This window comes from Streptomyces sp. KL116D, from assembly GCF_030766975.1.
Taxonomy (GTDB): domain Bacteria; phylum Actinomycetota; class Actinomycetes; order Streptomycetales; family Streptomycetaceae; genus Streptomyces; species Streptomyces longispororuber_A.
Map to the genome: position 1 here is coordinate 1 of NZ_JASERH010000040.1, position 171843 is coordinate 171843.

The 171843-nt window shown below is 72.9% G+C and carries 158 protein-coding genes, 13 pseudogenes and 1 riboswitch; of the genes and pseudogenes, 64 read left to right on the forward strand and 107 right to left on the reverse strand.

What is annotated here, in order from left to right:
* A partial coding sequence (locus RBJ77_RS15880; protein ID WP_372345617.1) for a VWA domain-containing protein occupies positions 1-992 on the forward strand: 992 nt, incomplete at its 5' end.
* 27 nt (positions 993-1019) lie between these two features.
* On the opposite strand, the gene RBJ77_RS15885 is transcribed toward RBJ77_RS15880, so the two are convergent.
* Positions 1020-1586 carry a TetR/AcrR family transcriptional regulator gene (locus RBJ77_RS15885; RefSeq protein WP_372345618.1) on the reverse strand — a complete coding sequence of 189 codons (567 nt, stop codon included), beginning with the start codon at positions 1584-1586 and terminating at the stop codon, positions 1020-1022.
* A gap of 169 nt (positions 1587-1755) precedes the next feature.
* On the opposite strand from RBJ77_RS15885, the gene RBJ77_RS15890 reads away from it, so the two are divergent.
* From RBJ77_RS15890 to RBJ77_RS15900, 3 genes are all read left to right on the forward strand, one after another.
* Positions 1756-3069 carry an MFS transporter gene (locus RBJ77_RS15890; RefSeq protein WP_372345619.1) on the forward strand — a complete coding sequence of 438 codons (1314 nt, stop codon included), beginning with the start codon at positions 1756-1758 and terminating at the stop codon, positions 3067-3069.
* Positions 3066-4028: an LLM class flavin-dependent oxidoreductase gene (locus tag RBJ77_RS15895; protein ID WP_372345620.1), complete on the forward strand. Its 963-nt coding sequence runs from the start codon at positions 3066-3068 to the stop codon at positions 4026-4028. The genes RBJ77_RS15890 and RBJ77_RS15895 overlap by 4 nt, the downstream gene beginning before the upstream one ends.
* Before the next feature lie 96 nt (positions 4029-4124).
* Positions 4125-4901 (forward strand): SDR family NAD(P)-dependent oxidoreductase, encoded by a 777-nt coding sequence (locus RBJ77_RS15900; RefSeq protein WP_372345621.1) that lies wholly within the window; start codon positions 4125-4127, stop codon positions 4899-4901.
* A gap of 155 nt (positions 4902-5056) precedes the next feature.
* On the opposite strand, the gene RBJ77_RS15905 is transcribed toward RBJ77_RS15900, so the two are convergent.
* Positions 5057-6511 (reverse strand): MFS transporter, encoded by a 1455-nt coding sequence (locus RBJ77_RS15905; protein ID WP_372345622.1) that lies wholly within the window; start codon positions 6509-6511, stop codon positions 5057-5059.
* A gap of 180 nt (positions 6512-6691) precedes the next feature.
* Here RBJ77_RS15905 and RBJ77_RS15910 point away from each other — a divergent pair, with 180 nt between their 5' ends.
* On the forward strand, positions 6692-7126 hold the full coding sequence (locus RBJ77_RS15910; RefSeq protein ID WP_372345763.1) for a MarR family winged helix-turn-helix transcriptional regulator: 435 nt from the start codon (positions 6692-6694) through the stop codon (positions 7124-7126).
* 35 nt (positions 7127-7161) lie between these two features.
* On the opposite strand, the gene RBJ77_RS15915 is transcribed toward RBJ77_RS15910, so the two are convergent.
* Together RBJ77_RS15915 and RBJ77_RS15920 are read right to left on the reverse strand one after the other, a co-directional pair.
* Entirely contained in the window at positions 7162-7785 is a 624-nt protein-coding gene (locus tag RBJ77_RS15915; protein WP_372345623.1) for a hypothetical protein, read from the reverse strand.
* A 36-nt stretch (positions 7786-7821) separates the two neighbouring features.
* Positions 7822-8916, reverse strand: coding sequence for a chemotaxis protein (locus RBJ77_RS15920; RefSeq protein ID WP_372345624.1), 1095 nt, complete (start codon positions 8914-8916; stop codon positions 7822-7824).
* A gap of 213 nt (positions 8917-9129) precedes the next feature.
* Here RBJ77_RS15920 and RBJ77_RS15925 point away from each other — a divergent pair, with 213 nt between their 5' ends.
* The 6 genes from RBJ77_RS15925 to RBJ77_RS15950 all read left to right on the forward strand — a co-directional run bounded on the left by RBJ77_RS15925 (position 9130) and on the right by RBJ77_RS15950 (position 17225).
* Entirely contained in the window at positions 9130-10587 is a 1458-nt protein-coding gene (locus tag RBJ77_RS15925) for a basic amino acid/polyamine antiporter (protein WP_372345625.1), read from the forward strand.
* Positions 10588-10630: 43 nt separating this feature from the next.
* Positions 10631-11893: an arginine deiminase gene (locus tag RBJ77_RS15930; RefSeq protein WP_372345626.1), complete on the forward strand. Its 1263-nt coding sequence runs from the start codon at positions 10631-10633 to the stop codon at positions 11891-11893.
* A 20-nt stretch (positions 11894-11913) separates the two neighbouring features.
* Positions 11914-14058, forward strand: a complete 2145-nt coding sequence (locus RBJ77_RS15935) for a hypothetical protein (RefSeq protein ID WP_372345627.1) — start codon at positions 11914-11916, stop codon at positions 14056-14058.
* A gap of 47 nt (positions 14059-14105) precedes the next feature.
* Positions 14106-14307, forward strand: a riboswitch (cobalamin riboswitch).
* Positions 14308-14344: 37 nt separating this feature from the next.
* Entirely contained in the window at positions 14345-15418 is a 1074-nt protein-coding gene (locus tag RBJ77_RS15940; RefSeq protein ID WP_372345628.1) for an ABC transporter substrate-binding protein, read from the forward strand.
* Complete coding sequence (locus RBJ77_RS15945) at positions 15415-16431, forward strand: FecCD family ABC transporter permease (RefSeq protein ID WP_372345629.1); 1017 nt, start codon at positions 15415-15417, stop codon at positions 16429-16431. The genes RBJ77_RS15940 and RBJ77_RS15945 overlap by 4 nt, the downstream gene beginning before the upstream one ends.
* Entirely contained in the window at positions 16428-17225 is a 798-nt protein-coding gene (locus RBJ77_RS15950; RefSeq protein WP_372345630.1) for an ABC transporter ATP-binding protein, read from the forward strand. Before RBJ77_RS15945 ends, RBJ77_RS15950 begins: the two co-directional genes overlap by 4 nt.
* Here RBJ77_RS15950 and RBJ77_RS15955 read toward each other — a convergent pair.
* Positions 17222-17809, reverse strand: coding sequence for a hypothetical protein (locus RBJ77_RS15955; RefSeq protein WP_372345631.1), 588 nt, complete (start codon positions 17807-17809; stop codon positions 17222-17224). The two genes, RBJ77_RS15950 and RBJ77_RS15955, sit on opposite strands and share 4 nt — an antisense overlap.
* Positions 17810-17862: 53 nt before the next feature.
* Positions 17863-18483 (reverse strand): L-threonylcarbamoyladenylate synthase, encoded by a 621-nt coding sequence (locus tag RBJ77_RS15960; RefSeq protein WP_372345632.1) that lies wholly within the window; start codon positions 18481-18483, stop codon positions 17863-17865.
* A gap of 196 nt (positions 18484-18679) precedes the next feature.
* Here RBJ77_RS15960 and RBJ77_RS15965 point away from each other — a divergent pair, with 196 nt between their 5' ends.
* On the forward strand, positions 18680-19828 hold the full coding sequence (locus tag RBJ77_RS15965) for a hypothetical protein (protein ID WP_372345633.1): 1149 nt from the start codon (positions 18680-18682) through the stop codon (positions 19826-19828).
* Positions 19829-19851: 23 nt separating this feature from the next.
* Here RBJ77_RS15965 and RBJ77_RS15970 read toward each other — a convergent pair whose 3' ends face one another.
* Positions 19852-20208 carry a hypothetical protein gene (locus RBJ77_RS15970; RefSeq protein ID WP_255972382.1) on the reverse strand — a complete coding sequence of 119 codons (357 nt, stop codon included), beginning with the start codon at positions 20206-20208 and terminating at the stop codon, positions 19852-19854.
* 75 nt (positions 20209-20283) lie between these two features.
* Between RBJ77_RS15970 and RBJ77_RS15975 the strand changes: the two genes are divergently transcribed.
* The 3 genes from RBJ77_RS15975 to RBJ77_RS15985 all read left to right on the forward strand — a co-directional run bounded on the left by RBJ77_RS15975 (position 20284) and on the right by RBJ77_RS15985 (position 22616).
* The gene (locus RBJ77_RS15975; RefSeq protein ID WP_372345634.1) at positions 20284-20640 is read left to right on the forward strand and encodes a DUF779 domain-containing protein; all 357 of its coding nucleotides are present in this window, start codon (positions 20284-20286) and stop codon (positions 20638-20640) included.
* Between the two features lie 98 nt (positions 20641-20738).
* Positions 20739-21902: a phosphodiester glycosidase family protein gene (locus RBJ77_RS15980; RefSeq protein WP_372345764.1), complete on the forward strand. Its 1164-nt coding sequence runs from the start codon at positions 20739-20741 to the stop codon at positions 21900-21902.
* Positions 21903-22031: 129 nt separating this feature from the next.
* Entirely contained in the window at positions 22032-22616 is a 585-nt protein-coding gene (locus RBJ77_RS15985) for a TetR/AcrR family transcriptional regulator (RefSeq protein ID WP_372345635.1), read from the forward strand.
* 19 nt (positions 22617-22635) lie between these two features.
* Here RBJ77_RS15985 and RBJ77_RS15990 read toward each other — a convergent pair whose 3' ends face one another.
* The 5 genes from RBJ77_RS15990 to RBJ77_RS16010 form a co-directional block, all read right to left on the reverse strand.
* Positions 22636-23028: a VOC family protein gene (locus RBJ77_RS15990; protein ID WP_372345636.1), complete on the reverse strand. Its 393-nt coding sequence runs from the start codon at positions 23026-23028 to the stop codon at positions 22636-22638.
* Positions 23025-23327: an ArsR/SmtB family transcription factor gene (locus tag RBJ77_RS15995; protein ID WP_372345637.1), complete on the reverse strand. Its 303-nt coding sequence runs from the start codon at positions 23325-23327 to the stop codon at positions 23025-23027. The genes RBJ77_RS15990 and RBJ77_RS15995 overlap by 4 nt, the downstream gene beginning before the upstream one ends.
* A gap of 52 nt (positions 23328-23379) precedes the next feature.
* Complete coding sequence (locus tag RBJ77_RS16000) at positions 23380-24951, reverse strand: hypothetical protein (RefSeq protein ID WP_372345638.1); 1572 nt, start codon at positions 24949-24951, stop codon at positions 23380-23382.
* Between the two features lie 85 nt (positions 24952-25036).
* Positions 25037-25231: a hypothetical protein gene (locus tag RBJ77_RS16005; protein WP_255972394.1), complete on the reverse strand. Its 195-nt coding sequence runs from the start codon at positions 25229-25231 to the stop codon at positions 25037-25039.
* A 104-nt stretch (positions 25232-25335) separates the two neighbouring features.
* Entirely contained in the window at positions 25336-26196 is an 861-nt protein-coding gene (locus RBJ77_RS16010) for a phosphatidylinositol-specific phospholipase C/glycerophosphodiester phosphodiesterase family protein (RefSeq protein WP_372345639.1), read from the reverse strand.
* Between the two features lie 176 nt (positions 26197-26372).
* Between RBJ77_RS16010 and RBJ77_RS16015 the strand changes: the two genes are divergently transcribed.
* Positions 26373-27131, forward strand: a complete 759-nt coding sequence (locus RBJ77_RS16015) for an aminoglycoside adenylyltransferase family protein (RefSeq protein WP_372345640.1) — start codon at positions 26373-26375, stop codon at positions 27129-27131.
* Between the two features lie 11 nt (positions 27132-27142).
* Here the strand turns inward: RBJ77_RS16015 and RBJ77_RS16020 are convergent, their stop codons facing one another.
* Positions 27143-27520, reverse strand: coding sequence for a VOC family protein (locus RBJ77_RS16020; protein ID WP_372345641.1), 378 nt, complete (start codon positions 27518-27520; stop codon positions 27143-27145).
* Between the two features lie 89 nt (positions 27521-27609).
* Positions 27610-27987: a winged helix-turn-helix transcriptional regulator gene (locus RBJ77_RS16025; RefSeq protein WP_372345642.1), complete on the reverse strand. Its 378-nt coding sequence runs from the start codon at positions 27985-27987 to the stop codon at positions 27610-27612.
* Between the two features lie 118 nt (positions 27988-28105).
* Between RBJ77_RS16025 and RBJ77_RS16030 the strand changes: the two genes are divergently transcribed.
* On the forward strand, positions 28106-28471 hold the full coding sequence (locus RBJ77_RS16030) for a DoxX family protein (RefSeq protein WP_372345643.1): 366 nt from the start codon (positions 28106-28108) through the stop codon (positions 28469-28471).
* A 10-nt stretch (positions 28472-28481) separates the two neighbouring features.
* Here the strand turns inward: RBJ77_RS16030 and RBJ77_RS16035 are convergent, their stop codons facing one another.
* The 9 genes from RBJ77_RS16035 to RBJ77_RS16075 form a co-directional block, all read right to left on the reverse strand.
* Entirely contained in the window at positions 28482-29135 is a 654-nt protein-coding gene (locus RBJ77_RS16035) for an ABC transporter ATP-binding protein (protein WP_372345644.1), read from the reverse strand.
* The gene (locus RBJ77_RS16040) at positions 29128-30045 is read right to left on the reverse strand and encodes an ABC transporter ATP-binding protein (protein WP_372345765.1); all 918 of its coding nucleotides are present in this window, start codon (positions 30043-30045) and stop codon (positions 29128-29130) included. Before RBJ77_RS16040 ends, RBJ77_RS16035 begins: the two co-directional genes overlap by 8 nt.
* 41 nt (positions 30046-30086) lie before the next feature.
* Positions 30087-30959, reverse strand: coding sequence for an ABC transporter permease (locus RBJ77_RS16045; RefSeq protein WP_372345645.1), 873 nt, complete (start codon positions 30957-30959; stop codon positions 30087-30089).
* Positions 30952-31944: an ABC transporter permease gene (locus RBJ77_RS16050; RefSeq protein WP_372345646.1), complete on the reverse strand. Its 993-nt coding sequence runs from the start codon at positions 31942-31944 to the stop codon at positions 30952-30954. Before RBJ77_RS16050 ends, RBJ77_RS16045 begins: the two co-directional genes overlap by 8 nt.
* A complete protein-coding gene (locus RBJ77_RS16055; RefSeq protein ID WP_372345647.1) occupies positions 31941-33527 on the reverse strand; it encodes an ABC transporter substrate-binding protein in 1587 nt (528 codons plus the stop codon). Before RBJ77_RS16055 ends, RBJ77_RS16050 begins: the two co-directional genes overlap by 4 nt.
* A gap of 96 nt (positions 33528-33623) precedes the next feature.
* Positions 33624-34739 carry an acyl-CoA dehydrogenase family protein gene (locus RBJ77_RS16060; protein ID WP_372345648.1) on the reverse strand — a complete coding sequence of 372 codons (1116 nt, stop codon included), beginning with the start codon at positions 34737-34739 and terminating at the stop codon, positions 33624-33626.
* Positions 34736-35920, reverse strand: a complete 1185-nt coding sequence (locus RBJ77_RS16065; protein WP_372345649.1) for an acyl-CoA dehydrogenase family protein — start codon at positions 35918-35920, stop codon at positions 34736-34738. Before RBJ77_RS16065 ends, RBJ77_RS16060 begins: the two co-directional genes overlap by 4 nt.
* Positions 35917-36903 (reverse strand): NADPH:quinone oxidoreductase family protein, encoded by a 987-nt coding sequence (locus RBJ77_RS16070; protein ID WP_372345650.1) that lies wholly within the window; start codon positions 36901-36903, stop codon positions 35917-35919. The genes RBJ77_RS16065 and RBJ77_RS16070 overlap by 4 nt, the downstream gene beginning before the upstream one ends.
* 112 nt (positions 36904-37015) lie before the next feature.
* Positions 37016-37591: a helix-turn-helix domain-containing protein gene (locus tag RBJ77_RS16075; RefSeq protein ID WP_255972420.1), complete on the reverse strand. Its 576-nt coding sequence runs from the start codon at positions 37589-37591 to the stop codon at positions 37016-37018.
* Between the two features lie 131 nt (positions 37592-37722).
* Between RBJ77_RS16075 and RBJ77_RS16080 the strand changes: the two genes are divergently transcribed.
* The 3 genes from RBJ77_RS16080 (at position 37723) to RBJ77_RS16090 (ending at position 40027) form a co-directional block, all read left to right on the forward strand.
* Positions 37723-38745 carry an NAD(P)/FAD-dependent oxidoreductase gene (locus RBJ77_RS16080; RefSeq protein ID WP_372345651.1) on the forward strand — a complete coding sequence of 341 codons (1023 nt, stop codon included), beginning with the start codon at positions 37723-37725 and terminating at the stop codon, positions 38743-38745.
* Positions 38746-38904: 159 nt separating this feature from the next.
* Positions 38905-39051, forward strand: coding sequence for a hypothetical protein (locus RBJ77_RS16085; protein WP_372345652.1), 147 nt, complete (start codon positions 38905-38907; stop codon positions 39049-39051).
* A 70-nt stretch (positions 39052-39121) separates the two neighbouring features.
* Entirely contained in the window at positions 39122-40027 is a 906-nt protein-coding gene (locus RBJ77_RS16090) for an SDR family oxidoreductase (RefSeq protein ID WP_372345653.1), read from the forward strand.
* A gap of 6 nt (positions 40028-40033) precedes the next feature.
* Here the strand turns inward: RBJ77_RS16090 and RBJ77_RS16095 are convergent, their stop codons facing one another.
* Both RBJ77_RS16095 and RBJ77_RS16100 read right to left on the reverse strand, forming a co-directional pair.
* Positions 40034-40465 carry a PPOX class F420-dependent oxidoreductase gene (locus tag RBJ77_RS16095; RefSeq protein ID WP_372345654.1) on the reverse strand — a complete coding sequence of 144 codons (432 nt, stop codon included), beginning with the start codon at positions 40463-40465 and terminating at the stop codon, positions 40034-40036.
* 78 nt (positions 40466-40543) lie between these two features.
* The gene (locus tag RBJ77_RS16100; protein ID WP_372345655.1) at positions 40544-41383 is read right to left on the reverse strand and encodes an enoyl-CoA hydratase/isomerase family protein; all 840 of its coding nucleotides are present in this window, start codon (positions 41381-41383) and stop codon (positions 40544-40546) included.
* 129 nt (positions 41384-41512) lie between these two features.
* Here RBJ77_RS16100 and RBJ77_RS16105 point away from each other — a divergent pair, with 129 nt between their 5' ends.
* The gene (locus RBJ77_RS16105) at positions 41513-42094 is read left to right on the forward strand and encodes a TetR/AcrR family transcriptional regulator (RefSeq protein ID WP_372345656.1); all 582 of its coding nucleotides are present in this window, start codon (positions 41513-41515) and stop codon (positions 42092-42094) included.
* Positions 42091-43476, forward strand: coding sequence for an MFS transporter (locus RBJ77_RS16110; protein ID WP_372345657.1), 1386 nt, complete (start codon positions 42091-42093; stop codon positions 43474-43476). Before RBJ77_RS16105 ends, RBJ77_RS16110 begins: the two co-directional genes overlap by 4 nt.
* A gap of 40 nt (positions 43477-43516) precedes the next feature.
* On the opposite strand, the gene hemC is transcribed toward RBJ77_RS16110, so the two are convergent.
* The 15 genes and pseudogenes from hemC to RBJ77_RS16185 all read right to left on the reverse strand — a co-directional run bounded on the left by hemC (position 43517) and on the right by RBJ77_RS16185 (position 54614).
* On the reverse strand, positions 43517-44449 hold the full coding sequence (gene hemC / locus RBJ77_RS16115; protein WP_372345658.1) for a hydroxymethylbilane synthase: 933 nt from the start codon (positions 44447-44449) through the stop codon (positions 43517-43519).
* Positions 44450-44474: 25 nt separating this feature from the next.
* Complete coding sequence (locus tag RBJ77_RS16120; protein ID WP_372345659.1) at positions 44475-45233, reverse strand: PIG-L deacetylase family protein; 759 nt, start codon at positions 45231-45233, stop codon at positions 44475-44477.
* 37 nt (positions 45234-45270) lie between these two features.
* Positions 45271-45720 carry a hypothetical protein gene (locus RBJ77_RS16125; protein ID WP_372345660.1) on the reverse strand — a complete coding sequence of 150 codons (450 nt, stop codon included), beginning with the start codon at positions 45718-45720 and terminating at the stop codon, positions 45271-45273.
* Positions 45721-46295: 575 nt separating this feature from the next.
* A pseudogene (locus RBJ77_RS16130) lies at positions 46296-47566 on the reverse strand (alpha/beta fold hydrolase); the annotation flags it as partial.
* Positions 47567-47684: 118 nt separating this feature from the next.
* On the reverse strand, positions 47685-48050 hold the full coding sequence (locus tag RBJ77_RS16135) for a hypothetical protein (protein ID WP_372345769.1): 366 nt from the start codon (positions 48048-48050) through the stop codon (positions 47685-47687).
* 157 nt (positions 48051-48207) lie between these two features.
* Positions 48208-48492, reverse strand: a pseudogene (locus tag RBJ77_RS16140) (hypothetical protein); the annotation flags it as partial.
* Positions 48438-48725: a LacI family DNA-binding transcriptional regulator gene (locus RBJ77_RS16145; RefSeq protein ID WP_372345661.1), complete on the reverse strand. Its 288-nt coding sequence runs from the start codon at positions 48723-48725 to the stop codon at positions 48438-48440. The gene RBJ77_RS16145 and the pseudogene RBJ77_RS16140, both read right to left, overlap by 55 nt.
* Positions 48726-48844: 119 nt before the next feature.
* Complete coding sequence (locus RBJ77_RS16150; protein WP_372345662.1) at positions 48845-48979, reverse strand: hypothetical protein; 135 nt, start codon at positions 48977-48979, stop codon at positions 48845-48847.
* A 1799-nt stretch (positions 48980-50778) separates the two neighbouring features.
* A complete protein-coding gene (locus tag RBJ77_RS16155; RefSeq protein WP_372345663.1) occupies positions 50779-50907 on the reverse strand; it encodes a hypothetical protein in 129 nt (42 codons plus the stop codon).
* A gap of 79 nt (positions 50908-50986) precedes the next feature.
* Positions 50987-51385: pseudogene (locus tag RBJ77_RS16160) on the reverse strand (hypothetical protein); the annotation flags it as partial.
* 151 nt (positions 51386-51536) lie between these two features.
* Entirely contained in the window at positions 51537-51746 is a 210-nt protein-coding gene (locus RBJ77_RS16165) for a hypothetical protein (protein WP_372345664.1), read from the reverse strand.
* 328 nt (positions 51747-52074) lie between these two features.
* Positions 52075-52647 carry a hypothetical protein gene (locus RBJ77_RS16170; RefSeq protein ID WP_372345665.1) on the reverse strand — a complete coding sequence of 191 codons (573 nt, stop codon included), beginning with the start codon at positions 52645-52647 and terminating at the stop codon, positions 52075-52077.
* Positions 52644-52973, reverse strand: coding sequence for a hypothetical protein (locus RBJ77_RS16175; protein ID WP_372345666.1), 330 nt, complete (start codon positions 52971-52973; stop codon positions 52644-52646). Before RBJ77_RS16175 ends, RBJ77_RS16170 begins: the two co-directional genes overlap by 4 nt.
* 754 nt (positions 52974-53727) lie before the next feature.
* Positions 53728-53949: a hypothetical protein gene (locus tag RBJ77_RS16180; protein WP_372345667.1), complete on the reverse strand. Its 222-nt coding sequence runs from the start codon at positions 53947-53949 to the stop codon at positions 53728-53730.
* 491 nt (positions 53950-54440) lie between these two features.
* Complete coding sequence (locus tag RBJ77_RS16185; RefSeq protein ID WP_372345668.1) at positions 54441-54614, reverse strand: hypothetical protein; 174 nt, start codon at positions 54612-54614, stop codon at positions 54441-54443.
* Positions 54615-54706: 92 nt separating this feature from the next.
* Here RBJ77_RS16185 and RBJ77_RS16190 point away from each other — a divergent pair, with 92 nt between their 5' ends.
* On the forward strand, positions 54707-54985 hold the full coding sequence (locus RBJ77_RS16190) for a hypothetical protein (RefSeq protein WP_372345669.1): 279 nt from the start codon (positions 54707-54709) through the stop codon (positions 54983-54985).
* A 111-nt stretch (positions 54986-55096) separates the two neighbouring features.
* Here RBJ77_RS16190 and RBJ77_RS16195 read toward each other — a convergent pair whose 3' ends face one another.
* The 6 genes from RBJ77_RS16195 to RBJ77_RS16220 form a co-directional block, all read right to left on the reverse strand.
* The gene (locus RBJ77_RS16195; RefSeq protein WP_372345670.1) at positions 55097-55285 is read right to left on the reverse strand and encodes a hypothetical protein; all 189 of its coding nucleotides are present in this window, start codon (positions 55283-55285) and stop codon (positions 55097-55099) included.
* 197 nt (positions 55286-55482) lie between these two features.
* Positions 55483-55725, reverse strand: a complete 243-nt coding sequence (locus RBJ77_RS16200) for a LamG-like jellyroll fold domain-containing protein (RefSeq protein ID WP_372345671.1) — start codon at positions 55723-55725, stop codon at positions 55483-55485.
* Positions 55726-55935: 210 nt separating this feature from the next.
* Entirely contained in the window at positions 55936-56658 is a 723-nt protein-coding gene (locus RBJ77_RS16205) for a hypothetical protein (protein ID WP_372345672.1), read from the reverse strand.
* On the reverse strand, positions 56634-56855 hold the full coding sequence (locus tag RBJ77_RS16210; protein ID WP_372345673.1) for a hypothetical protein: 222 nt from the start codon (positions 56853-56855) through the stop codon (positions 56634-56636). Before RBJ77_RS16210 ends, RBJ77_RS16205 begins: the two co-directional genes overlap by 25 nt.
* Positions 56856-56903: 48 nt before the next feature.
* Complete coding sequence (locus RBJ77_RS16215; protein WP_372345674.1) at positions 56904-57497, reverse strand: beta-L-arabinofuranosidase domain-containing protein; 594 nt, start codon at positions 57495-57497, stop codon at positions 56904-56906.
* Positions 57498-57525: 28 nt separating this feature from the next.
* Positions 57526-57852, reverse strand: coding sequence for a beta-L-arabinofuranosidase domain-containing protein (locus tag RBJ77_RS16220; protein ID WP_372345675.1), 327 nt, complete (start codon positions 57850-57852; stop codon positions 57526-57528).
* A 530-nt stretch (positions 57853-58382) separates the two neighbouring features.
* Here RBJ77_RS16220 and RBJ77_RS16225 point away from each other — a divergent pair.
* The 10 genes and pseudogenes from RBJ77_RS16225 to RBJ77_RS16270 all read left to right on the forward strand — a co-directional run bounded on the left by RBJ77_RS16225 (position 58383) and on the right by RBJ77_RS16270 (position 64505).
* Complete coding sequence (locus tag RBJ77_RS16225) at positions 58383-58505, forward strand: hypothetical protein (protein ID WP_372345676.1); 123 nt, start codon at positions 58383-58385, stop codon at positions 58503-58505.
* A gap of 115 nt (positions 58506-58620) precedes the next feature.
* On the forward strand, positions 58621-58866 hold the full coding sequence (locus tag RBJ77_RS16230; protein ID WP_372345677.1) for a hypothetical protein: 246 nt from the start codon (positions 58621-58623) through the stop codon (positions 58864-58866).
* A gap of 411 nt (positions 58867-59277) precedes the next feature.
* Positions 59278-59592: a hypothetical protein gene (locus RBJ77_RS16235; protein ID WP_372345678.1), complete on the forward strand. Its 315-nt coding sequence runs from the start codon at positions 59278-59280 to the stop codon at positions 59590-59592.
* A 333-nt stretch (positions 59593-59925) separates the two neighbouring features.
* Positions 59926-60114, forward strand: a complete 189-nt coding sequence (locus RBJ77_RS16240) for a hypothetical protein (RefSeq protein WP_372345679.1) — start codon at positions 59926-59928, stop codon at positions 60112-60114.
* Positions 60115-60851: 737 nt separating this feature from the next.
* Positions 60852-61310, forward strand: coding sequence for a hypothetical protein (locus tag RBJ77_RS16245; protein ID WP_372345680.1), 459 nt, complete (start codon positions 60852-60854; stop codon positions 61308-61310).
* 583 nt (positions 61311-61893) lie between these two features.
* Positions 61894-62199 carry an alpha-L-rhamnosidase N-terminal domain-containing protein gene (locus RBJ77_RS16250; RefSeq protein ID WP_372345681.1) on the forward strand — a complete coding sequence of 102 codons (306 nt, stop codon included), beginning with the start codon at positions 61894-61896 and terminating at the stop codon, positions 62197-62199.
* 109 nt (positions 62200-62308) lie between these two features.
* A pseudogene (locus tag RBJ77_RS16255) lies at positions 62309-62926 on the forward strand (alpha-L-rhamnosidase N-terminal domain-containing protein); the annotation flags it as partial.
* A 169-nt stretch (positions 62927-63095) separates the two neighbouring features.
* A complete protein-coding gene (locus RBJ77_RS16260) occupies positions 63096-63746 on the forward strand; it encodes a hypothetical protein (protein WP_372345766.1) in 651 nt (216 codons plus the stop codon).
* Positions 63736-64371 (forward strand): alpha-L-rhamnosidase C-terminal domain-containing protein, encoded by a 636-nt coding sequence (locus tag RBJ77_RS16265; RefSeq protein WP_372345682.1) that lies wholly within the window; start codon positions 63736-63738, stop codon positions 64369-64371. Before RBJ77_RS16260 ends, RBJ77_RS16265 begins: the two co-directional genes overlap by 11 nt.
* Positions 64344-64505, forward strand: a complete 162-nt coding sequence (locus RBJ77_RS16270; protein WP_372345683.1) for a hypothetical protein — start codon at positions 64344-64346, stop codon at positions 64503-64505. Before RBJ77_RS16265 ends, RBJ77_RS16270 begins: the two co-directional genes overlap by 28 nt.
* A gap of 358 nt (positions 64506-64863) precedes the next feature.
* Here the strand turns inward: RBJ77_RS16270 and RBJ77_RS16275 are convergent.
* From RBJ77_RS16275 to RBJ77_RS16300, 6 pseudogenes are all read right to left on the reverse strand, one after another.
* Positions 64864-65915, reverse strand: a pseudogene (locus tag RBJ77_RS16275) (LacI family DNA-binding transcriptional regulator).
* Positions 65908-66228 (reverse strand): annotated as a pseudogene (locus RBJ77_RS16280) (L-rhamnose mutarotase). The pseudogenes RBJ77_RS16275 and RBJ77_RS16280 overlap by 8 nt, the downstream one beginning before the upstream one ends.
* Positions 66229-66244: 16 nt before the next feature.
* Positions 66245-67327 (reverse strand): annotated as a pseudogene (gene rhaS, locus RBJ77_RS16285) (rhamnose ABC transporter substrate-binding protein).
* A 48-nt stretch (positions 67328-67375) separates the two neighbouring features.
* Positions 67376-68370, reverse strand: a pseudogene (locus RBJ77_RS16290) (ABC transporter permease).
* A gap of 50 nt (positions 68371-68420) precedes the next feature.
* A pseudogene (locus RBJ77_RS16295) lies at positions 68421-69446 on the reverse strand (ABC transporter permease).
* Between the two features lie 86 nt (positions 69447-69532).
* Positions 69533-71046, reverse strand: a pseudogene (locus RBJ77_RS16300) (sugar ABC transporter ATP-binding protein).
* A 383-nt stretch (positions 71047-71429) separates the two neighbouring features.
* Here RBJ77_RS16300 and rhaI point away from each other — a divergent pair.
* The 7 genes and pseudogenes from rhaI to RBJ77_RS16335 all read left to right on the forward strand — a co-directional run bounded on the left by rhaI (position 71430) and on the right by RBJ77_RS16335 (position 80453).
* Positions 71430-72603 (forward strand): annotated as a pseudogene (gene rhaI, locus RBJ77_RS16305) (L-rhamnose isomerase).
* A 52-nt stretch (positions 72604-72655) separates the two neighbouring features.
* A pseudogene (locus RBJ77_RS16310) lies at positions 72656-74710 on the forward strand (bifunctional aldolase/short-chain dehydrogenase).
* A 135-nt stretch (positions 74711-74845) separates the two neighbouring features.
* Positions 74846-76285, forward strand: a pseudogene (locus tag RBJ77_RS16315) (rhamnulokinase family protein).
* Between the two features lie 71 nt (positions 76286-76356).
* Complete coding sequence (locus RBJ77_RS16320) at positions 76357-77130, forward strand: (Fe-S)-binding protein (RefSeq protein ID WP_372345684.1); 774 nt, start codon at positions 76357-76359, stop codon at positions 77128-77130.
* Positions 77127-78623, forward strand: a complete 1497-nt coding sequence (locus RBJ77_RS16325) for a lactate utilization protein B (protein ID WP_372345685.1) — start codon at positions 77127-77129, stop codon at positions 78621-78623. Before RBJ77_RS16320 ends, RBJ77_RS16325 begins: the two co-directional genes overlap by 4 nt.
* Complete coding sequence (locus RBJ77_RS16330) at positions 78620-79267, forward strand: lactate utilization protein C (protein WP_372345686.1); 648 nt, start codon at positions 78620-78622, stop codon at positions 79265-79267. Before RBJ77_RS16325 ends, RBJ77_RS16330 begins: the two co-directional genes overlap by 4 nt.
* Before the next feature lie 22 nt (positions 79268-79289).
* Complete coding sequence (locus RBJ77_RS16335; RefSeq protein WP_372345687.1) at positions 79290-80453, forward strand: betaine/proline/choline family ABC transporter ATP-binding protein; 1164 nt, start codon at positions 79290-79292, stop codon at positions 80451-80453.
* 31 nt (positions 80454-80484) lie between these two features.
* Here RBJ77_RS16335 and RBJ77_RS16340 read toward each other — a convergent pair whose 3' ends face one another.
* From RBJ77_RS16340 to RBJ77_RS16355, 4 genes are all read right to left on the reverse strand, one after another.
* The gene (locus tag RBJ77_RS16340) at positions 80485-81666 is read right to left on the reverse strand and encodes an NAD(P)/FAD-dependent oxidoreductase (protein ID WP_372345688.1); all 1182 of its coding nucleotides are present in this window, start codon (positions 81664-81666) and stop codon (positions 80485-80487) included.
* A gap of 83 nt (positions 81667-81749) precedes the next feature.
* Complete coding sequence (locus RBJ77_RS16345; RefSeq protein WP_372345689.1) at positions 81750-82700, reverse strand: ABC transporter substrate-binding protein; 951 nt, start codon at positions 82698-82700, stop codon at positions 81750-81752.
* Positions 82697-83374, reverse strand: coding sequence for an ABC transporter permease (locus RBJ77_RS16350; RefSeq protein WP_372345690.1), 678 nt, complete (start codon positions 83372-83374; stop codon positions 82697-82699). The genes RBJ77_RS16345 and RBJ77_RS16350 overlap by 4 nt, the downstream gene beginning before the upstream one ends.
* Positions 83371-84066 carry an ABC transporter permease gene (locus RBJ77_RS16355; RefSeq protein ID WP_372345767.1) on the reverse strand — a complete coding sequence of 232 codons (696 nt, stop codon included), beginning with the start codon at positions 84064-84066 and terminating at the stop codon, positions 83371-83373. Before RBJ77_RS16355 ends, RBJ77_RS16350 begins: the two co-directional genes overlap by 4 nt.
* A 154-nt stretch (positions 84067-84220) precedes the next feature.
* Here RBJ77_RS16355 and RBJ77_RS16360 point away from each other — a divergent pair, with 154 nt between their 5' ends.
* A complete protein-coding gene (locus RBJ77_RS16360) occupies positions 84221-85186 on the forward strand; it encodes a pirin family protein (RefSeq protein WP_372345691.1) in 966 nt (321 codons plus the stop codon).
* Between the two features lie 5 nt (positions 85187-85191).
* On the opposite strand, the gene RBJ77_RS16365 is transcribed toward RBJ77_RS16360, so the two are convergent.
* The 6 genes from RBJ77_RS16365 to RBJ77_RS16390 all read right to left on the reverse strand — a co-directional run bounded on the left by RBJ77_RS16365 (position 85192) and on the right by RBJ77_RS16390 (position 90838).
* The gene (locus tag RBJ77_RS16365; protein WP_372345692.1) at positions 85192-85953 is read right to left on the reverse strand and encodes an ABC transporter ATP-binding protein; all 762 of its coding nucleotides are present in this window, start codon (positions 85951-85953) and stop codon (positions 85192-85194) included.
* Positions 85934-86848: an ATP-binding cassette domain-containing protein gene (locus RBJ77_RS16370; RefSeq protein ID WP_372345693.1), complete on the reverse strand. Its 915-nt coding sequence runs from the start codon at positions 86846-86848 to the stop codon at positions 85934-85936. The genes RBJ77_RS16365 and RBJ77_RS16370 overlap by 20 nt, the downstream gene beginning before the upstream one ends.
* A 3-nt stretch (positions 86849-86851) precedes the next feature.
* Positions 86852-87706: an ABC transporter permease gene (locus tag RBJ77_RS16375; protein ID WP_372345694.1), complete on the reverse strand. Its 855-nt coding sequence runs from the start codon at positions 87704-87706 to the stop codon at positions 86852-86854.
* A 7-nt stretch (positions 87707-87713) separates the two neighbouring features.
* The gene (locus tag RBJ77_RS16380) at positions 87714-88763 is read right to left on the reverse strand and encodes an ABC transporter permease (RefSeq protein ID WP_372345695.1); all 1050 of its coding nucleotides are present in this window, start codon (positions 88761-88763) and stop codon (positions 87714-87716) included.
* A gap of 12 nt (positions 88764-88775) precedes the next feature.
* Positions 88776-90380: an ABC transporter substrate-binding protein gene (locus RBJ77_RS16385; protein ID WP_372345696.1), complete on the reverse strand. Its 1605-nt coding sequence runs from the start codon at positions 90378-90380 to the stop codon at positions 88776-88778.
* Between the two features lie 176 nt (positions 90381-90556).
* Complete coding sequence (locus tag RBJ77_RS16390; protein ID WP_372345697.1) at positions 90557-90838, reverse strand: hypothetical protein; 282 nt, start codon at positions 90836-90838, stop codon at positions 90557-90559.
* 446 nt (positions 90839-91284) lie between these two features.
* Between RBJ77_RS16390 and RBJ77_RS16395 the strand changes: the two genes are divergently transcribed.
* Positions 91285-93834, forward strand: coding sequence for a discoidin domain-containing protein (locus tag RBJ77_RS16395; RefSeq protein ID WP_372345698.1), 2550 nt, complete (start codon positions 91285-91287; stop codon positions 93832-93834).
* 81 nt (positions 93835-93915) lie between these two features.
* Here RBJ77_RS16395 and RBJ77_RS16400 read toward each other — a convergent pair whose 3' ends face one another.
* From RBJ77_RS16400 to manD, 3 genes are all read right to left on the reverse strand, one after another.
* Positions 93916-95241, reverse strand: coding sequence for a glycoside hydrolase family 18 protein (locus RBJ77_RS16400; RefSeq protein WP_372345699.1), 1326 nt, complete (start codon positions 95239-95241; stop codon positions 93916-93918).
* Positions 95242-95359: 118 nt separating this feature from the next.
* Positions 95360-95578, reverse strand: a complete 219-nt coding sequence (locus RBJ77_RS16405) for a hypothetical protein (protein ID WP_372345700.1) — start codon at positions 95576-95578, stop codon at positions 95360-95362.
* Between the two features lie 36 nt (positions 95579-95614).
* Positions 95615-96877, reverse strand: a complete 1263-nt coding sequence (gene manD, locus RBJ77_RS16410) for a D-mannonate dehydratase ManD (RefSeq protein WP_372345768.1) — start codon at positions 96875-96877, stop codon at positions 95615-95617.
* A 339-nt stretch (positions 96878-97216) separates the two neighbouring features.
* Here manD and RBJ77_RS16415 point away from each other — a divergent pair, with 339 nt between their 5' ends.
* Together RBJ77_RS16415 and RBJ77_RS16420 are read left to right on the forward strand one after the other, a co-directional pair.
* Complete coding sequence (locus tag RBJ77_RS16415; protein WP_372345701.1) at positions 97217-99133, forward strand: alkyl/aryl-sulfatase; 1917 nt, start codon at positions 97217-97219, stop codon at positions 99131-99133.
* Positions 99134-99311: 178 nt separating this feature from the next.
* The gene (locus tag RBJ77_RS16420; RefSeq protein ID WP_372345702.1) at positions 99312-101540 is read left to right on the forward strand and encodes a SpoIIE family protein phosphatase; all 2229 of its coding nucleotides are present in this window, start codon (positions 99312-99314) and stop codon (positions 101538-101540) included.
* A 63-nt stretch (positions 101541-101603) separates the two neighbouring features.
* Here the strand turns inward: RBJ77_RS16420 and RBJ77_RS16425 are convergent, their stop codons facing one another.
* The 5 genes from RBJ77_RS16425 to RBJ77_RS16445 form a co-directional block, all read right to left on the reverse strand.
* Positions 101604-103328 (reverse strand): SulP family inorganic anion transporter, encoded by a 1725-nt coding sequence (locus tag RBJ77_RS16425; protein ID WP_372345703.1) that lies wholly within the window; start codon positions 103326-103328, stop codon positions 101604-101606.
* 271 nt (positions 103329-103599) lie between these two features.
* Positions 103600-104238, reverse strand: coding sequence for a TetR/AcrR family transcriptional regulator (locus RBJ77_RS16430; RefSeq protein ID WP_372345704.1), 639 nt, complete (start codon positions 104236-104238; stop codon positions 103600-103602).
* Between the two features lie 52 nt (positions 104239-104290).
* Positions 104291-105370 (reverse strand): Zn-dependent alcohol dehydrogenase, encoded by a 1080-nt coding sequence (locus RBJ77_RS16435; RefSeq protein WP_372345705.1) that lies wholly within the window; start codon positions 105368-105370, stop codon positions 104291-104293.
* Between the two features lie 209 nt (positions 105371-105579).
* Complete coding sequence (locus RBJ77_RS16440) at positions 105580-107058, reverse strand: aldehyde dehydrogenase (RefSeq protein WP_372345706.1); 1479 nt, start codon at positions 107056-107058, stop codon at positions 105580-105582.
* A 164-nt stretch (positions 107059-107222) separates the two neighbouring features.
* Positions 107223-107834: a TetR/AcrR family transcriptional regulator gene (locus RBJ77_RS16445; RefSeq protein WP_372345707.1), complete on the reverse strand. Its 612-nt coding sequence runs from the start codon at positions 107832-107834 to the stop codon at positions 107223-107225.
* Positions 107835-108162: 328 nt separating this feature from the next.
* On the opposite strand from RBJ77_RS16445, the gene RBJ77_RS16450 reads away from it, so the two are divergent.
* The gene (locus RBJ77_RS16450; RefSeq protein WP_372345708.1) at positions 108163-109479 is read left to right on the forward strand and encodes an MFS transporter; all 1317 of its coding nucleotides are present in this window, start codon (positions 108163-108165) and stop codon (positions 109477-109479) included.
* Positions 109480-109548: 69 nt separating this feature from the next.
* Here the strand turns inward: RBJ77_RS16450 and RBJ77_RS16455 are convergent, their stop codons facing one another.
* A complete protein-coding gene (locus RBJ77_RS16455; protein WP_372345709.1) occupies positions 109549-111456 on the reverse strand; it encodes an alkyl/aryl-sulfatase in 1908 nt (635 codons plus the stop codon).
* Positions 111457-111728: 272 nt separating this feature from the next.
* Here RBJ77_RS16455 and RBJ77_RS16460 point away from each other — a divergent pair, with 272 nt between their 5' ends.
* From RBJ77_RS16460 to RBJ77_RS16470, 3 genes are read left to right on the forward strand one after another with little or no spacing between them, the layout of a single operon-like run.
* The gene (locus tag RBJ77_RS16460; RefSeq protein ID WP_372345710.1) at positions 111729-113027 is read left to right on the forward strand and encodes an MmgE/PrpD family protein; all 1299 of its coding nucleotides are present in this window, start codon (positions 111729-111731) and stop codon (positions 113025-113027) included.
* On the forward strand, positions 113024-114208 hold the full coding sequence (locus RBJ77_RS16465) for a CaiB/BaiF CoA transferase family protein (RefSeq protein WP_372345711.1): 1185 nt from the start codon (positions 113024-113026) through the stop codon (positions 114206-114208). The genes RBJ77_RS16460 and RBJ77_RS16465 overlap by 4 nt, the downstream gene beginning before the upstream one ends.
* A gap of 26 nt (positions 114209-114234) precedes the next feature.
* Positions 114235-115215, forward strand: coding sequence for an enoyl-CoA hydratase-related protein (locus RBJ77_RS16470; protein WP_372345712.1), 981 nt, complete (start codon positions 114235-114237; stop codon positions 115213-115215).
* A 19-nt stretch (positions 115216-115234) separates the two neighbouring features.
* Here the strand turns inward: RBJ77_RS16470 and RBJ77_RS16475 are convergent, their stop codons facing one another.
* The 12 genes from RBJ77_RS16475 to RBJ77_RS16530 form a co-directional block, all read right to left on the reverse strand.
* Positions 115235-115885 carry a TetR/AcrR family transcriptional regulator gene (locus tag RBJ77_RS16475; RefSeq protein ID WP_372345713.1) on the reverse strand — a complete coding sequence of 217 codons (651 nt, stop codon included), beginning with the start codon at positions 115883-115885 and terminating at the stop codon, positions 115235-115237.
* 70 nt (positions 115886-115955) lie between these two features.
* On the reverse strand, positions 115956-117521 hold the full coding sequence (locus tag RBJ77_RS16480) for a long-chain-fatty-acid--CoA ligase (protein ID WP_372345714.1): 1566 nt from the start codon (positions 117519-117521) through the stop codon (positions 115956-115958).
* 261 nt (positions 117522-117782) lie between these two features.
* A complete protein-coding gene (fabG, locus tag RBJ77_RS16485; protein WP_372345715.1) occupies positions 117783-118571 on the reverse strand; it encodes a 3-oxoacyl-ACP reductase FabG in 789 nt (262 codons plus the stop codon).
* A 38-nt stretch (positions 118572-118609) separates the two neighbouring features.
* Positions 118610-119065 (reverse strand): MaoC family dehydratase, encoded by a 456-nt coding sequence (locus RBJ77_RS16490; RefSeq protein WP_372345716.1) that lies wholly within the window; start codon positions 119063-119065, stop codon positions 118610-118612.
* Between the two features lie 39 nt (positions 119066-119104).
* Complete coding sequence (locus RBJ77_RS16495; RefSeq protein WP_372345717.1) at positions 119105-120004, reverse strand: MaoC family dehydratase N-terminal domain-containing protein; 900 nt, start codon at positions 120002-120004, stop codon at positions 119105-119107.
* Positions 120001-121167 carry a thiolase gene (locus RBJ77_RS16500; protein WP_372345718.1) on the reverse strand — a complete coding sequence of 389 codons (1167 nt, stop codon included), beginning with the start codon at positions 121165-121167 and terminating at the stop codon, positions 120001-120003. Before RBJ77_RS16500 ends, RBJ77_RS16495 begins: the two co-directional genes overlap by 4 nt.
* Positions 121164-121532, reverse strand: a complete 369-nt coding sequence (locus tag RBJ77_RS16505) for a Zn-ribbon domain-containing OB-fold protein (RefSeq protein ID WP_372345719.1) — start codon at positions 121530-121532, stop codon at positions 121164-121166. Before RBJ77_RS16505 ends, RBJ77_RS16500 begins: the two co-directional genes overlap by 4 nt.
* The gene (locus tag RBJ77_RS16510) at positions 121529-122707 is read right to left on the reverse strand and encodes an acyl-CoA dehydrogenase family protein (protein WP_372345720.1); all 1179 of its coding nucleotides are present in this window, start codon (positions 122705-122707) and stop codon (positions 121529-121531) included. Before RBJ77_RS16510 ends, RBJ77_RS16505 begins: the two co-directional genes overlap by 4 nt.
* Positions 122708-122716: 9 nt before the next feature.
* Positions 122717-123859, reverse strand: coding sequence for an acyl-CoA dehydrogenase family protein (locus RBJ77_RS16515; RefSeq protein WP_372345721.1), 1143 nt, complete (start codon positions 123857-123859; stop codon positions 122717-122719).
* 47 nt (positions 123860-123906) lie between these two features.
* Entirely contained in the window at positions 123907-125067 is a 1161-nt protein-coding gene (locus tag RBJ77_RS16520) for an acetyl-CoA C-acyltransferase (RefSeq protein ID WP_372345722.1), read from the reverse strand.
* A gap of 34 nt (positions 125068-125101) precedes the next feature.
* The gene (locus tag RBJ77_RS16525) at positions 125102-125860 is read right to left on the reverse strand and encodes a 3-hydroxyacyl-CoA dehydrogenase (protein WP_372345723.1); all 759 of its coding nucleotides are present in this window, start codon (positions 125858-125860) and stop codon (positions 125102-125104) included.
* A gap of 100 nt (positions 125861-125960) precedes the next feature.
* Positions 125961-127118: an acyl-CoA dehydrogenase family protein gene (locus tag RBJ77_RS16530; protein WP_372345724.1), complete on the reverse strand. Its 1158-nt coding sequence runs from the start codon at positions 127116-127118 to the stop codon at positions 125961-125963.
* A gap of 203 nt (positions 127119-127321) precedes the next feature.
* Here RBJ77_RS16530 and RBJ77_RS16535 point away from each other — a divergent pair, with 203 nt between their 5' ends.
* Entirely contained in the window at positions 127322-128194 is an 873-nt protein-coding gene (locus RBJ77_RS16535; protein ID WP_372345725.1) for an SDR family oxidoreductase, read from the forward strand.
* Between the two features lie 194 nt (positions 128195-128388).
* Here RBJ77_RS16535 and RBJ77_RS16540 read toward each other — a convergent pair whose 3' ends face one another.
* From RBJ77_RS16540 to RBJ77_RS16570, 7 genes are all read right to left on the reverse strand, one after another.
* Positions 128389-129279 (reverse strand): acyl-CoA thioesterase, encoded by an 891-nt coding sequence (locus tag RBJ77_RS16540; protein WP_372345726.1) that lies wholly within the window; start codon positions 129277-129279, stop codon positions 128389-128391.
* Positions 129276-130142 (reverse strand): CoA ester lyase, encoded by an 867-nt coding sequence (locus RBJ77_RS16545; RefSeq protein ID WP_372345727.1) that lies wholly within the window; start codon positions 130140-130142, stop codon positions 129276-129278. Before RBJ77_RS16545 ends, RBJ77_RS16540 begins: the two co-directional genes overlap by 4 nt.
* On the reverse strand, positions 130139-130519 hold the full coding sequence (locus tag RBJ77_RS16550) for a Zn-ribbon domain-containing OB-fold protein (protein ID WP_372345728.1): 381 nt from the start codon (positions 130517-130519) through the stop codon (positions 130139-130141). Before RBJ77_RS16550 ends, RBJ77_RS16545 begins: the two co-directional genes overlap by 4 nt.
* 35 nt (positions 130520-130554) lie before the next feature.
* Positions 130555-132237, reverse strand: a complete 1683-nt coding sequence (locus tag RBJ77_RS16555; RefSeq protein WP_372345729.1) for a class I adenylate-forming enzyme family protein — start codon at positions 132235-132237, stop codon at positions 130555-130557.
* 8 nt (positions 132238-132245) lie between these two features.
* The gene (locus tag RBJ77_RS16560) at positions 132246-133391 is read right to left on the reverse strand and encodes a CaiB/BaiF CoA transferase family protein (RefSeq protein ID WP_372345730.1); all 1146 of its coding nucleotides are present in this window, start codon (positions 133389-133391) and stop codon (positions 132246-132248) included.
* Positions 133388-134155: a crotonase/enoyl-CoA hydratase family protein gene (locus tag RBJ77_RS16565; protein WP_372345731.1), complete on the reverse strand. Its 768-nt coding sequence runs from the start codon at positions 134153-134155 to the stop codon at positions 133388-133390. Before RBJ77_RS16565 ends, RBJ77_RS16560 begins: the two co-directional genes overlap by 4 nt.
* Before the next feature lie 198 nt (positions 134156-134353).
* On the reverse strand, positions 134354-135271 hold the full coding sequence (locus RBJ77_RS16570; protein WP_372345732.1) for a universal stress protein: 918 nt from the start codon (positions 135269-135271) through the stop codon (positions 134354-134356).
* A gap of 179 nt (positions 135272-135450) precedes the next feature.
* On the opposite strand from RBJ77_RS16570, the gene RBJ77_RS16575 reads away from it, so the two are divergent.
* Positions 135451-135846, forward strand: a complete 396-nt coding sequence (locus tag RBJ77_RS16575; RefSeq protein WP_255971339.1) for a molybdopterin-binding protein — start codon at positions 135451-135453, stop codon at positions 135844-135846.
* A gap of 54 nt (positions 135847-135900) precedes the next feature.
* On the opposite strand, the gene RBJ77_RS16580 is transcribed toward RBJ77_RS16575, so the two are convergent.
* The gene (locus RBJ77_RS16580) at positions 135901-136383 is read right to left on the reverse strand and encodes a molybdopterin-dependent oxidoreductase (RefSeq protein ID WP_372345733.1); all 483 of its coding nucleotides are present in this window, start codon (positions 136381-136383) and stop codon (positions 135901-135903) included.
* A gap of 168 nt (positions 136384-136551) precedes the next feature.
* Between RBJ77_RS16580 and modA the strand changes: the two genes are divergently transcribed.
* From modA to gdhA, 5 genes are all read left to right on the forward strand, one after another.
* A complete protein-coding gene (gene modA, locus RBJ77_RS16585) occupies positions 136552-137373 on the forward strand; it encodes a molybdate ABC transporter substrate-binding protein (protein WP_372345734.1) in 822 nt (273 codons plus the stop codon).
* Positions 137370-138248: an ABC transporter permease gene (locus tag RBJ77_RS16590; protein WP_372345735.1), complete on the forward strand. Its 879-nt coding sequence runs from the start codon at positions 137370-137372 to the stop codon at positions 138246-138248. The genes modA and RBJ77_RS16590 overlap by 4 nt, the downstream gene beginning before the upstream one ends.
* Positions 138245-139363 (forward strand): ABC transporter ATP-binding protein, encoded by a 1119-nt coding sequence (locus RBJ77_RS16595; RefSeq protein ID WP_372345736.1) that lies wholly within the window; start codon positions 138245-138247, stop codon positions 139361-139363. Before RBJ77_RS16590 ends, RBJ77_RS16595 begins: the two co-directional genes overlap by 4 nt.
* Before the next feature lie 163 nt (positions 139364-139526).
* A complete protein-coding gene (locus tag RBJ77_RS16600; protein WP_372345737.1) occupies positions 139527-139946 on the forward strand; it encodes a molybdopterin-binding protein in 420 nt (139 codons plus the stop codon).
* A gap of 241 nt (positions 139947-140187) precedes the next feature.
* Positions 140188-141528: an NADP-specific glutamate dehydrogenase gene (gdhA, locus tag RBJ77_RS16605; RefSeq protein WP_372345738.1), complete on the forward strand. Its 1341-nt coding sequence runs from the start codon at positions 140188-140190 to the stop codon at positions 141526-141528.
* Positions 141529-141701: 173 nt separating this feature from the next.
* On the opposite strand, the gene RBJ77_RS16610 is transcribed toward gdhA, so the two are convergent.
* Positions 141702-146093, reverse strand: coding sequence for an HAD-IC family P-type ATPase (locus RBJ77_RS16610; protein ID WP_372345739.1), 4392 nt, complete (start codon positions 146091-146093; stop codon positions 141702-141704).
* Between the two features lie 183 nt (positions 146094-146276).
* Here RBJ77_RS16610 and RBJ77_RS16615 point away from each other — a divergent pair, with 183 nt between their 5' ends.
* Positions 146277-146678 carry a hypothetical protein gene (locus tag RBJ77_RS16615; RefSeq protein ID WP_372345740.1) on the forward strand — a complete coding sequence of 134 codons (402 nt, stop codon included), beginning with the start codon at positions 146277-146279 and terminating at the stop codon, positions 146676-146678.
* 54 nt (positions 146679-146732) lie between these two features.
* On the opposite strand, the gene RBJ77_RS16620 is transcribed toward RBJ77_RS16615, so the two are convergent.
* Both RBJ77_RS16620 and RBJ77_RS16625 read right to left on the reverse strand, forming a co-directional pair.
* A complete protein-coding gene (locus RBJ77_RS16620; RefSeq protein ID WP_255971321.1) occupies positions 146733-146864 on the reverse strand; it encodes a hypothetical protein in 132 nt (43 codons plus the stop codon).
* 143 nt (positions 146865-147007) lie between these two features.
* The gene (locus RBJ77_RS16625; RefSeq protein ID WP_372345741.1) at positions 147008-147688 is read right to left on the reverse strand and encodes a GntR family transcriptional regulator; all 681 of its coding nucleotides are present in this window, start codon (positions 147686-147688) and stop codon (positions 147008-147010) included.
* 188 nt (positions 147689-147876) lie between these two features.
* Between RBJ77_RS16625 and RBJ77_RS16630 the strand changes: the two genes are divergently transcribed.
* Genes RBJ77_RS16630 through RBJ77_RS16645 form a run of 4 tightly spaced genes read left to right on the forward strand, consistent with a single transcriptional unit; the run spans position 147877 to position 152865 of the window.
* A complete protein-coding gene (locus tag RBJ77_RS16630; RefSeq protein ID WP_372345742.1) occupies positions 147877-149103 on the forward strand; it encodes a sarcosine oxidase subunit beta family protein in 1227 nt (408 codons plus the stop codon).
* A 21-nt stretch (positions 149104-149124) separates the two neighbouring features.
* On the forward strand, positions 149125-149433 hold the full coding sequence (locus RBJ77_RS16635) for a sarcosine oxidase subunit delta (RefSeq protein ID WP_372345743.1): 309 nt from the start codon (positions 149125-149127) through the stop codon (positions 149431-149433).
* On the forward strand, positions 149430-152288 hold the full coding sequence (locus RBJ77_RS16640; protein WP_372345744.1) for a 2Fe-2S iron-sulfur cluster-binding protein: 2859 nt from the start codon (positions 149430-149432) through the stop codon (positions 152286-152288). Before RBJ77_RS16635 ends, RBJ77_RS16640 begins: the two co-directional genes overlap by 4 nt.
* Positions 152278-152865 carry a sarcosine oxidase subunit gamma gene (locus tag RBJ77_RS16645; RefSeq protein ID WP_372345745.1) on the forward strand — a complete coding sequence of 196 codons (588 nt, stop codon included), beginning with the start codon at positions 152278-152280 and terminating at the stop codon, positions 152863-152865. Before RBJ77_RS16640 ends, RBJ77_RS16645 begins: the two co-directional genes overlap by 11 nt.
* Before the next feature lie 18 nt (positions 152866-152883).
* Here the strand turns inward: RBJ77_RS16645 and RBJ77_RS16650 are convergent, their stop codons facing one another.
* From RBJ77_RS16650 to RBJ77_RS16665, 4 genes are all read right to left on the reverse strand, one after another.
* Positions 152884-153282 (reverse strand): SHOCT domain-containing protein, encoded by a 399-nt coding sequence (locus tag RBJ77_RS16650; RefSeq protein ID WP_372345746.1) that lies wholly within the window; start codon positions 153280-153282, stop codon positions 152884-152886.
* A gap of 40 nt (positions 153283-153322) precedes the next feature.
* Positions 153323-155620, reverse strand: coding sequence for an MFS transporter (locus tag RBJ77_RS16655; protein ID WP_372345747.1), 2298 nt, complete (start codon positions 155618-155620; stop codon positions 153323-153325).
* A gap of 100 nt (positions 155621-155720) precedes the next feature.
* Entirely contained in the window at positions 155721-156833 is a 1113-nt protein-coding gene (locus RBJ77_RS16660) for a sensor histidine kinase (protein WP_372345748.1), read from the reverse strand.
* A 3-nt stretch (positions 156834-156836) separates the two neighbouring features.
* On the reverse strand, positions 156837-157505 hold the full coding sequence (locus tag RBJ77_RS16665; RefSeq protein WP_372345749.1) for a response regulator: 669 nt from the start codon (positions 157503-157505) through the stop codon (positions 156837-156839).
* A 154-nt stretch (positions 157506-157659) separates the two neighbouring features.
* Here RBJ77_RS16665 and RBJ77_RS16670 point away from each other — a divergent pair, with 154 nt between their 5' ends.
* Entirely contained in the window at positions 157660-158895 is a 1236-nt protein-coding gene (locus RBJ77_RS16670) for a heparan-alpha-glucosaminide N-acetyltransferase domain-containing protein (RefSeq protein ID WP_372345750.1), read from the forward strand.
* Positions 158896-158912: 17 nt separating this feature from the next.
* On the opposite strand, the gene RBJ77_RS16675 is transcribed toward RBJ77_RS16670, so the two are convergent.
* From RBJ77_RS16675 to RBJ77_RS16705, 7 genes are all read right to left on the reverse strand, one after another.
* Positions 158913-159176, reverse strand: coding sequence for a GlsB/YeaQ/YmgE family stress response membrane protein (locus RBJ77_RS16675; RefSeq protein WP_372345751.1), 264 nt, complete (start codon positions 159174-159176; stop codon positions 158913-158915).
* A gap of 123 nt (positions 159177-159299) precedes the next feature.
* Positions 159300-159968, reverse strand: a complete 669-nt coding sequence (locus tag RBJ77_RS16680) for a class I SAM-dependent methyltransferase (protein ID WP_372345752.1) — start codon at positions 159966-159968, stop codon at positions 159300-159302.
* Positions 159969-160130: 162 nt separating this feature from the next.
* Positions 160131-161846, reverse strand: coding sequence for an aldehyde dehydrogenase family protein (locus RBJ77_RS16685; protein WP_372345753.1), 1716 nt, complete (start codon positions 161844-161846; stop codon positions 160131-160133).
* Positions 161847-161884: 38 nt separating this feature from the next.
* Positions 161885-163192 (reverse strand): MFS transporter, encoded by a 1308-nt coding sequence (locus RBJ77_RS16690; protein WP_372345754.1) that lies wholly within the window; start codon positions 163190-163192, stop codon positions 161885-161887.
* Between the two features lie 141 nt (positions 163193-163333).
* A complete protein-coding gene (locus RBJ77_RS16695; RefSeq protein WP_372345755.1) occupies positions 163334-164266 on the reverse strand; it encodes a TauD/TfdA dioxygenase family protein in 933 nt (310 codons plus the stop codon).
* Between the two features lie 188 nt (positions 164267-164454).
* Positions 164455-165057 carry a TetR/AcrR family transcriptional regulator gene (locus RBJ77_RS16700; RefSeq protein ID WP_372345756.1) on the reverse strand — a complete coding sequence of 201 codons (603 nt, stop codon included), beginning with the start codon at positions 165055-165057 and terminating at the stop codon, positions 164455-164457.
* 46 nt (positions 165058-165103) lie between these two features.
* Positions 165104-166621, reverse strand: a complete 1518-nt coding sequence (locus RBJ77_RS16705; protein ID WP_372345757.1) for a class I adenylate-forming enzyme family protein — start codon at positions 166619-166621, stop codon at positions 165104-165106.
* A gap of 75 nt (positions 166622-166696) precedes the next feature.
* On the opposite strand from RBJ77_RS16705, the gene RBJ77_RS16710 reads away from it, so the two are divergent.
* Positions 166697-167305, forward strand: a complete 609-nt coding sequence (locus tag RBJ77_RS16710) for a TetR/AcrR family transcriptional regulator (protein WP_372345758.1) — start codon at positions 166697-166699, stop codon at positions 167303-167305.
* Between the two features lie 28 nt (positions 167306-167333).
* Complete coding sequence (locus RBJ77_RS16715; RefSeq protein ID WP_372345759.1) at positions 167334-168974, forward strand: acyl-CoA dehydrogenase family protein; 1641 nt, start codon at positions 167334-167336, stop codon at positions 168972-168974.
* Between the two features lie 51 nt (positions 168975-169025).
* Here the strand turns inward: RBJ77_RS16715 and RBJ77_RS16720 are convergent, their stop codons facing one another.
* Positions 169026-170051, reverse strand: a complete 1026-nt coding sequence (locus RBJ77_RS16720) for a DUF389 domain-containing protein (protein WP_372345760.1) — start codon at positions 170049-170051, stop codon at positions 169026-169028.
* A gap of 213 nt (positions 170052-170264) precedes the next feature.
* Between RBJ77_RS16720 and RBJ77_RS16725 the strand changes: the two genes are divergently transcribed.
* Positions 170265-171140, forward strand: a complete 876-nt coding sequence (locus RBJ77_RS16725; RefSeq protein WP_372345761.1) for a YhjD/YihY/BrkB family envelope integrity protein — start codon at positions 170265-170267, stop codon at positions 171138-171140.
* Here RBJ77_RS16725 and RBJ77_RS16730 read toward each other — a convergent pair.
* On the reverse strand, positions 171131-171843 hold a 713-nt coding region (locus RBJ77_RS16730; protein WP_372345762.1), incomplete at its 5' end, for a M23 family metallopeptidase. The genes RBJ77_RS16725 and RBJ77_RS16730 overlap by 10 nt on opposite strands.

Below are 171843 nucleotides of genomic sequence, written 5' to 3' on the forward strand. Positions count from 1 at the left end.
CCGAGGATGCCGCCCAGTCCCTCTCGGCGGCAGTGCCCGGGATCCGGGCGGCCGCGCGCAGCGGCGTGGCGAAGGCCGCCGGGGCCGTGCGCGAGGAGGCCGACCTGATGCGGGCCTGGGGTGTCGGGGGCGGCGAGCTGGAGCGGATGCCGTTCGACCGGCGCGCCCGGCTCGCCGAGCGGCTGCGCACCGGCCGCCTCGCCGAGTGGGCCCGGCTCATCGGCCGCTTCCGGCGGATGGCCGCGGGCGAACGCGCCCGCAGGACGGAGAGCGAGGCCGGGGAACTGGTCGGTGTCACGCTCGGCGACGACCTCTCCCGCGTCGTCCCCGCCGAACTGGCCCACCTCGGACTGCCCGCGCTGCGTGCGGTGTTCGCCGCGCGCTACGCCGCCGGGGAACTGATGCTGTACGACACGCGGGGCGAGCGGCCGGCCGGCCGCGGCGCCGTCATCGCGTGCGTCGACACCTCGCACTCGATGTACGCGCAGGGGCCGGGCGGTGTCACCCGGGAGGCGTGGTCCAAGGCGTGTGCGCTGGCCCTGCTCGACCAGGCCCGTGAGGCGGGGCGTGACTTCGTCGGCATCCTGTTCTCCGCCACGGACCGGCTCCGGGTGTTCCGCTTCCCGGCCGGCGAGTCCGCGGACATCGATCGGGTCGTCGACTTCGCGGAGACCTTCCTCGGCGGCGGTACCAGCTACCAGCGGCCGCTGACCGAGGCGCGTGCGCTGCTGGAGGCGGAGTTCGACGACGAAGCCCGTGCCCGCGGCGACATCGTGATGCTCACCGACGACGAGTGCGAGGTCACCGAGGAGTGGATGCGCGCCTGGCAGCAGGCCCGGCAGCGGCTGGGTTTCCGGGTCTTCGGCGTGGCCGTCGGCGCCGCGCCGGCCGCCGCGCGGGGCTCGGTCCTCGACGCGCTGTGCGACAACCTCCGCTGCGTGGAGGACTTCACCGACGTGCACGCGGCCGCCGACCTCTTCCGCGTGATCTGACCGCCCGCATCCGCGCGATCCGACCGCTCAGCCGCGCCGGGCCGAACCGTCCGCCACCGCCTTGACGATGGCTGCCACGCCCGCGCGGTCCGTGGGCTGGGGATCGACGGAGTTGTGGATGGAGAAGCCCTCGACCAGCGCGTCGAGCGCCCGTGCCGTCAGCGGGTCGAAGTGCGCGGACAGCGACTCGCGGCTGGCCTGCATCCAGGAGCGCATGACCGTGCGGAGTTCGGGGTGACGGGTGGCGAAGGCGTACAGCTCGTAGCTGAGCAGCAGGTTGCGGTCGGTGCCCCAGACCTTGCCGCAGATGATCTCGACGACGGCGTCCTGCGCCTCCTCGGGCGTACGGGCCGCCGCCAGCAGGGCACCGTAGCGGGTGGACACGGACTCGGCGAGGCGGGTGAACGCCTCGGTGAGCAGGTGCTGCATGTCGTCGAAGTAGTAGGTGAGCGAGCCGAGCGGCACCCCGGCGGCAGCGGCGATCTTGCGGAAGGTCACCTTGATGGCGCCGTGTTCGGCGATGACGTCGAGGGCCGCGTCGAGGATGCGTTCGCGCCGCCGGGGGTCGTTGGGGCCGCGGGTGCTGCCGGTCATCGCCGTTGTCCGCTCTCTCTGCTCGGCACCGGAAGGGGCGGGCGAACCGGTTTCGGTGGTCCTTCCGATCTTCTCCGGCACCCGGTCGGGTGTGTACATTTGTGCATACTCGGTGGGCGCCGGGACCTCCCGCCACCGGACCATTCTTCCGGACCCAGCGGAGCCCCCTGTGACAGACCGCGCCGTGCGCCGCCGCCGTCAGGCCCTGTACCTGTTCTTCTTCCTGCCCGGCATCGCCATGTCCTCCTGGGTCACCCGGACCCCGGACATCCGCGATCAACTGGGCGTGTCCACCGGACAGATGGGGCTGATCCTGTTCGGCCTGTCCGTCGGCTCGATGAGCGGCATCCTCTGCTCGGGACGGCTGGTGTCGAGGTTCGGCACCCGGCCCGTGATCGCGCTCGGCACCACGCTGATCGTCGCGAGCATGGTCGTCATCGGGACCGGCACCGCCATCCCGTCCGCCCCGCTGGTCACCGCGGGCCTGTGGGTGTTCGGCGCGGGCATGGGCGCGGGCGAGGTGGCGGTGAACGTGGACGGGGCGGACGTCGAGCGCCTCACCGGCGCCGCTGTGCTCCCCACGCTGCACGGGTGCTTCAGCCTCGGCACGGTCGTCGGCGGCGCGGTCGGGATGGCGGCGACCGCGGCCGCGTTCCCGGCGCACTGGCATCTGATCGCGGTCGCGGTGATCGCCGTCGCCCTGCTCGTGCACGGGCTGCGGTCGGTGCCGGCGGGCACCGGGCTGAGCGCCGCGGCCGGGGAGCCGGGCGCGGCACGCCGGTCGGGCCCGCCGGTGTGGAAGGACGGCAAGCTCCTGCTGATCGGCGCCATCGTGCTGGCCATGGCGCTGGCCGAGGGCGCCGCCAACGACTGGCTGCCGCTGCTCATGGTCGACGGTCACGGCCTGGACGCCGCGCTCGGCTCGCTCGTCTTCGTGGGCTTCGCCGCCGCGATGACGGTGGGGCGGTTCTGCGGCACGTTCTTCCTCAACCGGTTCGGCCGGGCCGCCGTCGTGCGTGCCAGCGCGGTCTCCGGTGCGGTCGGGCTGATCCTGGTGATCTTCTCGGACAGCGCCGTGGTCGCCGCGGTCGCCGTGCTGTTCTGGGGACTCGGCGCCTCCCTGGGCTTCCCGGTCGCCCTCTCGGCGGCGGGCGACTCGGGGCCCGACCAGACGGCCCGGGTCAGCCTGGTGGCCACGATCGGCTACGTCGCCTTCCTGGTGGGTCCCCCGGCGCTCGGGTTCCTCGGCGATCACTACGGGCTGCGCTCGGCCATGGTCGTCGTCCTCGTCTTCGTCGCCTCGGCCGTCCTGCTCGCCCCGGCCGCCGACACCCGCTCCCGCAGCACCGCGGCCGGTCACGGCGGACCGGCCCCCGACGACCCGCCGGGAACCCACCACTCCGGCGGCGACGACAGTACGGGCACGACGGACGACACGGGCCGTGCCGACCGACGACCGACCACGAGCGGAGACCTGACATGACCCGACCGGACGGCACCATCGGTGTCCTCCTCCCCCGCGACATCCCCCTGAACGACCTCGTCGACTACGCGCGCGACGCCGACGCCTACGGGTTCGGGGAGCTGTGGGTCGTCGAGGACCTCGGTTACCGCGGCGGGCTCGCCCAGGCCGCCACCGTGCTCGCCCACACCCGCCGGATCAGGGTCGGCGTCGGCCTGCTGCCCGCCGGGGCCAGGAACGTCGCCTTCGCCGCCATGGAGGCGGCGACGCTGGCCCAGCTGCACCCCGGCCGCGTCGACCTCGCCGTCGGCCACGGCATGCCCGACTGGATGCGCGGCGTCGGCGCCTGGCCCGCCAGCCCGCTGACGCTGCTGCGCGAGTACGTCGAGGCGCTCAGGGCGCTGCTCGCGGGCGGGTCCGTCACCACGGACGGCCGGTACGTCCGGCTCGACGGGGTCCGCCTCGACGCGTCGGCCCTGCCCGAGCAGGTCCCCGACGTCCTGGCCGGGGTGCGCGGCCCCAAGTCGCTCGCCGTGTCCGGGCAGGTCGCCGACGGCACGCTGCTCGCCGAACCGGTCACCCCCGAGTACGTGTGCGCGGCCCTCGGCAGCATCGCCGCCCACCGGCCCCACCGGCTCGCCGCCTACAACGTCGCCGTCGTCGACGACGACCCGCGCGCCGCCCTCGCCGCCGCCCGCCCGGCCCTCGAACCGCTCGGCGACCCCGACTGGCGTCCGCACATCGCGCCGCTCGACTTCCACGCCGAGCTCGCCGAACTGCGCCGCACCAGCGCCGACGCACGGGAGTTCGCGCGGGCGATCCCGGACGAGTGGGCGGCGCGGCTGGCGCTGACGGGCACGGCGGAGCAGGTCCGCGCGCGGATCGAGGCCCTCTTCGACGCGGGCGTCACGAGCGCCGTCCTCGCCCCGGCCGGCCCCGACCCCCGGGCCGCGCTGAGGGCGCTGGCCGAGGTCCTGTGACGGACCGCGGTATGTAGCCGCACGGCCCTTCACCTCTTCGGCGGTTGCGGCTACACACGGGGGTCCGTGAGTCGCCGCATCCGTGAGGGAGTTGCCGTGTCCGAGCAGGACTTCGCCGACCGCAAGGGCGCCGCGCTGGTCGCGGGCGGAACCGGGGCCATCGGAGCGGCGATCGTCCGCACCCTGGCCCGGCGCGGCTCGGCGGTGACCTTCACGTACCGCTCCAACGAGGGTGCCGCGCGGGCCCTCACCGACGAGTGGGCGGCACCGGGGGCGCACGTCCGGGCCCTGCGGGCCGACCTCACGGTCGAGGAGGACGGTGCGGCGGCCGTGCGGGAGACCCTGGACGCGTTCGGCGGCGTGCACACGCTGGTCTACGCGGCCGGTCCGCACGTGCCCATGACGCATCTCAGCCAGGTCCCCCCGTCCCGGTACCGGGAGCAGTTGCAGGCCGACGCGCTGGCCTTCTACCAGCTCGTCCATCCCGCGCTCGGCGCACTGCGCGAGCACGGCGGCAACGCGGTCGCGGTGACCACGGCCGCCACCCGCCGCTATCCGGTGCGCGACGGTCTGTCGACGGGTACGAAGGGCGCGATCGAGGCGGTCGTCCGGGCGCTGGCCGCCGAGGAGGGGCGCTACGGGGTGCGGTTCAACTGCGTGGGCCCCGGCATGCTCACCGACGGGAACGCGGCCCGCCTGATCGAGAGCGGGGAACTGGACGACGCCGCGCTCGCGGTCACCCGCCGCAACATCCCCCTGCGCCGCTTCGGCTCGGCCCAGGACATCGCCGAGGCCGTCGCGTTCCTGGCGTCCGACCGGGCCGGGTTCATCACCGGGCAGCATCTCGCGGTCGACGGGGGCTACAGCGTCTGACGGCCCGTGCGCGGTCCGGGAAGGGACCGCGCACGGGCCGTCGTACGGCGTCGGGACGCAGGACTCAGGACTCAGGACTCAGGAGCCCGGAGTCCGGAGTCCGGAGTCCGGAGTCAGGAGTCAGGAGTCCGGAGTCCGGAGTCAGGACGCAGGACTCAGGCGCGGGCCGGGGCTTGGTCGCTCGTGGCCGGCTGCTCGCCGGCCGCCGCGCCCTCGCCGTCGCGCAGCGCGGGGATGAGCGCCGCGACGGCGGCGGAGACCAGGGCGACCGCGGAGCCGATCACCAGGCCCGTGCGGAAGCCGCCCTCGGACGCGATGGTGTAGCCGCCCAGGTTCACGGTCATCTGGGCCAGGACGACACCGATCACGGCGGCGCCGATCGTGGTGCCGAGGGAGCGCATCAGGGCGTTGAAGCCGTTGGCGGCCGCCGTCTCGGAGAGCGGGACCGCGCTCATGATCAGGGCGGGCATCGCCCCGTAGGCGAGCGCCACACCGCTGTTGATGACGATGCCGACGATCATCAGGCCCCAGGCCGAGCCCATCAGGAACAGCGCGAGACCGTATCCGGCGGAGATCACCAGCGCGCCGCAGACCAGGGCGACCTTGGGGCCGCGGGCGTTGATCAGCTTTCCGCCGAGCGGGGAGACGATCATCATCATGACGCCGCCGGGCGCCAGGTACAGACCGGCGGCGAGCATCGACTGGCCGAGGCCGTAGCCGGTCGCCTCGGGGAACTGCAGCAGCTGCGGCGCGATCAGCATGAAGGAGTACATGCCGACGCCGATGAGGATCGAGGAGGCGTTGGTCAGCAGGACGCGCGGGCGGGCCGTGGTGCGCAGGTCGATGAGCGGGTCGCGGGTGCGCAGCTCCCACCAGCCCCACACCAGCAGCGCCACGACGGCGACGGTGAACAGGCCGAGCGTGGTGCCCGAACCCCAGCCCCAGTCGGCTCCCTTGGAGATCGCCAGGAGCAGGGAGACCAGACCGATGGCGAGACCGATCGCACCGAGTCCGTCGAACCGCTGGCCCTTGGCACCGGCCGGGACGTCCGGCACGACGAAGTAGATCAGCGCGCCGATCACCAGGGCGAGGCCGGCCGAACCCCAGAACAGGACGCGCCAGTTGGCGTACTGGGCGACGGCGGCGGACAGCGGCAGGCCGATGGCGCCGCCGATGCCCATGGAGGCGCTCACCAGGGCGATGGAACCGCTGAGCTTCTCCGCCGGGACGACGTCCCGCAGCAGCGCGATGCCGAGCGGCACCATGCCCATGCCCATGCCCTGCAGACCGCGCCCGACGATCATCGGCACGACGGACGACGACAGGGCGCACACGACCGATCCGACGATCAGCGGCACGGCGCAGACGAGCAGCATCCGCCGCTTGCCGATGAGGTCGCCGAGGCGTCCGGACACCGGCACGCAGACACCCGCGACGAGCAGGGTGACCGTGACGACCCAGGCGGCGTTCGACGACGAGGTGTGCAGCAGCTGCGGCATCTCCGCGATCAGCGGGGTCACCAGGGTCTGCATGATCGCCGCGACCGTGCCGGCCAGGGCCAGGGTGGCGACGACCGCGCTCGAGTGGGAGGTCGGCTGAGGGCCGTCCATGGTGGAGCTCCTCTACGAAACAGAGAAAGGAAAAAAGGCACACCTGTCCGGGAGCACCTTTGTGCATCGTACATGTCGTGTGTATGGACCACATTACGTGTCTGATACATATGGTGGGGCGGAGGAACCGGAGGAAGGGACCACGTGGACAAGCCCACGCATCGGGTGGAGTTCGAGCAGATGCTGCTCAGCCGCTATCTGCACCTGCACAAGAGCAAGGGGCGCCGCGCGGACAGCGTCCTCGACCGCAGCGCCTACATCCTGCTCAGCCGGATCCGCGTGGAGGGCCCGATGTCCATCGGGCAGCTCTGCGACGCGTTCGGCCTCGACACCTCGACGCTCAACCGGCAGACCGCGGCCGCCATGCGCGCCGGTCTCGTCGAGCGCATCCCCGATCCGGACGGCGGCCTGGCCCGCAAGTTCCGCATCACCGACGAGGGCACCAGACGCCTCGACCAGGAGCGGTCCGGCACGGTGGCGAGTCTCGACCGCATCATGGCCGACTGGTCCGACGAGGACATCGCGGCGTTCGCCGGCCACCTCCGGCGCTTCAACTCGGACATCGAGCGGCTGCACGGCATGCCGTGGCCCCGGCCCCGGGCGGCGCGTCACTGACCGCGGGCCGCCCGGGCGTCCGCCTCAGTACCGCCTCAGTACCGCTGCGCCTTCGCGATCTTCGCGGTGAGGTGCGGCTCCGGAGGCTTGCTGCTGACGGCCAGCGGCTGGGCCTTCTCGCCCGGCTCCAGCTCCCGCGCGCCGACGACCTTCGACTCGACGACCTTGCCGTCGGAGTCGCTGAAGTCGACCTGGACCGCGTACGAGGCCTTCTTGTCGGTCTTGTTGGTGATGTTGACGACGAGGGCGCGCACCCCGTTCGTCTGCGCGAGGGGCTTGCCCGTCAGGGAGACGTCGCTCATCGCGTTGCCCTGGCCGTCGACGTCCTTGAGCGCGTTGGTGAACTCCTGGCGGTTGCGCTCCACGTCGGCGGCGACCGACGCCTCGAAGTCGTGGGCCCGTTCGGACGCCGACTCGGCCGCGGCCGACGCCGACTTCTTGACCTCGGCCTTCTTCGACGCGGCGCTCGACGCCAGCGCGGACGGCGGTTCGCCGGAGAAGTCCGACGTGTTCGGGGCCGTCGGACGCGGCGTGACGGTCGCCCCCGAGTCGCTGCCGTCGTCGGTGCTGCACGCGGCGAGCGCCAGCACGCCCACGGCCGCGCACACCCCCAGGGCGATCCGGCCGCCGGGCCTCCCCGGCGTCTTGCCTGCGCTCATCGATCGGTTCCTCTCTGACGTGGTGGGGGGCGAGGGTCAGAAGCGCAGCACGGCGGCCACGTGTCCGGCGTCCGCCAGTTGGCCGTTGGGGACGAAGACGACCTCCGCGCCGGTCTCCAGCGCGGACTCGACGATCTCGTCGACGATGTCGTGGACGGCGTCCAGGTCGTCGTCGGCCGCCGGTTCGAGGTGGCCCTCGCCGGCCCGGACGGTGACGCGGTAGTCCTCCTCCACGACGAGCCGGTGGATCCGCCCGTCCGACGCCTTCTGCCAGACCTCGTCCACGCCGGCGGCGTACGTGTTGCTGCCGCGGGCCCGGTCGAGTGCGGCGAGCGCCTCGGTGACCACGCGTTCGCCGTCCGCGGCCCGGGCCGGGGCCACCGCCTTGGCCACCGCGTCCCCGCTGCCGTGCGCCAGTCCGCCGAAGGGCACGTGGACCGCTCCCTGCGCGGCCGAGCCGCTCTCGGTGAGCAGGGTCAGGGCGGCCGGTTCACCGGTGACGTAGAGCCGTCGGGGTTCGGCGGCGAGGACGGCGGCCAGCGCGGCGTCCGCCTCCCGGAAGAACTGGCGGGCCTGTTCGTCGCGGAAGGTGCTCGGCACGTCGCCGATCTGTTCCTTGCGCTCGACGTCCGGGTCCTCCAGGCTGCGGGTCAGCGGGAATCCGCGGCCCTCCTCCTCGACGACGCGGTCACCGCGCCCGCTCCACAGCGCGATCCGGTCGGCGGCGACGGCCAGCACCCAGTAGGGCTTCTGCGCCGCGTCACCCGCGACGAGGTTGCGGGTGAGGAAGGTGTCCGCGACCACGACCCGTTCGGGCACCGCCCGGTCCACGGCCCACACCTGGTGCTCGCCCGGCGCCGCGAAGACGACGAGGCCGTCCCTCGCGTGCGCGAGGTCCGTCTCGGCCACCGCCTCGTTCAACTGGGCGACCACGTCGTCGCGGCGTTCCTTGGTGACACCGGGGTCCGCGTCCAGTTGGCGTACGGCCTCGCGGACGAGGTTGTCGAGCCGGACCGGGTCCTGCGCGTTCTCCGGTCGCGTGCGGTGGGTGGGCATCGCCAGGGACACCGCCGGATAGGGCCGCTGGGTCCGGAGTTCCTTGAGAATGGCCGGGGTCAACGAGGAGTGCATGCCTGCAGGTCCCTTCCCTGTTCCTGGGCGCTTCTGGCCAGCTTCCTCCATGCTGCGCACAATTCTCCTTTCCCGGCCATCCGAGACGTATACGGGCGTACGCCTCTCGATGCACCTAAAAGGTGCAGTACTTAACAAGTTGGTAGAAGACTGTTGCCGGAGCGTCCCCGTGGACCCACAGCGTCCACAGTGAGCCGGAGGAAGAGGGACGACATGGAGCAGGCCACCGCCCCCGACGCCACGCCGCCCTCGCCGCCCGCGGCGAAACTGCCGCTGTTCACGCTCACCACGATGGTGGTGGGCTCGATGGTGGGCGCGGGCGTCTTCTCGCTGCCGCGGCGCTTCGCCGACGAGACCGGTGTCGCCGGAGCGCTCATCGCCTGGCTGGTCGCCGGTACCGGCATGCTCATGCTGGCGTTCGTCTTCCAGCGCCTCGCCCTGCGCAGACCCGACCTCGACGCGGGTGTCTACGCATACGCCAAGGCCGGGTTCGGCGAGTACCTGGGGTTCTTCTCCGCGTTCGGCTACTGGGCCAGCGCCTGCGTCGGCAACGTGACGTACTGGGTGCTGATCATGTCCACCGTGGGCGCGATCGCCCCGGCGCTCGGCGACGGCGACACCCTGCTGGCGGTCGCACTGTCCTCGGTCGGTCTGTGGGCGTTCTACCTGCTCATCCGGCGCGGGGTGAAGGAGGCCGCGACGATCAACCGGATCGTCACCGTCGCCAAGGTCGTCCCCATTCTGGTCTTCGTCCTGCTGGCCCTGTTCTGCCTCAAGCCCCACGTGTTCGCCGAGAACTGGGGCGGCGCCGACTACGCGGGCTCCCTCTTCGACCAGGTCCGCGGCACGATGCTGGCCACCGTCTTCGTCTTCCTCGGTGTCGAGGGCGCCAGCGTCTACTCGCGGCACGCCAAGCGCCGCGAGGACGTCGGGCGCGCGACGATCCTCGGTTTCCTCAGCGTCTTCGCGGTCTTCGCCTCGGTGACGATCGTGTCGTACGGGATCCTGCCGATGAGCGAGATCGCCGAGCTGCGCCAGCCGTCCATGGCCGGGGTCCTGGAGGAGGCGGTGGGGACCTGGGGCAAGGTCTTCGTCAGTGTCGGGCTCATCGTGTCGGTGCTCGGCGCCTATCTGGCCTGGACGCTGATGGCCGCCGAGGTGCTGTTCGTCGCCGCCAAGGACGATGACATGCCCCGCTTCCTGGCCCGCTCGACGGCCGAGGACGTGCCGGTGCCCGCGCTGTTGATGTCGACGGCCCTCTCCCAGGTAGTCCTGGTCATCACGATGTTCTCGGACGACGCGTTCAACTTCGCGCTGGATCTGACGAGCGCGCTCACCCTGATCCCGTTCCTGCTGGCCGCGGCCTTCGCCGTGAAGATCGCGATCCGGCCGGACGAGCGCACCGTCGGCGGCGGCAGCGGGCTGTCGGGCGACTTCGTGTTCGCCGCGCTCGCCACGGTGTACACGGCGTTCCTGCTGTACGCGGCCGGGCTGAAGTTCGTGCTCGTCTCGTTCATCTTCTACGCCCCGGCCACCGTGCTCTTCGTGATGGCCCGCCGCGAGCAGGGCAGACGCGTCTTCTCCCCGCGCGAACTCGTCATCCTGGCCGTCTCCGTCATCGGCGCCGTGCTCGGCGTGGTGGCCCTGGCCGCCGGCTGGATCAGTCTCTGACCCGCCCCACACCTCGTCCCGCTCATCCCCGGAAGGCACCCCCGTGACTGACCAAGACACCTCCGCTTCCGCCACGTACGGCGTCCACTCCGAGGTGGGCCGGCTGCGCAAGGTCCTCGTCTGCGCGCCGGGGCTCGCGCACCGCAGGCTCACCCCGACCAACGCGGACGATCTGCTCTTCGACGACGTGATGTGGGTGGAGAACGCCCAGCGCGACCACGCCGACTTCGTCAACAAGCTGCGCGGGCGCGGCGTCGACGTGGTCGAGCTGCACGACCTGCTCGCCCAGACCATGGCGATCCCCGAGGCGAAGACCTGGCTGCTCGACCGGAAGATCGTCGCCAACCAGGTCGGCGTCGGCCTCATCGACGACACCCGCGCGTTCCTGGAGGCGCTGGAGCCGCGGCAGCTCGCCGAGTACCTGATCGGCGGCCTGGCCACCACCGACCTGCCCGACGACCATCGCTCCCCGTACGTGTCGCTCGCGCGTGAATCAACAGGCGTACGCGAGTACTTGATGCCCCCGCTCCCGAACACCCTCTACACACGGGACACCACCTGCTGGCTGTACGGGGGGCTCACCCTCAATCCGCTGTACTGGCCCGCGCGCCACGACGAGACGCTGCTGATGAAAGCGGTCTACCGGTTCCACCCGGACTTCGTCGGGTCGACCGTGTGGTGGGGCGATCCCGAACGCGACTGGGGTCAGGCCACGTTCGAGGGCGGCGACATCATGCCCGTCGGGAACGGTGTCGTCCTCATGGGTATGAGCGAGCGGACCTCGCGGCAGGCCGTCACACAGGTCGCGGCCGCCCTGTTCGAGAAGGGCGCGGCCGAGCACGTCATCGTCGCCGGGATGCCCAAGCTGCGCTCCGCGATGCACCTCGACACGGTGTTCACCTTCGCCGACCGGGACATCGTCACGCTCTACCCGAGGATCATGGATTCGGTGCACACGTTCTCGCTGCGCCCCAGCGACAGGGCACCCGGCCTGGACATCGTCGACGAGGGCTCGGCGGCGTTCGTCGACGTGGTGGCCAAGTCCCTCGGGCTGCCGCGGTTGCAGGTCATCGAGACCGGCGGTGACGTCTACGCGTCCGAGCGCCAGCAGTGGGACAGCGGCAACAACGCCGTGGCCCTGGAGCCGGGCGTCGTCTTCACCTACGACCGCAACACCCAGACCAACACGCTGCTGCGCAAGGCCGGGGTCGAGGTCATCACCATCGTCGGCGCCGAGCTGGGCCGCGGGCGCGGCGGCGGTCACTGCATGACCTGCCCCATCGTCCGCGACCCGGTCGACTTCTGACCGGCGCCGGGCGGTGCGGGGTGCGCCGGCTGTGGTGGGTGGTGGCCTTCGTGGTGGCCGCGCTCTCGACGCTGACCGTCGTCACGACGGCCACGGTCCGCGCCACCGTGCTCTCCCCCGCCTTCCACGAGTCGGTCCTCGACGAGCAGGACGCGTACGACCGGCTCTACAACGAGGTCCTGGTCGACCCCGAGGCCGCCCCGGTCACCCGTGACCTCCTCGCCCGACTGTCCGTGCCCGAGGCCAAGGTCACCTCGAACATCAAGCTGGTGCTGCCGCCGGACACCGTCCGCGCGCTCACCCGGCAGCAGATCCAGGCGGTCGTCGGCTACCTCAACGGCGACCGCGCCTCGCTCGTCCTGGCCGTCGACGTACGCCCGGTCCTCGCCAACCTCAACGACCTGGCCCACACCTACTTCGGTGATCTCGTGGCCGGGCTCCAGGACCGCGCCGAGCCCGACTTCGACCGGTTCACCGCCGATCTGTCGACGGCGCTGCAAGAGGTGTCAAAGGGGCGGGTCCCGGACGGTCTGCCGTCGCTGCCGCTGACCCCGGAGCAGGCCGAGTGGGCTGCCGACGCGGTGCTGCGCGTCCTGCCCGCCGAGGAGCGTGCGGCGCTGCGGCCCGAGATCGAGACGGCGCTGGCCGACGGGGACATCGCCACGGTGCTCGCGGCCGTGGCACCCGCCGTCGTCTCGGACCGCACCCGGGACGCGGCGCGGCAGCTCCAGGACGTCGTGGGCGGCGGCACCTGGGATCTCACCGAGACCCTGGCGGCGTCCGGCAACGAGCTCGCCGCGCTGCACCGCCTGCGGCCCTACACGGCCGTCGGGGTCGGCCTGGTGGAGTCGCTGGCGGCCGTCCTGCTCCTGGTCTCGCTCACGGCCCTGTGGTTCCTCGGCCCCTCGCGGCCCGACCGGCGGCTGACGCGGCTGGGACAGCCGCTCCTCGTGGGCGGGGTGCTCGCCGCCGTCGCCGTGGCCGTGATCCGGGTCGTCACCGGCGGGCGCGTCGTCGACCCGCCCGCCCAGTGGCCGACGAGCCTGGCCCGGCTCGTCGACGACGTGCAGCACGGCGCCGTCGGCCACATCACCGGCACCGCGCTGCTCGCGGCGGCCGTCCCGGTGGTCGCGGGAGTCGTGCTGACCGGGGTCGGCCGGTATCTGTGGGTACGGCGGCCGCGGGCCCTGCCTTCGCGGCGGATCGTCGGGGTCGGCGCGGGGGCCGCCGCCGTCGCCGTGGCGGGCATGGTCGCCGTGCCGCTCGTGACCAGCCCCGCGGCGCCACGCGTGTGCCAGGGCAGCGCGGCGCTCTGCGACCGCCCGTACGACGAGGTGGCGTACCTGACGTCGCACAACGCGATGTCGACGACGGTCGACCGGTTCATCGGGCCGCTCCAGGACCCCGGGATCACCGCGCAGCTGGACGACGGGGTGCGGGCCCTGCAGATCGACACCTACCGGTGGGAGCGGCCCGACGAGATCACCGCGCGGCTCGCCGACTCCGACTTCACGTCCGCGCAGCGGGAGTTCATCGCCGACGCGGTCAACCGGTTCAATCCGCCGCGCGACGGGCTGTGGCTGTGCCACTCGGTGTGCAGGGCAGGGGCGATCGCGCTGGTGCCGACGCTGCGGGAGATCGGCGACTGGATGCGGGAGCATCCGACGGAGGTCGTCACGCTGATCATCCAGGACGCGATCAGCGGACAGGACACGGAACAGGCCTTCACCGAGGCCGGGTTGACCGATCTGATCCACACGCCCGACCCGGACCCCGCGAAGCCGTGGCCGACGCTCGGCGAGATGACGGACAGCGGCCGGCGCCTCGTCGTCTTCGCCGAACAGGCCGACGGGCCCGCGGACTGGTACCGCAACTTCTACCGCTACGGCATGGAGACCCCGTTCGCCTTCCGCTCCCCCGACGCGATGACCTGCGCCCCGTACCGCGGCGGCGACGACCGCCGGCTCTTCCTGCTCAACCACTTCATCACCATCGACGGCGGCAGCCGCCTCGACGCGGGCACGGTCAACGCGCGCCGCTTCCTGCTCGACCGGGCGCACCGCTGCGAGCGGGAACGCGGCCGCCCGGTCACCTTCGTCGCCGTCGACTACACCACGATCGGCGACGCGCAGGGCGCCGTGGCGGCGCTCAACGCGGAACGCTGACGCCGGCCGCCCCGTTCGCCCCGGCCGGCCGGGCCGTGCACCTCCTGTGATAGCTTCCGAACGCCAGTCGTACCTTTGTGCGTACTTGTACGTACACGGGTCAGGGAATCCGGTGGAAGTCCGGAACTGACGCGCAGCGGTGAGGGTGACGGGCGGGGCAACTGCCACTGGGCCGGGAGACCGGCCTGGGAAGGCGCTCCGTCCGGACGATCCCGAGTCCGAAGACCTGCTGGCGGCCTCCGGAACCGATCAGCGGCCGGGGGCGGACCGTAGGCCGGCTCCGCGTATGAGCCCTGGACGCAGAGGAACTCCCGTGCCGTTCGCACGTCAAGTCCGCCGTGCCGCACCGCTGTTGGCGGGTGCGCTGCTGCTCACCGGATGCGGCGGCTCCACAACCGCCACCACCGACGACGGAGCGCGGGCGGCCGTCACCCTGGACAACTGCGGCACGAAGGTCCGGGTCGAGCGCACCCCGCGCCGCGCCGTCGCCCTCGACCAGGGCTCCGCCGAGATCATGCTCTCGCTCGGTCTCGCCGACCGGATGGTGGGCACCGCGACCTGGACCGATCCGGTCCTGAAGAACCTGGCGAAGGCGAACGCGAAGGTGCCCCGGCTGGCCGACCGCTATCCGTCCTTCGAGAAGGTCCTGGACACCGAACCGGACTTCGCCGCCGCCTCGTTCACGTACACGCTCGGCAAGGGCGGGGTGGCGCCCCGGGAGGAGTTCGAGAAGCTCGGCGTCCCCACCTACCTCTCCCCCACCGACTGCGTGGGCAAGGACAACAGCGGCGACGGCGACGGGAAGCGCACGACCGCGCTCAGCCTCGACACGGTCTACGGCGAGATCCGCGACCTGGCGCGCGTCTTCGACGTCGAGGAGCGCGGCGAGAAGCTCATCGGCCGGCTCAAGGCCCGGGTCAGCGAGGCGACGTCGGGCATCGACGCCGAGGACGTGACCCTGCTGCACTGGTTCGCGAACTCCGACTCGCCCTACATGGCGGGCTGTTGCGGCGCGCCGGGCATCGTCACGAAGGAGCTCGGCGCGCGGAACGTCTTCGACGACACGCGCGAGGAGTGGCCGCAGGTCAACTGGGAGACCGTCGCGGACCGCGACCCGGACGTGCTCGTCATCGGCGATCTGACGCGCCGCTCGCAGTCGGCGGAGTCCGCCGCGCAGAAGATCGAGTTCCTGGAGTCCGACCCGGTCACCAAGAACATGACGGCCGTCCGCAAGAAGCGGTACGTGCTGCTCAGCGGGCAGGCGATGAACCCGACCATCCGTACCGTCGACGGCATCGAGCAAGTGGCCGCCGCCCTGCGCGAGTTCGGCCTCGTCGGCGCCGGGAAGCAGGCCGGGTGACCGCGCTGCGCCCCGGCCTCTCCTGGGCGGCCGGCCTGCTCGCGCTGTGCGCGTCGGTCGCCGTCGCGATCACCGTGGGCCCGGCGCAGATCCGGGTCGGTGACGTCTGGTCGACGGTGGCCGCCCACGCCGGCTGGGGCGTCTCGGACCTGTCGCCGATCCGGGACGGCATCGTCTGGAACCTGCGGCTGCCGCGCACGCTGCTGGCCGCGGTGTGCGGGGCGGGCCTCGCGGTGTGCGGCACGGTGCTCCAGGCGCTGCTGCGCAATCCGCTCGCGGACCCGTTCGTGCTGGGCGTGTCGTCGGGGGCGTCGACCGGGGCCGTGCTCGTCGTGGTGCTGGGGCTCGGCGGCGGGGCGCTCTCGGTGTCCGGCGGCGCGTTCCTCGGCGCGCTCGTCTCGTTCGCGATGGTGCTGCTGCTCAGCCACACGCTGGGCGGCACCACGGACCGGGTGGTGCTCTGCGGGGTCGCCGCGATGCAGCTGTTCTCCTCGCTGACCTCGTTCGTCGTGCTGACCGCGGCGGATGCGGAGACCACGCGCGGCGTGCTGTTCTGGCTGCTCGGCTCGCTCGGCGGGGTCGGCTGGACCGAGGTGTGGCTGTGCCTGTCCGTGCTGGTCGTCGCGCTCGCCGTGTGCCTCGGGTACGGCAGGACCCTGGACGCGTTCGCGTTCGGTCCCGAGGCGGCGGCCGCGCTCGGCGTGCACGTCGCCAGGACCCGGCTCGTCCTGCTGTGCGTGACCGCGCTGCTGACCGCGGCGCTGGTCAGCGCGGCGGGCGCGATCGGCTTCGTGGGCCTGGTCCTGCCGCACGCGGCGCGCGCCCTCGTCGGCCCCGGACACACCCGGCTGCTGCCGGTCACCGCGGTGGCCGGGGCGGTGTTCCTGGTGTGGGTGGACACGTTGGCGCGTACGGTCCTCGAACCGCAGGAGGTGCCGGTGGGAGTGGTGACGTCACTGATCGGGGTGCCCGCGTTCGTGCTGGTCCTCTACCGCGGCAGGAGCGTCCGATGAGCCTGGAGGGCAAGGCGCTGTCCTGGACGCCGGGCGGTCCGCTCGTCCTGGACGGCGTGGACCTCACCCCGCGGCCCGGCTCCGTGACGGGGCTGCTCGGCCCGAACGGCTCGGGCAAGTCCACCCTGCTGCGGCTCCTCGCCGGGGTGCTCGCGCCGTCGAGCGGTGTGGTCACCCTGGACGGCGACCCGCTGTCGTCGGTGCCGCGCAGGACGGCGGCCCGGCGGATCGCCATGGTGCAGCAACAGGCGGATACCCAGGTCGAGTTGACCGTCGCCGACGTCGTGCGCCTGGGACGCGTACCGCACCGTCGCGCGTGGGCGCCCGCGTCGGCGGCCGACGAGGCAGCGGTCCGCGCCGCCCTGGACCGCAGCGGCCTGGCCGACCGGGGCCACCGGCTGTGGCACACCCTGTCGGGCGGGGAGCGCCAGCGCGTGCAGATCGCCCGCGCCCTGGCGCAGGAGCCGCGCGAGCTGCTGCTCGACGAGCCGACGAACCACCTGGACATCCAGCACCAGCTGGAGCTCCTCGACCTGATCCGCGGCCTCGACCTCACCAGCGTCGTGGCCCTGCACGACCTGAACCTGGCCGCCGCCTACTGCGACGGCGTCGTCGTCCTCGACGGCGGCCGGGTCGTCGCCGCGGGCGAACCGGCCGACGTCCTCACGGAGGGCCTCATCGCGCAGGTGTACGGGGTACGGGCCCGGGTCGTCCGTCCGGGCCCCGGCGAGCCCCCGCACATCCGCTTCCTCGGCGTCGTCGCCGGCCCCGGGGACCCCGCGGCCGGCTCCTAGACGGGGCAGGGCCGGTACTCCAGGCCCAGTTCGTGGTCGACGGCGGCGCTGGTGCGGGTCGACGCGTCGATGACCTGCTGCCACGATCCGTACTTGGCGTACAGCTGGTCGGCGGTCGGGCCGAGCGGGTTGCCGTACTTGGCGGTGTTGCGGGCCTCCAGGACGGCGACCTCCTCCGGGCTCATCCCGGCGCGGGTGATCTCCTTGGCGTCGTTGCGCATGTCGACCATGCGGCGGGCGACGTCCTCGTCGGAGGCGCCGGCGTCCCGCATCTCGGCCTGCGTGCGCCGCATGTCCTCCAGGAGCCCGTGGTAGTCCTGCCGGATGTCCCGGGCGACGACCTTCTCGGGCCAGTTCATCTCGCGGATCCGGCAGACCACGGCGTCCTTGCTCGTGCAGGGCTCGGCGGTGGGGCCGGTCGACTCGAGCGGCGCGACGACGACGGAGCCGCACGGCTCGTCCGCGAGCGCCGGGGCGGCCGCCCCGGCGAGCAGGCCTGCGGCCGCGACCAGCGGAAGGAGAACGCGGCGCGACAGCCGCCGGGGCAGGGGAAGCGGAATGGAGCGGGAGGGGAGGGAGTGCATGGGCGCATCCTGGGGGCGCCGGCCGCGCCGCCCGGGGAGGCGCGGCGCTCATGTCACTCGAACCGGTCGGGGTCCCCCGCGCCGCGCCGTACGATCTCGGCCTCTCCGCCGGAGAAGTCGACGACGGTGGTGGGCACGGTGCCGCAGTCCCCGGAGTCGAGGACGGCGTCGACGGCGTGGTCGAGGCGCTCCTTGATCTCCCAGCCCTGGGTGAGCGGTTCGTCCTCGCCGGGCAGCAGCAGGGTGCTGGACAGCAGCGGCTCGCCGAGTTCGGCGAGGAGCGCCTGGGTGACGACGTGGTCCGGGATGCGCACGCCGACGGTCTTCTTCTTCGGGTGCTGGAGCTGCCGCGGCACCTCCCGGGTCGCGGGCAGGATGAACGTGTAGCTGCCGGGCGTGGCCGCCTTGATGGCGCGGAACACGTCGTTGTCGATGTGCACGAACTTGCCGAGCTGCGCGAAGTCCTGGCACACCAGCGTGAAGTGGTGCCGGTCGTCGAGGTGCCGGATCGCGCGGATCCGGTCGACGCCGTCGCGGTTGCCGAGCCGGCAGCCCAGCGCGTAGCACGAGTCGGTGGGATAGGCGACGAGCGCGCTGTCGCGGATGCCGTCGGCGACCGCGGTGATGATGCGCTGCTGCGGGTTCGCGGGGTGTACGTCGAAGTACCTGGCCATTGGGCGAGCGTACGGGATCACGGCCGCGGGGCCCTGTCGCGCGGTCCCGGAAAACGCGGCGTATGCGTGCGACGCTCGCGAGCGGGCAGAGGCTTGTACACGCGCGACAATCCCGACACCGGCCCACCCTGCTCACGCGCGAAGCCGGGTTCACGGCCCATACTGGAGCGGCATCGCTCCCTCACAGAACGACTCCATGGCCAAGAAGAACACCTCATCGCCCACCGTCCCCGACACCGTCTGGCTGGCCCGCGGCCGCCACCTCGGGTCCGAGCCCGAGCAGGACGTCCGGCGCAACCTGATCGCTCTCAAGGCGGCGGGCGTGCTGGACGACTTCGGCGATCTCGATCCCGTGGAGGCGGCCCGCTCGACCGTGCTGCACCCGCGCGACGAGGACGCCGACCCCGGCCCCGGCGCCCGCCGGGTCTTCGAGGCCCGGTGGCGGGTCGCCGACGACGTGACCGTGCGCGCGCAGCTGACGATGTACGAGCCCGAGGGGCGGCGCAGGGACGGCGAGGGCACCGGCTGGGTGCTGGCCGCCGAGGCCGAGCGGTCCTGGGACCTGAGGTGGCCGTCGCCCGCGACGATGTTCTGGCCGGACAGCGACCGGGTGGCCTGGGACCACGACACGGTGCCGGGGCCGCGGCTGCGCGCGTCGAACCACCTGCCCAAGGACGCAGACGAGCTGCGCCATCTCGTCAGGGAGTGCTCCCGGCAGAGCTGGTTCGTGCACGTGGTCGTGCACGAGGCGATGACGCCCGACGCGCGCGGCCAGCGGCCGGTCACCGGGTTCCTGCCGCCGAGCCTGCGCCACCAGGTGATCGAGCACCGGGCCACACCGGACCAGTCGCAGATCGCCGACGTCGCGCTGCAGCGCGAGCTGAAGGTGCGGATGCCGCGCGGCGGCGCCGTCGTGCTGCCCACGACACCGCCGCTGGAGGGGTACGACGCGGACCGCTTCACGGTGCGCAGCGTGTTCCTCGACGGCTCGGACCCGGCCGAACTGACGGCCAGGATCATCGAGTTCGCCGCTCTGCCCCGGCCGCTGACGCCCGAGGCGGAGCAAGCGCTGACGCGGCTGCGCAAGGGCTGGCACCTGCTCACCCCGGAGGAGGAACTGGCGCACGCGCAGCACATGGTCGGCCGGTACGCGGAGGCGCTGGACGCCATGACCACGTCCCGTGACCTGTACCGGGAGGCGGCCGAGGCGGCGCAGTCCGCGCTGGCCGAGGCGACGGGCGGCGACGGTGTGCCGCGCCCGCCGTCGGCGCCCGCGAAGGCGGACGGGTCACCGCTGAGCGCCTTCACGAAGGCGTTCGGCAGGTTCCGCGACCCGTCCAAGTAGCGCGCGGCGAGGAGCGCGGACGCTCAGTCCACTTCCTCGTCGCCCGCGTCCGACATGCGCAGCGCGATCTCCTGCAGCAGTTCGGTGGAGTTGACGTCGACACGCCCTTCGTCGTGCACCTTGGCGAGCTGTGTGAAGAGAAAGGCGAAGGCCTCGACGAGCGACACGCTGGCCGGCATGAGTGCGGCGATGGTCAGCTCCGCGGCCTGCTCGGGCGTGGCGCCCGCCGGGATCTCGACCGTCGGGAACACCTCCGACACCAGACGCCCCAGCTGGGTGAGGTCCGTGTCGAGCGCCTCGCCGTCACTGATCCTGCGCACCATCTCCCCGGTCTCGGTCAGCACGCCGATCGCCCGCAGAATGATCTCCCTCTGTTCCATGGGGCGAGCCTATGCGTGCGACGCTCCCCCGCGTGCAACGTGGTCGCAACCTCCGCCCCCGTTGACTGGTCCGCCATGACCGACGTACCCCGCGTGGAGCTGACGCCCGCGGCCGCCGAGCTGGTGCGGCGACTGCGCGATGCCCATGGTCCGTTGATGTTCCACCAGTCCGGCGGCTGCTGCGACGGCAGCGCCCCGATGTGTTATCCGGCGGGCGAGTTCCGCACCGGCGGCTCGGACGTGCTGCTCGCCGAGCTGGCCGTGGCAGGGGTGGCCGAGCCGGTGTCGTTCTGGATGTCGAAGAGCCAGTACGAGGTGTGGAGCCACACCCGGCTCATCGTCGACGTCGTCGAGGGGCGCGGCAGCGGCTTCTCGCTGGAGGCGCCGGAGGGCGTACGTTTCCTGATCCGTTCCCGGCTGGTCGGCACCTAGCCATCGACGGGGGCCCTGTCGTCTGCTGAACTCCCCTGATGCAGACGAGAGTTGGCAAGAGACGCAACCGAGTCCTGGCGACCCTGGCGGTCGCGACCATGCTGGCCGGCGCGGCCCTGACGGGGGCCACGCCGGCCGGCGCCGCTTCCGGCCCCGCGCCGGGCGTCACGTACAGCGAGTTCGACATACCCGCGGCCAAGGGCACCACGCACGCGCACGTCCTCACCGTCGATCTGCGCGACCCGCACGTCCGGGTCGATCTGCTGCACCCGGAGGCGGTCGGGGCCCGCGCCACCGTCTCCGCGATGGCCGACGCGAGCGGCGCCGTGGGCGGGGTCAACGGGGACTTCTTCAACATCACGGAGACCCAGCACCCGGGGGTCGAGGCGACCGGCGCCGCGGTGGGTCCGGCGATCGCGGACGGGCGGACCCTGAAGGCGTCGGTGCCGGACGGGCAGCGGTTCGGTCCTGCTCTGCCGCCGGGCACGTCGACGCGGGACGTGCTGGGTGTCGGGGTGGACCGGCGGGCCCGGCTCGACAGCCTGGCGCTCGACGGGTCGGTGCGCACCAGGGACGACCGGGTCGCGCTCGGCGGGCTCAACCAGTACGCGCTGCCGGTCGGTTCGGTGGGGGCGTTCACCGCGCAGTGGGGCGGGGTGTCCCGGGTGCGCGCCACCTGCGGCACGGACACCCAGCGCGCCGCGCCGTGCAGCACGGACACCTATGAGGTGACGGTGCGGCACGGGCGGGTGGTGTCGGCCGCCGACGTGCCGGGCAGTGGCCCGATAGCGGACGGCACGACGGTGCTCGTGGGCCGGGAGGCGGGGGCGCAGTGGCTGCGGAAGCTGTCGGCGGGTGACCCGGTGTCGGTGCACCACCGGCTGGTCGCGGAGCGGTCACGGGTGCCGTTCCGGTTCGCGGTCGGCGGCTATCCCGTGCTGCGTGACGGCGCGCCGCTGCCCGGTCTGGACGCGAAGACGTCCGCGGTACGGACGGCCGCGGGCATCGCGAACGACGGACGCACGCTGATCCTGCTCGCCCTGGACGGCGCGCCGGCCTACCGTACGGGCCTGTCGATCGCGGAAGTGGCCGACACCATGCGGGAGTTGGGCTCGACCGACGCGTTCAGTCTGGACGGCGGCGGCTCGTCGACGCTGGTCGCGCGGGAGCCGGGGGCGGCGGCGGTCTCGGTCCGCAACCACCCCAGCGATCCGCCGGAGCGCGCCGTCGCGAACGGCATCGGGGTGTACGCCCGCTCCTGACGGGCGTGCGGACCCGGCGCGGCCGGACGGGATGCCGCTTCGGCTAGACTGAAGCGGAACATTGCTCCATTTAGCGTGCGGAGCACCGTCCGCGCCCGCCGGGCAGGCGGTCGCAGGGAGGAGAGCGCGGTGCCCACTGCGGGGCAGAGCAAGCGGGCCGACGTGGTGCGCAACCAGCAGAAGCTGCTGGCCGCGGCCGCCGAGGTGTTCGTCACGTCCGGCGTCGACGCGCCGATCCGGGAGATCGCGGCCGCGGCGGGCGTCGGCATGGGCACGATCTACCGCCACTTCCCGACGCGGGCGGACCTCGTCGTCGCCGTCTTCCGGCACCAGGTGGAGTCGTGCGCCGAGGCGGGTCCCGCGCTGCTCGCCGAGGCTGCCTCCCCCTTCGTGGCGCTGCGCCGGTGGATCGACCTGTTCGTCGACTTCCTGGTCACCAAGCACGGGCTCGCCGACACCCTGCGGCCGGACGGCAGCGGCTTCGCGGCGCTCCACACATACTTCGTGGACCGGCTGGTGCCGGTCGCCGCGGAGCTGCTCGACGCGGCGGCCGGGGCGGGCGAGATCCGGCCCGGGACCGAGCCGTACGAGCTGCTGCGCGGCATCGGCAACCTCTGCATCGGCCCGGGCGACGATCCGCGCTACGACCCGCGGCGGCTGATCGACCTGCTGCTGCGCGGCATGCGGGAGCAGGCCGGTCCGCCGGAGGCGTGACGGGGCGCGGCGGCCGGGGCTACTTCGGCTCCGTCGCGATCTGGATCAGGTTGCCGCAGGTGTCGTCGAAGACGGCGGTGGTGACGGGCCCCATGTCCAGGGGGTCCTGTGTGAAGACCACTCCGAGGCCGGTCAGCCGTTCGTGTTCGGCGCGCACGTCGTCGACGGCGAACTGGGCGAGCGGGATGCCGTCCTGGACGAGCGCGTCGCGGTAGGTCCTGGCGGCCGGGTGCCCGGCGGGCTCCAGCAGGAGCTCGGTGCCGCCGGGCTCGTCGGGCGAGACGACGGTCAGCCAGCGGGCCTCGCCGCCCACCGGCACGTCGTGCTTCTTCACGAAGCCGAGGACCTCGGTGTAGAAGTGCTCGGCCTTGGCCTGGTCGTCGACGAAGACGCTGGTCAGGTGGATCTTCATGGGGTGCTCTCCTCCGGTCCCTGCGCGTCGGCCCCGAGCCATCGCTCGGCGATCCGCCGCAGGGGAGCCGTATTCAGGTCGTGGAACTTGTAGCGGCCCTCCCGCCGGGTCTCGACGAGCCCGGCGGCCTCCAGCACCGCGAGGTGCTGGGAGATCCCCTGGCGTGAGATGCCGAGCTGGTGCTTCATGCTCAGCCGCGAGCAGATCTCGAACAGTGTCTGCCCGGACTTCTCCGTGAGCTCGTCGAGGATGATGCGGCGGGTGGGGTCGGCCAAGGCTTTGAACAGGTCATCGGCCACAACCCCACCATAGGCAACTGTCCACTTGCCTATCAAGTCGGGGAGAGCGGGTTCAGCTGTCCCGTACGGCCGTCAGACCGTTGAAGACACCGACGTACGCGGTGCCGTCCGGCCCGATGGTGACCGGCGCCCAGTTGTTGTCGTAGGCGAGGCCGGTGCCGACCAGGCGCTTCCAGCGGGTCGCGCCGCTGCGGAAGTCGACGGCCGTCAGGTACCAGGCGTCGATGCCCAGCGCGTTCGGCTCCTTCGTGTAGAAGTACAGCAGCCCGTTCGCGGTGGAGAGCTTCGGCACGGTGGACGGCGAGCGCACGTCGCTCTCCCACACCGTGTCGCACCCGCTGCCGTCGTCGCGCACGTCGATCCGCGTGACCCCGCCGACGACGCTGCGGCCGAAGGTCAGCGAGGACACGTTCTCGTAGCCGTAGTTGTTCTCCACGACGAGGCTGTCGCCGTACGAGATCAGGGAGTTGTCGGTGGTCGAGGCACCGGAGCCGAAGACGGGGACCTTGCAGACGAGCCGCCGGTCGGCGGGCACGGCGGCGTCCCGCCGGTAGACGAGGACGTTCATGCGGTCGTCGGCGTTGTCGGTGATGGCCACGTAGTTCTCGTGCTCGCCGAAGAGGTCGGGGGTCGTCCCGCTGCCCTGGTTGACCGAGCCCGGCTTGGTGCCCGTGCCCCGGTCGTAGGTCTGCCGCCACACGGCCTTCGGGGAGCCGTCGGCCGTCGCGCCGAAGCCGTACAGCGCGTGGTCGGTGACGATCGAGACGCCGTCCTCGGCGACGGAGAACGAGTTCTGGATCTCCTCCCCGTCCAGCCTGATCGACCGGACGGCCCCGCTGCCGGGGTCGACCGTGCCGACGCGGCCCTGCCGGGTCACCCACCACACGCGCCCGTCCCAGTCCGGCATCACGGAGGTGACGGGGTCGCACTCGCCGCTCGGGTAGAGGTTGGTCCAGCTGACGCAGTCGTGCGGGACGGTTCCGGTCAGGTCCCAGTCGTCGGTGACGACGAACCGCCAGCTGCCGTCCGCGGCCTGCTCGTGCGCGAGCCGCACGATGTGCTGGCGGGAGTCGGCGAGGACGAGCCGGTCCTGGTCGTCGAGGTAGGAGTAGGCGCCGCCCGAGGTGTCCTTGAAGATCCGGGAGAAGTCGAGCCGGGTGATGGCCTCGACGGTGGAGGGGCGCTGCGGGAGCTCGTACTCGGCGAGCGTCGCGAGGCTCGTCGGGTCCAGGAGCTTGACCAGGAAGCCGCTGAACGTGCCGCAGACGGTGACGATCCGGCCGGCCCGGTCGAAGGTGACGGTGGCGCACTCGCCGCCGAGCGCGGCCATCTGCTCGCTGCGGACGGTGGGCCGCGTGCCGTTCGGTCCGCTCCAGGGGTACGTGCCGCTGCCCCAGGCGTCCGCGTGCATCCCGCTCCTGCCGTTCGCGGCGAGGTACGGGTGCTGGGCCGGGGCCTTGCCCGGCACCGGGAGCGGCTGGGCCGGGGCGCCCTCGTACTGCTCGACGAGGCGGTGCCCCGGAGCCTTGGGGATCTCGTCGGCCCGGGCGGCGGGCGGGCACACGACGCCGAGGGCCAGGACGACCGGGACGAGGGCACGGACGAGGAGTCTGCGAGACGGCATCCCGTGAAGCTAGGCGCCACCCCTTGAAGTGTCCATGCACATACGGGAGTTGTTCACGAACCCGAAACGATCACCGGGGTGCGGCTCACGGATTGAGGCTGCTGACCAGGCCCGCGGTGGCGTTGACACCGTCGTGGATGGTCGGCGCGGCGCTGGTGCCGGCGAGCAGGAAGCCCAGCAGCACACAGACGAGCGCGTGGGAGAACTTCATGGCGCCGTTGCGCAGGAAGATCACCGCCACGACCAGGAGCAGCAGCACGACAGAAATGGACAGTGACATCGCCGAACCTCCTCCGCCACGTCAACACCGTGGCTTTCGGCCGCAAGTGTGACGCAGCGGAGGGCGTCCGCCGGGGCACGACCTGTCCCCCGAACGGGTGTTGCTCAGGATCGGTCGTGCGCCACGAGGAACGCCTCGAGTCCGGCGAGGTCGTCGGTGTTGAGGTGATCGACGTCCGCCGCGATCAACTCGGCCCACACCGCGTCCCGTTCCGGACCGGCCAGGTCCGGGGTCGCCCAGAACCGCACCCGCTGCCCGCGGGCGTGCGCCGCGCCCACGATGCCGCGCAGCTTCTCGCGCTCGGCCGCGGGGATCGGCCCGGCGCCCTGCCAGGTGAAGTTGTTGGCCCAGTTGTCGCTGATGAGCGGGACGAACGAGGCGGGCGCCGCGGTGCCGAGATCGGTGAGACGGCCGTCGTAGAAGGCGCTGCGGGTGCGCTGCGCCTCCATCGGGACGCGCGCCGCGCGGTCCCCGGAGACGACGGCGGTGACGGGCCGCTCGTGCACCCGCCCGTGGGCGTACGTGGTGAACAGGCCGTGGTACCTGCGCAGTTGGCGGTCGAGTTCGACGTACGTCGCCGCACCCTCGGTCTTGATGTCGATGAGCAGTTGCAGCGGGGTGCGCCAGCCCCGGTACACGGATCCGTGCTGGGCCTTCACCCGGGCGGCGAGCGGGGCGAGGTAGAGGGATTCCAGGGTGCGGGCGGGGTCGAGGTCGACGGGGTCGTGGGCGACGAGGAGGTCGCCGTTCACGAGGTAGATGTCGGCCTCGACGCTGTTGAACCGGTGGTCGAGGGCGTCGAGGAGGGGCCGCGGATGGTCGTAGTCGTTGTGCGCGTGGGCGCGCGCCAGCGGACGGGGACCGCGCCCGCGCCCGGCGGCCTGGGCGAGCTGGGGCGCGGCGACACCGGTCGCCAGTGCTGCGGCGAGGGTGCCGAGGGCTCTGCGGCGGGTGGTCAGGGCCATGTGTGCCTCCCGTGGTGGGCCGGTGGGACACGGGTGAGTATGCGGGGAGCAGCGCGTCGAACGGCAGTGCTGTGAAGGGAGTTGGCCGGACTGCCGCCCCCGGTTCACCGCCGGGTCATCGCCCGCCGCCGACCCCGGCACGGGCATGATGGGTGGGGCGGGCGAGAGGAGTGACGGTGGAACAGGCCGGGACGGTGGTGGACGTCGTACGTGAGGTGCTCGGGCCCGGTCTCGTCTCCGCCCACCTGTACGGTTCGGCGGTGTCCGGCGGGCTGCGGCCGCACAGCGATGTCGATGTGTTCGCGGTGACGCGGCGCGGCACCACGCGGGCGCAGCGCGAGCGGATCGTGGCCGGATTGCTCCAGGTCTCCGGAGAACGGGCTCCCCGAGGCCCCTTCCGCCCGGTCGAGTTGACGATCGTCGCGCAGGACGAGGTGCGGCCGTGGCGCTGGCCGCCGCGGCGCGAGTTCCAGTACGGGGAGTGGCTGCGGGACGCCTACGAGCGGGGCGCGACGCCGGAGCCCGGGCCCGACCCCGATCTCGCGCTCCTGGTCACGATGGTGCTGCGGGACGGCGTGTCGCTGTACGGGCCGCCCGCCGGTGAGGTCCTCGCGCCGGTACCGGCCGGGGACGTCCGCCGGGCGGCCGTCGCCGGACTTCCGGCCCTGCGCGCCGACCTGGCGACGGACACCCGCAACGTGCTGCTGACCCTGGCCCGCATCTGGGCGACGCTCGCGACGGGCGACATCCTCTCCAAGGACGCGGCAGCGGACTGGGCGCTGCCCCGCCTGCCGACGGACGGGCGTGCGGCGCTGGCCCGTGCGCGCGCCGTCCACCTCGGTGAACTCCCGGAGGACTGGTCCGACTTGGCGTCGCTCGTGCCCGACCACGCGGAGCTGCTGCTGGCCGGGATCGGGCGGCTGGCGGACGGCTGAGGCCCGGCCGGTCAGCTCGCGGCGCGCTCCGCCGCGCTGCGCTCGACACAGAACTCGTTGCCCTCGGGGTCGCGCATCGTCACCCAGCCGAGGCCGCCGGGCTTGCGGTGGTCGCCCTGGACGGTGGCCCCGAGCGCGAGCAGCCGGCCGACCTCCTCGTCGCGGGTGCGGTCCTGGGGCTGGAGGTCGAGGTGGATGCGGTTCTTGACCGCCTTGCCCTCGTCGACCCGGATGAAGAGCAGCGCGGCGTGCGCGCTCTCCACCAGCACCTCCGGGTCGCCGGGGCTGTCCTCGTCGGTGATGGCGCCGTCGAGGACCTGGGCCCAGAAGCCCGCGAGGGTGTACGGGTCGGCGCAGTCGAGGGTGATGTGCCTGATCAAGGACGTCATGCGCCCAAGGGATCACGAAGCCCGCCCGCCTGTCCAGGAGTTCACGATGCTCACGCGGGGCGCGTCGGCCTCGCCGTACCGCTCGCGCGTCAGTCCGCCGGGGCGTCGTACACCGCCCTGCTCTCCTGGATCTGGGCGAGGTGCTCGATGGCCCAGCCCGCGAGGGCCAGGGCGGGTGGGATCAGGCTCTTGCCGAGTGGGGTCAGTTCGTACTCGACGCGTGGTGGCACCTCGGCGTAAGCGGTGCGGGAGACGAGGCCGTCGCGTGCGAGGTTGCGCAGGGTCAGGGTCAGCATGCGCTGCGAGATGCCGGGGATGTGCCGGTGGAGTTCGCCGAAGCGCATCCGGCCGGCGTCGAGGGTGGCGACGATCAGCATCATCCACTTGTCGCAGATCCGGTCCAGGACGGCCCGGACCGCCTGACCGCCGTCGCCTCGGATCATGCAGGTGTGCTCGTACTGCTCCATGCCGGCTCCTGGTGCCTCAGGCACACGCATGTGCCTTTTGTAGACGTCTCGACGGTGACTCATGATGAGGCTACTTACGGTTCGTAACCCATCCCGTCACCTTTCCCTGGGGGCCTCCATGCATGTCGCGTACTGGGTCGTCGCCATACTTCTCGCACTGTTCTACGGCTACGCCGGGGGCAAGAAGCTGCTCCAGGACAAGGAGACGCTGCGGCCGATGATGGGCTGGGTCGACACGGTGCCGATGCCCGCCGTCCGGACCATCGGCGCACTGGAGGTGCTCGGCGCGCTGGGTCTGGTGCTGCCGCCGTTGACGGACGTCGCGGTCGGGCTGGCCGTCGCGGCGGCGGTGGGCCTGGGGCTCGTGCAGGTCGGCGGCACGGCGCTGCACCTGTCCCGGGGCGAGGCGCGCGTGATCGGGCTCAACGTCGTGCTGCTGGCCCTGGCCGGCGTGGCGGCGTGGCTGGCGACGAGTCTGGTCTGACGACCCCACCTCAGGCCTCGTCGCGCCCACCCAGCTCCACCATCCGCCCGCACCACCGTTCGAGCAGCACCCGGTCGTGACCGACGGCGAGGAGTCCGGCGCCCGTCTCCCGGCGGTACTCCTCGACCACGCCGACCAGTGCCGCGGTCGTGGACGCGTCCAGCATGGCGGTCATCTCGTCGCAGATCAGCCAGCGCGGGCGCAGGGTCAACGCGCGCGCCAGGCAGGCGCGTTGCAGCTGGCCGTCACTGACCTCGTGGGGGCGGCGGCCCAGCAGGTCGCCGCCGAGTCCGACGGCGTCCGCCAACTCCCTTACGCGCGCGGCATGTTCGAGGCGTCCGGCGCGCAGCGGTTCGGCGATGAGGTCGGCGAGGCTCAGCCGCGGGTCGGCCGAGAGGCGGGGCTGCTGGAAGACGACGCCGAACGCGGTGCGCTGGGCGCGTGGGGCCCGGTGACGCCAGCCGCGGGCCGGTTCGCCGTCGATGACGACGCGGCCCGCGTACGGTTCGTGCAGCAGGGCGGCGACCCGGGCGAGCGTCGACTTGCCGCAGCCGCTCGGCCCCAGCAGGCCCACGGCGGCACCCGGTTCGACGGTGAGCGTGACGTCCCGCAGGACGGGTGCCCGGCGGTCGTAGCCCGCCGTGACGGAGAGCAGTTCAAGCACGGGTGACCTCCGCGTCGGCCGTCTCGGGATGGTGGCAGGCGACGCCGTCCAGCAGCCCCGGCGCCCAGGCGCAGGTGTCGTCGGCGCGGGCGCAGCGCGCGGCGAAGGCGCATCCGTCGGGCAGGGCGGTCAGCTCCGGCGGCATGCCGGGGATCGGGGCGAACTCCCGGTCGGGCAGGGCGTTCAGGAGGCCGCGGGCGTACGGGTGCCGGGGGCCGGGCGAGCCGAAGAAGGCGTCCGCGTCGGCGAGTTCGACGATCCGGCTCGCGTACATGACGGCGACCCGGTCCGCGATCCGCTCGGCCGCCGCCAGGTCGTGCGTGATGAGCAGCAGGGCCCGGTCGTCGCCGATGTGGCGGCGCAGTTCGTCGACGGTGCGCTCCACGAGGTCGCGGTCGAGGCCGGTGGTGGGTTCGTCGGCGAGGAGCAGCGGGGCGTCGCCGACGAGGGCGAGCGCGGTAGCGGCGCGCTGGGCGAGGCCGCCGGAAAGTTCGTGCGGGTACCGGTCGAGGTGGTCGAGGGGGAACGCGGCCCGGTCGGCGGCCGCCGCGACGGCCGCGGCGAGCCGCGGGCCGCGCCGCCCGGCTCCTGTCAACTGCCGGATGGTCTCGGCCAGTTGGGAGCGCACCGTGCGGACCGGGGTCAGGTGTGCTGCGGGACTCTGCGGGACGAGGCCCACCCGGCGCCCGCGGATGCGGCGCGCCAGGGTCCGTTCGTCGGCGGCGAGCAGGTCGGTGTCGCCGAGGTGCGCGGAGCCGGCCGTCTCGGCGTTCTCCGGCAGCAGGCCGAGCAGGGCGGAGGCGAGCACCGACTTGCCGCAGCCGCTCTCGCCGACGAGGGCGAGGCACTCCCCCGCCGCGAGGTCGAAGGAGGCGTCGGACACGGCCCGTACGGACACGCCGTCGCGCATCCGGAACCGTACGGACAGCCGTTCCACGGAGAGCACGGGGGTCACAGGGTCAGCTCCGATCGGCGGCGCGGGTCGAGCCGTTCGCGCCAGGCGCCGCCGAGTCCGGCGACGGCGAGGGTCGGCACGATGATGAACAGGCCGGGGAAGAGCGTCGGCCACCAGTCGCCGGCGAGCAGCGAGCCGCGCGCGCTCTGCACGAGGGTGCCGAGGCTGGCCTGGTGGGCGGGGAGCCCGAGCCCCAGGAAGGACAGGGCGGATTCGTGCCAGATGGCGTGCGGGACCATGAGGACGGCGGCGAGCGCGGCCTGCGGCAGGACGCCCGGAAGCAGGTGCCGCACGGTCACCCGCCGGCGTGAGGCGCCGCCGGAGATCGCCGCGTCGACGTAGGGCCGCGACCGCAGCGAGAGCACCTCGGCACGCACGATGCGGGCCGTGGACAGCCAGTGCGTGAGGCCGACGGAGACGACGACCGGCCACACGCCCGGCCGGAACATCGCCACGATGAAGATGCCGAGGAGCAGGTGCGGGACGGACGAGAAGGTGTCGACGACCCGCATCACGGCCCGGTCGACCCAGCCGCCGAGCGCACCGGACAGCGCGCCGACGGCGGTGCCGATGACGGTGGCGACGACGGCCGCCACGACGCCGACGAGCAGCGAGACGCGCAGCCCGTACACGCAGCGCAGCAGCAGGTCGCGGCCGACGTCGTCGGTGCCGAACGGGTGCGCCCAGGACGGGGGCTGGAGCTTGGCGGTCAGGTCGACGGCCTGCTGGTCCAGGTGCGTGAGCGGCGGCACGAGCAGCACGGCGAGGACGACGAGGGCCACGATCGCGGCCGACGAGCGCACCCGCCAGGTGCGGGTGGAGCGGCGCCGGGCGCCGCGGGTGCGCCAGGCGAGGGTCTGGTCAGCCATCGAAGCCCACCCTCGGATCGGCGACCCCGTAGAGCAGGTCGGCGGCCCAGTTCCCGGCGAGGACGGCGAGCGTCGCGAGGACCGTGAGGGCGGCGAGCAGCGGGAAGTCGACGGAGGTGGCGGCCTGGACGGTGGCGGCGGCGATGCCGGGCCAGCTGAAGACGGTCTCCACGAGGAGGGCTCCGGTGATGAGTTCGGGCACGCGCGAGCCGATCAGGGTGAGCACGGGCAGGGTGCCGGAGCGCAGGGCGTGGCCGAACAGGACGGTGCGCGGGGCGAGGCCGCGGGCCCGGGCGCCGCGCACGGGGTCCTCGTCGAGTGCGTCGCCGACGCCCTGGCGCACGTACAGGACGAACCAGGGGAGCTGCGAGACGGCGAGCACGCTCGCGGGCAGGACGAGGTGGGAGGCGACCTGACCGGCGGTGACGGTCGTGGTGCCGGTGTCGGTGAGTCCGCCCGCGGGCAGCACGCCGAGTTCGAGGGAGAACAGCCAGACGGCGAGCAGGCCGAGCCAGAAGGGCGGCGCGGCCTCCAGGGTGTAGGCGAGGGAGGTCACGGCGCGGTCGAGCCAGCCGCCCTGGCGGCGGGCGGCGAGGACGCCGAGGAGGGTGCCGAGCACGATGGCGATCAGGAACGCGGTCGTGGCCAGCAGGACGGACCAGCCCAGGCGTTCGCCGATGACCTCGGCGACCGGCTGGCGCATGACGGCCGAGTCGCCGAGGTCGCCGGTGAGGGCGGCGGTCAGCCAGTCCCACCAGCGGGCGGGCAGGGCCTGGTCGACGCCCAGGTTGGCGCGGAGCTGGTCGAGGTTGTGCTGCGACGCGGTGAGGCCGGCCGTGCCCGCGTACGCCTTGACGGGGTCGAACGGGGACGCGGCGGCGATCGCGAAGACGCCGAAGGTGACGGCGGCGAGGACGGGCACGGCGAACAGGATCCGCCGGCCCGTCAGGCGCGCCATCGGCCCCCAGGGGAGCCGCTTGCTCATGCGCGCCAGTCCTCCACGTTCCACCAGGGTCCCGAGGCCAGGCCGTGGTCGTGCGGTTCGGTCTGGGTGGTGAGGGCGCCGAACCGCTCGTCGACGACGTAGAGGTGGTCGATGTGGGTGAGGAACGTGTAGCCGGGGTCCTTCACGAGTTCGCGCTGGATCGTGTCGTACGCGGTCTGCCGCTCGGCGCGGTCGCCGCTGCGGCGGGCGTCCTCCAGCGCGGCGTCGACCTTCGCGTTGTCGTACCAGGCCATGTTGTTGAAGCCGTCGCCGGCGAGCGCGGACTTGAGCAGCGTGTACTGGTCGAAGTCGGGGTCGGCGGGGGCGCCGCCGCCCGCGAGGACCGCGTCCTTCGGCATGCGCGGCTCGATGACCTCCCAGGTGCCGGACTCGACCTTGATGTCGATGCCGAGCTTCTTGGCGTCGGAGGCGTAGGCGAGGGCGTGGTCCTGGCGGAGCTTGTCGCCGGTGAGGTACCAGAGCGGGAACGCGGCGCGCACCCCGTCCTTCGCGCGGACGCCGCCGTCGCCGGTCTTCCAGCCGGCCCGGTCCAGCAGCTTCTTGGCCTTCTCGACGTCGTAGGTGCGCTCGGTGCCCTTGGTGAACCACGGGCTGTCGGTGGGCACGGGGCCGTAGGCGGCCTTGCCCGCGCCCTCCAGGATCCGGTCGACCATGGTCCCGCGGTCGACGCCGATGTCGAGGGCGCGGCGGATCGCGGTGTCGCCCGCCACCTCGTTGCCGGTGGGCAGGGTGACGACGCGGTAGTCGAAGGTCTTCGCCGTGTACGTCTTCTTCGCGGCGTCGCCCTTGAAGGTCTTGGCGAGGTTCGGCGGCAGGATGGCGCCGTCGAGGTCGCCGGAGCGCAGCCGGGTGGCGCGCACGTCGTCGTCCTTGATGATGGCCATGGTGAAGTTCTTGATCTTCGGCGCGCCGCCCCAGTAGCCGGGGTTGGCCTTGAAGACGAGTTGCTCGCCCTTGGACCACTTCACCAGTCGGTACGGCCCGGTGCCGATCGGCTTCGTGGTGAACGTGCCGTTGTTGACGTCCTGCCGCCCGGCGACGTGCTCGGGCGCGATGGGCAGGACCGTGCGCTCGGCGAACGGCGCGTAGGGGTACTTGAGGTGGAAGACGACGGTGTCGTCGCCCTTCGCCTCGACGTCCCGCACGGCGTCCAGTTCGGTCCGGGACGCGTTGTTGGTCTTCTCGTCGAGGATCGTCTCGTAGGTGAAGACGACGTCCTTCGACGTGAACGGCTTGCCGTCGCTGAACTTCACGCCGTCCCGCAGCCGGTACGTGTACGTGCGTCCGCCGTCGGTGACCTTCGGCAGGGCGGCGGCGAGGGCGGGCTGCAGCTTCATGTCGGCGTCGTGCGTGAGCAGTCCGTCGAAGATCTTGGAGTTGCCGTCCTTGCCGTAGCCGAGGAGCGGGCTGAGGCTGTCGGGTTCGTAGGCGATGCCGACGACGGCGCTGCTGTCCGCGTCGCCGCCCTGCGCGCCGTCGTCCGGCGCCGCGCACGCGGCAGCGGTCACCGCCAGTGCGGTGACCGCTGCCCCTGCTATGGCGCTCCGTGCCGGCCTTGCCACGCCGTCCACCCCTATTCAAGATCAGCTGTTGTTGCGAACGAGTCGCAATAATGCCATCTCGTCAAGAGGAGGTAAAACCCGGTGGCCGGGGGTGGGTCACGGTGCCCGGAGATCGACCAGTTCGGCCAGTTCCTCCCGGTGCCGGCCCGCCGTGCCGAGCGCGATCGAGTCGGCCTTGGCGCGCTTGAGGTAGAGGTGGATCGGGTGCTCCCACGTCATGCCGATGCCGCCGTGCAGCTGGAGCGCCTCCTCGGCGGCGCGCACCGCGACGGGCGCCGCGTACGCCTGGGCGACGGCCACCGCGATGTCCGTCTCCTCACCTCCGGCGGACTCGCCGCCGGTGGCGAGCGCGTCCGCCGCGTTCCTGGCGGCCGCCCGGGTGTTGACGACCTCCAGCCACAGCTGGGCGAGCCGGTGCTTGAGCGCCTGGAAGGAGCCGACGGGCCGGTTGAACTGGGTGCGCTCGCGCGTGTAGCGGACCGTCTCCGTCAACAGCCAGTCGGCGAGGCCCAGTTGCTCGGAGGCCAGGAGTCCGGCGCCGGCCCGCAGGGCGCGGCGCACGGCCGGCGCGGCGGTGCCGGCGAGCAGACGCCCGGCGGCCCCGGCGAACGTCACGGCCGCCAGCGGCCGCGTCCGGTCGAAGGAGGTCTGCGGCTCGACGGCGACGCCGTCGGCCGAGGCGTCGACGGCGAACAGGCCGTCGGCGGTGGGCACCAGGAACACGTCGGCGGCGGCCGCGTCGGCGACCCCGGTGACACGGCCGGTCAGCGCGCCGTCCGCGGCCCGTACGTCCCTGAAGTCCTGCCCCGCCGTCGCCGACAGGGGCACGGCGAGCGCCCCGACGGTGCGCCCGGAGGCCAGCGCCGCCAGCAGTGCCCCGGCCTCGGCACCCTCGCACGCGAGCAGCGCCTCCGTCGCGATGACGGCGCTCGTCAGATACGGGACGGGGGCGACGGCGCGGCCCAACTCCTCCAGGACGACGGCGGCTTCGCGGTGCGAGGCGCCCTGTCCGCCGCGCTCCTCCGGGACCAGCAGACCGGCCAGGCCCATGTTCTCGGCGAGGTTCTTCCACAGGGCGCGGTCGTGCGGCTCGTCCGTCTCGACGCGGGCGAGCACGGCCGTCGCGTCGCAGTGGTCGGCGAGCAGGTCACGGACCGCCGAGCGGAGCGCTTCCTCCTCCTCGGAGTACAGGAGGTCGGGCTGAGTGCTCATCGGGAGAGGTCCTTCCAGGCGACGTCCTTGTCGGTGCGCGGCTCGGACGGCAGTCCCAGGACGCGCTCGGCGACGATGTTCAGCAGGATCTCGCTGGTCCCGCCCTCGATGCTGTTGCCCTTGGCGCGCAGATAGCGGTAGCCCGCCTCGCGGCCCGCGAAGTCGACGAGCTCGGGGCGGCGCAGCGTCCAGTCGTCGTACAACAGGCCTTCCTCGCCGAGGAGTTCGACCTCCAGGCCGCTGATCTCCTGGTTGAGCCGGGCGAAGCCGAGCTTCATGCCCGCGCCCTCCGGGCCGGGGTGGCCGGCGACGAGCTGCTGGCGCAGCCGCTCCCCGGTGAGGCGTGCGACCTCGGCGTCCACCCACAGCTTCACGAGCCGCTGGTGCAGGTCGTGGGTGCGCAGTTCGGGGCGCTCGCGCCAGGTCTTCGCGACGATGCCGACGAGGCCGCCCTCGCGCGGGATGCGCATGCCGCCGATGGCGACCCGCTCGTTGTTCAGGGTGGTCTGGGCGACCTTCCAGCCGTCGCCGACCTCGCCGAGCCGGTGGGCGTCGGGGATCCGGACGTCGGTGAGGAACACCTCGTTGAACTCGGCCTCGCCGGTGATCTGGCGCAGCGGGCGCACGTCGACGCCCGGGTCGGTCATGTCGCAGACGAAGTACGTGATGCCCTTGTGCTTGGGCACGTCCGGGTCGGTGCGGGCGATGAGGATGGCGAACCGGGCGTTGTGCGCGCCGGACGTCCACACCTTCTGCCCGTTGACCGTCCAGGTGTCGTCCTCGCGGACGGCGCGGGTGCCGAGCGCGGCGAGGTCGGATCCGGCGCCGGGCTCGCTGAACAGCTGGCACCACACCTCCGCGCCGGTCCACAGCGGCTTGAGGAACCGCTGCTTCTGCTCGTCGGTGCCGTAGCGCAGGATGGTGGGGGCGGCCATGCCGAGCCCGATCCCGTTGCGCCTCGGGTCGTTGTCGGGGGCGCCCGCCGCCTCCAGCTCGGCGTCCACGACGGCCTGGAGGGAGCGCGGCACGCCGAGGCCGCCGAGGCCCTCGGGGTAGTGCACCCAGGCGAGCCCGGCGTCGAAGCGGGCGTCGAGGAAGTCCGCGCGGGGCGTGGTCGCGGGCGGGTGCGCCGCGAGGAACTCCTGGGTCAGCGTGCGCAGGCGCGCGGCGTCGACGCTCATGCGGCGGCTCCTTCCGTACGGGCCTTCAGACCCGGCACGACGACGACCCGGCCCGTCGTCACTCCGTCGGCGACGCGCTGCACGGCGGCCGGGGCGTCGGCGAGGTCGACGCGCTCGCTGACCAGCGGCTTGATGGCACCGCGCGCGGCGAGCTCGGTGAGCTTCTCGTGGCAGTGCGGGATCAGCTCCGGGTTCTTGGCGGCGTACAGGCCCCAGTGCAGCCCGAGGATGCTGTAGTTCTTCACGAGGGCGTGGTTCAGGGCGGGGCTCGGGATGGTACCGGACGCGAAGCCGACGACGACGATCCGGCCCTCGAAGGCGACGGTCTTCGCGGACTGCGTGTACGCCTCGCCGCCCACCGGGTCGTAGACGACGTCGGCGCCGCGGCCGCCGGTGGCCTCCTTCACGGCCCCGATCACGTTCTCCGAGCGGCGGTCGATGACGACGTCGCAGCCGAGCTCGGCCGCGACCTTCGCCTTCTCGGGGCCGCCGACGACGCCGATGACGCGGGCGCCCGCGGCCTTGCCGAGCTGGACGGCGGCGCTGCCGACGCCACCCGCGGCGGCGTGCACGAGCAGCGTCTCCCCCTCCTGGAGGTGCGCGCGGCGGTGCAGACCGAACCAGCCCGTCTGGTAGCCGATGTGCAGGGCGGCCGTCTCGGCGTCGTCCAGCGAGTCGGGCGCGGGCAGCAGGGCACGGGCGTCGGCGACGGCGTACTCGGCGAAACCGCCGTACGGCAGCGCGGGGTTGGCGATGACCCGGCGCCCGTCCTCCGTCTCGCCGCAGATCTCGACACCGGGCGTGAACGGCAGCGGCGGCGTGACCTGGTACTCCCCCTTGCACAGCAGCGCGTCCGGGAAGTTGATGTTGGCGGCGCGCACCTTGAGCAGGACCTGCCCCTCGCCGGGCACCGGGCGGTCCACCTCTTCGAGGCGCATCACCTCGCTCGGCTCGCCGTTCTCGTGCACTTGCCATGCCTGCATGCGGGGCCTCCACAGGACTGCTTCGTCACACCGGATTCCACATCCGGTCCGCTACCGGGTTCAGCCGCATACTAAGCGGTCGCTTGCCCTCCTGGGAATGCCCCCGCCGCGCTCACTCCTCCTTGTCCCGGGTGGGCCGCGCCCGGACGTGCATCCGCTCGCCCTGCGGCCCGAACAGGCTCAGGAACTCGGCGGGCCCCTCCCCCGTCGACCCGAACCAGTGCGGCACCCGCGTGTCGAACTCGGCCGCCTCGCCGGGTCCGAGGACCACGTCGTGGTCGCCGAGCACCAGCCGGAGCTTTCCCGAGAGCATGTACAGCCACTCGTAGCCCTCGTGCGTGCGCGGGTCCGGCTCCAGCCGGCGCTGCGGCTCGATCACCTTGTACGCCTGGAGACCGCCGGGCTGCCGCGTCAGCGGAATCATCGTCCGGCCGAAGTGCACGATCGGCTTCATCCGCACCCGTGGATCACCGACCGGCGGCGCGCCGACCAGCTCGTCCAGCGGCACCTGGTGGGCGCGGGCGATCGGCAGCAGCAGCTCCAGGCTGGGCTTGCGCAGCCCCGACTCCAGCCGGGAGAGCGTGCTGACGGAGATGCCGGTGGACTCCGAGAGCCCGGCCAGCGTGGCGCCCCGCTCCTTGCGCAGCGCCCGCAGTCTCGGCCCGACACCGGAGAGCACGGAATCCATGCCTTCGTTTGCCCCAGGATCATGTGACGTCATGAATCCATTGCAGTTTCGGCAAAGGTGTTTGTCAATACCGGAGCTTCAGGTCCACCGTCATGAGGGACGGCATCCAGCGTTCTCACGAGGTGGTCAGCATGAGCAGCACGAAGAAGGACACGTACGAGGTCGTGGTCGTCGGCGGCGGGGCGGCGGGCCTGTCGGCCGCGCTGATCCTGGGCCGCTCGCGCCGCTCGGTCCTCGTGGTCGACGCGGGCGAGCCGCGCAACGCGCCCTCCGGGCACATGCAGGGGTACCCGTCCCGGGACGGGATGCCGCCCGGCGAGTTCCTGGCCGTGGTGCGCGAGGAGGTCGCCGGCTACGGCGTCGAGCTGGTCCGGGACCGGGTGACGGCGGCCGATCCCGACGGCTCCGGCGAGTTCGAGGTGACGCTCGCGGACGGCGGCCGGGTGCACGCCCGCCGCCTGGTGATCGCCACCGGACTGGTCGACGAGCTGCCGGACGTCCCCGGTGTCGCCGAGCGCTGGGGCAAGGACGTGCTCCACTGCCCCTACTGCCACGGCTACGAGGTGCGGGACCAGCCGATCGGCGTCCTCTACCGCAAGGCGACCGGCACCCACCAGGCGCTCCTGTTCAGCCAGTTGTCGGACGACGTCACGCTGTTCCTGGACGACGCCGGGGAGGACGACCTCCCGGACTCCGACTGGCAACTGCTGGCCGCGGTCGGCGTGAGCGTGGTCCGCGGCGAGGTCGGCGGGCTCGTGGTGACGGACGACCGGCTGACCGGGGTCCGGCTGGCGGACGGGCGGGTGGTCGACCGGTCGGTGTTCGTGGTGCCGACCCGGATGGTGCCGCGCGACACGCTGCTGTCCGCGCTCGGCGCCCGGACCCAGGAGACCCCGGCGGGGCCGTTCGTCGAGGTGGACCCGACGGGTCTGACCAGCGTGCCGGGCGTGTGGGCCGTGGGGAACGCGACGGGTCCGGCCGAGCAGGTGATCAACGCGGCGAGCGGCGGGTACCGGGCCGGCGCCTTCATCAACGCGCAGCTGGTCCTCTCCGACGCCCAGCGGGCTGCCGAGCGGCGCCGGGCCGGGGTGTTCTCGGCGGAGGGCGAGGAGGCGGTGGCGCGGGCCCGGCGCGTGGCGGGAGTCGGGGCCTGACGGAGGCCGGCGCGTGACGCGGGTCGGGGCGTGACGGAGGCCGGCGTGTGACGCGGGTCGGGGTATGACAGAGGCCGACGTGTGACGCGGGTCGGGGCCTGGCGGAGGCCGGCGTGTGAGACCCGGCCATGTTCCACCGGCCGGCTCCCCTGGCGGCTGATGGCGTTCCTCGCGGACGCGCACGAGCGGGGTGTGCTGCGCCAGGCGGGCGCCGTCCACCAGTTCCGGCACGCCCGCCTCCAGGGACGGCCGGCCGCCGCGCCGCCGGACCGGGAGAGCGGGCCCCGCTCCGACCGGACGCGGTGAAGCGCCGCGGCCGAAAGCGATACGCGCCCGGGGATGGAGGGTTGGGCGGTCAAGCGGTATCCATGCCCCCATGACGTCCTCCTCCCCGCACCCGCCCGGACTGCCCGCCCCTCCCCCGCCCGGTTCCTCGGCGCTGCCCCCGGGCACGTACGACGGCCGGCTCGTCCTGGTGACCGGGGGCGGCACCGGGCTCGGCCGGGCGGTGGCGGCGGAGTTCGCGCGGCTCGGCGCGGCCGTCATGATCGTGAGCCGCAAGGCGGAGCATCTGGCGCCCGCCCGCGAGGAGTTGGCGGCGATCGAGGGTGCGGGGCTGGTCACGGCGGCGACCTGCGACATCCGTGACGCGAGCCGGATCGCCGAGGTCTTCGACGCGGCGGTGGCGGCGCACGGGCAGCTCCCGGACGTCCTGGTGAACAACGCGGCCGCCAACTTCCCGGTGCCCGCGGAGGAGTTGACGCCGAACGGCTGGCGCTCGGTCGTCGACATCACCCTCAACGGGACGTTCTTCATGACCCGCGAGTTCGCCCGCCGCCACCTCGCCGCTGGGACGCCCGGTTCGGTGATCGCGGTCGGCGCGTCGTACGCGTGGACGGGCGGTCCGGGGTTCGCGCACAGCGCGGCGGCGAAGGCGGGTGTGAAGAACCTGGTGGAGACGCTGGCCGTGGAGTGGGGCCCGTACGGCATCCAGGTCAACGGTCTGGTGCCGGGCCTCATGCCGCACGAGGACATGACGCCCGACATCCGCGGCAACCTGGACCGGGCCGCGGACCCGGCGTCCAGGCAGCCGGCTCTCCGGGTGGGCGCACCACGGGAGTTGGGCTGGGCGGCGACCTTCCTGGCGTCCCCCTACGCCCGGTTCGTCAGCGGTCACACCCTTGTGGTGGACGGGGCGAACTGGCAGCGGCGCGGCCCGGTCAACGCTCCCGTCGTGCCGGTGCGCGAGCAGTTGGGGCGGGGGCCGTTCGCGGCCGACTGAAGCGGCTCAGCCGATCCGCCGGCCGTAGACGTGGTCGACGGTCATCGTCATGAGCACGCGGCGGTCGGACACCATGACCGACCGGTACTCGTCCCAGTCGGGGTGCTCGCCCGCGGCCTCGCGGTAGTAGGCGACCAGGGCCTCGACCTCGGGGCCGTGCGGGTCGGAGCCGGGGCCGACGAGCTCCACCGTGCCCTCGGCGGTGGCCCAGGCGCGGCCGTCGGCGCTGGTGACCTCCAGGGCGGCGCGCGGGTCGCGGCGCAGGTTCGCCGTCTTCGCCCGGCCCTCGGTCATCGACACGTAGAGCTTCTCGGTGGCGGGGTCGAAGTAGGGCATGACCGGGGAGAGTTGGGGGCGGCCGTCGGACTTCAGGGTGGCGAGGACGCCGAGCCGGCTCTCGGCGAGCAGGGCGCGCGGGTCGTACGAGGAGGTGGTCATGGCGCGATTATCACCCGCCCCCACGCGTCCGGCGCGGCACACCGGCCGTCCGCCGTCTCAGGCGCCCCCACTCGCCCGTCACGCGCCCCGGAACTCCGGCGGCCTGCGTCCGGCGCGCGCCGTGAAGCCCTCCGTCGCGTCGTCCGACGTGAGGGTGAGGGCGGCGCTCATGGCGACCCGGTCGAGGGCGGCGTCGAGTCCGGCGTCGGCGTAGGCGTCGATGTCGCGCTTCACGGCCTGCACGGCGAGCGGGGCGTTCGCGGCGATCTCCGCGGCCACCTCGCGCGCGGTCTGCTCCAACTCCGCCGGTCCCACCACCTGTTGGAGCAGGTGGAGCCGGTGCGCGGTGTCCGCGTCGATACGGCGTCCGGTGAGCGCGAGGAACTTGGCCCAGCCGGCGCCCGCCTCGCGCGCGATCCGCAGATCGCCGCCCGCGTCGACGGAGACGCCCAGCCGCGCCTCCGGCAGGGCGAACACCGCGTCGTCGGCCGCGATCCTGACGTCCGCCATGAGCGCCAGCTCGAAGCCGAAGCCCAGGCAGTACCCCTGCACGGCCGCGACCACGGGCTGCGGCAGGCGGGCGAACGCGGCGAACCGCTCGTGGATCCAGCGGATCCCCTCGTAGTAGCCGCGACTGCGCGCCGCCACGCTGTCGCCCTCGATGCCGCCGCCGGGCGCGGTCACGTCGATGCCGGCGCAGAAGGCCCGCCCCTCGGCGCGCAGCAGGACCACGCGGATGCGGTCGTCGAACCGGATCCGGTCGGTCAGCACACCGAGCTGGCGGCTGGACTCCCAGCTCCAGGCGTTGAGCTTGGCCGGGCGGCAGAGCGTGAGCACACCGATGCCGCCCTTCTCGACGTCGAGCCGTACCCGGCACGCCTCGCCCTCGGGGATCTCCGTGTCGGTGGTGTCGATCATGTGGCGCCCCTGTCCGGCCGTCGGCGTGCCTGGCGGCGCGCAGCGTAGTGCGGGCCGCCCGCACAGTGAAGGGACACGAGGCGAACCAGCGAGTAGACACTGTCTACCCATCTGGGGTAGACAGTGTCTATGCAGAGTGACGACAGCGGCGGCGGGCTCCGTGACCGCCTCATCCGTACGGGCGTGGAACTGGTCGACGCCGAAGGCGTGGGCGCCCTGACCCTGCGGGAGATCGCGCGCAGGGCGGGCGTCTCGCACGGCGCGCCCCGGCGCTACTTCCCCACGCACCTGGAGCTCCTGTCGGCGATCGCCCGGCGCGGCTTCGCCGATCTCGGCGAGCGGGTGGCACAGGCGGTGCGGGACGGTGACGCGGGCCCGCGCGCCCGGATCGCGACGCTCGCCGCCGTCTATCTCGACTTCGCGGCGGGCCATCGCGGCATGTACGAGCTGATGTTCCGTCACGATCTGTTGGAGAGCAACGAGTTGGGGCTGCGCGAGACGAGCCTGCCGTTGTTCGGAATGCTGGTGGAGCTGGTCGCGGCCGTGCGTCCGCAGGCCGAACCCGCGGTCGTCGCGGGCGCGTTGTGGGCGAACCTGCACGGGGTCGCCCAGCTGTGGGGCTGGGGCAGTCTGCAGCTCGCGGCCGGTTCGGACGACGTGGAGCCGCTGCTGCGCGCCGTCCTCGACGCCCACCTGGGACCGCGGACATGAGCGGCGCGGGGCTCCTGCACCGCCGGGTCGCGCTCACCGGGAGCGTGCTCGGAGCGGTCCTCGTGGCGCTCGACGGAACGGTCCTGACCATCGCCCAGCCGGCGCTCCAGCGGGACCTCGGGGCATCGCTCGCGCAGGTCCAGTGGACCAGCACCGGTTATCTGATCGCGGTGGCGAGCCTGCTGGTGTTCGCCGGCCGGCTCGGCGACCGGTACGGGCACCGGCAGCTCTTCGCGTACGGCATGCTCGGGTTCGCGGCGGCGTCGGCGGGCATCGGGTTCGCGCCCGGCGTCGGCTGGGTGATCGGGCTGCGGATCGCCCAGGGCGTGTGCGGCGCGCTGCTCCAGCCCGCGACGCTCGGCATGCTGCGCGCCGCGTACCCGCCGGACCGGCTGGGCATGCCGATCGCCCTGCGGACCAGCGCCATCGGTGTCGCGGCGGCCGCCGGTCCGCTGATCGGCGGGGTCCTCACGGCGCATCTCGGCTGGCGCTCGGTGTTCTTCCTCGGGGTGCTGCCCGCCGTGGCGATCGCCCTCCTCGTGCTGCTCGTACGGGACCGGGAGCCGGCGGCGCGGCCGCGCACGGCCGGCCTGGATCCGGGCGGGGCGCTGCTGCTGGGGTCGGCGCTCGCCTGCCTGGTGACGGCGCTGGTCGCGGTGCCGGGCCGGTCGGCGGGGGCGGTGCTCGCGACCGGCGGGGCGTGCGCGGCCGGGGCGGCGTTCGTCGTCCACGAGCGCCGGACGGCACATCCGCTGCTCTCGCCCGCACTGCTGGCCTCCCCCGTCGTGGCCGCGGCGCTCGGCATCCTTTTGTCGGCCTCTGCGGCGCTGTTCGGCACGCTGTTCACGGCCACGTACTTCATGCAGGACGTGCTCGGTCTCGACCCGCTCGACACGGCGCTGCGGATGCTGCCCACCGCCCTGTGCATGGTGCTCGCGGCGCCGCTGAGCGCGGTGCTGCTGCGCCGGTTCGGGGCGCGGGCGACGACGTCGGCGGGGATGGCGCTCATGGCGGCGGGGGTCTTCGGGTTCGGCCGGCTCGACACCTCGGCGACCCGACTGGCCATCGGTGCCTGCGCGTTGGCGATGGGCACGGGCTTCGGCACGGTGATGGTCAGCGCCACGGAGGTCCTGGTGCGCCGGGCCGCCCCGGGCGAGGCGGGGGTGGCGGGCGGTCTGCAGCAGACCGCGATGAACGTCGGGCCGACGCTCGGGGTGGCGACGGCCACGACGCTGCTGGCGTCCGGGACGGACTTCGTGGCGTCGATGGGGGTGACGCTGACGGTGCTCGCGGCGCTGGTCGTCGCTGTCGGTGCGACCGCGCTGCGGCTGCCGGGCGGGACGCGCGCCGCGGCGGAGGTCCCGCGGCCGACCACGGAGTGACCGCGCGCCGCACGGCGCCCTCGGTGCGCGGTCGCGCCGGTCAGTGCTCGATGCCGTCGATGAGCTCGCGCGCCCCCTGCCGCAGCAGCGCGACCGCCACGGACATGCCCAGGGTGGCGGGGTCGAGGGGCCCCGCCCACTCCTGCGCGTTCAGCACCCGCTTCCCGTCGGGCGTGAACACACAGGCCCGCAGCGACAGATCGCCGCTGCGCTCGGCCCGCGCGTACCCGGCGACCGGCGAGTTGCAGTGCCCCTGCAGCACGTGCAGGAACATCCGCTCGGCCGTCGCCTCGCGCCAGGTGTCCCGGTGGCCGAGCCCGCTCACCGTCTCGAGCGTCGCCGCGTCGTCGGCCCGGCACTGCAGGGCGAGGATCCCCGCCCCGATCGGCGGGCACATCAGCTCCGGCGCGAGCACGTCGGTGATGACGTCGGTGCGCCCGATGCGCTCCAGGCCCGACAGGGCGAGGAGCAGGACGTCCGCGTCGCCCGCCGCGAGCTTCTGCAGCCGTCGGTTGGCGTTGCCGCGCATCGGCACGCACGTCAAGTGCGGGTGACTGGCGGCGAGTTGGGCGACCCGACGGACCGACGAGGTGCCGATGCGGGTGCCCTCCGGGAGTTCGTCGAGCGTCCGCCCGGCCGGGTCGATCAGCGCGTCCCGCACGTCGTCGCGCTTCAAGTACGCCCCGAACGTGCACCCTTCGGGCAGCGGCCGGTCCGCGGGGATGTCCTTCAGACAGTGCACGGCGAGGTCCGCGTGCCCGTCGAGGAGGGCCTGGTCGACCTCCTTGGTGAAGGCGCCTTTGCCGCCGAGCTTCGACAGGTCGCCCATCCACTTGTCGCCGCTGGTGGTGACGGGCACGACCTCGGTGCGCACGTCCGGGTGGAGCGCGGCGAGTTCGGCGCGGACGCGCTCCACCTGGGCGAGGGCCATCGGGGAGGAACGGGAGACGATGCGGATCAGCTCGGCAGCCATCCCGCCACGATAGGGGACTCAGGCCTCAGCGGCTGAACACTTCGAACGGTACGGCCGGCTTTCCGCCGAACCTCTCGGCCACTCCCTGCACGTTCTGCGTGAGGAACGTGCGGCAGTAGGTTTCCGGGTCCTCGTCCGTCAACGCCTCGATGTACGTACGGTGTTCGAGCAGCGAGCGCACCGACCGCTCCAGGCCGTCCGTGGCGTCGACGGCGTGCGTCGGCTGCGCGGAACCGGCGACGGCGACCCACTTCACCCCGTTCCACGGCTCCAGACCCTGCTCGGTCAGCTCGGGGAAGATCCACCGGTTGCCCGCGTCGGAGGCCGCGTCGAGCGTGGCCCGGCCGACGGCGACGTGGTCGGGGGTGTTCCAGTAGACGCCGCCCCAGGTGTCGCGGTGGTTGAGGGTGATGACGAGTTCGGGGCGGTGGCGGCGGATCGCGGCGGCGATGTCGCGGCGCAGGGCCGTGCCGTACTCGATGACGCCGTCCCGGTGGTCGAGGAACTCGACGCTGTCGACGCCGACGACGGCGGCACTGGCCCGCTGCTCCTGCTCGCGCAGCGGTCCGCACTTGGCCGGTTCGATGGTGTCGATACCGGCCTCGCCGCGGGTGGCGAGCACATAGCTGACCTCGCGTCCGGCGTCGGTCCACGCGGCGATGGCGGCGGCGCAGCCGTACTCCAGGTCGTCCGGGTGCGCGACCACCGCGAGGGCACGCGTCCAGTCCTCCGGCATGGGCTGGAGCTGGGCGTTAGGTTTCGAATGCGGTTCCGGCAGGCTCATGCGGCCAGCGTATGCCGCGGCGGGCCAGCCCGGCGGGTTACAGCCCGTGAAGCTCGGCGGGAATGACGTGTTCCCCACGGACGGTCGACCCGGCGACCCCGAGCGAGACGGTGAATCGCCCTTCTGTGCGCTTGGAATCGTGGGTGGTCCCTGTGTCCGCCGGGAGTAACACGGATACGTGGGTCTCTGCAGGGGTGCCGCTCCAGCCCCAGCCCGATGCGCTCGTCACGCGGAACTTCTTCGGGAACTCGATATCGACTTTCGTGGGCGCCTTTGCGGACAGGGGAACGTTGGCGTCGAACCGAAGGTCAAGCATTCCTTCTCCGCACCCCAGATCCAGCGATCCCGTTGTTTCGTAGGCGTAGTCGTCCGCGTCTTTCACCACGCCGTCCACCTCTTGGTGGCCAGGAGAAGCGCTCCGGCCGGCATGGATGACATTCGCAACGCGGTAATACACGGGACCGTCGTGGCATCCGTTGATGCCCATGTAGGTGAGACTGACCCGCAGGGCTATGCGGTCGAGCAGCGTACGGTGCGGACGACTTGTTCAGCACGGTCACGGAGGCTCGGAACGTCGTCTTCTTCTGGGCGATCGTGATTCCTGGATGTGGACGTCGTAGCCGGGGTCACTGAATCCGAGCAGGTCGTGACGGAGCGGCCGGCCGATCGCGGGTGCGAGCGGTGCGGCGATCATGACGCCGACCGTCAGGCCCTCTGGCTGTCGCCGCAATGACGCGCCAACGCCCTCGCACGCGAAATGCACCGTCGCTCGTCGCGGAGGGCCAGGTGAGTATCGTGCCGCCGATGACGGAACAACCGATGGCGATCATCAGGGCGATGGCCGATGCCGGGCGCTGCTGAGAAGCGGCGACCACTACTGAGGCCTGAGTTCCTATGGCCGATACGGCGATGACCGCCCAGTCGACACCGCTGCGTGCCACGCTCATTCTGTACGCCCCCGTATTGCGGTGTTCCGGGCTGAATTGTGCGCGCATTCAGGACGCCGTCCATGTCCGCACCGCACGGTTTCCCCGACCGCGGCCGGAAACCGCCTTACGAAAATCACACCTCGCCGCGCACCATCCCGAGAAGCCGGTCGAGGACGCGCGGGCCGCCGGCCCGAGGCCGTCGTGCCGAACTCGTTCGTGACCCAGGCGCAGGCCGCGGATCGCGGCGGCCGTGCGCAGGGCGTGCTCCGTGTCGACGTACATGTCGTCGTGGTAGACGGCCGCCGCCACCGGCACTCTCGTTGGCGGCCAGCCGGGCCGGGTCGTACAGCGGGGCCAGCACTCAACGTGCGGGACGCCAGGAGGTGGGCGGCCTCGCGCAGTGGCCGCAGTGCCGGGTCGAGGTCGAACTGCCACGGGTGGACGGACTCGCCCGTGAAGAGCAGCGGGCCGCCGGACGCGAGCGTCTTCTCGCCGTCGAACTGCGGGAACTTGCCGCGCACTCCGCTCCGCCGACCAGTCCGTGGCCCGCCCGCCCTGGGCGTAGATGGCCTCGTGCACCACGGCGTGGCCAGCGGGTGGGCCGCGTACGACTGTGCGGCCGCCGTCTGCTCCAGGAACGCGTCGGACAGTTCACGCCCGCGGGGGTCCGGACGAACGCGTCCTCCAGGAGGTGGTGCAGCCGGTCGCTGCCGTCGCTCCCGCCGAGCCAGATGCCGAGGGACTGGAACGCCTCCAGCGTCAGCCGGTAGCCGCTGGGCAGGACCGGCTCGTGCTCCAGGACGTACTGCGGCGATCTCCGCACCCGCTCCACGTCCATCGGGTAGCGCGTAGTGGGCGCGACCTTGCGCTCGATGCGCGGGTAGGCGGCGCGGTAGACGTCGTCTCGCGTGGCCGTCCAGGTGTGGCAGGCCGCCGGTGATGAGGGCCGCGGTGAGGCACCCTCGGGGCGGCCGACAGTAGCGGACGGCGCAGAAGCCGCCGAAGCTCTGGCCGAGCACGGTCCAGGTCGCGCCGCCGGTGACCTCGTGGCGGATGAGTTCGCAGTCGCGGACGATCGAGTCGGCGCGGAAGTGCGTGAGGTACTCGGCCTGCGCGTGGGCGTCGCCGCGCAGCGGGAGCGTCTGGCGGTTGACGGGCGTGGAGGCGCCGTGCCGCGCTGGTCGAGGAGGAGGACGCGGTGGTCCTGGAGGGCGCGGCGAGCCAGGCCTGCTTGCCGGAGAACCGGTTGGCGCCGAGCCGGGACCGCCCTGGAGGTAGACCAGCCAGGGCAGTTCTCGTCCTCGCGGCCGCGGCGACGGCCTCGCGCGCGTACACCTCGATCCGCCTCGCCGTCGGGGGCGGTGTGGTCCAGCGGGACGAGAAGCGGCGGTCGGTGAGGACGACCGGCCTGTCGGTAACGCGCGGCGCTCAAAGCGACTCCAGTACGGATGACGGTGCGGGCGACTCTGGTAATCGGACGTCCGGGCCCGCCGCCCAGTTCAGCACATGGCCGCGGCCGGCGTCAGCGCGGGCCCAGGCTGGCGCTCCCGGACGACGAGCTTTCGGGCTGGAGCACGACGCGGCGGTGCTCGTGGCGGCTGCCGTGGTCGGCGGCGTCGATCTCTCCAGGAGGAGGTCGGCGGCGAGAGCGCCCATGGTGACGCAGGCGCTGGCGCACGGAGGTGAGCGCGCGCGGGACGGCCGCGCGGCGGCGAACTCGATGTCGTCGTAGCCGACGATCGCGATGTCCTCGGCACCCGCGGTACCCCGGCCGCGTACAGGGCCTGGAGACGCCGAGAGCGAGCAGGTACTGCTTGGCGCAGAAGACGGCGGTGGGCCGGTCGGCGAGGCCGAGGAGGCGGGCGCCCGCGTCGCGGCCGGCGGCCACGTCCAGGCGCTCGGTGGGCAGTTCGTGCAGCGCGGTGGCGGGCAGACCGGCCTCGTCGAGCGCCCGCAGCGCGCCCCGCCTGCGGTCCTTCGCACTGGCTGGAGGGCGGCGGACCGCTCACGTAGGCGATCTTCCGGTGTCCCGCGTCGACGAGGTGGCGCACGGCGAGCGCGCCCCGTTCACGTCGTCGACGGAGTCGGAGCACTCGGTGGCGCCCTCGGCGACCCGGTCGACGAGCACGAATCGGGATGTCGTGCCGCCGGAACTGCTCGACGGTCCGCCCGGTCGCCTCCGCCGGGGTGAGGAGCACGCCGCGCACCCGCTGCTCCGCGAACAGGGAGAGGTACTCGGCCTCCTCGGCGACGCTCTGCGCGCTGTTGCAGACCATCACGCCGAGCCCGGCGTCCCGCGCGGCGCGCTCGGCGCCGCGCGCGACGTCCACGAAGAACGGGTTGCCCGCGGCGTCGAGACGAGCAGGCCCATGATGCGGCTGCGTCCGCGCGCAGCTGCCGCGCCGATTCGCTGCGGACGTAGCCGAGCCGGTCGATGGCCGCGACGACCCGGGCTCCGGGTCTCGTCGGCGACGGTGTCGGGCCGGTTGATGACGTTGGAGACCGTGCCGACGGACACCCCAGCGGCTCGGGCGACGTCCTTGATCCCCACGGACTGTGCCATCGGGTGCGGTCCTCCAGTGAGCGGGTGCGCAGGGGGAGTGTACGTGGGGCGCCCCGTCCTGTTCGATCAGCGGACCATCGGAGGCGGGACGGTCCTGGCGCCCCGCCGCCGACGGCCGGTCACACGGCCGGCTCGAACGTCGACGTGAACGTCCACGTGCCGGCGGCCACCTCGAACGTCGCGACGCCGTCCGCGGTGCGCCGACGGGTCGTGCGCCCCAGCGGCGCCCGGACGTCGCCGGAGCTGACGGGCATCTCGATCGCGGGCGGTGCTGCCCGCCGGCACGGTCGCCGTCAGTCAACCGGCGCCGTCGCGCCGCCATTGCGTCGCCGCCTCGCCGTACGGTGGTGCGTGGTGGCGCGGGCCGAGGTGAGGTCGCCGACGACGGCGGGGGCGATGCGCAGGTGCCGCTGGCCGACCGAGTCCGCCGCTCTGGTCGAGCCCGGCCGGGCGTTCACTGGTCCAGGCGCCGGTCGCGCCGAGCGCGAAGCGTTCTGCGACTGGCCGGAGCCGCCGTCCCAGCTCGCTGCCGAGCGCGGTGTTGCCCGCGAGGACCTGGGCGCCATAGCTGGGGACGTCGCGTCTGTGTCGCGATCTTGTAGACGACGTCGTCCCGCCCCGCCTCGGACCTTGGGACGCGGAACGCTGCGGGCAGCGAGATCTCACCGAGCAGCAGGTGGTGGCCGGCGGCCTCGACCGGGGACACCAAGTGGAGCGAGCAGCCGCTCTCGTTGGCCCTCCGGGTAGGCGCCCATGTCGAGCGCGAGGGTCCTCGGCGCCCGCCCGCCGTCCGCCGAACGTGCCCGTCTCCTGGTGTCGTAGAGACGTGTCCGACAGCGCCTTCGCGCTGGTGTCGGCCTTGGCCCGGTAGGTGGCCACGTCGTCGTCCTCGCCGAGCGCGCGCGCGCGATGTCACCGAGCGTCGTTCGCGATCCGCCAGTAGCCGCACGTGCCGGAGACGCCTGAGAGGTCTGTCCGAGGGTGAACCAGGCGCCTGATGCGAGTAGTCGAGGATGCCGCCGGAGACCTTCTGCTCCAGGAACGTCGCCGTACTTCTTCTCATCTGCGGGTAGTACGTGCGCATCGTCTCCTGTCGCCGTACGTCGTGTAGAGCTGCCAGGGCACGAGGACGAACGCGCCGCCCCAGTTGGCGTCGTTGCGGTGGGTGCCGGCGAGCTGGACGTAGCGTCGAAGGGACGGTGGAGGGGACGAGGCCGTCCGTCGCCTGGGCGTCGGCCATGTCGCGGACGATCTTGCGGAGAGGTAGGACCGCACAACATGTCGTAGTTGGCGGCGAGGGTGCGAAGTACGAGTCTGGTACCTGTTCCAGCCAGCCGAAGCTTCTCGCGGCTGCAGCGTGCAGGCGTGCTCATCATGCCGCCCTCGACGGCCCGGCGGCGATCCGGTGGATGCCGTGCCGATGAGGAGTCGTTCGAGCTGGTGCAGGTGCGCCCGCGGAGGTCAGAGTTGTCGGTGCGCAGCACCTGCGCCGCGCACGGAAACCTCGGCGCCGTCGGAGTGCGGCCGCGGATCTCGACGTAACGGAAGCCGTGGTAGCTGGACTTCGTGCCAGGTCCCGGTCCGCGCGCTGCCGGTGGTGCAGCTGTCCCACAGTGCGCCGGCGATTGCTGATGGACTGGTCGGCGTGGCCGTTCTTGAGGCTCTCGGCGGGGTAGGCGCGGATCGTGGATTGCCGCGGGGGGCGGTGACGGTGTGAGCTCGGGCCAGCCCGCGATCGTGTGCGCGCCGAGGTCGAAGATCCGGCTGCCTCGAGCCGCACCGCTCACCTCGGTGCCGTCGAGCGTCTCGGCGACGCGGACGCGGGTTCGGTCTCGCGGGCGCTGGGGGTGGCGGGCGCGTCGGCGGCGTCGACCTCCGTCGCGCGCTCCCACGGGTTCCGGCGATCGGCGGTGGGGGCGCGGCGCGCGCGTCGTAGTCCCGCCGCCGTACCAGTTCGAGGATCGTGGTGGCGCCGAGCGTGGTGCGCCAGTCGGTGCCGGTGCCGATGCGGCGGACGCCGCCGTCGGCGAGGGTGATCTCCAGCTGGGCGACGTCAGTTTCGGGAATCGGCCCGGTTGCCGTAGAGCTTGCGGTAGCGGTCGGCGGTGGAGAGCTGGCTGGCGATGCCGTTGCCGAGTTCGACGGTCAACTCGTTGGATCCGCCGTGAAGTTGGCGGGTCACGTCGTACGTGGCGTACTGGACGCGGTCGGCGAAGTCGGTGTTGGCTGGTTTCGAGGACGGCGTCGCCGACCGGCTTGCCGTTGAGCTGCGCGTCGTACACGCCGAGGCCCGCCACGTGGAGCCGGGCCGAGCGGACGCCCCGGGAGCGTGAAGTCCTTGCTGAACAGCGGGAGTCCGGAGGGCAGGTAGGGCGTGGGCGGCCGCTGTCCGGTGACCCGGGCCGCGGTCGCGTACGGGCCGTCGGCCGTGTCCGCGGTGGACAGGGCGTAGTCGACGGGGAAGCCGGGGACGCGGCCGTCGTCGGTGAGGACGTCGGCGCGCGGGTACAGGACGACCTGGTCGAAGGTCCTGGCCTCCTTGAGGTCGAGGGTGAGGGTGACGGGCGCGTCGGGGCCGGGGTGGGCCGGGCTCTGGTAGCCGGCGGCCTGCGCCCAGGCGCTGTTCGTGAGGCCGTCCACGGCCAGTTCGGTTCCCACACCTTGCGTTCGGTGTCGGTCTCGGAGGCGGTGACGGTGGCGCCCTCGGCGAGGTCGGTGCCGGGCGCGCCGGAGTCGCGGACCTCGATCTCGGCGAGCTGGAGGCGGTGGGCGAGGCCGGGAAGTCGTCGGCGAGGGGCAGGCCCAGCTTCGTCACGTCGAGGCGTACGCAGCGTGCGGTGGTCCGCGGAGGGTGACGGTCACCGGCTCGACGGTGCGCTTGCCGAGCTGCCAGTCCTTGTGGGTGATCCAGTCGGCGGACCAGTCCTTCGCCTCGGTGAGGCCGGTCTCGAAGACGGCGGGTGCGCTCCAGTCGGCGGCGCGGGCGGCGCCCGGCGCCCACAGCTGACCCGCGCAGTGCACGCGGGTGCGGGAGCCGAGGCCGCGCCCCGCGTACGTGGTCCGCGGGACGGTCGAGCCGACCTGGCCCGAGTCCCACAGGTCGGCGCGGCCGGCGGCGAGCGCGGCGCGGCTGGTGGCGGCCTGGACTCGGTAGGCGCCCTGGGCGGCGCCGCGCAGCCGCCAGCGCTCAGTTCGGGGGTGGTGTCGCCGATCCCGAGGGCGTCGGCCAGGTGCTGGGTGCGCAGCTCGGCCGCCGTGCTCCGTGCGGCGGGGGCGGCCGTGGCGGACGGGGCGACGGTGACCAGGGCGGTGAGCGCGGTCGCGAGCAGCAGCGAGTGTCTGCGTCGGGTCATGGCGGTGGGCCTCCTGGGTCAGGCGCGGACGGGCGCGAGGTCGACGCTGAGGGGCCGACGGTGCGCAGACGACCGGGCCGAGCAGTCCGGAGGGCAGGGGTTCTCTTGCGTTCGTTGGAGAGGGTGTTGGAGACGCGGACCGCGATCCGGTTGGCGCCGGGCTTCAGTCCGTCCGTCACGTCCACGGTGTACGCGGGACCAGAGGGCGGGGCCGAACTCCTTGCCGTTGACGGTGACGTGGGCGACCCGCGGACGGTGCCGAGGTCGAGGACGAGGCGGCGTCCGCGAGCGCGGCGCGCGTCGAGGTCGATGTCCTGGTGCAGGTGCCGCTGCCGGAGTGGAGGGGCGCGAGGTCGCTCCAGCTGCCGAGGGGGCGGGTCACCGGTTCCTGCGCCGTCCGCGGCGAGGGTGAGGGTCCAGTCGCCGTCGACGGGGATCGGGGTGAGCAGGGTCGGTGACTCGACGGTTCCCGCGTAGGTGCGGTCGCCGTCGCGGCCGGTGAGGCGGTGGGTGCCGGGCCGTTCGGCGCGGGCGGTGACGCACGCAGGCTCTTGCAGGCCCCGGGTCACGGCGGTGACCGGGAGGCCGTCGGCCTCGGTGACGTACGGGGCGGCGGCGGCCCGGTGGCGTCACGACGACGGCGAGCGTCTCGTACGGGTCGAGTGACCAGCGGCAGCCGGACGCCGTCCCGGTGGGCAGGCCGCGGACGGGGGCGGGGCCGACGGTGCCAGGGTGGCCGGGTCCACAGCTCGGGCTCGCCGTGTGCGGGCAGCAGGGCCGTGGTGGCGACCCGGGTGCCGCTCTCGTTGTTGAACAGGAACGCGGTGTCGGCGCCGCGCGTGGTGCGCAGGACGCGGACGGCGTCGGCGGCGGGTTCGAGGACGGCGGCCCGCACGGACGTGGTGCTCGCCTACGTCGGCCAGGCCGTCCGGCTCGGCGACCCGTACGGCCCGCGGCCCCTTGAACAGCTTGGCGAACTCGCGGGCGAGCGCCGCGTCGTCCCCGTCGGCGGCGAGCGCGGCCGGTTCGCCGACGGCGACGACGGTGCCGCCGGACCGGGCGAAGCGCGGTCAGGGTACGGACGGTCGCGGTGTCCAGGACGGGAGTCGCCGGCACGACCACGAGTTCGTAGGCGGCCCGTCCGACGCGCAGCAGTCCGCCGTCGGTCTCCGCGTGCGCGAGAGCCCACGGTCGCCGCTGAGGGCGCCTTCGTGGACCAGGTCGAAGTCGACCTGCGCGCGTTCCAGGGCGTACGCGGCGTCCGCGAAGGCGCCGCCGACCTCGCCCATCCGCGCCGTCGTCGTGAACTGCTCTGGCGGCGCGCTGGGGTTGGAGGAGCGCGGTGCGGGCGGCGGAGGTGCCGCGGGCCAGTTCCATGACGCGCCCGATCCACGCGGAGACCGGCGGCATGGACCACCACCAGGGGTTGCGGGGGCCGAACGGCGGCGCGAAGTACACGTGGGTCTCTGTCGGTCCACAGGGCGTGCAGGACGGCGAGGTTGATGCCGCGGGTGGCGTACGCGCCGACGAGGGCCCGCATGAAGTCGTGCGATCTGCCAGCCCATGTTGCCGAACATCTCCATGAGGACGCGCGGCCGGCCGGTCTGGTGGGCGACGGAGGCCGGGTTGCGCGGATCCATGGTGGGTGTTCAGCTCGTACTCGCGGCGATGCAGTCGCCGCCCGGTACCTGCGCCCATTGGTTGATCTTGTGGAGGCCGCCGGTGGAGGCGATCCGCTTGGACGGGGCCGTCTCGTCGTACAGCGGGTTGGTGATGAGGCGGACGCCGCGCTCGGCGTACCACTCGGACTGCTTCTCGAAGTAGCGGGAGAACCGGTCGGAGACGGCCTGCCAGTACCGGCCGCGCAGCACCCGGCACGCGCTCGCCGAGGTCGTCGAAGGCGCTCGCGTACGCGGGGCCCGGTGCGGCACCGACGGCGTCGAGGGCGGCGGCGAGCGCGGGCGACCAGGGGCGGCGCTTGAAGGAGTGCGGCTGGGCGGAGGCGATGAAGGGTTCGTCGTCCCAGAAGCCCTTGACGACGTGTGCCGAAGTAGCGGCGGAAGCGGCGGTGGTACTCGCCGGCACTGATGTCGAGGAACAGCTCGGCTGGTTCGTGCCGTCGAGGAGGCCGAGGTAGCGCGCGGGCGTAGCCCGTCGAGTCGTCGGTGAGGTCGATGCCGCCGAACAGGTCGATCTCGCCAGGCGCCGGCCGGGACCCGCCAACTGCCGTCGCTGATGCGGCCGGTGAGGTCGACGAGGTCGGCCGCGTCGCGCGTCCCGACCGGGCGGGCGGTCGCCGCGGCGGGCGCGGGCGCGCTCTTCGGCGCGTCCGGCCGCGAAGTCTCCCGCGGCGGACGAGTCGTCATAGGTCTGCGTAGAGGGCGGCGCCGTCGGCGCCGGTCACCGTCAGCTCCTCCCACAGGGCGCGCTGGCCGTCGCGGGCGTGCACGCCGACGCCGTGGTGGCCGGATCGTCTGCTCGGTGACGGCGCCCTTGTCCTGCCGTCGAGGGTGACGGAGACGGTCGCGCCGCTCACGGTGACGGCGAGGGTGTGGAACTTGGTCTTGTTGAAGCCGTCGGTGCGGGTGGAGCGGGCGAGCTGGTGACCGTGCCGTCGGCGACGCGGGAGTGGGTGACGACGCCGGTCTGGTCGAACTCGACGCGAGGATGCCGTCGCTCCCGCCGGGCGCGGCGCGCACCAGGAGTCCGGCGGCGAGCACGTCGGGCCTGGCGCTCGCGGTGACGGTGCAGTCGCCCCAGTCGGTGCCCGTGCGCAGCACCGCGGGGCCGGCCAGGACGGCGGCGTCGGCGACGAGCTGTCCGGTGTCGACGCCGACGCCGGCGGTCTCCGACAGGCGTACGGTGGTCGGCCCCTGGACGACGGCGGTGGACCGCCACAGCCCTTGAGCCGCAGGTCGGGGCGCGGTTCGTAGGTCCGGGAGCCGACGGTGCCGCCCTGGGTGACGAAGCATCCGGCGCGTCCGCTCGGGAAGTGGTTGTCGTTGAAGAGCCACACCTTCATGCCGGTCTTCTCGGCGGTCTCCAGGACGTGCCGACGATGTCGAACCAGCCCTCGGTGAAGAAGGCGGGCTGCATCTCCGCGTTGTCGTAGGGGAAGACGACGACTTCGTAGAGGCCCTTGGCCCGCAGGTCCGCCATCTGCGTCGACGAGTTCGGGGTGACGGGGCCGTTCCAGTACCAGTACACGGCGGGCCGGCTGTCGCGGCGCGGGTCGGCGAAGCCGGCCGCGTCGAAGCCGGCGGCGCCGTCGGCGTGGGCGAGCGTGCAGGCAGGCCGCCGGTGAGGGCGGCGGCGGTCAGGGCGGAGAGCGCGACGAAGCCGCGTCTGACAGGGCGGGGTGCGGTGCGGGCATGGCGGGTCCTTCTCCAGGAGGGTCGGGCGGCTCAGGCGCGGACGAGCGCCGCGACGTCGGCGGCGGGCAGCGCCCGGTTGTGGATGCGGAATCCGGCGACGGCGCCGTGCAGGTACGGGTGGCTGGGGTTCTGGGAGCGGCCGAGGCAGTTGCGGGCCGTCGCGCCGAGCAGCAGCGGCGAGGAGACGAAGGCGTCGTTGCGGCCCGCCTCGACGCCGTCGACGTACAGGACGCCGCTGCCGCGTCGCCGACGGTCAGCGCGACGTGCACCCAACTCCCGGTCGGCAGGGGTGCGTTCGCGTCGACGAAGTCCTCGCCCTCCATCCCGGCGATCTTCAGGGCGGCGCGGGGCCGCCCGGTTCCGGTGCGGACGGCTGAGGAAGAGGTAGGTCGCCTTGTGGTAGCCGAGGTCGAAGACGCGGGCCGAGTTGGTCTGCGTCGACGCGGACCCAGGCGCTGACGGTGAGTTCGGTGAGTCCGGTGATCAGGCCGGGCGGCAGCGCGACGTGGCCGCCGGTGCCGCCGAGGGCGACCGCCGCGGTGCGTCCGCCGCGGCCCGTGGTCCAGCCGGCGCCGCCGGAGAGCAGTCCGTCGGGTGGCTTCGCGCCGTCGGCGACCGCGGTGCCGGCGCCCTCGGCGAGGAGGTAGCGGGCGGTCTCGCGGGGGCGCCCCGGCCGTGGCGGCGTCGCGAAGTAGACGTTGTAGTGCTGGTGGTGGATCTGCGTGGAAGCGGCCGCAGGGAGATCTCGGTGCCGTCGGCCTGCACCGCGGTGAACTCGGTTCTGCCGGGGCGACTTGCCGTACGGAGTCGCGGTCGAGGGTGGGGATCGTGGGTGACGTGACGGTGCCGTACGCCCCGGCGAGGACCAGCGGCCCGTGGGTGAGGGCCCGCACGTGCGGGTTGTCGGGGGCGGGTCGCCGCGACCGGGGTGCGGGGGAAGGTGAGCTCGACGGTGTCGCCGGCGGACCAGTGCCGGTCGAGGGTCAGGTACGTGCCCGGCGCGGCGTCGGACGTGTCGACGGCGCGCCCGCTGACCGTCACTCGCGGCGGCCGGGGCCGGTCGGCGTCGGCGAGCCAGCCGGGGACGCGCACCTTGAGCCGGAAGCGGGCTGCGCTCGCGGGTGACGGTGATCCGCACCGGGGCGTCCGTGTCCGGCCCGCCACCGGTCTGACGCGCAGCGTCACGCCAGTGTCCCGCCACCGCACTTCGACGGGATGAACAGGCTGACGTACAGGGCGGCGGCGCGTCCCGCCCCCGTCGACCTGAAGTAGACGGTGCCGGCGAACTTGCGTGGGCTCCAGCCGGTGCCGTGGTCGCAGGAGAAGTTGTCGTAGTCGCTGCTGCAGCTGCCGGGCGCGGAGCCGAGCCCGCCCCTTGGGCTGCCGCTGCGATCCGGGCCCACAGGCCGGTGTAGTACGTGACGTAGCCGTGCGCGGAGTCGGGGTCCTGCTCACCGAGCAGTTGGCTGTAGCAGGGCCCATTCGTGGTGGTCCATGTACGCGGCCCGGTCCGGGTCGTGCAGGAAGAGGCGGCGGCCGAGCTTGAGCATGTTGTAGGTGTTGCGGTTCTCGCAGGTGTCCTCGAGAGCCGGCTGACGATCTCGCCGGGCGGCCCGAAGAACTCCTGGCTGGAGTTGCCGCCGATGACGTACGAGTGGTCGTGGACAACGATGTCCCAGAAGTGCGCGGCGATCGACCGGTAGCGCTCCTCGCCCGTGGCGTCGTACAGCCGGGCGGCGCCCACGATCTTGGCGATCTCGCGTTCGCGTGGTGCCCGTCGAGTTCGTCGCGTCCGTCGGCCAGCGGCCCGAAGAGGTCCTCCTGGTCGAAGCGGCGCGCGTGCGCAGCGCGGTCGCGTCGCCGGTGGTCAGGTGCAGGGCGGCGAGCACCTCGTTCATGCCGCCCCACTCCACGCGCAGGACGTTGCGCACCTGGGTGGCGTCCAGTGGGGCCATGCGTGCCTCGACCCAGCCGGCCATTCCCGTGAGGACGTCGAGGGCCTGGGCGTTCCCGGACAGCCGGTACTGGTCGAGGAGTCCGGCCATGATCTTGTGGATCGTGTAGTAGGGCGCCTCAGGGCTTGCCGCCCGCCTCCAGGTCGGCGAAGACCTTCTCGGGGAAGGCGGACAGGTATCCGGCCGTGAACCCGGCGGCGGGCGCGGCACGTTGGCACTCGGCGAGCGCGGCCACGAGGTGGCGGGCCTTGGCGGCGTACGCGTCGTCGCCCGTGTTGGCGTGGGCGAACGCGAGGCCCGACAGGAGGTGCCCGGTGGTGTGTCCGCGCAGTTGACGTCCGGCGCCTCCCAGCCGCCGCAGGGTTCGGCGGCGGAGGGCAGGCCTGGGCGTTCGTCCGAAGTGTGCAGGAGCCGGTCGGGGTCGACGGCCTTCAAGCAGGCGCACGTGCGGCGCATGCTGGCGCGAACGGGCCGTCCAGGAGGGTCACGCCGGACAGGTCGAACTCGGCGAGCGCGGGTCCGATGGCCCGGGCGTAGCCGGGCGAGCCGGGCGATCCGGACGGTCCGGTGGCGGCCGCACCCGCCGGCCGGGCGCGAGCCCCAGCACGACACCGGCCGCCACCCCCGTTCCCGCGACGAAGTGGCGTCTCGTCAGCTCCGGTCCGCATGCGGCGGCTCCTTTGCGCGTCCGTACGACAGGGAGGGTGCGGTGCGGCGGGCGCACCCGGCGGGTGGCCAACAGGGCGACGACCAGCAGCACTTGAATCGTTTCGCTCCGCACCGTCGGCAACTCTGCGCGAGGCCGCACCGCCTGTCAATCCACTTGCACAGGTGCGCTTGGTGCACACCTCTTGCCAGCAGTCACGGCTGCACGTAGGTTCCTCCACCCCACATTGAATCGTTTGAAACCGTTCAACCGCCGCATGACCAGGAACGAGGAGAGTCGCGAGCCTGCGCCGTCGGACCGTGCTGAGAATGGGCGCCCTGGCCGGGGCGGCGACGGCGCTGCCGTGGACCGGGACGGTGCCCGCCGTCGCGGACGCCTCCGGCCCGGCGCCCGTCCGCGCGCCGTCACCCGCGCCCGCCGTGCGCCCCTGAGTTCCGCTGGTGGTGGCCCGACGCGCTGGTCGACACCGGCGAGATCGCCCGGGAGATCCGGCAGATCGCAGCGGCCGGCTTCGGCGGTGTGGAGATCGCGGCCGTCACCCACAGCATGGACGAGCAGCTCGACACGGTCCGGTACGGCTGGGGCACCCCGCCTGGCGGGCGGCCGTGGAGGCGGCAGCTGCGCGAGGCGAAGAAGCGCGACGTGGTGGTGGACCTGACGATCGGCCCCGCCTGGCCGGCCGCGGTGCCGTCGATCACACCGGACAGCCGGGCCGCGTCGCAGGAACTCGCCCACGGCATCGCCGTGTTGACGTCCGAGCGGCGTACGACGGGCCGGTTCCGGCCGCCGTGAGTGAGGCCGGGACGGGGTCACGGACCAGCGGCTGCTGCTCGTGCAGGCCGCGCGGGTGTCGGCGGGCAGCACGCCGACGGCGGTGCTCGGTCCGGCTCGACCGGGACATTACGGTCACCGACGTCACCGGCCGGGTGAGCGGCGGACGGCTCGCTCTGGACCGCGCCCGACGACGGGGCGACCTGGCTGCTCGTCGCGTACTGGGAGCGCGGCTCGGGCCAGCGGCCGGAGGGCCGCGACCACACCTACTCCCCTCGCCTACGTCGTCGACCACTTCAGCGACGCGGGCACCCGCGCGGTCACCGACTTCTGGGAGCGGCAGCATCCTCACCCGTCGATCCGGGGCCTGCTCAAGAGACGGGCGGCACGCTCTTCGAGGACCCATCGAGATCGGTGACCTGACGCGACGCTGTGGACACCGGCGCCGCCCGCCGAGTTCGAGCGCGCCGCATGGGCTACCGCTGCTCCCCACCTGGCGACGTCCGCCGAGAAGAAGGAGAAGTACGCCTCAGCTTCGAGTCGTCGCTCGACAAGGCGGTCCGGCGCGACGTGATGGAGGTCGTCACCGAGCCGTACGTGGAGCACCACCTGCGGCCGCTGCAGAAGTGGCGCACACTGCTGGGCCTGAAGCTGCGGATCCAGCCGTACGGCCTGAGACCGACGCCGTCTACAAGTCGGCGCTGCTCGACGTCACGGAGGGCGAGTCCCTCGGGTTCAAGAACCTGACGACTTCCGCTGCCTGGCGGGCGGCCGCGACATGGGCGGCCGCCCGCTGGTGTCGAACGAGGCGGCGCGGCACGGCCGGCGGCGCGCCTACTCGACCACGTGGACCGACACTCTGAAGAAGCTGGTCACGCAGTACGCGGCCGGGGTCAACCAGGCCGTCTTCACGGCTTCGCGTACGCGACGCGCCGGCGCCCAGTGGCCCGGGCCGCCGCGTTCTCACCGTACAAGGGGGCCGCCGGGTACGGCGAGGCGTGGGGCCGCGCCAGCCGCTGTGGCGGCACACGCCGCAGGTCGCGGGGTTCCTGGCCCGCGCAGCAGGTGCTGCGGACCGGCGTGAACCGGGTCGACGTCGGGATCATGCGGCAGAAGGGCTACGCGGGGTCCGGGCTCGGCGCGCCCTGGTTCAACACCAGCGACGGCGTCCCCGTCGGCTGGACGCACACCTTCTCAGCCCCCGACCGCTCGGCCTGCCCTCGCGGTCAGTCCGCGACGGGCGCCTGGCCCCGGACGGGCCCGCGCTGAAGGCGCTGGTCGTCGACGGCGACATCACGATCGGCCGGGAGCACACGCTCCAACTCGACGTCAGCCGAGAAGCTGTTGTACGCGCGGGCGGGTCTGCCCGTCATCGTCATCGGCGACTGGTCCGACGTGCGCACGTCCCGGCCTCGCCCGCCCGGGCGACAACGACCGGCTGCGCGCACTCATGGCCCAGCTCCAGGCGTTGGAGACCGTTCATACAGTCGCCGACCGTCCCGACGTCCCGGAGGCCATCGCCGCGCTCGGCCTCACCCGTGACGTCGAGTACGCGCAGGCATCGATGCTGCTGCACGCCCACCGCGTGGCCGACGACGCCGACCACTGCTTCTTCGCCAACGCGACGCGGTCAGCAAGAAGCGGGTTCGGCCGGGACCCGCATCACGCGCACGACGTGACGCTCACCGCGCACGTGAAGGGCGCGATCCCGTACCGCCTCGACCCGTGGACGGGCGACGTCACCCGGTCGCCCGGTGCACGCGCACCGCCGACGGCCGGTTCCGCCTCACCGTCGACCTGCAGCCGGGCGCGGTCACCGTCATCGTCTGGCCCGGCCGTCCGCCGCCGCGCCGAAGCGGCGCACGCCGTCGCCACGCAGGCCGACGACATCCGGGTCCGCGAGGGCGGTCACCTGGAGATCAGGGCGTCGGCCGCAGGCACCTGCACGACGACCCTCGACGACGGCAGGACGGTCGCCACGACGGTCGGCGCGGGATGCCCTCCCCGTGCCGCTCACCGCGTGGACGCTGACCGTGGACGACTGGCGGCCGGGCGCGAGCGCCACCGAAACCGCCCACGAACAGCGCGAGTCGACGCTCGACGCGCTGGCGCCCTGGACGCGGCCGCCCGGCCGCGGAGGACGTCTCCGGCATCGGCCGCTTCTACCGCACCACGGTCCGCCTGGGCGACGACTGGGACCCGGCACGGCACGGCGCGCTGCTCGAACTGGGCGGCGTCTTCGATCACGTTCACCGTGCGCGTCGACGGCCACGACCGCCGCCCGTCGACCAGCTCACCCGCGTGCCGCCGACCTCGGCGCCCGGCTGCGGCCCGGCACCCACACCATCGAGATCGAGGTGGCGACGACGCTGCTCAACCGGCTCCGGGTCGCCCGCCCCGACGTGTTCGGCGGCGCCAAGCGGCAGGACTACGGACTGACCGGCCCCGTCCGCCTCGTGCCGTAGCGCGCGCGCGATCGTGCGCGCCTGACCCCCGCTCCACCGACCAGCACCGAACCGCACCGGACCGCACCGAACCTGCACGTCACAGAGCACCTTCACCGTCGAGGGGAAACCTGACAGATGAGCAGCGACATCCGCCGCAGGACCGTGCTCGCCGCGACCGCGGGCGCCGTGCCCGTCGTGGCCGCCGCCGGCACGTTCGCGAGCGCCGCCCGCCCAGGCCGCACCGCAGGCCGGCGGCGGCGCCGTCACCGGTCTGACCGTCGAACACCGCACCGATCCACTGGGCACCGACGCGGCCCGCCCCGCTTCGGCTGGCGCATCGGCGCGGGACCGGGGCCTCACCCAGGGCGCGTACCGGATCCTCGTGGCGTCCGCGCCGCCGCGTGACTCACCGCGGCGCGCGCCGACGTGTGGGACAGCGGGCGCGTGGCGTCGGCCGACTCCGTGGCCGTGGCGTACGACGGGCCCCGACTGCGGCCGTCCGTACGGTACTTCTGGTCGGTGGCCGTCTGGGACGGCAAGGGCGCCCGGTCGGCACCGCGTCCCCGCGTGGTTCGAGACGGCGCTGCTGAGCTCCGACGGGGTGACCGGCTGGGACGGCGCGCAGTGGATCGGCATGCGGGGCAAGGCGCCGAGCTCGGCGGGCGCGCCGCTGCTGCGCGCCGAGGCCGCCCTCACCCGGGGCAAGGCGGTGCGCGAGGCCCGGCTGTACGTGTCGGCGCTCGGCGTCTACGTCGCGTACCTCAACGGCGAGCGCGTCACCGTCCCGCAGGACGGCGGCCGCACGGCGGAGCTGCTCACGCCGGGCTGGACCAGCTACGACATGACCGTGAACTACATGACGCGTACGACGTCACGGACCTGGTCGCGGGCGGCGGGCGGGCGGTGACGCTCGCGGCGGTCCTCGGCAACGGCTGGTACAACGGCCGGGTCTCCGACGGCAGCACCTACTACGCGAAGGACGGCAATCCGCTCTCGCCCTCAAGGCCAAGCTGCTGATCCGGTACGCCGACGGATCGACGCAGACGCTCGTCACCGAGCCGGGCGCCGGCTGGCGGGCCACCGACACGGGCCCGTACCGCGCGGACGACATCTACGACGGCGAGACGTACGACGCGCGCCGGGAGATCGACGGCTGGACGGCGAACGGCTTCGACGCCCAGGGCTGGGCGGGCGTCGAACAGGTCGGCTACGCGGGGAAGTTCCCCGACGCGAAGCTCGTCGCCTACCCGGGCGAGACCGCGCGCCTGATGGCGAAGTGGGACCGCCGCCCGCAGTCGGTCACCGTCTACGGCGAGGTCACCGGAGCGTCGTCCGGCGCCAACGGCAGGGGCCGGATCGTGCCCGACCCGGCCCGCTCGACCACGAGAGAGCCGGGCCCGGTGACCCTGCGCCCCGGCGACACCGCCGTCTTCGACCTCGGCCAGAACATGGTGGGCGTCCCCCGCTACACGCTGCACGGCCCCGCGGGTCGCCCAGGTCGTCGTGCGGTTCGGCGAGATGCTCAACGACGACAGCGCGGGCGCGGACGGCCCGGTCGGCTCCCTGTACCGGGCCAACCTCCGCGCAGCGCCAAGGCCACCAGCACGTACACGCTCAAGGGCGCGAAGGACGGCGAGACCCATCAGGACGCGCTGACCTCCTACGGCTTCCGGTACGTCTCGGTGGAGGTGACGACGCCCGGCGCCGAGAGTCACCGTCTCCGGCCTCACCGGCCGGGTCGGCACGTCCGCGATCCGCGACATCGGCGACGTCACCACCGACAACGATGCCGTCAGCCAGCTGATCAGCAACGTCCGTTGGGGCCAGCGCGGCAACTACCTGTGGGTGCCGACGGACTGCCCGCAGCGCGACGAGCGGCTCGGCTGGACCGGCGACACCCAGGTCTTCTCGAGCACCGGCCTCTACAACGCGGACGCCGTGCCGTTCCTCAGCCACTTCGAGGACATCCTCGTCGAGTCGCAGCGGATCTACGGGGTGGACGGCGCCCAGTTCACCGCCGTGGCGCCCGGCAACCGGTACAACGCGGCGGCGCCGTGCAGCGGTTGGGCCGACTGCGGGGTGATCGTGCCGTGGACGGTCTGGCAGATGAGCGGCGACTCGACGATCGTCGACCGCAGCTGGGACGCGATGGTCCGGTACATCGACTGGATCGAGCGGAAGGGCGGGGACACGTACGCGGGGCGGGGCGCGATCTTCGCCGACTGGCTGGCGTTCCAGAACACCGGCACCCAGCTGATGAGCGACGTCTACTACGCGTACAGCGTGCGGCTGATGGCGCAGATGGCGCGCGCCACCGGGCGGGACGCCGAGGGCAAGGCGTACGACGAGCTGCTCGGCAACATCCGGCGGGCGTTCATGGCGAAGTACGTGGAGGTCGACGGCGACCGGATCACCGTCAGGTCGAGCATCGCGGAAGCCGCCGATGGGCGGTGACCCCGAGGACGACAGCCAGTCGGCGCTGCTGTGGGTGCTCAAGCTCGGCTTCACGACACGCAGGCCCAACGCCGTTCACTGGTCGGCCTGTTGGCGGACAACATCGGCAACGACGCGGCGTACAGGCCGCCCACCGGACAGCGCCCGGGTCCAGTACGCGGAGAACACCCTCTCCGTCGGGTTCCTCGGCGTGAACGTGCTCGCGCCCGTCCTCACCGACGAGGGCCGCGCCGACCTGGCGTACGCGCTGCTGCATCAGAACGCGATGCCGTCCTGGCTGTACTCGGTGGAGAACGGCGCGACGACGGTGTGGGAGCGCTGGAACTCGTACTCGAAGGAGGACGGGTTCGGGCCGGTCGAGATGAACTCCTTCAACCACTACTCGTACGGCGCGATCATGGAGTGGATGTACGCGTACATGGCGGGCATCGCCCGGGATCCCGAGCACCCCGGCTTCCGCCGCTTCCGGCTGCAACCGCACGTCGACCCGACGGGCGGCATCACGAAGGTGTCCGCCCGGCACCTGTCCCCGTACGGCGAGATCACCAGCGGATGGTCGCTGGGCAAGGACGGCACGCTGACGTACGAGGTGCGGTCGTGCCCGCCGGCACCGAGGCGACGCTGACCCTGCCGGCGGTGTCGGCGAACGCGGTGCGCGAGGGCCGGACGCCGCTCGCCGCCGTGGACGGGGTGCGCCTCGAAGGCTCTCGCGGACGGACGGGCGACGCACCGCGGCGGCGGCGGGGCGGTACCGGGTGACGAGCACCGTGCGCTGACGCGCCGGGAGACAGCGGCGAGGGGCGGGCCGCCACGGTCCGCCTCCTCGGCACGTGCGCCTCCGCGACGGGGTGAGATGCCGCGCGCTACCGGGCGTGCGCGAGCGCCCGGTCGAGGGCGTGGTCGGCGGCCTCCTCCCAGCCGGGCGCCGCGGTCAGCAGATGCGGCGGTCCGGGAACTCTCGAGGGCACAGGCCGAACTCGCCTCACCGGGCCCATCGGACCGTCGACTCCATCACCCGGTCCTGGGGTTTCGTCCGGCCCGCCCACGTCGCGCGCCGGTTCCGCCAGGCCTCGGCGGTACGCCCACCGGGTCAGTGGCGACGACTGGCGCGAGCGTCTCATCTCTGACTCCCTGCTCGGCGCACCCCACCGCCGGCTCGACCGCGCACCACCAACTCCGGCCGCAGCACGACGTGTTGATGGCGGTGCGTGACGCCCGCTCCCCGTCTCCTGAGCAGCAGGTCCGCGGCGATGGTGCCGAGGGTGAGGGCCGGCTGGCGGACCGAGGTGAGGGGGACGGCGGCGGCCGCCGCGAACTCGATGTCGTCGTAGCCGACGATCGACATGTCGTCGGCACCCGTATCCCGGCCGTGTAGAGGGCCTGGAGGACGCCGAGGGCGAGCAGGTCGTTGGCGCAGAAGACGGCCGTGGGCCGGTCGGCGAGGCCGAGGAGGCGGGCGCCGCGTCGCGCCGGCCGCCACGTCCAGGCGCTCGGTGGGCAGTTCGCGCAGCAGCGTGGCGGGCAGGCCCGCCTCGGCGAGCGCCTTCAGGGCGCCCTCCTGCGGTCCGCACCTGCCGCAGGTGGGGCGGGCCGCTGACGAAGGCCAGCGAGCGGTGCCCGCCGGTGAGGAGGGCGGCGGATCGCCAGGGCGCCGCCCGACACGTCGTCGACCGCCACCGAGCACCCCTCCTCGTCACCGGCGACCCGGTCCACGACGACGTACGGAATGCCGTGGCGCCGGAAGTCGCGCAGCGTCGCCCCGCTCGGGTCGGCGGGGTGATCAGGGCGCCCCGCACCCGCTGTTCGGCGAAGAGGGAGAGGTACTCGGCCTCCTCGGCCGGGTTCTGGGCGCTGTTGCAGACCATGACGCCGAGCCCGGCGTCGCGCGCGGCGCGCTCGGCGCCGCGCGCGATGTCGACGAAGAACGGTTGCCCATGTCGAGGACGAGCAGCGCCATGATCCGGCTGTGCCCGGCCCGCGGTTGCCGTGCGCGTACTCGCTGCGGACGTAGCCGAGCCGGGCGATGACCTGCCGGACGTGGTGACGCGGTGGCCTCGGAGACGCGGTGCGGCTGGTTGAGGACGCGTTGGAGACGGTGCCCACGGAGACTCCCGCGACGCGCCACGTCCTGATGCCGACCGTCGAGCGCCCGCCGGTTCGCTCACGCAAGGTGGAAGACCTCGGTGAGCGGCCGCATCGCGGCAGTCCGGCGCCTGCCCGTCCAGCGCCTCGAAGAACGCGCCCATCTCGGCCTGCCAGCGGGCGTTCACCTCGGTGGCGTCCATCGCGGCGCGCGCCGCGTCGAAGTCCTCCGTCTCCAGATAGCCGACGAGCAGTCCGTCGTCCCGCAGGAAGAGGGAGTAGCTGTGCCAGCCGGTGGCGGTCAGGGCCTCCGCATCTCCTGCCACACGTCCGCGTGGCGGGCCCGGTACTCCTCGATCCGGTCGGCCTTGACCTTGAGCAGAAGGCAGACGCGCTGCATCAACACCCTTGGGCGATCAGAACTTGAACTGGTCGATGTTCTGCTTGTCGAAGACGGTCGGCTTGCCGAGGGAGACGACGCCGTCCTTCTCGATGGTGAACTCGCCCAGGTCGCCGGCCTTGAAGGTCTCGCCCTCCTTGCCGGAGAGATCTGGCCGGACTCCAGGGCGACGGCGGTGTGCGCGGCGAGGGCGCCCAGCTTGGCCGGGTCCCACAGCTCGAACGCCTCGACGGCGCCGTTCTTCACGTAGGCCCGCATGTCGTTGGCGGTGCCGAGGCCGGTCAGCTTGACCTTGCCCTTGTACTTGGAGCCCGACAGGTACTGGGCGGCGGCCTTGATGCCGACCGTGGTCGGGGAGATGATCCCCTTCTCAGCTTCGGGTGCTCCTGGAGGAGGCCCTGGGTCTGCTGGAACGACTTCTGGCGTCGTCGTCGCCGTAGGCGGTCTTGACCAGCTTGATGTCCTTGTACTCTGGGCTTCTTCAGCTCGTCCTTCATGTAGTCGATCCACGTGTTCTGGTTGGTGGCCGTCTGGGCCGCCGAGAGGATCGCTATCTCGCCCTGCCGCCGATCTGCTTCGCGATCTGCTGCACCTGGGTGCGCCGAGGTCCTCGGCGCTGGCCTGTGAGACGAAGACGTTGCGGCAGTCGGCCTTGGTGTCGGAGTCGTAGGTGACGCGCTGACGCCGTTCTTCATGGCCTGCTTGAGCGCGGTGCACAGGGCGCCCGGTCCGCGCGGACACGGCGATGCCGTCGACCTGCTGCTGGGTGAGGGTGTTGACGTAGGAGACCTGTCCTGAGGTGTCGGTGCCGCTGCTGGTGCCGACCTCCTTGTACGTCGAGCCGAGCTCCTCAGGCGCCTTCTCTGCCGCCGTTGTCGGAGGTGGTGAAGTACGGGTTGTTGACCTGCTTGGGCAGGAAGGCGACCGTGAGGCCCTTCTTGGTGGCGGCGTTCGGGTCGGCCTTGCCCGCGCGGCGGCGGACTTGGCGTCCTCCTTGTTGGCGTCGTCCTGGGTCGATGCCGCCGCAGGCGGTGGCGCCGACGACGAGGGCGGTGGTGACGGCGAGGGCCGCGGTCAGCCGGCGGGTACGGGCGGTCACGAGACATGGCAGTTCTTACGGGTGGGTGGGCGGGGCGGGTGAGGGAGTTCAGGAAGCGGTGGTGGTCGGCACCGGTGGCGGTGGCACGGCCGCGCTCTTCTTGCGGGCCCTGGCCTGGGCGATCTGCCGGCCGACGCGCGGCGCGAGGACGGAGATCACGAGCAGCACGCCGGTGACGAGGATCTGCGACTGGGCGGAGACGTTGACGAGGCTCATCACGTTCTGCAGCGTGCCGAGCAGGAACACACCGGCGATCGCGCCGCCGAGGTGCCCTTGCCGCCGTCGAAGTCGATGCCGCCGAGCAGCACGGCCGCGATGACGGAGAGTTCGAGGCCGGTGGCGTTGTCGTAGCGGGCGCTGGCGTAGTGCAGGGCCCAGAAGACGCCGGTGAGCGCGGACAGCAGGCCGGTCGTCACGAACATCGACAGCCTGAGCCGCTTGACGCGGACGCCGGAGAACCGGGCGGCCTCTCGCTGGCGCCGATCGCGAACAGCGAGCGGCCGAGCCGGGTGGCGTGCAGCACGACCACGGCGACGGCGAGCAGGATCACGAAGCAGCGCCGCGTAGGGGACGAAGGTGTCGCCGAACCGGCCGGCCCCGAAGTCCAGGTACTGGGAGGGGAAGCCGGTGACGGAGTCGGAGCCGAGGACGATCTGCGCGATGCCGCGGTAGGCGGCCATGGTGCCGATGGTGACGGCGAGGAGGGCAGGCCGAGCCGGGTCACGAGGAGGCCGTTGACGAGACCGCAGACGAGGCCGAGGAGGAGACAGATCGGGATGATCGTCTCGATGGCGTGCCGTTGTTCCACAGGGCGCCCATGACGGCGCCGGACGGGCCGGCCGTGGAGCCCACGGACAGGTCGACTCGCCGGAGACGACGAGCATCGTCATCGGCAGCGCGATGAGCGCGATCGGCAGGGTGTCGCCGATCAGGAACGACAGGTTCAGGGCGTTGCCGAAGTTGTCGACGAACGAGAACGAGCAGAGCAGCAGCACGATCAGCAGCGCGCCGACGGCGGTGTCCCAGCGGACCGCGCTCCTCAGCGATTCGGCCCTGCGGGATTCGGCCTTGGGGGAACCGGCCTCGACGGTCGTCAGGCATGGCGGGCGCTCCTCATCTGTGCGGCCTGCTTGCGCAGCACTGCGGCGACCCGCAGGGCCAGGATCCGGTCGACGGCGATGGCGAGCAGCAGCAGGATCCCGTTGATGGCGGTGACCCAGACGGAGCTGACGCCGATGGCGGCAGCACGCTGTTGATGGAGGTCAGCAGCAGCGCGCCGAGCGCGGCGCCGCAGACGGTGCCGGAGCCGCCGGTGAAGGCGACGCCACCGACCACGACGGCGCTGACGACGGTGAGTTCGTAGCCGTTTCGCCGGTGGCCGAGTCGACGTTGCCGAAGCGGGCCAGGTATAGGGCGCCGGCGAGTCCGGCGAGCGCGCCGCACAGCACGTAGGCGGTCATGATGCGCTTGCGGACCGGGACGCCCGCGAGGTTGGCGGCTCGGGGCTGGAGCCGAGCGCGTACATGTCGCGGCCGCTGCGGTAGCTGCGCAGGTAGTAGCCGACGCAGAGCAGGACGGCGACGGCGAGCAGCGCCAGGTAGGACGACCCAGAGGCCGTCGTGACCGAAGTCGACGAAGCCGTCGGGCGGAGTCGGCGGCGACGATCTGGTCCGAGCCGACCCAGATGGAGTCGATGCCGCGCACCACGTACAGGGTGCCGAGGGTGACGACGAGGGCGGGCACCTTGCCGAGGCTGACGAGCGCGCCGTTCAGCACGCCGAAGACGGCGCCGACGGCGACCGCGTAGAGCACGGCGAGCACCGAACTGCCGCCGCCCTGGAGGTAGTCGCCCGCGGCGAAGGCGGAGATGCCGAGGACGGAGCCGACCGACAGGTCGACGTTGCGGGTGATGACGACGACGGCCTGGCCGGTGGCGACGAGGGCCAGGATGGTGGCGTTCAGGAGGAGGTCCTTGACGCCCTGCTCGGACAGGAACTCGGTGTTGGACAGCTCGGTGGCGAGCAGCATCACCACGAGCACGCCGGCCACGGCGAGCTCGCGCACCTTGAACACCTTAGTCGAGCAGCCGCCGGCCGGCGGTGGGCTCGGGGACCGTGATCCTCGTGCACGGGTCGGGCGGTCACAGCCATGGAACCCTCGTTTCGGTGCGGGTGTTCAGGGGCGCGGGTCGGTGTCCGTCACGCATCACGCCACCTCGCCCGTGGCCGCGGCCATCACGGACTCCTCGGTCACCTCGGAGCGGGGCAGCTCCGCCGTCACCCGTCCCTCGTGCATGACGAGGACCCGGTCGGCCATGCCGAGGATCTCCGGCAGGTCGGACGAGATCATCAGGACGGCGACCTTCGGCGGCCAGCGACGACAGCAACCGGTGCACCTCCGCCTTCGTCCCGACGTCGATGCCGCGCGTCGGCTCGTCGACGATGAGGACCTGCGGGCCCGTGGCGAGCCACTTGGCGAGCACGACCTTCTGCTGGTTGCCGCCGGACAGCGTGCCGACGACGTCGGCACAGCCGCGCGTACTTCACCTGGAGCTTCACGGACCAGTCGAGGGAGCGACTGCGCTCGGCCCTGCGGTTCATGAGTCCGGCGCGGGAGGTGTCGGCGAGCGGTCGAGGCCGATGTTCCGCTCGATGGACATGTCCATCACCAGGCCCTGGGCGCGCCGGTCCTCCGGCACGAGGGCCAGGCCCGCGTGCATCGCGAGGCTCGGCGCGCCGGGCTTCAGCTTCCGGCCGAGCACCTCGACCTCACCGCCGTCGAGACCGGTCGACCCCGAACACGGCCCGGGCGACCTCGCTGCGGCCCGCGCCCACGAGTCCGGCGAGGCCGACGATCTCGCCGCGCCGCACCTCGAAGGAGACGTCGGTGAAGACGCCTTCGCGGGTCAGCCTCCGTACGCTGAGGGCGACTTCACCGATCTCGGCGGCCTGTTTGGGGTAGAGCTCGTCGAGGTCGCGGCCGACCATGCGGCGCACGAGGTCGTCCTCGGTCAGTCCGTCGAGCGGCTCGCTGGCGACCCAGGCGCCGTCGCGCAGCGTGGTGACGCGCTGGCACAGCCCGAAGATCTCCTCCAGTCGGTGCGAGATGAACAGGACGGCGGCGCCCTGCTCGCGCAGCGTCGTGACGACGCCGAAGAGGCGGGCCACCTCGCTGCCGGTCAGCGCGGCGGTCGGCTCGTCCATGATGAGGACGCGGGCGTCGAAGGAGAGCGCCTTGGCGATCTCGACGAGCTGCTGGTCGGCGATGGACAGGCCGCGGGCCGGCTGGTCCGGGTCGAGGTCGACGCCGAGCCGCGCGAACAGGGCGGCCGTGGCCTCCTTGACCGCGCGGTGGTCGACGCGGCCGAGCGAGCGGCGGGGCTGGCGGCCCATGAAGATGTTCTCGGCGATCGACAGGTCGGGGAAGAGCGTCGGCTCCTGGTAGATGACGGCGACGCCCGCGTCCCTGGCGTCGGCGGGGCCGTGGAACTCCACCGGCGCGCCGTCGAGGAGGACCGTCCCGGTGTCCGGCCGGTGCACCCCGGCGAGGGCCTTGATCAGGGTCGACTTGCCCGCGCCGTTCTCGCCGGCGAGAGCGTGCGCCTCGCCCGCGCGCTACAGCCGCAGGGACACTCCGCGCAGGGCGCGCACGGCACCGAAGGACTTGCTCACCCCCTCCAGCGCGAGCACCGGAGTCGTCTCCGGTTCTGGATGCGTCATTGCATGTCTCCGTGAGTGTGCGGGGGTGGGCGGGGGCCGTGCGATACGCACAAATGCCGCTGCGGACACCAGATGGATCATCCGGCGTGAAATGTTTCAGTGAAGTTGCCCGGAAGCTAGCCCTGCCGCTCGGGGAGGTCAAGGGGCCGGAGTGGGCCCGATCCACCGAGGTGCGCCGGTTTGCGCGGTTCGCTCTGTATCGATTCCTCACGTGAACTGCGAGGGAAGGAGCGGAAAGTGGGGCCTGGAGCAGGCAACAGCACGATTGCGTAACGCAGTCGCCCCCTGTCGGACCCTTGACTGCCCGATCGCCCGGGGTTAACTTCCCCAGCGAAGTGAATCGATTCACGCACGACTCGCGCACGACGCATTCAGAGGTGGACATGCCTGACATCGCTGCCGTGAAGGCCGCACTCGCCGACCAGCGGATCGAGACGCGCCGTCCTGGGGCTACGGCAACTCCGGCACCCGGTTCAAGGTGTTCGCCCAGGCCGGCGTGCCGCGCACGCGGGAGAAGCTGGACGACGCGGCGAAGGTGCACGAGTTCACCGGCATCGCCCCGAAGGTGGCCCTCTGCACATTCCGTGGGACCGGCTCGACGCCTCCGAGCAGCTATGCGGACCTCGGCGCGTACGCCAGGAGCGCGGCCTGGAGCTCGGCGCCATCAACTCCAACACCTTCCAGGACGACGACTACAAGCTCGGCAGCGTCTGTCACCCGGACCCGAAGGTGCGCCGCAAGGCCGTCGAGCACCTCTTCGAATGCGTCGACATCATGGACGCCACGGGGTCGAAGGACCTCAAGCTGTGTTCGCCGACGGCACGAACTACCCCGGCCAGGACGACATCGTGGCCCGCCAGGACCGGCGCGCCGAGTCCCTCGCCACGGTCTACGAGCGGCTCGGCGACGACCAGCGGCTGCTCCTGGAGTACAAGTTCTTCGAGCCCGCCTTCTACTCGACGGACGTGCCGGACTGGGGCACCTCGTACCTGCAGTGCATGAAGCTGGGCGACAAGGCGCAGGTCGTGGTGGACACCGGGCACCACGCCCCGGGCACCAACATCGAGTTCATCGTGGCGCTGCTGCTGCGCGAGGGGAAGCTCGGCGGCTTCGACTTCAACTCCCGCTTCTACGCGGACGACGACCTGATGGTGGGCGCCGCCGACCCGTTCCAGCTGTTCCGGATCCTGCACGAGGTCGCCAAGAACGGCGGCTTCGCGCCGAGACGAACGTGGCGTTCATGCTCGACCAGTGCCACAACATCGAGGCGAAGATCCGGCCGTCATCCGCTCCGTGATGAACGTGCAGGAGGCCACCGCGAAGGCGCTGCTCGTCGACCGCGAGGCGCTGGCCGCCGCGCGAGGCGGCGGGCGACGTGCTCACCGCGAACGCCGTGGTGATGGACGCCTACAACACGGACGTGCGGCCGCTGCTGGCCGAGTGGCGCGAGGAGCGGGGCTCGCGGCCGACCCGGTCGCGGCGTACGCGGCGTCGGGGTGGCGGGAGCGGATCGTGGCCGAGCGGGTGGGCGGGGAGCAGGCCGGCTGGGGTGCCTGAGCCCCTTCCGTCCTCCCTCCGCCGCCAACTCCCCCGACACAGAGGAACTTTCATGGCCAAGCATCCTGAGGTCGCCGCGCTGATCGAGCGCTCGAACGGCTCGGCGCCGACCCCCGCAACACCAACTACGCCGGCGGCAACACCTCCGCCAAGGGCGCCGCGACCGACCCGGTCACCGGCGGCGACGTCGAGCTGATGTGGGTGAAGGGCTCCGGCGGCGACCTCGGCACGCTGACGGAGGCCGGGCTCGCCGTGCTGCGGCTGGACCGGCTGCGCGCGCTCACCGACGTCTACCCGGGCCTGGAGCGCGAGGACGAGATGGTCGCCGCGTTCGACTACTGCCTGCACGGCAAGGGCGGCGCCGCGCCGTCCATCGACACGGCCATGCACGGCCTGGTGGACGCCGCGCACGTCGACCACCTGCACCCCGACTCGGGGATCGCCCTCGCCTGCGCCGCCGACGGGGAGAAGCTGACCGCCGAGTGCTTCGGCGAGCAGGTCGTGTGGGTGCCGTGGCGCCGCCCCGGCTTCCAGCTGCCTGGACATCGCCGCGATCAAGGCCGCGCGACCCGGCGGCGGTCGGCTGCGTCCTGGGCGGCCACGGCATCACCGCGTGGGGCGACACCGCCGAGGAGTGCGAGCGCAACAGCCTCTTCATCATCCGCACGGCCGAGACGTTCCTCGCCGAGCACGCGGCAGGGCCGAGCCGTTCGGCCCGGTCGTCGAGGGGTACGCGCCCTGGGCGAGGCCGAGCGCCGCGACCGCGCGGCCCGACTGGCGCCGCTGGTACGGGGGTTGGCGTCCGCCGACCGGCCGCAGGTCGGCCACTTCACCGACTCCGACGTCGTCCTCGACTTCCTGGCCCGCGCCGAGCACCCGCGCCTGGCCGCGCTCGGCACGTCCCGCCGGACCACTTCCTGCGCACGAAGGTCCGCCCGCTCGTCCTCGACCTGCCGCCCACGGCCGAACTCGACGCCGTCGAGGCCCGGTTGAAGGAGCTGCACGCCGCCTACCGCGAGGAGTACGCGGCGTACTACGACCGGCACGCGGGCTCCGACTCCCCCGCGATGCGCGGCGCCGACCGGCGATCGCGCTCGTCGGGCGTCGGCATGTTCTCGTTCGGCAAGGACAAGCAGACGGCAGTACGCGTGGCGGGCAGGGTTCTACGTCAACGCGATCAACGTGATGCGCGGCGCGGAGGCCGTCTCCACGTATGCGCCGATCGAGGAGTCGGAGCAGTTCCGCATCGAGTACTGGTGTCCCTGGAGGAGGCCAAGCTCCAGCGGATGCCGAAGCCGAAGCCGCTCGCCACCCGGGTGGCGCTGGTGACGGGCGCGGGCAGCGGCATCGGCAAGCGCCATCGCCCACCGCCTCGTCGCGGAGGGCGCGTGCGTCGTCGTCGCCGACCTGTGAACGCGGAGAACGCCGCGGCCGTCGCCGAGGACCTGCGGCGGCCCCGACAAGGCCGTCGCGGTGCCGGGCTCGACGTCACGTCGGAGGAGCAGATCGCGGCGGCGTTCCAGGCCGCCGCGCTCGCCTCTCGGCGGTGTCGACCTGGTCGTCAGCTGCGCGGGCATCTCCATCTCGAAGCCGCTTCTGGAGCACCACGGCCAGGGACTGGGACTCTCAGCACGACATCGCGGCGCGCGGCTCCTTCCTCGTCTCCCGCGAGGCGGCGGGTGATGCGGGCGCAGGCCATGGGCGCTGACGATCGTCGTTCACCGCGTCGAAGAACGCGGTGTTCGCCGGCCCCAACTGCGTCGCCTACTCCGCGACCAAGGCCGACCAGGCCACAAGTACGCCTGCTGGCGGCCGAGTTGGGCGCCGACGGCGGCATCCGCGTCAACGGCGTGAACCCGGACGGGGTGGTGCCCGGCGCTCGGGCATCTTCGCGGGCGGCTGGGGGCGCAGCGCGCGCGGCGTACGGCATCGAGGAGGAGAAGCTCGGCGAGTTCTACGCCCAGCGGACCCTGCTCAAGCGCGAGGTGCTCCCGAGCATGTCGCCAACGCCGTGTTCGCCCTGACCGGCGGCACGACCTCGCGCACGCACACGACGGGCCTGCACGTCCCGGTGGACGCGGGCGTGGCGGCGGCGTTCCTGCGCTGACGCGGCGGGGCCGCATCCCCGTGCGGCCGCACCGCGAGCGCGACCAGCCACAGCCAGGCACAACGAACGAGCACCCGCCGACGAACGAGCAACGGCCCACGGCGAGGAGGCACCCGGCCGACCGAGGACCCATCCATGCCCACCACGTACGCCGCCGTCGACCTGGGCGCCTCCAGCGGCCGGGTCATGACGGCCCACGTCACCCCGGCCGCGCTGACCACTCACGGAGTGCCACCGCTTCCCGAACGAGACCCGTCCGCACCCCCGACGGCCTCCACTGGGACGTCCTCTCGCCCTGTACAGCGTCTGGACGGCCTGCGCAAGGCGGGCCAGGTCGCTCGGTCGGCATCGACAGCTGGGCCGTCGACCACACGGCCTCCTCGACGCGGACGGCGTCTCACTCCTCGGCAACCCGTACCACTACCGCAGACGCGCCGACCACGTCGCCGAGCAGGTCTGGGCCACCCTCCCGCAGGGCGAGCTGTACGCGGCCACCGGCATCCAGTACGCCCCGTTCAACACCCTCTACCAGCTGGCGGCGGCCGCGGCACGGCCAACTCGCCGCGGCGCAGAGCCTGTTAGCTCATCCCCGACCTGCTCACCTACTGGCTGACGGGACAGCGCGGCACCGAACTGACCAACGCCTCCACCACCCAGCTCATCGACCCGGGCACCGGCGACTGGGCCCGGGACGTCGCGGCACGCGCCGGCATCGACCTGACGCTCTTCCCGCCGCTGCGCCGCCCCGGCGACCCGGCCGGTGAACTGCTTCCGCACGTCCTCGACGAGACGGGGCTCACCGGTCCGGTCCCGGTGACGACGGTCGCCTCGCACGACACCGCGTCCGCCGTCGCCGCGGTCCCCGCCACCGAGGCGAACTTCGCGTACATCTGCACCGGCACCTGGTCCCTCGCGGGTCTCGAACTCGACGCCCCGGTCCGCTCGGCGGAGAGCCGCGCGGCGAACTTCACGAACGAGCTCGGCATCGACGGCACCGTCCGCTACCTGCGCAACATCATGGGCCTCTGGCTGCTCCAGGAGTGCCAACGAGCGTGGGGGGAGCCGGACGTGACCGCCCTGCTCGCCGGAGCGGCGGCGGCGCGGCCGCTGCGCAGCGTCGTCGACGCGGGCGACAGCGGTTTCCTTGCCCCCGGCGGCATGCCGGACCGGATCGCCGCCGCCTGCCGCGCCACCGGCCAGCCGGAGCCCCGCACCCGCGCCGAGACGACCCGCTGCATCCTGGACTCGCTCGCCCTCGCCCACCGCCGGGCGATCGCCGACGCGGCGCGCCTCGCGGACCGTCCGGTCGACGTCGTGCACATCGTCGGCGGCGGCGCGCGCAACGCCCTGCTGTGCCAGCTCACCGCGGACGCCTGCGGACTGCCGGTGGTGGCGGGCCCCGCGGAGGCCGCCGCGCTGGGCAACGTGCTCGTGCAGGCCCGTGCCGACGGCGTCGTGGGCGACCGGCGGGCGATGCGCCAACTGGTCGCCGGCACCCAGCCGTTGACGCGCTACGAGCCGCGCGGCGACGCGTCGGCCTGGTCGGCCGCGGCCGATCGTGCCGCCACCCCGTGACCAGGACCGTCGTACGACGTACCCTGCACCCATCCGATGACCGAACCGTACCGACCAACGAAGGGGCCACGATGCGTGTCGCGCTCTTCCTGACGTGTGTCAACGACACGCTGTACCCGGACACGGGCCGTGCCGTGGTGAAACTCCTGACCAGACTGGGCGTGGAGGTGGACTTCCCAGCGGCCCAGACGTGTTGCGGGCAGGCCCACTACAACACCGGCTATCGACACGAGGCCGAGCCGCTCGCCCGGCACTACTCCGATGTCTTCGGTCCGGGGCTCGCCTCGGGTGAGTACGACGCCGTCATCACTCCGTCCGGTTCGTGCGCCGCGATGGTGCGCGAGCTGTATCCCAGGATGGGCGAGCGGGCCCGAGCCGAGGGCCGCGGCGACCGGCTCGCGACGACCCTCGCGCCGGTCGTCCCGAAGACGTACGAGCTGACCGAGTTCCTGGTCGACGTCCTGGGTGTGACCGATGTCGGCGCGTACTACCCGCACAAGGTCACCTACCACCCGACGTGCCACGGCCTGCGGTCCCTGGGGCTCGGCGACCGGCCCACCCAACTCCTCAGGGCGGTCAAGGGACTTGAGCTGGCCGAGCTGCCGGGGGCGCAGGAGTGCTGCGGCTTCGGCGGCACCTTCGCGGTGAAGAACTCCGACGTCTCGGCGGCGATGGGCGCCGACAAGGTCCGCAACGCGGAGTCGACGGGCGCCGACACGCTCTGCGCCGCCGACAACTCCTGCCTCATGCACATCGGCGGCACCATGAGCCGGCTGCGGGTCGGCATGCGGCCCGTCCACATCGCGGAGATCCTGGCGAGCACGGAAGAGGAGCCCCTGTCATGAGCGGCACGACTGGCACGTTCGTCGGCATGCCCGCCTTCCCCGTGGCCGCGCACGACGCCGTGCGGAACACCACCCTGCGCGCCAACCTGAAGCACGCCACCCACACCATCCGCGACAAGCGGGCGCGCGCCGTCGCCGAACTCGACGACTGGGCGCAGCTGCGCGAGGCCGGCAAGCAGATCAAGGACCACACGCTCCGTCATCTGGAGCACTACCTGGTCCGGTTGGAGGAGTCGGTCACGGCCGCGGGCGGCACCGTGCACTGGGCCGCCGACGCCGACGAGGCCAACCGCATCGTCACCCGCCTCGTCCGGGAGACCGGCGAGACGGAGGTCGTCAAGGTCAAGTCGATGGCCACGCAGGAGATCGGCCTCAACGAACACCTGGAGGCCGAGGGCATCCGCGCCTACGAGACCGACCTCGCCGAGCTCATCGTGCAGCTCGGCGACGACCGCCCCTCGCACATCCTGGTCCCCGCCATCCACCGCAACCGCGGCGAGATCCGGGACATCTTCGAGAAGGAGATGGGCAGCTGGGGCCGGGCCGCCCCCGACGGCCTGACCGACACCCCGGCCGAGCTCGCCGAGGCCGCCCGCCTCCACCTGCGGGAGAAGTTCCTGCGCGCGAAGGTCGGCATCTCCGGCGCGAACTTCATGGTCGCCGAGACCGGCACGCTCGTCGTGGTGGAGTCCGAGGGCAACGGCCGGATGTGCCTGACCCTGCCCGAGACGCTCATCTCGGTCGTCGGCATCGAGAAGACCGTGCCCACGTGGCAGGACCTGGAGGTGTTCCTCCAGACGCTCCCCCGCTCCTCCACCGCCGAGCGCATGAACCCGTACACGTCGACCTGGACCGGCACCACCGACGGCGACGGCCCGCGGACCTTCCACCTGGTCCTCGTCGACAACGGCCGCACCGACACCCTCGCCGACGAGGTCGGCCGACAAGCCCTGCGCTGCATCCGCTGCTCGGCCTGCCTCAACGTCTGCCCGGTGTACGAGCGGGCGGGCGGCCACGCGTACGGCTCGGTGTACCCGGGCCCGATCGGCGCCATCCTCAGCCCCCAGCTCCGCGGCACCGGGAGCGCGATAGACGCCTCGCTGCCCTACGCGTCGTCGCTGTGCGGCGCCTGCTACGAGGTGTGCCCGGTCGCCATCGACATCCCCGAGGTCCTGGTGCACCTGCGCGAACGGGTCGTCCAGGGCGGCGAGGTGACCCGGCGCGGCGCGAAGGTCACCCTCAAGCCGGCGAAGGGCCACGCGGCGGAACGGGCCGCGATGCGCGCGGCCCGCTGGACGTTCACCCACCCGGCGGCCCTCGGCGCCGGACAGCGGCTGGCCTCGCGCACCCGCCGCTTCCATCCGCGCACGGTGCCGGGCCCCGGCAAGGCGTGGACGGCGACCCGGGACCTGCCGACGGTGCCGGCGGAGTCCTTCCGCGACTGGTGGCAGCGGACAGACGGCGGCAAGGCAGGAAGGGACGGCGGCAAGTGAGCAGCAGGGACGTGATCCTGGGCCGGGTGCGGCGCGCGCTCGGCGGTCCGGTCGGCGCACCGGAGTCGTACGGCACCGACGTCGACCGCGGCTATCTGCGTGAGCACGGCTCCCGGACGACCGGGCAGACGGTGGAACTGCTCGCCGAGAACCTGGCGGACTACCGGGCGATCGTGCACCGGTGCACGGCCGGGGAGCTGGCGGACACGGTCGCCGGGCTCCTCGCCGCGCACGGCTCGCGCTCGGTGGTGACGCCGCCCGGGCTGCCGGCGGAGTGGCTGTCGGCGACCGAGGTGCCCCGGGTCGCCGACGAGGCGGCCACCACCCCCGCCGAGCTCGACGGGGTCGACAGCGTCGTCACCGCCTGCGCCGTGGCGGTAGCCGAGACCGGCACCATCGTCCTGGACGGCTCCCCCGACCAGGGCCGCCGCCGCATCACCCTCGTCCCGGACCACCACGTCTGCGTGGTGCGCGTCCCCGAGCAGGTCGTGTCGTCGGTCCCGCAGGCCCTCGGACGGCTCGAGCCGGCGCGCCCGTTGACGTGGATCTCGGGCCCGTCCGCGACCAGCGACATCGAGCTGGACCGGGTCGAGGGGGTGCACGGTCCGCGCACCCTGGAGGTGGTGCTGGTGAGCGGGGAGTGAGACACGCGGTTACGTTGAGGGCATGATCCGGTTCGATCAGGTCACCAAGCGGTACGCGGACGGCACGACGGCGGTGGACGGCCTCTCGTTCGAGGTGGACGAGGGCGAACTGGTCACGCTCGTCGGCCCGTCCGGCTGCGGCAAGACCACGACGATGATGATGGTCAACCGGCTGATCGAGCCGACGTCCGGCCGGATCTTCGTGGCGGACGAGGACATCGCCACGATCGACCCGGTCAAGCTGCGGCGCCGGATCGGCTACGTCATCCAGCAGGTCGGCCTCTTCCCGCACCGCACGATCCTCGACAACACGGCGACGGTGCCCGCGCTCATCGGCTGGAAGAAGGCGAAGGCGCGGGCGCGCGCCGCCGAGCTGCTCGACCTGGTGGGCCTCGACCCGAAGACGTACGGCAGCCGCTATCCGGAACAGCTGTCGGGCGGCCAGCGCCAGCGCGTGGGGGTCGCCCGCGCGCTGGCGGCCGATCCGCCGGTGCTCCTGATGGACGAGCCGTTCGGCGCGGTCGACCCGGTGGTGCGCGAGCAGCTGCAGGACGAGTTCCTGCGGATGCAGGCCGCCGTCCGCAAGACGGTCCTCCTCGTCACGCACGACATCGAGGAGGCGGTACGGCTCGGCGACCGGATCGCGGTGTACGGGCAGGGCCGCATCGAGCAGTTCGACACCCCGGGCGCCGTCCTCGGCACGCCCGCGACGCCGTACGTCGCCGAGTTCGTCGGCGCGGACCGGGGTCTGAAGCGGCTGTCGGTGACGGAGATCGAGCCGGACGACCTGGAGCAGCCGTCGGTGGCCCGGCTGGACGAACCGGCGACTCAGGCCGCGGCCCGGATGCGGGACGAGGCGGCCCGCTGGGCAGTGGTCCTGGACGAGCAGGGGGACCTGCACGGCTGGGTCGGCATCGACGACGTGTCCCTGGCCGGTGCGGACGGCCGCGTCGGTGACCTGGCCCACCGGATGAACGCGTGGGTACCGGTGGGCGCGCCGCTCAAGCAGGCGTTCGGCGTGATGCTCCAGCACGACGCGGGCTGGGTGGCGGTCCTCGACGGTTCGCGGTTCCTCGGTGTGCTGACCCCGGCGAAGCTGCACGAGGCGCTGCGCCGCTCCGTGGACGCGGACGCCCAGGGCGTGGGGCGCGACGAGGTCGAGTTCGACTCGGTCGCGGACGCCTGAGCGCCGCCGACCGGATCACCGAACCCTCACCCTAGACCTCAGGTCGAGGGTCCGGCGTCGACGCGGGCCTGTGCCGGTCCATCGCGCGCAGGTTCTCGTCCTGTACGTCGCCGGGGACGGGCCGGTCCGGGCGGTACGCGGCGAGTTCCGGCACCGGCCGGCCGGTGGCGATCTCCCGGGCGGCGAGCCGGCCGAGGACCGGGGCCAGCGTCACCGCGCTGTGCGAGACCAGGTGGTAGAGGCCGGGCGCCCGCGGCACCGGTCCGACCAGCGGCAGACCGTCGAGCGGCACGGGCCGCACCCCGACCCGCGCGTCGGCGACAGCGGCCGACCGCAGCGCGGGGACCACCGTGCGGGCGCGCCGGTGCAGTTCGCGCGGCAGCCCGTCCACGCCGCCGCCCACGACGTCGCCGAGGCGCGCGTCGACCTCCCACGACAGGGCGAGCACGCCGCCGTCCGGTGTGGGCCGCAGATCGATCCCGGGGGCCGCGACGATCGCGGTGAGCGGTCCGCCGGCCAGCGGTCCGCACTCCGCCACGAGCCCGGGGACCCGCCGCACGGGCAGGCGCACCCCCGCCAGCCCGGCGACGCGCGCCGCCGCGGGCCCCGCGCAGTTGACCACGACGTCGGCGGGCCAGCGCCGCTCCCCCGCCACGGCCCCGGTGACCCGCTCGCCGGCGCGCAGCAGCCCGGTGACCGGCGTGCCGTAGCGGGCTTCGGCGCCGTGCCGCAGGGCCGAGGCGAGCAGGGCGTCGACGAGGCGGGGCACGTCGAACCAGGCGGTGTTCTCGTGCACCACGACCTCGTCGGCGGCGCAGGCGTCCGGGTCGACGGCGGGCGCGAGGTCGCGCAGCACGGACGGCGGGGCGAGCCGGCAGGCGTGGCCCCAGCCCCTGGCCCGTGACGCCTTGTCGCGCAGCGCCCGGCGGGCCGCGTCGTCCGCCGCCCACTGGACGAGCGGTACGGGGTGCCGCCACGGCCCCCCGTCGAGTTCGTCGGCGAGGCGGACGTGCCCGTCCGAGCCCTGCCGGTTCAACCGGTAGTAGGCGTACGGGGTCTTCAGGTGGGTGACGTCGGCGGAGAACGTGGCCCCTGACGTGCCCGCGGCGGGCCGGGCCTCCTCCAGGACGACGACGTGGACGCCCGCGAGGGCGAGGTGGTGGGCGACGCAGGCGCCGAGCACGCCCGCGCCGACGACGACGGCTCGAGTCATACGCGGTCGTGTACCCAGCCCGGACGGTCCGGACCGCGCGGACCGTGCGGACCGTGCGGACCGTGCGGACCGTGCGGGCGGCACTACTTCAGCAGTCCCTTGTCCTCCAGGTAGCTGCGCGCCACGTCCTCGGGCAGCCGCCGCCAGCTGTCGACCTGCTGGTTGAGGGAGGCGAGGTCCGCGGTGGTGAGCACGGAGTTGAGGGCGCCGAGGGCGTCGGCGACGCGGTCGCTGCCCGCCCGCGAGCGGTTGACGACGGGCACGATGTAGTCGGCGTTCTGCAGGTGCTTGTCGTCGGCGAGGAGGACGAGCCCGAAGTCGGCGAGCGTCGCGTCGGTGGTCGTGGTGAGCATCATCTGGTCCTGGCCGTTCTGCACCGCCTTCTTGGACTGCGTGGTGCCGACGCCCTTGGGGTCGACGCTCGTGATGTCGATGCCGTAGACCTTCTTCAGGCCCGGTTCGCAGTAGGGCCGCTGGACGCATTCGTCGCCGGCCGCGAGCCGCACCTTCAGGCCGGAGGCGCCGAGGTCGCTGAGCGTCGTGAGCCGGTGCTCCTTCGCGTACGCGCCGGCGACGGCGAAGGCGTTCTGGTCGACGGCCCTGCCGGCGTCGAGGACGACCAGGCCGCGGGGCCGGGCGAGGCTGCGCAGGGCCTTCATGGTGGCGTCGAGGTCGGGCGAGCCGACGGGGGCGGCGTCGGCTCCGTTGGTCTTGGCGTTCAGCCAGTCGGCGAAGGTCGCGGCGTACTCGGGGACGACGTCGATCTGCCCGGACTCCAGGGCGGGTTCGTACAGTTCGCGGTTGGCGACGGACAGGATCTCGGTGCCGTACCCGGCGTCCTTCAGGAGCAGCGCGTACATGGTGGCGAGCAGATCGCTCTCGGTGAATCCGGCCGATCCGATGACCAGGTGCTTGCTGTCGCCGGGCGGCGCGGTCACCTCGCCCTGGTTCTCCAGAGACGGCCCTCCGGTGCATCCCGCGGCGAGCAGCAGGACGCCCACCAGGGCACCGGCCCTGCGCACGAGGCTCCTCATCCGCCGGCCCTCCCCCGTGCCCAGGCCGGGGCGAGCCGCTCGGCGATCTCGAAGAGTCCCTCGACGACGAGGGCGAACGCGGCGACGAGCACGGCGCCCGCGACGACCTGCGGCGTGCTGGCGAGGTTGAACCCGGCGGTGATGATCCGCCCGAGCCCGCCGCCGCCCGCCAGCGCGGCGATGGTGGCGGTGGCGACGAGCTGCACGGCGGCGATCCGGACGCCGTTGAGGATCATCGGCAGCGCGAGCGGCGCCTCCACGCGCAGCAGCATCTGCCGCCCGGTCATCCCCATCCCGCGCGCGGCGCGCACCACTTCCCGGTCGACGCCGCGCATGCCGACGTAGGCGTTGGTGAGCAGCGGTGGCACGGCGAACAGCACGAGGGCGACGACGGTGGGGCCTTCGCCGTACTGCCCGAGCGGTGTGAGCAGCAGCAGGACGAGGACGGCGAAGGTGGGCACGGCCCGGCCGACGTTGGAGATGTTGACGGCGAGCGCCCCGCCCCTGCCGAGGTGGCCGAGGACGAGGGCGACGGGCAGCGCGATCAGGCAGCTGATGACGAGGCAGACGACCGTGAGCACCAGGTGCTGGGTGAGGCGGTGCCAGATGCCGTCGTCGCCGGCCCAGTGCGCGGAGTCGGTGAGCCAGTCCCAGGCGTCGCTGAGGGTCTTCATCCGCGGCTCGCTCTCGTCCAGGGGGTCAGCAGCCGTCCGGCCCCCAGGAGCAGCAGGTCGGCGGCGATCGCGATGACGACGCAGAGCACGGAGGCGGTGAGCACCTGGGCCTTGAAGTACGTGTTCATGCCGGAGTAGATGAGGTTGCCCAGGCCGCCGTACCCGACGATCGCCCCGACGGTCACCAGGGACACGGCGGACACCGTGGCGATGCGCAGCCCGGCCATGGCGGCGGGCAGGGCGAGCGGCAGTTCGACGGTGAGCAGCAGCCGGACGGGCCCGTAGCCCATCCCCCGGGCGGCCTGCCGGGTCTCCTCGGGAACGGCCCGCAGTCCGGCCAGGATGTTCCGCACGAGCAGGGTCAGCGAGTACAGCACGAGGCCGGCCACGACGAGCGTGGCGGACAGCCCGTACGCGGGCAGCAGCAGCGAGAACATGGCCAGCGACGGGATCGTGTACAGCACGGTCGTCAGGGCGAGCACCGGCCCGGCGGCCCACCCCCAGCGGCGGGCGACGACGGCCAGCGGCACGGCGATGACCAGCGCGATGGCGACGGCGACCAGGGTGATCTGCAGATGCTGCACCACGGCGTCGACCAGGATGTGCCTGCGCGTGCTCAGGTACTCGCCGCAGATCCAGTCGTTGCGGGCGAGGCAGTCGTCCGGCGGCGGGGCGTCGGGCACCGCGGTCAGATGGGGCACTCGTCCATTCCAGTGGCCGGGGCGGCCCGCTGCCCGCTGGGGTGACCCGTACGGGCGGCGGACGCGACGGCGCACACGCCGTCCGACGGAGCGACTTCCCGTCGTGGGACTGACGGCGGACCGCCACGGGGCTAGGTTGTCCGACATGAGCAATCTTGATCGCGAGGCGGTTCCCTCCGTGTGCGGCGGCCGGGGTTTCGTCGTCGCGGAACCGGTCCGCGAACTCCTCAGCCCGCGCCGGGTGAAGCTCGGCGAGTCCACCGAGGTGCGCAGACTGCTGCCCAACCTGGGCCGCCGCATGGTGGGCGCGTGGGCGTTCGTCGACCACTACGGCCCCGACGACATCGCGGACGAGCCGGGCATGCAGGTGCCGCCGCACCCGCACATGGGGTTGCAGACGGTGAGCTGGCTGCACGACGGCGAGGTCCTGCACCGCGACTCGACCGGCAGCCTCCGGACGATCCGCCCGCGCGAGCTGGGGCTCATGACGTCGGGCCGCGCGATCTCCCACTCGGAGGAGAGCCCCCGGCCGCACGCCCGCTTCCTGCACGGCGCCCAGCTGTGGGTGGCGCTCCCCGACGCCCACCGGCACACGGACCCGCACTTCGAGCACCACGACGCCCTGCCCACGGTGACCGCGCCCGGCCTCACGGCCACCGTCGTCCTCGGCACGCTGGACGGGGCGACGTCCCCCGGCACGACGTACTCCCCCATCGTCGGCACGGACCTGGCCCTCTCCCGCGGAGCGGACGTCCGGGTCCCGCTGGAACGCGACTTCGAGTACGCCGTCCTGTCGATGTCCGGCGAGGCCCACGTCGACGGCGTCCCGCTGCTGCCCGGCTCCATGCTCTACCTCGGCTGCGGCCGCAACGAACTGCCCGTGCGGGCGGAGTCGGACGCGGGCCTGATGCTGCTCGGCGGCGAGCCGTTCGAGGAGGAGCTCGTCATGTGGTGGAACTTCATCGGCCGCAACCAGGACGAGATCACGCAGGCGCGGGAGGACTGGATGCTCGGGTCGCGGTTCGGGGACGTGAAGGGGTACGACGGGGAGCGGCTGGACGCGCCTGAGCTTCCGCCTGTTCCGCTGAAACCCCGGGGTCGAGTGCGTTGAACGGCCTACGGCGGAGGCGAGGACGTGAGGCGCGGGACGGCGTCGCGCAGGGTGCGGGTGGCGGGGTGCCGGGGGTGGTGGAGGACGTCGGTGAGGTCCCCCTCCTCCACCACGCGCCCGTGGTGCATGACCATCACGCGCGGGCAGAGTTGCTCCACCACCGCGAGGTCGTGTGAGATCAGCAGGCAGGCGAGCCGGTGTTCGGTGCGCAGCCGGCGGAGCAGGTCGAGGATGCGGGCCTGGACGGTGGTGTCCAGTGCGCTGGTCGGTTCGTCCAGGATCAGGAAGCGCGGCCGTACGGCCAGTGCGCGGGCGATCGCCGCGCGCTGGCGCTGACCGCCGGAGAGCTGGTGCGGGTAGCGTGCGGCGTGGTCGGCGGTCAGCCCCACGTCGGTGAGCAGTTCGGTGACGCGGTGCCGTTCGGCGCCGCGCGGCACCATCCGGTGTGCCCGGAGCACTTCGCCGATCGCCCTGCCCACCCGCATCCGCGGGTCGAGCGCGCCCTCGGTGTCCTGCACGACGATCTGTACGGCGCGCCGGTACGGACGCGGCCGGCGCATCGCGGTGAGGTCGACGCCGTTGAAGGTCACCGTGCCGCCGGACGGCGCCACCAGCCCCAGCAGGCACCGGGCCACCGTCGTCTTGCCCGATCCGCTCTCGCCGATCAGTCCCAGGCCGAGGGGGCCTTCGGGCAGGGTGAGGTTCACCCGGTCCACCACGGTCGTGTCGCCGTACACGACGGTCAGTTCACGGGCCCGGAGCACCATCGGCGGCCTCCTCGTCGTATCCGTCGTCGCGCGCCGCGCCGTGCTCGGCATCCTCGGCGTCGGGTCCTTCGCCGCGTCGGTCGCGTGGGCCTGGCACCGGAGTTCCGCGCAGCCGTGGTGCGGCCGCCAGCAGGTGCCGGGTGCGGTCGGCGCGTGGTGCGGTGACCAGTTCGGTGGCGGGCCGGTCCTCGATCACCCGCCCCCGGTGCAGTACGGCGATCCGGTCGCACAGTCCGGCCAGCAGCGCGAGGTCGTGGCTGATGAACAGTACGGCTGTGCCGTGTTCCGCGCGCAGCTGCCTCAGGAGGGTGCAGATCTGCGCCTGGGCCGTCACGTCCAGCGCGCTGGTCGGCTCGTCGGCGATGAGCAGTCGCGTCCTGAGCGCCGACGCCAGGGCGATCGCCACGCGCTGGAGCTGTCCGCCGGAGAGCTGGTGCGGGTGGCGGTCGAGGTGCGCGGCGGACAGACCGACGCGTTCCAGTCCGGCCGCGGCGCGGCTGCGGGCCTCGGCGCGGGTGCATCCGTGCAGGCGCAGCGTGCGCAGCACCGTCACGCCCACGGGCAGTACGGGGTTGAACGCGGTGGCCGGATTCTGCGGGATCAGGGTCATCGTGGAGCCGCGCAACCGCCGCAGCCGCCGCTCCGGCATCGACAGCAGTTCCTCGCCGGCCAGCCGGATGCTGCCGCGGACGTGGGCGCCCGCGCGCCGCGTCAGTCCCAGGACGGTCAGCCCGACCGTGGTCTTGCCCGCGCCGCTCTCCCCCGCCAGCCCCAGGAACTCGCGCTCGTCCAGCAGCAGTTCATCGACGCGGACGACGGGCTCGGCGTCGGGAGACCCGAACCGGACGCATACGTCGCGCAGTTGCAGCCAAGCGGCGTCACGGGCGGAGACCATCGGTCAGGCCCGCTGGGTGGGTCGCGGGACGTATCGGGGGTCGAAGCGGTCGCGCAACACGTCACCGAGGAGGAAGCACACGCCCGCGACGAGCATGATGGCGGCTCCGGGGAAGGTGCCGAGCCACCAGTGGGTGGTGAAGTAGTTCTGCGACTGCTCCACCATCAGGCCCCAGTCGGGGGTCGGCGGCTGCGGGCCGAGGCCGAGGAAGGACAGTCCGGAGGCGACGAGCAGCACCCCGCCGACGTCGGTCGAGGCCTGGACCAGCAGGGGCGTCGAGGCGTTGGGCAGGACGTGGCGGACGAGAGTGCGGCGGTGGCCGAGGCCGAGGGCCCGGCACGCCTCGATGTACGGGCGGCCGACGACCGACGCCGTCTCGCCGCGCACCAGCCGGGCGTACCACGGCCACCACGTCACCGTCAGCGCGACGGTCAGGCCCACCGGACCGGGCGCAAGGACCGTGGCCAGGGCCAGTGCGAGCAGCAGGGCGGGTACGGCCAGGAAGACATCGGTGAGGCGCATGAGGAGTTCGTCGATCCAGCCGCCGAAGTAGCCGGCCACCACCCCGATCACGGTGCCCACCAGCAGCGAGACCGTCACCACGGCCACCGCGACGACGGGGCCGATGCGCGCGCCGTACAGCACGCGGGAGAACACGTCGCGGCCCAGTTCGTCGGTGCCGAACCAGTGGGCTGCGGAGGGCGGGCGCAGAAGCTGAGCGGTCTCGGCAGCACCGGTCGCGTCCGCCGGGTACGGGGCGAGGACCGGTGCGAGCAGGGCGACGAGCACGATGGCGCCTGCTCCCCCGAGGGCGAGGACCAGTGCCGTCCGGCCGCCGCGGGCACCGCGCGCCCTCACCGTCGGCTCACCGCAGCGCGACGCGCGGGTCGAGGGCGGCCTGTGCCAGGTCGACGGCCAGGTTCGCGGCGAGGTAGAGCAGGGCGACCAGGAGCGTCACCCCGACGACGGCCGGCACGTCCAGGGACTTCACCGCGTCGGCCGCGTACCGGCCGAGCCCCGGATAGTCGAACACCGCCTCCACCAGGAAGGTGTTGACCAGCGAGTACCCGAAGATCAGCGCGGTGAGCTGGAGCACCGGGTTCCAGGCGAGCCGCAGGGCGAAGCGGCCGAGGACGACCCGCTCGGGGAAGCCGAGCGCGCGCACCATCTGGATGTGCGGTTCGCCGACGGCGTCCAGGATGCTCGCCCGGACCATGCGCGCGAGGACGGCCGCGGGATAGGAGGCCACCACGAGTGCCGGCAGCAACAGGTGGTCGAAGAGATCGGTCGCCGCCGCCCCGTTCCCGGTGAGTACGGCGTCGAGCAGGGGCAGGCCGGTGACCGTGGTCACCGGATGCGCGACCATCACGGCACGGTCGTAACTGCCGGCGATCGGCAGCAGATCGAGCCGGCTCGCGATGAGCGTCTGCAGGAGCAGCGCCAGCCAGAACGTGGGGATCGCGGCGCTCAGCAGCGCGCCGGACCGCACCAGCCGGTCGACGGTCCCCCCGTGCCATCGTGCGGCGAACAGGCCTGCGGGGATGCCGACGGCGAGCCCGATGACCATTCCGCCGAGCACCAGCTGCAGCGTGTTGGGCAGCCGCGTGAGCAGATCGGAGAGGACGGGACGGTGGGTGAGGACCGAAAGGCCCCAGTCGCCGCGCGACACCCCGGTCACGTACGAGACGATCTGCTCGGCGACGGGACGGTCGAGACCCAGCTCGGCGCGGACCCTCGCCCGTTCCACGGCCGATGCCCGTGGCCCCGCCCAGACACCCGCGGGGTCGCTGGGCACCACCCGTGCGATCAGGTACGTCAGCACCACCACCCCGAAGGCGACCAGGGCCGAGAGCACCGAACGGCGCGCCGCGTAGCGGATCATCGGCAGACCGCGGCCGGTGCGGGCGCGCTTCATGTCCACCCCCGTTCAGCGGTGGGTGAGGTCGTGGACGAACACGACGTTCGCGTACGCCGGGTTGTCGACGAAGCCCTTCACGTCGCCGGCCAGAACCCGCTGATAGGTGTTGGTGCCGAGGAAGAGCTGCGGCGCGTCCCTGATGATGATCTCCTGCATCGTGCGGTAGGTCCGCGCGGCTTCGTCCGGGTCCGTCGCGGTGAGCGCGCCGACCGAGTCGATGAGCCGGTCGAGCTCGGGGTTGGAGTAGTAGGCGAGGTTGTAGGAGATCTCCTTCTCCGTGCGGAACACGTTGCGGAAGTACGACAACGGTTCGGGGTCGTCCGGCCACCACCACATGACGAAGATGTCCTGTCGCTCGTTCACGTCCTTCTTCTTGGCACGCGGCCACTGCGCCGACGCCCAGGCCAGGCCCTCGACCTTCAGGTCGATGCCGAACGGGCGCAGCTGTGCCTTCATCAGGTCGCCGAGGGTGCGGACGGTGTCCTCGCCCGCGGGGTAGGTCATCTCCAGCGTGATCGTCCGGCCGCTGCCCGGGCCGTACCCGGCCGCCTTGAGCAGCTTCCGGGCGCGGTCCTGGTCACCCGGCAGGTCCAGCGTGGTGGTGTGTCCGAACATGCCCCTGGGGATGACGCCGTCGGAGGCGACGAGGGCGCCCCTGCTCGCTTTGATGAGCTCCTGGTAGTCGAGCGCGTTCGCGACCGCCTGGCGCACCCGGATGTCGTCCAAGGGCTTCTTCTGCGTGTTCATCAGGCCGATCAGGGTCTGCCACGAAGGCCGTTCGTGCACGCGGAGGTCCGGCCGGCCGCGCAGCGTGTCCAGGAGTTGCGGCGGCATCCCACCGGTGTAGGTCCCCTCACCCGAGCGCATGAGCTGTGCCTCCGTGGACGCCTGGGGCACCGCCTGGAACACCACGTTCTTGTACTGGTCCGTGCGCCAGCCGCCCCAGTAGTCCTTGAAGGCGGTCAGCTGCACTTCGTTCTCGCTGCTCGGGTTCCACGAGGTGACCGTGTACGGGCCGGTGCCGCGGGCGTTGGCCCTGTAATAGCCCTTGGCGTCGGAGACTTCGTAGATCCAGGCCGCGTACGTGGCGGAGGCGATGATGTCCAGCGGTGCCGGGCGGGACAGCTCGAAGCGGACCTGCCGCTTGCCGATCGGGGTGATTCTCCGCACCGGGTCCCACACGTACGAGGCGCTGGCCTTCAGCCGCATGGTGCGGTCGATGGACGCCTTCACCGCCTGCGCGGTCAGCGGGCGTCCGGAGTGGAATCGTACGTTGTCCCGCAGGGTGAACGTCCAGGTCCGGCGGTCCTTGGACGACGTCCACCGGGTCGCGAGCACTCCCTCGGTCCTGCCGGACCGGGCGTTGTACCGGGTGAGGGTCTCGTACGTGTTCGACAGCGCCACCACTTCGTCGGAGTAGGAGCGCGCCGGGTCCCACTCGGTCACCAGCCCCCTGCTGGACAGGTACACGAAGGTGTCGTCGCTGTCCGCCCGGTCTCCCCCGTCGGAACACCCGGCCGCCGGCAGCGAGATCGCCATGGCGGCGACGATCGCGACGACGCAGCGCCGCCGCCGGTACCTGGGCCGAGAGCCCAGGAGGATCTGCAACGACATGACCGTGCCTCCCGGAACAACAGGTGCAGGCAACCGTGCCGCTCACCGCGCATGTGCCGCGCGCAGGTTGCCAGCATGGCACTCCGCCGACCGCGCGGGCAGGGGCGATTGCGCCGTCCCGACCGGCTGCGGCTCCGGGATTCGTGCTCGGGCGCCGGCGGCTCCGCCGCTCCCCGTCAGAGGAGGTCACGCTCCATCAGATCGTGCGCTTCGTCCCACTCGATGAAGCGGCACACCCCGGTCGACAGGTCCACTGCGACAGGGAGGTTCCCTCCGAGCTGCATGTCCTCGACGCCCTGGTCCAGGTACTCGACGTGATCGTAGGGCGCGACGAACGTCCCCTCGTCGACGAAGCAGTACTCCGGGATGATGCGTACGTTGGACGACATCCCCCAGTCGCGGCTCTGCTCGGCCAGGAACTGCGCTGCTCTGCGCTCGGCTTCATCGCGGTCGAGCATGTCAGTCGGTCCTCATGGGGTGGAAGGGATCGAGGGCTCGGACGGGAAGCCCTTGCCGTGCAGGCCGAGTGTCTCAGCAGGCGGCCGTGGCGTCCTCGGCTCGCCTCCACTTTCTGACAACACGAGAGTGAACACCGATGCCCGGTCGTGGGATCTGGGCTGGTGAGCGGGCCGGACACCGGAGTTGAGGTGATCCGTATGTTCGAGGCGTGAAAAGAAGTCGCTCCCGAGGGCTTGCCGAACAGTTGCCTCGACCCTTAAATCAAAGCTCGAACTAAGCCGTATCACTTAGCCGTTCACCCCTTCCGCGCATGGCAGGGGTGCGCTCCACAGCGCCCGTCGGTCCAGACGTGCGCTCACTTGGTGAAGGCCGCCTTGGGGCTTCTCGGGGTTTCTCGGGGCTTCTCGGGGCCGCCTTCTCCCTCACCCCGCACGGAGTGACACGCATGAGACTCAGATCCGTGGGGATCGCGCTCGCCACGGCGGCGGCGCTGCTGACCATCCCCGCCCAGACCTCGACGGCAGCCGCCGCCGAGACGCCGCTCTCCCAGGGCAGAACCGCCACCGCCTCCTCCACCGAGAACGGCGGAACGCCCGCGGCGTACGCCGTCGACGGCGACACCGGCACCCGCTGGTCGTCCGCCGCCACCGACACCCAGTGGCTCCAGGTCGACCTCGGTGCGTCGGCGACGCTCAGCAAGGTCGTCCTCAACTGGGAGGCCGCCTACGCGAAGGACTACAAGATCCAGGTCTCCGACAACGGGAGCACCTGGTCCGACCTGAAGTCGGTCACCGGCTCCGACGGCGGCACCGACACCCTCGACGTCTCCGGCCAGGGCCGGTACGTCCGCATGACCGGCGTCACCCGCGCCACCCCGTACGGCTACTCCCTCTGGGAGTTCCAGGTGTTCGGCAGCTCCGGGAGCACGCCGCCCGCCGATGACTGCTCGACCTCGAACGCCGCCAAGGGCCGCCCGGCGACCGCGTCCTCCACGGAGAACGCCGGCACCCCGGCCTCGGCCGCCTTCGACGGTGACACCGGCACCCGCTGGTCCAGTGCCGCGGCCGATCCGCAGTGGGTCCAGGTCGACCTCGGTTCGTCGCAGGGCATCTGCAAGGTGGACCTGAACTGGGAGGCCGCGTACGCCAAGGCCTTCAAAATCCAGGCCTCCGCGGACGGCCAGAGCTGGACGACCCTGAAGGACGTCACCGCAGGCACCGGCGGCCAGGCCTCGTACGACGTCAGCGGCACGGGCCGCTATCTGCGCGTCCACGGCACCACCCGCGCCACCGGCTACGGCTACTCGCTGTGGGAGGTCGCGGTGCACACCGGGTCGGGCTCCACCACCCCGCCCGTCGAGGGCGGCGGCGACCTCGGTCCGAACGTCATCGTCGTGGACCCGAGCACGGCGAATCTGCAGGGCAAGTTCGACCAGGTCTTCGCCCAGCAGGAGTCGAACCAGTTCGGCTCACAGCGCTACCAGTTCCTGCTGAAGCCGGGCACGTACAACAACATCAACGCCCAACTCGGCTTCTACACCTCGATCTCCGGTCTCGGCATCAACCCCGACGACACGAAGATCAACGGTGACATCACCGTCGACGCGGGCTGGTTCAACGGCAACGCCACGCAGAACTTCTGGCGCTCCGCCGAGAACCTCTCCCTCAATCCGGTGAACGGCACCGACCGCTGGGCCGTCGCCCAGGCCGCGCCGTTCCGCCGCATGCACGTCACCGGCGGCCTCAACCTCGCGCCGAACGGCTACGGCTGGGCATCCGGCGGGTACATCGCCGACTCGAAGATCGACGGCACGGTCGGCCCGTACTCGCAGCAGCAGTGGTACACCCGCGACAGCTCGGTGGGCGGCTGGACCAACGGCGTGTGGAACATGACGTTCTCCGGTGTGCAGGGCGCCCCGGCGACCAACTTCGACACCGGCCCGTACACCACGCTCGACAACACCCCCGTCTCCCGCGAGAAGCCGTTCCTCTACCTGGACGGAAATGACTACAAGGTGTTCGTCCCCGCCAAGCGCACCAACGCGCGGGGCGTCTCCTGGCCCGCCAACGCGGGGACCTCGCTCCCGCTGAGCCAGTTCTACGTCGTCAAGCCCGGCGCGACCGCCGCCACCATCAACCAGGCGCTCTCCCAGGGCCTGAACCTGCTGTTCACCCCGGGCGTCTACCACCTCGACCAGACCATCAACGTCAACCGCGCCAACACGGTGGTGCTCGGCCTCGGCCTCGCCACCATCGTCCCCGACAACGGCGTCGACGCGATGCACGTCGGCGACGTCGACGGCGTGAAGCTCGCGGGCTTCCTCATCGACGCGGGCTCCAAGAAGTCGGACACACTGCTCCAGATCGGCGGCGCGAACGCGAGCGCCGACCACGCCGCGAACCCGACCTCCATGCAGGACGTGTTCGTCCGGATCGGCGGCGCCGGCCCCGGCCTCGCCACCAACTCCGTGGTCGTCAACAGCGACGACGTGATCGTCGACCACACGTGGATCTGGCGGGCCGACCACGGTGACGGCGTCGGCTGGGAGACCAACCGCGCCGACTACGGACTCGTCGTGAACGGCGACGACGTCCTCACCACCGGCCTGTTCGTGGAGCACTTCAACAAGTACGACGTGCTCTGGAACGGGGAGCGCGGCCGCACGATCTTCTTCCAGAACGAGAAGGCGTACGACGCGCCCAACGCCGCCTCCATCACCCACGACGGCATCGTCGGCTACGCGGCCTACAAGGTCGCCGACAGTGTGAACACCCACGAGGCGTGGGGCCTGGGCAGTTACTGCAACTTCACGTCCGATCCGAGCATCGTGCAGCAGCACGGCTTCCAGGTCCCGGTGAAGTCGGGCATCAAGCTGCACGACATCCAGGTCATCTCGCTCGGCGGCAAGGGGCAGTACGCCCACGTCGTGAACAACACCGGCGCCCCGACGTCGGGCACCGACACCGTCCCGTCCAAGATCACGTCGTTCCCGTGATCCCGGCCCCGGTGCGCTGACGCACCCGTGCGGGGCGGCCCGGTCAGGGGCCGCCCCGCACGTCTGCCCGTGGTGCCCGGCTCAGCGCTGCCCGAGGGCGCGGTCGACCGTCCGCACCAGTTCCCCGTCGGGGGTGTCCCCGTCCAGGGACCAGAACATCGCGCCGCCGAGGCCCTTCGCCCGTACGTACGCCGACTTCCGGGCGAGGACCTGCGGATCGTCGTACGTCCACAGGGTCGTGCCGTCGAAGAGCCAGGCGTGGCCGCCGCGACGGTCGCGGTGGAGCCGGTACGTCCCGGAGTCGGCCAGCGCCTTCAACTCCTCGTAGTCCGCGTAGCCGTTGGCCCACTTCGCCGGGGCGGGGCCGGTCGCGGACTGCCCCAGGCCGTCGCCGCCCCCGCTGACCCCGGTCCAGCCCTGCCCGTAGAACGGCATCCCGACGACGAGTTTGCGGGCCGGGGCTCCGCGCCGCAGCCACGCCTCCACCGTGCCGTCGACGCTGAAGTCGTCGCGGGCGAACAGGGCGGACTGCTGGGCCGTCGTCCTCTCACCGCTGACGTGGAAGTCGTAGCCCTGGAGGTTGACGAAGTCGAAGTCCTTCATGATCTTGCGGACCTCGAACCCTGCGTCGATCTTCGCGGGGGCCGTCGGCACGAACGCGGAGAGCTCGTAGGCCTTGCGCTTCGTGCGCCCGTAGGCGTCGAGCTGGTGGCGGAACTCCGCGACCAGCGCGGTGAAGTTCTGCTTGTCCTCCGGGCGGTACACGGTGTCGGTGTCGCCCTCGGAGCCGGGCCACTCCCAGTCCAGGTCGATGCCGTCGAAGACACCGGCCGCGGCCCCCGGCCCGCCGCGCGCGCCGTCCTGCGGCAGGTCGCCCTTGATGTAGAGGTCGATGCAGGAGGAGACGAGCGCCTTGCGGGCGGCGGGAGTTCGGACCGAGTCCGAGAAGTTCGTGGACCAGGACCAGCCGCCGAGGGAGATCATCACCTTGAGGCCGGGGTGCGCGGCCTTGAGCTCGCGCAGCTGGTTGAAGTTGCCCGCGAGGGGCTGGGTGCCGGTGTCCGCGACGCCGTCCACGGAGTTCTCGGCGTCGAGCGGCCGCTGGTAGTCGGCCCAGGGGTCGGACTCTCCGGGGACGTTCCCCATGAGGCACCTGCCGTCGGTGCCGATGTTGCCGAAGGCGTAGTTGATGTGGCTGAGGCGGGCGGCGGCGCCGCTGCGCTCCAGGTCCTGGACCTGGAAGTCCCGGCCGTAGACACCCCATTGGGTGAAGTACCCGACCCGGCGCGGGGTGTCGTGGTGCCCGCCGTGGGCGGAGGCGGCCGGCGCGAACGCGCCGAGGAGGGAGAGCGACGTGACGGCGACGGCCGCCCGGGACAGAAGTCTTCGGCGCAGGCGTGAACGCATGGCGGGGCTCATTCCTGTGAGGCGGGAAGCAAGTGGCCTACGGAACAACGGACTTGCGTGCACGCGAAACTATTGGTCTGGACCATCCAGGTCAAGAGTTCGGAAAGGAGCGAACCGGCTACCGCAGGTCGATCGTGTCCGCCGCGGTGATCAGGCGCCGCAGCTCCTCCTCGCTCCAACCCGTCAGCCGCCCCACGTCCGCCCAGTCCTCGGGCGTCGCGTCCGCGGAGCGCAGGGCGGCGGCCGCCTCCGCCTCCAGGTCGGCACGGGCCGCGTCCACCGCCGCGACGGCGTCCTGATACCTCTGCAGTGCGAGTTCCGTCTTCGCCAGGTCCATCGCCGCATTGTGCACCACGACCGGCCCCGCGGCCGGTCACCAGTCGTGCATCGACCCGTCCAGCCGAAGCCGGTTCACCGGCAGGTAGGCGGGGGCGTAGGGATGCGCCCGCGCCACCTCGTCGTCGTAGCCGACGCCGAGGCCGGGCTCCTCCCCGGGGACGAGCAGTCCGTCCGCGAATCGGTAGGCCGGACGGAACACCTCGTCGGTGGCGCGCGCGTGCTTCATGTACTCCTGGATGCCGAAGTTCGGGATGGCGACGCCCAGGTGCAGGGCGGCCGCGAGACCGACCGGGGAGATGTCCGTGGGGCCGTGGACACCGGACTTGATCTGGTACACGGCCGCGTAGTCGAGGATCCGGCGCAGCGCGGTGATGCCTCCGGCGTGCGTGACGGGCGAGCGTACGTAGTCGATGAGCTGCTCCTCGAACAGCTCGCGGTAGTCCCAGATCGTGTTGAAGACCTCGCCGATCGCGAGGGGCGTCGTCGTGTGCTCCCGGACGCGGCGCAGCATCGCGGTGTTCTCCGCGGGGGTGACGTCCTCCAGCCAGAACAGGTCGTAGGGCTCCAGGTCCTTGCCGAGCCGCGCGGCCTGAATGGGCGTCAGGCGGTGGTGTGCGTCGTGCAGGAGGGGCAGCTCGGGGCCGAACTCGGAGCGGACCGCCTCGAACACCTTCGGGGCGTGCCGCAGATAGGCGCGGGTGTCCCACTCCTCCTCCACCGGACGGTGCGCGCGGCGGGCCGGTTCGTGGTCGTAGCGGGAGGTGGCCCCGGCGTCGCCCACCGCGGCGTTCGCGCTGGAGGCGACGCCGTAGACGGAGCCGAGACCCGGGATGCCGCTCTGGATCCGCACGGCCCGGTAGCCCTCGTCGAGGTGGGCGCGTATCGAGTCGAACAGCTCCTCCGTGTCGGCGCCGCTCGCATGCCCGTAGGCCAGGCATCCGCGGCGGCTGCGACCGCCGAGCAACTGGTACAGGGGCATGCCGGCGAGCTTGGCCTTGATGTCCCACAGCGCCGTGTCGACGGCCGCGATCGCCGCCATGGTGATGGGACCGCGCCGCCAGTAGGCGCCCCGGTACAGGTACTGCCAGGTGTCCTCGATCGCGTGGGCGTCGCGCCCGACGAGCAGGGGCGCCACGTGGTCGTCGAGGTAGGCGGCGACGGCCAGTTCGCGTCCGTTGACGGTCGCGTCGCCGAGTCCTTCGACGCCGTCCTCGGTGCGCAGGCGCAGCGTCACGAAGTTGCGGCCGGGCGAGGCGACGAGCACCTCGGCCGAGGCGATGCGGGTGGCGTCGTCCAGCGCGACGCCGGGGACGGGGGCAGAGGGTGCGGTCCGTGCGGTGGACACGTCGGCGTCTCCAAGGATCGGGGCGTGGCGGAGCGGACTCCGTCACCGTAGATCTTGAAGTGGCCCCGGGACAGGCCGCGTCTCATGGACGCGGGGTGCCTGCTCGGTGACGGGGGCAGGACCCACCCGTGGACGAGGCGGCCGCGCAACTCCCTGGTCGGCGGGCGTGTGCGCGGACGCGGTGCGGTCCGGCCCGCACTCCAGGCTGACCCACGCGACCGATTGGCGCACCTTTCAGCCCAGAATTAGCGTATTTGTGCAGTTGTTACGCATCCAGGGATGGAGCATGCCGTGACCCACGCCCCGAAGCCGGCCACCGCCGTCACCGCCCGCGTCAACAAGGAGGCGGCGTCCCGGTACGCGATGGACGACCGCCAGGACTTCACGGACGCCGACGTCGGCTTCGTCGCCCCGCTCCCCGACAAGCTGTACGCGGCCGACGGCCGCGTGATCTTCGACGCGAGCCGGTTCGACTACATCGGCGACGACGTGGCAGCCCCCGACACCGTGAACCCGAGTCTGTGGCGGCAGTCGCAGCTGATCCGGCGGGGCGGCCTCTACAAGGTCGCCGACGGCATCCACCAGGTACGCGGCAACGACATCGCGAACCTGACCGTCGTCGAGGGCGACAGCGGCCTGGTCGTCATCGACTGCATGGCAGGCGTGGAGGCCGCGGCGCAGGCCATGGCGATGATCCGCGAACACGTCAGCGACAAGCCCGTCGCCGCGGTGATCTACACGCACACCCACATCGACCACTACGGCGGCGTCAAGGGCGTGGTGAGCGCCGAGGACGTGGCCTCGGGGCGGGTCCCGATCATCGCGCCGGGCACCGTCGCGTCCTTCGACAAGCACGCCATCGGCGAGAACGTGATCGCCGGCAACGCCATGTCGCGGCGCGCCGCGTACGCCTTCGGCAGTCTGCTCGACCTCTCCGACACGGGGTGCGTCACCTGCGGCATCGGCCTCGTGACGCCGCCCGGCGTGACCGTCTCGTACCTGTCGCCGACGGACCCGGTCACGGAGACGGGCACGAAGCGCGACCTGGCCGGCCTGGAGTTCGAGTTCCTGTACGCGCCGGACACCGAGGCGCCCGAGGAGATGCACATCTGGATCCCGCAGCTGAAGGCGCTCACCTGCGCGGAGAACGCCAACCACACGCTGCACAACATCCAGACGCTGCGCGGTGCCCGCACCCGCGACGCCCGCAACTTCGCCCGCTACCTCGACGAGACGCTCCAGCGGTGGGGCGACGACGCGGAGGTGCACTACGGGCCGCACACCTGGCCGGTGTGGGGCAACGGCGAGGTGACGGCGTTCCTGGAGTCGCAGCGCGACACGTACAAGTTCATCCACGACCAGGCGCTGCGCCTGGCCAACAAGGGGTACACGCCGCTGGAAGCGGCCGAAGTGCTGCAACTGCCCGAGGAGTTGGGCCGCAAGTGGTTCAACCGCGGCTACCACGGCACGTTCCACCACGACGTCCGCGCCGTGTTCACCAAGGAGCTCGGCATGTGGGACGGCGATCCCGTCTCGCTGCACCCGCATCCGCCGGTCGAGACGGCCCGCCGTCTCGTCGCCCTGGTAGGGGCCGACCGGATCCTCGCCGAGGGTCGTCGTGCCATCGACGAGGGCGACTACCGGTGGGCGGCGCAGATCCTGCACGCGCTCGTGTTCGCGGAGCCGGAGAACGCCGAGGCCCGCGCGCTGCAGGCCGACGCCTACGAGCAGATGGGCTACCAGGCCGAGGGCCCGCAGTGGCGGGGCATCTTCCTCACCGCCGCGAAGGAGCTGCGCGACGGCGTCCAGGCCGCCACCTTCACCACGGCCAGCCCCGACTCGATCCTCGCCATGCCGATCGGCATCCTCTTCGACTTCGCGGCGGTCCATCTGATCGGCGACCGGGCGGCCCACGCCGACCTGAGGATCGACTTCCGCTTCACCGACGCGCCGTCCGCCGCCGACGAGAACTGGACGATGTGGGTGCGCCGCGGCGTCCTGAACGCCCGCCGCGGCGCCTCCCCCGACGCACCGCTCACGGTGAGCGGGTCGAAGGCGGCGCTCGTCGGCGCCCTCCTCGAGCCCGCCTCGGCGGCGCGGCTCGCCCGGGCCGGGAAGATCACGCTCGACGGCGACGCGACGCTGCTCGACACGCTCGGCGGTCTCCTCGACGACTTCAACCCCGACTTCCCCGTCGTCACGCCCTGAACCGACCAGGACGGGCCGACCGCACCTGAACCGCACGGGCCCGAGCTGCAGGCCCGCCGCGTCTGCCGCATGCTGGTCCCATGGGCGGGCCCCACCCTGCGGGCCGCAGTCCGCCTGGCCGCCGTCCACCCGTCACCCGACCTCCGCGCCGATCCGCCGACCGCCCCGAGGTGCCCCTGTGCCCGGACCTGACAGCAGCGAGCTCGACGCCGCTGTGCTGGACGTCCTGTTCACCCAGGCGCCCTGGGGGCTGTACGTCTTCGACGAGGACCTGCGGGTCGTGCGCTACAACCCCGCGGCGCGCGACGTACGGGGGCTGCGTCCCGAGGCGGTGCTGGGGCGCAGGCTCGGCGAGTTCGCCGAAGGCTTCGACGACCCCGACCTCGCCGCACTGGCCCGAAAGGTCCTGGCGGGAGCCACGGAGGTGCGGGACCACCTGGTCCGCGGACGCTCCCCGAACGATCCCGGGCACGAGATGACGGTGTCGTTGTCGCTGTTCCGGATCCGCCTCGCCGACGGCACCGTACGGGGCGTGGCCGTCGTACAGAACGTCACCGCGACCCGGCGGGCCACCGGCCGGCTCGACATCCTGCACGACGCCCACCGGTCGATCGGCACCAGCCTGGACGTGCGGGCCACCGCGGAGGCCCTCGCCGACGTGGTGGTGAGCCGCTTCGCCGACACCGTGACCGTCGACGTCCTCGACGACGCCCTGCGGGGCACCGGTCCCGGCAGGGCGCCCGTACGCGTCGACGCGCCGCTGCGCCGTGTCGCGTTCCGCTCGGTCGCCGGGGCGGCGGGTCCCGTCGAGCCGGGCGGCCTCAGCTCCTTCACCTTCCCGACGCCCTTCACGCAGAGTCTGCTCGACGCCCGGCCTCGCCTCGTCGCCCACCTCTCGGGCGACGAACCGTGGCTGTCCGACGACGCGGCAGACGCCCACACCCTGCCCGTCAGCGGCGTGCACTCCCTCGTCGTCACACCGCTGACGGTGCGCGGCACCGTCCTCGGAGTCGTCGGCCACTACCGGCACCGCAATCCCGAGCCGTACGACGACGAGGATCTGGCCCTGGCCGTGCAGCTCGCGCAGCGCACGGCGCTCAGCATCGACAACTGCCGCAGCTACGCCCGTGAGCGCACGATCGCCACCACCTTGCAGCGCCACCTGCTGCCCCGCACCCCGCCCGACCTGACGGCGGTGGAGACGATGCCCCTCCACCTGCCGGGCACCGTGGGCGCGGGCGGCGACTGGTACGACGTCATCCCGCTCTCCGGAGCCCGCGTCGCACTCACCGTCGGCGACGTCACCGGCAGCGGCATCGAGGCCGCCGCCGCCATGGGGCAGCTCCGGACGGCCCTGATGGCGCTCGCGGTACGCGATCTCGCGCCGGAGGAGCTGCTGGCCTCCCTGGACGAGGTCGCCGCCGCGCTGCCCCACGAACCCGGTGAGCCGCTGACCGCCTCCTGCCTGTACGCCGTCTTCGACCCGGTGACCCGCACCTGCACCGCCGCCGACGCCGGGCACCCGCTGCCGGTGGCCGTCACGCCGGACGGGGAGCCCGTCCCCTTCGACGTCCCGGTCGGCCCCCTGCTCGGCACCGGTTCCGCCGACTACGAGTCGGCGAGCGCCGTCCTTCCCGACGGCGCCCTCCTCGCTCTCTTCACCGACGGACTCGCCGCCGCACCGGGCGGTCCCGCGGCGGCCGCGCAGACCCTGCGACGCGTGCTGCGCCATCCCGGGCGCACGCTCCAGCAGCTGTCCGACGACGCCGTGTACGCCCTGATGCGCGAGCAGGGCGAGGACGACGCGGTGCTGCTGCTCGCCCGGACCCACGGGCTCGACGAGCACCACGTCGCGGAATGGACGCTGCCCGACGACCCGGCCGTGGTCCCCGCCGCGCGCCGCCTCGCCGAACGCCAGCTGGCGGCCTGGGGCCTCGACGACCTCGCCTTCACCACGGAGCTCGTCGTCAGCGAACTGGTCACCAACGCCATCCGCTACGGCACTCCGCCGATCAAGCTCCGGATGATCCGCGACCGCGTCCTCTCCTGCGAGGTCTCCGACGGCAGCAGCACCGCGCCCCACCTGCGCCACGCCCAGGAGCACGACGAGGGCGGACGCGGCCTGTGCATCATCGCCCAGCTCGCAAAGCGCTGGGGCACGCGCTTCGGGCGCCGCGGGAAGACGATCTGGAGCGAGCAGGAGCTGACCGGGCTGGAGGACGATGGGCTGGAGCTGACCGGTCCGGACAACGATGGGCCGGAGAGGGTCGAACCGGTGAACGGCGAGCCGAACGACGACAGGCCGGACAACGACAGGCCGACGAACGACGGGCCGGACAACGACGGTCCGAAGAACGACAGGCCGAAGAACGAGGGGTCGGAGAACGAAGGGCCGGCCGCCGGTTGATCGCCAGCTGGCCGTCGGCGCTCGTGGCCGCCCGCGCCGGCCAACGGCAACCGGCCGATCGCCTCAGACCTGCGGCGGCGACGCCCCGTCAGCCTCGCGCCGCCGACCGGCGATCCACCTCCTGCCCACCGCGACGGCACTCTCCAGCGGACCCAGCACCTCGGGACTCGCCGGTACGACGCCTCCCTCGCCGAGCCGGTCGCCCAGGCCCGTCGCCCGTACGACCTCGACGAGCGCGGGCTGCGCGCCCGCCAGGACGAGGCGGCCGCCCTCCTTCTCCAGCGCGTGGGCGTAGCGGTCGAGAAGCTTGATGACGGCCGATGACGGGACGTCGGGGAGGGTCCGGACGGCGAGGACGAGCACCGCGTCCCGCGCGCCCGCCACGCTCGGCAACCCGGCCTCGATCCGCGGGAGTTCGGCGAAGAACGAGGTGCCCGCGTAGTCGAGGACGGTGACCTCGCCCGGCGGCAGCACCTTCGGCACGTCGCCCGTGCGCCAGCCGCCTTCCGCCGTCGGACTCAGGGCGACGAGCTTGGCCTGCCGGGCGGACTGGACGCAGTACAGGAGCAGGGAGAGCACCGCTCCGATGACGATCGCCCGCTGGAGGGGCAGTCCCGTCGTGGCGAGGAACGTGAGGACCATCGCCGCCGACGACAGCCGAGAGGTCCGCAGGACGAGGGCGATGTCGCGGCGCTTGCCCCAGATCAGTTCGCCGCCGACCACCAGGATCAGGCCGCCGATGACGGGCATGGGGATGCGCTCGGCGAGCGAGCCGCACAGCAGGACGACGACGGCGAGGAAGACGCCGGAGATCACTCCCGCCCAGCGGGTGCGGGCGCCGGCGCTCACCGCGACGCCCGTGCGCGACATCGAACCGCCGCTGGGCAGGGCCTGGAAGAGGCCGCCGAGGACGTTCGCGTATCCCTGGGAGCGGAAGTCGGCGTCGATGTCGGAGCGGCTGCCGTCGGGGTTGGGCATGGACGGTGCGATGCCGGCGGCCTGGGCGAGTCCGACGAGCGCGACGGAGAACGCGCCGCCGATCAGGTGCGGCACCGCGGACAGGTCGGGCGCGGAGAACGACGGAAGGGCGCCGGGGATGTGGGCGATGTCCCGGACCAGCTCCACGTCGGTGCCCGCGATGCCCACCCCGACGCTGACCACGACCATCGCCACGAGCAGCGCCACCGACTCCAGTCGGCGCACGGCCCGGGTCGCCGCCCAGACGACGACGGTGATCACGGCGACGAGGGTCGCGGCGCCCTGCCAGGAGCCGATGTGCGCGAGCCAGTCGCCCAGTTGGTAGAGCTTGTTGCCGCCCTGGGGTTTGTAGCCGGTGGCGTCCTTGAGGACGCCGACGACGATCTGGAGGGCGATGCCGGTGGCGAAGCCGGTCATCACGGCGTTCGACACGAAGCTCATCACGACGCCGAGCCGGAGCACGCCCATCAGCAGCATGACGACGCCGACCATGACGGTCAGGACGGCCACGTTGCCCGCGTCCTTCGGGTCGAGACCGGCGTCCGACAACACGCTCTGCGAGGTCAGGGCGATGGCGCTGGTGAGCGTCGTGACCATCAGGACGGTACGGGAGGTCAGCGAGCCGACGATCGCGGGGACGACGCCCGCGTACAGTCCGGCGACCGGGTTGAACCCGGCGATGGCGGCGTACGCCATGCCTTCGGGGATGGAGAAGAGTCCGGTCACCGCGCCGCTGGCCGCGTCCGCGGGGCGGGGGCGGCCGAGCCCGCGCAGCCATGCCCTCGGCCCGCCGCGTCGGCGTTCCGCCATCGGTCGCCCCCTTCACCTCAAGGCCCGAAGCTCACCCTGCCCGGACCGGCTCCCAGGCATCCCATAACAGGACAAACCATGCGCACCTTACGACGGAACAGCCATCTGTGCCTCGAAGTGCGGCGCGAAGCATCCCCTCTCCGGGGCGACCGGCCCGTGACCGGCGCGCGCTCTCCGACGTCTGCCGCCGCCTGTGCCGGGGCGCGAAGAACGGCACCTCGCGCACCTTCTACCTCACCGGCGCCCTGGAACTGCGCGACGACCCGGCCGGCTACACGCCCGCCGGGTCGTACTCCTCGAAGATCAGGACGAGCCGCTCCCGCATCCGCGACCACTCCCCTTCGAGGTCGCCCTCGCTCAGGCCGAGGGCACGGGCGGTGAGGAGCAGGCCGCGCATGGCGCTGATGGTGGTCATCAGGGCGGCGTCGAAGCCGGGACGGTCGGCGATCGCACCGACCAGGCCGTGCACGGCGTCGTCGAGGGCGGCGTTGAGGTCCCGCTCGAACTCCCTGAGGGCGTCGCGGAGTTCGTCGTCGCCGCGGGCGCCCGCGATGAGTTCCAGGCAGGCGGTGTACTCGCGGCTGCGCTTCAGGCTCCACAGGGTGTCGAGGGCGCGGGCGATGCGTCCCTCGGCGGGTCCCTCGGTGATCAGCCCGAGTCGCAGGGGGACGCGTTCGCGGTAGCGAGCGACCAGGTGCTGGAGGGTCGCCTCGACCAGAGCGAGTTTCGTCGGGAAGTGGTGGACGAGCCGGCCCCGCGTCACCCCGGCCGCCTCGCCGACGGCGAGCGTGGAGAACTGGGCGTAGCCCTGCTCCGCGAGCACCCGCACGGTGGCGTCGAGAAGGAGGTCACGGGTGTCGAGGGCGCGCTGCTGGACGCGCCGGCGACGGGGCTCGGTCTGCTCTGACATGCGGAAATCCTACGGCGCACCCCCGGGGTGCGCCGTAGCAGGTGTCGGGCGGTCAGTCGTGGGTGAGCATGACGCGCAGGGACTCGCCGCTGCGCATCAGGTCGATGGCCTGGTTGACGTCGGCGAGGGGCAGGCGGTGCGTGACCAGGGATTCCAGGTCGATGCGTCCTGAGCGGATCAGATTGATGATGCGGCCGTAGGTGCGGGTGACGTCGTCGCCGCCGTAGATGGACGGCACGATGCGCTTGGCGCTCGCGAACAGTTCGAGCAGGTTGACCGGCATCATGTCCTGCGCGCCGCCGACGCCGACGAGGCAGACGGTGCCGCCGCGCCGGGCCGCCTCGTAGGCGGAGCGGACGGTGGCCGGGCGGCCGACCGCCTCGATGACGTGGTCGAAGCCGAGGCCGCCGGTGAAGTCCCTTACGGCGTCGGTCAGTTCGTCCGGGGTGACGGCGGCGGTGGCGCCGAAGTCCAGGGCCCAGCGGCGGCGGCCCGCGACCGGGTCGATGGCGACGACGTGTGCCGCGCCCGCCGCCTCGGCGCCCATGACGGCGCTGATCCCGACGCCGCCGCAGCCGATCACGGCGACGGTCTCGCCGGGCTTCACGTCGCAGGAGTTGATGGCGGCACCCAGGCCCGTGGTGACACCGCAGCCGATGAGGGCGGCGGCCTCGTAGGAGACGTCGTCGGGGAACGGGGCGGCGAACCCGGCTTCCAGGACGACCTCTTCGGCGAAGGTGCCCGCGCCCATGAACCGGTAGAAGTCGGTGCCGCGGGAGCGGAAGGCGGGGATGCCGACGGCGGCGACGCCGGCCATGCAGAGGTTGGACTCGCCGCGGTGGCAGTGCTCGCACTGCCCGCAGGCGGGGCGCCAGTTGACGATGACGCGGTCGCCGGGCTTGACGTGGGTGACGCCCGCGCCGACCTCGAGGACCTCGCCCGCGCCCTCGTGGCCGAGGACCATGGGGGTGGCGTTGGGGATGATGCCCTTCATCCCGGAGAGGTCGGACTGGCACAGGCCGGTGGCCTTGATGGCGACGCGGACCTTGCCGGGGCCGAAGCCGATGGTCTCGACGTCGTCGCGGATCTCGAGCATGTCCTGACCGAGTTCGGTCATCAGGGCGGCGAGCATGGTGACTCCTGATGGAGGGTCCGTGGCGGCGCGAAGCACGCCGACGGACGGGTGACGGCGGGAAGGTGACACCCGACCGATCGCCGTCGGGGGTACGGCGACCGGTCGGGATCCTGAGCGCCGGCCGGCCCGGTCGCCGCGCAGGGTGCGCGCAGCGACGGGCTCGGCGGCGAAGCAACGAAGTGGCGAAGTGCGGAGCGAGCCGCCGGTCAGGCGGCCGGCACGGGCAGGGCGATGGCCTTCTGCTCCAGGTACGCGGTGAGCCCCGCGGCACCGAACTCGCGGCCGATGCCGGAGTTCTTGTAGCCGCCGAACGGCGCGGTGAGGTCGATGGTGAATCCGTTGACGGTGAAGGTGCCGGTGCGGATGCGGCGGGCGATCTCCAGGCCGTGCTCGACGTCGGCGGTGACGACGGCGCCGGACAGGCCGAAGTCGGAGTCGTTCGCGAGGGCGACGGCCTCGTCCTCGGTGTCGTACGGCAGCAGGCAGACGACCGGACCGAAGATCTCCTCGCGGGCGATCCGCATGGAGTTGGTGACGTCGCCGAAGAGCGTCGGCTCGACGTACGCGCCTTCCTCCAGGCCCTTCGGCACCCCGCCGCCGAGCAGCAGCGTGGCGCCTTCCTCCCGGCCGATGCGGATGTAGTCGAGGTTGCGGGCCTGCTGGCGCTTGGAGACGAGCGGGCCGACCTGGGTGTCCGGGTCCGCGGGGTCGCCGACCTTGAGGGCGGCGACCGCCTCGACGATGCGCGCGGCGAGTTCGTCGTAGCGCCCGCGCGGCAGGAGGACGCGGGTGAGGGCGACGCAGGCCTGGCCGTTGTTGAGGTACGAGCCGGTCAGGACGGTGCGCACGACGTCGTCGGTGGCGGCGTCGGGCAGCACGATCGCGGCGGACTTGCCGCCGAGTTCGAGGGTGACGCGGGTGAGGTTGCGGGCGGCGACCTCCATCACGCGCTTGCCCGCGCCGACGGAGCCGGTGAAGGCGACCTTGTCGATGCCGGGGTGGCCGACCAGGTACTCGCTGACCTCGCGGTCGGCGGGCAGCACGCTGAGGACGCCGTCGGGCAGCCCGGCCTCGGCGGCGACCTCGGCGAACAGGTAGGCGTCCAGCGGGGTTTCGGGCGAGGGCTTGAGCACCACGGTGCAGCCGGCGGCCAGCGCGGGGGCGAGTTTGGAGGCGGCGGTGAACTGGGGCACGTTCCACGGCACGATCGCGGCGACGACACCGACCGGCTCGCGGCGCACGACCAGCGGGCCGCCGCGCATGCCCGCCTTCTCCTCCTCGAAGGGGAAGGCGGCGGCGACCTGCGCGGTGACGGCGAAGTGTCCGACGGCACCCATCACCTGGTTGGTGACGGACCAGGAGATCGGGGAGCCGTTCTGCCGGGTGATGACCTCGGCGAACTCCTGGGCCCGCGCGCCCATCAGCTTCGTGATGCGCCCGATGACCTCGAGGCGCTCCTCGACGGCCATGCGCGGCCAGGGGCCGTGGTCGAACGCCTCGCGGGCGGCGGCCACCGCGCGGTCCACGTCCTCGGTGGAGGCGTGCGGCACGCGGCCGACGAGCTGCCCGTCGTGCGGCGAGACGACCTCGATGACGTCCGTGCCCGCCGGGTCCACCCGGCGGCCGCCGACGAAGAGGTGGGTGTGCTCCACGAGTCCCGCGGACGCGGCATCCCCTGCGGACATGACATCTCCTCGACTGTGCGCCCCGGCTCCGGGGCGTTCGTACCGTCGGCGTCTGCGCCGACCCATTAAACATACAGCGCTGACTGTTTTTCTCAACCCTTTACGGACAACGCTGACTGTTTTTTGGAGAATGCTCCGAGGTCGGGGTCCCGGAGGTCCGCCCGTCAGCCCCGCGCGGCCCTGCGCACTGATCGCGGCCGATACTCCACCACGGTCAGCGCCAGCGACACGTACCGCTCGACGAGCTCGTCGGGGGTGACCTCGCCGTCGGGGCGGTACCACTGCGCGATGGCGTTGCACATGGCGATGACCGTGCGCCGCGCGTCGTCGGGGTAGGGCGTCAGGAACACGCCGTCGGCCAGCCCCCGCTCGATCACCTCGCGGAACTGCCGGGTGCCGCGCTCCTCGTTCTTGCGGTAGCGGGCGAGGTGCTCGGGCTCCAGGCTGCGCCCCTCGGTGAGCACGATGCTGCTCTTGACGGGGTGCTCGATGCGGAACCGGACCGTGGCCGTGACCAGCGCCTCCAACTGCTCGGCCGGATCGTCGCCCGCCGCCTGCAGCGCGGTGTCGCAGGCGCCGAAGTAGGCGTCGAGGCCGTCGTCGAGGATGGCGACGAGCAGCTCCTGCTTGCCCTTGTAGTAGTAGTACAGCGCGGAGAGGCTGACGCCGGCCCGCTTGGCGATGTTCCGGATCGACGTCGCCCCGTACCCCTGCTCGGAGAACTCCTCGCGGGCGGCCTCGATGATGGCCTTGTGACCTGCGGGTCGTGTGGACACGATGCTCCGATCTCCTGAGCCAGCCCGGTCCGCCCCGTGACTGAACATTCGTACAACTGGCGACGTGCCGCCATCGTACCGCCGCAATGCTGGACGCATCCACGTTTCCGTGCACCACATAGCCCCTGACCAGCACCCCTTCCTAGAACAATCGATCAGGGGGTGTCACTTGCAACCGATGCACGATGCCCCTTTGCCCGGTATTGCCGGGGAGAAAAAGATCGCGGCGCGCGACCTCTTGTGAGCTACACCTCATCTAGTTAACGTTCGATCAATTCTCTCCCCCACCCCTTCCCCCGCGCGTTCCGCGACCCTCTGGAGATCACGCATGTCCCGATCCGCCGCACCCGCCGTGGCCGAGCCGCAGAGCGGCTCCGTCAAGGCTGTCCCCACCAGGCGCAGAGCCGCGTTCGTCGTGGGACTGCTGTTCTGCTTCATGCTCATCAACTACGCCGACAAGGTCGTCATCGGCCTCGCCGGTGTCGACCTGATCCACGAACTCGGCCTCAGCAAGGAGCAGTTCGGGCTCGTGCAGAGCAGCTTCTACTGGCTGCTCGCCGTCGGCTCCGTGCTCGGCGGCCTGCTGATGGGACGCGTGAAGGCGCGCTGGCTGCTCGCGGGCGCCGGACTGCTGTGGGCCGTCAGCCTCGCGCCCATGACGGGCAGCATCGGCTTCGGCCTGCTCATCGCCTGCCGGGTGCTGCTCGGCTTCGCCGAAGGGCCCGCGACCGCCATGGCCACCGCCGTCACGCACAGCTGGTACGCGCCCGAGAAGCGGGCCCTGCCGACGTCGATCGTCGTGGCCGGCGCCGGCTTCGGGCCGCTGATCGCGTCCCCCGCACTGACCTGGGTGATGCTGCGCTTCGACTGGCACGCACCGTTCACCGTGCTCTGTGTGGCCGGCATCGCCTGGGTGCTGACCTGGGTGTTCAGCGGCGGCGACGGGCCGATGGGCACCGCGCGCGCGACGGCCTCCGGGGCCGGCACGATCCTGCCCGAGCGCGTTCCGCTGAGGGCGCTGCTCGGCACCCGCACGGTCATCGGGCTACTGGTGCTGTTCTTCACCTCGTACTGGAGCATCGCGGTCAAGGTCACCTGGCTGCCGCTCTACCTGCGCGAGGGCCTCGGCTACAGTGCCGGCCAGTCCGGCACGCTCGTCGCGCTGCCGTACGCGGCCGCCGCGCTCTTCCAGGTCCTGGTCGGGCTCGTCTCGGCGGCGCTGTCGCGGCGCGGGACCTCCAGCCGGGTGGCCCGCTGCCTGTTCGCGGCGGCGCTCGCGGGCGTCGGCGGGCTGAGCACGGTCGGGTTCGCGCTGCTCGACCGCGGCATCGCGCAGTTGCTGCTCCTGGTGGTCGGGGCGTCGCTCACGAGCGCCGGATACGGCATCGCGTTCGCCGCGATATCGGACGTCGTGCCGGCCCGGCAGCGCGGCGCGATCATGGGCGTGGTCGTCGCCCTCTACAGCCTCGGCGGGATCATCGCGCCGCTCGTCCTCGGCGGCCTGGTCGAATCGGCGTCGAGCGCGGCGGCCGGGTACTCCCACGGGTTCCTGGTGATCGGCGTCCTGGTCGTGGTGGGCGCGGCCGTCTCCGCACTGCTCACCGACCCCGAGCGGGACGCGGCGCGGCTGGCTGCCGCGCACTGACACCCGCTCGGCACGGTGGCCCGGCCGAGTCGTCCAGGTCCGCCGTGTCGTGTCGGTACGGGATCCGGGTCAGCGCGTCACGATCGGGAACCCGCGGCGCGGCGCCTGCAGCAGGCCGAAGAACGTGGTGAGCGCGGAGGCGTCACCCTCGATCCGCGCACCGGCCTCGGTGAGCGTGGTCCGGCCCGCCAGTACCCCGCCGAGGACGGCGAGTTCGGTGCGGACCGTCACCCGGGGCCGTTCACCGGCGGGGGCGTCGCCGTGGATCGGCGTGAGGACGCCGTTGGCGAGCAGCAGCGTCCAGGCGTCGTCGGCGGGGCCACCCTCGCCCGTACCGAACTCCCAGCGCATGACGAGGCGGTGGGCGGCGGCGCGCGGCCCGTCGAGGCGTACCGCGAGCGCCTTGAAGAGCTGATCGGCGGGGAGTCCCCACACCATGCCCCCGCCACTGCCGGAGCCGGATCCGCGAGCGTCCTCGCCGCGGTGGTCGCGCAGGTCGCGGGCGCCGGAGAGGTAGAAGTTGCGCCAGGTCCCGTTCTCGCAGGCGTGCGCGAGGCGCTCGAAGGCGTCCGCCTGCAGCTCGCGGGCCTCCTGGTGGCCGGGCTCCGCGAACACGACGTGGCCGAGCACCTCGGCGGCGAACCGCAGGTCACCCGCCTCCACCGTCTCCCGCGCCTTCTTCACGACCGCGTCCGCGCCGCCCATGAACGCGACGTACCGCTTGGCCTGCTCGACGGGCGGGTGCTGCCACAGGTGGGCGGGGTTCCCGTCGAACCAGCCCATGTACCGCTGGTAGACGGCCTTCGAGTTGTGGCTGAGCGAGCCGTAGTAGCCGCGGGCGTGCCAGGCGGCCGCCAACTGCGGCGGGAACTCGGCCAGTTCCTCGGCGATCTCGGGTCCGGTCAGTCCCTGGTTCATGAGCCGGACCGACTGGTCGTGGAGGTAGGCGTAGGCGTCGCGCTGCTCGGAGAGCAGGGTGAGGAGTTCGGCGCGGCCCCAGGTCGGCCAGTGGTGCGAGCCGATGAGGACGTCGGACCGGTCGGCGTAGAGGCTGATGGTCTCGGTGAGGTAGCCGGCCCAGGCGGAGGCGTCGCGGACCTGGGCGCCGCGCAGTGTGAGGACGTTGTGGAGGGTGTGGTTGGCGTTCTCGGCGACGAGCAGGACCTGGTGGCCGGGGAGGTGGAAGTTCATCTCGGCCGGGGCCTCGGTGCCCGGGGTGAGCTGGAACTCCAGCCGCACGCCGCCGAGTTCGAGCTCCTGGCCGGTGCGGGTGATCAGGTCGGTCGGCGGGATCAGGCCGACGCTGCCGCTGGAGGTGCCCTGGCCGAGGCCGAAGCCGATGGCGCCGTCGGGGGCGGCGGGCAGGCCGACCCCGTACATGTACTGGGCGCGGCGCAGCATAGCGGGCCCGGCGACGACGTTCTCGCTGATCACCTCTTCCATGAAGCCGTCGGGGGCGACGATCCTGACCCGTCCGGCCGCCACATCGGCATCGGTGGTGACGCCGCGGACGCCGCCGAAGTGGTCGGTGTGGCTGTGGGAGTAGACGACGGCCGCGACGGGGAGCGCGTCGCCGCGGTGTCGGCGGTAGAGGGCGAGGGCGGCCGCCGCGCACTCCTCGCTGATCAGCGGGTCGACGACGACGAGACCGTCCCGGCCCTCGATGACGGTCATGTTGGAGACGTCGAAGCCGCGGATCTGGTAGACGCCCTCGACGACCTCGAACAGGCCGTGCAGGGAATTCAGCCGTCCCTGTCGCCAGAGGCTCGGGTCGGCGGTGTCGGGGCAGTCGCCGGCGAGGAACGACCAGCGCTCGTTGTCCCAGACCACCCGCCCCTCGGCATTCTTGATCACGCACGGCTCCAGGGAGCCCATGCGGCCGCGGCGGGCGTTCGCGAGATCGGTCGGATCGTCCCAGTCGAGCGGGGGCGTGGCCGAGGACGTGGCCGGGGGCGTGGCGGTGGATGGCACGGACATGCTGTCTCGATTCGTCGTGCGGGGTTCGGCGTGCGGGGTTCGGCGCGCGTTCGGCGTGCGCGGCGCGGCGTGCGGGGTTCGTCACGTACGGGGGCATGGTGAGCGCGGCCCCCATCTGCTAGCTTAACGATCGTTCAAGTCAGATGTGGCCTGCACGTAACCATGGCCGCACGGCACTGTCAACCGGCCCACGAAACCTCAACTGCCTTACTGAGCAGGCCAGTTCACGGGTTCCCGTGCAGCACCACCGAGCCCCCTCCAGGGAGAGCCGCATGCCGTACTTCGCCGAGGAGCTGGCCTCCTGGGCCCAGGCCCTCGAACCCTCCCCCGCCGATCTGCGGCTGGCCGAGCACGCGCTCGCGGACACCCTCGCCGTGTCCCTCGCGGCGCGCGGCCACCGCATGGCGGGCCTGGCCGCCGCACTGCCGGAGGCCGCCCGCTGGGCCGCCGTCGGACACGTCCTGGACTTCGACGACCTGCACCTCCCCTCCACCGCGCACATCTCCGTGGTGTGCGTGCCCGCCGTGCTCGCCGCGGGCGGCGGGCCCCGGGAGTACCTGGCCGCGGCCGGCGTGATGGCCCGGCTCGGCGTGGCGCTCGGCTGGCGGCACTACACCGGCGGCTGGCACGCCACCTGCACGTCCGGCGCCCCGGCCGCCGCCGTCGGGGCGGGTCTCGCCCTGGGCCTCGACGCCGAGGGTCTGGCGCGGGCGATCGCCCTGGCGCTGCCCGCGGCGGGCGGGGTGCAGCGCGCGTTCGGCACGGACACCAAGTCGCTCCAGGTGGGCTTCGCGGCCGGGGCCGGGGTGCGGGCGGCGCGTCTCGCGGCAGCCGGTGCGGGCGCGGACCCGTCGGCCCTGGACGCCTGGCTGCCGCTGGTCGGCGGCGATCGCGCACTGCTCCCCGCCGACACCTTCGCGCCCGGCGCCCCGGCCGTACCCGGCGGCCTGGCCACCAAGATCTTCCCGTGCTGCTACGCGATGCAGCGCCCCATCGGCGCGGTCCGCGCGCTCCTGGCTGAACGGACGATCAGTTCCGCCGATGTCGTACGGATCGTCGTCCGCACCCCCGAGGCGGCCGTGCACCCGCTGATCCACGCCCGCCCGGACACCGGCCTTCAGGGCAAGTTCAGTCTGGAGTACGCGATCGCCGCGGCGCTGCTGGACGGGCATCCCGGGTTCGCGTCGTTCACCGACGAGCAGGTCCGCCGGCCGGACGCCCGCCGTCTGGTGGAGCTGGTCGAGGTCGTCACGTCGGCCGACGGGGCCGGCCTGCTGACCGGCGCGACGACGGTGGAGATCACCACGATCGACGGCGGCACGCACACCGCGACGCTCGCCCTGCCGCCCGGGTCTCCCGAACTCCCCGCCACGGACACCGAGTTCGCGGCCAAGCTCGCCGACTGCGGCGCCGACGTCCCGGACCTCCTCCACCTCCCCGGGCTTCTCCACTTCCCCGACCACCTCGACGGCCGGGCTCCGGACCGCCTCGAAGGACCGGACTGGAAGTGCGCGGCCGAGCTGCTGCGCGCCGCCTTCCCCGCCGCCCCGCACCCCCTGGAGCACGCATGAACCCCCTGCCCCTGGAAGGCATCACCGTCGTCAGCCTGGAGCAGGCCGTGGCGGCCCCGTTCGCGACCCGCCAGCTCGCCGACCTCGGCGCCCGGGTCATCAAGGTCGAACGGCCCGGCGCCGGCGACTTCGCCCGCGGGTACGACGAGTCGGTGCACGGCCAGTCCAGCTACTTCGTGTGGCTGAACCGCTCCAAGGAGTCGGTGGCGCTCGACATCAAGTCGCCCGGCGGCCGCGAGGCCCTGGAGCGGCTGCTCGGCGAGGCGGACGTCTTCGTACAGAACCTGGCGCCCGGCGCGGCCCGCCGGCTCGGCCTCGGCGTGGCCGAACTCGCCGAGCGGCACCCGTCGTTGGTGGTGTGCGACATCTCCGGGTACGGGAACACCGGGCCGTGGGCGGACCGCAAGGCGTACGACCTGCTCGTGCAGTGCGAGACCGGTGTCGTGTCACTGACCGGGACCCCCGAGGACCCCGCGAAGGTGGGCATCTCCATCGCCGACATCGCGGCGGGCATGTACGCGTACTCGGGCATCCTCGCCGCGCTCTACGAGCGCCGGGCCTCGGGCGTCGCCCGCCCCGTCGAGGTGTCGCTGTTCGAGGCACTGGCGGAGTGGATGGGCTCGCCCGCCTACTACACGGCGTACTCGGGGACGCAGCCCGCGCGCGTGGGCGCGCAGCACGCGACGATCGCGCCCTACGGTCCGTACGACGCGGCGGACGGCAGGACGGTGCTGCTCGCGATCCAGAACGAGCGCGAATGGGCCTCCTTCTGCGCCGTGTTCCTGGACGACGCGGCGCTCGCCACCGACGACCGGTTCCGCAAGGGGTCGTCGCGGGTGGCCCGCCGCGCCGAACTCAACGCGATCGTCGCCGCCCGCTTCCGCGAGCTGACGGCGGCCGACGCGGTGAAGCTCCTGGACGAGGCAAAGGTCGCCAACGCGCGCCTCAACTCGGTCGCCGAGTTCTGGGACCACCCGGTCCTCGCGGGCCGCGACCGCTGGCGCGACGTCGTCACGCCGGGCGGCACCGTCAGGGCGCTGCTGCCGCCCGCCACGCCCGCCGGTCTGACGCCGCGCATGGACCCCGTGCCCGCCGTCGGCGAGCACACCGAGTCCGTCCTGCGCTCGCTCGGCTACGACACCGACGCCCTCGCCGCGCTGCACGCAGGCGGCGCGCTGTGACCGACCCACGGACCAGGAGCGACTCCATGACCCAGGACAGCCAGGACACCCAGGACGTGCGGACCGGACAGGCGGTGCAGGCGGCACGGGCCGTGCACGACGACGGGTACGAGCAGATCGCCTACGCCGTCGCCGACCGCGTCGCCACGATCACGCTCGACCGGCCGGCGGCCCGCAACGGCTACACGCGGCAGATGGCCGATGAACTCGCCGCCGCGCTGCGCACCGCCGACGCCGACCACGCGGTGCGCGTCGTCGTGCTGACCGGTGCGGGCAAGGACTTCTGCGTCGGCGCCGATCTGTCGGCCGGTTCCGGCAAGGGGGAGGGCTTCACGCAGGAAGTCGACGACGAGACGGCCCGGCAGATCGAGGAGGGCACCTACCAGGAGCCCGCCGGTCTGGTCACCCGGGTGCTGTACGCCATGGACAAGCCGGTGATCGCCGCCGTGCGCGGCGCCGCGGTGGGCGTCGGTTCGACGATGCTGCTGCCCGCCGACTACCGCCTCGCCGCGCACGGGACGAAGTTCGGTTTCCCGTTCACCCGGCGCGGCATCGTGCCCGAGGGCGCGTCGGCGTGGTTCCTGCCGCGCCTGGTGGGTCTGGCGAAGGCGATGGACTGGCTGGTGTCCGGGCGCATCGTGCCGGCCGACGAGGCGCTCGACGCGGGGCTCGTGCACAGCCTGCACGAGCCGGACGACGTGCTCGACGCGGCGTACGCGCTCGCCCGGGAGCTGGTCGCGCACACGGCGCCGGTCTCGGTGGCCGTCACCCGGCAGCTCGTGTACCGCATGGCGTGGGCCGACAGCCCCGACGCGGTGCACCGGCTCGACTCGCGCCTGGTCTTCGACACGGTGCGCGGCGCGGACGCGCGGGAGGGCGTGCGGTCGTTCTTCGAGCGGCGGGCGCCGCAGTTCCCCGGGCGGGTGCCCGAGGACCTTCCGCCGTACCTGCCCTGGCGGGACGGCGCTGTGCGGTCGTCGGGGAAGCGGTCCGCGGACGACGTGTGACCGCTCGGCCGCCGGCCGCTCAGTCAGGTACCGGCCCGAACCCGGCGTACAGGTACGACGCCAACTCCCGTACGCGCGCGTGCAGTTCGTCGTGCGGGAGTCCGTACAGCGGTACCGGCCCCTCGAAGCCCGGCTCGAAGGGGGCCACGGCGAGGTGCGGCAGCTGCACGCTCACGAGCGCCGCGAACACGTCGGGGTCGGCGTCGGCCCGGAAGTCGCCGCGCTCGACCGCCTGCCGGGCGAGCGAGGCGACCTCGGCCGCGTACAGCCGGCGGGCCGGCTCGTGGACGGCCGTGCGGACCTCCGGGTCGATCTCCAGGTGGGTGGCGGCGATGACGCCCCGCTCCAGCGGGTGCGCGGCGAAGTAGTCGACCCAGGCGAGGACACCGCCGCAGAAGAAGGCGTGGTACGTGGTGTCGGGCGGCAGGGTGCCGAGCCAGGGCGCGAGGGCGTCACGGACCCGGCCGGCCGCGGTCTCGGCGACGTACCGGAACAGGTCGAGCTTGTCGTCGAAGTACTGGAACAGGGACCCCTTGGCGACGCCCGCCTCGCGCGCGACCGTGTTGAGGCTGCCCGCGGAGTAGCCGTGGCGGCCGAACTCGGTCATCGCCGCGGTGGTGATCCGCTCGCGGCGGGCGGGGTCGAGGCGCTGCCAGGTGGTCGTGGGCACGGGTCCTCCGATGGGGCGTCGCACCGGCCGGGTGCGCGCCCCATCATCGCAGGTGGGCCCGGCGTCCCGGTCAGGCGTCCGGGCTCAGCTCGCGGCGCAGCACCCGCTTGAGGATCTTGCCGCTGGGGTTGCGCGGCAGCTCGTCCACGAAGTGCACCAGGCGCGGCTTCTTGTACGAGGCGATGCGTTCGCGGGTGAAGGCGATGAGGTCGTCGGCCGTGACGGGGTCGGCGTCGGCGGCCGGGCGCAGCACCACGGCGGCGGTGACGGCCTCGCCCCACGTCTCGTCGGGCGTCCCGAAGACGGCGACGTCGAGGACGGCCGGGTGCTCGGCGAGCGCGGACTCGACCTCGATGGGGTACACGTTCTCGCCGCCGGTGATCACCATGTCCTTGATGCGGTCGGTGATGAAGAGGTAGCCGTCCTCGTCCAGGTAGCCCGCGTCGCCGGTGCGCAGCCAGCCGTCGTCGGTGAACAGGGCGGCGTTCTCGTCGGGGCGTTGCCAGTAGCCGGGGGTGACGTGGTGGGAGCGGGTGAGGATCTCGCCGACCACGCCGGGCGCCACCGGTTCTCCGGTCACCGGGTCGGCGATGGTCACGTGCACGTCGGGCCGGGTGTTGCCGGCCGAGCGCAGCAGCGCCGAGCGCGGGCCGTCGGCGACGTGGTCCTCGGGGAGCAGCCGGGTCGCGGAGCCGGTCGTCTCGGTCTGGCCGTACTTCTGGTAGAAGCCGCAGCCGAAGATCTCCATGGAGCGGCGCAGCAGGGCCGGGGTGATCGGGGAGGCGCCGTAGACGATGAGTTCGAGCGCGGAGAAGTCGCGCTCGCGCACGCCGGGCAGCTGGGTCAGGAGGTGGAGCACGGCGGGCACGAAGAACGCGTGGGTGACGTGGTGGCGTTCCATGAGCTCGACGACCCGGCCAGGGACGAGGTCGGGGAGCATCACGGTGTGCGCGCCCGCGCTCAGGGCGGTCGCCAGCCAGCCGGTGCCGGCGATGTGGAAGACGGGCATCGCGTTGAGGCCGACCGACGTGGGCCGCCAGCCCATCTCCCTGAGCTGGAAGTCGCCCGCGCTGACGTTGCGCAGGGTCAGCTGGACGCCCTTGGGCAGGCCCGTGGTGCCGGAGGTGTAGAGCTGGAGGAAGACCGCCCCGCCATCGGCGCCGTGGCCCGGGTCGGCCGCGACGGCGTCGGCGATCAGGCTCTCGTACGTCGCCTCGTCCTCCTCCGCGCCGGACTCGGTGACCAGGGGGATGCCGGGCAGGGCGGTGCGCACGGCGCGGGCCTGCGGCAGGAACTCCGTCTGGGTGAGGACGGCGCCGAGTTCGGCGTCGTGGGCGACGGCGGCCAGCTCGGGGTCGGCCAGGCGCCAGTTCAGGGGCGTGGCGACGAGGCCGGCCTTCGCGCAGGCCACGAGGAGCTCGGCGGCGAGCAGGCCGGGGCGGACCAGATAGCCGACGTGGGTGCCGGCCGGCAGGCCGAGGGCGAGCAGGGCCTGGGCGGCACGGTTGCTGCGGGCGTCCAGCTCCGCGTAGCTGCGGGTCTCGGTGCCTTCGGTGACGGCGGGCGCGTGCGGGCGGTCGGCGGCGTGACGGCGTACGGCATCGGGCAGGAAGGGGCCCATGCGGGATTCCTCCATCGGCGGCGGCATCGGCGACGAGGCCGGGGGGCGGAAGGGCTGAGGGCGGGGGCGGGGGCGGGGGGCGGACAGCGACGGGGGTGCGCGAGGCTCCGGGGGCGCCTCGGAGAACCAAGTATGACCGGGTGGTCATACGGTGGTGAGCATGAGCATCGTCGGCGTTGCCGACGCTGTCAATGCCTTGATCGAACGTTCAGGACGGGAGGGGGAACGGCCGCCGTGCGGGTGGGCACGGCGGCCGTTCTCGGGTGCGTGCGGGGCTCAGGCCCGGGGTCCGCCCGCGACGTACAGCACCTGTCCGGAGACGAACCCGGCGGCTTCGCCCGCGAAGAACGACACCGCGTTCGCGATGTCGTCCGGGGCGCCGACGCGGGCGACCGGGATGTTCGCCGCGGCGCGCGCCTTGAAGTCGTCGAAGGACAGGCCGAGGCGGTCGGCGGTCTTGGCGGTCATCTCGGTGGCGATGAAGCCGGGCGCGATGGCGTTGGCGGTGACGCCGAACTTGCCGAGCTCGATGGCGAGCGTCTTGGTGAAGCCCTGCAGACCCGCCTTGGCGGCGGAGTAGTTGGCCTGGCCGCGGTTGCCGAGGGCGGCGGTGGAGGACAGGTTGACGATGCGCCCCCACTTGGCGGCGGTCATGTACGCCTGGCAGGCGCGGGACATCAGGAACGCGCCGCGCAGATGGACGCCCAGGACGGAGTCCCAGTCCTGCTCGGTCATCTTGAACAGGAGGTTGTCGCGGGTGATGCCCGCGTTGTTGACGAGGACGAGGGGCGCGCCGAGCTCGTCGGCGACGCGCCGCACGGCCGCCGTCACCTGGTCGGCGTCGGCGACGTCCACACCGACGGCGAGGGCGCGGCCGCCCTCCTTCTCGACGGCGGCGACGGTGTCGGCGCAGGCGGCCTCGTCGAGGTCCAGGACGGCGACGGCGTATCCGTCCCGCGCCAGACGCCGCGCGGTGGCGGCGCCCAGGCCGCGGGCGGCTCCGGTGACGATGGCGACCTTCTGACCGACACTCCGGTCGGCGTTCTGGTCGGCGTTCTCGGGCATGGTGAACTCCGTCGATCTCAAGGGTGGTTGGGGGCTGGTCAGTAGACGCGGACGACGGTCTCGGCGACGCAGGCCGGCTTGTCGGCGCCCTCGATCTCCACGGTGACCCGGTTGACGATCTGCCGACCGCCGCCGGGCACTTCGTCGGCACAGACGATCTCGATCGACGCACGCACGCGCGAGCCGACCTTGACGGGGTTCATGAAGCGGACCTTGTTCAGGCCGTAGTTGACGCCCATCTTCACGCCCTCGATCTTGTAGACGCCCTGGGTGAGGACGGGGATGAGGGAGAGGGTCAGGTAGCCGTGCGCGATGGGCGCGCCGAAGGGGCCGTCCGCGGCGCGCTCCGGGTCCACGTGGATCCACTGGTGGTCGCCGGTGGCGTCGGCGAACGTGTCGATGCGGTCCTGGGCGACGGTCACCCAGTCGCTGACGCCGACGTGGGTGCCGGCCGCGGCGGCGAACTCGGCGGGTGAGGCGAAGATCTTGGGCATGCGGGGGTGACTCTCTTCTCGGTGAGTGCTCTGGGGCGGTTACGCCAGCGAGACGGTGCCGGTGATGCCGGGCACGGCTCCCGGGAGGCCCGCCTCCAGCGCGACCGTGCCGCCGTCGGGCATGCCGCGCACCTCGAAGGCGTGCGGCGCGAACAGGGGCGCCTTCGCCCGGAAGGAGAAGGCCGTGACAGTGCGCTCCGGGGCGTTGCGGCGCGGCAGTTCGAGGAGGGACAGGGCGAGCAGCGGGCCGTGCACGACGAGGTCGGGGTAGCCCTCGACGTCGCGTGCGTAGTCGCGGTCGTAGTGGATGCGGTGGGCGTTGTAGGTGAGCGCGCTGAACCGGAAGAGCAGGCTCGGGTCGGGCCGCAGCGTGAACGTCCAGGCGGTGTCCGCCTGTGGCGCCGGCTTCGGTGGGCCTGTTGGGGGGCCTGCCGCCGCTCCCCCGGGCTGCTTGTAGACGATGTCCTGCTCCTCGACGGTGCGGATCTCGCCCTGCACGGAGTACGTATGACGGACCGTCACCAGGAGCAGCAGGCCCGACCCGCCCTCCCGCACGCGCACGGACACGATCTCCGAGCGGCGCGTCACCAGGTCGCCCACGCGCAGCGGTGCGTGGAAGGTGGAGCGGCCGCCGCCGAACATGCGGCGCCGTTCCGGCAGCGGGGGCAGGAAGAGGCCGTCGTGCGGGTGGCCGTCCTCGCCGAGCTCCGCCTGCGCCGGCCGGTCGAGGAGGTACAGCCAGTGCCACAGCGGCGGCAGCGGATCGCCGACGCCGCTCACCACGGGCGGCTGGTCGAACACGGCGGCAAGTGCCTGGGCGGGTGCGGCGGTGAGGAACTCCGTGGTCTCCACCGGCCGCGGCCGCCACTCCGCCTCGATCCGCGCGAACACCTCACGGGCTCCCGCGCCCATCCGGCTCATCGGGCTCGTCCGGCTCATCCGAGGGCCTCCGCCGTCCCGAGCAGGGCCGTGGCCTGGCTGGAGAGGACGCCGCCGTTGCCGTTGACGAGCGCCACGTGCGTGTCCGGCTGCTGCCGGGCCCCGCCCTCGCCCCTCAACTGCCGTACGGCTTCGATGATGAGGAAGATGCCGTACATGCCGGGGTGGCAGTAGGACAGGCCGCCGCCGTTGGTGTTGACGGGCAGTTCGCCGCCGGGCGCGATGCGGCCGCCCGACACGAACGCGCCGCCCTCGCCCTTCGCGCAGAACCCCAAGTCCTCCAGGAACAGCAGGGTGTTGATGGTGAAGGCGTCGTACAGCTCGACGACGTCCACGTCGCTCGGCTTGAGGCCGGCCATCGTGAAGGCGCGGCGCCCCGAGTCGACGGCGGCGGTCGTGGTCAGGTCCGGCATCTGCGACATGGAGCGGTGCCAGGTGGCCTCGCCGCCGCCCAGGAAGTACGCCGGGGTGACCGGCAGGTCCCGGGCGCGCTCGGCGCTCGTGAGGATCACCGCGCCGCCGCCGTCCGTGACCAGGCAGCAGTCCTTCGACGTCAGCGGGTGGCTGATCATCTGCGAGGACAGCACGTCCTCGACGGTGAGCGGGCCCCGTCCGTACGTGAACGCCTTCGGGTTGAGCTGCGCCCAGTCGCGCGCGGCGACGGCGACCTCGGCGAGCTGCTCGCGCGTCGTCCCGTACTCGTACATGTGCCGGGATGCGGCCAGGGCGTACATGGAGACGGGGTAGCGCGGCCGGTAGGCCTCCTCCCACGGCAGCAGTTTGGTCGGGGAGACGAGGCGGCCGCCGTCCGAGCGCTGCGTCGAGCCGTACGCGATGAGGGCGGTGGTGCACAGGCCCGCCTCGATCGCCATGGCCGCGTGCAGCAGGTGGGCGACGAAGGAGCTGCCGCCGACGTTCGTGGAGTCGGCGTAGACCGGACGGATGCCCAGGTACTCGGCGACGTCGAGCGTCGGGAACGGCAGGTAGGAGGAGGCGCAGAAGAAGCCGTCGACGTCGGACTTCTTCAGGCCGGCGTCCTTCAGGGCGCGGGCGGTGGCCTGGCCCATGAGGTCGAAGTGGGTCAGTCCGGGGGCCACGTGGCCGAGGTCGGACTCGGCGACGCCGACGACGGCGACCCGGCCCCGCAGATCGGTGGTGCTCATTCCTGGTCCTCCAGCGGTCGGAAGACGGCCAGCGGCGCGCCGTCCTCCTCGATCACGTCGAGCCGCACCCGTGCCCCGATGGCCACGTCCTCGGGCGCGACGCCCTCGACGCGGCTCATCATGCGGAACCCTTCGTCGACGTCGACGAGGGCCACGTTGTACGGGTCGGTGCCGCGCCGGTGCAGCACGGTCGTCGCGTACACCGCGCCACGGCCCGAACTGGTGCGCCACGCTAGGGATTCGCTGCCGCAGTGCGGGCACAGCACGCGCGGGTAGAACACGGCCGTGTCACAGTCGGCGCAGTGCTGGAAGCGGAGTTCGCCGGCGGCGAGCCCTTCCTCGTACCCGGTCGACGGCGCGCTCATCGGCGGCCTCCGTCGTCGATGCGGTGGCGGGCGACGTGCTGCTTGGCGATGACGTTGCGCTGGATCTCGTTGGTGCCCTCGCCGACGATCATCAGGGGGGCGTCGCGGAAGTAGCGTTCGACGTCGAACTCTGTCGAGTAGCCGTAACCGCCGTGCACCCGGACCGCGTTGAGGGCGATCTCCATGCACACCTCGGACGCGAACAGCTTCGCCATGCCGGCCTCCAGGTCGGCCCGCTCCCCCGCGTCGACGCGGGCGGCGGCGTCGAGGGTGAGCAGCCGGGCCGCGCGGAGCTTGGTGGCGCCGTCGGCGAGGTAGTTGCCGATGGACTGGTGCTGCCAGATGGGCTGTCCGAAGGTGTGGCGCTCCTGGGCGTAGCGCGTCGCGTCGTTCAGGGCCGCCTGTGCGACGCCCAGGGCCCGCGAGGCGACCTGGATGCGGCCGATCTCCAGGCCGCGCATCATCTGCGCGAACCCGGCTCCGGAGTCTCCGCCGAGCACGGCGGTCTCGGGCACCTCGACGTCGTCGAAGACGAGCTCGCAGCTCTCGACGCCCTTGTAGCCGAGCTTCGGCAGGTCCTTGGAGACGACGTAACCGGCGTCCTTCTCCACGAGCAGGATCGAGAAGCCCTTGCCCTGCACCGGTTCGGTGCGGCACAGCAGTGCGACGAGCCCTGCGCGACGCGAGTTGGTGATCCACGTCTTGGAGCCGTTGACGATCCAACTGCCGTCCACGAGCACGGCTTTGGTGCCCATGGCCTGGAGGTCGGAGCCGCCGCCCGGCTCGGTCAGGGCCATCGTCGCGCGCAGCTCGCCGGTCGCCAGGCGCGGCAGGTACGCGGCCTGCTGCTCCGGCGTGCCGAAGGTGCGGATGAGGTACGTGACGACGGAGTGGCCGCCCATGGATCCGGACAGGGACATCCAGCCGCGCGCCAACTCCTGTGCCACGAGGGCGAAGCAGGCCGTCGACACGTCCACGCCGCCGTGCTCGACCGGAGCCAGCAGGCCGAACACGCCGAGCTTCTTCATCTGCTCGATGAGCTTCTCGGGGTAGGTGTTGGCGTGCTCCAGCTCCTGGACCACCGGCAGGACTTCGTTGTCGACGAAGTCGGCGACGACCTCGACGACGGCCCGCTCGTCCTCGGAGAGCCGGGCGATGAGGGGGATCTCGGTCATGGCCATCGGCTACTTCACACCCTTCAGGAGGGCGCGGCCGATGATCAGCTTCTGGATCTCGCTGGTGCCCTCGTAGATTCGGAACAGCCGGGCGTCGCGGTAGCAGCGCTCGACGACGGTGCCGCGCATGTACCCCATGCCGCCGTGGATCTGCACGGCGAGGTCGGCGGCCTTCGACACCATTTCGGAGCAGTACAGCTTGGTCGCGGAGGGGCGCAGCTTGCGGTCCTCCCCCGAGTCGTACTTCTGCGCGGCGTCCAGCACCATGGCCCGCCCGGCGAACACACCCGTCTGGATTTCCGCGAGCATGCCCTGCACGAGCTGGAACTCACCGATGGGACGGCCGCCCTGCTTGCTGGAGGCGGCGTGGGCGACCGACTCCTCCAGGATCCGCTCGGCCATGCCCACGCAGAGCGCGGCGATGTGGATCCGGCCGCGGATCAGGGACTTCATGGCGGCGCCGAACCCGGCGCCCTCCTCGCCCCCGACGAGCGCGGATCTCTCCACCCGTACGTCGTCGAGGAACACCTCGGCGGTCCAGGCGCCGGCCTGGCCGGTCTTGTGGTCCTTGGGGCCGACGGTGACGCCGGGCAGTCCCGCCTCGACGAGGAAGACCGAGATGCCCTTGGTGCCGTACGACTCCTCGCCGGTGCGGGCGAACACGACGAACAGGTCGGCGAGCGGTGCGTTGGTGATGAAGCGCTTGGCGCCGTTGAGGACGTATCCGTCGCCGTCGCGCACGGCGCGCGTGGTGAGCCCGGACGGGTCGGAGCCCGCCTCGGCCTCGGTGAGCGCGAACGAGGCGACCGCGCCCTCGGCGAGCCGGGGCAGCCAGTGCCGCTGCTGCTCCTCGGTGCCCGCGTTGACGAGGACCTTGCCGGCGATGCCGTTGTTCGTGCCGAACATGGAGCGGAAGGCCGGGGTCGTCCAGCCGAACTCGAAGGCCAGCTGCACGTCCTCGTGCAGGCAGGCCCCGAGGCCGCCGTACTCCTCGGGCAGCGTGTACCCGAACAGGCCCATGTCCGCCGCCTTGCGCCGGATGTCCTCCGGTATCGCGTCGGTCTCCTCGATCTCGTCCTCGCGCGGAACGACGTCCTCGCGCACGAGGCGACGCACCGCGTCCCGTACCGCTGTGAAATCGGCGGCGTCCATGGTTCCCGGGTCCTTCCTTGAATGGCCGTACGTGGCCGTGAGTGGCGTCAGAGCAGTTCGAGGACGGTGGCGTTGGCCATGCCGCCGCCCTCGCACATCGACTGCAGGCCGTAGCGGATGCCGTTGTCCTTCATGTGGTGCACGAGCGTCGTCATCAGCCGGGCGCCGGAGCCGCCGAGCGGGTGACCGAGCGCCATGGCGCCGCCGTTGGGGTTCATCCGCTCGTAGTCGGCGCCGGTCTGCCGCTGCCAGCCGAGCGAGACGGAGGCGAACGCCTCGTTGATCTCGTACGCGCCGATCTCGTCGAGGTCGAGCCCCGAGCGCTCGAGCGCCTTGGCGGTGGCGGGGATCGGGCCCTTGAGCATCGTGATCGGGTCGACGCCGGTGACGACGCCGGTGTGGAAGCGGGCGATCGGCGTCCAGCCGTTGCGCAGGGCGATCTCGGTCGTGGTGACGAGCAGGGCGGCCGCGCCGTCCGATATCTGCGAGGCGTTGCCCGCCGAGATGACGCCGTTCTCCTTGAACGGGGTCTTCAGGCCCGCGAGCTTCTCGGCCGTCGTCCCGCGCCGCACGCCCTCGTCGGTGTCGAAGACGGTGCCGTCGGGGAGGGTGACCGGGGTGATCTGGCCCTTGAAGCGGCCCTCGTCGATGGCGCGGGCGGCCCGCTCGTGGGAGTCGGCGGCGTGCTGGTCGAGGTCGGTGCGGGTGAGGCCGAACTCCTCGGCGATCATCTCGGCGCCGATGCCCTGGTTGAACGGGTAGTGGTCGTAGCGCTCGCCGACGAGCGGCCCGTACGGGGCGCCGACCAGGCCGCCGGCCCGCGTGGATCCCATCGGCACCCGGGACATGGATTCGACGCCGCCGGCGACGGCGATGTCGTACTGCCCGGCGATGACTCCGGCGGCGGCCTGGTGCACGGCCTGCTGCGACGATCCGCACTGCCGGTCGACGGTCAGTCCGGGCACGGACTCGGGCCAGCCCGCCGCGAGCACCGCGTAGCGGCCGACGCCGCCCGCCTGCTCGCCGACCTGGGAGACGCAGCCCCAGATGACGTCGTCGACGGTGACCGGGTCGAGGCCGTTGCGCTCGGCGAGGGCCTTCAGGACGTGGGCGGAGAGGTCGACGGGGTGGACGCCCGCGAGGGCGCCGCCCTGCTTGCCCTTGCCGACGGGGGTGCGGACGGCATCGACGATGACCGCGTCACGCATGGTGAACTCCTAAGCTCAGAGGGTGGGTTGAGGTCTAGCGGGGAGCCATGCGGATCGCGCCGTCGAGGCGGATCGTCTCGCCGTTGAGCATCGGGTTGGTGATGATCGCCTCGGCGAGCTGCGCGTACTCGGCGGGCTGTCCGAGCCGGGCCGGGTGCGGCACCTGGGCGCCGAGCGAGTCCTTCGCGTCCTGCGGGAGGCGGCCCAGGAGCGGCGTCTCGAAGAGGCCGGGGGCGATGGTCATGACGCGGATGTTCGTCCGGGCCAGGTCGCGGGCGATCGGCAGCGTCATGCCGACGATGCCGCCCTTCGACGCGGAGTACGAGCACTGCCCGATCTGGCCGTCGAACGCGGCGACGGAGGCGGTGTTGACGATGACGCCGCGGTCGTTGTCGACCGGCTCGCTCGCGCCCATCGCCTGGGCGGCGAGGCGGATCACGTTGAAGGTGCCGATCAGGTTGACCTCGACGACCTTGCGGAATTTGGCCAGGTCGTAGGGGCCCTCCTTGCCGACGGTGCGGCCGGCGCCACCGATGCCCGCGCAGTTGACGGTGATGCGCAGCGGGGCGAGCGCGGTGGCCGCGGCGACGGCGGCGGTGACGTCGGCCTCGCTGGTGACGTCGCCGGGCGCGAACGTCGCACCGATCTCCTTGGCGACGGCGGCGCCGTCGGACGAGGGCAGGTCGAAGACGACGACGTGGGCACCGGCGGCGGCGAGCCGCTCGGCGGTGGCGCGGCCCAGGCCGGAGGCGCCCCCGGTGACGAGGGCGGAGGAGCGGGCGTCGATCTGCATGTCAGAACCCTTCTGCGGAACGGACGTTCAAAGGAGGTGCAGGGGCGAACGGGGCGATCAAGGTGTTCAGGGCGGTCAGGTGTGCGGCTGTTCAGGGCGTTCAGAGGCCGAGCGACTTGGCGATGATCGTCTTCATCACTTCGCTGGTGCCGCCGTAGATCCGGGAGACCCGGGTGTCGGCGTACAGGCGGGCGATCGGGTACTCGGTGACGTAGCCGTAACCGCCGTGCAGCTGGAGGCACTTGTCGATGACGCGGCCCGCGACCTCGGTGCAGAACAGCTTGGCCTTCGCGGCGTCGGCCACCGACAGCTCGCCCACGTCGTGCAGTTCGAGCGCGCGGTCGGCCATCAGCTGCGCGGCCTCGACCTCGGTGGCGCACTCGGCGAGCACGAACTTGGTGTTCTGGAAGTGGGCGACGGGCTTGCCGAAGACGGTGCGCTCGCGGACGTAGTCGGTGGCGAACCGCAGCGCGGCACTCGCGGTGGCGGCGCCGCCGACGGCGATGGTGAGCCGCTCCTGCGCGAGGTTGTGGGAGAGGTACGAGAAGCCCTTGCCCTCATCGCCGAGCAGGTTCTCCACCGGCACCCGCACGTCCACGAAGGACAGCTCGGCGGTGTCGGACGCCTTCAGGCCGATCTTCTGGAGCTTGCGGCCGACGGAGAAGCCCTCGCTCGCCGACTCCACGACGAGGATCGACAGACCGGCCCGCCGGTCGGCCGGGTCGAAGGCCGCCGTACGGGCCACGACGAGGATCAGATCGGCGAGCGCGCCGCCAGTGATGAACGTCTTGGCGCCGTTGAGCACGTAGTGCGTGCCGTCGGCGGACAGCTCGGCCCTGGTCTGGATGTTCGCGAGGTCGGAGCCGGTGCCGGGCTCGGTCATCGCGATGGCCGTCATCAGGTCGCCCGTCGCGAACCCGGGCAGCCAGCGCTCCTTCTGCTCCTGGGTGGCGTACGCCATCAGGTACGGCAGGATCAGGTTCGCGTGCACGGAGTAGTTGCCGAACGAGACCCCGGCCCGCGAGGTCTCCTCCGCGGCGACGGCCGCGAACTTGAAGCTGCTCTCGCCCGCCCCGCCGAACTCCTCCGGCACCTGGATGCCGAGCACGCCCAGCTCGCCGAGCTTGCGGTAGAAGTCGCGCGGCGGGTGCCCCTGCTCCTCCCACTCGTGGTGGACCGGGACGACCTCCTTGGCGATGAAGTCCCGCAGCGTCCGACGGAACGCCTCGTGATCCTCGCTGAACACCGTACGGCGCACGGCAACCTCTCCTCCTGTGATCCGCGGCGCCCGGTCCGGTGTGGCGTGCGTCGCAGACTTCTATCTCGAACGATCGTTAAGTTATGCCTGCACGGCAGGCCCTGTCCAGGGAGACGACGACGGGGTGACCTGCTTCACGCCACGCGCCGCGCCCCTCGGACCACCACCCTCGGGCCGCCGCCCCTCGGAGAGGAACCCCACCGATGACCCCATCGATGACCGCACCCCTGCCCGCGCCCGCCCCGGACCGCGCCCCGCTGGCCGGCCGTACGCTCCTGATGTCCGGCGGCAGCCGCGGCATCGGGCTCGCCATCGCCCTGCGGGCCGCCCGCGACGGCGCCAACGTCGCGCTGCTCGCCAAGACGGACACCCCGCATCCCCGGCTGCCCGGCACCGTGCACACGGCGGCCGCCGAGATCGAGCGGGCCGGTGGCAGGGCCCTGCCGATCGTCGGCGACGTCCGGGACGAGAACGACGTGCGCCGCGCCGTCGCGGCGACCGCCGAACGGTTCGGCGGCATCGACGTCGTGGTGAACAACGCCTCGGCCATCGCGCTGCAGAACCCCGGTGAACTGCCGCTCAAGCGCTACGACTTGATGATGGACGTGAACGTCCGCGGCACCTTCCTGCTCACCTCGTTCGCCCTCCCCCACCTGCGCGACTCACGGCACGCGCACGTCCTCACGCTGTCACCGCCGCTCAACCCGGACGGACGCTGGCTGCGCGAGCACGCACCGTACACGGTCAGCAAGTACGGCATGACGATGCTCACCCTCGGCGTCGCCGAGCAGCACCGGGCCGGGCGCCTGTCCGCCAACTGCCTCTGGCCGGCGACGACCATCGCCACGGCCGCCACGGAGAACCTCCGCGGCGCCGACGAGGCCGCCCGGGTCAGCCGGACACCGCGGATCATGGCGGACGCGGCGCACGCACTGCTGACCCGTCCGGCGGGCGAGGTGACGGGGCAGTGCCTGATCGACGAGGACGTGCTGCGCGGGGAGGGCGTCACGGACTTCGACGGGTACCGCGCCGACCCGCACGGCGACGCGGCGCTGCGCAAGGACATCTTCCTGTAGGCATCCGGCCGCTGCCGGTGGACGTCCGGCCTGCTGCCGGTGGACGTCCGGCCTGCTTCCCGCAAGCAGCAGGCCGCTTCCCGCAGGCATCGAGCCGCTTCCCGTGAGCATCCGGCCGCGGCCCCGTGCCGGGGCCGCACGCCAAAGCCCCTGCCCGCGAGGGTTCTTCGCGGGCAGGGGCTCCGGTCGTCGGGTCAGCGGACGCGCAGCAGGGCCTCCTGCGCGACGGACGCGACGAGCGCGCCGTCACGCGTCCAGAACTCGCCGTGCGCGAGGGTGCGCCCGTCCCCGGCGACCGTGCTGCGGCACACGTAGAGCAGCCACTGGTCGGCCCGGGCCGGCCGGTGGAACCACATGGCGTGGTCGAGCGAGGCCAGGGCCACACCGGCGGGGCGGGGCTCGCCGTAGGGCACCAGGGCCGTCGGGGCGAGCGGGGCGTCGGAGATGTAGGCGAGGACGCAGGCGTGCAGGGCCGGGTCGTCGGGGAGCGTCCCGACGGTGCGGATCCAGGCGTACCGGTCGATGCGTCCGGTGCCGGGGTGCGGGGCGTCGCGGGGCACCTCGCGGTACTCCAGGGAGGCGCGCAGCGGATGGTCGGTCGGCCGGAACGCCCAGCCGTCGCCGAGCCGTTCGGGACCCGGCACGGACGGCATGTCCGGCTGGCGCCAACCCCCGTCGTCCTGGGGCGACTTGAAGGACACGCTCATGGTGAGCGCCTCCTTGCCGCCCTGGACGGCGGTGGTCTGCCGCATGGAGTAGCTGCGGCCGTCGCGCACCACGTCGGTCGTGTAGCGGACGGGGCTCGCGGGCGACAGGGCCCGCAGGAAGTAGGCGTGCAGCGAGTGCACGGCACGGTCGTCGCCGACGGTGCGGTAGGCGGCGGCGAGCGCCTGGGCGAGGGCCGCGCCGCCGTAGCTGCGGGACGGCGCGCGGCCCGCGTGGCAGAACCCCTCGACCACGCCGGGGCCCGCCCCCTCCGCCTCCTGCACGCAGATGTGCTCGCCCTTGCCGAGCGGTCCTGGGCAACGGTCGTCCGGATCCCGCTCGTCCACCACCGCCGGTTCGCCGACCACGATCCCGCTCACCCGCCCATCACTCCCAAGGTCCGAAGGGCCCGCAGGTAGACGGGCCGGTCCACCATCATTCCGGCCACGGTCACGACACCCGCACCGGCCCCCTCGAACGCCTCGCGCACGCTGCGCGCCCAGGCCAGCTCGGCGTCGCCCGGCGCGAACACCCGGTGGGCGACGTCCACCTGTCCGGGGTGGATGCAGAACTTCCCGGCGAAGCCGACGCCGCGCGCCGACTCGGCCTGCGCCGCGAAGAGTTCGAGGTCACGGAAGTCGGCCTCCGGGCCGTCGATGGCGCCGATCCCGGCCGCCGCCGCGGCGTTGGCGATGCGGGCCCGTGCGTAGGCCAGTTCCCGTCCGTCGCGCGTGCGGGACACGCCGAGGGAGGCGGTGTAGTCCTCGGAGCCGAGCGAGACCCCGTCGAGGCGGGGCGAGGCGCGGCAGATCCGTTCGACGTCGGCGAGACCGGCCGCTGACTCGATCCACGCGAGGAGCCGCACCGAGCCCGCGTCGAGCCCGCGCACCGCCTCCAGGTAGTCGAGGTAGTGCCCGACACGGACGAGCGTCCCGGCGTCGTCGGTCTTCGGCAGGTGCAGTCCGTGCAGGCCGGGACGGACCACGGCATCCAGATCCGCCTCCAGGAGGCCGGAGTCGAGCGCGTTGGGGCGCACCCACAGCTCCCGCCCGCGCGCCGGGAACCCGGCCAGCGCACCGGCGACGAGGCGCCGGGCCGCGTCCTTGTCGCCCGCCGCGACCGAGTCCTCCAGGTCGAACGCGATGCCGTCGGCGGGCACGTCCCGCGCCTTGGCGAGGAACCGCTCGCTGCTCCCGGGGACGGACAGCAGGGACCGCGGCACCCGCCGCACCCGACCGGTCACCAGCGTTCACCCCGCACCGGGTCGAGACGGAAGACGGGGATGCCGTCGGAGGCCACCTCGACGACCGACACGGACGCCCCGAACGGGGTGACCGCGCCGCCGGACACACCCTCGACGAGACAGCGCATGCGCACGCCGTCCGCGAGTTCCACGACGGCGACCATCCGCGGGCGCTGCCCCTTGCGGCGCACCTCGACGGCGCTGGAGACCGTGCCGTGGCCGGGGCTGCGCGACCAGCGCAGCTCGGTCGACGAGCAGGTGGGACAGAGCAGCACGGTGCGGAAGACGACCGTCGAGCACCAGGTGCAGCGCTGGAAGCGCAGCTCCGTGTCGGTCGTCGGCGGGCCGATCTTCTGCGCCCGCTGGACGGTTCGCACGTACATGGTGGTACAGCCTTTCCCGGTGCCGCGCGTCAGGCGTGACGCTGCCGCAGCTCCGTCTTGAGGATCTTGCCCGCCGCGGAGACCGGCAGGGCGTCGATGAAGTGGATCTCGCGCACCCGCTGGTAGGGGGCGACGCGCGCGGCCACGAACTCCATGAGCCGCGCGGCGAGTTCGGGCCCGGACGGGTGGCCGGGCCGGGTGACGACGTACGCGACCGGTATCTCCCCGGCCTCCGCGTGCGGCGCGCCGATGACGCTGGCCCCTTCGACCGCGGGGTGTTCGTGGAGGAGGTCCTCCAGGGGCGTCGGGTACACGTTGTACCCCTTGTAGATCAGCATGTCCTTGGCCCGGCCGACGAGGAACAGCCAGCCGTCCTCGTCCAGCCGCCCCAGGTCACCGGTGCGCAGCCAGCCGTCCCGGTACTGCTCGTCGGTCAGATCGCGGTGCCCCTGGTAGCCGTCGGTGATCTGCGGTCCGCGCGCCCACACCTCCCCGGTCCGCCCCGCCGGCAGCACCGGCCCGCAGCCGAGTTCCCTGATCTCGATGTCGGTGTCGAAGAGCGGCGCGCCGACGCTGCCGGTCGGCACGGGTCCTTCGCGCAGCATCGGGTGGGTGGTGAGCGCCATGGTGGCCTCGGTCAGGCCGTACCCCTCGACGATGCAGGCGCGGGGGAACAGCTCGCCGAGCCGGTGCAGTGCGTGTGCATCGATGGGCGCGGCACCGGAGTTGACGATGCGCACCGAGGTGAGGTCGGCGTCCTCGATGCCGGGCAGGGCGAGCAGGGCGTGGAAGAGGCTGGGCGAGCCGGGGAGCATGGTCACCCGGTGCTCCTCGACGAGCCGCACGAACCGGCGCGGCTCGAACCGTCCGGCGAGCACGACGCTCGTCCCCGTGGCCATGCTCACGGACTGGCTGACCAGCCCCATCGCGTGGAACATGGGCGCGAGCGCGACGCCGGTCGACGCACCGATCTCGATCGTGTACGGCGTCCGGGCCTCGGGCACCGGCTCCAGGTGGACACGTCCCCCGGCGTCGACGACGGGCCGGGCGGCGCCCCGCCAGCAGGCCATCTGCAGGACGTTGGCGACCACGTTGCGGTGCAGGACGCGCACCGCCTTGGAGCGGCCCGTGGTGCCGCCGGTGAAGGAGAGGTGGGCGAGGTCGTCCCCGGACACCGCCACGGGGGCGAGTGGCTCGGCGGCCAGCAGGTCCTCCAGGCGGGTGCCGCCCGAATCCGCGCCCGCGCCCGTGTCCGGGTCCGTGCCCGGCGGTGCGGGGGCGGCGTCGGTCGGCGGGACCAGGACGGTGAGCCGGACGCCCGGCACCTCGGCCTCGTCGAGTGCGGCGCGGGTCGCGGGATGCGTGAACACCGCGACGGCGCCCGCCTCCTGGAGCTGGTCGCGCAGCGACTTCGGCGGCAGGGCGGGGTTGACAGGGGTGACGACCGCGCCGGCCAGCAGCACGCCGTAGTACGTGACCGTGAACCAGGCGGAGTTGGGCTGGTGCAGCGCGACCGTGTCGCCGTGCCGTACGCCGCGCTCCCGCAGGCCTGCGGCGACCCGGCACGCCCGGTCGTACAACTCCGCGTACGTCAGAATGAGTTCGCCGTCCCGCAGGGCGAGCCGGTCGGCGTGCCGGTGCGCCGAGCCGGCGAGCAGGTCGCCCAGGGACGCCTCGGGGTAGGGCAGGCTCTCGGGCATTCCTTCGGGCACGTACCGCCTCATCCGACGATTCCCTTCTCGCGCAGCCGGTCGATGTCGTCGTGGGTGAGTCCGGCCACGGCCGTGAGCGCGTCGCCCGTGTGCGCGCCGATGACCGGCGCGGGGGCCGGTTCACCGGCGGGCGTGCCGCTGAACCTGGGGGCGGGCGCGGGTTCCTGTCCGCCGTGGGGGCCGCGGCGGTGGGTGCCGCGGGCGGTGTTGTGCGGGTGCGCGGCGGCCTCGGTGAGCGAGAGGACGGGGGTGACGCACGCGCCCTTCCCGTCGAAGGCCCGCGCCCACTCGTCCCGGGGGCGCGTGGCGAACAGGGCCGTCAGCGCGGACTTCATCGCGGGCCAGGCGGCACGCTCGCGCTGCCGCGCGAACCGTTCGTCGTCGCGCAGTCCGAGGACGTCCAGCAGAGCGGCGTAGAACTGCGGCTCGATGGCCCCGACCGCGACGTGCCCGCCGTCCGCGCAGCGGTAGACGGCATAGAACGGCGCGCCGCCGTCGAGGAGGTTCACCCCCGGCCGGTCCTCCCAGGCGCCCTGGGCCAGGAAGCCGTAGGTCATGGCGAGCAACAGGCCGGTGCCGTCGGTCATCGCGGCGTCGACGACCTGCCCCTCGCCGCTGGTGCGGGCGTGCAGCAGCGCGCTCACGAGCCCCAGGGCGAGCAGCATGCCGCCCCCGCCGAAGTCGCCGACGAGGTTGACCGGCGGCACGGGATCGCCACCGGCGGGCCCGATGGCGTGCAACGCGCCCGCCAAGGCTATGTAGTTGATGTCGTGCCCCGGCTCCTGGGCGAGGGGGCCGTCCTGACCCCAGCCCGTCATCCGCCCGTAGACGAGTGCCGGGTTGGCGGCGAGGCACACGTCGGGGCCCAGCCCGAGGCGCTCCACGGCGCCGGGCCGGAACCCCTCGATGACGGCGTCGGCGCCCGCGATCAACTTCCGTACGGCGTCGGCGCCTTCGGGGTGCTTCAGATCCACGGCGATCGAGGTGCGGCCGCGATGGATCACGGGGTGCCGGGTGGCCCGTCCGGCCTCGGCGGGCCGGTCGACGCGGATCACCTCCGCGCCGAGGTCGGCGAGCAGCATGCCGCAGAACGGGCCGGGGCCGAGCCCGCCCAGCTCGACGACCCGCACTCCGGCCAGCGGTCCGGCGCTCACCGCCCGGTCCAGCGCGGCGCGCGCTTCTCCGCGAAGGCGCGGGGACCTTCCTTCGCGTCGTCGGAGCCGAACACGGGGGCGGTGATCTCGCGCATGCGGACCCATTCCTCGTCGGCGCTCCAGGTGCGGGCCTCGCTGAGGATCTGCTTGGTGGCGCGCACGGCGAGCGGCCCGTTGGCGGCGATGGCGCGCGCCAACTCCAGTGCCCCGTCGAGGGCTTGGCCCGGTGCGGTGAGCCGGTTCACGAGACCGAACCCGTGCGCCCGGCCGGCCTCCAGGAAGTCGCCGGTGAGAGCGATCTCCAGGGCGATCTGCGGCGGGATGCGGCGCGGCAGCCGGAGCAGACCGCCCGCGGCCGCCACGAGGCCGCGCTTGACCTCGGGGATCCCGAAGCGCGCGTCGTCGGCGGCGACGACCAGGTCGCAGGCGAGGACGATCTCGCAGCCGCCGGCCAGGGCGTACCCCTCGACGGCGGCGATCATCGGCTTGCGGGGCGGCGCCTCGGTGATCCCGGCGAGACCACGCCCCTCGACGACCGGGCGCTCCCCCGCGAGGAACGCCTTGAGGTCCATGCCGGAGCAGAACGTGCCGCCCGCACCGGTGATGACGCCGACGACCTGGTCGTCGCGGCGGTCGAGCTCGTCGAGCGCGTCGGCGACGCCCTCGGCGACGGCCCGGTTCACCGCGTTGCGGGCCTCTGGGCGGTTGAGCGTGATGACGGTGATCCCGTCGTCACGGAATTCGGCGAGTACTGCGTCGGCCATGCGGGCTCCCGGCTCAGGTCACGAAGGACGACCACGATCTTTGTCGAACATTCGTTAAGTTACGAGCCCGTACGCGCCCTGTCCACCCTCCGCACCCTGTGATCCACCGCGCACGAGGTCGGTCCGTGGACGTCTCGGGCGAAAAGCCGACCAGGATGCGGCTTCGGTACCGTCCCTGCCTTAGGGGCCTTCGGTGCCTTAGGGGCCTTCAGTGCCTTCGGTGGCTTCGGTGCCTTCGGGCGACCGGCGGACGACGAGGACCGGGCAGTCCGCGTGCTGGAGCAGGGCCTGGCTGACCGAGCCGAGGAGCAGACCGGTGAAGCCGCCCAGCCCCCGGGCGCCCACGACCATCAGCTGGGCCTCGCCGGAGGCCTCGATGAGGACCGGCCGGGCGCGGCCCTCCACCACCCGTTCCTCGACGGCGACGTCGGGGTGGCGGGCGTGGCCGGGTGCGACGGCGTCGGCGAGGGTGCGCTCGCACTCCTCGCGCAGTTTGTCGACGTCGAAGACGAGGGGCGCCATGTCGCCCGGCCACTCCCTGCCCGGGCCGGTCCAGGTGCTCCAGACCTGCACGGCGAGCAGTCCGGTCGCCCGGCGCGCGGCGTGCGCGAACGCCTCGTCGACGGCGGCCTGCGCGTCGCCCGAGCCGTCCACGGCGACCGCCACCGGCCCCTCGGCGGCGGCCCGGCCGCGCAGGACGAGGACGGGACAGTGCGCGTGGGCGGCCAGATGCACCGCGACCGAGCCGATCAGCAGGCCGGTGAAGCCGCCCAGACCTCTGCTGCCGACGACGACCAGGCTCGCGTCGCGCGAACGGGCGGCCAGGATGGTCAGCGGTTCCCCGGTGACCACCTCGCCGCGGATCGCGGACAGCTGCGGCTCCGCGACGCGGGCGTGCTCGACGGCCGCGGCCACGATCTCGTCGGCCTGCTCGCGCAGCCGGTTGGTGGGCTGGCTGATGGGCGCGGCCGCCGTCGGAGCCTTGACCAGCGGCCAGATGAAGGCGTGCACGATCTCCAGGTCCACTCCGCGCAGGCGTGCCTCGCGCGCCGCGGCCGCCACCGCCTCGAGGCTCGACTCGGATCCGTCCGTCCCGACCAGCACTTGGCCTGCCATACGTGAACTCCCTGGTCGCCGTGGCCTCGGTCGCGGCCCCGCTTCGGCCCTCCCACCAGACTGACCCGCACCGCCGCACGCCGCACTTCCGCCGCACGCCGGGGGTGACCGCCGCGCCTCGCCGGGAGATCGAAGAGTCGCCTTCGGGAGCGTCGGCGCGGGGGCATATCTTGACGACCATGCAGTCATACACGATCGGCCAGGCAGCCCGGCTGCTCGGCGTGAGCCCGGACACCGCGCGACGGTGGGCGGACGCGGGGCGCGTGGCGACCCACCGGGACGAGACCGGGAAGCGGCTCATCGACGGGCAGGACCTGGCCGCCTTCTCCGTCGGCCTCGCCAAGGGCGGCACCGGTGACGAGGAGACCTCCTACACCTCGGTCCGCAACGCCTTCCCCGGCATCGTGACCGCGATCAAGCTCGGTGACGTGGCCGCCCAGGTGGAGATCCAGGCGGGCCCGCACCGGCTGGTGTCGCTGCTGACCCGGGAGGCCGTCGAGGAGCTGGGCCTGGAGGTCGGCATGGAGGCCACGGCCCGGGTGAAGTCCACGAACGTCCACATCGACCGGGTCTGAGGGCGCCCCCCCTCTCTCTCCGCGGCCTTCCTCCGCCCCTCCCCTTCCCGCGGGTCAGGTCCAGGCGGAGTAGCCGCCGTTGACCCGTATCGCGGTGATGCCGCTGACGTACCGGGCCCCGCAGCGGTCCTGCGGGAGGACGAGCTGGGGGCCCGCGCTGTCCAGCGGGCTGTCGTCCATGGCGACGGCGAGCAGGACGGGTGCCCGCCCGAAGTCCGGGTCGATCTCGGCCCAGGACAGCAGGGTGCGATGACCGTCCGCGCCGCTGACGGCGATGAGGAAGCGCAGCCGGTCCTTGCGCCGGGCCGGGTCGAACGCCGGCTCCGCCGCCGACAGCACGTCGTGCAGGAGCGGCCCGGTGAACCGGTGGTGCCGGACGCCGCTGGTGGCGCACTCGAACGCCACCGCCGCCGAACGCTGCGGCCGGCTCCGCAGATCGGCCACGGTCAGCCGGGACGGCCGGGCCAGATCGCCGTCGAGCACCACTTCCGCCGTCGCGACGGCAGCCGTACGGGCATGTGCGAGGGAATCGCTCACGGGCTGACACCTCCCCGGGGACCGTACCCGAGCGACGACTCCACTCAAACGCAGATACCAGCCGTCGGAATCTCCAACCCAGCTCATGCGATGCGACAGGAGACTTTCGCCTCGCAGGTGCGGCAGTATGCTCAGCGCAAGCTTTGGCCGAGAGGGAGTAGATCCGTGATGACCCGTACAGTGCGCCGGACCCGCCGGATAGTCCAGGTGACCGGTGTGAGCGCCGCCGCGCTGCTGGCCCTGAGCGCCTGCTCCTCCTCCGACGACTCCGCGTCCGCCGGTTCCGGCTCCTCGGCGTCGGCCTCGGGCAAGCCGTCCGGCACGGTCACCGTCTTCGCGGCGGCCTCGCTCAAGGAGAGCTTCACGACGCTGGGCCGGCAGTTCGAGAAGGCGAACCCGGGCACCAAGGTGACCTTCAGCTTCGGCGGCAGCGACTCGCTGGCCGCGAGCATCACCGGCGGCGCCCCGGCCGACGTGTTCGCCGCCGCCAGCCCCAAGACGATGAAGATCGTCACGGACGCCGGGGGCGCCGCCGGCAGCCCGGCCACCTTCGTCCGCAACCAGCTGGAGATCGCCACCCTGCCGGGCAACCCCGACAAGGTGGACTCGCTCAAGGACCTCACGGACTCCCAGCTGAAGGTGGTGCTCTGCGCGAAGGAGGTGCCGTGCGGCGCCGCCGCGCAGAAGGCACTGGACGCGGGCAAGCTGAAGCTCACGCCGGTCTCCTACGAGCAGGACGTCAAGGCGGCCCTGACGAAGGTGGAGTTGAAGGAGGCCGACGCGGCGGTCGTCTACCAGACCGACGTGAAGGCCGCGGGTGGCAAGGTGGAGGGCGTGAACTTCCCCGAGTCGGCGGACGCCGTCAACGACTACCCGATCGCGCAGCTCAAGGACTCGAAGAACGCGGCTGCCGCCAAGGCGTTCATCGAGCTGGTCCGGTCCGCCGAGGGCCAGAAGGTCCTCACCTCGGCCGGGTTCCTGAAGCCGTGACCTCGCTCGACAAGCCCGACGCCGCGGCCGACACCCTCACGGGCGGGCCGCGGCGTCGCCGTTCCCGCCCCCCGGGACGCACGGGGTCCGGGGGCTTCCGGGGCGCCCCGCTGCCCCTGCTGCTGCCCGCGCTCCTGGGCCTGGCGTTCCTGATCGTGCCGCTGATCGCCCTGCTCGTCCGCACCCCGTGGTCGGACCTGCCCGCCCAGCTGACCAGCGCGGCGGTGTGGCAGGCGCTGCGGCTCTCCCTGCTGTGCGCGACGGCGGCGACCGCCGTCAGCCTGGTCATCGGCGTGCCGCTGGCCTGGCTGCTGGCCCGTGTCGAGTTCCCCGGCCGCGGTCTCGTACGGGCCCTGGTGACGCTGCCGTTGGTACTGCCTCCCGTGGTGGGCGGTGTGGCGCTGCTGTCGGCGCTCGGCCGCAACGGCGTCGTCGGGAAGTGGCTGGACGCGTGGTTCGGCATCACCCTGCCCTTCACCACCGCCGGGGTCGTGGTCGCCGAGGCGTTCGTCGCCATGCCGTTCCTCGTGATCAGCGTGGAGGGCACGCTGCGGGCCGCCGATCCGCGCTTCGAGGAGGCGGCCACCACGCTGGGCGCCTCCCGGTTCACCGCGTTCCGGCGGGTCACGCTGCCGCTGATCGCGCCGGGCATCGCGGCGGGCGCGGTGCTCGCCTGGGCCCGGGCGCTCGGCGAGTTCGGCGCGACGATCACCTTCGCCGGCAACTTCCCCGGCCGTACCCAGACCATGCCCCTCGCCGTGTACCTGGCCCTGCAGAGCGACCCGGAGGCCGCGATCGCCCTGAGCCTCGTGCTGCTGGCCGTGTCGATCGCCGTGCTGGCGGGGCTGCGCGACCGTTGGATGACCGCCTCATGACCGATCTCGACAAGACCGATCTGGACAGGACGGCGCACGTCGCCGCCGCCGACGGGACGACCGCCACCGCCGACGGGGAGGGCCTGGACGCCCGTCTCGTGGTCGAGCGGGGCGACTTCCGCCTCGACGTCTCCCTGGCCGTCGCCCCCGGCGAGGTCGTCGCCCTCCTCGGCCCCAACGGCGCGGGCAAGACGACGGCGCTGCGCGCGCTCGCCGGACTGGTCCCGCTGACCGGCGGCCGGCTGCGGCTGGACGGCACGGACCTCGACCGCACCCCGCCCGAGTCCCGCCCGGTCGGCGTCGTCTTCCAGGACTACCTCCTCTTCCCCCACCTGACGGCGCTGGACAACGTCGCCTTCGGCCCGCGCTGCCACGGCGCGACCAAGGCGGCGGCCCGCGCCCAGGCCGCGCGGTGGCTGGACCGGATGGGGCTCGCCGCGCACGCGGGGGCGAAACCCCGCCGGCTCTCCGGCGGCCAGGCCCAGCGCGTCGCCGTGGCCCGCGCGCTGGCCACCCACCCGCGGCTGCTCCTCCTCGACGAGCCGCTGGCCGCGCTCGACGCCCGGACCCGCCTGGAGGTCCGCGCCCAACTCCGGCGTCACCTCGCCGAGTTCGAGGCGGTGGCGGTCCTCGTCACGCACGATCCGCTCGACGCGATGGTCCTCGCCGACCGCCTCGTCGTCATCGAGGACGGCCACGTGGTCCAGGAGGGCACCCCCGGCCACATCGCCCGGCACCCGCGGACGGACTACATCGCCCACCTCATCGGCCTCAACCTGTACCGGGGGCAGGCCGATGGGCACACCGTCCGGCTGGACGGCGGGCCCGCGATCACCACCACCGAGGACCTCACCGGACCGGTCTTCGTCACCTTCCCGCCGACCGCGGTGACCCTGTACCGCGAGCGCCCCAGCGGCACCAGCGCCCGCAACCTCTGGCACTGCGAGGTGGCCGGTCTGGAGACGCACGGCGACCAGATCCGCGCCGACCTCACCGGCGAACTCCCGCTCGCCGCCGGTCTCACGACGGTGGCGGCGGCCGAGCTGGGCCTGCATCCGGGCGCGGAGGTGTGGGCGGCGGTGAAGGCCGCGCAGACCCACGCCTATCCCGCCTGACGTCCGTCGGTTCCGGCCGTCCTCGGACGGCCGGAACCGACGGACGCGAGCGGCCGGACGGACGGACGCGAACGTCCGGCCGGAACCGTCGCACAGGCTCTAGGGTGAACCGCACAGCAAGCCGGAATTCCGGCATTTCACCCCACCCTCGTGAGGCGTTCCCATGAGCCTGAGCATCCGCAACCAGATCCCCGGCACCGTCACCGCGGTCACCACTGGCGAGGCCATGGCGACGGTCCGGGTCCGCCTCGACGGCGGCCGCGACCTCACCTCCGCCATCACCGTGGACGCCGTCAAGGAACTCGGTCTCGCCGAGGGGTCCGCCGTGCGCGCCCTGGTCAAGTCGACGGAGGTCTCCCTCGCCACGGGTTCCGTGGAGGGGCTCTCCATCCGCAACCGGCTGCCCGGCACCGTCAGCGACATCGCCGCCGGCGCCGCCATGGCGGCCGTCCGGGTCGCCGTCGAGGGCGGCGAGCTGACCGCCGCGATCACCAGGGACGCCGTCACGGAACTCGGCCTGGCCGTCGGCTCCCCGGTCACCGCGCTGATCAAGGCGACTGAGGTGTCGCTCACCACCGGCTGACCGGCCACCGGGGCGCCGCAAGGGATTCCGCTTCCCGCGCAGCGTCCCGGGGTCTCACATGGTGAGCCGCTCCTGCCTGGCATGCTGGTCGAGGTGTTTACATGCGCGTAACACTAATCTTGTCCCGCGCACGGCAATGGCGCCGAGCGCTCGTCGATGGACCGGAACCTGGGTCGCCGCACCCCTCCCGGATCCGGTGGTAGCCGCGCCAGAAAGGCCTTCTGTGACGACGCGATCCGACATGCAGAACATACTCGGCAGGACCCTCGCCGAGATCGAGCAGCGCAACCCGGCCCAGCCGGAGTTCCACCAGGCCGTCCACGAGGTCCTGGAGACCCTGGCGCCGGTGCTCGCGGCCCGCCCCGAGTACGCCGAGGCGGGACTCGTGGAGCGGCTGTGCGAGCCCGAGCGGCAGGTCATGTTCCGGGTGCCGTGGCAGGACGACCGCGGACGGGTGCAGGTCAACCGCGGCTTCCGGGTGGAGTTCAACAGCGCGCTCGGCCCGTACAAGGGCGGCCTGCGCTTCCACTCGTCGGTGAACCTCGGCGTCATCAAGTTCCTGGGCTTCGAGCAGATCTTCAAGAACGCGCTGACCGGTCTCGGCATCGGCGGCGGCAAGGGCGGCAGCGACTTCGACCCGCACGGGCGCAGCGACGCCGAGGTGATGCGCTTCTGCCAGTCCTTCATGACGGAGCTGTACCGGCACATCGGTGAGCACACCGACGTGCCGGCGGGCGACATCGGCGTCGGCGGGCGGGAGATCGGCTACCTCTTCGGCCAGTACCGGCGGATCACCAACCGCTGGGAGGCCGGCGTCCTCACCGGCAAGGGCCAGGGCTGGGGCGGCTCGCTGATCCGCCCGGAGGCGACCGGGTACGGCAACGTGCTGTTCGCCGAGGCGATGCTGCGCGAGCACGGCGAGGACCTGGAGGGGCAGACGGTGGTCGTGTCGGGCTCCGGCAACGTCGCGATCTACACCATCGAGAAGCTGCACGCCCTGGGCGCGAACCCGGTGACGTGCTCGGACTCCTCCGGCTACGTCGTGGACGAGAAGGGCATCGACCTCGACCTGCTCAAGCAGATCAAGGAGGTCGAGCGGGGCCGCGTCGACGCGTACGCCGAGCGCCGCGGCGCCTCCGCCCGCTTCGTGCGCGGCGGTCGCGTCTGGGAGGTGCCCGCCGACGTGGCGCTGCCGTCCGCCACGCAGAACGAGCTGACCGAGGACGACGCCACCACGCTGATCCGCAACGGCGTGAAGGCGGTCTCCGAGGGCGCGAACATGCCGACGACCCCCGCGGCCGTCCACCTGTTCCAGCAGGCGGGCGTCGCCTTCGGCCCCGGCAAGGCGGCCAACGCGGGCGGTGTCGCGGTCAGCGCGCTCGAGATGGCGCAGAACCACGCCCGGATCTCCTGGCCCGCGCAGCGCGTCGAGGACGAGCTGGCGCACATCATGAAGGACATCCACGCCACCTGCCACGAGACCGCCGAGCGCTACGGAGCCCCCGGCGACTACGTGACGGGCGCGAACATCGCGGGCTTCGAGCGGGTCGCCGACGCGATGCTGGCGCAGGGCGTCATCTGACGCGGGGCGCCCCGTGATCCCGTCGCCGTGGCGCCGCCGTCACGGTGGCGGCCCGCGGCCCTGCGATCGTCGGCAGGGCCGTGGCGCCGTCCCACGCCTCCCGCTGGGTTCACCGGGGGGCGTGGGTGGACGACCCATGACGCTGCGCCGATGCGGGCGGCCGGGACGGCCGGCTACTCCGCGCTCGTGTCCCGGACCATGTGCAGGGAAAGTCCCGAAGCCACCGTCCCCGCCATGGCGGCGAGCGCCGCGATGGCCCAGGCGAGCGGGCCGAGAGGGGTGCAGCCGAAGAACTGGCTGACCCCCGGGGTCTGGACGACGGCGGCCAGAGCGGCGGCCGACCCCAGGGCGGCCGTGACGACCGTCGGACTCTTCGGTGCGGTCACCAGGGTCTGACCCAGCTGGGCGCCCACGAGGGCGAGCAGGGCCACGGTGCGCGCCCGGGCCGCGCGGCCGCTGGACCGGGCCACCAGCCACCCCGCGAGCGCCGCCAGCGCGGTGGCGCCGGCACGCACCCCGGTCTCCCGTGCGAGTGCGGCCCCCAGCGAGATGTCGGGGCCTTCACGCAGGGAGCCCTCGGCCAGGGTGCCGCGTGGGGTGCGGGTGGCGACCGCCACGGCCGGCGCGAGGTCGGTGAACAGGTTCACCAGCAGCAACTGCCGTGCGGTGAGCGGCGACTGGCCGGTGAGTGCCGCGGCGCTCACGGCGAACGCGATCTCCCCGAGGTTGCCGCCGACGAGGACGGCCAGGGCCTGGCGCACCGTCACCCACAGCGCGCGGCCCTCGACCAGGGTGGCGAGGACGGGTTCGAGGCGGCCGTTGGTCACCACCAGGTCGGCTGCCGCGCGGGCGGCCGGGGTGGCGCGGTGGCCGAAGGCGATTCCGACGTCGGCCAGCCGGATGGCGGGTGCGTCGTTGGCGCCGTCACCGGTCATGGCGACCGTGTGGCCCATGCTCTGGAAGGCCTGCACGACGCGGACCTTGTGGTGCGGTGTCGCGCGGGCCACCACGCCGACGGTGGGGAGCAGCGCGGTGAGCTTGTCGTCGTCGAGGTCGTCGAGATCGGCGCCGCTCACGACGGTGTGCCCGTCGACGACGCCGAGTTCACGGGCGATCGCCTCGGCGGTGTCGGGGTGGTCCCCGGTGATCATGACGATGTGCACGCCCGCCTTCGTGAGGCGGCGGATCAGCCCCTGGGCGCTGCCGCGCACCTGGTCCACCAGGACCAGGAAGCCGAGGAAGTCCAGGCCGGTGACGTCCTCGTCGGTCAGTTCGGTGTCGTCCGGTGCCGGTCCGGCCCCGGCGGGCGCCCGTCGTTCGGCGACGGCCAGGACGCGATGGCCGGCCGCGGCCAGCTGTTGTCCCTCGGCCAGCACCGCCCGGCGGCCCGCCCGGTTCAGGGCCCGACCGTCCCGGGTGGCGCACAGGTCCACGACCTGCTCGGGTGCGCCCTTGACCGACAGCAGGCGCCCGTCCCGGCTGCGGCCCAGAGCCGCGTGGAAGCCACGGCTCGGCTCGAAGGGGAGGGTGGCGGTGAGCTTCCAGCCGGGCGCTGCCGTGTCGCGGCGGACACCCGCGTCCCGGAGCGCCGTGGCGATCGCCTGATCCGTGACGTGGGTGAGTCGGCGGCTGCCGCGGGCACGCGGTGTGGCGCGCAGTCCGGCGGCCAGGACCGCCCGATGGTGTGCTTCCCCGCTGTCCAGCGGGAGCGTACGGCCCCTGGCGTGCACGGAGACGAGTTCGAGCCGCCCGTGGGTGAGCGTGCCGGTCTTGTCGAAGCACAGGACGTCGGTGCGGCCGGCCGCCTCGATGGTCCGGGCGTCGCGCACCAGGACCCCGTGCTCGGCGAGACGGCGGGCGGCGGCCAACTGGGCGGCCGTGACGAGGAAGGGCAGCCCCTCCGGCACGCTGGCCACGGCGAGGCCGACGGCCGCGCCGATGGTCTCGCGGACCGGACGGCCGCGGAACAGTCCCGCCGCCACCACGGCACCGGCCGAGGCGAGCGCCGCGGGAAGTGCCGCCCGGGTGATCTGGCCGAGGCGGTGCTCCACCCCGGTCCGCGGTGCGTCGGCGGCGGCGAGCCGGGCGCCGCGCCCCGCCTCGGTGGCCTCGCCGGTGGCGACGGCGACCGCACGGGCGTGCCCCGCCGCGAGTGTCGTGCCCTCGTACACCATGGACGTGCGCTCGGCGGGGTGGTGGGCGAGGACGGGTGCGGTGGACTTGCTCACCGGGAGCGACTCCCCCGTCAGCGCCGACTCGTCGGCCTCCACCCCGTCGGCCGTCAGCAGCCGGCAGTCCGCCGGGACGACATCGCCCGCGTGCAGGACCACGACGTCCCCGACGACCAGCCCTTCGGCGGCCAGCTCCGTCTCCGCGCCGTCGCGCACGGCCCGGGCCGGGATCACCGCGCGGTGGTACAGGCGGGCCGCCGTGCGGTCGGCCAGATAGCGCTGGGTGCCGCCGATCAGGCCCGACACGGCGGTCACGGCCAGGATCATCGACGCGTCCAGGACTGCCCCCACGGCGGCGGACAGCGCGGCGCCGCCGACGAGGACCGGGGTGAGCGGATTGGCCGTCTCGGTGACGAACGCCCGCGTGAGCGACGGGCGCGGGGCCGCACGCCCGGACCGCCGGGTGCGGGCCTTCACCTGATCGGCCGTCAGGCCCTCGGCGCGGCTGCCGGTCCTGGCGAGCACCGTGGCCGGGTCCATCGCGTGCCACGGCCGACGCGCCGCCGACGCCGGAAGGGGCTGCGTCAGCACGCGGGCCGCGGACCACACCCCGGCGCCGAGGCCCACGGCGGCGGCGCCGTTGACGGTCAGCAGGAAGCGGGTGAGCGGGCGGCGTGCCCTCTGCACCGCGGTCATCGCAAGGCCGACCCCGGCCGACGCCTGGGCGAGCCGCACGCCCCAGCCCGACACGGACCTCGCGGGTTTGCAGGCCGCCAGCAGCACGGCCGCCCGCCCGAGGTCCGTACCGACGTGGACGTCCGCGCCCCACGGAGGCTCCCCGGCCTCCCCGGTGACGCCGATCCCCACGTCGGCGGCCGCCAGGGCGTCCCTGCGCCGGGACAGCAACAGCACGCCCGAGCCGTCCTGTTGGGCCGCGCGCACCGACGCGACGAGCCGCTCACCGCCCTCGACCGCCTCCTCCCCGCGCCGGCCCCCGGGCGGTTCCGAGTCGCCCGGAGTGACCAGCACCGTGAGTCCGGAGCGCTCGGCGGCGGCGATCAGGGTGCTCGACGCCTCGTCCACCTCGGGCACCACACCGACCAGTGCGAGCAACCGGCCGTCGCGCACCAGGCCGAGTATCCGGCGTGCGCCGTTCCGCTCCAGTCGTGCGCGCGCATCGGTGTAGGCCGCGTACGCCGTGGCGCTCGTGGTCGGCTCCGGTGACGGGCAGCGCTCCATCGGTTCCAGGCGCCACGGTCCGTCCTCCCCCACCCGGTCGAGGCGTCCGGGGGTGAACAGCCGGTGGGCGACGGCGGCCAACTCCCCGGCGTCGGCGGTTTCTTCGAGGGGCAGCAGGTCGGTGAGGAGATCGGCCCCCGTCATGAGGGCATCGGTGTCGAGGATCGCCACGTCCACCCGGTCGAGCCGGCGCAGCGCCTCGGGGCGGACGACGAGCGATCCGCTCCTGGACAGTCCCCTGCCCAGCACGCTCGCGAAGGCCTCGCGGGCCAGCCAGGGTGCCTTCGGGATCACCGAGACGACCGCCCGTGCCGCGTGCAGGGGCCGGCCGGTCATCGCCAGCGCCCCGCCGAACGAGGCGGCCGCCACGGTCTCCGCACGGACGGCGTACCGCTCGACCGGACCGGCGCGCAGGGGCACCTCACGGGGCGTTTCGCGCACGCCCGCGGCGGCGAACCGGCCGGCCGAGCCGGTGAGCCGGGACTCCGCCGCCCGCCAGGCGGCCTGGTGCGCGAGCAGTTCCCGCAGGCGCAGGGCATGGCGGGTGGCATCCACACCGATGCCGGGGCCGATCCCGGAGAGGGCGTTGACGCCCGCGCTGAGCAACGCCCTGGCGAATTCGGTGTCGTGCAGGCCGAGACGGCGCTCCACCGAGCCGCGCAGGCCTGGGTGCGCCTCCAGCGCGCTCAGCACCGAGGCGTAGACAGCCGGGATCGGGGGGCGGCCGGCCAGCCGCGCCAGGAGGGCCACCGGCAGTGCGGCCAGGTGGGCGGCGAGCGCCAGCTCGGCTTCCCGTGCCGCCCTGGGGGCCAGCGGGTGGTCGGGGAGGGCGGCGTCCTCGCCGTGCTCACCCTCCACGGCTTCGACGGCTTCGCGCAGCGTCGCCAGCAGCTTGTCCTGTTCGACCGTTCCTTCGACAGCGGCGACGACATGGCCCAGATGACTGTTCACCGCGACCCATCGGACACCGGGCACGGCGCCGAGGCGCTCTTCGAACGCCCTGGTGAGGGAGGGTTCCTGGGACCCCTGCAGCCCTCGTACCGCGATGTGCGCACGCCCGCCGCGGATCCGGACGCGGGAGTCCTGGGCCCCCCGCCGGCCCGCGACGAGCGGCCTGAAGAGCGTGGACAGCCAGGCAGTTCCCGGATTCCCCATCGTGTGGCCCACCTTCCCGCCGTCCCCCGGCCGAGAGGTGTGTATCGTCCCGCACAGGTGCCCCCGGGACACGGTCGCATTCCAGACTTCGCCCCCTGCCGTCCGGACGAACCGGAATGCGGGTGTGGCCGGGACGGGCACGGGTACGCACAGCACTCTCAGGCAACGAGACCAGGAGTTGCTATGCCCACTCCAGCGAAGAGCAAGAAGGAGAGCGTCCAGGCTCAACCGGCCTCTCCGCCGACCGAATCCGAACGGGCCGAGGCCCACGAGCACGACCAGAACCTGGCTGTGCACACGCTGAACGCCAAGGTGCCCATTCCCTACTTCACACCGGGCGACCTCGCCAGCAACACGCGTGTCGTCACCGGCTGGCTGCCTTCGCCGCCGCACTCGAAGGACCTGATCTACTACGGCGGCCTCGGGGCCCTCGCGATCGTCGGGGCCCTCGAGTGGCCGGTGGCCCTGGCCGTCGCCGGGGCGACTTGGATGATCTGCGAGACACAGGAAGAACGCACCCGCCGACCGGAACCCGCACCCGAACCGGAAGCCGGTCCGCCTGCGTCGATGGGCACGGGGAGCTGAGTGAAGGGAGCCCCGTGCGGGGCGGCGCGGCCCGCGCCGCCCCGCACGGGCTTGTCAGGCGGTCGCCGGACCCGCCTGCCGTGACCGCGTGTACGCCGCGTACAGCTCGTACACGAGTCGGGAGAGAACCGCCTCGGCCAGCAGCAGGCCGACCTTCATCAACAGGGCCTGCAGAAAATTGCCCATGGGAATCACACTCCTGTTCACCGGCCCATGTCCGGTCCTGCCATCAATGCGTGCGGCTTCCGTACCCTCCGCAGGCAGAGTTCAGGTGACAGCCAGGAGAAGTCCGGGCGAACGTGGCGGCGTCGCCCCGGGAGGCGCAGGCCTCAGATCAGTGAGCGGATCGCGCGCTCGAAGTTGTCGACGTGCTCGGCGGCGAGCGCCGCGGCCTTCGGGGCGTCGCCCTCGATGACCGCCCGCAGCATCGGCCCGTGCTCGTGCACGTGCTGGTCGAGGCCGTCGAGGCGGTCGACGAAGAGGCACCAGATGCGGGTGGCCAGGTTGTCGTAGCCGATGAGCGTGGCTTCGAGGTAGGGGTTGTGCGTGACCGCGTAGACGGCTCGGTGGACGGCCATGTCGAGGCGGAGCAGTTCGGTGTCGTCGTCCGTCGTCCCCGGGGCCGGTTCGAGGCGGGCGAGGAATCCGGTCAGCCGCTCCCGGTCGGCGGCCGTGGCGCGGCGGGCGGCGAGGGACGCGGCCAGTGGTTCGAGTTGCTGTCGCACCTCGGAGATGTGGCCGAGATCCGCGATCTGCACTTCGGTGGCGAAGGTGCCGCGCCGCGGGTAGGCGACGATCAGCCGCTCGGTCTCCAGCCGTTTCAGGGCCTCGCGCACGGGAGTGCGGCCGAGTCCCAGCTCCTCGGCCAGGCGGGCGTCGTGCACCGGGGCGCCGGGGCGGATCCGCAGGGTGACGAGCTGGTCGGTGATCGCCCGGTACGCCTGCTCGGCGAGCGTCGCCCCGCTCGCCGGCCCGTCGGCGGCTAGGTCAGCGGCGGTGCCAGCGGCCATGCGAGTCTCCCTTGGAACGCCCCGGGTCGGGCGGCAACTGTAGCGTAGGACCCTTTTGATATATCAGTTACCGGTCAGGCCCGCCTTCCCTCCCCCACCCCCGTTGACGGGCCGTGCGGCGCCCGCTAGCGTTCCCGGGACTCGCTGATATATCAGTGCGCCATCAGTCGGCTCTCAAGGAGTCCTCCATGACCCGCGACGCACGCGCCCTGCCCGACCACCCCGACTTCCTGTGGCGCGACGCCGATCCCAAGCCGTCCTACGACGTGGTGATCGTGGGCGGCGGCGGCCACGGTCTCGCCACCGCCTACTACCTCGCCAGGAACCACGGCATCACGAACATCGCCGTGCTGGAGAAGGGATGGCTCGCGGGCGGGAACATGGCCCGCAACACCACGATCATCCGCTCCAACTACCTGTGGGACGAGAGCTCGGGCATCTACGAGCACTCGCTCAAACTGTGGGAGACGCTGGCGGAGGAGCTCGACTATCCGATCCTGTTCAGCCAGCGCGGCGTACTGAACCTGGCGCACGACCTCCAGGACGTCCGCGACAGCAAACGCCGCGTGTACGCGAACCAGTTGAACGGCATCGACGCGGAGTGGCTGGAGCCCGACGAGGTCGCCAAGGTCTGCCCCATCGTCAACGTCAGCCCCGACGTGCGGTATCCCGTGCACGGCGCCACCTACCAGCCGCGCGCCGGCATCGCCAAGCACGACTACGTGGCCTGGGGGTTCGCCCGGCGCGCGGACGCGTACGGCATCGACCTCATCCAGAACTGCGAGGTCACCGGCATCGACGTGAGCGGCGGCCGGGTCACCGGGGTGCGCACCACGCGCGGCCGGATCGCCGCGGGGAAGGTCGCGCTCGCGGCGGCCGGGCACACCTCGGTGCTGGCCGCCATGGTCGGGCTGCGGCTTCCGCTGCAGAGCCATCCGCTGCAGGCCCTCGTCTCGGAGCTGCTCGAACCCGTCCATCCGACGGTCGTGATGTCCAACGCGGTGCACGTGTACGTGTCCCAGGCCCACAAGGGCGAGCTCGTGATGGGCGCCGGCATCGACAGCTACAACGGGTACGGACAGCGCGGCGCCTTCCACATCATCGAGCGGCAGATGGCGGCGGCGCTCGAACTCTTCCCCGTCTTCGCGCGCGCCCACCTGCTGCGCACCTGGGCGGGCATCGTCGACACCACTCCGGACGCCTCGCCCATCGTGGGCCTCACCCCGATCGAGGACCTGTACCTCAACTGCGGCTGGGGCACCGGCGGTTTCAAGGCGACGACCGGGGCGGGCTGGGCCTTCGCCCACACCGTGGCCACCGGGGAACCGCACCCCACCAACGCGCCCTTCACCCTCGACCGGTTCACCACCGGCGCCCTCGTCGACGAGCACGGCGCCGCCGCCGTCGCGCACTGAACCCCTCGCTAGGAGTCAGCCATGCAGCTCATCCCCTGCCCCTGGTGCGGGCCCCGGGAAGAGACCGAGTTCCACTACGGCGGCCAGGCCCACGTGCCCCACCCCGAGGACCCCGCCGCCCTCGACGACGAGCAGTGGGCCGCCTACGTCTTCTTCCGCGACAACCCGAAGGGGCCCTTCGCGGAACGCTGGGCGCACACCGCGGGCTGCCGCCGCTGGTTCAACGCCGTGCGGGACACGGCCAGTCACGCGTTCCTCTCCGTGTATCCCGTCGGCGCCCCGAACCCGCTGGGCGACCGGTCGCGACAGGGCCAGGAGGCCGGCGCATGAGCAGCACTCCCTTCCGGGTGGCGGGCCACGGCCGCGTGGACCGCTCCGCCACCCTCGCGTTCACCTTCGACGGCACGGCGTACACCGGGCACCCCGGCGACACGCTCGCCTCCGCGCTGCTGGCCAACGGCGTCCACCGGGTGGCGACCGGCATCACGTACGGGCGGCCGCGCGGCATCGTGGCCGCCGGTGCCGAGGAGCCCAACGCGCTGGTGCAGATCGAGGCGCCGTTCCCCGAGCCGATGCTCACCGCCACCACCGTCGAGCTGTACGACGGGCTGGTCGCGCGCGGTCTCGGCGGCCGGGGCAGGCTCGCCGCCACGCCCGATCCGGCCCGCTACGACGCCCAGCACCTGCACGCCGAACTCCTGGTGGTCGGCGCGGGACCGGCCGGTCTCGCGGCGGCACTGACCGCCGCGGACACCGGCGCCCGGGTCGTCCTGCTCGACAGCGCACCGGAGTGCGGCGGCAGCCTGCTCGGCACCCGGGAGCACATCGACGGCCGCCCCGCCCAGGAGTGGGTGGACGCGGCGACCCGGCGCCTGGCCGCCGCCCCGAACGTCACGCTCCTCACCCGCACCACCGCCTTCGGCCACTACGACGACCACCTCGTCCTGGCCCTGGAGAAGCGCACCGACCACCTGGGCGCCGCCGCCCCGCGGCACCTGGCCCGGCAGCGGGTCCGGCGCATCCGGGCCCGGCAGGTCGTGTACGCGACCGGCGCCACCGAGCGCCCGGTCGCCTTCGACGACAACGACCGGCCCGGCATCATGCTCGCCTCCGCGGCCCGCACCTATCTGCACCGGTACGGCGTCCTCGTCGGCCGCCGGGCCACCGTCTTCACGACGAACGACAGCGCGTACGACGCCGCGCTCGACCTCGCCGACGCGGGCGTCGAGGTGGCGGCGGTCGTCGACGCCAGGCCCACGGTCCCCGGGCGGCTGTCCCGTGCCTGCGCCGAACGCGGCATTCCCGTGCACGCCGGCCATGTCGTCACCGGCACGAGCGGCGTGGACCGCGTCTCGCGCGTCCACGTCGCCGAGCGCGGCGGCCGGGGCGCCCGACGCCATGGCGTCGACTGCGACGTGCTGCTCGTCTCCGGCGGCTGGAACCCGGCCGTGGCCCTGTTCAGCCAGGCGCGCGGCACACTCCGCTACGACGCCGGGCTCGCCACGTTCGTGCCCCGCGGCCCGCTCGCCGCCGTCCGCACGGCCGGCGCCGCGGACGGGCTGCGCACGCTCGGCGCGTGCCTGGCCGACGGCATCGCCGCGGCGACCGCGGCCCTGACCGCCCTCGACATCGCCGTGGCACCGGTGCCCGTACCGGCGGCGGATACCGAACTGCCGCACCCTGCCCTGGAGTTGTGGCGGGTGCCCAGTCCGCGCGACGGCGTGGACGGTGCGGCGCAATTCGTCGACCTGCAGCGCGACGCACTGGTCAGCGACGTGTTCCGGGCGACCGGTGCGGGGCTGCGGTCGGTCGAGCACGTCAAGCGGTTCACCACCGTCGGCACGGCCCACGACCAGGGCCGCACCTCGGGGATCCTCGCCTCGGGCATCGTCGCCGAGGCGCTGGGCACCGACGTGGCGGAGCTCGGCACCACGAGCTTCCGGCCGCCGGTGCAGCCGGTGGCCTTCGCGGCGTTCGCGGGCCGCGACCGGGGCGACCTGTTCGACCCGGTACGGGTGACCGCGCTGCACGCCTGGCACCGGGAGCACGGCGCCCTGTTCGAGGACGTCGGCCAGTGGAAGCGGCCCAGGTACTACCCGCTGCCCGGGGAGACCATGGACGACGCCGTGCGGCGCGAGTGCCGGGCGGCGCGCACCGGCGTGGCGATGATGGACGGCTCCACCCTCGGCAAGATCAGCGTGCAGGGGCCGGACGCGGGCCTCTTCCTCGACCGGCTCTACACGAACGTGATGAGCACGCTGAAGCCGGGCCGGATCCGGTACGGCGTGCTGTGCGGCGTCGACGGCATGGTGCTGGACGACGGGACCGTCCTGCGCGTCTCGGACGGCGAGTTCCTCCTCACGACCACCACGGGCAACGCGGCGAAGGTCCTCGAATGGATGGAGGAGTGGCTCCAGACCGAGTGGCCCCAGCTGCGCGTCCACCTCACCTCGGTGACCGAGCACTGGGCCACGATCCCCCTGGTCGGCCCGCGCTCGCGCGACGTGCTCGCCGCCGTGACCGACGGCCTGGACGTGACCGCGGACGCCTTCCCGTTCATGAGCTGGCGCGACACGGTCGTCGCGGGCGTCGGGGCACGGGTGTGCCGGATCAGCTTCTCCGGCGAACTCGCCTACGAGGTCAACGTGCCGTCCTGGTACGCCACGTCGGTCTGGCAGGCGCTGTACGACGCGGGGCGGCCGCTGGGCATCACCCCGTACGGCACGGAGACCATGCACGTGCTGCGCGCCGAGAAGGCGTACCCGATCATCGGGCAGGACACCGACGGCACGGTCACCCCGCAGGACCTCGGCATGAGCTGGGTGGTCTCCAGGAAGAAGAAGGACTTCGTCGGCAGGCGGTCCTTCGACCGGGCGGAGAACCTGCGCGCCGACCGCAAGCAGCTCGTCGCCCTGCTGTCCGTCGACGGGCACACGCTGTTGCCCGAAGGGGCCCAGATCATCGCCACCGAGACGATCCCGGCACCGCCGGTCCCGATGCTCGGGCACGTCACCTCCAGCTACCGCAGCGCCGCCCTGGAGCGCACCTTCGCCCTCGCGCTGCTGCGCTCCGGCAGCGAGCGCGTCGGCGAGACGCTGTACGTGCCGCTGGACGGCCGCACCGTCGCGGTGACGGTCGCCGAACCCGTTCTCTACGACAAGGAGGGCGCCCGCCGTGACGGCTGACAGCTCGCTCCGCCCCGCCCGGACCAGCCCGCTGGCCGCGTGGGACCCGGCCCTCCCGCCGGGCCTGAGCGCCCGCGAAGTCCCGTTCCGCACGCAGCTCACCCTGCGGGCGGCGCCGGGCGGCGCCGCGGCGCGGGCCGTGGCCGAGTACCTCGGTCATCCGCTGCCCAGCCCCTGCACCGCGCACCTGGACGCGGAGGTCGAGGTGCTCTGGCTCGGGCCCGACGAGTGGCTGCTCGTGGCGGCGCCCGACCGTGCCGCGGAGCTGACCGCCGGGCTGCGGGCGGCGATCGGCGACGCGTTCGGCTCGGTCACCGACACGTCGGCGCAGCGCACGGTGCTCGCGCTCGCCGGCGATCTGCTGCCCGACGTCCTCGCGCACGGCTGCGCCCTCGACCTGGGTCCGGGCGCCGCCCCGGCCGGCACCTGCCACACCACGCTGCTCGCGCAGGCAGGTGTCACGCTCGTCGTCCGCGAGGCGGGTCCCCGGCAGGCGTGGCTCCTCGTCAGGTCGTCCTTCGCCGGGTACCTCGCCGCCTGGCTGACCGACGCCTGTGTGGAGTACGGCGCGGGCTGAGACCCGACGACGGCCGGGTCAGGCGAGGAGTTTCGTCTTGGCCCGGCCGAACTCCTCGTCGGACAGGGCACCGGAGCGGTGCAGTTCCGCGAGCCGGGACAGTTCGTCGACGTTCGAAGGCTGCTCGGGATCGCCCGCGGCGGTTTTGCGAATGTAGTCCTTGAACGCGGCTTCCCTCTCCTGGGCCTGCTTGACGTCGCGCTGCCCCATGCCGCGGCCCCGCACGACGACGTAGGCGAGAACTCCCAGGAACGGGAGGAGGATGCAGAAGATCACCCATCCCGCCTTGCCCCAGCCGCTCATCTCGTCGTCGCGGAAGACGTCCGTGACGACGCGGAAGAGCAGGAAGAACCACATGACCCAGAGGAACAGAAACAGCATGGTGAGGAAGACGTCGAGCAGCGGGTAGTCGTCCATGGGTCCCCTTCCGGCATCACCTTGATGGTGGAGTGAAGTATCACTTGTGGTGCGTTTCTCCGCATTTCGGACCCTCGCGGGGCGAGGGTGGCGTCTCGGCGAGCCGGAGCGCGATGATCGCGATGTCGTCCACCAGGTGGTGCGTCCAGTCGCGCACCCCGTCGTCGAGATGGCGGACCAGGTGGTCCGGCGTGCCGTACTCCGCCTCGGCCAGCCGCTCGGCGAGCGGGTAGAACTCGTCGCTCGAGTTCCTCGCCTCGCTCAGTCCGTCGGTGTGCGCCACCAGCGTAGCCTCGGGGCCGAGCCGCAGGGTGTGCGGGGCGATCGGCGAGCCGGCACCCAACGCGCCGAATCCCAGGGGCAGTTGGGCGGGTACGTCGACCTCGGTGACGCCGGAGGGGGTCACCGCGAGGGGCGTCAGATGGCCGCAGTTGACGACCTGGACGCCCGGAGCGGCGCCGTCGTGCTGCAGGAGCAGCGCCGTGGCGAACAGCTCGTCGTCCCCGCGCGCGGCGGCGACCCGCAGCACCTGCCGGTCGAGCCGGGCCGCGAGTTCGCCGAGGTCCTCCGTCTCGTAGGCCTGACTGCGGAAGCAGCCGAGCAGGTCGGTGACCGTGCGGACCGCCTGCAACCCCTTGCCGCGCACGTCGCCTATGAGGATGCGTGTGCCGAACGGGGTGTGCAGGGCCTCCAGGAAGTCGCCGCCGACGCCGGTGTCCGCGGTGGCGGGCCGGTACAGGCTCGCCAGCCGGAGCCGGCCCAGGGTCGTCGGGATGGGATGCAGGACGGCGTGCTGGAGCGTGCGCGCGGTCTGGCTCAGCCGGGCCAGCCGCTCCGACTGCTCGCGGCGCGACCAGACGAGGGCGCCCGCGGCGGCGCCCAGGGCCAGCGCGGCGATCAGGGTGCCCGAGTCGCCGGCGCCGGTGCGCACCAGCAGGTACTGGAGTCCGGCGGCGGTGGCCACGGCCACCGAGACGGCGATCCGCCCGAGGAGCAGCGCCGCGACCGCGAGCACGATCGTGCCGATGCGCAGCAGCTGGCGGGCGTCGGCGGGCAGCGGTGCGCCGTCGATCGCGGCGGCGTACGGCACGGCCTGCGCGGCGGCGGTCCCGAGCAGGATGGAGGCCGGGAGCAGGGCGGCGCTGGTGCCGAGGTGCGTGCGGGGCACGGCCGCGAGGTAGCGCGCCATCTGGGGCGTCGCGGCCAGCATGACGCCGAAGCCGACCACGGCGACCACGACGTATCCGACCGCCAGGGAAACGGACGCGTGGCCGAGGCCCGCCTGCAGCCTGACCAGGCCGAGCGCGGCGAGCGGCAGTCCGAGCGAGGAGCCGGTGACCGGGGAGACCGGGCGGCGGCGCACCAGCAGACAGCCCGCGGCGCCGCCGACGCCGAAGGCCGACAGGACGAAGGCGGCCGACCGCGGGGTGCCGCCCTGCCCCAGGGCGAGCACCGGCAGCGCCACCGCCAGGACGACCTGGGTGAAGCCGAGGGCGAGGCCCACGGTCAGCGTCCCGGCGCACGATCCGTCCGGCAGCACGGGGCAGCGCAGCCGCGCCACGACGAGCGCGAGCGTGGCGGCGACCAGGAGGACGCCGACGCGGACGTCCGACCAGCCCCACAGGGGTGCCAGTTGCAGTGCCGCCGGGGCGAACAGGCCGAACGCGACCAGGCTCAGCGCGCGCAGCCGGTCCGGGACCGGGCGGCGGGTCAGCGGGAAGGGTTCGGGGACGTAGCGCCGCACCAGCAGCAGGGCGGCGCCCGCCGCGACGGCCATGGCCCCGGCCGCGAGCCGCCAGCCGGTCGCGGTCGCCACGCGCGGCGCGAGGTTCACGGCGAGCACGAAGCCCACCGACATCGCGGCCAGCCAGCCGCCCAGCACCTTGCGGATCCGGCCGGGCAGGTACACGGTCGACAGGAGCGCGAGGCAGCTGACGAAGACGGCGGCGAGGGCCATCGAGACGACGATCCGGCCGAGCACGTAGGACCAGGCGTCGAACGCGACGGCGAGCAGCGCGCATCCGCCGGTGAGCACGCCCAAGGACAGCAGCAGTACGGAGCGCCGCCCGCGCAGGTCTCCGACCCGGCCCGCGACCACCAGCGTCAGTACCGCCAGCGAGGTGCCCACGACGCGCGCCCACACCTCGTGCTCGGCGCTGAGGCCCAGCACGGCGCGGATCTGGGGGACGGCGGCCGAGTGCACCGCGGGCGCGACCACGTACAGGGCGGCGACCGCCGCGAGGAGCAGTCCGACCACCCGCAGCGAGCCCCGTCTGCCGTCCGCCGGGTACGCGGGAACGAGTCCCGTGCCGCCACCGGGCACACCGGTGTCCACCATCTGCCGACCTTCCTGCTGATCCCCCTTCCGCGCTCGCTCCTCCACGGCCGGCGCCTCGCGCACCTAATGGGACATATAAGGGTATAACGTCACAGATTCTTCACTGCGGGTGCGGTGCCGGGATCTCCATGCGGAGCGCGAAACCGCCGTCGTCCGTGGGGCCCGCCGCGACGGTGCCACCCAGCAGCGCGGCCCGCTGGCGCAGACCGGTCAGGCCGTGCCGCGCACCGGGGAGACGGAGGGCGGGGCGGTCCGACGGCGGGTTGGTGACCTGCACGTACACGGTGTCCCCGGTCCGTCCGACGCGGATCGTGGCCGGTGCGCCGGGGGCGTGCTTGCGCACGTTGGTCAGGGCCTCCTGGACCGTGCGGTAGACGGCCCGCTGGACCGTGGGCGGCAGCCCTTCGGGCAGCTCGGTGCGCAGGTCGGCCTCGATGTCACCGGCGTCGACCAGTCTGCGCAGATCGGCGAGCGAGGGCTGCGGGGTGAGTTCCGTGGGTCTGCTGCCGGCCGCGCGCAGGACGCCGACCATGTGGCGCAGCTCGTCCAGGGTCTGCACGCCGAGCCGCCGGATGTCGGCCGCGCTCTGTCTCGTCTCCGGATCGCGGGCGCTCATCTGCAGCGCCCCGGCCCGTACGGCGATCAGGCTGACCTGGTGGGAGACGACGTCGTGCATCTCCCTGGCCAGCTGCGCCCGCTCCACGGCGACGACGCTGTCGGCGAGCAGCCGCCGTTCCTTCGCGCGGGAGGCGGTGATCTCCGCGAGCCGCAGGGCCAGTTCGCGCCGGGCCTGCACGAGCTGGCCGAGGAAGACGGGCGCGGCGGCCGTCGCCATGCTGTAGGTCGCCGTGATCAGCTCCGAGCGGTCCGTGAGGTCGAGGAACTCCGGGGTCGGCCACGACCACCAGATGGTGTCGCTGACGGCGAACGCCAGGGCGCAGCCGCCCAGCAGCACGCGGTGCCGGGAGAGCGAGGCGAGCGTGTACAGGGCGATGAGCGGGGCCAGTACCGCGTCCGTGAAGAGGGCGGACGGCAGCGTGAGCAGATAGGTCAGCGCCGGAAACGTGCGGCGCAGCGCGAGCGCGCACACGCCGAGCAGCCCGCAGGCCAGCTGGAATCGGTGGTCCTCGTGGATGTGGACCTGGACGTCCAGCAGCGCGACGAGCACCGGGATCACGCCGAGCAGCACATGGACCAGCCGATGAGGACTCATCCCTCAGCGCCCCTCGGCCGGCGGGGCCGCCTCGCGCAGCAGTCCGGCGCGTTCGGCGAGCAGCGCCGCCTGCACGCGGCTGCCGACCTCCAGTTTGTTCAGCACGGCGCTCACGTGGTCCTTGACGGTCGCGGCGCTGAGGTGCATCCGCTCCGCGATGCCGACGTTGGACAGTCCGTCGGCGACCAGCATCAGGACGGCGCGCTCGCGATCGGTCAGGCGGGCGACCCCGGCGGTGGCCGGGCCGTACGGTTCGGTGTCCAGGAACCCGTCGACGACGGTACGGGTGACCTTCGCCGACAGGACGACGCCGCCCTCCGCCAACGAACGTAGGGAGTAGGGGAGTTGCTCGGGGTCGGTGTCCTTCAGCAGGAATCCGGACGCGCCCTCGCGCAGGGCGGTGGCCACGTACTCGTCCATGTCGAAGGTGGTGAGCATCGCGACGACCGGCGGGTCCGGCAGCCTGCGCAGTTCGGCCAGGACGGTGAGCCCGTCGACGTCCGGCATCCGGATGTCGAGCAGGACCACGTCGGGGCGCGTCTCCCGGGCGGTGCGGACCGCCGAGCCGCCGGACACGGCCGCCACCACGTCGATGTCGTCGACGCACTCCAGGATGTGCCGGAACCCCGTGCGGATCATGGCCTCGTCGTCGACCACCAGAACCCGGATCATCTGTGCTCCGCCTCTCGCCGGACCACCTCTGGACCGTTACGACGGCCGGCGCCCCCGGCCGGTTCCGCCCCGCGGCCGACCCGCCGGGCGGCGGGGGCAACTCCAGCCACCTGCCCGATGGGCCCGGAACCGCGGCGTCCCGATCCTGAGCGTCATGACCCGACAAGCGTCATGGAACGTGTCCACCGCCCCGGCTCCCCCGCCGCCCGTGCCCCCCGTGCCCCCGCGCACGGCGTCGGCCGGGCGGCTCGTCGGCATCGACCTGGCCCGGGGGCTCGCCGTCCTCGGCATGTACGCCGCCCACGTCGGCCCCGATCCGACGATCGGCGGGCCGCTCGGCTCCGTCCTGGAAGTCGCGCGCGGCCGCTCCGCCGCGCTGTTCGCGGTGCTCGCCGGCTTCTCCCTCGTCCTGATCACCGGCCGGCCGCGACCGCGGACCGGGCGGGCCGGCCGGCAGGCCCGGGCCCGGATCGTCATCCGGGCCGTGGTCCTGATGGCGGTGGGCTACGCGCTGACCGCCCTCGACACCGACGTCGACGTGATCCTCTCCTTCTACGGCCTGCTCTTCCTCCTCGTCCTGCCGCTGCGCCGGCTGGGCGTCCGCGCTCTCGCGCTCCTCGCCGCGGCCGCGGCGCTGGTGCTGCCCCAAGTCCTGTACCTGATACGGCAGTCGATCGAGGGCGGAAGCTGGGCGGACGCCGTCGTCGCCCACGATCCGCTCGCCCGTCTGACCGACACGGACGGCGTGCTGGAACTGTTCTTCACCGGCGAGTACCCGGTGCTCACCTGGCTGCCGTTCATGCTCGCGGGCATGGCGCTCGGCCGCCTCGACCTCGGTTCGGCGCGGACCCGGGCGCGGCTGCTCGGCTGCGGTGGCGCGCTGGCCGTAGTCGGCTACGGGGGTTCGTGGCTGGCCCTGCACTCCGTGCCGGGCGCCCTGCCCACGATCGACGCGGCCACCGACGGCGGCTCCGCGTCGACGGCCTGGTGGTCCGACACGGTCGGCTACGTCATCGACCGGACGCCCGCCGACTGGCTGCTCGTCGCGGTGCCGCACAGCCAGACGACGTTCTCCGTCCTCGGCAACACCGGTGTCGCGCTGCTCGTCGTCGCGGCCTGCCTCACGGTCACGTCCCGGATGCCGCGCCTGACCCGGCTGGCCACCCCCGTCACGGCGGTGGGGATGACCGCCCTCAGCGCGTACGTCCTGCACATCCTCGCGATCCGCGTCGTCGGCATGCCGGATGCGACCGGCCCGGCGCTGCTCGCCCTCCTCCTCTTCGCCGGGACGGCGATGGCCGTCGCCACGGCCTGGACCCGGGTGCTGCGGCGCGGACCGTGCGAGTACCTGCTCCACGCCTGCACGCTCCCGGCCCGCCGCGTCAGGTGACCGGCGGTGCCCGCCGCTCAGCGGCGGCCCTTGAGCCGCTCCACGCCCACGACGCCCACGGCGGCGAGGCCGATCTGGATGGCCAGTTCGATCCAGTCGACGCCCTTGGTGTCGGCGACGTCGAAGGCGCCCGCGACGGCCGTGCCGACCAGTGCCGCGAGGACGCCCACCAGGATCGTCCAGAGGATGCCGATGCGCTGGCGGCCGGGAATGGCCAGGCGCCCCAGGATGCCGATCACGATGCCGACCACGATCGCGGTGAAGATGCCGGAGATCTCCATGCCTGTCTGCCTCTCCTTGATCCGGTGCTTCGACACGACTGTCGAGTCACGTGTTCCCTGGCATGGGGGACGCAGTCCCCCGCGCCCGAGTTGAGGCGTTCGCGGCAACCGTCCGAAGGGTGGTCACGGGGCGGGCTTGCGCACGAGGATCTGGAGTCCCGTCGCCTGCCCCCCGTTCATCGTGCGCAGGGGGACGGTTCGGGTGGCGACGGTGTCGAATCCGGTGAGCAGGGTGTCGAGCCACGCACGGGTGTGGTGCCGGCAGACGGCGCCGTCGCTGGTCTCGAACACGCCGTAGGTGCCGAAGCGTTCCGCTTCGGCGCGGTACCGGGTGCGGTTGCGTTCGTCGTCCTGGAGCGGCAGGTCGCTGACGTAGAGGAGTCCGCCGGGCCTGAGCACGCGGTGCAGCTCGGCGATCAGCTGCCGTTGTGCCGCGTCGCCGGGTACGCAGGTCAGCACGGCGAGGAGCAGGGCCACGTCGAACTCGGCGTCGGGGAAGGGCGACCGGGGCGGTGCGTCGAGCGTCGCGAACCGCAGGGCGGGGTGCAGGGCGCGGGCCCGGTCGATCATGCCGGGCGAGGTGTCGACGCCCGTGAGCCGGTCGAAGCCGTGCCGGGCGAGCTCCTCCATGGCGCGGCCGTACCCGCACCCGTAGTCCAGGATCGCGGCGTGCTCACCGGCCGCGCCCGTACCGGCACTCCCGTCGAGCCAGGGCAGGTGGAGCGGGTGCGTGAACGTCTTCGTGGCCGCCACGCCGTCCCAGTAGGGGACCTGGCTGTCGAGGTCGGACATGGTGAGCGCCTCCTCAGGGTGCGGGTCACGGGCCCGGCAGTGGACCGAGGCCCCTCGCGCCCCCGAACTATGCCGGTCCCGGCCCCGGTCCGGCGAGCCTGGCGCGGCGCGGACCGGGGTCCTTCGCCCTTGGCCCGCACCGGCCCCCGCCGCCCGTCGTCGTCAGCCCCGCAGTGCCGACGCGAAGATCCCCGGCAGCTTGGTGAGCCGCGGCGCCGTGGTGAAGTCCGTCAGGCGTTCCAGTGTCGTCCGGGCCGTGCGGTTCGTGACGAAGTACGGAGGGCGCGGCGACAGGGACGGCGAGCCGGTGAACAGGCCGCGGGGCGCGGGGGCGAAGGGGGCCCGCAGCACCGTCTTCTCCACGTCCTCCAGCTGGAAGGCGTTGTGCACGAAGCCGGTGCCGCTGCCGATGTCCTGCCGGGTGTGGCCGGGGAAGGCGCCCCACGGCGTGTAGCCGAGGAGGAAGCCGAACGCGGACCAGCAGTTGACGCCGAGCGTGCCGTAGCGCAGCGCGGCGACGGCCTCGTCGACGGCGGCCCGGTGGGTGCGCTCGGTCCTGGGGTGGACGAGCAGGGTGGCGCCGAGGGTGCCGGGGAGCCGGTCGTTGGCGAACTCCGTGGCGGCGCGCAGGAACGCGGCCGGGTCGGCGCCGGGCAGCCGCACCACTCCGAGCGCGCTGGCGAACACCTCGTCGTGGAGCATCGGGTCGTCCATGCCCTCGATCTCCGGGACGAGGACCCGGCAGCCGTCCGCGCCGAGCACCTCGGCGTCGGCGTGCGCCGCGGCGACCGCGCCGAGCCGGTCCCCTGCGCCCGGGTAGTAGTCGCTGCGCGGCGGGAGTTCGCGCAGCACCCGGCGGATCTCGGCGAGCAGCCGCTCGGTGCCGTCCCAGTCGCGCGGGACGACGAGGATCTGGCTGGCGACGCAGTTGTGGCCGGAGTTGTTCATCTTGCTGGTGACGACGTGCTCGGCCTGGAAGCGGAAGTCGGCGGCGCTCCAGGGCCCGGGCGTCACGATGCAGGGGCTCACGCCGCCCAGTTCGCTGGTGAACGGCTTGGTGGTGAGCGGGGTGTCGTCGCGGCGCCGCTGCTCGGCCTGGTCGTCGGTGCCCCAGACGATGGCGTCGTGGGTGCGGTCGCTGCCGGTGACGTGGAGGGTGTCGATGCCGTCGTGGGTGGTGAGGTAGGCGCCTTCGGCGGCGCCGCCGTCGGCGAACCTGACCCAGCCCCGGTCGACGAACTCGGCGAAGACCTTCTCGAAGTGCGGGCGCAGGTAGGCGTTGACCGGGTTCATCTTGGCGAGGACGACCTGCCCGTCCGCGTAGAGCTTGTGCAGGATGTCGAGCGGGGTGATCGCCGCGACGTTCCCGGCGCCGAGGACGAGCGCCACGACCGGGTCGCCGGCGGCGCCCCGGTACTCCCGCGCCGCGCGCGCCAGGACCTGCTCGCGGGTGGTGCCCGGCAGGGTCCACACCTCGGCGGTGAAGCCGTTCAGGAGGAGGCGGTCGGTGCCGGTGGCGGGGAAGACGTCGACGATCGTGCGGCCGTCGCGGCTGCGCACGGCGCGGGCGTCGATCGGGTCGTGTCCCGCGGCGATGCGGCGCAGCACGTGGAGGTACGCGGTGACGGTCTGGGCGAGCGCCCAGGGTGCGGTGATCCAGTCCTCGGCCGCCCAGGGGGACGTGGCGTCGTAGCCCTTGGCGCGGGCGGCGTCGGCGACCGTCGCCCGGGCTCCGTCGGCGATCCGGGGCAGCATCCGTTCCAGCAGGTCGATCCGCTCGGCCAGGGCGGTGCCGGTCCAGGACGCGGCGTGCTCGCGCAGGTCGGCGACGGCGCGGTCCAGGGCGGTGGTGTCCGGTACTGCCGGTGCGGCGTTCAAGGGTTCAACTCCTGGTGTGGTGGGGGGACTTGTCGGGTTCAGAGGCCGAGCCGGGCGCGGTCCCGCGCCGGGTCGACGAGCAGGAAGGATGCCACGGCGCCGGCGGCGAGCAGTGCTCCCGAGAGCAGGACCGCGTCCTGGTAGCCGAGGGTGCCCCGGGCGTCGACGAGCGCGCCGACGACGGCGGGCGCGGCGAGACCGGCGGCCGTGACCACGGCGTTCATGGCGCCGAGGGCGCCTCCGCTGCGGGACGCCGGGGCGAGTTCGGCCACGGTGGTCGCGGCGACGGTCGCGTACGAGCCGCCGCAGCCGAAGCCGAGGGCGATCAGGACGGTCCTGGCGGGGGCGCCGTCGACCAGGGGGACGGCCAGGCAGCAGAACGCGCCGATCGCGAGGAGCCAGCCGCCGACGTGACCGCGGGCGCGCCGGCTGCCGACGCCGCGCCGCATCAGGCGTCCGGTGATGCCCGCCTGGGCGAGCAGCGCGACGGCGCCGACGGCCCAGGGCGCGATGACGACCGTGCCCGCGGCGTCCGCGGAGTAGTCGAGTGCGTTGCGCAGGTAGGAGGGCAGCCACACCAGCATCAGGGCGACGGTCCAGTAGCTGGTGAAGTAGGCGAGGGTGGCGCCGATCCAGGTGCGGCTCGCGAAGATCTTCCGGTACGGGAGGGCGGGCCCGCCCGTGTCCGGCACACTCGCCCCGCCCGCCCTGTCCGTTCCTGCCGCCCGGTGCCGGCCGTCCGCGCCGAGCAGCGCCCAGGCGACCGCCCAGACGAGGCCCGCCCCGGCGAGCACCCACAGGGCGGCGCGCCAGCCGTGGTGCTGGATCAGCCAGGACAGGCCGGGTGCGGAGACGATGACGCCGAGCGTGACGCCGAGGGTGATCAGGGCGCCCGGCAGATTGCGCCGGTGGTCGGGGAACCAGGCGAGCGTGGCCTGTTGGGCGACGGGGAACGCCGGCCCTTCGGCGGCGCCGAGGAAGACCCGCGAGACGACCAGGACGGCGAGGCCGCCGCCGATCGCGGCCGGCACCTGCGCCACGGACCACAGGACGGCCATCGCCAGCAGCAGCACCTTGGGCGAGACCCGGTCGGCGGCGAGGCCGACGAGGACGGCGGCGACGGAGAAGAGCAGGAAGAACGCGCTGTTGGCGAGGCCGAACTGAGTGGCGCTCAGGTGCAGGTCGGCGCGGATCTCGTCGGCGGCGAGACCCAGCACGGACTTGTCGGCGAAGTTCACCATCATGAAGACCACGAGCAGCCCGGTGACGATCCAGGCGCGGCTGCTGCTGCCGGTGGCCTGCGCGGTCCCGGCGGATTGCGGGGGCACAGTCGGTACCGCGGTCATGGGTCCTCCCGGGACGGATGCGGTGGTGCGTCGAAGATTCGGTGGTGCGTCGAAGATGCGGTGGCGAGCGGAGGGGCGCCGGCGTGCGGGGCGCTGTGGCCCGTGCCCCGCACACCGGCCGGCGGAGCGGTCGGCGAACGGTCAGGCGAGGGGGACGCCCGCGATGGCGATGCGCTCCATCACGCGGCGCTGCGGGAAGTAGTCGTTGATCGCGTAGTGCTGGGTCGCGATGTTGTCCCAGATCGCGACGGAGCCGGGCGTCCAGTGGAAGCGGGTCTGGAACTCGGGGACGCGCGCCTGCAGCACCAGTTCGTCGAGGAGCGCACGGCTCTCGGCGGCGGAGAGGCCGACGACGTGCGTGGTGAACGGCTCGTTCACGTAGAGGGTCTTGCGGCCGGTGCGCGGGTGGCGCACCACGACGGGGTGCTCGACCGGCGGCAGGTCGCCCCGGAAGTGGTCGATCTGCTCCCGCGTCATCGTCGATCCCCAGCTGGGCACCCAGTCGTGGACCGCCGTGAGGTCCTCGATGCGCTCCTTCATGGCGTCGGTGAGGTTGTCGTACGCGGCTGCCATGTCCGCCCACATCGTGTCGCCGCCGGCGGCCGGGACCTCGACCGCGCGCAGCACGGAGCCGAGGGCGGGGGCGGCCATGAAGGAGTGGTCGCTGTGCCAGATGTTCTCGTTGCCGACGGCCGTCGCGTCCTTGGCGAGCCGGGAGACGCCGGCCGTCCCGGCCTTGGGGAAGAACGGGTTGGCCTCCGGCGGGCCCCAGACCGCGGCGAGGTCCACGTGGTGCTGCGGCTCGACGGCGGTCTGGTCGCGGAAGAAGATCACCTTCCACTCCAGGAGCGCCTGGCGCAGCTCCGCGGCGAGTGCGTCGCCGATCGGCGCGGCGAGGTCGACGCCGCCGATCTCGGCGCCGATGTGCGGGGTCAGCGGGGTGACGTCGAGGAGCTGGTACCGCGGGGCCTCGGTGCCCGGGGCGAGGCGCTCCAGGACGCGTCGGCCGTAGTGCATGAGCGGCTTGTCGAGTACGGGCTCGGGGGCGTCTGCGGTGGTCGCGGTGGCGGCCATGGTGGTTCCTCCCAGCTGCGGAGCTAATTACGTAACCGGCAGTATCGATATTGAGATGGGCCGGGGCAAGGGGTTGGGGAGAAGAAGTTTCCGCGGGTGCGCGGCCGCATGGAAAAGCCCCCGCGGCGCGGCGTGAGCCGCATCGCGGGGGCGTGATCGGACGACAGCGCCGCGTAACTGACGACGCGTCACGAAGGGGCGGCGACCGCCCGGCCGACGAGATCCACGACCGAGTCGACGAGCCCCTCGTCCGGCACCCGCTGCTCGCCGACCATCCGGAAGACGAGGGACGCGGCGACGAGCGTGGCGGCGGCGTCCACGTCGACGTCGGGGCGCACGTCGCCGCGGGCGACGCCGCGCTCCAGCAGGTGCCGGGTCTCGGCCATCACGCGGGCGGTGTACGCGCGGTACGCCCCGCGCTCCGAACCCGCCTCCGCCGCCGAGCCGATGACACCGGCGAGCAGCCGGTCGACGCCCGGCCTGCGGTACGCCTCCATGCGCGCGGTCAGCACGGCGCGCAGCTCGGCCCGGAAGTCGCCCATGTCGGGGACGGTCAACGGCCCGATCCGTGATTCGGCGGCGGCGATGATCAGGTCCTGCTTGGTCGACCAGCGCCGGTACATGGCCGGTTTGCTGACGCCCGCGCGGGCCGCGACGGCGTCCATGGTCAGCGAGCCCATGCCGCTCTCGGCGACCAGGTCGACGACGGCGTCGAGAACGGCCCGGGTGACCCGTTCCTCCCGGGGGCGCCCCGGTCCCCTGCGTGCGGACTCCACCTGCTGCTCGGCCATGGCGTGACCCTACGCGGGCGCCGCCCGCCGGGCACGAGGGGCCCCGTCAGCCGGCCAGTTCGGCGCGCAGCACGTGCTTGGTGACCTTCCCGGACGGCGTGCGGGGCAGTTCCGTGCGCAGGGCCAGTTCCCGCGGGATCTTGTAGCGGGCGATCCGTGGCTCCAGCCACTCCCGCAGCCCGGCCAGGTCGAGTGCGGCGTCCGCGCGCGGCACGACGACGGCGACCACGGTCTCGCCCCACTGGGGGTGCGGCCGTCCGACGACGGCGACGTCGAGGACGTCCGGGTGACCGCGCAGGGCACCCTCGACCTCCTGCGACGCGACGTTCTCGCCGCCGGTGATGATCACGTCCTTCATCCGGTCCACGACGGTGACGAAGCCGTCCTCGTCGACCCGTCCCAGGTCGCCGCTGCGGTACCAGTCCCCCGCGAAGACCTCGGCGGTGGCCGCCGGGTCGTCCAGGTAGCCGACCATCCGGGTGTCCGACCGCAGCCAGATCTCGCCGGTCTGCCCGGTTTCCGCGTCGGCCCCGTCCGGCCGCACCACCCGCAGGTCGACGCCCGGCATGCCGCCGCGCCCGATCGAGCCGGCCTTCTCCACCTGCTCGGCCGGGGAGAGCGAGGACCCCACGGGGCCGGTCTCGCTCATCCCGTACACCTGGTGGAACGCGTCCGACCCGTACGCCTTCATCAGCCGGCGGGCCGTGTCGGCGTCCAGCGGCCCCGCTCCGTAGATCCACGCCCGGACGGACGTCAGGTCGAAGTCCGCGAGGTCCGGCACGGCCTGGACCGGCGCGATCAGGGCGATGGGCGCCCCGAACAGGGCGGTGACGCGCTCCCGTTCGACGGTCTCCAGCATGCCGCGGGGCTCGTACTCGCGCTGCAGCACGACCGTGGCGCCGAGCAGCAGCGTGCTCATCGTCCAGTTGTTGAGCGGCGAGGCGTGCCAGATCGGCATGCAGATCAGGAAGCGCTCGTCGCGGTGGAGCGGGATCGAGGCCGCCGTGTAGGTGGCGGCCAGCGCGACGCCCCGGTGGGTGTGGACGCAGCCCTTGGGGGTTCCCGAGGTGCCCGAGGTGTAGAGGATCTGCGCGATGTCGTCGTCCGGGCCGGGCTCGCCGGTCCACGGTTCGGCGCGGGCGACGAGCGACTCGAAGGAGTCATCGGGGCCGTCGCCGGCCGCATCCGGGTGACTGACCAGCCAGCGCACCCGCGCGTCCGCCGCCGTCGCGCGCTCGCCGATCTCGGCGTCGACGACGGCGAGGCGCGCCCCGCAGTGCCGCAGCTGGCGCTCGACCTCGGCCGTCTGCAGCTTGTGGTTGACGGGGACCAGGGTGGCGCCCGCGTACCAGGCACCGAACGCGGCGAACAGGAAGGCCGGGGTGTTGTAGGTCATCACGGCGAGCCGGTCTCCGGGCCCGAGTCCCGCCTCGCGCAGCACGGTCGCGGCACGGCGGGCCGTCGCGGCGAATTCCCGGTAGGTCCACCGCTGTTCGCGGTAGACCACGGCTTCCTTGTCGCCGGCCGAGCGAACAGCGCTGTCCAGCAGGGCACTGAGGTGCATCACGTTCTCCTGACGAGCCGGCCGGTTCGGTGACCGGCCTTGGCGTGAAGTTCTGAATGATGGTTCACTTCATGCATGGCCTACCGCAAGACCCCAGCCGAAATCAGCCGGCTCGATGCCGCCAGGGAGCGTCTCGTCGCCTGCGCCACCGCGGTCGTGGCGGACGTGGGCTGGTCCCAGGCGTCCGTGACCGCCGTCGCGGGCGCGGCCGGCATCGCCGCCGGCTCGGTGTACCAGCACTTCCCGTCCAAGGCGGCGCTCGCCGTGGAGGTGTTCCGGCGCGCCGCGGGCCGCGAGGTGGAGGTGCTCGGCGAGGTGCTGCACGGGCCGGGCGACCCTGTCGAGCGGCTGGCCCGCGGCGTCCAGGTCTTCGCGCGCCGCGCCCTGGAGAACCGGGGCCTGGCCTACGCGCTGCTCGCCGCGCCGACCGAGCCCGCGGTGGGCGCCGAGCGCCTCGACTTCCGGCGCCGCTACCGGGCGCTGTGGGCCGAAGTGGTCCGCGAGGGCGTGGCGGCGGGCCAACTGCCGCCGCAGAACGCGGAGATCACCGCGGCCGCGCTCACCGGCGCGATCGGCGAGGTGCTCGTCGACCCGCTGGGCGCCCCCGCCGCGAGCACCGGCGACGCCCTGCTGACCGACCTCACCACGGCGGCGCTGCGGTGCGCCGGCGCCCCGACCGACTGAATCCCGTCCGCTGCCCCGGAGGAGCCCCATGCCCAGCAACCCCACCGCCGTCACCCACGAAGTGACCAACCAGGCACCGCCGTTGACCGGGCACGACGTCGCCGACGACCCGGTCCTGCTGGAGGGCGTGCGCCGCGAGGGCGCCGAGTGGTGCCTCGACGACCTGCACCGGACCGGCCGCCGCGCGGGCAGCGAGGAGGTGCAGCGCTGGGCCGAGCAGGCCAACACGTACGAGCCGGTGCTGCGCAGCCACGACCGGTACGGCAACCGGATCGACGAGGTCGACTTCCACCCCGCCTACCACGCGCTGATGGACGTGGCGGTGAGCGAGGGCCTGGCGGGCGCCGCCTGGGCGGACGAGCGGGTGGGCGCCCACGTCGCCCGCGCCGCCTCCTTCATGGTGTGGAGCAGCACCGAGGCCGGGCACGGCTGCCCGATCTCCATGACGTACGCCGTCGTCCCCGCGCTGCGCCACTCCCCCGACCTCGCGAAGGTCTACGAGCCGCTGCTGACCAGCCGGGTCTACGAGTCCGGTCTGCGCACGCCCGCCGACAAGCCGGGGCTGCTCGCCGGAATGGGCATGACGGAGAAGCAGGGCGGCACCGACGTCCGCGCCAACACCACGGTCGCCGCCGAACAGGCCGACGGCAGCTGGCGGTTGCGCGGCCACAAGTGGTTCACCAGCGCCCCGATGAACGACCTGTTCCTGGTGCTCGCGCAGGCGCCGGGCGGCCTCTCCTGCTTCCTGGTGCCGCGGGTCCTGCCGGACGGCAGCCGCAACACCTTCCGCATCCAGCGGCTCAAGGACAAGCTCGGCAACCGCTCGAACGCGAGCAGCGAGCCGGAGTTCGACGACACGGTGGCCTGGCTCGTGGGCCCCGAGGGCAAGGGCGTGCGCACCATCATCGACATGGTGACGATGACGCGGCTCGACTGCGTCCTCGGCTCCGCCTCGGGCACCCGCGCCGCCCTCGCGCAGGCCGCCCACCACGCCCGGCACCGCTCGGTGTTCGGCGCCAAGCTCGTCGACCAGCCGCTGATGCGCAACGTGCTGGCCGACCTGAGCCTGGAGTCGGAGGCCGCCACGACGCTCGCGCTGCGCCTGGCCGGTGCCGCGGACCGGGCCCAGCGCGGCGACGCGGGCGAGCGCGCGTTCCTGCGCCTGGCCACCGCCGTCGGCAAGTACTGGGTGTGCAAGCGGCAGCCCGTCGCCGTCGCCGAAGCACTGGAATGCCTCGGTGGCAACGGATATGACGAAGCCTCAGGCATGCCGCGTCTCTACCGGGACGCCCCGCTCAACGGCATCTGGGAGGGCTCGGGCAACGTGAACGCCCTCGACATGCTGCGCGCCCTGGCCCGCGAGCCGGAGTCGCTGGCGGCGTTCCGTGCCGAGATCGAGGCGGCGGCCGGCGCCGACGCGCGGCTCGACACGGCGTGGCGGGAGCTGCAGGGCGAGCTCGTCCTCACCGAGGACGCCCCGCTGCGCGCCCGCCGCGTCATCGAGCGCGCCGCCCTCGTCCTGCAGGGTTCGCTCCTCGTGCGGCACGCCCCGGCCGCCGTCGCCGACGCCTTCTGCGCCTCCCGGCTCGCCGGCGACCGCGGCCAGGCCTTCGGCACGCTGTCCGCCGGGACCGACTTCGCGGCGCTCCTGGACCGGCTGCCCGCCTGACGCACGACGGCCCGGGGCCCGCACGGCGCGTACCGCCGGACGGGCCCCGGCTCAGCTGCGGGACGACTCCTTCACGCTGCACCGGTCCGTGTCCGCCGGACACCAGTGGGTCCGGCCGCCCACCAGATGCAGTTCCAGATCGGCGTCGCGCATGCCGTTGCGGTCGAGGGCCGCGCGCAGCGCGGTGGGCGCGGGCTGGGGCGGCAGGCCCAGGACGCCGATGACCACGATGCCGTTGCGGGCGTCGACGGAGGCGATCTCCCACTGGCCCGCGGCGGCCCACCGCTCGGCGACCGGGCGGGCGTCGGCCGCGAGGGACCGGTCCCGGGCGACCGTCACCGTGCCGGTGGTCAGCGGCACCGCGATCAACACCACCAGCACGATCACCGCCGCCAGCGTGCTGCCGTGGAACCGGCCCACCCGCAGCCCGCCCTCCTGCGCGACGGCCCGCACCCGGTACACCAGGAAGACGACGGTGCCGGTCGCCACGATCGCGGCCACGTTCGTCGCGAAGAGCAGCGCCGACTGCGAGGCGTCGTGGTAACGCCCGACCGTGACGAGCAGCCCGGTCACCGCCAGGGGCGGCACCAGCGAGATGGCGATGGCGACGCCGGGCAGCGTGTCGGAGATGTCGGCGCGGACGAGCGCGAAGGCTCCGACCGTGCCCGTGGCGAGCGCGGCCAGCAGGTCGATCAGCCGGGGGCTGATCCGCGAGGACACCTGACTGTTCGACGCGAAGGCGTCGGGCGGCGCGGCGATCCAGCCCAGCAGCATGCCGATCGCGATCACCGCGAGGGCGCCGCCCAGGACGAGCAGCGCGCACCGCACCACCTGCGCGCGGTCGGCCAGGACCAGGGCGAGGGCGCTGCCCAGGATCGGGGTCATCAGCGGGGCGACGATCATCGCGCCGATGACGGTGGCGGTCGAGTCGCCGACCACGCCGGCGCTCGCGATGACCGCGGCGAGCACCAGCAGTCCCCAGAACCGCGTCGAGCTCGGGCTGCGCGGGTCGCGCTCGATGAAAAGGGTGTCGGCCATCCGCCGCACCGCGACCGCGTCGACCGTCGCCATCCGCATGTCCCTCTCCGTCGCCCCGCGCTGCTCGCCACCACTGCCACCCGGCCACGGCGGTCGCGTTCAGCATCGTCGCGGCCTGGTCACCCCGCCATTCGGGCCGCTCCGAACGGACGGCCGCCCGGAATGCGGGGGCCGGAGCCGGAGGTGATACTTCTCAGCACCGTCCGCGCACCCGGACGTCGTCGCACGAGGCGGCCGTGGTCAGGAGGCGGGATGGCGTGGACGACCCGGCTCAACCGTCTGCGCGACGGCGCCGAGCGGCGCTTCCCCGTGCTCACGGAACTCAGCGGCCGGCTGGTCTCGGGTCAACTGCTCGACTCCGCGACCCGGCTCGCGGCGCAGGCGTTCCTGGCCTCCGTCCCGCTGCTGTTCGCCGTCGCCGCGTTCACCCCGCGCGGCGTGCGGGAACAGCTCCAGGACTCGCTGCGGGCGATGTTCGGCCTCTCCGGCGCGTCGGACCAGGAACTCGCCCAGGTCCTCGGCCACTCCGACGACACCGGGCTGCGGGAGACCAGCGGCGCCGTCGGCGTACTGATCGCCCTGGTCTCCGCGACCAGCTTCAGCCGCGCGATGGCCCGGGTCTGCGAGCGGGCCTGGGCGCTGCCCCGCGCCGCGACCCGGATCGCGGCCTGGCGGTGGGTGGCCTGGCTCCTGACGATGCTGGTGCTGGTCTTCCTCCAGGGCCCGATCCGCACCGGGTTCGGGACGGGCGCCATGCTCGGCGTTCCGCTCTACTTCGTGATGAGCGCGGGCATGTGGCTGTGGACGCAGCACCTCCTCCTCGCCAAGCGGATCGGCTGGCTGCAACTGCTGCCGGGTGCGCTGCTCGCCGCCGCCGCGACCAGCGCGCTGGCGCTCACCGCCCCGCTGTACATGCCGCGGGCGATCGACCGGGCGCTCGGCGAGTACGGCTCGCTCGGTCTGGTCCTGGCCATGCTGTCGTGGCTGATCGCGGTGTGCGCGGCGGTCACGTTCGCGGTGACGATCGGTGCGGTGCTGGCCCAGGAGCCGCCGCTGAACCGGTTCCTCGTCCCGCGCGACGCGGCCGCCCCGGACCCCGGCGCGCAGGACGTCTCCGCTCAGACGTGAACGCCGCGGGCGTGCAGCCACGGCATCGGGTCGATGCCGGAGCCCAGCTGGGGCGTGACCCGGACCTCGAAGTGGAGGTGCGGACCGCTGACGTTCCCGGTCGCACCCGACAGGCCCAGGGCCGTGCCCGCCGCGACCTCGTCACCGGGCGAGACGCCGATCAGCGAGAGGTGGGCGTACTGCGTGTAGTAGCCGTTCGGATGGCGGACGATGACCTGGTTGCCGAAGCCGTCGCCGCAGCCCACGAAGAGCACGGTGCCCGCGCCGACCGCCCGTACCGTCGTCCCGGTGTCGACGGCGAAGTCCTGCCCGGTGTGGCGGTGCGCCCAGCGGTCGCCGCCCGCGCCGAACCCGGCCGACAGGGGGGCCGGGTCGACGGGCGCCACCCAGGTCCGGTCGGTGGCGGTGCCGAGTCCGGCGACGTCGCCCTGCGCGCAGTCGCCGCGGCTCGCCGGAACGGCCTGCGGCGCCTGCGCCCGCCGCAGTTCCTCCTGCGCCTCGTCCAGGCGCGCCTCGATCTGCGCGCGGGCCGTGGCCCGGCGCGTGGCCTGGACGCGTTGCGCGCCGAGCAGCCGAGCGGCCGTGGCCCGGTCCGCGGCGATCCGGTCCCTGGCCTGCCGTACGCGGTCGGTGAGCTGACCCGCGGCGCGGTCGCCGCGCCCGGCCCGTACCGCGCCGTCGAGGGCCCGTTCGGGCGAGCGCG

Coding starts and splice junctions, on each gene's coding strand:
- RBJ77_RS16385 (WP_372345696.1), bottom strand. CDS start 90,380: ATGTCGTTGCAGATCCTCCTGGGCTCTCGGCCCAGGTACCGGCGGCGG.
- RBJ77_RS16025 (WP_372345642.1), bottom strand. CDS start 27,987: ATGGAGCAGTACGAGCACACCTGCATGATCCGAGGCGACGGCGGTCAG.
- RBJ77_RS15955 (WP_372345631.1), bottom strand. CDS start 17,809: ATGCACTCCCTCCCCTCCCGCTCCATTCCGCTTCCCCTGCCCCGGCGG.
- RBJ77_RS16075 (WP_255972420.1), bottom strand. CDS start 37,591: ATGGATTCCGTGCTCTCCGGTGTCGGGCCGAGACTGCGGGCGCTGCGC.
- RBJ77_RS15925 (WP_372345625.1), top strand. CDS start 9,130: ATGGAGCAGGCCACCGCCCCCGACGCCACGCCGCCCTCGCCGCCCGCG.
- RBJ77_RS16325 (WP_372345685.1), top strand. CDS start 77,127: ATGAGCGGCACGACTGGCACGTTCGTCGGCATGCCCGCCTTCCCCGTG.
- RBJ77_RS16510 (WP_372345720.1), bottom strand. CDS start 122,707: ATGACCGAGATCCCCCTCATCGCCCGGCTCTCCGAGGACGAGCGGGCC.
- RBJ77_RS16070 (WP_372345650.1), bottom strand. CDS start 36,903: ATGCAGGCATGGCAAGTGCACGAGAACGGCGAGCCGAGCGAGGTGATG.
- RBJ77_RS16460 (WP_372345710.1), top strand. CDS start 111,729: ATGCCGTACTTCGCCGAGGAGCTGGCCTCCTGGGCCCAGGCCCTCGAA.
- RBJ77_RS16230 (WP_372345677.1), top strand. CDS start 58,621: ATGGACGAGCAGCTCGACACGGTCCGGTACGGCTGGGGCACCCCGCCT.
- RBJ77_RS16705 (WP_372345757.1), bottom strand. CDS start 166,621: ATGCACCTCAGTGCCCTGCTGGACAGCGCTGTTCGCTCGGCCGGCGAC.
- RBJ77_RS16005 (WP_255972394.1), bottom strand. CDS start 25,231: ATGTCACTGTCCATTTCTGTCGTGCTGCTGCTCCTGGTCGTGGCGGTG.
- RBJ77_RS16390 (WP_372345697.1), bottom strand. CDS start 90,838: ATGCTCGACCGCGATGAAGCCGAGCGCAGAGCAGCGCAGTTCCTGGCC.
- RBJ77_RS16455 (WP_372345709.1), bottom strand. CDS start 111,456: ATGTCCGTGCCATCCACCGCCACGCCCCCGGCCACGTCCTCGGCCACG.
- RBJ77_RS16690 (WP_372345754.1), bottom strand. CDS start 163,192: ATGACCGCGGTACCGACTGTGCCCCCGCAATCCGCCGGGACCGCGCAG.
- RBJ77_RS15990 (WP_372345636.1), bottom strand. CDS start 23,028: ATGAAGATCCACCTGACCAGCGTCTTCGTCGACGACCAGGCCAAGGCC.
- RBJ77_RS15915 (WP_372345623.1), bottom strand. CDS start 7,785: ATGAGCGCAGGCAAGACGCCGGGGAGGCCCGGCGGCCGGATCGCCCTG.
- RBJ77_RS15965 (WP_372345633.1), top strand. CDS start 18,680: ATGGCCAAGAAGAACACCTCATCGCCCACCGTCCCCGACACCGTCTGG.
- RBJ77_RS16345 (WP_372345689.1), bottom strand. CDS start 82,700: ATGAGGAGCCTCGTGCGCAGGGCCGGTGCCCTGGTGGGCGTCCTGCTG.
- RBJ77_RS16215 (WP_372345674.1), bottom strand. CDS start 57,497: ATGGCCGGACTCCTCGACCAGTACCGGCTGTCCGGGAACGCCCAGGCC.
- RBJ77_RS15905 (WP_372345622.1), bottom strand. CDS start 6,511: ATGGACGGCCCTCAGCCGACCTCCCACTCGAGCGCGGTCGTCGCCACC.
- RBJ77_RS15975 (WP_372345634.1), top strand. CDS start 20,284: ATGACCGACGTACCCCGCGTGGAGCTGACGCCCGCGGCCGCCGAGCTG.
- RBJ77_RS16515 (WP_372345721.1), bottom strand. CDS start 123,859: ATGGACGCCGCCGATTTCACAGCGGTACGGGACGCGGTGCGTCGCCTC.
- RBJ77_RS16610 (WP_372345739.1), bottom strand. CDS start 146,093: ATGGGGAATCCGGGAACTGCCTGGCTGTCCACGCTCTTCAGGCCGCTC.
- RBJ77_RS16725 (WP_372345761.1), top strand. CDS start 170,265: ATGGCGTGGACGACCCGGCTCAACCGTCTGCGCGACGGCGCCGAGCGG.
- RBJ77_RS16085 (WP_372345652.1), top strand. CDS start 38,905: ATGGCGTTCCTCGCGGACGCGCACGAGCGGGGTGTGCTGCGCCAGGCG.
- RBJ77_RS16145 (WP_372345661.1), bottom strand. CDS start 48,725: ATGGCACAGTCCGTGGGGATCAAGGACGTCGCCCGAGCCGCTGGGGTG.
- RBJ77_RS16465 (WP_372345711.1), top strand. CDS start 113,024: ATGAACCCCCTGCCCCTGGAAGGCATCACCGTCGTCAGCCTGGAGCAG.
- RBJ77_RS15920 (WP_372345624.1), bottom strand. CDS start 8,916: ATGCACTCCTCGTTGACCCCGGCCATTCTCAAGGAACTCCGGACCCAG.
- RBJ77_RS16635 (WP_372345743.1), top strand. CDS start 149,125: ATGCAGCTCATCCCCTGCCCCTGGTGCGGGCCCCGGGAAGAGACCGAG.
- RBJ77_RS16650 (WP_372345746.1), bottom strand. CDS start 153,282: ATGGACGACTACCCGCTGCTCGACGTCTTCCTCACCATGCTGTTTCTG.
- RBJ77_RS16050 (WP_372345646.1), bottom strand. CDS start 31,944: ATGAGCAAGCGGCTCCCCTGGGGGCCGATGGCGCGCCTGACGGGCCGG.
- RBJ77_RS15940 (WP_372345628.1), top strand. CDS start 14,345: ATGAGCCCTGGACGCAGAGGAACTCCCGTGCCGTTCGCACGTCAAGTC.
- RBJ77_RS16665 (WP_372345749.1), bottom strand. CDS start 157,505: ATGATCCGGGTTCTGGTGGTCGACGACGAGGCCATGATCCGCACGGGG.
- RBJ77_RS16395 (WP_372345698.1), top strand. CDS start 91,285: ATGAGACTCAGATCCGTGGGGATCGCGCTCGCCACGGCGGCGGCGCTG.
- RBJ77_RS16500 (WP_372345718.1), bottom strand. CDS start 121,167: ATGAGCACCACCGATCTGCGGGGCCGGGTCGCCGTCGTCGGCGTCGCC.
- RBJ77_RS16660 (WP_372345748.1), bottom strand. CDS start 156,833: ATGAGTCCTCATCGGCTGGTCCATGTGCTGCTCGGCGTGATCCCGGTG.
- modA (WP_372345734.1), top strand. CDS start 136,552: ATGACCCGTACAGTGCGCCGGACCCGCCGGATAGTCCAGGTGACCGGT.
- RBJ77_RS16425 (WP_372345703.1), bottom strand. CDS start 103,328: ATGGCGGAACGCCGACGCGGCGGGCCGAGGGCATGGCTGCGCGGGCTC.
- RBJ77_RS16360 (WP_372345691.1), top strand. CDS start 84,221: ATGAGCAATCTTGATCGCGAGGCGGTTCCCTCCGTGTGCGGCGGCCGG.
- RBJ77_RS16350 (WP_372345690.1), bottom strand. CDS start 83,374: ATGAAGACCCTCAGCGACGCCTGGGACTGGCTCACCGACTCCGCGCAC.
- RBJ77_RS16065 (WP_372345649.1), bottom strand. CDS start 35,920: ATGAGCGTCGACGCCGCGCGCCTGCGCACGCTGACCCAGGAGTTCCTC.
- RBJ77_RS16100 (WP_372345655.1), bottom strand. CDS start 41,383: ATGATCGACACCACCGACACGGAGATCCCCGAGGGCGAGGCGTGCCGG.
- RBJ77_RS15950 (WP_372345630.1), top strand. CDS start 16,428: ATGAGCCTGGAGGGCAAGGCGCTGTCCTGGACGCCGGGCGGTCCGCTC.
- RBJ77_RS16365 (WP_372345692.1), bottom strand. CDS start 85,953: ATGGTGCTCCGGGCCCGTGAACTGACCGTCGTGTACGGCGACACGACC.
- RBJ77_RS16675 (WP_372345751.1), bottom strand. CDS start 159,176: ATGGAGATCTCCGGCATCTTCACCGCGATCGTGGTCGGCATCGTGATC.
- RBJ77_RS16435 (WP_372345705.1), bottom strand. CDS start 105,370: ATGCTCGCCGCCCTGATGACCGAACTCGGTCAGGACATGCTCGAGATC.
- RBJ77_RS16020 (WP_372345641.1), bottom strand. CDS start 27,520: ATGACGTCCTTGATCAGGCACATCACCCTCGACTGCGCCGACCCGTAC.
- RBJ77_RS16380 (WP_372345695.1), bottom strand. CDS start 88,763: ATGAAGCGCGCCCGCACCGGCCGCGGTCTGCCGATGATCCGCTACGCG.
- RBJ77_RS16470 (WP_372345712.1), top strand. CDS start 114,235: ATGACCCAGGACAGCCAGGACACCCAGGACGTGCGGACCGGACAGGCG.
- RBJ77_RS16125 (WP_372345660.1), bottom strand. CDS start 45,720: ATGGGCATCAACGGATGCCACGACGGTCCCGTGTATTACCGCGTTGCG.
- RBJ77_RS16060 (WP_372345648.1), bottom strand. CDS start 34,739: ATGAGCACTCAGCCCGACCTCCTGTACTCCGAGGAGGAGGAAGCGCTC.
- RBJ77_RS16105 (WP_372345656.1), top strand. CDS start 41,513: ATGCAGAGTGACGACAGCGGCGGCGGGCTCCGTGACCGCCTCATCCGT.
- RBJ77_RS15885 (WP_372345618.1), bottom strand. CDS start 1,586: ATGACCGGCAGCACCCGCGGCCCCAACGACCCCCGGCGGCGCGAACGC.
- RBJ77_RS16565 (WP_372345731.1), bottom strand. CDS start 134,155: ATGGCCGACGCAGTACTCGCCGAATTCCGTGACGACGGGATCACCGTC.
- RBJ77_RS16520 (WP_372345722.1), bottom strand. CDS start 125,067: ATGCGTGACGCGGTCATCGTCGATGCCGTCCGCACCCCCGTCGGCAAG.
- RBJ77_RS16000 (WP_372345638.1), bottom strand. CDS start 24,951: ATGCCGTCTCGCAGACTCCTCGTCCGTGCCCTCGTCCCGGTCGTCCTG.
- RBJ77_RS16695 (WP_372345755.1), bottom strand. CDS start 164,266: ATGGCCGCCACCGCGACCACCGCAGACGCCCCCGAGCCCGTACTCGAC.
- RBJ77_RS16715 (WP_372345759.1), top strand. CDS start 167,334: ATGCCCAGCAACCCCACCGCCGTCACCCACGAAGTGACCAACCAGGCA.
- RBJ77_RS16525 (WP_372345723.1), bottom strand. CDS start 125,860: ATGCAGATCGACGCCCGCTCCTCCGCCCTCGTCACCGGGGGCGCCTCC.
- RBJ77_RS15980 (WP_372345764.1), top strand. CDS start 20,739: ATGCTGGCCGGCGCGGCCCTGACGGGGGCCACGCCGGCCGGCGCCGCT.
- RBJ77_RS16615 (WP_372345740.1), top strand. CDS start 146,277: ATGCCCACTCCAGCGAAGAGCAAGAAGGAGAGCGTCCAGGCTCAACCG.
- RBJ77_RS16225 (WP_372345676.1), top strand. CDS start 58,383: ATGGGCGCCCTGGCCGGGGCGGCGACGGCGCTGCCGTGGACCGGGACG.
- RBJ77_RS16080 (WP_372345651.1), top strand. CDS start 37,723: ATGAGCAGCACGAAGAAGGACACGTACGAGGTCGTGGTCGTCGGCGGC.
- RBJ77_RS16495 (WP_372345717.1), bottom strand. CDS start 120,004: ATGAGCCGGACGAGCCCGATGAGCCGGATGGGCGCGGGAGCCCGTGAG.
- fabG (WP_372345715.1), bottom strand. CDS start 118,571: ATGCCCGAGAACGCCGACCAGAACGCCGACCGGAGTGTCGGTCAGAAG.
- RBJ77_RS15910 (WP_372345763.1), top strand. CDS start 6,692: ATGCTGCTCAGCCGCTATCTGCACCTGCACAAGAGCAAGGGGCGCCGC.
- RBJ77_RS16535 (WP_372345725.1), top strand. CDS start 127,322: ATGACCCCATCGATGACCGCACCCCTGCCCGCGCCCGCCCCGGACCGC.
- RBJ77_RS16045 (WP_372345645.1), bottom strand. CDS start 30,959: ATGGCTGACCAGACCCTCGCCTGGCGCACCCGCGGCGCCCGGCGCCGC.
- RBJ77_RS16710 (WP_372345758.1), top strand. CDS start 166,697: ATGGCCTACCGCAAGACCCCAGCCGAAATCAGCCGGCTCGATGCCGCC.
- RBJ77_RS15960 (WP_372345632.1), bottom strand. CDS start 18,483: ATGGCCAGGTACTTCGACGTACACCCCGCGAACCCGCAGCAGCGCATC.
- RBJ77_RS16405 (WP_372345700.1), bottom strand. CDS start 95,578: ATGGACCTGGCGAAGACGGAACTCGCACTGCAGAGGTATCAGGACGCC.
- RBJ77_RS16630 (WP_372345742.1), top strand. CDS start 147,877: ATGACCCGCGACGCACGCGCCCTGCCCGACCACCCCGACTTCCTGTGG.
- RBJ77_RS16600 (WP_372345737.1), top strand. CDS start 139,527: ATGAGCCTGAGCATCCGCAACCAGATCCCCGGCACCGTCACCGCGGTC.
- gdhA (WP_372345738.1), top strand. CDS start 140,188: ATGCAGAACATACTCGGCAGGACCCTCGCCGAGATCGAGCAGCGCAAC.
- RBJ77_RS16670 (WP_372345750.1), top strand. CDS start 157,660: ATGACCCGACAAGCGTCATGGAACGTGTCCACCGCCCCGGCTCCCCCG.
- RBJ77_RS16010 (WP_372345639.1), bottom strand. CDS start 26,196: ATGGCCCTGACCACCCGCCGCAGAGCCCTCGGCACCCTCGCCGCAGCA.
- RBJ77_RS16040 (WP_372345765.1), bottom strand. CDS start 30,045: ATGCGCGACGGCGTGTCCGTACGGGCCGTGTCCGACGCCTCCTTCGAC.
- RBJ77_RS16030 (WP_372345643.1), top strand. CDS start 28,106: ATGCATGTCGCGTACTGGGTCGTCGCCATACTTCTCGCACTGTTCTAC.
- RBJ77_RS16095 (WP_372345654.1), bottom strand. CDS start 40,465: ATGACCACCTCCTCGTACGACCCGCGCGCCCTGCTCGCCGAGAGCCGG.
- RBJ77_RS16120 (WP_372345659.1), bottom strand. CDS start 45,233: ATGAGCCTGCCGGAACCGCATTCGAAACCTAACGCCCAGCTCCAGCCC.
- RBJ77_RS16090 (WP_372345653.1), top strand. CDS start 39,122: ATGACGTCCTCCTCCCCGCACCCGCCCGGACTGCCCGCCCCTCCCCCG.
- RBJ77_RS16340 (WP_372345688.1), bottom strand. CDS start 81,666: ATGACTCGAGCCGTCGTCGTCGGCGCGGGCGTGCTCGGCGCCTGCGTC.
- RBJ77_RS16595 (WP_372345736.1), top strand. CDS start 138,245: ATGACCGATCTCGACAAGACCGATCTGGACAGGACGGCGCACGTCGCC.
- RBJ77_RS16335 (WP_372345687.1), top strand. CDS start 79,290: ATGATCCGGTTCGATCAGGTCACCAAGCGGTACGCGGACGGCACGACG.
- RBJ77_RS16110 (WP_372345657.1), top strand. CDS start 42,091: ATGAGCGGCGCGGGGCTCCTGCACCGCCGGGTCGCGCTCACCGGGAGC.
- RBJ77_RS16505 (WP_372345719.1), bottom strand. CDS start 121,532: ATGAGCGCGCCGTCGACCGGGTACGAGGAAGGGCTCGCCGCCGGCGAA.
- RBJ77_RS16150 (WP_372345662.1), bottom strand. CDS start 48,979: ATGCCCGTCAGCTCCGGCGACGTCCGGGCGCCGCTGGGGCGCACGACC.
- RBJ77_RS16625 (WP_372345741.1), bottom strand. CDS start 147,688: ATGGCCGCTGGCACCGCCGCTGACCTAGCCGCCGACGGGCCGGCGAGC.
- RBJ77_RS16265 (WP_372345682.1), top strand. CDS start 63,736: ATGGGCGGTGACCCCGAGGACGACAGCCAGTCGGCGCTGCTGTGGGTG.
- RBJ77_RS16620 (WP_255971321.1), bottom strand. CDS start 146,864: ATGGGCAATTTTCTGCAGGCCCTGTTGATGAAGGTCGGCCTGCTGCTG.
- RBJ77_RS16575 (WP_255971339.1), top strand. CDS start 135,451: ATGCAGTCATACACGATCGGCCAGGCAGCCCGGCTGCTCGGCGTGAGC.
- RBJ77_RS16480 (WP_372345714.1), bottom strand. CDS start 117,521: ATGGAGGAATCCCGCATGGGCCCCTTCCTGCCCGATGCCGTACGCCGT.
- RBJ77_RS16720 (WP_372345760.1), bottom strand. CDS start 170,051: ATGCGGATGGCGACGGTCGACGCGGTCGCGGTGCGGCGGATGGCCGAC.
- RBJ77_RS16400 (WP_372345699.1), bottom strand. CDS start 95,241: ATGCGTTCACGCCTGCGCCGAAGACTTCTGTCCCGGGCGGCCGTCGCC.
- RBJ77_RS16570 (WP_372345732.1), bottom strand. CDS start 135,271: ATGGCAGGCCAAGTGCTGGTCGGGACGGACGGATCCGAGTCGAGCCTC.
- RBJ77_RS16700 (WP_372345756.1), bottom strand. CDS start 165,057: ATGGCCGAGCAGCAGGTGGAGTCCGCACGCAGGGGACCGGGGCGCCCC.
- RBJ77_RS16450 (WP_372345708.1), top strand. CDS start 108,163: ATGTCCCGATCCGCCGCACCCGCCGTGGCCGAGCCGCAGAGCGGCTCC.
- RBJ77_RS16440 (WP_372345706.1), bottom strand. CDS start 107,058: ATGTCCGCAGGGGATGCCGCGTCCGCGGGACTCGTGGAGCACACCCAC.
- RBJ77_RS16680 (WP_372345752.1), bottom strand. CDS start 159,968: ATGTCCGACCTCGACAGCCAGGTCCCCTACTGGGACGGCGTGGCGGCC.
- RBJ77_RS16640 (WP_372345744.1), top strand. CDS start 149,430: ATGAGCAGCACTCCCTTCCGGGTGGCGGGCCACGGCCGCGTGGACCGC.
- RBJ77_RS16490 (WP_372345716.1), bottom strand. CDS start 119,065: ATGCCCAAGATCTTCGCCTCACCCGCCGAGTTCGCCGCCGCGGCCGGC.
- RBJ77_RS16320 (WP_372345684.1), top strand. CDS start 76,357: ATGCGTGTCGCGCTCTTCCTGACGTGTGTCAACGACACGCTGTACCCG.
- RBJ77_RS16370 (WP_372345693.1), bottom strand. CDS start 86,848: ATGGTCTCCGCCCGTGACGCCGCTTGGCTGCAACTGCGCGACGTATGC.
- hemC (WP_372345658.1), bottom strand. CDS start 44,449: ATGGCTGCCGAGCTGATCCGCATCGTCTCCCGTTCCTCCCCGATGGCC.
- RBJ77_RS15895 (WP_372345620.1), top strand. CDS start 3,066: ATGACCCGACCGGACGGCACCATCGGTGTCCTCCTCCCCCGCGACATC.
- RBJ77_RS15970 (WP_255972382.1), bottom strand. CDS start 20,208: ATGGAACAGAGGGAGATCATTCTGCGGGCGATCGGCGTGCTGACCGAG.
- RBJ77_RS16655 (WP_372345747.1), bottom strand. CDS start 155,620: ATGGTGGACACCGGTGTGCCCGGTGGCGGCACGGGACTCGTTCCCGCG.
- RBJ77_RS16430 (WP_372345704.1), bottom strand. CDS start 104,238: ATGTCAGAGCAGACCGAGCCCCGTCGCCGGCGCGTCCAGCAGCGCGCC.